The organism is Flavobacteriales bacterium (genome assembly GCA_025210295.1).
Classification (GTDB): domain Bacteria; phylum Bacteroidota; class Bacteroidia; order Flavobacteriales_D; family Parvicellaceae; genus S010-51.
The window spans coordinates 173,015-350,976 of sequence record JAOASC010000048.1 but is presented as its reverse complement, the minus strand read 5'-3'; the positions used below and the strand labels follow the sequence as shown (position 1 = coordinate 350,976).

General features: G+C 33.5%; 169 protein-coding genes, 7 tRNA genes, 1 pseudogene and 1 riboswitch (1 of these 178 cut by a window edge). Of the genes and pseudogenes, 97 read left to right on the top strand and 80 right to left on the bottom strand.

Features of this window, described 5'->3' with window-relative positions:
• Nucleotides 1–1,199, bottom strand: a 1,199-nt coding sequence (locus N4A35_17875) for an MSCRAMM family adhesin SdrC (protein ID MCT4583279.1), incomplete at its 3' end; no start/stop codon positions are given.
• Nucleotides 1,200–1,204: 5 nt separating this feature from the next.
• Nucleotides 1,205–1,669, bottom strand: coding sequence for a T9SS type A sorting domain-containing protein (locus N4A35_17870; GenBank protein ID MCT4583278.1), 465 nt, complete (start codon nt 1,667–1,669; stop codon nt 1,205–1,207).
• Between the two features lie 170 nt (nt 1,670–1,839).
• On the opposite strand from N4A35_17870, the gene N4A35_17865 reads away from it, so the two are divergent.
• The 5 genes from N4A35_17865 to N4A35_17845 all read left to right on the top strand — a co-directional run bounded on the left by N4A35_17865 (nt 1,840) and on the right by N4A35_17845 (nt 5,971).
• Entirely contained in the window at nt 1,840–2,562 is a 723-nt protein-coding gene (locus N4A35_17865; GenBank protein ID MCT4583277.1) for a hypothetical protein, read from the top strand.
• 72 nt (nt 2,563–2,634) lie between these two features.
• The gene (locus N4A35_17860) at nt 2,635–3,807 is read left to right on the top strand and encodes a 5-(carboxyamino)imidazole ribonucleotide synthase (protein ID MCT4583276.1); all 1,173 of its coding nucleotides are present in this window, start codon (nt 2,635–2,637) and stop codon (nt 3,805–3,807) included.
• Nucleotides 3,788–4,288, top strand: coding sequence for a 5-(carboxyamino)imidazole ribonucleotide mutase (gene purE, locus N4A35_17855; protein MCT4583275.1), 501 nt, complete (start codon nt 3,788–3,790; stop codon nt 4,286–4,288). The genes N4A35_17860 and purE overlap by 20 nt, the downstream gene beginning before the upstream one ends.
• A gap of 22 nt (nt 4,289–4,310) precedes the next feature.
• Complete coding sequence (locus tag N4A35_17850) at nt 4,311–5,081, top strand: DUF1853 family protein (protein MCT4583274.1); 771 nt, start codon at nt 4,311–4,313, stop codon at nt 5,079–5,081.
• 35 nt (nt 5,082–5,116) lie between these two features.
• Nucleotides 5,117–5,971, top strand: a complete 855-nt coding sequence (locus N4A35_17845; protein ID MCT4583273.1) for an alpha/beta hydrolase — start codon at nt 5,117–5,119, stop codon at nt 5,969–5,971.
• Here the strand turns inward: N4A35_17845 and N4A35_17840 are convergent.
• The gene (locus N4A35_17840; GenBank protein ID MCT4583272.1) at nt 5,968–6,306 is read right to left on the bottom strand and encodes a helix-turn-helix transcriptional regulator; all 339 of its coding nucleotides are present in this window, start codon (nt 6,304–6,306) and stop codon (nt 5,968–5,970) included. The genes N4A35_17845 and N4A35_17840 overlap by 4 nt on opposite strands.
• A 78-nt stretch (nt 6,307–6,384) precedes the next feature.
• On the opposite strand from N4A35_17840, the gene nfsB reads away from it, so the two are divergent.
• From nfsB to N4A35_17815, 5 genes are all read left to right on the top strand, one after another.
• Nucleotides 6,385–7,044 (top strand): oxygen-insensitive NAD(P)H nitroreductase, encoded by a 660-nt coding sequence (gene nfsB, locus N4A35_17835; protein MCT4583271.1) that lies wholly within the window; start codon nt 6,385–6,387, stop codon nt 7,042–7,044.
• Between the two features lie 64 nt (nt 7,045–7,108).
• On the top strand, nt 7,109–8,029 hold the full coding sequence (locus N4A35_17830) for a helix-turn-helix domain-containing protein (protein MCT4583270.1): 921 nt from the start codon (nt 7,109–7,111) through the stop codon (nt 8,027–8,029).
• An 83-nt stretch (nt 8,030–8,112) separates the two neighbouring features.
• Nucleotides 8,113–8,634: a nuclear transport factor 2 family protein gene (locus N4A35_17825; protein MCT4583269.1), complete on the top strand. Its 522-nt coding sequence runs from the start codon at nt 8,113–8,115 to the stop codon at nt 8,632–8,634.
• 4 nt (nt 8,635–8,638) lie between these two features.
• The gene (locus N4A35_17820; GenBank protein MCT4583268.1) at nt 8,639–9,166 is read left to right on the top strand and encodes a nuclear transport factor 2 family protein; all 528 of its coding nucleotides are present in this window, start codon (nt 8,639–8,641) and stop codon (nt 9,164–9,166) included.
• Nucleotide 9,167: 1 nt separating this feature from the next.
• A complete protein-coding gene (locus N4A35_17815) occupies nt 9,168–10,148 on the top strand; it encodes an alpha/beta hydrolase (GenBank protein ID MCT4583267.1) in 981 nt (326 codons plus the stop codon).
• Between the two features lie 60 nt (nt 10,149–10,208).
• On the opposite strand, the gene N4A35_17810 is transcribed toward N4A35_17815, so the two are convergent.
• The 4 genes from N4A35_17810 to N4A35_17795 all read right to left on the bottom strand — a co-directional run bounded on the left by N4A35_17810 (nt 10,209) and on the right by N4A35_17795 (nt 11,811).
• Nucleotides 10,209–10,718, bottom strand: a complete 510-nt coding sequence (locus N4A35_17810) for a hypothetical protein (protein MCT4583266.1) — start codon at nt 10,716–10,718, stop codon at nt 10,209–10,211.
• 6 nt (nt 10,719–10,724) lie between these two features.
• Nucleotides 10,725–11,186 (bottom strand): hypothetical protein, encoded by a 462-nt coding sequence (locus N4A35_17805; protein MCT4583265.1) that lies wholly within the window; start codon nt 11,184–11,186, stop codon nt 10,725–10,727.
• A 79-nt stretch (nt 11,187–11,265) separates the two neighbouring features.
• Nucleotides 11,266–11,664, bottom strand: a complete 399-nt coding sequence (locus N4A35_17800) for an SRPBCC domain-containing protein (GenBank protein MCT4583264.1) — start codon at nt 11,662–11,664, stop codon at nt 11,266–11,268.
• A 74-nt stretch (nt 11,665–11,738) separates the two neighbouring features.
• Nucleotides 11,739–11,811, bottom strand: a tRNA-Leu gene (locus tag N4A35_17795).
• 279 nt (nt 11,812–12,090) lie between these two features.
• Here N4A35_17795 and N4A35_17790 point away from each other — a divergent pair.
• The 9 genes from N4A35_17790 (at nt 12,091) to N4A35_17750 (ending at nt 21,791) form a co-directional block, all read left to right on the top strand.
• Entirely contained in the window at nt 12,091–12,468 is a 378-nt protein-coding gene (locus tag N4A35_17790) for a metalloregulator ArsR/SmtB family transcription factor (protein MCT4583263.1), read from the top strand.
• 1 nt (nt 12,469) lies between these two features.
• On the top strand, nt 12,470–13,066 hold the full coding sequence (gene merTP, locus N4A35_17785) for a mercuric transport protein MerTP (GenBank protein MCT4583262.1): 597 nt from the start codon (nt 12,470–12,472) through the stop codon (nt 13,064–13,066).
• A 1-nt stretch (nt 13,067) separates the two neighbouring features.
• The gene (locus N4A35_17780) at nt 13,068–13,289 is read left to right on the top strand and encodes a hypothetical protein (protein MCT4583261.1); all 222 of its coding nucleotides are present in this window, start codon (nt 13,068–13,070) and stop codon (nt 13,287–13,289) included.
• A gap of 85 nt (nt 13,290–13,374) precedes the next feature.
• Nucleotides 13,375–13,839: a hypothetical protein gene (locus tag N4A35_17775; GenBank protein MCT4583260.1), complete on the top strand. Its 465-nt coding sequence runs from the start codon at nt 13,375–13,377 to the stop codon at nt 13,837–13,839.
• A gap of 74 nt (nt 13,840–13,913) precedes the next feature.
• Nucleotides 13,914–17,612 carry an efflux RND transporter permease subunit gene (locus N4A35_17770; protein MCT4583259.1) on the top strand — a complete coding sequence of 1,233 codons (3,699 nt, stop codon included), beginning with the start codon at nt 13,914–13,916 and terminating at the stop codon, nt 17,610–17,612.
• Nucleotide 17,613: 1 nt separating this feature from the next.
• On the top strand, nt 17,614–18,855 hold the full coding sequence (locus N4A35_17765) for a TolC family protein (protein MCT4583258.1): 1,242 nt from the start codon (nt 17,614–17,616) through the stop codon (nt 18,853–18,855).
• 42 nt (nt 18,856–18,897) lie between these two features.
• The gene (locus tag N4A35_17760; protein MCT4583257.1) at nt 18,898–19,614 is read left to right on the top strand and encodes a heavy-metal-associated domain-containing protein; all 717 of its coding nucleotides are present in this window, start codon (nt 18,898–18,900) and stop codon (nt 19,612–19,614) included.
• An 11-nt stretch (nt 19,615–19,625) separates the two neighbouring features.
• Entirely contained in the window at nt 19,626–21,410 is a 1,785-nt protein-coding gene (locus tag N4A35_17755; protein MCT4583256.1) for an efflux RND transporter periplasmic adaptor subunit, read from the top strand.
• Between the two features lie 18 nt (nt 21,411–21,428).
• On the top strand, nt 21,429–21,791 hold the full coding sequence (locus N4A35_17750; protein ID MCT4583255.1) for a cation transporter: 363 nt from the start codon (nt 21,429–21,431) through the stop codon (nt 21,789–21,791).
• 54 nt (nt 21,792–21,845) lie between these two features.
• Here N4A35_17750 and N4A35_17745 read toward each other — a convergent pair whose 3' ends face one another.
• From N4A35_17745 to N4A35_17710, 8 genes are all read right to left on the bottom strand, one after another.
• Complete coding sequence (locus N4A35_17745; GenBank protein MCT4583254.1) at nt 21,846–23,819, bottom strand: heavy metal translocating P-type ATPase; 1,974 nt, start codon at nt 23,817–23,819, stop codon at nt 21,846–21,848.
• A complete protein-coding gene (locus N4A35_17740) occupies nt 23,810–24,394 on the bottom strand; it encodes an isoprenylcysteine carboxylmethyltransferase family protein (protein MCT4583253.1) in 585 nt (194 codons plus the stop codon). Before N4A35_17740 ends, N4A35_17745 begins: the two co-directional genes overlap by 10 nt.
• Before the next feature lie 12 nt (nt 24,395–24,406).
• The gene (locus N4A35_17735; protein MCT4583252.1) at nt 24,407–25,654 is read right to left on the bottom strand and encodes an efflux RND transporter periplasmic adaptor subunit; all 1,248 of its coding nucleotides are present in this window, start codon (nt 25,652–25,654) and stop codon (nt 24,407–24,409) included.
• Between the two features lie 10 nt (nt 25,655–25,664).
• Nucleotides 25,665–29,972 (bottom strand): CusA/CzcA family heavy metal efflux RND transporter, encoded by a 4,308-nt coding sequence (locus N4A35_17730; GenBank protein ID MCT4583251.1) that lies wholly within the window; start codon nt 29,970–29,972, stop codon nt 25,665–25,667.
• 68 nt (nt 29,973–30,040) lie between these two features.
• Complete coding sequence (locus N4A35_17725; protein ID MCT4583250.1) at nt 30,041–30,328, bottom strand: hypothetical protein; 288 nt, start codon at nt 30,326–30,328, stop codon at nt 30,041–30,043.
• A 79-nt stretch (nt 30,329–30,407) separates the two neighbouring features.
• Nucleotides 30,408–30,818, bottom strand: coding sequence for a transcriptional repressor (locus tag N4A35_17720; protein MCT4583249.1), 411 nt, complete (start codon nt 30,816–30,818; stop codon nt 30,408–30,410).
• 199 nt (nt 30,819–31,017) lie between these two features.
• Nucleotides 31,018–31,296, bottom strand: coding sequence for a hypothetical protein (locus N4A35_17715; protein MCT4583248.1), 279 nt, complete (start codon nt 31,294–31,296; stop codon nt 31,018–31,020).
• Nucleotides 31,297–31,318: 22 nt separating this feature from the next.
• Entirely contained in the window at nt 31,319–31,543 is a 225-nt protein-coding gene (locus N4A35_17710) for a hypothetical protein (GenBank protein ID MCT4583247.1), read from the bottom strand.
• A 229-nt stretch (nt 31,544–31,772) separates the two neighbouring features.
• On the opposite strand from N4A35_17710, the gene N4A35_17705 reads away from it, so the two are divergent.
• The 22 genes and pseudogenes from N4A35_17705 to N4A35_17600 all read left to right on the top strand — a co-directional run bounded on the left by N4A35_17705 (nt 31,773) and on the right by N4A35_17600 (nt 50,054).
• A complete protein-coding gene (locus N4A35_17705; protein ID MCT4583246.1) occupies nt 31,773–31,979 on the top strand; it encodes a hypothetical protein in 207 nt (68 codons plus the stop codon).
• Between the two features lie 44 nt (nt 31,980–32,023).
• On the top strand, nt 32,024–32,344 hold the full coding sequence (locus tag N4A35_17700) for a hypothetical protein (GenBank protein ID MCT4583245.1): 321 nt from the start codon (nt 32,024–32,026) through the stop codon (nt 32,342–32,344).
• Nucleotides 32,345–32,451: 107 nt separating this feature from the next.
• Complete coding sequence (locus N4A35_17695; protein ID MCT4583244.1) at nt 32,452–32,649, top strand: hypothetical protein; 198 nt, start codon at nt 32,452–32,454, stop codon at nt 32,647–32,649.
• Nucleotides 32,650–32,674: 25 nt separating this feature from the next.
• Complete coding sequence (locus tag N4A35_17690; protein MCT4583243.1) at nt 32,675–33,181, top strand: hypothetical protein; 507 nt, start codon at nt 32,675–32,677, stop codon at nt 33,179–33,181.
• Between the two features lie 3 nt (nt 33,182–33,184).
• Nucleotides 33,185–34,936, top strand: coding sequence for a hypothetical protein (locus N4A35_17685; GenBank protein ID MCT4583242.1), 1,752 nt, complete (start codon nt 33,185–33,187; stop codon nt 34,934–34,936).
• Between the two features lie 31 nt (nt 34,937–34,967).
• Entirely contained in the window at nt 34,968–35,570 is a 603-nt protein-coding gene (locus tag N4A35_17680; GenBank protein ID MCT4583241.1) for a hypothetical protein, read from the top strand.
• A gap of 66 nt (nt 35,571–35,636) precedes the next feature.
• Nucleotides 35,637–36,344, top strand: coding sequence for a hypothetical protein (locus N4A35_17675; protein ID MCT4583240.1), 708 nt, complete (start codon nt 35,637–35,639; stop codon nt 36,342–36,344).
• Nucleotides 36,345–36,436: 92 nt separating this feature from the next.
• Nucleotides 36,437–36,847 (top strand): hypothetical protein, encoded by a 411-nt coding sequence (locus tag N4A35_17670; GenBank protein MCT4583239.1) that lies wholly within the window; start codon nt 36,437–36,439, stop codon nt 36,845–36,847.
• Nucleotides 36,840–37,271, top strand: a complete 432-nt coding sequence (locus N4A35_17665) for a hypothetical protein (protein ID MCT4583238.1) — start codon at nt 36,840–36,842, stop codon at nt 37,269–37,271. Before N4A35_17670 ends, N4A35_17665 begins: the two co-directional genes overlap by 8 nt.
• On the top strand, nt 37,268–37,585 hold the full coding sequence (locus N4A35_17660; protein MCT4583237.1) for a hypothetical protein: 318 nt from the start codon (nt 37,268–37,270) through the stop codon (nt 37,583–37,585). Before N4A35_17665 ends, N4A35_17660 begins: the two co-directional genes overlap by 4 nt.
• 5 nt (nt 37,586–37,590) lie before the next feature.
• Nucleotides 37,591–38,349, top strand: a complete 759-nt coding sequence (locus N4A35_17655; GenBank protein ID MCT4583236.1) for a hypothetical protein — start codon at nt 37,591–37,593, stop codon at nt 38,347–38,349.
• Complete coding sequence (locus tag N4A35_17650; protein ID MCT4583235.1) at nt 38,336–38,518, top strand: hypothetical protein; 183 nt, start codon at nt 38,336–38,338, stop codon at nt 38,516–38,518. The genes N4A35_17655 and N4A35_17650 overlap by 14 nt, the downstream gene beginning before the upstream one ends.
• A 39-nt stretch (nt 38,519–38,557) precedes the next feature.
• Nucleotides 38,558–39,307 carry an annexin gene (locus N4A35_17645; GenBank protein MCT4583234.1) on the top strand — a complete coding sequence of 250 codons (750 nt, stop codon included), beginning with the start codon at nt 38,558–38,560 and terminating at the stop codon, nt 39,305–39,307.
• A 4-nt stretch (nt 39,308–39,311) separates the two neighbouring features.
• A complete protein-coding gene (locus N4A35_17640) occupies nt 39,312–40,055 on the top strand; it encodes a hypothetical protein (protein ID MCT4583233.1) in 744 nt (247 codons plus the stop codon).
• A 24-nt stretch (nt 40,056–40,079) separates the two neighbouring features.
• Nucleotides 40,080–40,205 (top strand): hypothetical protein, encoded by a 126-nt coding sequence (locus tag N4A35_17635; protein ID MCT4583232.1) that lies wholly within the window; start codon nt 40,080–40,082, stop codon nt 40,203–40,205.
• Nucleotides 40,202–40,876: a hypothetical protein gene (locus N4A35_17630; GenBank protein MCT4583231.1), complete on the top strand. Its 675-nt coding sequence runs from the start codon at nt 40,202–40,204 to the stop codon at nt 40,874–40,876. Before N4A35_17635 ends, N4A35_17630 begins: the two co-directional genes overlap by 4 nt.
• Nucleotides 40,877–40,898: 22 nt before the next feature.
• The gene (locus tag N4A35_17625) at nt 40,899–41,090 is read left to right on the top strand and encodes a hypothetical protein (protein ID MCT4583230.1); all 192 of its coding nucleotides are present in this window, start codon (nt 40,899–40,901) and stop codon (nt 41,088–41,090) included.
• A complete protein-coding gene (locus N4A35_17620; GenBank protein ID MCT4583229.1) occupies nt 41,065–46,239 on the top strand; it encodes a strawberry notch C-terminal domain-containing protein in 5,175 nt (1,724 codons plus the stop codon). The genes N4A35_17625 and N4A35_17620 overlap by 26 nt, the downstream gene beginning before the upstream one ends.
• A 28-nt stretch (nt 46,240–46,267) precedes the next feature.
• Nucleotides 46,268–47,743, top strand: coding sequence for a DNA repair protein RadA (locus tag N4A35_17615; protein MCT4583228.1), 1,476 nt, complete (start codon nt 46,268–46,270; stop codon nt 47,741–47,743).
• 35 nt (nt 47,744–47,778) lie between these two features.
• The gene (locus N4A35_17610; GenBank protein ID MCT4583227.1) at nt 47,779–48,945 is read left to right on the top strand and encodes a patatin-like phospholipase family protein; all 1,167 of its coding nucleotides are present in this window, start codon (nt 47,779–47,781) and stop codon (nt 48,943–48,945) included.
• Complete coding sequence (locus N4A35_17605; GenBank protein ID MCT4583226.1) at nt 48,942–49,145, top strand: hypothetical protein; 204 nt, start codon at nt 48,942–48,944, stop codon at nt 49,143–49,145. The genes N4A35_17610 and N4A35_17605 overlap by 4 nt, the downstream gene beginning before the upstream one ends.
• A 75-nt stretch (nt 49,146–49,220) precedes the next feature.
• Nucleotides 49,221–50,054 (top strand): annotated as a pseudogene (locus tag N4A35_17600) (recombinase family protein).
• 733 nt (nt 50,055–50,787) lie between these two features.
• Here N4A35_17600 and N4A35_17595 read toward each other — a convergent pair.
• The 5 genes from N4A35_17595 to N4A35_17575 all read right to left on the bottom strand — a co-directional run bounded on the left by N4A35_17595 (nt 50,788) and on the right by N4A35_17575 (nt 54,400).
• Nucleotides 50,788–50,858 (bottom strand) — tRNA-Gln (locus N4A35_17595).
• Nucleotides 50,859–50,862: 4 nt separating this feature from the next.
• Nucleotides 50,863–50,935: transfer RNA gene (locus N4A35_17590), tRNA-Pro, on the bottom strand.
• Between the two features lie 63 nt (nt 50,936–50,998).
• Nucleotides 50,999–51,073: transfer RNA gene (locus N4A35_17585), tRNA-Arg, on the bottom strand.
• 245 nt (nt 51,074–51,318) lie between these two features.
• A tRNA-Cys gene (locus tag N4A35_17580) sits at nt 51,319–51,394 on the bottom strand.
• Nucleotides 51,395–52,057: 663 nt separating this feature from the next.
• A complete protein-coding gene (locus tag N4A35_17575; GenBank protein ID MCT4583225.1) occupies nt 52,058–54,400 on the bottom strand; it encodes an outer membrane beta-barrel protein in 2,343 nt (780 codons plus the stop codon).
• A 150-nt stretch (nt 54,401–54,550) separates the two neighbouring features.
• On the opposite strand from N4A35_17575, the gene N4A35_17570 reads away from it, so the two are divergent.
• Together N4A35_17570 and N4A35_17565 are read left to right on the top strand one after the other, a co-directional pair.
• The gene (locus N4A35_17570) at nt 54,551–55,303 is read left to right on the top strand and encodes a LytTR family DNA-binding domain-containing protein (GenBank protein ID MCT4583224.1); all 753 of its coding nucleotides are present in this window, start codon (nt 54,551–54,553) and stop codon (nt 55,301–55,303) included.
• Nucleotides 55,304–57,262 carry a tetratricopeptide repeat protein gene (locus tag N4A35_17565; GenBank protein ID MCT4583223.1) on the top strand — a complete coding sequence of 653 codons (1,959 nt, stop codon included), beginning with the start codon at nt 55,304–55,306 and terminating at the stop codon, nt 57,260–57,262.
• A 28-nt stretch (nt 57,263–57,290) separates the two neighbouring features.
• On the opposite strand, the gene N4A35_17560 is transcribed toward N4A35_17565, so the two are convergent.
• From N4A35_17560 to N4A35_17515, 10 genes are all read right to left on the bottom strand, one after another.
• Nucleotides 57,291–57,776 carry a hypothetical protein gene (locus N4A35_17560; protein MCT4583222.1) on the bottom strand — a complete coding sequence of 162 codons (486 nt, stop codon included), beginning with the start codon at nt 57,774–57,776 and terminating at the stop codon, nt 57,291–57,293.
• A gap of 59 nt (nt 57,777–57,835) precedes the next feature.
• A complete protein-coding gene (locus N4A35_17555) occupies nt 57,836–60,262 on the bottom strand; it encodes a carbohydrate binding family 9 domain-containing protein (protein MCT4583221.1) in 2,427 nt (808 codons plus the stop codon).
• Nucleotides 60,263–60,390: 128 nt separating this feature from the next.
• Entirely contained in the window at nt 60,391–61,566 is a 1,176-nt protein-coding gene (locus tag N4A35_17550; protein MCT4583220.1) for a hypothetical protein, read from the bottom strand.
• Nucleotides 61,567–61,603: 37 nt separating this feature from the next.
• Nucleotides 61,604–62,560, bottom strand: a complete 957-nt coding sequence (locus N4A35_17545; GenBank protein ID MCT4583219.1) for a Fic family protein — start codon at nt 62,558–62,560, stop codon at nt 61,604–61,606.
• A 131-nt stretch (nt 62,561–62,691) separates the two neighbouring features.
• Complete coding sequence (gene mnmE / locus N4A35_17540) at nt 62,692–64,053, bottom strand: tRNA uridine-5-carboxymethylaminomethyl(34) synthesis GTPase MnmE (GenBank protein ID MCT4583218.1); 1,362 nt, start codon at nt 64,051–64,053, stop codon at nt 62,692–62,694.
• A gap of 10 nt (nt 64,054–64,063) precedes the next feature.
• Complete coding sequence (locus N4A35_17535; GenBank protein MCT4583217.1) at nt 64,064–64,972, bottom strand: patatin-like phospholipase family protein; 909 nt, start codon at nt 64,970–64,972, stop codon at nt 64,064–64,066.
• Entirely contained in the window at nt 64,973–65,752 is a 780-nt protein-coding gene (locus N4A35_17530; GenBank protein MCT4583216.1) for a class I SAM-dependent methyltransferase, read from the bottom strand.
• Nucleotides 65,753–65,760: 8 nt separating this feature from the next.
• Nucleotides 65,761–66,792: a rhodanese-related sulfurtransferase gene (locus N4A35_17525; GenBank protein MCT4583215.1), complete on the bottom strand. Its 1,032-nt coding sequence runs from the start codon at nt 66,790–66,792 to the stop codon at nt 65,761–65,763.
• A gap of 104 nt (nt 66,793–66,896) precedes the next feature.
• On the bottom strand, nt 66,897–68,315 hold the full coding sequence (locus N4A35_17520; protein ID MCT4583214.1) for a hypothetical protein: 1,419 nt from the start codon (nt 68,313–68,315) through the stop codon (nt 66,897–66,899).
• Between the two features lie 8 nt (nt 68,316–68,323).
• Nucleotides 68,324–69,526: an aromatic ring-hydroxylating dioxygenase subunit alpha gene (locus N4A35_17515; protein MCT4583213.1), complete on the bottom strand. Its 1,203-nt coding sequence runs from the start codon at nt 69,524–69,526 to the stop codon at nt 68,324–68,326.
• A 126-nt stretch (nt 69,527–69,652) separates the two neighbouring features.
• Here N4A35_17515 and N4A35_17510 point away from each other — a divergent pair, with 126 nt between their 5' ends.
• From N4A35_17510 to N4A35_17475, 8 genes are all read left to right on the top strand, one after another.
• A complete protein-coding gene (locus tag N4A35_17510; GenBank protein ID MCT4583212.1) occupies nt 69,653–69,964 on the top strand; it encodes a hypothetical protein in 312 nt (103 codons plus the stop codon).
• 84 nt (nt 69,965–70,048) lie between these two features.
• Nucleotides 70,049–70,291, top strand: coding sequence for a hypothetical protein (locus N4A35_17505; protein MCT4583211.1), 243 nt, complete (start codon nt 70,049–70,051; stop codon nt 70,289–70,291).
• A 68-nt stretch (nt 70,292–70,359) separates the two neighbouring features.
• The gene (locus N4A35_17500) at nt 70,360–70,746 is read left to right on the top strand and encodes a hypothetical protein (protein MCT4583210.1); all 387 of its coding nucleotides are present in this window, start codon (nt 70,360–70,362) and stop codon (nt 70,744–70,746) included.
• 7 nt (nt 70,747–70,753) lie between these two features.
• The gene (locus N4A35_17495) at nt 70,754–71,884 is read left to right on the top strand and encodes a hypothetical protein (protein MCT4583209.1); all 1,131 of its coding nucleotides are present in this window, start codon (nt 70,754–70,756) and stop codon (nt 71,882–71,884) included.
• 5 nt (nt 71,885–71,889) lie between these two features.
• The gene (locus N4A35_17490) at nt 71,890–72,234 is read left to right on the top strand and encodes a hypothetical protein (protein ID MCT4583208.1); all 345 of its coding nucleotides are present in this window, start codon (nt 71,890–71,892) and stop codon (nt 72,232–72,234) included.
• A 16-nt stretch (nt 72,235–72,250) separates the two neighbouring features.
• Nucleotides 72,251–72,796, top strand: coding sequence for a YceI family protein (locus N4A35_17485; protein MCT4583207.1), 546 nt, complete (start codon nt 72,251–72,253; stop codon nt 72,794–72,796).
• Nucleotides 72,777–73,163 carry a hypothetical protein gene (locus tag N4A35_17480; protein MCT4583206.1) on the top strand — a complete coding sequence of 129 codons (387 nt, stop codon included), beginning with the start codon at nt 72,777–72,779 and terminating at the stop codon, nt 73,161–73,163. Before N4A35_17485 ends, N4A35_17480 begins: the two co-directional genes overlap by 20 nt.
• 7 nt (nt 73,164–73,170) lie before the next feature.
• Complete coding sequence (locus tag N4A35_17475; protein MCT4583205.1) at nt 73,171–74,025, top strand: DUF5777 family beta-barrel protein; 855 nt, start codon at nt 73,171–73,173, stop codon at nt 74,023–74,025.
• Between the two features lie 60 nt (nt 74,026–74,085).
• On the opposite strand, the gene N4A35_17470 is transcribed toward N4A35_17475, so the two are convergent.
• Nucleotides 74,086–74,652, bottom strand: a complete 567-nt coding sequence (locus N4A35_17470; GenBank protein ID MCT4583204.1) for a Crp/Fnr family transcriptional regulator — start codon at nt 74,650–74,652, stop codon at nt 74,086–74,088.
• Between the two features lie 102 nt (nt 74,653–74,754).
• Between N4A35_17470 and N4A35_17465 the strand changes: the two genes are divergently transcribed.
• Genes N4A35_17465 through N4A35_17450 form a run of 4 tightly spaced genes read left to right on the top strand, consistent with a single transcriptional unit; the run spans nt 74,755 to nt 77,156 of the window.
• Nucleotides 74,755–76,011, top strand: coding sequence for a U32 family peptidase (locus N4A35_17465; protein ID MCT4583203.1), 1,257 nt, complete (start codon nt 74,755–74,757; stop codon nt 76,009–76,011).
• A gap of 9 nt (nt 76,012–76,020) precedes the next feature.
• Nucleotides 76,021–76,248, top strand: coding sequence for a ferredoxin (locus tag N4A35_17460; GenBank protein ID MCT4583202.1), 228 nt, complete (start codon nt 76,021–76,023; stop codon nt 76,246–76,248).
• An 11-nt stretch (nt 76,249–76,259) separates the two neighbouring features.
• Complete coding sequence (locus N4A35_17455; protein ID MCT4583201.1) at nt 76,260–76,619, top strand: hypothetical protein; 360 nt, start codon at nt 76,260–76,262, stop codon at nt 76,617–76,619.
• A gap of 54 nt (nt 76,620–76,673) precedes the next feature.
• Nucleotides 76,674–77,156: a DUF962 domain-containing protein gene (locus tag N4A35_17450; GenBank protein ID MCT4583200.1), complete on the top strand. Its 483-nt coding sequence runs from the start codon at nt 76,674–76,676 to the stop codon at nt 77,154–77,156.
• Here the strand turns inward: N4A35_17450 and N4A35_17445 are convergent.
• From N4A35_17445 to N4A35_17435, 3 genes are all read right to left on the bottom strand, one after another.
• On the bottom strand, nt 77,153–77,785 hold the full coding sequence (locus N4A35_17445; GenBank protein ID MCT4583199.1) for a hypothetical protein: 633 nt from the start codon (nt 77,783–77,785) through the stop codon (nt 77,153–77,155). The genes N4A35_17450 and N4A35_17445 overlap by 4 nt on opposite strands.
• 72 nt (nt 77,786–77,857) lie before the next feature.
• A complete protein-coding gene (locus N4A35_17440) occupies nt 77,858–78,304 on the bottom strand; it encodes a hypothetical protein (GenBank protein MCT4583198.1) in 447 nt (148 codons plus the stop codon).
• Nucleotides 78,305–78,338: 34 nt separating this feature from the next.
• Nucleotides 78,339–79,211 carry a hypothetical protein gene (locus N4A35_17435; protein ID MCT4583197.1) on the bottom strand — a complete coding sequence of 291 codons (873 nt, stop codon included), beginning with the start codon at nt 79,209–79,211 and terminating at the stop codon, nt 78,339–78,341.
• A gap of 266 nt (nt 79,212–79,477) precedes the next feature.
• Between N4A35_17435 and N4A35_17430 the strand changes: the two genes are divergently transcribed.
• Together N4A35_17430 and N4A35_17425 are read left to right on the top strand one after the other, a co-directional pair.
• Nucleotides 79,478–81,880: a TonB-dependent receptor gene (locus N4A35_17430; protein ID MCT4583196.1), complete on the top strand. Its 2,403-nt coding sequence runs from the start codon at nt 79,478–79,480 to the stop codon at nt 81,878–81,880.
• Between the two features lie 121 nt (nt 81,881–82,001).
• Nucleotides 82,002–84,320: a T9SS type A sorting domain-containing protein gene (locus N4A35_17425; GenBank protein MCT4583195.1), complete on the top strand. Its 2,319-nt coding sequence runs from the start codon at nt 82,002–82,004 to the stop codon at nt 84,318–84,320.
• Between the two features lie 180 nt (nt 84,321–84,500).
• Here the strand turns inward: N4A35_17425 and N4A35_17420 are convergent, their stop codons facing one another.
• The gene (locus N4A35_17420) at nt 84,501–86,849 is read right to left on the bottom strand and encodes a M14 family zinc carboxypeptidase (GenBank protein ID MCT4583194.1); all 2,349 of its coding nucleotides are present in this window, start codon (nt 86,847–86,849) and stop codon (nt 84,501–84,503) included.
• Nucleotides 86,846–88,081, bottom strand: coding sequence for a PKD domain-containing protein (locus N4A35_17415; protein ID MCT4583193.1), 1,236 nt, complete (start codon nt 88,079–88,081; stop codon nt 86,846–86,848). The genes N4A35_17420 and N4A35_17415 overlap by 4 nt, the downstream gene beginning before the upstream one ends.
• A 266-nt stretch (nt 88,082–88,347) precedes the next feature.
• Between N4A35_17415 and N4A35_17410 the strand changes: the two genes are divergently transcribed.
• A complete protein-coding gene (locus tag N4A35_17410; GenBank protein MCT4583192.1) occupies nt 88,348–89,142 on the top strand; it encodes a HAMP domain-containing histidine kinase in 795 nt (264 codons plus the stop codon).
• Here the strand turns inward: N4A35_17410 and N4A35_17405 are convergent.
• A complete protein-coding gene (locus tag N4A35_17405) occupies nt 89,123–91,384 on the bottom strand; it encodes an ABC transporter permease (GenBank protein ID MCT4583191.1) in 2,262 nt (753 codons plus the stop codon). The genes N4A35_17410 and N4A35_17405 overlap by 20 nt on opposite strands.
• Nucleotides 91,385–91,393: 9 nt before the next feature.
• On the bottom strand, nt 91,394–92,305 hold the full coding sequence (locus N4A35_17400; GenBank protein MCT4583190.1) for an ATP-binding cassette domain-containing protein: 912 nt from the start codon (nt 92,303–92,305) through the stop codon (nt 91,394–91,396).
• A gap of 106 nt (nt 92,306–92,411) precedes the next feature.
• Between N4A35_17400 and gpmI the strand changes: the two genes are divergently transcribed.
• Both gpmI and N4A35_17390 read left to right on the top strand, forming a co-directional pair.
• On the top strand, nt 92,412–93,932 hold the full coding sequence (gpmI, locus tag N4A35_17395; protein ID MCT4583189.1) for a 2,3-bisphosphoglycerate-independent phosphoglycerate mutase: 1,521 nt from the start codon (nt 92,412–92,414) through the stop codon (nt 93,930–93,932).
• Between the two features lie 13 nt (nt 93,933–93,945).
• Nucleotides 93,946–94,581, top strand: a complete 636-nt coding sequence (locus N4A35_17390) for a transglutaminase family protein (GenBank protein MCT4583188.1) — start codon at nt 93,946–93,948, stop codon at nt 94,579–94,581.
• Between the two features lie 54 nt (nt 94,582–94,635).
• On the opposite strand, the gene N4A35_17385 is transcribed toward N4A35_17390, so the two are convergent.
• Together N4A35_17385 and N4A35_17380 are read right to left on the bottom strand one after the other, a co-directional pair.
• Nucleotides 94,636–95,679, bottom strand: a complete 1,044-nt coding sequence (locus N4A35_17385; protein MCT4583187.1) for a TlpA family protein disulfide reductase — start codon at nt 95,677–95,679, stop codon at nt 94,636–94,638.
• 49 nt (nt 95,680–95,728) lie between these two features.
• Nucleotides 95,729–97,144 carry a VWA domain-containing protein gene (locus tag N4A35_17380; GenBank protein MCT4583186.1) on the bottom strand — a complete coding sequence of 472 codons (1,416 nt, stop codon included), beginning with the start codon at nt 97,142–97,144 and terminating at the stop codon, nt 95,729–95,731.
• Nucleotides 97,145–97,296: 152 nt separating this feature from the next.
• On the opposite strand from N4A35_17380, the gene N4A35_17375 reads away from it, so the two are divergent.
• Both N4A35_17375 and N4A35_17370 read left to right on the top strand, forming a co-directional pair.
• Nucleotides 97,297–98,904 (top strand): DUF1573 domain-containing protein, encoded by a 1,608-nt coding sequence (locus N4A35_17375; protein ID MCT4583185.1) that lies wholly within the window; start codon nt 97,297–97,299, stop codon nt 98,902–98,904.
• A gap of 56 nt (nt 98,905–98,960) precedes the next feature.
• Nucleotides 98,961–100,127 (top strand): sigma-54 dependent transcriptional regulator, encoded by a 1,167-nt coding sequence (locus N4A35_17370; GenBank protein ID MCT4583184.1) that lies wholly within the window; start codon nt 98,961–98,963, stop codon nt 100,125–100,127.
• A 20-nt stretch (nt 100,128–100,147) separates the two neighbouring features.
• Here N4A35_17370 and N4A35_17365 read toward each other — a convergent pair whose 3' ends face one another.
• Nucleotides 100,148–100,357 (bottom strand): RNA-binding S4 domain-containing protein, encoded by a 210-nt coding sequence (locus N4A35_17365; protein ID MCT4583183.1) that lies wholly within the window; start codon nt 100,355–100,357, stop codon nt 100,148–100,150.
• A 73-nt stretch (nt 100,358–100,430) separates the two neighbouring features.
• Between N4A35_17365 and N4A35_17360 the strand changes: the two genes are divergently transcribed.
• Genes N4A35_17360 through N4A35_17350 form a run of 3 tightly spaced genes read left to right on the top strand, consistent with a single transcriptional unit; the run spans nt 100,431 to nt 103,216 of the window.
• Complete coding sequence (locus N4A35_17360) at nt 100,431–101,546, top strand: glycosyltransferase (protein ID MCT4583182.1); 1,116 nt, start codon at nt 100,431–100,433, stop codon at nt 101,544–101,546.
• Between the two features lie 14 nt (nt 101,547–101,560).
• The gene (locus tag N4A35_17355; GenBank protein ID MCT4583181.1) at nt 101,561–102,298 is read left to right on the top strand and encodes a class I SAM-dependent methyltransferase; all 738 of its coding nucleotides are present in this window, start codon (nt 101,561–101,563) and stop codon (nt 102,296–102,298) included.
• Nucleotides 102,299–102,310: 12 nt separating this feature from the next.
• Entirely contained in the window at nt 102,311–103,216 is a 906-nt protein-coding gene (locus tag N4A35_17350; protein MCT4583180.1) for a glycosyltransferase, read from the top strand.
• A gap of 40 nt (nt 103,217–103,256) precedes the next feature.
• On the opposite strand, the gene N4A35_17345 is transcribed toward N4A35_17350, so the two are convergent.
• Nucleotides 103,257–104,111 carry a T9SS type A sorting domain-containing protein gene (locus tag N4A35_17345; GenBank protein MCT4583179.1) on the bottom strand — a complete coding sequence of 285 codons (855 nt, stop codon included), beginning with the start codon at nt 104,109–104,111 and terminating at the stop codon, nt 103,257–103,259.
• 156 nt (nt 104,112–104,267) lie between these two features.
• Here N4A35_17345 and N4A35_17340 point away from each other — a divergent pair, with 156 nt between their 5' ends.
• Entirely contained in the window at nt 104,268–105,674 is a 1,407-nt protein-coding gene (locus N4A35_17340) for a hypothetical protein (GenBank protein ID MCT4583178.1), read from the top strand.
• A gap of 56 nt (nt 105,675–105,730) precedes the next feature.
• On the opposite strand, the gene N4A35_17335 is transcribed toward N4A35_17340, so the two are convergent.
• From N4A35_17335 to N4A35_17315, 5 genes are all read right to left on the bottom strand, one after another.
• Nucleotides 105,731–107,179 carry an ATP-binding protein gene (locus N4A35_17335; protein MCT4583177.1) on the bottom strand — a complete coding sequence of 483 codons (1,449 nt, stop codon included), beginning with the start codon at nt 107,177–107,179 and terminating at the stop codon, nt 105,731–105,733.
• A gap of 10 nt (nt 107,180–107,189) precedes the next feature.
• Nucleotides 107,190–108,404, bottom strand: a complete 1,215-nt coding sequence (locus tag N4A35_17330) for an ABC transporter permease (protein ID MCT4583176.1) — start codon at nt 108,402–108,404, stop codon at nt 107,190–107,192.
• Nucleotides 108,397–109,512, bottom strand: coding sequence for a glycosyltransferase (locus tag N4A35_17325; protein MCT4583175.1), 1,116 nt, complete (start codon nt 109,510–109,512; stop codon nt 108,397–108,399). The genes N4A35_17330 and N4A35_17325 overlap by 8 nt, the downstream gene beginning before the upstream one ends.
• Before the next feature lie 9 nt (nt 109,513–109,521).
• The gene (locus N4A35_17320) at nt 109,522–111,222 is read right to left on the bottom strand and encodes a DUF4139 domain-containing protein (GenBank protein MCT4583174.1); all 1,701 of its coding nucleotides are present in this window, start codon (nt 111,220–111,222) and stop codon (nt 109,522–109,524) included.
• 72 nt (nt 111,223–111,294) lie between these two features.
• Nucleotides 111,295–112,248 carry a flippase-like domain-containing protein gene (locus tag N4A35_17315; GenBank protein MCT4583173.1) on the bottom strand — a complete coding sequence of 318 codons (954 nt, stop codon included), beginning with the start codon at nt 112,246–112,248 and terminating at the stop codon, nt 111,295–111,297.
• Between the two features lie 63 nt (nt 112,249–112,311).
• On the opposite strand from N4A35_17315, the gene ruvC reads away from it, so the two are divergent.
• Nucleotides 112,312–112,869: a crossover junction endodeoxyribonuclease RuvC gene (gene ruvC, locus N4A35_17310; GenBank protein MCT4583172.1), complete on the top strand. Its 558-nt coding sequence runs from the start codon at nt 112,312–112,314 to the stop codon at nt 112,867–112,869.
• Nucleotides 112,870–112,887: 18 nt separating this feature from the next.
• Here ruvC and N4A35_17305 read toward each other — a convergent pair whose 3' ends face one another.
• From N4A35_17305 to N4A35_17255, 11 genes are all read right to left on the bottom strand, one after another.
• Nucleotides 112,888–113,292 carry an HIT family protein gene (locus N4A35_17305; GenBank protein ID MCT4583171.1) on the bottom strand — a complete coding sequence of 135 codons (405 nt, stop codon included), beginning with the start codon at nt 113,290–113,292 and terminating at the stop codon, nt 112,888–112,890.
• Nucleotides 113,292–113,765 carry a transcription elongation factor GreA gene (gene greA, locus N4A35_17300; GenBank protein MCT4583170.1) on the bottom strand — a complete coding sequence of 158 codons (474 nt, stop codon included), beginning with the start codon at nt 113,763–113,765 and terminating at the stop codon, nt 113,292–113,294. The genes N4A35_17305 and greA overlap by 1 nt, the downstream gene beginning before the upstream one ends.
• A 150-nt stretch (nt 113,766–113,915) precedes the next feature.
• A complete protein-coding gene (locus N4A35_17295; protein MCT4583169.1) occupies nt 113,916–114,980 on the bottom strand; it encodes a PorV/PorQ family protein in 1,065 nt (354 codons plus the stop codon).
• 33 nt (nt 114,981–115,013) lie between these two features.
• The gene (locus tag N4A35_17290) at nt 115,014–119,189 is read right to left on the bottom strand and encodes a T9SS C-terminal target domain-containing protein (GenBank protein MCT4583168.1); all 4,176 of its coding nucleotides are present in this window, start codon (nt 119,187–119,189) and stop codon (nt 115,014–115,016) included.
• A gap of 25 nt (nt 119,190–119,214) precedes the next feature.
• Nucleotides 119,215–122,925, bottom strand: a complete 3,711-nt coding sequence (locus N4A35_17285) for a carboxypeptidase regulatory-like domain-containing protein (protein MCT4583167.1) — start codon at nt 122,923–122,925, stop codon at nt 119,215–119,217.
• A gap of 244 nt (nt 122,926–123,169) precedes the next feature.
• The gene (locus tag N4A35_17280; protein ID MCT4583166.1) at nt 123,170–123,928 is read right to left on the bottom strand and encodes a LytTR family DNA-binding domain-containing protein; all 759 of its coding nucleotides are present in this window, start codon (nt 123,926–123,928) and stop codon (nt 123,170–123,172) included.
• A 107-nt stretch (nt 123,929–124,035) separates the two neighbouring features.
• Nucleotides 124,036–125,010 carry a T9SS type A sorting domain-containing protein gene (locus tag N4A35_17275; protein MCT4583165.1) on the bottom strand — a complete coding sequence of 325 codons (975 nt, stop codon included), beginning with the start codon at nt 125,008–125,010 and terminating at the stop codon, nt 124,036–124,038.
• A gap of 73 nt (nt 125,011–125,083) precedes the next feature.
• Nucleotides 125,084–126,070, bottom strand: coding sequence for a DUF4465 domain-containing protein (locus N4A35_17270; protein ID MCT4583164.1), 987 nt, complete (start codon nt 126,068–126,070; stop codon nt 125,084–125,086).
• Between the two features lie 110 nt (nt 126,071–126,180).
• Nucleotides 126,181–126,369, bottom strand: a riboswitch (cobalamin riboswitch).
• A 34-nt stretch (nt 126,370–126,403) separates the two neighbouring features.
• Entirely contained in the window at nt 126,404–127,120 is a 717-nt protein-coding gene (locus N4A35_17265) for an ABC transporter ATP-binding protein (GenBank protein ID MCT4583163.1), read from the bottom strand.
• Nucleotides 127,113–128,123, bottom strand: a complete 1,011-nt coding sequence (locus N4A35_17260) for an iron ABC transporter permease (GenBank protein ID MCT4583162.1) — start codon at nt 128,121–128,123, stop codon at nt 127,113–127,115. Before N4A35_17260 ends, N4A35_17265 begins: the two co-directional genes overlap by 8 nt.
• A 3-nt stretch (nt 128,124–128,126) precedes the next feature.
• A complete protein-coding gene (locus N4A35_17255) occupies nt 128,127–129,269 on the bottom strand; it encodes an ABC transporter substrate-binding protein (GenBank protein MCT4583161.1) in 1,143 nt (380 codons plus the stop codon).
• A 137-nt stretch (nt 129,270–129,406) separates the two neighbouring features.
• Here N4A35_17255 and N4A35_17250 point away from each other — a divergent pair, with 137 nt between their 5' ends.
• Nucleotides 129,407–130,066: a TatD family hydrolase gene (locus N4A35_17250; protein MCT4583160.1), complete on the top strand. Its 660-nt coding sequence runs from the start codon at nt 129,407–129,409 to the stop codon at nt 130,064–130,066.
• Complete coding sequence (locus tag N4A35_17245; GenBank protein MCT4583159.1) at nt 130,030–130,749, top strand: tRNA threonylcarbamoyladenosine dehydratase; 720 nt, start codon at nt 130,030–130,032, stop codon at nt 130,747–130,749. The genes N4A35_17250 and N4A35_17245 overlap by 37 nt, the downstream gene beginning before the upstream one ends.
• Nucleotides 130,750–130,975: 226 nt before the next feature.
• Here N4A35_17245 and bshC read toward each other — a convergent pair whose 3' ends face one another.
• A complete protein-coding gene (gene bshC / locus N4A35_17240) occupies nt 130,976–132,550 on the bottom strand; it encodes a bacillithiol biosynthesis cysteine-adding enzyme BshC (protein MCT4583158.1) in 1,575 nt (524 codons plus the stop codon).
• A 700-nt stretch (nt 132,551–133,250) separates the two neighbouring features.
• Between bshC and N4A35_17235 the strand changes: the two genes are divergently transcribed.
• The gene (locus N4A35_17235) at nt 133,251–133,676 is read left to right on the top strand and encodes an OsmC family protein (GenBank protein MCT4583157.1); all 426 of its coding nucleotides are present in this window, start codon (nt 133,251–133,253) and stop codon (nt 133,674–133,676) included.
• 112 nt (nt 133,677–133,788) lie between these two features.
• Here N4A35_17235 and N4A35_17230 read toward each other — a convergent pair whose 3' ends face one another.
• Nucleotides 133,789–134,799 carry a WYL domain-containing protein gene (locus N4A35_17230; GenBank protein ID MCT4583156.1) on the bottom strand — a complete coding sequence of 337 codons (1,011 nt, stop codon included), beginning with the start codon at nt 134,797–134,799 and terminating at the stop codon, nt 133,789–133,791.
• Nucleotides 134,800–134,897: 98 nt separating this feature from the next.
• On the opposite strand from N4A35_17230, the gene N4A35_17225 reads away from it, so the two are divergent.
• From N4A35_17225 to N4A35_17185, 9 genes are all read left to right on the top strand, one after another.
• Complete coding sequence (locus N4A35_17225) at nt 134,898–136,301, top strand: RtcB family protein (GenBank protein ID MCT4583155.1); 1,404 nt, start codon at nt 134,898–134,900, stop codon at nt 136,299–136,301.
• 536 nt (nt 136,302–136,837) lie between these two features.
• On the top strand, nt 136,838–137,491 hold the full coding sequence (locus N4A35_17220) for a hypothetical protein (protein MCT4583154.1): 654 nt from the start codon (nt 136,838–136,840) through the stop codon (nt 137,489–137,491).
• 12 nt (nt 137,492–137,503) lie between these two features.
• Nucleotides 137,504–138,904 carry an RtcB family protein gene (locus tag N4A35_17215; GenBank protein ID MCT4583153.1) on the top strand — a complete coding sequence of 467 codons (1,401 nt, stop codon included), beginning with the start codon at nt 137,504–137,506 and terminating at the stop codon, nt 138,902–138,904.
• Nucleotides 138,904–139,602, top strand: a complete 699-nt coding sequence (gene prfH, locus N4A35_17210; protein ID MCT4583152.1) for a peptide chain release factor H — start codon at nt 138,904–138,906, stop codon at nt 139,600–139,602. Before N4A35_17215 ends, prfH begins: the two co-directional genes overlap by 1 nt.
• The gene (locus N4A35_17205; protein MCT4583151.1) at nt 139,590–140,120 is read left to right on the top strand and encodes a hypothetical protein; all 531 of its coding nucleotides are present in this window, start codon (nt 139,590–139,592) and stop codon (nt 140,118–140,120) included. The genes prfH and N4A35_17205 overlap by 13 nt, the downstream gene beginning before the upstream one ends.
• Before the next feature lie 154 nt (nt 140,121–140,274).
• Nucleotides 140,275–140,391: transfer RNA gene (locus tag N4A35_17200), tRNA-OTHER, on the top strand.
• A gap of 188 nt (nt 140,392–140,579) precedes the next feature.
• A complete protein-coding gene (locus tag N4A35_17195) occupies nt 140,580–142,814 on the top strand; it encodes a hypothetical protein (protein MCT4583150.1) in 2,235 nt (744 codons plus the stop codon).
• 101 nt (nt 142,815–142,915) lie between these two features.
• Entirely contained in the window at nt 142,916–143,659 is a 744-nt protein-coding gene (locus N4A35_17190; GenBank protein ID MCT4583149.1) for a nucleotidyltransferase domain-containing protein, read from the top strand.
• Nucleotides 143,656–144,723 carry a nucleotidyltransferase domain-containing protein gene (locus N4A35_17185; protein MCT4583148.1) on the top strand — a complete coding sequence of 356 codons (1,068 nt, stop codon included), beginning with the start codon at nt 143,656–143,658 and terminating at the stop codon, nt 144,721–144,723. The genes N4A35_17190 and N4A35_17185 overlap by 4 nt, the downstream gene beginning before the upstream one ends.
• Here N4A35_17185 and N4A35_17180 read toward each other — a convergent pair.
• Both N4A35_17180 and N4A35_17175 read right to left on the bottom strand, forming a co-directional pair.
• Nucleotides 144,720–146,222: a metallophosphoesterase family protein gene (locus N4A35_17180; GenBank protein MCT4583147.1), complete on the bottom strand. Its 1,503-nt coding sequence runs from the start codon at nt 146,220–146,222 to the stop codon at nt 144,720–144,722. The two genes, N4A35_17185 and N4A35_17180, sit on opposite strands and share 4 nt — an antisense overlap.
• Before the next feature lie 212 nt (nt 146,223–146,434).
• Nucleotides 146,435–147,937 carry a DUF5723 family protein gene (locus N4A35_17175; protein MCT4583146.1) on the bottom strand — a complete coding sequence of 501 codons (1,503 nt, stop codon included), beginning with the start codon at nt 147,935–147,937 and terminating at the stop codon, nt 146,435–146,437.
• A gap of 158 nt (nt 147,938–148,095) precedes the next feature.
• Between N4A35_17175 and mscL the strand changes: the two genes are divergently transcribed.
• Nucleotides 148,096–148,524: a large-conductance mechanosensitive channel protein MscL gene (gene mscL, locus N4A35_17170; protein ID MCT4583145.1), complete on the top strand. Its 429-nt coding sequence runs from the start codon at nt 148,096–148,098 to the stop codon at nt 148,522–148,524.
• Nucleotides 148,525–148,596: 72 nt separating this feature from the next.
• Here the strand turns inward: mscL and rpiB are convergent, their stop codons facing one another.
• From rpiB to N4A35_17140, 6 genes are all read right to left on the bottom strand, one after another.
• The gene (gene rpiB / locus N4A35_17165) at nt 148,597–149,031 is read right to left on the bottom strand and encodes a ribose 5-phosphate isomerase B (GenBank protein MCT4583144.1); all 435 of its coding nucleotides are present in this window, start codon (nt 149,029–149,031) and stop codon (nt 148,597–148,599) included.
• A gap of 19 nt (nt 149,032–149,050) precedes the next feature.
• A complete protein-coding gene (locus tag N4A35_17160; GenBank protein ID MCT4583143.1) occupies nt 149,051–149,314 on the bottom strand; it encodes a hypothetical protein in 264 nt (87 codons plus the stop codon).
• The gene (dnaJ, locus tag N4A35_17155; protein ID MCT4583142.1) at nt 149,314–150,423 is read right to left on the bottom strand and encodes a molecular chaperone DnaJ; all 1,110 of its coding nucleotides are present in this window, start codon (nt 150,421–150,423) and stop codon (nt 149,314–149,316) included. The genes N4A35_17160 and dnaJ overlap by 1 nt, the downstream gene beginning before the upstream one ends.
• A gap of 25 nt (nt 150,424–150,448) precedes the next feature.
• A complete protein-coding gene (locus tag N4A35_17150) occupies nt 150,449–151,054 on the bottom strand; it encodes a nucleotide exchange factor GrpE (protein ID MCT4583141.1) in 606 nt (201 codons plus the stop codon).
• A 70-nt stretch (nt 151,055–151,124) separates the two neighbouring features.
• Nucleotides 151,125–151,838, bottom strand: a complete 714-nt coding sequence (locus N4A35_17145) for a geranylgeranylglyceryl/heptaprenylglyceryl phosphate synthase (GenBank protein MCT4583140.1) — start codon at nt 151,836–151,838, stop codon at nt 151,125–151,127.
• An 8-nt stretch (nt 151,839–151,846) separates the two neighbouring features.
• Nucleotides 151,847–152,449: a hypothetical protein gene (locus N4A35_17140; GenBank protein MCT4583139.1), complete on the bottom strand. Its 603-nt coding sequence runs from the start codon at nt 152,447–152,449 to the stop codon at nt 151,847–151,849.
• Nucleotides 152,450–152,553: 104 nt separating this feature from the next.
• On the opposite strand from N4A35_17140, the gene N4A35_17135 reads away from it, so the two are divergent.
• The 3 genes from N4A35_17135 to mce all read left to right on the top strand — a co-directional run bounded on the left by N4A35_17135 (nt 152,554) and on the right by mce (nt 154,938).
• Complete coding sequence (locus tag N4A35_17135) at nt 152,554–153,543, top strand: aspartate-semialdehyde dehydrogenase (GenBank protein MCT4583138.1); 990 nt, start codon at nt 152,554–152,556, stop codon at nt 153,541–153,543.
• Nucleotides 153,544–153,674: 131 nt separating this feature from the next.
• The gene (locus tag N4A35_17130) at nt 153,675–154,466 is read left to right on the top strand and encodes a hypothetical protein (GenBank protein ID MCT4583137.1); all 792 of its coding nucleotides are present in this window, start codon (nt 153,675–153,677) and stop codon (nt 154,464–154,466) included.
• A 67-nt stretch (nt 154,467–154,533) separates the two neighbouring features.
• Nucleotides 154,534–154,938, top strand: coding sequence for a methylmalonyl-CoA epimerase (gene mce, locus N4A35_17125; protein MCT4583136.1), 405 nt, complete (start codon nt 154,534–154,536; stop codon nt 154,936–154,938).
• On the opposite strand, the gene N4A35_17120 is transcribed toward mce, so the two are convergent.
• On the bottom strand, nt 154,895–155,539 hold the full coding sequence (locus tag N4A35_17120) for an HAD family phosphatase (protein ID MCT4583135.1): 645 nt from the start codon (nt 155,537–155,539) through the stop codon (nt 154,895–154,897). The two genes, mce and N4A35_17120, sit on opposite strands and share 44 nt — an antisense overlap.
• Before the next feature lie 71 nt (nt 155,540–155,610).
• Here N4A35_17120 and N4A35_17115 point away from each other — a divergent pair.
• Nucleotides 155,611–155,687 (top strand) — tRNA-Ile (locus tag N4A35_17115).
• On the opposite strand, the gene N4A35_17110 is transcribed toward N4A35_17115, so the two are convergent.
• The 8 genes from N4A35_17110 to N4A35_17075 all read right to left on the bottom strand — a co-directional run bounded on the left by N4A35_17110 (nt 155,650) and on the right by N4A35_17075 (nt 159,593).
• Complete coding sequence (locus tag N4A35_17110) at nt 155,650–157,254, bottom strand: recombinase family protein (protein MCT4583134.1); 1,605 nt, start codon at nt 157,252–157,254, stop codon at nt 155,650–155,652. The genes N4A35_17115 and N4A35_17110 overlap by 38 nt on opposite strands.
• A gap of 116 nt (nt 157,255–157,370) precedes the next feature.
• Complete coding sequence (locus N4A35_17105; GenBank protein MCT4583133.1) at nt 157,371–157,568, bottom strand: hypothetical protein; 198 nt, start codon at nt 157,566–157,568, stop codon at nt 157,371–157,373.
• 2 nt (nt 157,569–157,570) lie between these two features.
• On the bottom strand, nt 157,571–157,831 hold the full coding sequence (locus tag N4A35_17100; protein ID MCT4583132.1) for a hypothetical protein: 261 nt from the start codon (nt 157,829–157,831) through the stop codon (nt 157,571–157,573).
• Nucleotides 157,832–157,904: 73 nt separating this feature from the next.
• Complete coding sequence (locus tag N4A35_17095) at nt 157,905–158,159, bottom strand: hypothetical protein (protein MCT4583131.1); 255 nt, start codon at nt 158,157–158,159, stop codon at nt 157,905–157,907.
• Nucleotides 158,156–158,668, bottom strand: a complete 513-nt coding sequence (locus N4A35_17090) for a hypothetical protein (GenBank protein ID MCT4583130.1) — start codon at nt 158,666–158,668, stop codon at nt 158,156–158,158. The genes N4A35_17095 and N4A35_17090 overlap by 4 nt, the downstream gene beginning before the upstream one ends.
• Nucleotide 158,669: 1 nt before the next feature.
• Complete coding sequence (locus N4A35_17085) at nt 158,670–158,870, bottom strand: hypothetical protein (GenBank protein MCT4583129.1); 201 nt, start codon at nt 158,868–158,870, stop codon at nt 158,670–158,672.
• A gap of 153 nt (nt 158,871–159,023) precedes the next feature.
• Nucleotides 159,024–159,230, bottom strand: a complete 207-nt coding sequence (locus N4A35_17080) for a hypothetical protein (protein MCT4583128.1) — start codon at nt 159,228–159,230, stop codon at nt 159,024–159,026.
• A gap of 36 nt (nt 159,231–159,266) precedes the next feature.
• Nucleotides 159,267–159,593, bottom strand: coding sequence for a hypothetical protein (locus N4A35_17075; GenBank protein MCT4583127.1), 327 nt, complete (start codon nt 159,591–159,593; stop codon nt 159,267–159,269).
• 342 nt (nt 159,594–159,935) lie between these two features.
• On the opposite strand from N4A35_17075, the gene N4A35_17070 reads away from it, so the two are divergent.
• Together N4A35_17070 and N4A35_17065 are read left to right on the top strand one after the other, a co-directional pair.
• Entirely contained in the window at nt 159,936–160,394 is a 459-nt protein-coding gene (locus N4A35_17070) for a hypothetical protein (protein ID MCT4583126.1), read from the top strand.
• A 458-nt stretch (nt 160,395–160,852) separates the two neighbouring features.
• On the top strand, nt 160,853–161,122 hold the full coding sequence (locus tag N4A35_17065) for a hypothetical protein (protein ID MCT4583125.1): 270 nt from the start codon (nt 160,853–160,855) through the stop codon (nt 161,120–161,122).
• A gap of 58 nt (nt 161,123–161,180) precedes the next feature.
• On the opposite strand, the gene N4A35_17060 is transcribed toward N4A35_17065, so the two are convergent.
• Nucleotides 161,181–163,052, bottom strand: a complete 1,872-nt coding sequence (locus N4A35_17060) for a hypothetical protein (protein ID MCT4583124.1) — start codon at nt 163,050–163,052, stop codon at nt 161,181–161,183.
• A complete protein-coding gene (locus N4A35_17055; GenBank protein ID MCT4583123.1) occupies nt 163,045–163,398 on the bottom strand; it encodes a helix-turn-helix domain-containing protein in 354 nt (117 codons plus the stop codon). Before N4A35_17055 ends, N4A35_17060 begins: the two co-directional genes overlap by 8 nt.
• A 109-nt stretch (nt 163,399–163,507) precedes the next feature.
• Between N4A35_17055 and N4A35_17050 the strand changes: the two genes are divergently transcribed.
• Nucleotides 163,508–167,518 carry a T9SS type A sorting domain-containing protein gene (locus tag N4A35_17050; GenBank protein MCT4583122.1) on the top strand — a complete coding sequence of 1,337 codons (4,011 nt, stop codon included), beginning with the start codon at nt 163,508–163,510 and terminating at the stop codon, nt 167,516–167,518.
• Nucleotides 167,519–168,073: 555 nt separating this feature from the next.
• On the opposite strand, the gene N4A35_17045 is transcribed toward N4A35_17050, so the two are convergent.
• Nucleotides 168,074–168,805, bottom strand: a complete 732-nt coding sequence (locus tag N4A35_17045) for a hypothetical protein (GenBank protein MCT4583121.1) — start codon at nt 168,803–168,805, stop codon at nt 168,074–168,076.
• Between the two features lie 234 nt (nt 168,806–169,039).
• Between N4A35_17045 and N4A35_17040 the strand changes: the two genes are divergently transcribed.
• The 10 genes from N4A35_17040 to N4A35_16995 all read left to right on the top strand — a co-directional run.
• Nucleotides 169,040–170,071, top strand: coding sequence for a hypothetical protein (locus N4A35_17040; GenBank protein ID MCT4583120.1), 1,032 nt, complete (start codon nt 169,040–169,042; stop codon nt 170,069–170,071).
• Between the two features lie 203 nt (nt 170,072–170,274).
• Nucleotides 170,275–171,534: a hypothetical protein gene (locus N4A35_17035; protein MCT4583119.1), complete on the top strand. Its 1,260-nt coding sequence runs from the start codon at nt 170,275–170,277 to the stop codon at nt 171,532–171,534.
• Between the two features lie 37 nt (nt 171,535–171,571).
• Entirely contained in the window at nt 171,572–172,549 is a 978-nt protein-coding gene (locus N4A35_17030) for a hypothetical protein (GenBank protein MCT4583118.1), read from the top strand.
• A 276-nt stretch (nt 172,550–172,825) separates the two neighbouring features.
• A complete protein-coding gene (locus tag N4A35_17025; protein ID MCT4583117.1) occupies nt 172,826–173,338 on the top strand; it encodes an HNH endonuclease in 513 nt (170 codons plus the stop codon).
• A gap of 487 nt (nt 173,339–173,825) precedes the next feature.
• Complete coding sequence (locus N4A35_17020) at nt 173,826–174,770, top strand: restriction endonuclease (protein MCT4583116.1); 945 nt, start codon at nt 173,826–173,828, stop codon at nt 174,768–174,770.
• A 114-nt stretch (nt 174,771–174,884) separates the two neighbouring features.
• Nucleotides 174,885–175,694, top strand: a complete 810-nt coding sequence (locus N4A35_17015; protein ID MCT4583115.1) for a restriction endonuclease — start codon at nt 174,885–174,887, stop codon at nt 175,692–175,694.
• 5 nt (nt 175,695–175,699) lie between these two features.
• Nucleotides 175,700–175,990 carry a hypothetical protein gene (locus N4A35_17010; GenBank protein ID MCT4583114.1) on the top strand — a complete coding sequence of 97 codons (291 nt, stop codon included), beginning with the start codon at nt 175,700–175,702 and terminating at the stop codon, nt 175,988–175,990.
• A gap of 236 nt (nt 175,991–176,226) precedes the next feature.
• Nucleotides 176,227–177,210, top strand: coding sequence for a CBASS oligonucleotide cyclase (locus tag N4A35_17005; protein MCT4583113.1), 984 nt, complete (start codon nt 176,227–176,229; stop codon nt 177,208–177,210).
• 3 nt (nt 177,211–177,213) lie between these two features.
• Nucleotides 177,214–177,726: a hypothetical protein gene (locus N4A35_17000; GenBank protein MCT4583112.1), complete on the top strand. Its 513-nt coding sequence runs from the start codon at nt 177,214–177,216 to the stop codon at nt 177,724–177,726.
• Nucleotides 177,726–177,962, top strand: partial view of an ATP-binding protein gene (locus tag N4A35_16995; GenBank protein ID MCT4583111.1) — the start only. 648 nt of this gene lie beyond the right edge of the window; 237 of the gene's 885 nt are visible here — the first part of the coding sequence; the start codon lies at nt 177,726–177,728; the stop codon falls past the right edge of the window. The genes N4A35_17000 and N4A35_16995 overlap by 1 nt, the downstream gene beginning before the upstream one ends.

Genomic DNA, 177,962 nt, shown 5'->3' with positions numbered 1-177,962 from the left:
GTAGGGTTAGCATCCGCATCATTTACGCCATCTTGTAAAGCCGATAAGTCAACAGTCGAACCACTTGTAATGGATAAGTTTGTTCCGGTTAAAGAGATGTCCTGAATTTCATTCGTAGCATCCGCATCTGCGTCATTTACTCCATCTTGCAAAGCTGATAAGTCAACAGTCGAACCACTTGTAATGGATAAGTTTGTTCCAGTTAAAGAGATGTCCTGAATTTCATTCGTAGCATCCGCATCTGCGTCATTTACACCATCTTGTAAAGCCGATAAGTCAACAGTCGAACCACTCGTAATGGATAAGTTTGTTCCGGTTAAAGAGATGTCCTGAATCTCGTTAGTAGGGTTAGCATCCGCATCATTTACGCCATCTTGTAAAGCCGATAAGTCAACAGTCGAACCACTTGTAATGGATAAGTTTGTTCCTGAAAGAGAAATGTCTTGAAGCTCGTTACTAGGATCAGCATCTGCGTCATCTACATTATCGATGCCGTCAGCTAAGTCTGCAGGAATTCCCGATAAAGTGCTCCATGTTTCAATTTCATTAGTAGGATCATTATCTGCATCATCGACCATGTCAACAGCATAAGTACTTAATGAGACTCCATTTCCATTAGAAATAAATAAGGAATCATTGCTCAACATAAGCGTCTGTTCATCTGTGTCAACAGCTGAAGGTAAGAGTGCATGATTTCCATTAGATATATATATCGTATCATTCGATATTGTTAATGTTTGAAGCTCATTGGTTGGGTCAGCATCAGCATCATCTACCATGTCATTGGCAACAGAGTTAGCAGTCTTTGCGTGTAAAGCATAAGGGACAGAGATCAATTGAGAAGTCCCCATAATATTGTAATTTGTTCCTCCTGTCATGTCCATACTAATCTGAACAAAATAGTTGTTGTTGGCCCAATCAATGGTGTTAAATGTTCCTGAAACAATAGTCCCCCTACCGATATTAAGGTTGAGTAAACCAAAATTGTTAGTAGTTGGAGCGTGTGTTTCTGTATAGATAACTGTTCCGCTACTTGAACTTTCTAAAATGGAAATTTCTACTCCAATAGTTTGGTTAGGAATTACATTTCCAGAGACGTCTCTTGCTACGGCTTGGTAGTTAAATTCTTCTGGGGCTTGAGCATAAGATATTCCCGCCATTGCAATGAACATCCCAACTGTAAGTATAATTTTTTTCATAGGGCTTAATGTTTAATAATTGTAAATGTTTTTATTTTTTCTTTTCCTGTTAATTGTAAGTAATAGCTTCCCGATTCAATTTTACTCAAATCAAAGGTTTGTGTCTGGTCGTGCATTTGATAAGGCTTTTGCATAATCAATTTTCCAGCGACATCAAAAATTTTGATGCTCAAGTCTTCCGTTAAGTCTTTGATTTGAATTTCGACGTTACCTTGTGTGGGGTTAGGAAAAACAGCAACATCATAATAAGTGTTGCTTTCGTCAATTGCTGTGACTTGCAATTGCGTTTGGTGAAATCCTTGAGTAGCAAAATTAGAATTGCTTTCTAAGGTTTCAATAACGGGTTCCCCAATGGTCCATTCAACGGAGCCATCTGAATTACTAAATGAAGTTCCTCCACTTGCAATTACCTCCTGGCCATAACTGGTAATACTACCAAATAGGCACAATGGGATAATCATTTGTTTCATAATTGTTAATTTATTGTTAATAAGAATCGAATTTAACATATTAAAGTAAAAAACAAAACAAATGATACTTTTTATTTGATAAGTAATACTAATGTTTAGATAAATGTATTTGTTTGGTTGATGACAATAAATAAAAAGATAGTTCGTTAATAAGGGTAAAAAACAAAAATATGAAGTTGTATATCGTTATTGCAGGAGCTTTAATAAGTGGAACGTTAATGAGTCAGGACGTGATTAACCTTAAAAATAAAACCAGTATAAAGGCAAAAGTTTTAAATGTTGGTGTAAAAACAATTTCTTATAAAAAATACGATAACTTAGAAGGACCATCTTATGAAGTTAGAAACCGTGAAGTCACGAATATATTATATGAAAATGGTTCGCAAGAAGTAATTAAAACAGTTGCTCAGGATTATAATGAGTCAAAAAATGTAATCTCATTTAATTATGGAGATTTAACCGTTTCTAGAGTTGGAATCTCTTATGAGCGTTTATTTGTTAAATCTAAGTTGGGGATTAAAATTCCAATATCTGCAGCTTTTGTAAATAATTATTATAGTAATAATGCAAAAATGCAGACAGGATTAGATGTTAACTATTATCCATTAGGTCAGAAAACAGTTTCGTTTTATACAGGGTTATCTACTCGTATAGGAAAGATTAATCAAAACTATTATTATTATAATTATTATGAGCCTCATTATAGCTCTTATTATTATCCTGCTGAAAGCAATTTTATCTCAGCTTATGTTAATAATGGGTTGGTGGTGCACTTTAATGACCATTTTAGTATTTCAGGACAAGTAGGGGTTGGCTTACGAAATATCTATCAAAATTATCAATCGACAACACCTCATGTAAATGGTGAGCTTAATGCTAGTTTTCGATTTTAATGCATAACTAAATCCTATTCAGTAGGCTGCTTTAAAATCAAGTGCTTATATTTGCAAAAAAGCAGTAAAAAGATGTCTCAAAAAAGTTCGTCCAGTTTTAAGCTGGGAATAATGTCTGGAGGTCAGCTAGGAAAAATGCTTACACAAGTTGCAAGTGTTTTTGATATCCAAGTGTCTATAATGGATCAATCTCCACAAGCCCCAGCGGCTCAAATTTGTCATCAATTTTTTAAAGGGGATCAAACAAAATATGAAGATGTATATGCGTTTGGTAAACAAGTTGATTTATTAACCTTTGAGATTGAGCACATCAACATTGAAGCATTAAGACAATTAAAAAAGGAAGGGGTAACGATATACCCAGATCCTGAGACATTGAACACCATTAAAGATAAAGGGTTACAGAAGCTTTTTTACGAAAAGCATAATATCCCAACAGCTCCATTTAAGCTTTATACAAGTAAAGTTGAGGTATTAGCTGCTTTGGATAAAAATGAAATAAGCTATCCCTTTGTTCAAAAATCTCGAACTGATGGTTATGATGGTAAGGGAGTAGCAGTAATAACAACTCCTGCTAAGCTCAACAGCTTAATGGAGGGACCATGTGTTATAGAAGATGCTGTTGATATAGCAAAAGAACTTTCTGTTATTGTGGCCAAAAATCCTTCGGGGGCTGTTGAATGTTTTCCATTAGTTGAAATGGAGTTTAATGCCGAAGCGAACTTGGTAGAACAGTTGATTTGTCCTGCAAATGTCTCTAATGCCGTTGAAGAAAAGTCAATAGCTATAGCAAAAGAAGTCGCTAAATCATTCGATTTGGTAGGGCTGTTAGCGGTAGAATTATTCTTAGATAAGAAAGGGAATATTTTAGTTAATGAATCAGCCCCAAGAACCCACAATAGTGGGCATCATACTATTGAAGCTAATGTTACGTCTCAATATGAACAGCAGTTACGAGCAATTTTTGACTGGCCTTTAGGAGATACATCAATTTTGTCGCCATCGGTGATGTTGAACGTATTGGGAGAACCAGAATATACAGGGAATGTAAAATATGAGGGGTTAGAAGAGGTGCTAAAAATACCGGGAGTTAAGCCACACATCTATGGAAAGAGAATAACCAAACCTTTCCGAAAAATGGGACATGTTACTATTTTAGGAACAACAATAGAAGAAGCTAAACAAAAAGCAGCAATTGTAAAAAATACATTAAAAGTTATCGCATATGAGCCAACCGAAAATTAGTATAATCATGGGGTCAGACTCTGATTTAAGAGTGATGAATGCAGCAGCAGAAATTATAGAAGAATTTGGAGTTGCTTATGAATTAACGGTGGTTTCAGCGCACAGAACACCAGAACGCTTATTTGATTTTGCTCAAAACGCACATCAAAGAGGAATAGAGGTGGTAATCGCTGGAGCTGGAGGAGCGGCACATCTGCCTGGTATGGTCGCTGCAATCTCACCATTACCTGTAATTGGAGTGCCTGTTAAATCATCAAACTCTATTGATGGATGGGATTCTGTATTGTCTATTTTACAAATGCCAGGAGGTGTTCCGGTTGCTACAGTAGCTTTAGATGGTGCTAAAAATGCAGGGTTATTAGCATTGCAAATTCTATCCGTAGGGGACAAAGCGATTCAACAAAAAATGTTGGATTATAAGGAAGGGTTGAAAGCAGCTGTAATGCAAAAGGTAGAGAAAGTAGAATCAAGCTTTAAATAAGGTTTAATTTATATTTTGATAAATGATTTGTTCTAAAGATGATTACGTTCAATCAGTTTTGGGACTTAGATTAATTGAGTCAAATTCCATTGGTAACGATATCTGGAACGAAATACAAAGTGTAGGGCTTTCGAATATAGTTCTTGACATCAATTCAAATTATAACCTGCCTCTTGGGAAACTTAATGAATATATTTTTGGCCAACTATTAAGGGCTACTAATCGCTTTGAAGTAAAAGAACAGAACCTCCAATTTGTAGCGCGTGGAGTAACAATTGGGGAGATAGATTTTTTATTGTTTGATAAGTTAACACAACGATTAGTTCACCTTGAAATAGCAACAAAAGTTTATTTAAAAAAGAAAAATAATTGGGTGGGCCCAAATCTAAAAGATAGTTTAGCATTAAAGAAAGAAAAGTATACCAATCAGTTAAATCAACTTCATGGATTATGGGATAGTCTAGAAGAAAAATATCAAAGACCGATAGCCCATGTGAACCTGATTTTAGGTCACCAATGGAATAGAATAACAGATGAAAAAATCACAAACTATAGCTATTTTTCTTTTAATGAATCATTTTTAAAAACGCTAAAAAAAAATAATTATGTATGGGCCCTTCCACAAAAAAAAGATTGGTTTATTGAAGAGGAGGTACTCAGTAAAACACTAGATTTTTACAACCAAATTGAACCGATAAAAAAGGTAATTGAATTGAATAGAAGTCCATTGGTTTTAATTAAAAAAGAAAGCACAGAGGAAGTCTATAAATGTTTTATAACGTTTTGGGAGTAGTTGAATAACACTATTTTATAGGAAAATATACAGAGATGGAGCAAACAGAAATGAATATAAAATGTACTGATGATTTTTTGTTGTCAGCAATGTTATATAAACCAGAAAACATCAAAGCAGCTGTATTAATCGCGCCTGCTACAGGTATTAAGAAGCGTTTTTATAACGCGTTTGCCACCTTTTTAGCAGAAAATGGATATGGAGTAATTTGTTTTGAAAACAGAGGAATTGGAGGATCCAAACAAGGAAAGTCAATTAATAGTGGTAACCCATCATTAATTGCTTGGGGGAAATTGGATTTAACAGCTGCTTTTTCCCAATTACAAATAAGCTTTCCCAATACTGAATATCATATTGTAGGGCATAGTGCTGGTGGGCAATTAACAGGGCTAATGGAGGACGTTTCTCAAATAAAATCGCTCTTTAATTTTGCCTCATCTTCGGGAAGTTTGAGCAATATGAGTGGCTTTTTTAAATTTCAAGCGACTTTCTTTCTCAATGTGTTTATACCAATCAATAACTTATTATTTGGGCATATTAAATCACAATGGGTGGGAATGGGAGAGCCATTACCCAAACAAGTGGCTAAAGAATGGAGTAAATGGTGTAATGGAAAAGGTTATGTAGCCGTCGATTTTAATCGAAATATTCAAAGTCATTTATACAACGCTATCACTGCTCCTTCTATGTGGGTACATGCCACAGATGATGGTATTGCTAATAGTAAAAATGTTGAGGATATGACACGTATTTATCCCAATTCAAAAGTGGAAGTTAAGACGCTCATTCCAGCAGATAATGGGTTCAAAGATATAGGACACATGAAGTTCTTTAGTTCCAAATACAGTCAGTTATGGCAGATTGCTTTAGATTGGCTAGAACAACATTAAGTCTTTTGATGTTGCGCTATTGCAACAATTCCCCATTCAGCAATGGAATGCAATAATGGAATTAAAGTTTTTCCAAATTCAGTTAGTTCGTATTCAACTTTAAGAGGAGGTTTTGTGGTGTATACCGTCCTTTTTACCAAGCCGTCTTCTTCCAAGCCCTTTAATTGTAGACTAAGTGTTCGTTCAGTAACTGTAGGAATCTTTTTTCTAATTTCATTATACCGTAACGGTTTTTCTACTAAATAAATTAAAATTACTGATTTCCATTTTCCTCCAATTAAACCCATTGTAACACTGGTGCTGCAAGGGTATTGCTTGTTGTTTATTGTGTACATACTGTAAACTATCCTTTTTGACCGTTATTGCAAACTTACAATACTATACTTAGTTTTGCAACTATAAAAAGTATAGTTATGGATTTAAAAGAAATTATGAATTGGCGTTATACCACTAAGAGTTTTGACCCAAGTAAAAAAATATCGGAAGAAAACTTAGCACAGGTTAAGAATTTATTGAGGATGAGTCCCTCAAGTACTAACTTACAACCATGGCATTTTGTAATCGCAGGAACAGAAGAAGGGAAAGCTAGAGTAGCAAAAGGAACTCAAGGTTTTTTTGCTTTTAACGAAGCAAAGGTTTTAAATGCTTCGCACGTGGTGCTATTCTGCTCAAGAACTTCAGCAGATGAGGAATATATGAAGCATGTATTAGCAACAGAAGATCAAGATGGAAGATATCCTAATGAGGAGGTAAAGCAAATGATGCATGGAGGAAGAAATACCTTTGCAGATATTCACAAATATGATTTAAAAGATTTAGCGCACTGGATGGAGAAACAAGTTTATCTTAACATAGGAAACTTTTTATTAGGAGTTGCTGCTTTAGGTATAGATGCAGCTCCTATGGAAGGAATAGATGTGAAAGCTTTGGATGAAGAGTTTGGTTTAAGAGAAAAAGGGTTTACTGTGGTCACTGCTGTATCGATAGGTTATAGAGCAGCAGATGATTTTAATGCAACAAACAAAACACCTAAATCGAGGTTGCCAGAAAGTGAAATTATTACAATGGTTTAATTCATTTAAATCATATTCCAATTGAGAAGCAGGCTTTTGCCTGCTTTTTTTATACTTTAGTAATATGGAATTGTTTAAACGGATAGCTGATTATTGTGAGGCAATAAATATATCTTCTCCAAAACACCCTCATTTTGATATAAGGAAGTTTGAAGATAATATGCCTACTGTTATTGGAGAAATGAAACCGTTTAGACATGAATTTTATGCCATAGCAATAAAGGCAGAAGGAGATGGGGTAGTGGTTTCAGGCCATCATGCTCAGTTTCCTCAGGGAGCAACTGTTTTTTTTAACTCACCTTTTCAAATCTTGTCGTGGGATATTGCACCCAACTGGTCAGGGTATTATTTGATGTTTACCAAAGAGTTTATTGCGCAGTCGCATCATTTTAATGATTTACTGAGTCATTTTCCATTTCTAAAAATAGAGGAAGCCATTCCTTTTGAGGTAAGTAAGGATGAGGTTGAACAGTTACTTCTAATCTTTGAAAACGTTTGGCAGGAGTATTATGGAGCAAACAGCGATAAGTTTGAATTGATAGAAGCATGGTTAATTCTATTGCTCAATTTTGTAAAAAGAAGCTATTCAAAACAAATCGCATTGGATGAAAGCGATAAAATCATCAAAAAAGCAAACTTAAAATTGATGGCGCGCTATCAAGCTTTAGTGGTAGCTAGTTTTCGTGGTGATACTGTTGTAGATACTTTCGCCAACTTGCATTCAACAAGTTATTATGCAGATAAACTGAATGTCCATCCCAATCATTTAAATGCAATTGTAAAGGAATTAACTGGACAAACTGCTTCTCAAATTATTTATAGTCATATTATATTAAGAGCCAAAGAATTGCTTACGCAAACCGAGGATAGTATAAAAGAAGTGGCCTATAAACTCTATTTTGAGTCGCCTAATAACTTCAGTACTTTTTTTAAAAAACATACCACTTTTACTCCCAATTCATACAGAAAATCAACGATTCTTTGATTTTTAAACTTCTTCATTTGAATTGGAAAATTCATTTAAAAGTTTCTTGCTCAAATTTGTATTGTCATTAAAGACATACAACAATGAGACATTTATTATTTATACCAGTTTTAATTTTTTTTATGGCTTGTCAATCCAATCCTAAAACAGAAAAGTTAAAACATCAACATCAAAAACTTATGCAAGAAACAACTAGTAATAAAGCGCAAGTCCAAGCTTTTTTTCAGTACCTAGAACATGAAAATATTTCAGCAATGGTTGATTTGTTTTCTGATGATGGTGAGCAAATTAATCCTTATGCATCAGGTTTGTTTCCAAACGGAGCTAAAGGAAAAAAAGCCCTGATGAATTATTGGGAGCCAGTTCCTCAAAATTTTGATGGTATGGAATTTACCATTGAAGAACTGTTAGAGACAGAAAATCCTAACCTGATCTATGTAAAATATCGTGGAAAGATTCAACTCAAAAACGATGCAGGCTTTTACGAAAATCAATATTACTCAACCTTTAGATTCAACAATGATGGAAAGATCACGGAGTATGTAGAAATTTTTAACCCAATTGTAGCAGCGAAAGCATTTGGATTAATCGATTCAATCAACTAAAAAGATGAAACAATATTTAATTATAATCGCCATACTCCTTATTGAAATAGGGTATGCTCAAAACAGAAATCAAAAGATGACAGCAGATAAAATAACAATTCAAGAAAGAGTTACGCAATTATTTGTCGCTACAGATCAAAAGAATTGGGAAGAGCTTAAAATAGTTTTTAGTGATCAAGTAGACCTTGATTATTCATCTATGAGTAATCAACCTCCAGTCATACAAACACCTTCAGAGATTATTAACCAATGGAGCGGAGTACTTCCAGGGTTTGATTATACACATCATCAAATTGGTAATTTTTTAGTTGAGATAGAAGGGAATGAAGCCAATTGTTTTTGTTACGGGACAGCAACACATTACCTCCCCAATGAAAACGGCAATGTTTGGACAGTAGTAGGTTCGTATAATTTTAAATTGAAAAAAGAAAAGCAACATTGGGTGATTACGGCAATGCGATTCAATTTTAAATATCAATCAGGAAATACCGAATTAGTAGGAATAGCAATAGAAAATCAAAAAAAGAAATAAAATGAAATCAATCATCATCATGGCAATAATGGGAATGTTTACTCTAAATGCCTATACTCAAAATCAAATAAAAATGAAAAAAGTAAATTTTAACAGCGAAGGAGCAAAGTTAGTAGGGAACTTGTATTATCCTACAAATTATAAAGAAGGGACAACTTATCCAGCAATAATTGTTTCAGGAAGTTGGACTACAGTAAAAGAGCAAATGGCGGGACTATATGCCCAACATTTTGCAGAGCAAGGTTTTATCACATTAGCGTTTGACTTTAGAAACTTTGGAGAAAGTGAGGGAGAACCACGTTTTTATGAAAGTCCACAACTAAAAAAAGTAGACATTAAAAATGCGGTAACCTATTTGTCTGGCCTAAAGGAAGTTGAAACTTCTAAAATAGGAGCTTTTGGAGTATGTGCTGGAGCAATGTATACCCTGATGGCCGCAGCCGAAGATGATCGAATTCATACCGTAGTAACCGCAGCATCTTGGCTGCATGATGAAGAGGCTGTAAAGTTATTTTATGGCGGCGAAGAAGGAGTAAATGAAAAAATAAATGCTGCAAAAGCCGCTAAAAAGAAGTATGCACAAGACGGTTCAGTAGCTTATATTCCAACAATTTCTACAACCGATGAAACTGCTGCAATGTACGGGCCGTATGATTATTACTTAAACCCAGAAAGAGGAGCAATAAAGGAATGGAGTGCTGATCAATTTGCAGTAATGTCTTGGGAAGATTGGTTGACAACAAATCCAATGCCATCAGCAGAAAAGATTAATTGCCCTATTTTAATGATCCATTCAGATGGAGCCGTTTTACCTAACTATACGAAAAAGTTTTTCAATGCAATTCGTACAGAAGATAAGCGATTACATTGGATGGATACGGAATTAGAATCGCCATATCATCAATTTAATTTCTATGATCAGGAAGCCGAAATAAAAGAAACAATTAAAGAAGCAGTGGCTTGGTTTAATCAAAAGCTATAAACGTAAAATTATAAAAGCAGCTTTCAATTGGAAGTCTGCTTTTTTTGATTTTAAGAGGATTTAATAATCCCAACTTTTATATTCGGCGTTGGTTTCTTTCATGTCTTCATAGAGCCAGACCATTCGATCCAAATACCAACTCTTACCAAGGTAAGCCAATGCAACACCTAAAACGGCTCCCCAAATAGAATAGACAACTATTGCCCATATTGCTAGCCCCATTCCTATCGATGAAATAAGATTTAAGATTTGATAAATTGGCTTTTGATGAATAGCTGGTATAGCAATTTGATCTCTGTTGAGGTAAACGCGTTCTCCCATAACCGATTTTGAAGCCCAATTTTTGGTAGATTTTGGTTGTTTAAAAAATACAGGATTAAAAAACATCCAAAGCAATGAAATTCCTCCTGGAATTAAACACCACCAGCCAATCCACAATCGGCTCCAAAAAGCCAAAACAATTAATGGTAAAACAGAATATCTAGTCCATACACTCCATGGATTGGAGTGTTTCATCCAATTCTCATGAGTCAAATTAAATACTTTGGCAACTTTCCTTTCTAATGTCATCTTCTTTTATTTATTATTGGCATTCAATTGCTCCCATTTAAGCCGCAATTTAGGAATCTCATTTTCTAAGAATTCATAATAACTGTGAATGGATTTAAGTTCGTTTTTAACCCAACTTTCATCGTTATCATTTAATGCAATTCCTTTGGCGATAATATCTTTAAATAGTCCAATAGAAGCAACTTTTGAGGCAATCATATTGTTTAAACTATTCGTTGCTATTCGATAATATGATTGCCTAATTCCTGTAACCATGTGCTTTTCAATCATTTTCTGATTGGTCAACAGTTTAAGGTTGCCACTAATAGAACCTTTACTAGCCTGTAAAGCATTCATTAAATCATCGAAAGAGTTGTTTTCAGTAGATGAAGCAATTAGATAGCCCAATATTCTTCCTGCCATCTTAGGGAGGCCATACTTTTCGTAAAATAGCCCAACTTGTTCAATATATTGATCTTTTTCTGTCATTATTTTCCAAATGTACAAAAAGTTCAGTACTAAATGAACTTAATATTCATAAAACAGATAAAGAAGAAAAATTAGTGATCTATTTTAATGTCTTGATATAGTCTTTTATAGGTAAGAAATAATGATCAAGCCAACCTTGCTTGTATTGTGTTTGTCCTTCTGGGATGTTGGTGTGTGTGAGTAACAGCTCAGTTTTACCTTCAGGGGTTTCAGTGAATTCAATCACAAGGATAGAATCTTCATCAGCTTCATCAAATTCGGTAGTCCGCCAAGTTTGAACAATTTTTTTGTTCTCAATTAATTCAATGTTTGTCCCCGTAATATACCCAGCCCAAGCAGAAAAAGTATCCGATACTACTTTTGAACATTCAGCTTCACCTCCAGTCATTTCAGAATGAATTTTACTATCTAACCAAGCGTTATACATAAATGATGGTTTAACATTAAAAATTGTTTTTAAGACTAAAGATTCTTTCATGTTTTTGTTGTAATGGGTAAATGTAATACTAGATTTTGTTTCAGTTTCTAAGTATATAAATATACATTTTTTTGTACAGAGAGAGGGATTCGAACCCTCAAAATCTTGTTTCTAAAACAAGCGCGTATACCTTTCCGCCACCTCTGCATAAATGTTGTCAACTTCGGGGAAGTATCGAACTTTTTAATGGAAGATTTTGAGTTAATTCTGAGGGAGATCAAAGGAAGCGATATAAGTAGATTAAGACCACATTAAGTTCCTAGGATTAATTCTAAACTACTACAAAATAGTAAGAAATCAAACCAAATTTTGAAGCATGTTATTTATAGTCAAGAAATGATCGGATAAACAATAATCCTTTATTTAAGCGAATGCTTAAATAGTTTGTCTATATTTGTATTTAAGCGTTCGCTTAAATAATAAATTATGAAAACTGAGCAAAACTGTATTCGTGGCTGTGCTAATGTTAGCTTGATAAATAGAGGCATAGAAAAATTGGAAGAAATTTCTAATGAAATCAGCCAAGCTTCTCAAATAATGAATTTGGCAGGTAACGACACGAGACTAAAAATTCTTTATCTGGTTATGACTGAGGATAAGATTTGCGTTTGTGATCTAAGTGATATTCTGGGTATATCTATTTCAGCAATTTCTCAGCAACTAAGAAAACTCAAAGAATCAAATCTATTGAGAAGTGAAAAAATGGGTCAAACAATTTATTATCATATTAATTCTGATTCAATAGAAATTATCAATCATATTTTCATTTTACTGAACAAATCTATGATTCTTAAAACTGCTTAATATGGAAAAAGGAAATTCAAAAAAAGCCATTATTACTGGAGTAATTGCCGCTTTAGCAGCATCTTCGTGTTGCATTCCTCCTTTAATTGCAGCAATAGCAGGAATTGGAGGTGCTTCTTCTAGTTTGTCTTGGATGGAGCCATTTCGTCCTTATTTAATAGGAATTGCAATCATTGCTATTGGATATGCTTGGTATGCACATTTAAATCCTAAAAAGGTAGATGATTGCGGATGCGAAATTGTAAAGCCCAAATTTTATCAAAAAAGAAGTTTCCTTATAGGAATGACTCTATTTTCATTTATTTCTATAACGATTCCTTATTATTCTCATTTAATTTTCCCAGACAACAAAAAAGAAGTTGTAGTTGACAATGATTCGAATATTAAAAAAGTAGAAATTCAAATTGAAGGGATGACCTGTGATGCTTGTCAAAACCATGTCGATTTTGCTGTAAATGAATTAAATGGAATCGTGAGTGTTAAAACTTCTTATGAAAAGAAAAATACAGTAATTGAATTTGACACAAAACAAACTTCAATCGAAGAAATCAATCAAGCAATTAATAGTATTGGATACAAACCAATAAAAAATAATTAGAATGAATGTTATATTAGAATCAACTTTGACTTGCCCTAAATGTCAACATCAAAAAACTGAAACAATGCCCACTGACGCCTGTTCTTGGTTTTACCAATGTGAAAGTTGCAATGAATTATTAAAACCGCTAGAAGGTGACTGCTGTGTATATTGTTCTTACGGAACAGTACCATGCCCACCTATTCAAGAAAATGGGAGTTGTGGTGATTCTCAATGTTGTTAATACTGTGAAATAATTAATATCACATTAACTATTTCGTAAGTAACAATATATGTTGTAATTTTGCGTTACATGTATGTTAAATATAATGGATACTAAATTTTCATATCGAGCACTTGCCATGTTTATGGCTTTTTTGATGTTTTCTTCATCAATAGGCTTTTCTATGGATATTCATTATTGTGGAGGAGAATTAGAAAGTTTTAGTTTTTTTGGAGATGCAGAACCTTGCGAGATGATGCAACCTAAACAGGAAAAGAAGTCACTTTCTTGTTGTGAAGCTCCAAAAAATGAAATTAAAAGCTGTCATAATAGAGAAACAGTTAAAGGAAATTGTTGTCATAATGAAAGCTTAGTTATAGATAATGGTGGCGAATTAGAAATTTCAGATTTTTCATTAGAACAATTTCAACAAGTTTTAGTAGCTGTTATAGTTCTATTTCCTAATATTGATCTTTTTAAAACATCCAATAAGTATGTAAACTATACTCATTACATTCCACCCCCAATTACAAAGGATATTTCTATCCTACACCAAGTATTCCGTATTTGATTTTATTTTTTTGATGATTTCCCTTCACGCTATGTGCAAGGGCTAACTGTGTTTATCAAAAAAATAATTTAAAGATGTTAAATAATATTATCAAGTTTTTTCTTGATAACAAACTTGTAGCATGGTTATTGCTAGGTTTGTTTGTCATTTGGGGGTTAGTAATCGCTCCATTCAATTTTGAATCAGATTGGTTACCAAGAGATCCAGTAGCTGTTGATGCTATTCCAGATATTGGAGAAAATCAACAAATTGTGTTTACCAAATGGATGGGGCGTTCTCCACAAGATGTAGAGGATCAAATTACCTATCCGCTTACTTCCTCCCTACTCGGCATACCGGGTGTAAAAAGTGTGAGAAGTAATTCCATGTTTGGATTTTCTAGTGTTTACTTAATCTTTGATGAGGATGTAGAGTTCTATTGGAGTCGAAGCCGAATTTTAGAAAAGTTAAACTCCTTACCTGCCAATCTACTTCCAGATGGAGTTCAGCCTACACTTGGTCCAGACGCAACTGCTCTAGGTCAAATATATTGGTACACGCTTGAAGGAAGAGATAAAGACGGTAATACAACAGGCGGTTGGGATTTACAAGAATTACGAACCATACAGGATTTTTATGTTAAGAATGCCTTGCAATCATCAGGAGGTGTTTCAGAAGTTGCATCAATAGGTGGATTTGTAAAAGAATATCAAGTAGATGTTAATCCTGATAAAATGAAAGCTTACGGTATTACGCTTAATCAAGTAATGAAAGCGACCAAAGAAAGTAACCTTGATATTGGTGCTCAAACGCTTGAAATTAACATGGCTGAATACTTTGTGAGGGGGTTAGGCTATGTAAAATCCATTGAAGATATAGAACAAAGTGTTGTTAAAGTAACTGATAATGTTCCCATTCGAATTAAGGATATTGCAGTCGTTCATCTTGGTCCTGCAACAAGAAGAGGAATACTTGATAAAGGAGGTGCTCCTGCTGTGGGTGGTGTTGTTGTTGCTAGATACGGAGCAAACCCTCTTGAAATTATTAATAATGTCAAAAAGAAAATTGAAGAACTAAAAGGAGGTTTACCGAGTAAAACATTAGCTGATGGAACAGTTTCTCAAATTACTATTGTCCCATTTTACGATAGAACTCAATTAATAAATGAAACCATAGGCACGCTAGAAGAAGCTTTAACATTAGAAGTACTCATTACAATTATTGTAGTCATCCTGATGCTACTTAATTTAAAATCTTCTTTACTTATTTCTGCCTCTTTGCCTGTGGCTGTTTTTATGTGTTTTATTGGGATGCGATACTTTGGTGTTGATGCCAATATAGTTGCACTTTCAGGAATTGCAATTGCTGTAGGAACAATGGTAGATATGGGAATTGTACTTACCGAAAGTATGATTACCCAAATGAAGATTGCACCTGAAGATCAACCCCTTCAAAAAACGATATATATTGCTACTGTAGATGTTGCTTCTGCTGTAATAACAGCTGTTGCTACTACTATTGTAAGTTTCTTGCCTGTTTTTACTATGGAAGCTTCAGAAGGAAAACTATTTAGACCTTTGGCTTATACAAAATCGTTTGCTCTAATTGCATCTATTATTCTAGCAATTACTGTGATTCCTGCTTTGGCTGTCCAGTTATTCAAATTTAAAAGCAAAGGAAAAACATCAAGTTATTTTAGTAACGGAGGGTTAGTGTTGTTTTCAATTGCTCTTCTATTTACATCTTATTCTTTCTTTGGTTTTTTTGGATTAGTTGTAGGTGTTGGAGGAATAATAAACAGTTATTACAAAGATAAAAAATCAGAGCAATGGATTTTAAGATTTGATTATGCAAGAAACATAACTTATGCCCTACTCGTAGCTTGGTTATTGGCAAAAACATGGATGCCATTGGGAGTGTTAAAAAGTGAATTAACAAACTTCATTTTTGTCGTACTAATTATAGGACTACTTATTAGTTTTTTCTACTTGATAATACATTTTTATGAAAAGATTTTAAGGTTTTTAATCTCTGTTAAATATGTCTTCATTGGATTATTGATAATGCTTTTAATTGGTGGTTATTCTGTTTTTAAGAATACAGGACAAGAATTTATGCCTTCATTAAACGAAGGGTCATTTTTGTTGATGCCAACATCAATGCCCCATTCTGGAATGGAGATGAATGAAGTAAATCTTCGATTATTAGATATGTCTGTTTCATCAATACCAGAAGTTGAAATGGTTGTTGGAAAGGCTGGTAGAATTGAAAGTTCTTTAGACCCTGCTCCTATGAGCATGTATGAAAATATAATCTCTTACAAATCGGAATACAAATTGGATAAAGACGGACACAGAGTTCGTTTTAAAGTGGATGGCAAAGGTGTATTTTTGATGGATAAAAATGGAGACTTAATTCCTGATAATAATGGTAATTATTTCAGACAATGGAGAGAACATATTAAATCTCCAGATGATATATGGGCAGAAATTGTAAAAGCAACAAAATTACCTTCTTTAACTTCTGCACCTAAATTGCAACCAATAGAAACTCGATTAGTAATGTTGCAGACTGGTATGAGAGCACCTATGGGCATTAAAGTAAAAGGAGCTGATTTAAAAACCATTGAAGCATTCGGATTAGAACTTGAAATGTTTTTAAAGGAAGTTAAAGGCGTTAAATCTTCTGCTGTATTTGCTGAACGGATTGTTGGGAAACCATATTTGATGTTGGATATTAAAAGAGAGATTATCAGTAAGCATGGATTGTCTGTTGTAGAGGTTCAAAATCAAATACAAACCGCCATAGGCGGTATGGTAATGAGTTCTACTGTTGAAGGAAGAGAAAGATACGGTATTAGATTACGTTATCCTTTAGAATTAAGAAATGACCCTGAGAAAATTAAAGCTATATCTATCGCAACACCAACTGGAACACAAGTCCCTCTCGGAGACTTAGTTGAAATAAAGTACGAACAAGGACCTCAATCCATAAAAAGTGAAGATGGCTTTTTAATTGGTTATGTTTTATTTGACAAAGAAGATGGATTTTCCGAAGTAGAATTAGTTAAAGATGCTCAAGCTTATTTTGATAAAAAAACAAGTGAAGGAGTATTAAATGTCCCAACTGGTATTACTTATAAGTTTGCAGGTAACTATGAGCAACAAGTAAGAGCGAATAAAAGATTAGGCATAGTTATTCCTATTGCTTTAGTACTAATTTTCTTGATTCTTTACTTCCAGTTTAAATCGGTAATTACATCATTATTCGTTTTCTCTGGTGTATTTGTTGCCTTTTCAGGAGGGTTTATTATGATTTGGTTGTATGGTCAAGATTGGTTCTTGAATTTTGATTTGTTTGGAACAAACATGAGAGACTTATTTCAAGTGCAACATATTAATTTAAGTGTAGCGGTTTGGGTTGGGTTTTTAGCTCTTTTTGGAATTGCCACTGATGATGGAGTTTTGGTAGCTACTTTCCTTAAAGACAGTTTTAAATCGAATAAACCTAAAACCATTGCCGAAATAAAAGATGCTGTTGTCGAGGGAGGGTTAAGAAGAGTAAAACCAGCCATGATGACTACAGCAACTACTATTTTAGCTTTACTTCCCATTTTGACCTCCACAGGTAAAGGATCAGATATCATGCTACCAATGGCTATTCCCTCATTTGGAGGGATGGTATTAAACATTATAACCATGTTTACCGTGCCTGTACTTTATTTCGTGTGGCAAGAAATTAGGTTTAAATGGGGGCTTTATAAATCACAAAAAGAATCAGCTAAAAACAAATAGGATGAAAACAGTTAAATACATATTCTTATTCTGCATTATTCTAGTATTTCGGATTGAGCCTTTAAATGCTCAATCATTAGACTCATTATTACAATTGGTTGTAGAAAACAACACGCAATTAAAGTCTATTGAATTAGAATATCAATCAGTATTAGAAAAGAAAAATCAGGTGAATCAATTACCCAACCCACAATTAGGGATTGGCGTACCTGCTCTTAGACCTGAAACTAGATTAGGACCACAAATGATGATGGTTAGTGCATCTCAAATGTTTCCTTGGTTTGGTACTTTAAAATCTAAGGAAGAGGTTGTTATTTCTATGTCTAAAGCTAAGTATGAACAACTATCAATTGTAAAATTAGATTTGTTTTACCAAGTAAAAAGTGCCTATTACCAATTATACTTTTTAGACCAGAAACAAGCTATTATAAAGGATAACATCAAGCTTTTTGAATCTTTAGAAGCAATTTCATTGGCAAAGGTTGAAAGTGGACAAGCAACTTTAGCAGATGTTTTAAGAGTTCAAACTAAACTTCAATCATTAAGGCAACAACTCCTTATAATTGAGAATCAAAAATTAGTATTTGAATCTAATATTAATGAATTAACTAAACAACCTACAAGTACAAAAATAGAAATAGTAGATAGTTTAGCCCTTCCCGTTTTAGAATATGACCTAGCATCTTTCAAAAATAAGATTGAAAACAATCATCCACTAATAGCTCAAGTTAATTATCAAATAGAGCAATCTAATAATTCCATTGTTGTTAATGGCAACATGAATAAACCTACTATTGGACTGGGGTTAGATTATAGTATGGTTGGTCGAAGGACAGATGCAAATCCTGTGAATAATGGCAGAGATATTCTTGTTCCAAAAATTATGCTGTCTATTCCTATTTATAGGAAATCGTACCAAGCAAAAATCGAAGAAGAAAAACTAATTCAACAATCACTTGAAGTAAAAAAAGAAACAATTACCGATAAAATGATACGTCTACTAATTAATTATAAAGCTGATTATGACAATGGATTACTAGAAAATAGTTTATACCAAAATCAATCCAGCACTATGCAAATGGCTTATGATGTCCTATTATCAGAGTACAGTTCAACTGGTAAGGGGTTTGAGGAATTATTAATGGTTCAAAATCAACTATTAGATTTTGATTTAGGGATATATCAAGCTGAATTGAAAGCCAATATAGCTCAGGCTAATATAGAGCGAATTACTAAATTTTAAGCCCATAATGGGCATTAATATTAATTTGAAAAGTATAATAAAATGAAACATACATATAAAATCACAGGGATGACTTGTAATGGCTGTAAAGCGTCAGTCGAAAAATACATTAGTTCAATAGATAATGTTCTAGCTGTTGATGTAAACTTAGAAGTAGGAGAAGCAGAAATAACAATGAGCCAACATATTTCTTTATCAATTTTAAAGGATTCTTTACCTGAAAAATATAGTATAGAAGAAAAGGTAAACAATACAGTATTAACCGATTTTGAAATGGGGACTGAAAAATCTAAACTTCAACAATTAAAACCCTTATTACTTATCCTTCTTTATATAACGGTTGCCAGTAATCTAATCCATTACAAAAATTGGTCTATTCAAGAAGTAATGCTAGATTTTATGGGATTATTCTATGTCGTATTTAGTTTCTTTAAAATGTTAGATCTAAAAGGCTTTCCTGATTCATTTAGAATGTATGATCCTTTAGCAAAAAAAGTTCCTATTTATGCAACAGTTTATCCATTTATAGAAACAGCTTTAGGTTTAATGTTTTTATTGAGGTTGGAAATTAAAACTGCATTAATTGTAACTCTTATTATTCTTGGCATAACTACAATAGGAGTAACAAAAACATTGTTAGATAAAAAAGCAATTAGATGTGCTTGTTTAGGAACTGCTTTAAAATTACCAATGACCGAAGCTACATTTATCGAAAACGCTATTATGATTTTAATGGCTTTAACCATGCTAATTTTATAAATACTAAAACAATGAAAAAATATATCATATATATCGGAATATTAGGAGCAGGATTAGCTTTAGGCTGGTTAATATTTGGAAGTTCCACAAAAGATTCAACTACCACTGAAAAGAACTCCTCAGAATCAAAAACTGAGGAAATATGGACGTGTTCTATGCATCCACAAATTCGTCAGCCTGAAGCAGGAGATTGTCCAATATGTGGAATGGATTTAATTCCATTAGAAGCAAATAACAATTCAAATCCATTAGTATTTGAAATGACTGATGATGCTGTTAAAATTGCTAACATTCAAACAACCGTAGTTGGTTCTGGAAATGTTAATGCAAAAGGATTAAAACTATCTGGAAAAATAAAATCAGATGAAACAAATTCTGCTAGCATTGTTTCTCATATTTCGGGTAGAATCGAAAAGCTATTTATAAGCTATACAGGCGAAAAAGTGAATAAAGGACAAAAGATAGCCTCTATCTACTCTCCTAAACTAATTACTGCTCAAAAAGAATTGTTAGAAGCCAATAAAGTAAAAGATGCTAATCCAAAACTATATGAAGCCACTGTCAACAAGCTAAAGTTTTGGAAAATAACAGAGGAACAAATTGAATCTATTATAACCTCAAAAGAAGTCATAGAATCCTTTAATATATATGCAGGATTTTCTGGAGTAGTTCTAAATAAGAAAGTTTCTGTTGGAGATTATTTAAAAGAAGGAGATGTATTGTTTGATATTCAAAACTTGAATCAACTTTGGGCAATTTTTGATGTTTATGAAACCGATTTAGGAGGGATAAAAACAGGTAATAAGATAAGTTTTAATACTCCTGCAATACCAAATAAAATATTTACTTCGAGTATCGTTTTTATAGATCCAGTTATTAATCCAGCTACTCGAACAGCTACTATTAGAACTACTATAAACAACCAAAATCAGTTGCTAAAACCAGAAATGTTTCTAGAAGGAACAATTAATAATACCAGTAGTAATAATGTTTCTATTTTAGTTCCTAAGTCTGCGGTTTTATGGACAGGAGAACGCTCTGTTGTTTATGTTAAATTACCTGATTTACCAACACCCTCTTTTGAATTTAGAGAAGTAACATTAGGAGAATCTAATGGAACTAGTTATACTATTTTAGATGGTTTAAACAATGGAGATGAAGTAGTAACTAACGGAGCATTTGTAATAGATGCGTCAGCTCAATTAAACAATCAATCGAGTATGATGAACCGAAGCTTATTATCAAATAAGTCTGAAGGCTTACCTGATTATACTTCGGCTACTCCAATTGAATTTAAAATTCAATTAGAATTAGTTTTAGAAAACTATTTATCCATCAAAAATGCTTTAGTAAATAGTAATGTTAAAGAAAGTAGCAAAAATTCAAAACTATTGTTACAAAATTTAGAAAAAGTAGATATGAAACTAGTTAAAGGAGAATCTCATGTTTTTTGGATGGCTCAAATGAAAGCTATAACTGAAAATACAAATGGTATAATTGAAGCTACAGATATTTCAGAGCAAAGAAATTTATTCAGTTCTCTTTCTAATACTATAATATCAACCACTAAGTCGTTTGGTGTAGAAAAAGATACTTTCTATGTGCAATTTTGCCCAATGGCAGGAAATGATAAAGGAGCATATTGGCTGAGTAAAGAATCTAAAATTAAGAATCCATACTTTGGAGATGAAATGCTTACTTGTGGATCAGTTAAAGAAACAATAGATGAGAATTTTAAAAATAAAGTAATCAAAACAAAAACAAACAATAGTCCTATGATTGGACATAATCATTAATAATAAAATACAAAACAAATGAAAAAAACAATGTTAAAATTAGTAATGTCAGCATTTTTGGGAGTATCAATGCTGATGAGTTGTGGAAATGCACAAGAATCAAATGATTCTCTAACTAAAGCAGAATTCAAAGTATATGGAAACTGTGGTATGTGCGAAAAAACGATTGAGGGTTCATTAAATGGACAAGATGGTATTGGTAATGCTGATTGGGATAGAGAAACTAAAATGATTACCGTTAGTTATAATCCTGAAAAAATGAATGAAGATAAAATAAAGGCTAAAATTGCAGGTGTTGGTTATGATACGGATTCACATAGAGCTGATAAAGAAGTTTATTCTGAATTGCCAGGGTGCTGTCAATATGAAAGACCTGAATAAATAATATTAAAAATCTAGTCTTGTTAGATCAAGACTAGATTTTTTTTTAATTTTCTACCACTTCATCCTCTGTAATCTAATTGCGTTAAGAATGGCTAAAAGTGCAACTCCAACATCAGCAAAAACAGCTTCCCACATAGTAGCTAAACCTCCTGCTCCAAGAATAAGCACAATAATTTTTACACCAAATGCCAAAAATATGTTTTGCCAAATTATCTTTTGTGTAGTTCTTCCAATGTTAATTCCTGTTGCAATTTTAGAAGGTTGATCGGTTTGAATAATGACATCAGCAGTCTCAATAGCTACATCACTTCCAAGACCTCCCATTGCAATACCAACATCACTTGCTGCAATAACTGGGGCATCATTTATTCCATCTCCTACAAAAGCAACTATTTTGAATTCATCCTTTTTTAAGTTCTCAACCTCGTTTAATTTATCTTCAGGTAATAAACCTCCTTTTGCATAGTCAATATTTAATTCTTTAGCTACCTCTTGCGTAATGGAATCTTTATCACCAGAGAGCATAATCAATTCTTTAATACCAACACTTCTAAGTTGTCTAATACTTTGCATAGCATCCTCTTTTAGTTCGTCAGCAATAGTAACATAGCCAGCAAAATCTCCTCCTATTGAAACAAGGACAATGCTCTCAACAATATCATTTATTTCAGAGGGTGTAGAAATATTAAATTGTTCCATTAATTTACCATTACCAACAGCAATTATTTTACCCTTAATAGTTCCAGTAAGTCCTTTTCCAGCAATTTCTTTAATATCTGATACTTCTAGTAAAGGAGAATCTTTATCATATTCCATAATTGCTTTTGCAATAGGATGTGTTGACTTTGATTCTATTGCCATTAATTGTTTCATAAAATCAACCTCAGAGATAGAATTAAATATCTTAATTGCTTTAATTTTAAAAACACCTTTTGTAACTGTCCCTGTTTTATCCATTACAAGGGTATTTACTTTAGAAAGTTGGTCAAGAAAAGTCGCACCTTTAAATAATATTCCATTTTTAGAAGCTGCTCCTAATCCCCCAAAATAGCCTAACGGAATAGAAATGACTAATGCACACGGACAGGAGATTACCAAGAATATTAATGCACGATATAACCATTCACTAAAAATATATTCTTCTACAAAAAAGTAAGGAATAAAACATATCCCAATTGCTAAGTAAACCACTATTGGAGTGTAAATCTTCGCTAACTTTCTTATCAGTAATTCTGTTTTAGATTTACGTGAAGTAGCATTTTGTACCAATTCTAAAATTCGAGAAATGGAACTATCATTATATAGCTTGGTTACTTTAGCTTCAATAACACCTTCCAAGTTAATAGAACCTGCTAATATTTTCTCGCCCTTAATTAAGGTCTGCGGCTTGCTTTCTCCTGTTAATGCAGAAGTGTTTACACTTGCTTTTTCTGAAATTAATGTACTATCTAATGGTACTTTTTCTCCTACTTTTATTTGAATTACTTCATCAATCTCAACAGTTTCAGGATTTATTTCTTGATACTTTCCATCTCTATAAACATTAGCAATTTTAGGTCGTACATCAAGTAGTGCTTTAATGTTGTTTTTAGCTCTACTTACTGCTGCCGATTGAAATAATTCTCCAATTGCATAAAACAACATAACAGCTACACCTTCAGGATATTCTCCGATTGCCATAGCCCCAATAGTTGCAATACTCATTAAAAAAAACTCTGTGAATACTTCCCCTTTTTTTAGTGATATAAATGCGTGTTTTAGCACAGGTAAACCAACAGGTAAATAAGCTGCGACATACCAAACTATTTTTATCCAACCCTCAAAAAAAGGAGATTTTAAAAGATGTTCTATTATTAAACCACTTAAAAGTATAATAAGACTAAAAAAAGCTGGATAATATTCTTTCCAGTTCTTGTTAGCATTGTCATGTGAATGTTCCTCTTCATCATGGTTAGCATGTGATGAATCATTGCTATTTATTTTTTCTTCTATTGAACAACAATCTTCGTTATTTTCTAAATCCATCTTCTTACTTTTTGTTTATAATTGCTATATTCTTTGCCATGCTCCATTTCTAAAAAAGCTTCTTCTAATCTTATTTGAGTATTAATACTTACCGTAGATAATGAGATAATTAAAAGTGTAAATGCATTTGGCAAAACCAAAAATAGCCCAATATTAGCTATCATAATTCCCAAAAAAATAGGATTTCTTGACATGGAGAAAAAACCTTTAGTCACCAGTTCTGTTTTATTTTTTTCATCAATACCAATTCTCCAAGAATTAGCCATTTGAGTTTGAGCAATTGACACAACTATCAGTGAAATAAAAAGCAATACCCACCCAATTATGACTAGAATCTCGTATTCCAAATACCAAAATGGTAAAAGAATATTCATCCAAGAATTATTGAAAGCATAAATGGCAACAACTACTATCTCAATCACTGATATAAAGGAAAAAATCTTTCCATTATAACCATGAGCATCATCTCCTTTGCTGAATGTAAAGGGATTAATTTTAGTTTTTCTCCATAGTAAATATGACCTTAAAAAGAATACTAAAAAGAAATAAATGATTAGAAAAATAAATAAGTACATAATGTTTATTTTTTAATGTTCATGTTCTAATTCTCCTGCCTTAGATTGTGCGTTCACATAATATGCTCCTTTAGTTACAATCTGCATACCTTCAGGTATTTTCTCTAATAACTTTACTGCAGTAAAACCATTGTTTGTTGCACTTGCTATTACCCTTATTTTTGTGAACTCGGTTTCTTTTTCTTCTTCTTTAGCTGCATATATGAAAGTGTCATTACCATCTTTTATTATAGCACCTTCTGGAACTGCATTTGTTTTAGCATCGTTTAACCATATTTTAGCGTTAATGAATAAGTCTTTCAAGAAAGTAGGTTTTTGCCCATCTAAATTGCCATACACTCTAACTGTTTTAGTAGCTATATCAAACTCTTTGCCTATTACACTTACTTCCCCAGAATAAATTGTATCCCCAAGTGCAGGCACAGTATAACTAAGTTTTTGACCTATTTTAACAGAAGCAATATCCTTTTCAAAAATATCTAATTCAAGATGTAAAAAATCAGAAGACATTATTTCCATAAAGACATTAGAGGGAACTGCGTACATCCCATTATGTAGATTAATTGCCGATATAAACCCGCTCATAGGAGCAACGATCGGTATAGTTTCACTTAAAGAATTATGAGTTAGCTTGTCAACAGAAATACCTAAATATTCTAACTGTTTAGCAAGAGCACTAGTACGAGCTTTTAATATCTCTACTTCAGCTTGTGAATTTTGTAAACTTTTAGATACACCTGCATTTGCATTTACTAATGATTGTTGTCTTTCTAAGTCGAGCTCTTTTAGTTTAAGCTCAGCTTTTGCTTCCAAATACTCTTGCTGAATTACAATAAAGTTTGTGCTAGCAACATAGCCAATAACCTCACCTTTTTCGATGTAATCTCCTTCTACATATTTTTTTGTTCCTTCAATAATCCCTTCTGCTTTAACAGAAACAGATGAATATCCGTTTGGAGGTAAACCGATTGACCCAGTTGACTTAATATAATCGTTTACTTTTAATGTTGAGAAACTACCTAATTCCAAACCAATGGTTTTAATTTGATCTGCTGTTAGGTGGATTGATTCTCCTTCTCCATGTTCTGAGTGTTTGTTTTCAGATTCAGAATGATCATGTCCGTCTTCATCACCATGGCTTTCCTCGTGCGAACCATGATTATGTCCGTCTCCTTCCTCTTGCTTACTATTACAAGAAGCAACTAAAAGAGCCGCTAGAAATAAAATTATTGATGATATATATTTTATATTAATTTTCATGATATTATTTTTATTGATTATTAATTAGTTGATAATCTGCCACAGCTTTATTGTATGACATTATCTGATTCCAGTAATTACTGTAATTAGTAGCTACTAATTGCAGAGTGTTTAATAATTCTAAATAAGAAATTTCACCTGCCTCATAATTGAGTTCAGCAACTTGAATCATTTTAGGGTTAATAACCTCTATTTGTTCTTTGTAAATCTTAACTCCTTCTTCGTATAAATTTATAGATGCTTCTGCTTGTGCTATTTTTTGTTTCAATTCAAGCTTTTTACTCTGATTAAGTTCATTTATTACTTTCGCTTGAATTTGTTGTGCTACTATTTTTTGTTTTGTTTGTCCTCTAAAAATATTAAACGAAACACCTGCCTGAGCACCACTATACCAACCTCCAGAATAGTAGTTTTGTGCTGCATATCCAATATTGAAATCGGGTTTAAGATCTGCTTTTAATATTTTAATTTTTGCTTCCTCAATCGCACTATTCTGGTCATTTATTTTTAGATAAATGTTTAAATCCAATGGCATATTTGGAACGTAGTTTTCTTTATAGATAGAGTCAACTTCAGTTACTAAAGTATTCGAATTCAAAAGCAATTGGAATTGTTGATACAATAAGGAAAGTTCAATTTTATTCTGTTTAAAAAGCACATTAAACTCATTCCATTTGGATCGAAGAGAAAGAAATTCTATTTGATTCGTCTCTCCTGCCTCAACTCTAACTTTAGCTCTATTATAATTCTTTAAATAAGTTTCTGTCAAAGAAGAATATAAAGTTGATAATTCTTGCTTATACTGAATTTCATAATACAAATTTTTCACTTTCCATTTAAGCTCATTTTCCGCTACTTGTTTAGAAAGATTACTTTTTTCTATTAATTCATCTTGAAGTCTATTTGCTGACTTTGTAACACTTGGATTTGGAATGTTTTGTACTATTCCAATTTGATTTACTTGCTGTCCAAAATCTTTATCAACTAGTCCATCTCCTTGGTATGAAATATCTGTTTTACCTAAACTATATTTCATTTTTAGTGCTTCATTTCGCTCTATTTCTAAATTAGCAGCTTTTATATTAGGATGATTTTTCATTGCCATGTTAATAGCACTATCTAGTGATAGAGATTGTGTTTGAGAAAACGAATTACTTGTCAAACCAAAAAATATTATACCAAGCAGCAGAGCTGTTTTTGAAATTTTATTTTTTTTGATATTCCAACTTTCTAACCAGTAGTATAAAATTGGTAAAATAACCAATGTTAAAAAGGTTGCTGTCAACAATCCTCCTATAACAACAGTTGCAAGTGGTCTTTGTACTTCTGCACCACCTGAAGAGGATATTGCCATTGGTAAAAAACCAAGGGAAGCAACAGCAGCAGTCATTAACACAGGTCTTAATCTTACTTTTGTTCCAACTAATATTCTTTCTTTTAAATCTGTCATACCTTCCTTTTTTAACTGATTAAAATATCCTATTAGAACTATTCCATTTAATACAGCTACTCCAAAAAGAGCTATAAAACCAATTCCTGCAGAAATACTAAATGGCATTCCTCTTAACTCTAATGCCCAAATACCTCCGATTGCAGATAGAGGAATAGCTGTGAATATTAATGCTGCTTGTGAGATTGAACTAAATGTGAAATACAACAAAATAAAAATAAGACCTAAAGCAATGGGTAAGGCAACAGATAACCTAGCATTGGCTGCTTTAAGGTTTTCAAATTGTCCTCCATAAGTAAAATAATACCCAACAGGCAATGTTAACTTAGCATTTAGTTCTTTTTGAATGCTTTCAACTAGCGTTTCAACATCTGTATCTCCGACATTTACACCAATAACAATCCTTCTTTTCGTATTTTCTCTGGAGATTTGCATTGGTGCATTCACCAAATTAATATCAGCAACATTGATTAAAGGTATTTGTGTTCCATTCTCTAGTGATACAAACAAATTTTCGACATCCTGTTGGTTCGTTTTGAACTGTTCATCTAATCTTAAAACTAAATCAAATCTTTTCTCTCCTTCATAAATAACCCCTGCTTTTTCTCCTGCAAAAGCAGTTCTTATTACTTGGTTTACGTCTTTAATATGAAGTCCATATTGAGCCATTTTATCATATTTATAGGTAACCATAATTTGTGGCATTCCTATGGTTTGCTCAACATTAACAGTAGCAACTCCGTTTAGTTTGTTAATAATGTTTTCAGCTTCTTTCGCTTTTAAATAAAGAGTGTCTAAATCTTCTCCAAATAATTTAATTGCTATATCTGCTTTTGTACCAGTCATTAATTCATTAAACCTTAATTGGATAGGCTGTGAAAATTCATAACCAACTCCGGGTATGTTTTCGAGTGACTCTTCTATTTTTTCAAACATACCTTGCCTACTTTTAGCAGTGACCCATTCCTTTTTTGGCTTCATTATTAATGTGGCATCTCCAATTTCAACAGGCATTGGGTCTGTTGGAATTTCGGCACTACCTATATTGGTAACTATTTCAGTTATCTCAGGAAATTCTTTTAATAATTTTTTCTGAATCATTTTTGATGTTTCTATACTTTGAGACAATGAGCTACCAGGAGGTAAGATTTGTTGCATGGCTAAATCTCCCTCCTCTAATGTTGGTATAAATTCTCCTCCCATTCTACTAAAGGCAAAAGCACTCACAATAAATAACACAGCAGTAGTACCTACAAATATCTTTTTATAAGCTAAAGCTTTATTCAAAACAGGTGTATAACCTCTTTGGAAAAAGTCTATAATTTTGTCCGCTATTGTTCTCTTATTAGAAACTTTCTTATTTAAAAATAAAGCAGCCATCATTGGAACGTAGGTTAATGAAAGTATTAAAGCCCCTGCAATTGCCAACATAACCGTTTGAGCCATTGGCTTAAACATTTTACCTTCAATTCCTACTAAAGCTAAAATTGGTATATAGACCATCAAGATAATTATTTCTCCAAATGCAGCTGAACTTCTAATTTTTTGAGAAGAAGAAATTACTTCGTTATTTATTTCATTTTGAGTAAGCATTTTACCTGCGTGTTTAACTTGAAGTCTATGTACAATAGCTTCTACAATTATTACAGCTCCATCTACAATTAACCCAAAGTCAATAGCACCTAAACTCATAAGGTTAGCACTTATACCTAAAAGATTCATCATTGATACGGCAAAAAGCATAGCAAAAGGAATTACAGAAGCAACTATTAAACCTGCTCTCCAATTACCTAATAATAAAACAAGAATAAATATTACGATTAACCCTCCTTCAATAAGGTTTTTCTCAACAGTACCGATTGCAGTTTTAACTAGCTTATCTCTAACTAAGTAAGGTTCTAACACAACTCCTTTAGGTAAAGATTTTTGAACTTGAATAACTCGTTCTTTTACTAAAGCTGTAACCTCTGCCGAGTTTGCTCCTTTAAACATCATTACTCTTCCTCCAACAGCTTCTTCTCCATTTCTAACTAAAGCTCCATATCTAGGTGCTTTACCAAATTTTACGGTTGCTATATCCTTAATAAGGACTGGAATGTTGCTTTTGTTTTTGATTACCACATTACCAATATCTTCCTTTGACTTTGAAATACCCTCTGATCTAATATAATAAGCATTAGAGTTTTTTTCAATATATGCTCCTCCTGTATTTTCATTACTTTTTTCTAAAGCGAGAAACACCTCTGAAATACTAATTCCAGTAGATTTTAATACGTCAGGATTAATAGCAACTTCGTATTGCTTTAAATAACCTCCCATTGAATTTATTTCAGCAACACCTTCAATACCTAAAAGTTGTCTTTTTACAATCCAGTCTTGAATTGTTCTTAGTTTCATTGGGGAATATTTATCTTCAAAACCTTCCTCTGGTCTAATGACATACTGATAAATCTCGCCCAACCCTGTAGAAATTGGAGTCATTTCAGGTACTCCAAGTCCATTTGGTATAGCTTCTTGGGCTGCTTTAATTCTTTCTCCAACCAATTGTCTAGCAAGATAAATATCATAGCCTTCCTCAAACACAACAGTAATAGTTGAAAGCCCAAACCTAGAGGTTGATCTAATCTCTTCTACTTGTTGTAAGTTTTGTAAAGCAAGCTCTACAGGGGTAGTAATAAATTGCTCTATTTCTTGTGTGGCAAGAGTTGGAGAAATAGTGATTATTTGAACCTGATTATTCGTGATGTCAGGAACTGCATCAATTGGCAATTGACGAATGGAGAAAATACCCCAAATTGTAAGGGCAGCCATAAATAGCCCTATCATAAACTTATTCCTTACGGAATAAGCTATTATTTTATCAAACATAATGATGTGTTTTATAAATTAAACTTGAAAACTAAAATTGACAAGACGCACTTATCCATTGATTTTGTTTAACCTATGCTTGGCGGATGCCATACCCCTCCTTTGAAATCAAAAGAATAATTAAAAATATAATTAGGGTATAAATTAGAATTTTCAGCTTTTTTATTTGAAGAAATTAAATCATTTAGAGGAAGGTTGATAGGCGAACCACAACATTGACAAATACAAAAAGGAGAACAATTATCCTCACTCTCAGAATCATGATTGTGAGAGCTATCTTCTACATGAGAAATAGAATATTCATTATTGTTTGAAACTACCATATCATCCCCACAAGGCATTATTGATAACACCAAAGTATATAAAGCTAATATGAATGTAAAAAATCTCACATAACAAATATATATATAAAGTGATGCAAGTGAGTTGCAAAGTTTATTTACAAGTTCCGCAAATACCTTTAATTACCATATTTGCTTGTTGCATCTCAAAGTTTTTAGGCAATTCGATAGTTGGGACATTTAGTTCTGTTAAACAAAATGTTTCTTTACATATATTACAATGAAAATGATAATGTAAATCTATTGGAGAACAACTACACCCTTCTAAACATAAAGCATATTTTAAGTGACCTGTACCATCTTCTATGCTATGTATAATTTTATTACTCTCAAAAGTTTTTAAAGTTCTAAAGAGAGTGCTTTTATCTGCCCTTTCAAATGCTAATTCAATATCTTGAAGAGAAACAGCCTTATTTTGTTCAGTTAAAAACTTTAATACCAACAGACGCATTGCTGTTGGTTTGATAGAATTATCTTTGAGTTTATGTTCTAGTTTTTTGTTCATATATAATTTAACAAGCGAATTTAATTAAAAAAAGTAAGATAAACACATTATGAAGTGGTTATGGGATGACATGATGTTGTTATGAACACGTTATGGGGTGGTTATGGGATGAGATGGAGTTTATAAGGGTTTCAGAGAAAATAGGGCATAAAAAAATCCAGCTTATTTCTAAACTGAATTCTTTTAAAATTAGGTATTACTATTTTACGTTATTTCTATACTCAATAAGCTGTTTAAGGCTTAATTTAGAAATATACACTTCTTCTTTTTCTATTTTGCCTAAAAGCAGGTTACTATCCAGTAACATCTCTAGGTCTTCTTTTGTCCAATTGAACTTAGTTCTTATCTCTGGGAACTGTTCAAATATCTGCTCGATTGTCAAGAGTTCCATTTTTAATAGTTGTTCTTTATTCTCTAAAGGTATTGAATTGTTACTGAAATCCAGCAACATATCATCTAAATAGTTATTTTGATCCATATATCTTTTTAAGTGTTTATACTTAACCAAGGTTTATATCTCTACTACGGTTAACACGGTTAGTATATTTCATTAACTCAATAAAACTTTCTTCTAAAATCATTGCTGAGTTATGCTTACCACTTATAAAACCAACTAATAAGCCACTTCTAAACATCATACCAACTTTCGTAGGTGTCCAACCTATTTTTTTGGCATCAGGATAGAGTTCTAATAACTCAGTTGGTGTATAATGTGTTATTCCCATAATAATCATAGACTTATATGTCCCTACTAGATAACGTAGTTTCTATTAAAATGGTACACCCAATTATGAAAAGGTTCAATTAATCGACTAAACGAAACAATTTTTAACATTTAAAGCTTATTTCTCGTCTTTTTTCTGATAAAAGCACCCACGTGTACCCCCCACGCACCCCCCTTAGGTTGTCGTCTCCGTATTTTTTGCTTCGGACATTTGAAGAAACGAATCGAAAATGACCGAGTTAAAAAATAGCTTTTACATCACTCCAAAGGATATTCAGATCCTAAATGGGTGTGCTATTAATGCCGCTCGAAAAGAACATCTAACGATAAGAGATTCACTTGGTAAGACTGGAAACAGATTAAGTATTTACGAATACTGTGAATACTGGCAAGTGAATCCCGATCATGTAATTAGATACCTCAATCAATTTCGATAAGCCCATAATGGGCAATTATTTACTAATCATAAAAACTAAGTAAGATGAAAATTGATAAAAAAGACATAAACATCTTTCTGGCTCTTTGGATAAAGAGTGATCCAGAATTATGGGGAGAATTGAGAGATATACAGATCAAATTACTCCTTCAAAGAATAGTAAAAGAGAAATCATTTGCAGAAATGGCTAAAGAACATAAGGTCTGTGAAACCAAATTAAGACAAATATTCGAAGCCATTCTAAAGCGAATAGAAATTGGATTGAGTAAAGAAGTGTCAGATCACTTACGCAAGATGAATAACCTGCTTGAAAGGAAAAATGTAATGCGAATTGAGCATGATTTTAATCAAGTATTCTTGAATTAGGCACACCTTTTCACACTAAAGCACACCTTTTCAACCGCTATCACACTGATTTGAAAATGAAGCCGATAGAACATTCTCAAATTTGAATAAATCAAAAAACAAATATTATGGAAGCATTACTGATTATCAACTCACTTCTTGTAGCAGTTTGTCTCTATTTCATTAAAGATTTTCACGGAGACTTTAAAGAGACAGCAAAGAAAGTGACCAAGTTAGGAGAGAAAGTTCAAATTATCTCAAACAAGCTGAATGAACATATTCATTCAGTTAAAAAAAAACTAAAAAAACTGCGTGAGACAAAATAGAAACAACACTTGAACAGCAAAAAAAATGAAAGCAATTAAATACATAGCATTGGGCATTGGGGTATTTTTCGGAGGAAGGTATTTATTATCTCTTTCCAGAGCAAGCAACAAAGCAATAGTGAGCGTAAGTGGAAAAAGAGGTCTAATATCGGCTCAGGGAATTAATGTGACTTTAAACTACAACATTAAAAACCCAAGCAGAGCGAATTTAAAGATCACTCCACCCCTAGTAAAACTATTAATTAACGATAAGTTGGTTGCAAGTAGTACTATGCAAAATGTTGAAATTCCAGATTCTATTAAAGATTCAAAAGGAAGAATAAGTATTAACGCTTTTAGTGAAACTGGGAATATTATAACATCAATCCTAGTTCCATGGCTCAGTATCGTAACGATTAGTCCAGATATTTTATCAAGACTACAAAGTGGAGATTCTACTCAAAAGGTTCAAGTATCAATTGAAACTTTATCACACGCATTTACATCTATAGGAGATTTCCCATTAGATGACAAAACAACTATTCAATTATAAGCTATGAAAACAGGCAAAAGACATATCAAAAACGGAAGTCAATTCAACCATTTGTTTCCTATTCCTAAGGGAGAGAATGTGATTGTAAAAAAGGTAGCACACTTAGACGACACGATTCATTTGATGAAAGAAGTTGTTTCTACAACCCTTGAAGATACTTTTTCTATTGCTCAAATGCTGGAAGCTTCAACTGAATATGACACTTGCCAAAACATCTGGAACTTTTGCTTTACCCATCTACAATACACTAAAGATGAAATGGGCAAAGAACAAGTAAGAAGACCCTCTCGAACTTGGAAAGATAGAATAGCAGGTATTGACTGTGATTGTATGAGTGTATTTATTGGTTCAATCTTAACGAATTTGAAAATCCCTTTCTCATTCCGATTAACCAAATATAGATCGCACGATTTCGAGCACGTTTACCCAATCGCACACACAAATAATGGAATAATAATCTTGGATACAGTAGTTCACAAATTCAATCGTGAAGTGCCGTATTCAGCAAAAAAAGATATCAATATGGAATTGCAATATTTAAACGGATTCGAAGAAGATGACTTTGATGAATTCGAAGAGCTAGATGAGTTCTTAGAAAACGACTATCCAATGGACGTGCAAAGCATGATAGTAGATGAAGCACAAGATTTAGAAGGTTTAAGAAGCTTTTTTAAAAAGGCAAAAAAGAAAGTAAAAAGTGTTGCTAAAAAAGTCAGTATAAACAACATCAAAAAAGGATTAAAAAAAGGGCTTCACGCCATAAATAGAGTTAATCCTGCTACCGCGCTTTTAAGGGCAGGAGTTTTAGCAAGTATGAAGTTAAACTTAATGAAAATAGCAAGTAAAATACGTTTTGCTTACTGGTCAGATGCAGAAGCTCTAAAAAACAACATGGATATGAACAAGTTTAATCAACTTAAACGTATTCGTGAAAAAGTAGAAAAAATATACTTTGGAGCAGGTGGTAAAACCGAAAACCTTAAAAAAGCCATTCTATCTGGAAAAGGAAACAGAGACCGTAGAGTTGTTTTAAATGGTTTAGGAGAGATTATAACTCCAGTTTTTGATGAGGATGAATTAAGAACCATTCTTGGAGATGAACTGTTTGATGATGAATTTTCAGAAGTAGAAAATGGAATCAATGGTTTGGGAGTTGTAGCTACTGGAACAGCCATTGCTTCGGCAACTGGAGTTTTAGCAACCATAGCTTCTTTAATTAAAAAACTAGGAAGCTTATTCAAACAAGGTTCACCACAAGCTCAACAAGAGGTTATTCAAGACAACACAGATAACCAAGAAGAGCAAACACGCAAGTTTAGTGTTCAAAACCTAATCAGTAGCTTTTCAAATAAACAGGCTACTCCTACTCCAATTATTCAAACTAGATCTGCATCAACACCAACACCAATTCCATTGGTAGTTAATCCTCAACCTCAATTTGTAGATACAACTAACACAAGTGTTGTCGAAGATTCAACTGAACCAAAACCAGAAAAAAAAGGACTAATGGCTTGGGTTAAAAAGAATCCAGTCGCTAGTGGAGGAATTGCTTTAGCTGTTGTAGGCGGAGGTTATCTTTTGTACAAAAAAAGCCAAAGGAAAAAGAAAAGTTTATCAGGAATAGATGGAACACTTGGAGCACCCAAGAGAAAGAAAAAGAAACGAAGAAGCCCAACAAAAAAACTCACAACTAAAACCAGAAGAAAGTCTCCTGTTGCTAGAGCATCCAAGATGAAGAAAATAGAATTGCTCTAGTATAAATGTTAAACAAATAAATCTCAATAAGATGAAGAAGAAAAAAAATAACAAATCTAAAGGGATACTTGCTAAATACAAGGCACAGAAAACCAAAGGCGATCTTAAAGGAACAGGACTTAAAACACTTGTTGATTTACTTGTAGGAGCTACGGTTGGTGCAGGTATTGGAGCAAGTGCAGGTAGAGCCGCTCTCCCAATAGGACTAGCTTTAATAGCAGGTAGTCATTACATGGATGAAGACACAGGCATTCTAAGACTTGCTGGTTCAGCAACCATTGCCTACGGAATTGGTAAAGCCATTTCTAATAAAAATTTAGCAGAAGCTAATGCCATAAGCGGTTTTACTTTGGCAGGAGAAACCTCCAAAGCAAAATCGAGATTGGTTCAGTTTAAAGATGAATTAATTACTGCATTCTACTTGGATAAAGTCATTAAAAAGAACAATCAATTAGAAGACAATCAAGTTGGAGCTATTGATTTATCTAGCCTTGAAATTTTCGATAGAAACAATCAAAACGAAGCATTAAAGTATGAAATGAATGCGGATGTTTTGCCTGAACCATCATCAGATTATGAAGAAGATGATTTTGCTTTTGATTTAATCGAAGAACCTGATTTAAGTAGCATATAAAAAAGAACACCCTCAGTGTGTAATTATTAACCCATCCGTAATAGGCGGATACAAAAATAAAAAGTCATGACAGATGAATTAATGAATAGCGAATACAACAATGTAGGAGAATTGTTTGGTATTGGTGAATTGGAAAAAGCGACAAGACACATGTCGCCAGTAAAAAAAGCAATGTTTATCAGAAAAATTACAGGTCAAGTTCACGGTTCAAGAAGATCCAGAGCAGAAATGGAAAAATTCTTTAAGCAAGTTCCCAAACACGTAAAGGGAGAACTACTTAGAGGGGGTGTAAGATTAGCAGACTACACCATTTATTCAACCAAATTAATTACTAGCAAGACCATTAAAATGTTCGAGCCACAGGATGATAAAGAGGTTGGATTGAGAAACATTTCAAACGCAAAGTTGCCTAAAAACATGGTTTTCTTAGTAAGTGGAATCTTTCTTTTAACAGGAAGAAACCCTGAATCAGACAGCCGAGAAGGTTTAAAGGCAATCGACTTTAAGAGCGTGAAATCTGTACCTGCAATTTGCAATGGGGAGTTCAGTTTGAAAGCTAACCGAAAACAAATCATTCCAGAGAATCAATCGATCAGAAGATTTGCTACGGATAACGATCATACCGTTCCATTAGGGTATTACAAACTCGATAATCCTAGGCTAATCAGAGATGAGGAATTGATTGAGTTTACTGTTGAGCTTGGTACTCAACTAAACATCCCTCAAGATCAGTACCTATATGTAGGACTTGATGGAACAGGAACAACTCCTTAACCATTGCATCCCACTAAGGGCATCTTTTCAAGCCCTCTGAATAGATGCTCTCAAATGGGAATAGAATTATTAATTGCTAAATAAAACCAGAGATGAATACTTATAAGCACAATATCATAAAAGAGCGATTTGACATTAAGATTGAAGAGCCCAACCAAACTGTAAAAGGCGAATTTGAATTGGATAAAAATGCAAAATATGTTCAGGGAATACTGATTACTTCCGATAGAGACGAATTACTGTTTTACAGAGGAAGTCAAAAAATCCAATTAAACGATAAAGAATTGTTTCCTGAAAATTTTGAATCAAGGTTGTTAATGGCAGGATTAAATGTTGCTCCAGATGACAGACCAATTTCCATTGGAAATGTACCTACAGGTAATGGGCGATTAGAAGTTTACTTCAAGGATCAAAATCATTCAAACACAAGATTTACTCCTTATCGAGTTTCCATATACACTTTCAGTATAGTTGAAGCCGAAACAACTCTTCAATATGATTAAACAAATTGTACATATCGAAGAGATTGAGAGAAATGGATTTAAGCAACAATTTCAAATAAAGTTACCTAGTAATGCCAAGAAAATTCTAGCTATTAAAATTACAGCTAACCCTTTTGATAGAACTTGGGAAGGCAAATTTGAATCAGAAATTGGTTGGCTTTGGTTAAGACTACCTGAAAAGCGAGATGTGTTTTATGCTCACAAAATAAGCACCTATAAAGACAACTACAATTTAGGCTTACCGAGTATTAATGAGCTTAATTCTTTTAGTAATAGTCAATTCCAATTACATGGTAAAAAAGAACAATTTCAAAGTGTAACTGCTCAGCTCAATACAAACATTATTGAGGGCTATTATATAGATAGAATTTACTCTCAAAAAAGAAAATATCAATTAAGAATCTATTTAAAACTAGAATTATGACTGAAGGAACTGCCATAGAATTTGCAAGGATAACTATGAAAGAATTAGGAGTTGGAGATTGTTACACTTTACGGTACAGAAAAATTCAAATTCCACCTCATAGGAAAGTAGAGTTAAAAGCGACAAATGAAATTATCATTTTAATTAAGCCTCCTTACTTTCTCAAAGCTTATTCAAAAGCAGGAATTCTTAATCGTACGGATAAATTCATAAATGAGCATCAATATATCCACAGAGGAAAAACGGTTTTAATAAATCAAAACAGTAAGGCTTATCTAAATGCTACTGTACTGCAAGTTATACCAAATAAATAAGAAAAATGGAACAAGAACATCACGACATAGAAATAAAGCGAAGAGCAACAGGTTCAACATATACCGAAGGCTTTGACCCAGTTAGAATTGAACGATTAAAAACCATTATTCAGGATTTTGAGGATCAAGGGAAGCAAAAGCGGTATAGTATTATTGTTGACGGAGAAATGGTAGTTCCAGTTAATTCGGAAGCCAATAATTTTGATAAATACAAACGCTACATCATTGGAAACTCTAATACAGTTGAAGTTAGAATGTATTTTGGAAAATCTCCAAATTTCAATAAGCATGTTTTCAAAACAAATTATAGTGCTTTATCAGGAACACCCTCAAAAGATGTTGACCAAATTGTAAAAGAAGCATTAGAAAACGAAAGAAAAAACAACAAAATATTGATGCTTCAACAAGAGCTAAAACGAAAAAATAAAAAGCTCAAACAATTCAAAGCACTTCAAGCAGAACTAGATGACAAAAAGCTAGACATAAAAGATTTGCTAAAAGACGGGATTCAACTCATGGGGCAATTTCAAGCAATGAAAAATGGAGGTGCTCCAGTTCAAGGTATTGAAGAAGCAGAAGTTGAAGTTCATGCAGAGCCAGAAACACCTGCCGAATTACACTTTAAAAAACTAAAACAAGATTATGACGGGGAGGAATTAGAAAAGGCAGTTAAAATCTGGGAAATATTCACGGCATATCCCGGGTTACAAAAAGAGTTTATTTCAATTATTAATCAAAAAATCAAGAAAAATGGAAAAGCATAAATTTTCAATCAGCATTTCGGGAAGTAAAAAAGAAGCTACCGAAAAAATCAATGGACTAGCAGTATTGGCTAGTAAACTTTCAGCAGATACCATAACTGCATTAGCAAAATTAGTAAAAACAGATCCAGCAAAGGTAGAAGCTGCAAAACATTACTTAGGAGTTTCCTAGTCCATGATGGACATCAATTAAATTCTGAAAAGAAAAGCAATGAAAAATGAGATGGTCATATCGAAAAATAATCAAACACCCACTACTCAAATTGTATTGGATAGACAGCAACAATCGTGGTGGAATAGTTTGACAGAAGGACAAAGAAAAACAATTGTCTCGTTTTCCATTGCTTTAGGTATTTCAGTGGTAGCATTTATTGCTATAAAATTCGCTAGTAATAAAATCAGGAATGCAATAGCTAATAATACCGAGAGTAACAGTTTTGGAGAAAGTAATCATGCTACTTGGGCAAAACAATTAAAAATGGCTTTTGATAATGACGGTTGGTGGGGAACAGATGAACCTGCAATCAGACGAGTATTGTTAGCCGTTCCATCAAAAGAAGATTTTGGCAAAATTCAAATTCAATACAGGAGGCTTTATAAAGGACGAAATCTCATAGAAGATATGACGGACGAATTAAAGACTACTGAATACAATGAAATGTTGGCTATTCTTCAATCCAAGCCTGAAAAAGCTAGAGATGTTATAGGAGGTAGGATTTATGATCCGCATGGTTGGGCAATAAGATTATACAATGCTATGAGCATTTATTATATGGGATTTATACCTGGAACAGATGAAGAGGCGATAAAGGCAGTATTTAATGAGATTCAAACTAAACAAGAGTTTGAAGATACAAAAGATGCTTACCAAAGTTTATACGGAACTTCTTTAGAAGCTGATCTTGATGGAGACCTAGACTGGTCAATGGATTGGAGAGCAATTATTAATCAGAAATCGTAATAAAATGGAAAAGAAAACAAAATATATCCTTTTAGGACTGGGAGTAGTTACTTTAGGAGCAGGGGCTTATGTCTATTATTTAAAAAAGAAGAAAAGAGAACAAAATAATAGAGATTTTACTCAAGCAATTACATCAAATAATCTTCCAGCATTACCACCAAGTAATCATAATGCGAGTTCTTCAAGTAACAGGAGTTTTCCATTGCGAAAAGGAAGTTCAGGGAGTTTGGTTAGAAATCTTCAAGAAGCCTTAATCAAAAAGTATGGGACGTCTATTTTACCTAAATATGGAGCTGATGGAAGTTTTGGTTCAGAAACACAAAACGCTTTATTGTCAAAAGGACTTCCAACTTCAATAGATAGCGACACTTACACAAGTTTATTACTTAGTTCAGGAAGTAGTAATACATCAAGTTCTAGTAGTTCTATAAGTGCAAGCAATATCGCAACAACAATCTATAATGCTATTCTTAAAAGAAGTCTTGCTTCTGCAATTAAAGGATTGAAGCAAATTAAAAGCGTAAGTGATTATACAGCAGTCAATACACACTTTAAGAAAAAAAGAGTTGGTTTAGTTAGAATGACTTTGGTAACAGCTCTTCTTTCAACATTTAGTTCTATAGCCCAAAAGAAACAGGTCAATGAAGAATTCTACCGAATTGGATTAAAATATGACGGTTCTAAATGGTCATTATCGGGTATTTATGGAGTAGGAATAGATCAGTTGGTAGCTATTGAAAATACCTAAGTATGGGACGAATACGGAAGTGGAATGATGATCCCCAAAGGAACAATTATAGGAGAATACCTTGACGCAAATAATGGAGTAACAGAAGTGGAAACACTAGACGGAAAAAGACTCTTTGTAAAAACAACCTCAATAAGCTACATATCATGATAAAGAGAATAAAAACAATAGCACAAGAAAAAGGACATGTTATTTATACTGAACCTTATCGCTTAAATATTTGGGGCTTTAGAGCCAATACCGAAAAGCCAAATGTCTTTGATGATGAATTGCATGTATTTACTAATATTTCGCAAACTAAAATTGCAAAGTGGGCATATTTAGTTTTTAAAATAACTACCGATCCTGGTACTTATTGGTTGCAAAATCCATTAAACCCAAAAGGCACAGCTATTTTAAAAGCAGGACAGTATTTAGATGCTTACAGCATTGATAAACATAGGAATAAATATTACGCTTTATGTCAAAGGTTGGCTAAAGTAACTGTTATCAGAGATTACGATAGAGACGCAATCCTTGACTTTAACAATGGTAAAGAGCAAACAGGAATGTTTGGAATTAACATTCATAGAGCCAGAAAAACTGGAAGCACCTATTCGGTAGACAGACATTCAGCAGGTTGTCAAGTATTCAAAAATGCTCAAGACTTCGATTTCTTTATGAAGTTGTGTGAGGTTCACAGAAAACTCTATGGAAATAAATTCACTTACACCCTTGTAGATAAACGAATGGAGTTTAGAAAAACATTAAAGAAAATTACAATTAGTTCAGTATTAATCAGTCTTCTTTTGGGAGGATTTTATCTAGTAAGCAATGACTAAAAAGAAATTTACATACAGCAAAATGACTTTCATTTTATCAGTAATCGGATTTATTGGAAGTATAGGATTTTACTTAGGTGTATTAAGACAAGTATATGCTACACCAGACAATATTCAAGTAAAATCAATTGAATTAGAAAGAGAAAACAAACAACTAAAATCACAAGTAGAGGTATTAACCAAAATGGTTGAAGAATGTAATAGTAATGAGTAATCAAGATCAACATATTGAAAATAAAATTAATGTTCCTGAATTGAAAATTCAATACAACAGGGATAATAGTAAAAGTATTGATAGAAGTATTTCTAGTTCTTATGATGCTTCGAAATTCTTTAGATCATTATTTGACACAGGTGAATTAGAGCTTAGGGAATCTTTGTATGTCATGTTTTTAAACAGAGCCAACTACCCAATAGGTTATTACCAGCATTCAGTTGGAGGAATAGATTCTACAGTTGCTGATATCAGGATTATAATTGGAATTGCATTAAAAGCATTAGCAACTGGAGTTATTATAGCACATAATCATCCTAGTGGAAGAGTTTTAGCTAGCCAATCTGATATAGATCTAACTAAAAAACTTAAAGAAGCTTCATCAAAATTTGATATTCAAGTTATTGATTCTTTAATAATTGGAAAAGATGAATATAACTCTCTTGCAGACTCTGGGTTAATGGGAGTCAATTCTCCTTACCCTTTACCTGAATTTAAACCATTAATTATCCAAAATGATTTTGTTGAATACATTAGAAAAAATCTTAAAGAACGTAACAAGTTAACACGTCCACAAACCGAAAAACAAGCAAATCGTTTCGGAATAATTGACCGTACTAAAATTAAGGAGTTAACAGAACTCGCTATTGTATTAGAAGCAAGAGAGATTGCTCAAAGTCGATCAAGTGTCTTTGAAAAATTCAACAATATTAAAAACCTCTATGAAGCTCAAACAAATCTATCTTTTAGGACAAGTATGAGCATTTTGCTTCAACAATATTCAACACCTGCCCCCATAGGATATTTAATGGGATTGTTTTGTGGAGTTAATAATAGTTCAAAATCACTCTTTGAACCCTCAGCAGGAAATGGACTTTTAACCATAACAGCTAATCCAGAACAAGTAATTGTTAATGAAATTGACCCTGTTCGATATGAAAACCTTACCAAACAAGGATATAAAGAAGTAATGAAAATAGATGCTTCAATACAATTTCAAGGAATGCGTAAAAAGTTTGATGCGGTCATTACAAACCCACCATTCGGAAGATTAGATACAGGAAGAAATTTTGATGGTTTTCAAATAAAAAAACTAGATCATTTAATGGCTTTGAACGCATTGAAAACCATGAAAGATAATGGTAAAAGTGCCATCATCATTGGAGGTCATACGAAGTGGGACGAAAAGAAAAGAATTCAAAAGGGAGCACTTCGTGTCTTTTATAATTATTTGTACAAGCATTATCATGTAATAGATGTTATACCAATTTCTGGTAAGCATCTTTATTCCAGACAAGGAACTTCCTTTAACACAACCTTAATACTCATTGACGGAAGAAAAGAAAAACCTAGAGGGGTAGCCCTAATTAAAAATCAACAATTAGCCAATCCAGTAACAGATTATAATGAACTATTCACAAGAATTCAGCAGAACATGAAAACTTTAAAACAACATAAAGTGGCAAGCAAAGAATCGCTAAGAAAAAAAGCACTTAAAATGAAAGCTATGTTATTAGCTCAGCAATTAGGAGCACCTTATGTTCCTGCATCAGATAGTTGTTTTGTATTAGATACTCATGTGCCAGATGCAATGGAATTTGAAATGCATCAAGCTATTAGCCGAATAAAAGAAGATGTTGGTGGAGATATAGATAATTTTGTTCGTCATAGATTAGGTTACAAAACAAAAGCTCAACTATGTAAAGCCTTATCAGCCGAACAAATTGATGCAGTTGGAATGGCTATTTACAATATTGAAGCCTTAAACCAAGCGGTAATAATTGGAGATCAAACAGGAATAGGAAAAGGAAGAGTTGCTGCTTCAATTATTCGTTACGCTACACAGCAAGGCATTACCCCCATATTTTTAACTGAAAAAGCCAATTTATTTTCCGATATATACAGAGATTTATCAGCCATTGGATCAGCACAGTTAAAACCATTTATCATAAATGCTAGAGGTAGCAAAACACAAATAAAAGACGAAAACGGAAATGTAATTTATGAGGCTTTAAGTAAGCCAGAACAAGACAATGCTTTTAAAAATAGAAAAGTACCCTCAGGACATGATTTTGTAGTAGCCACTTACTCACAATTTAATTCTGCTCAAAAGAAACCATTAAAACCTCAATTTCTTTTAGAGATAGCAAAAGGCTCAATCATTATTATGGATGAAAGCCATAATTCAAGTGGTTCATCAAACACAGGGATTTTTATGCAAAGTGTATTGGCTAGAACATCAGGAGCGGTATTCCTTTCCGCAACCTTTGCTAAACGTCCAGATAACATGCCCATTTATGCTATGAAAACAGCCATTTCTGAAGCTAATATGTCAAAAGAAGAATTGGTTGAAGCTATTTCAAAAGGAGGAGTTGCTTTGCAAGAAGTTTTGGCTAGTCAATTAGTAGCCGAAGGGCAAATGATTAGAAGAGAGCGAACCTATGAGGGAATAGAAGTAAATTACATTACCCTTCAAGATAAAGCAAAAGAACATAAAGCCATAGCAGATAATATCACAACAATTGTTAGAGATATAATTGCATTCCAAGCAAATCATATTGATGAGCGAGTAGATGAGTTGGATAGCATTGCAGTAGCCGAGGGCAAGGAAGTTAATTTAAGAGAAGGAACTACTGAGGGAGGAGTTGATAATCAACCCTATTTTTCAAAAGTATTTAATGTGATTAATCAAATGCTTTTTTCAATCAAAGCAGAAGCAGTTGCCGATAAAGCCATAGCTAGATTAAAACAAGGTAAAAAGCCAATTATAGCTTTTGCTAGTACAATGGGAAGTTTTATCGAACAAATGGAAAATAGTAGTGGGCTGTCTGTTGGAGTTGGCGATACAGTCAAGGCTGATTTTTCAATCGTATTAGAAAAAGGATTGGATGGAGTAATGCGATATACTGAAACACTTCCAAACGGAGAAAAGGAATATAAAAAGTTTGATCTAACTGAACTTTCCTATGAAGCACAAGAAGAGTACGAAAGAATCTCATCTAATATCAGAAAAATCTCAACTGGAATAACTATTTCGCCAATAGATGTTATTGTTCAGAAAATTGAAAAGGCAGGTTATTCTGTTGCAGAGGTCACAGGGAGGAAATTGAAATTACAACTCAACCTTAAATCTGGAATGGGAGTTATTGAAAATCGTAAAAAGATAAATACGAATGATGCCTTTAGAGAATTTAACGATAATGAAATAGATGTATTATTGATTAATCAATCTGGAAGTACAGGAGCTTCCGCTCATGCTATTGTAACTGACAAAGTATCTAATGCAGAAGTAAAGCAAAGAGTAATGATAGTTTTACAGCCAGAGTTAGACATCAATACAGAAGTTCAAAAAAGAGGAAGAATTAATCGTACAGGTCAAATCTTAAAACCAATCTACGATTATGTTAACTCGGCAATTCCTGCCGAACAAAGATTAATGATGATGCTTCAAAAGAAATTAAAAAGTTTGGATGCAAATACTTCTTCAAACCAAAAACAAAGTAACAGTATTTTAGATGTTCCAGACTTTCTAAATAAATATGGAGATAAAGTAGTTGCTGAATACTTAGAGGAGAATCAAGAAATCAATGATTTATTAGGTAATCCATTAAAGATAGGAACAGGATCAGAATTTAAAGATGGAGGTGCTCATAAAGTATCAGGTCGTGTAGCAGTTTTATCCACTAAAATGCAAGAAGACTTTTATAAAGACATCAAAGAGCGATATGACACTTTAGTTGATTACCTAAAACAGTCTGGCGAATACGATTTGGAAGTTGAACAATTAGATTTAAAAGCAAAAGTAATCTCATCTAGTATTATAAAAGTTGGTAAAGGTGGGAATTCAAGTTTTGGAGAAGATAGTGTTTTAGAAAAAGTAGAAGCTAATGTTTTAAGAAAGCCTTTTAGTGCAGATGAAGTTAAAAATTTGATTTATCAAGGGCTTGAAGGTCAAACAACAGAAGGTTTAAGGGAAAAGCTAACAAGAGAATACGAAACTTTTGTAGCTAATAAATTAGCAGAAACTTTCCAAGAACTTGAATCAAGATATATGAGGTTGAAACGAGATGTTTCAAACGAAAAGAAAATACAAAAACTCATTCAAGCCGAAGACCCAAATGTTTCAGAAGCTATTGAAAAAAGAAAGCAAGAGTTAGATGAAGCATACAGAAAACGAGTTGCAGATGAAGATAAATCTGCACAAAATAAGAAGTCTTACATAAGAGGGTTATTCAAATATTTTGGAGTTGGAAAAAAGTTATTTTATCCTGTTCCTAGCTTTGATGGAACATCACAAAATCAATTAGCTATTTTTCTAGGATTTGGAATTGATAAAAAGAAAACAAACCCTTACGCTCCAAGTGCCATAAAACTAAAGTTTGCAATCGCTTCAAGTCAAAAGTACATTGCTATTCCTGCTAGTTACATTAAGGATATTAATGCTATAAAAGGTGCTAGTATTGGCATTACTGATTATGATATAGATAATAATATTGAACAGTGGGATGAGCAAATAAAATCAACAACTAAAGACAGGAGTGTTCGCTACATAGTAACTGGTAATATTCTTCAAGCCTTTGCAAGTTTTAAAGGAAAATTAGTCAGTTATACAACTGATAACAATGAAATAAAAAAAGGAATACTTATGCCCGAACATTGGTCAGCTGAAACAGAAACAAAAGGAAAAGTAATTGTTCCTATTGCTAAAGCTACCAAGATTATTAAATCCATGAGTAATGGTTCGTCTATTTTTGGAACAGGTAATATTTCATTTTTCAAGTTATATGATAACCGATATAGAGTTTCTGTTCCTGCTTCAAGAAAAAAAGGTGGAGAAATTTATTTGAATGAAAACTTACTCAAATTAGTTGAAAATAATGTGTTTGAAAAAGTAGGTTCGCAAATGACTACTCATGTTCCATTTGAGAAAATAGAGCCCTTTTTAACAATTCTTCAAGATAGTTCTGGAGTTACCATTAGTGTAACACAAAATCAAATTGATGCAGTTGGCTTGGTTGTTACCAAAACCAAAAAAAGAGTAAAAATTCAAGCACCACCCAAAGAGATTATTCCGAAAATGAACACCAAAGTATTGAAACTAAAAGCAAACGCATTAAAGCTAAAGCTAGAGTTGTTGTCTTTTGCATAGAAGCTATTTACCCTTAAAAATTTGAATTATGATTACGATTAGAAACTATTATAGCGAGATAAATAAATTAGATAAAAACACACTTCCAGACACTTTGCAAAAAAGTTGGGAGTTTGTAGATGAAGCTACTACTAATGGAAGCGATTGGTCATTATATGAAGAAGATGATGATATAAAAACAGTTGTTGATTTATACATTGATAAGTTAAATAGTTTTATTGCAGATCATTCTTCAACACGTAAAAAGGAAACCAAAACGAGGAGCCCCCAACCTAAAGTATCAAAAAGAAAAACATCAAAATCAATTACAAAAAGAGTAGTTAAGAAAGCCCCTAGTTCAAAAGAATTAGCTTACAGAAAAGCAGATAAGGTGGAGCGAATTAGTGATGAATTAAAAATGATAAAACGCTTTGTGTTGATGCACGATAAAGTTAAAACACAAAATCAAATACGATTATTCATTAATGCTTTACAAAAAGCTATCATGGAAAAACGTATTCGCAAAACATCTCCATTTTCAAAAGAAATAGCAGAAATTCAAGATGCTTTAATCAATCTGCATAGTAAACTAGCAGGCGGTAGAAGTATTCAAGTTGAAATTAGTGAACAGAAAAGAGCTAGATATTTAACCTTGGTAGGAAAACAGGCTGAATTACATTCTGTAAAGTTTATCAAAAGCTATATCAATCTTCAAGGAAAAACGATTGAAAACATTAAAGCAAAGAGATTATATAACCGAATTGCTAATGCAGTTAATAATGGAAAACTAACAAAGAAAGACAAATACTGGAATGAAATAGAAAATATACTTTCTACGCTCAAATCATTTGTAAAGAAAAATGTAGAGCATGGAGAGTTGTTGGTATCATCTAAAGAATTGAATGGATTACAGGGTATCCTCTCTGAGTGTGCGTGTGAGGAAATTAATGGAGTTCAATCAGTTCCAAAGAATACCATAATGAGCAGTACCGATATTGTAAACCTAAGTTTTAACAAGCTTGGTTTTCAAGGTAAATGGCTCAATCTCATTGGTGATCCGTCAAGTGGATTTACCGCAATGATTTTTGGGAAACCCAAAATGGGGAAATCATATTTAGCGGTAGATTTTGCAGGGTACTTGGCGAGAAACCATGGGACAGTTTTATATGTAGCTCGTGAAGAGGGGATTGACGATACGTTACAGAAAAAACTAAAAGAAAAAAATGTAGCTCACCCTGATCTTTATGTGAGTGACTATCTTCCAACTGACTTATCTAAATACGATTTTGTGTTTTTAGATAGTGTAAATAAGTTGGGGTTATCTCCAGAAGATTTAGAAGAGCTAAAACACAATTATCCTGAAACATCATTTGTATATATTTTCCAAACAACCAAAATGGGAAATTTCAGAGGGGGCAATGAATTTCAGCATGATGTAGATGTAGTGATTGAAGTACCCAAAAAAGGTGTAGCCACTCAATTCGGAAGATTCAATCAAGGTGGCGAAATCAACATATTTAGTTGATAAGCCTATTTACTAATCATTAAAATTCTTGTAAAATGAAAAAGAAAAAAATAGCATTAGTTCTCTCTGGCGGAGGTTTTAACGGAGCATTCCAAGTGGGAGCTTTAAACTATATCCAAGAGAACTGGAATAAAATAACAGGCTTAACTTCTCCAATGAAATTCGATTTAATTGCAGGAGTTAGTGCAGGAGCACTCAATGGTGCATTAATTGCCATGAACAAACTCGATTTGTTAAACGATTTATGGATTAATAAAATTGGAAAGAATGGGGTAACCGAAATTTATACTTCTGATATTATTGATACAAGTTCAACTTCATCAGAAATTAAACTGAAAGTTGATTTAAAAAGTATTTCCAAAAGATTAATTCCAGAGATTGATTTACAATTTGGATTCTTAAAGAAGCTTGGCTTAGTGTTTTCAAAGAAAAAAAGAAAACAAATCTTGGATAAGCTTTTATCTAAAGTGGAGAAAGGAATTAAGGTTAATTACTCCAACTTAAAATCAGTAGCAGACAATACGCCACTAAAAAGAAAGTTAGAAAAGTATATTTCTCAAAGAGAAATGAAAGGAACTAAATACTATTGTGGCTTTGTTTCGTTAGATACAGGTAAATACCATAGTGTTCATTCTGATAGTTTTTTAACCAATGAAGATTTTATTAATGGGATTTTAGCCTCAACAGCTATTCCTGTAGTATGGAAGCCTGTTCCTAAAATTAATTTTAGAACTCCATCAGGAATTGTATGCAGTACAAATAATGTTGATGGTGGAGTAAGAAACGTTTCTCCTTTAGGAGATATTATCAAGCTTATCAATGAAGAAGATGCTGAATACAAAATCATTGTCATTAATTGCAATAGTGGAACTGTAAAGCAAGAAGATTTTGGAAAAAAGTCCATAGGTGCAATTACTTCTCGTTCGGTTTATGATATTGCCCTAACAGAGATTTTTAATAATGATGTCAATCATTTTATGAAAATCAATGAATTGGTAAAGCAAACAAAACAAGTTTGTGATAATGTAATTCTTAAAAACAAGTATGCTAAAGAACTCAAAGCTTTTGATGCAGTTGTTATTAATCCTCATAAAGACATTGATTTAGGAAGTGCCTTGGTTGCGAATGAGGACTTAATCAGTTACCGCATTCTACACGGTAGAGCAATGGCTAAAGAAGCCTTTGAAAATTATCAACAGTGAAAAAGCCAACTAAAGATAGCATACAAAAAGCAACCGAAAGAGTAAAGAAAAGAATGACTTTAGCTCAAATGAGATTAATTCCAAAATACAAGGATTTAACTCAAGAAGGCTATGATCTGTTAGTAAAGAATGCTGAAATTTTCGCCATTCTAATTCTTCAGGCTTATATTGCTGTAAATAACAGCAATATACCGAGTTAACAAAATAATTAAATAGATTAAAAGGCTTGAATTAATTGCTAGTTCAAGCCTTTTTAGTATCAAATACCATATATCATGAGCGATTTATCATTATTTAAACAGTTTGCTCCTCAAAAAAAGGAACAATTAAGCATAGGGACTAATGCAGTGATTTATACAAGAGTTTCTTCTGTTGATCAGGAAGACAATACAAGTTTAGCTTCTCAAAAAAGATATTGTGAGAATTATGCCGAAAAGAAAGGGCTAAACGTGATTGGTTACTTTGGAGGAACACACGAATCAGCAAAAACAGATGACCGAAAGGAGTTTAATAAAATGTTAACTTTTGTAAAGAGAACAAAAAACGTGAGTTACGTTATTGTATATTCTTATGAAAGATTTTCAAGGTCTGGAATGAATGGTGCTCAAATAGCAGATGAATTACTTAAAAAATATGGAGTTGTTACTTTAGCCGTTACACAAGAATTAGATCCTACAACACCAGCAGGTTCTTTCCAACAAAAAATATTATTTCTTTTTGGGCAAATGGATAATGAGCTTAGAAGGGATAAGGTGGTTACAGGAATGAAAGAAATGCTCAGAAAGGGGTATTGGGTTTGGAGTTTGCCTAGAGGATATAGTGACTTAAATAAAGGGCGTGCAAGCGAAAGACAAATTGTAGTAAATGAGGAGGGTAATAAACTACGAAAAGCTTTTGAATGGAAAGCATACAAGCAGATGTCTAATATTGAAATATCAAGAAGACTTAAAAAGATGGGGGTAGATTTTCCAGATAAGCGATTAAACGAACTATTTCGTAATCCTTTTTACTGCGGATTAATTACCAATAAAATGATGCCTGGAGAAGTTGTAGAGGGTCATCATGAGGCTATGGTTACCAAAGAACTTTTCTTAATGGCAAACCAAGTCCGTAAAGAAAGAAGAATACACAGCTATACATTTAAAAGTGATAATGAAGAATTGCCCTTAAAAGTATTTACAAAGTGTGATAAATGTAAAGAATCTCTAACAGGATATTTAGTAAAGAAAAAAGGACTGTATTATTATAAATGTAGTACAAAGGGATGCAAAGTAAATAGAAGTGCTAAAGCAATGCATGAAATGTTTAAACAAGCAGTCAATCTTTTTAAAATCGCACCAGAGGAAATGGAAATAGTAAAAATTCAAATAGAAGAACAGTTTTACAATTTCTTTGAAAATAATATTCAAGAGAAAAAGAATATGAAATCGAACTTAACAGAGCTAAATAAAAAGATTGAAAAAATTGAGGAAAGGTTTGCACTTGGCGAAATAAATAAAGAAATGCACAAAAAATTTACTACCAAATTTGAACAAGAAAGAGCCGAAATTGAAGGAGAGATGAATAAAAGCTCTATAAATTTCTCGAACCTTAAAAAAACGCTCAATTTCGCATTAAAAATATGCTCTAATCCCTTGTTATTGTGGGAAAGTTCAAATTATGATGGAAAAAAGGTTTTTCAAAATTTACTGTTTCCAGAGGGAATTTACTATAACCGAGAATTAGACCAATCTCGAACCACTAGAATAAATTCGTTTTTTTCGTTAATCGCAAGTATATCAAGGGGTTTAGAGGAAAATAAAAAAGGGATTTCAGTTAAAAAAACTAAAATCCCCTCTTTTGTTGCCCAAATAGGACTCGAACCTATAATTCAAGACTCAAACTCTTGCGTGCTGCCATTACACCATTGGGCAATTGTCTGGAAAGCAGGATTCGAACCTGCAACCTCCCGCTTCCAATGCGGGTAAACTACCAGTTGTTCTATTTCCAGAATTTAGTATTACGATCTCGATTTTACCAAGAGACAGTTGGTTCCACCAAGACAATAATACCATGGTAAGTGTAGTAGGAGTCGAACCTACAGCTCTGAGTCCGTAGCTCAGTGTTTTATCCGTTAAACTATACACTTATGGGGTGCTCTTCGGGGCTCGAACCCTGTTCTCTTCTTCCACAGGGAAGTATCTATACTAATAGTCTTTCAAAATAAGCCTAATAAATCATTTCTTTCTAGCCTCTTTTTCTTCATAAAAAAGATCTAATAACTATGGCTATTGGACTGTTTTCTTCATCAAATAGGCCAGAAAAACTCTAATTTCTATCACCGAATTTTAAAATACAATTAGTATTACCACATAAACTAAAGACACCATTTATTGGAGACAAGAATGAGAGTCGAACTCATAAAAACAGGTTTTGCAGACCGATGCCTTAACCATTCAGCCACCTTGTCATATTAAAGTTTGGATCAAAAAAAAGCATCCCTTGTAAAAGAGATGCTTCGTCAGTTGAGTAATTATAGTAGATTACTTAATTGCGTATTTGCTCTTTTACAAATAATTGGGGGATAAAAAGACAACGGTGTTGATGCGGCATACACGGGAGTGTATTAAGTGGATCAAGTTGTGTTTGTCCTTTTGTATTATATGTAATTTGGTTTTTCATTTCTTAATTGTTTCGACGGTGCAAATATGAGAACTATTTTTTAATTTCACAAATCAAACTGCTATTTAATAAATTGAAAATCAGTTTGTTAGCTTTGTTTTTAGGGTGTTGGATTCTAGCCCGTGTAACCACAGGTAATGCACATTTATTCCAACTGTCTGTCTCTCAATTGTTTCTTTGTTTTTTAGGTTTCTATTTAATTAGCGTTATTTCTGCATAAATTTTTTTTAAAAAGTCAAAAAAAAAGCGCCCAATTGCTTGGACGCTTAATGAATTATCTTGTTTTAGTATTGTATTCTAAATGATTTTGTGTGATTTAGACATCAGAATAGACTCCATTTTTGCTCCAATAAATAGATAAGAACGACAAAGTTGTGTCGGTCGATGAAGAATATGTAGTCTAAAGTTGCTCATTTCTTGAGTGCAAATATCTAATATTTTAATTTAAAAATCAATTAGCCCTATTCAATTCTGTTTCATTAATATTATTGTGATCGTATTGAATAGCTTTTAGTTTTCCGAAATTGTAACTAATAGTAAATCGAATAAAGCGGGTGTCATCAATAGCAGTTCCATTAATGGTATTCCCACTTAAGTTCAATTCAAACCGTTCTTTACTCGTCTGAAATACATCATTGCAGAAGAGTTGTGCAAACCATTTATTGTTTCCAAAAGCTTTTGAAATTCCAAAACCTAATTCACCAGCTGGGAGTAACTTCCTTCTTCCATCAGAATATTGACTAGTATAACTACCTAATAATTCAAAGTTGAACCATTTTTTTATAGGAAACTTAGTATAGGAGTAGAAATAAAACTTAGGCGTAATTCCTACTTCCCCAAAATAAAGGTTGTCATCTTCAAGTTGATTAAAACTAATGTTGAGCATATTATATCCAGTAATTCCCTTTATATCTACTCCTTGCCCAACCTCTAAATAAAGTTGATCATAACGTTTAAGGTTCTCTACGCGGATGGTATTATCTGTAGTGGAAGAATCATCTTGGAAAATGATAAAGATTTTCGGAGATTTTTCATGATTTACTCCTAGGTTAATGGTTGTCCCCCATTTCTTATTCGAAAACTGATGTTCTAAGTTGTAGATATAGCTGGGTCTGATTTCTGGATTTCCATGAACAGAAGTAAAGGCATTTAAATAGTAAATATAAGGGGTGATCTCACTAAAATTAGGCCTGCTAATTTTAGCATTAAACTTTTCTGTTAGCGTCCACTTTTTTAATTGAGTCGTCCAATTGGCATTCGGAAAAAAGCCAATATAATTCGTGTCAATATAATTAAAATTCTCCTGTGCTTTGTGCGCAATAGCAGTTGTATGTTCTACGCGAGTTCCAATTTCATAATAGCCTTTCTTCCAATTGCTTTTCCAGTTGAGGTACCCCGCATTAACCTGCTCCTGATAGCGATAAGAGTTGTCAATGTCATTGGCGAGAGAATCGTTACTCAGTGTTTTTAAACGAACAGCATTATAAGAAACCGAAGTCGTGTGTTTAAGTCCCATTTTTAAGTTGGAGTTATTAGCAAAGACTTTGGAATAATCCAATTGACCAATTTGTAGCAAACTGAGGTTATCATTTTCTGCATTTGAATTCGAAAGTGTTTGCTCTTGATTTAAATAAGCCGTTTCAGAAATTTTATCCGCATAGTCTTTAGAAACGGCACTATATGTTGCTCCAAGAAACAGACGACTTCCAAGAGAATCGATGTTCCATTGATAATTTCCCGAAATAATATCCGTAGCCCAAAGGCTTGTCCCTTTATTCAGCGCGTCGATGGTCTTGGTTTGGTTTTCATAGTTTTGTTTAATGTCTGTGTCAACATTTAACTCATAGAAACTGCGGTTTCCATTATACTCCATAGAAAGTTCATGTTTGGGAGCGAGTTGGTATTTTACTCCCAGTAGAAAATTACTGACATGATTCAAGCTTACTTTTTCATTAAGAGTTGCATTGGCTTGGTATGGAGTTGCGATATTAGGAACATTTAAGCTATCGATTCTAATAGAGCCAGAAGCGCCAAAATTAATGTTTCCAGAAGTTTTAACACTCAACTTATTTCGATGCCAATTTAAACTAAAGTCGAAGTAACCCAATTGATAAAAAGCTTTGGTGTAATGGCTTAAGAGTTTTCCTTGAAACCCTTCTAACCCTAAATCTTTTAGGTGAACTAAAATTACAGCTTTCCCAGAAGCATCGTAACTAGCATCAGGGTTTTTGATGATTTCTATGGATTCAATTTGTGATACAGGGATGGCGTTTAAGGCCTCAGTAGTGCTCAGTTTATTATCAATATAGACCAAAGCTTCACCTCTACCAATTACAGAGATATTGGCTCCTGAAATGCTGACTCCTGGAGATTTGGATAGAATTTCATTTACAGAACCTGTACTTTGAAAAATAGAATTGGCAACATTGATTGTGGTGATCCCATCCTGTTGTTCAAAAGCTAATTTCTTTCCCGTTACGGTTATTTCATCGAGCGTTAATGCTTGAAGTTGAATTGTTTTTAAATCTGTACTTTGGGTAATGGAAAGCAATTGATCTTCAAAACCAACACTGGTAATTTTTAACAGAAACTGGCGAACTGTTGTTTTAATTTCAAAAACTCCATCGGTAATAAACTCACCTTGAATTAAGGAAGAGTCTTGAGTAGAAAGAATCAATACATTTGAAAAGGGAATAGGAGTTTGTTGTTCATCAACAATTTTTCCCTTAATTACTGTTTGTGAAAAGGAAGTTAAAGCTAAGCTTAATGTAGTGATGAGAAAAAGATATCGCATAGGTTAAGTTTAAAAACGTTATTCAAAGTACAGGAATATTATTGGCTTATTTTTAGGAGTTTAACTGAGGGAAAGACCAAATTTCCGAAAGGTTGTTTTCAGTTTTCTAATGGTCAAATTACCATTGCTTATTTCCTTATATTTGTATTGATGAAAGTTGTTGTTATAGAAGACCAAATACAGCTTAGAAAAAGTTTGATACACCAGATTATTGAAGCCGATTTAGGCTTTCAAGTGGTGGGTGAGGCCGATAGTGTGAGCAAAGGAATAGGAGTAATCCTTCAAAAACAACCTGATATTGTCTTTTTTGATATTGAAATTATTGAGGGTTCTAGCTTTCAAATTTTAGATGCTTTACCAAAAATCAACTTTAAAACAGTATTCGCAACAGCTCATGGACATTTTGCGATTAAAGCCATTAAGTACAGTGCTTTCGATTTCCTATTAAAACCTTTTAGGAATGAAGAGTTAATTGAAACACTTCAAAAATTAAAAAAAGAGTTTGGACAAAAAGAAAACTATGATGAAAAGTTTCAATTGCTCTTTAACGAACTCAAAGGAAAAGAGAATAAAAAGATTGCGATTAGTTCCTTAGATGAAATCAAATACGTATTGGTCAATGATATCATTAGAATAGAAGCCGATCGCAGTTATTGTGAGATATTTCTCGCAGATGGAACCAAGATGATCAGTTCTAAAAGTATGAAGCATTATGAATTGTTATTGCCATCTGCTAATTTTATCAAAGTGCATCGCTCACACATCATTAATATGAATTATGTAGATGCCATTATTAAATCTAATGGTGGTTTTGTGAAGTTAAAAAATCAGGATGAAATACCACTTTCTAGAAGAAAAAAGGAAGAGTTTCTAACGATTTTAGAACAAAAAATAATGGAGTAGATGAGAGGTGGATTAAAAATAGTCTTACTTGCTGTCTTGGTCTTTAACTCGTTAAGAGCTTGTGCTATTTATGAAATAGGAGAAATCTTGTTTGCAAAAGGTAGAGAATATGTAGAGCAAGGGAATATCGACTCAGCCGAATATTATTTTAAACAGTCACTCACTGCTGCGGAAGCGTTACACGACTCTGTTCAAGGTCCTACTAAAGCCAAGTACAGTATTGGAATTGTTTATCATAATGCATTCTATTATGATAAAGCACTTGGTTACTTGTTGGCAGCAGCAAAAGAGTTGGAAGATAGCTCTTCCATTTTAAAATCAGATGTTTACAATCAAATAGGAGTATTGTATTATGACGTTCAAAAGTTTGTGCCAGCATTGGAATATTTGATGGAGGCTTTTAAGGTTTCTACGGCAATTAATGATCAAGAAAGTATTGCGCTGATCAACAATAATCTAGGGTTGATCTTTATGGAAACAAAAGATTATGAAAGTGCACGAACTTATTTTAAAACGAGTATCCGAATCGCAGCGGAGAACCATTACCTTAAATCTTTATCCTTAATCAATATAGGCTTATCGGAATATTATGAGGAACGATACGATACCGCGTTGTATTATTTGAATGAAGCTGAACGAGAAACGAGAATTAGTGGACAATTGTTTTATATCCCAAGTATTTATTTAAATAAAGGATTGTGCTATTTAGATGTAGGAAAAGTGCAAGAAGCTCAGCCTTTATTTGAAAAAGCCTTAGCTGAATTTAAGAAGAACAAAAATAAGGAGCTAGAATATTTATGTAAAGTTAACTTGTATAATGTCGCTTTTTTAATGGGAGATTACACCACGGCTAATCAATATAAAGCCGAGTTTTTAGCTTTTGAAGATTCAATTCAAGACATCGCTATCAAAGTTGATTTTTATACTTATGCAGCGCAAAATAGTTTAACAAGTGGAGACTCAATCGCTGCCTTACATTATAATGTAAAACTAGTGGAGTTTGGGAAAGTTATTTTGGAGGGATTTGAAAATAAGGGGTTAGCCGATTTAAAATCAGATGCTTCTTACCTTAAAGTGTCTTCAGATGTAGCATTGCTAGCATCTGAAAACGAGTCCATTCAAAAAGAAAAAAGTGCGGTAGAAGAAATCAATGATAAATTAAAAAGTAGCAACCGTTTAATTAGTGTATTGTCTATAGTAACTTTATTGTTGGCGGGGAGTTTTATTTTTTATTTGATACAGTCCAACAAGAAAAAGAAAGCTAAAAACCAACAATTGGAAAATCAACGTGCTGAACTAGCTCAAAAAAATGAACAGATTTTAAATTCATTTGAATATGCCAATGGAATGGAAAAACTCCTTTTGCAACAAATGAACCCTCACTTTTTGTTTAATGCTTTAACCACTGTAGAAGCAAGTATTGCTGTTGGTGAGATTGATTTTGCAAAAGAATACATTGCGTTGTTTTCGGCTTTGTTAAGAAAAACTTTAAACCATTCTCGTCAGGATGTGATTAGTTTGCCTGATGAACTGGAGTTTTTGGAATCTTATATCCAATTGAACAGTATTAAACAAGGGGAAAATTTTTCTTATCAATTAATTTACGACGAAGACCATGTAGAAGATTTTGTTCGAACTCCACCAATGTTAGTCCAGCCTTTTGTCGAAAATGCGTTAATTCATGGCTTATACCATAAAACCAATGGTCCTAAAGAATTAAAGATAGAGGTTTGTCCTAAAGACAATTACATTTTATGGATTATCACCGATAATGGAGTAGGGCGTACCAATTCCAAAGAAATAGGAAAAACCCACCAAGGTATTTCCCACGGAATTCAAATCACCAAAGACCGAATTAAATGGATGAAAAACATCTACGGGAATAATTTCTCAGTAGAATATACCGATCTAGAAGAAGGAACTAAGGTAGAGTTGAAAACTCCGATTGTGGAGGGGTGAGGGTATTGTATGATAATACATAGGTGCTTTACAAGTCGTCATCTAGCAGCTCGCTAGAGTGCTTTTTCCTATTTTGAAAAAAGGTTTTAGCAGTTGGAGTAACTTTTAAAATGAGAATCAATAAAGGCATGACAGGTAGGAAAGGGTAGGAAAGGACAGTGAGGAAGTCAAACACTAGTACTATCCAAAAGCCTGCAACTTTTTTAGCTTTTAAAGTGTAGAATTCAAAATATAAGATGATAAAGGGGATAATATTCTGACCAAGTAGATAACTACCTACATTCGAGATATTTTCAAAGGGGTTTACGGAATTGTATCTGAGGTAATTAAACAACGTAAAGCTTGCAACTCGATTTAAAAATCCTGTAGTAATTTCATTATTCAATACATAAATCGTTATTGCAAATGTTATAATAATAAATAGTACTCTTAAAAATAGAATTCGATAAATCCATCTTTGAGATTTAGGGATGTTCAGGTCTGGTTGGTTGAGGGATAAGAATTTTACAGGCATGTTATATGTTTTTTCAAGAAGAACAAAAAGATTTCAGTTACAGGATTTTTAGCAAATACTTACTCAAAAACCTTTTGATAACTAGAAACTACATCAAAAAAGTAAACCACTTTCAATGTGATTCTATTGAATTGATCTTCTGTTAAAACAGTTCCTACGTTGCTAAAATAAGAGGGGTCGATGGTTGGTGTATCCCTTTGAAGGGAGTTTTTATAAACTAAGTTAAGGAAGCTCCCTGGGGCAAATTGCCATGCAAAGATCAAGTCGGTGTTAAAGGCGTTAAAATTAAAGTTCGCATTCCCATCAAAAGAATCATCTTTAACGATATAACCAGCTTCGTCTAAGTCGCCATAGTAATCGTATAGCCCATAAGACCAATAATGTCGTATTCTTAGGGTAAGAGAAAGGTTGTTTTTAAATAAGTATTTCCCTTGTAGAATATTGGTAAACGTACGAACATCTCTAACGCCATATTTAGGAACTCCATCAAAATAACCTGCAAAACCTACATCATCAATTTTATTAACCCATCTAGAAGATGGGGTAACGGTTAGTTTATCATTCACTCTAATGATTGGAGAGATATTCACCTCAAAATATTGGTTGTTAATATAATTAGTAAAATATCCTTTTCCATAACCAATTTCTCCGTCAAGAGCAAACTGCTTTCTATAATCCGATGAGACACCTATACCGTTGTAATAAAACTCAGGAATAATAAAATTTTGACCAGCGACTCTAGATTCAAATAGGTCGATTCCATCTCCTATTTGTGCACTTGTAAATAAATAAAATGAATGAAATTGAGGAGTTGTGATAAAGAAGCTACCGTTGTACTCATTTTTAAGAATTTCTCCCGTGGTATAATTTTGATCGATACTATAGGTAAACCTATTGTAAGCACTATTTAACCTCCAAAAAGGGTTGTACTTATTGTATTGTAGATTGAGGGCGTGTGTACGAATATTCGTCGTAAAATTCACCCCTAAATCATTAGGATTAAAAGTGCGGCTCTTATTTTCTGAAGAAAGGCCATATTTAAAATTTCCGCTTATTTTATTCAAGCTTGCAAAATAGCTTATACCATCACTAGCATCCGATTTTAAAATAGATGAACCAAGATCATGGTCTCTTTGAGAAACCTTAACGTTCCCTGATGCAGAATATTTAGCGTTTTTAGAAACGAGTTCACCTCCTAGTGAAGTAACATTGGCATCAATAAAATTTCCTTGTCTTGTGGTGTTTAAGTTAATTAAATAGATGGAGCTGTTGTTCTTTAAATTTTGATCTAGGGAAATGATGTTATAGTTGACCAAAGGTTCGGTGGTTACAGTTCGTTTTTCACCTGTTTCTGTATTTTCAATGTTAGCATTTGTCTCACCAGTGATGGCATTCATAACGCCTATTCCCAACCCGTTTTTGTTTCTACCAGATATTTTGGCAACATTAAGCAAGTTTGTTTTTCGAGGGTTCTCAAGTACAGCTTCGTTAGAGTCAAGCTGGTTATATGCATTGGAGTAACCGCTTGGAAAACCGCCAATTCTTCGGGAGTAAAAAAGATCTGATTTATTAAAGAGGTCAATTCCTTCTTGGAAAAAAGGACGTTGTTCTTCAAAAACAACTTCAAAAGCACCTAGGTTTTTGACAATATTATCCGATCGCACTTGTGAAAAATCAGGTAATAAAGTCATATCAAGGGTGAAGCTCTCGTTTAGCCCTAGTTTTAAATCAGCACCAGCACCATAGCCAATGGAAGATTCGCCTTTTGAAAAAGCGGTAAAAGAAGAAACATAAGGCGATAAAGATAAACGTAAAGGATCATCAATGTCGGAGAGTCCTTTTAAGTCTCCCCAGTAATTGATTGGAGTTTCAATGTTTTTAGGGACTAAAGACCATTGTAACCCTGTTCGGGATCTTCGAATATTTCTTTCAAAATTAATTTTCCATGCTTGCTGTTTATCTTTTGGAAAACGAATTGCGTAATAAGGAATTCTCATTTCAACAATCCAACCATCATCAACAATTTGAACAGCACTTTCCCAAACAGCATTAAAAGAAGCATCCGAAAAACGACTGTCTGATTGTACCCCAGAAGCGGAAACACTAAACACAAAAGCATCTAGTTTTTGATGATAAGGATCAAATAAAACGGTAAATAAATCAGCGTTGAGGTTATCGTCCCTTTCCCCCAACTGTGTTAAAATACTATCAGGATGATTATCAAAACAATAGCCTAGAACATAGAGATTATTGTTGTCGTAAGTCATTCGAACCTCCGTTTTAAATTTAGGAGGATTCCCCTCAGTAGGATTTCTTTCTAGAAAATCAGTGGCAATAGCAGCGTTTAACCAACTGGTTTCATTCATTTGGCCATCGATTTCAATTTTTTCTTCAGTCCTAGAAATAGCTATAGACTTCACTTGAGCTGCTATCAACTGAATAGCGCCAAAAGTCAAAATAAAAGCTAAAAATATCGAGGTCTTCATAAATTCAAGCGACAAAATAACTCAAAATCTCTTGAATAGCCATGAGTTTTTTAAGGATAAATGGTTTGACTTTCAGAATGTTTTCTATAAATTATTCTCCGCAAATATGCGGAGAATAGGCTTGTTTTTCACCGTAAAAGTGATGTGTACTGGTATTTAGTTAAGCGTTTGTCTTCAGTTTTGGTTAAAATACCTTGTTCAACTGCCCATTTTAAATCCCTATTGGCAGTTGACTTTTTTATGTCCTTGTAATTTAATAAGTAATCCTCAAGACTGAACTCCTTATCTTTTATCTCGTGTTTGAATCCCAATATTCGGTCTTCCGCTGTTAACTTTATTGGTTTATAAGTGCTTTTTGTTACAGTTCCATTATCGTAAAACACAATGCTTTCTAACTTCCCAAATTGATTGTATTTTTTCCATTTACCAATCTTCTTACCTTTTTCAAATTGTCCAACTGATTTCTTTTTACCATCTTCACGGTAAATAATTTCTTTTCCGTTCAGCTTACTATTAGCATAGAGTTTAACCGATTTAAGTTGCCCATTCTCGTAGTACGATTTATACGCTCCTGATAGTTTTCCCTGTTCAAAATATTCATTGATTTTAAGATTCCCATTTTCATGATACGTCAATTTCTCCCCATGACGAGAATCATCTATAAAGTTTACTTTTGAATACAATTTTCCTGTATCATAATAAGTAAGCCATTCCCCTTGTTTTTTCCCGTTTTTATAAAGCCCTTTTCCATGTAGTTCACCATTTTTATGATAGTAAAAACATTCTCCATCTTCAAGGTGATTAACAAAATATCTTTTGCGCTTAATTTTACCATTGGTGTAGTAATTAATGACTTCACCTTCCATTTTACCGTCTTTAAAAAATACCTCTGATGATAACTCTCCTCCTATTCCATGATAGGATTTCCAAAGTCCTTCTTTTAAACCATTTTTATAAAGACCTATAGATTTTAAGTTTCCATTGTCCCAATAAGATTTTGCCTCTCCTTCAAGTTCTCCATTCTTGTAGAACCCAATGGACTTTACACGACCATTTTTGAAATATGATTTCCACTCTCCAATCTTTTTATTATTGAGATACTCTCCCTCGTTTTCAATAGTTTTGGTGTCGTGATACAATTCTACAAAAGAGCCATTCTTTATTCTCTTTTGATTACCTTGTTCGGGTGCTGCATCTAAAATAAGTACTGGCTTTTCTGGTTGTTCTTTCTCGATAGGATAATCAACTTGAGCAATTGTAGTGATTGCAGTAGATATGCTGAGTATAAGTAGTGTTGTTTTCATCTGTCGTATTTATTATTTAAGGTATCCCAAACTTAATTTATTTGTATAGGTACTTTGTCAATCGCTTATCCCCAGTTTTAGTTAAAATACCTCGCTCAATTGCCCATTTTAAGTCTCTGCTTGCCGTGGATTGGCTTATTTCTTTAAAGTTCTGTAAATAATCTTTTCGACTAAATTCGTTAGCGCCTATAAGGTCCTTAAATAGATCAATACGATCTTCTGTTGTTAGCGTTCTGTTTTGAGTTTTAAGGAGGTTTTCTAAAGATTGGAGTATTATATCTAACATAAACTCTATAAATGGTGTAGAACTACCCATTTTATCCGACTGCCCTAATGCATGATAGTACTTGGTTTGGTTTTCTTTGATAAGGCTTTCGATAGGAAGATATTCAAATACGGGGTATTGTTGCATTAATATAAGCGTTTGCCATAATCTTCCCATTCTACCGTTTCCGTCTATAAATGGATGGATAAATTCAAACTCGTAATGAAACACACAACTTTTAATCAGTATAACGTCCTCATCTTTTTTTAGATAGGTAAATAAGTCGTTCATTAGGCCTTTTACCATACTTCCACTTGGAGCAATGTGTTCTACTTTAGAACCTTTTACAATCCCTACATTTTTGGTGCGGAGCTTTCCTGCTGTCTCAATTAGCCCATTCATTAAGACGCCATGTGCTTTTTCAAGATCTTTTAGTTGATTAGGGTTTAAACGATTAATTTGTTCATAGACCTTAATTGCATTTTGCACCTCTAGGATATCTTTTTTTGGTGCTAATATTCGCTTGTTTTCTAATAATGCGGTTATTTGTTCCTCAGTAAGCGTATTCCCCTCTATTTCTAAAGAAGATTGTATAGTTTTTATACGATTCTTTTTCCGTAATTCTGTTGGCGGTTTGTATAAATGCGTAGCGTTTATTTCTCCTAATTTCTCGGAAATGGAAACAACTAATTGTAGTATTTTATCTGTTATTTGATATGGTGGTTTCAAAATTTGATAGTATCATTTGATAGTATCAAAGGTAGTCAAAAATTAAAAAAGACACCATTTTGGATTGCTTTTTATTGCTAATTTAAGATAGCTTAGGATTAACTTTTTGGTTTGAAAATATGAGATAGGTGTTACTTCCCAATACAAAAATTAGCAAAAATATTCCCTAGTAAATCATCTGTAGAAACTTCACCAGTAATGGTTCCGAGGTGATGGAGGGCTTGGCGAATATCCATGGCGATAAAATCTCCTGAAATACCACTTTGTAAACCATCAGAAACTTTGATTAAGTCTTCTTCAGCGCGTTTTAGGGCTTCAAAATGACGAATGTTGGTTACAATGGTTTGGTTGGAAGCAAGCGATGAAATATCAACAGTTTCGAGGAGTTGTGCTTGTAACTCGTTAATCGCATTGTTGTTTTTTGCAGAGATAAAAACAGGTTGTAAATCACTTTCTTTAAAGGCGGTGATTTGAGCTTCTGAAGCAAGATCTAACTTGTTGGCAACAACAATATGTGCAATTTCATTAGGTAGCTCAGCAAGGTCTTGTTGAACATCAGCAACTGATAAGTCATTACAGTCAAACAAATAGATGTAAACTGCCGATTTTTTGACTTCATCCAACGCTTTTTCTACACCAATTTTTTCAATGGTATCAGTTGTTTCTCTCAGTCCAGCAGTGTCAATAAAACGGAATTCAACGCCCTCTAAAATTAAGGTCTCTTCAATCGTATCACGAGTGGTTCCTGCAATGTCGGAAACAATGGCGCGCTCTTCATTTAATAACGCATTTAATAAAGTCGATTTTCCAGCGTTTGGTCTTCCTACAATAGCAGTGTTTACCCCATTTTTAATGGCGTTCCCCAGTTTAAAAGATTGCGCTAATCGTTGTACCAATTCCAAAACCGTTTGAACGAGGTTAATCAACTCCGTTCTATCAGCAAACTCGACATCCTCTTCAGCAAAATCCAATTCTAGCTCTACTAAAGAAGCAAAGTGAATCAATTGTGCACGTAAGTCTTTTAAATCGTTAGAAAAACCACCACGCATTTGTTGGATAGCAATTTGATGTGCCGCTTCACTCTGAGAATGAATTAAATCGGCAATAGCTTCGGTTTGTGATAAATCAAACTTCCCGTTAAAGAAAGCACGTTTCGAAAACTCACCAGCTTCAGCCAATCGAGCACCATTTTGAAGTAAGACTTCGATGATGCGTTGTTGGATAAAAGTAGAACCATGACAAGCTATTTCAACAGTGTTTTCGCCAGTAAAGGAATGAGGTCCTCTAAAAATAGTGACAATCACATCATCAACGACTTTATCCTGGTCAACAATAGAACCGTAATGTACCGTATACCCCTTTGCATGAGATATATCTTTGGTAAAACATTGATTGACCGTAGTAATCGCCGCTTGTCCAGTTAAGCGTATTACCGCAATCGCACTTACTCCTTGTGGTGTAGAAAGTGCACAAATAGTGTCTAATTGATCCAATGCTAGCATTTTATTTTTCAGGTTGAATAATGGTGGGTTCAGATTTTACTTTTCGAGCATAAGCTCTCCCTTCCATCCACCATTTGTTCATTCTTTTTTTATTAAAAATCAGTGAGTTTTCCGTCAGTTTCTGAGGAGTGTGGTAAACATTAATTTTTACCTCGTTAATTTTACTTCTCAACTTAGATAATTCCAATTTACTGTTGGTCGTTTGATCCAATAAAAAGTCAAAAACATTAAAAAGTAAGTCAATGGCGTTGGTGGATTTCATACGATTGGTCACAGACTCAATGGGGTCGAGAACGATGACATCAATCTCAGTTGCTCCAGCATTAATTGCCGACTGAATAGGGATATTATTACCAAAACCTCCGTCGCCATATTCCATCCCGTTTTTAGTCACCAAACTCATAAAAGGCAAGAAGTTGGCAGAAGCCCATACCCAATCACAAAAGTCTTCGTAACTACAATCTTTAAGGGCTTTGTATTCAACTTGGTTAAGCGAGAGGTTAGAAACCGTAACAATCACATCTCTATGACTGCGTTTAATCCACTCAAACTCAACTTCAGTAAAGAATTTACCAATCGTTTTTCTTAGTTTTTTAGAACTTCCAAAAGTCTTATTCCCACGCCAAAACGAACGAATAATATTCCAGTGATTCATGCTAATTTTAACTACCCCTCTCTTCACGTGAATTTTATATGGGTTCAACGTAAAAATATCCTTAGGCGTAATAGAGGTATAAACTTTTTTAGCTTTTCTGACATTATTAGACGCCAACATAGGGATCAGCAAACTTCCTGTAGAAGATCCTGTAAAGATATCATAATCGATACCCAAGTCGTTGATAAAGTGCTCTGCCATTCCACCAGCAAAAGCTCCTTTACTACCACCTCCAGATATTACTAATGCTCTCATCTAATATTTAATTATAAGGTTTTGTTTGGACAGTTTAGGGTTAAAAAAAACAAATCCCATCTCAAAGATATCAATCGTTGTGGTAACGCGATCATTTTTTTGAATAGTTTTCCATGCTTTTGTCATTCCATCTGACCAATAAATATCATCAAAAATAAAAACAGTACGATCGTTAAGCTTTTCCAAACACTGTTCAAAATAGTTTAACGTAGCTTCGTGTTGATGGTTACCATCAAAGAACACAAAATCTACTGTTGATAAACGTTTTAATAAAACGGGTAAAGTTTGGTCAAAGTTTCCTTCGATAACTTCTAGGTTTTTAAGTTTCAACGTTTGAAAGTTGTTTTTGGCAGCTTTTACAATGTTAGGAGCTCCTTCTAAGGTGTAAACCGCAGCATTTTTTCTAGCTTTTTTGATATAAGCAGTTGAAATACCCAATGAAGTTCCCAATTCAATAGCATTGTTAATTTCTAGGTAATTAGCCAAGCGAAAAAGAAGTTGTCCGTATTTAGGAGCCTTAGCAGAGCTGTTGACAATCTGGTTGATGCTTCGCTCATTTTGATACCCTTTTTTAGAACCTGCCCCTAAATCTTTGACTTCGATTTTGGTGTTGTTCAACTTAAGGTTGTTACGAATTAATTCAATGGCTTTAAATGCGTAAAACTCATCTTTTTTATCAAAAACATGTAGCAATAGGTTGCTAATAAATGGGTCAAAATCTCCATTTATACTTTTAGCCTTTCCTAAATAACTAAGATATGATTTTGCTTGGTGAATCAACTGACCGCTTATTTTTTATAAGTTAACACTTCAGAACGTCCTTTTTTAAATATTTTATTGCTGTTTTCTTTTCCTTTTCGTAGAACTTTTTGTTCTGCTTCAGGTAAATGAACAATTTCTTGACAAGCTGAGCTGCAACAGTTGTCCATCTTTTCTTTACAACTATCGCATTGTATAAACAATAAATGACATCCAGCGTTGGCACAGTTGACATGTGTATCGCAAGGCGCTCCACACTGATGACATTGCGCAATCACATCCTCAGAAATACGTTCCGAACGTCTTTGGTCAAAGACAAAGTTTTTTCCAATAAATTTATTCTCTAGGTTTTGTTCCTTGGCTTGTCTAGTGTATTCTATGATACCACCTTCCAATTGAAACACATTTTTAAATCCTTTGTGTTTAAAATAAGCACTAGCTTTTTCACAACGAATACCACCTGTACAATACATCAACAGGTTTTTGTCCTCTTTGTGTTCCTTTAAGTCGTCTTCAATAATTGGTAAGGATTCTCTAAAAGTATCAACATCAGGGGTGATAGCTCCTTTAAAATGCCCAATTTCACTTTCGTAATGGTTACGCATATCCACCAAAATGGTGTTAGGGTCTTCCATTAATTCGTTAAACTTTTCAGCATTTAAGTGAATCCCTTTATCTGTTACATCAAAAGTCTCATCGTCCAAACCATCTGCAACGATTTTTGTTCTGACTTTGATCTTAAGTTTTAAAAACGATTTGTTGTCTTGTTCTACAGCTACATTTAAACGGATATCTTTTAAAAAACCAGTGCTGTCTAATTGTGCTTTAAGTTGTAAAAAGTTTTCAGCTGGGACAGAAATTTGAGCATTAATTCCCTCATCGGAAACATAAGTTCTACCCAAAACATCTAAAGCTTCCCAAGCAATAAAAAGTTCGTTTCTAAATTGTTGCGGATTTTCAATATGAAAATATTGGTAGAACGATATGGTTAATCGGTCTTTCCCCGCCTTGTCTATAAGTTCAGCGCGTTCCTTCGCACTTAATTTGTTGTACAGTTGCATGCTATACGTTTTTAAGTGTTATAAATTAGTAAGTGGAAACAAAAATACACTTTTTACGCGAGGTAAAAAGTGTAGACAGGGTTTTAGTTCAATCGAAAATGATGTTAGTTCTGCACATTAATGTTTTCAATGTGAACTGTTTGAGAAGATTTAGGTTGGATTTCAATCTTAAAACTGGTGTTGGTAATGTCGCCTTTAGATAAGGAAGAGTTATTATCAACATCTACAAAAGCAGTTAAATAGTAAGTCCCTGGATGTAGGTAGGTATATTTAAAATTTGGTGCTTCTATTTCCGAGAAGAGTAAGACTTCATCCATAACAGACTGTTTGATATATCCATACTCGATAGGCACTTTTCCTTGCTCATCTGTTAGAGGGGAACGAGATAAATAAACAATAACTTTTTGGTCTTTGGTTTGTTCTGTTTGTTCAATGTTGATATCCATTTGAGCTAAATAGGGAATTTCATTGATAGGGTATGGGTCTTGAGCCAACTGAGCTAATTCAACAATGCTTTTTGATTCGTCCTGCCACATATAACTTCCCGAAGTAGCCGTGTATCCCTCTTGCCATTGAGGAGTTGGTAATCCGTTTGAAAAGGTTTTCTCTACAACTTTGGAGGGGAATTTATGAATTTTAGCCGCTGTTTGAGCAAGTTCTAAATGTTGTTTTTTACCTTTAAATACCATGTGTTTTGTTGGTTTAGGATATGTTCCAAATCGACTGGTATGTACGACCATTTCTAATTGGTCACTATTAAAGGTCAGTTCCATCCACATAATTTGTTCACCACCATAAGCATCAACAAAACGATAGTTAATTTCATCACCTTTTTCCTCAACTGTTTTCAACACAAAATAACTCGTTCTGTATATGCCATTTAAAATTCCACCATTGCGAACCATAATTGTTTCAGTTCCTTTATAGTTGGCCACAAAAAAAGCGTTAAACAAGTTGCCAATGGTTCCACCTTCAAATAACCCATGTATATGAGAAGGAGCAGTAGCTCTATAATCAAAGGCAAACCAAGGAATGTTTTCGCCCATAAGGTTCATTTTACCCACCCAATGTCCTTGCATCTTATTGAAAAAATCGAAGACATGTGCTTGTTGTATGTCTACAGGTGAAATACTAGGAGGTGTAAATTCATAATCGTTTTGCGAGGTCGTTGTAGAGTCAGCTACTTTTTTGTAGTTGTTTTTTACCCATTTTAAAAAGAGTAGACGCTCATTTTTTGGCATTAAACCTCTCGTTGGCATTGGGTTGCTGTGGTCGTTAATTCGTTTTAATAAAGGACCGTGCTCAGTTACAGCTTTAACGTTTTCATAGGTAGATAAATCTAATTGGGCACTTGGTCGCTTTCCTGCATGACAAGTTAAGCAGTGATTTTGAACGATGGGTTGAATATGAGATTCATAACTAACACTTTGAAAAGGGATGTCAACAGCGGTGTTTGTTTGATTGGTGCTTGTACATTGAATAGCACTAATAGTAATAAGTATTATATAAAAGATCTTTTTCATGGTTCAATTTATTTAGATGAGTTTACAGCATTTTCAATCCATTCTTTGATGACTGATTGAAATTTCACAATAGCAGATTCTCCTCTTTGGGCAGTAGCTCCAATGCTAAAATAAGGAGATTTTAATGATTTCTGTTGTTGCTCGCAGGCAAATATGTCTTCTTTCATAAAATCTCCAGAAGTCATAGGGTCATCAGTATAGGAGGACTCTTGGTATTTTGCTCCTGTTCCGTATTTATTCCAAAAGGGATGACGACTTGATTTGATATATTGAGCAACACTTTCTTGTTCGGAGACATTCATTACTTTGGTGCGAATAACGACTTTGGTTTGGTCAGGAGCTATTGGCGTAACGTGAAAAGTACTCCATGATCCTTCCGATTCTGCAATGCCAATGTTTGGGAAAAACCAAGGAACATAAGCACCGATTTGTTCGCGTGGGACAGAATCGATTAAGACATAAGGAGAACTGTTTTCAATATCTTTCTCGTATTTCTTAATAAGTGGTTCATAAAACCAATAATGTGGGCCAACCCACCCAAATTCAGCTTTTTTGTGGTCATACATGTTAAGGGTGTTTTGATGTAGATGGGCAAGGTGATAATGGTCGATATAATTTTCAACCACGATTTTCCAATTGGCTTGAATTACCTTAGTATAAAAAGGTTGGTCTTCGTGTTCGGAGTATTCTACCAATTCTTCTACTTGATGTGGTCCTAATAAAGGTAAAAGACCTTTAAAATAATCCGAAATTGGAGCTGCATTTTTATCTGGATGAACAAATAGCATTCCTTTAAAAATACCAACAGCAGCTTCTATTAAGTTGAGGTCGCATGCATGATTGGCTTTGTCTAAGTGAGGGAATTCTTCTGCTTTGTTGGGGATGTTGATGAGTTCTCCATCAGTGTTGTAAACCCAGTCATGATAAGGACAGGTGATGACTTTTTCTGCTTTTCCAACTATTCTTAATAGCTGAGTTCCTCTGTGCCTGCAAAGGTTATGAAAAGCCTTAAGTTCGCCTTGTTTATTCTTTGTAATGAATAAATTGTTGAGTCCAGCTTGGACAGTAATAAAATCCCCTGTGTCTTTTAGTTCTTCAACAAATCCAGCAAATTGCCAGGTTTTACTAAAAATGTGTTCCATTTCTAAAGCTAACCACTCTTGAGAAGTATATGCTTCGATTGGAAGCGTATGCATTAGTTTAGGTTCCATAGTCGTATTGTTTTGTAGTTGTAAAATTAGAGGAGCTGTGCTACAGTTTTTTTGACCTATGTCAAAAAATAAGCAGGCAAAAAGGAAGAGCTTTGTTTCATCAAATAATTAATACCATTAAACATAATGAAAAAGACAACTTATTTTATAGTTATTATCTTATTACTTGGGGTGTCGTTAACGGCTTATGGTCAGTCTGTTAATACAGCAGCTTTACCAAAATATGTGGTAATAGGAGCAGAGGATACAAAACTATTGGGAGGCATAGGGATTTATATTGCAAAGAAAAAATCCGAGTCAAAAAATGAGATGAGAAATTTGGAGTACTACCTACATACAACTCAAAAAGTAAGAACAGTGACAGATCTACTGAATGAAATGGATCAGCTTGGATTTGAATATGTGAACACATTTGTAGGAGGAACAAAGTCTATCTGAACCAATGGGAGTTATACCTATGGGGATGCTGAAAAGACACGTTATAATTTGGTGTTCAAAAAAAGACAATAAAGGTAGGGTGTTATGGCAGGAACAAAGAAAGAAATAGTGCTGTTTGTGATAATTATGTTGCTTTTTATTGCAGGTATGATTGTTATGATCGCCAATCACATCACGAGTTGGTGGGCTTGGACGTTGTATGTTGTTGTATGGACTGTGGCTGAGGTGAAAGTGGCCAAAAATATTCACCTGAAATGGTGGGTTTGGGGGATAATTATTATAGGACTATCTGTATTAGACTATTTTATCCTTCAGTTTTTTAAATAAGTAGAACATTCGTTTTTGACATAGGTCAAAAAAAAAGGAAAAAGGATACTATAGTTTTGTTGTAGAAAATGAATGATATAAAGAACATATTTTTTGGCTTGTTAGTTTTTATAGGAACAGGTTGTAAGCATGAATCTATTACAGGAGAATGGCTGGTGAAAGATCATTATCATAAAGCAACTTATGCTATTTCGAATGATACTCAGAAAGGATTAGTATTAAATGTTCTTCATTATAAAGATGGTACTATGACGTATAAAAAGGGAGAAGTTTCCCCTTTCTTTTCTGAGGTCAAATTGTACAAGCAAAAAGGTAAGTATGTAGACTGTTCTTCTGGAGCAACAGCTTTAAAGGATGAACCAAATATCGTCATAACAGTAGTGAATAAAGATTCCTTAAAAGTTGAGAAACGAATGAGTAGTCAAATAATAACAGAATATTGGAAAAAGAAATAAGATGAAAATGAATAAACTAATAACCATTTTTTGTAGTGCGGCTTTATTGGGAGTAGCTTGTGATAAAGAAATTCGAAATATAGCTCCACAACCAGCTACGCCTATTCAACAAGAATTTAGTCGCGAAGTAAATCCTGTAAATATTAATGATGAAGGATTTGAATTGTTAGAAAACCTTCAAGGACATTGGGTTGGTGAAAACCTTATCATGGCCGATAATTATGAGTGGTTTTCTTTTGATTATCGACCTATTTCAGAATCGCACATTCACGGACTATTTGAAGGAGGAACAATGGGGAATTTATTAACCTCATTTTTTGTGACAGACTTTAAAAATACACGAACCATTATGGCGAGAAATGGAGGCTTATTAAATGGAATTTATCGATGCAGTTATTTTGTTTTGGATAGTGTTAATACAACGAATACAGAAAGTTTCTATCGTTTAGTAGATGCGGTTGGTGGACAAAGAGCAATGTGGATGGAATTGAAGTTTACCCAAGACAGTTTGTACTTTAATGCATACACTAGTCGCTTAGGATTATTAGAACCAACAAGACACATGACATTTAAAGCAGTCAATGAGGATATCTCAATGGCACAAGCTGCAGCTACGACTGTTCAATTTCCTCAAAATATACCAGCTTGGGATTTTTCTAATGGTTTTGTACAACAGAATTTGTATGTAAACAGTGGTGTTGATACAGCTTCTTCAGCTACGTTTTTATCTCAAGGAGCAGGTGATGTTTTTTCTCTGTCTGTTCAATCTGGAGATCCTTTTACCATAGCAGACCACCCTTACATAGGTATGTTACAAGTTGATGTAACTCGAAATCCATTAATTCAAAATGAAAACCTATTGATTTATTTATCAAGAGACCCATTAACCGATAATTCAGGATATTTCGATGTAAATAATTTTAATTCGATTCTATTGTTCCCAGAAATTGTAGGAACTCAAGATCAATTTACATTTACCTATTTACATCCAGGGAATTATTATATCAATGTTATTGCAGATAAAGATGGTGATGGAGGCCCATCTCAAGGAGATGTAACTCATGTAGCGCAGCCTATTACGATTACAGCTAATGGAGTTCAGCAAATAACAATTAACAACGTTACCATTCAAAATTAAATCGTATGAAAAAGATAATTTCAATCAGTCTATTAGGTGTGTTTTTTCTATCGAATTGTACTAAGGCGATTATAGAGGAAGCACCAACAAATGACATTACAAAAACGGTAACCTATAGCACAGATATAGCTCCTATAATGACCAATTACTGTATTACATGTCATGGAGGAGGAGCTCCTTCAGCAGGAATTGATTTAGGGAGCTATCAAAATGTAAAATTCCAAACCGAGCAAGGGGTGTTGAACCAAAGAATGAATGATGTGGCTAATCCAATGCCTCCAGCAGGAATACTGAGTGCCAATGATAGAGCACTAATGGAAAAATGGATTGCAGATGGCTATTTACAATAACTAAAACTAGAAAGAAATGAGAAAACTAATAATTATAGGTATAGGACTTTTATATGCAGGAATCATTTCTGCGCAGAAGTATTATACCAAAACAGGAGAAACAACCTTTTCTGGTTCTAAAGAATCATTTGAACCCGTTGAGGCAATTAATAAAAGTACAACAGCAATTTTGAATGTTGAAACAGGAGACGTCGCAGCATTAGTGTTTATTCGAGCATTTAAATTCGAAATCGCATTGATGGAAGAGCATTTTAACGAAAACTATATGGATACTGACCTTTATCCTAAAGCAAAATTCAAAGGAAAAATTAGCGGTTTTAACTTAAGTGCGTTAACTGCAAAAGAAAAGGAATATCCACTACATGGAACTATAACGATAAAAGGTGTCGAACAACCCATTAAAACATTGGTAAAACTCAAAAAGGTTAAGGGAGAGATTATAGCTCGATCTACCTTTAAGGTTAAACCAGAAGATTTTAAAATAGAAATTCCTTCCATTGTAGGGAATAAAATAGCAGATGAAATAATAATAAAATTGAACTATGTCCTTAACAAAAAATGAAATCATCTTAGTGGTTTTAGGAGCCGCAGTACTCATCACAATAGGAGTATATCAATACCTGTATCAAAGTCATGATGGTGTCGAAGATCTTGAGTTGAGTTATACAGGAGATACCAATGGTTTGTTGGATTCTTTAAATCAAGGTAATAATGCTGTTTTATGGACCAATAAAGCAGTGCAATTAGCAGATGAAATTACAGGGATAGATAGTACTACCATCCAATTAAATCATACCACGTTTTGTCAGTTAAACGAAGTGCCGAGTAATTATAAGGTACATGATAAGGTTGTTTTAATTGGGCGATTTATTGGGTATGATGAGTTAATGGAAGAAGTGAAGTTAGATCAATGTGAAATTGTAAAATAAACAGGTAATGAAATCAATAATAGGAATATTAATAAGTTTAATTGTGGTTCAAGGATATAGCCAAGATGACGATTTACTGAATTCGTTAGAAGCGGAAATAATGGAAGAGCCAGAATATATAATCCCAGCTTTTAAGGCAATGAAGATCGGGAACCTTCAATCGACTAAAGTGGCTAAAAAGAAAGACCTTTATATGTATGTCTCCCATCGTTTTGGAACATTGCAAGATGGGGTTTCAACCTTTTTTGGGTTAGATAATGCCAATACTAAAATCCAAATGATTTATGGTTTGTCTAACCATATTCAACTGGGGCTAAGTAGGGAGTCTTTACGTAGAACTTATGCCGGATCTTTAAAGTTAAAACACCTTGAACAAGGAAGTGATGGAGGAGTAAATATCTCAAGTTATTTTACGGTAAATATTAACACTTTGTTGAGCAAACAGCAATACCCTTTAATGAAGCATTGGGACCGTTATAGTTATACCAGTCAATTGTTGGTTTCTAAACGTTTTACCAAAAAATTATCGTTAGAGATAGCTCCTTCTTACGTCAGACAAAATTTAGTTTTAGAACCTTTTCAAAGCCATGAACAAATTGTTGTAGGATTGGGTGGACGTTACAAAATTAGTAACCGAGTATCTCTAAATATGGATTATGCGATAAACCTGAGTAGAGCAGAAGAATCGGTTTATAACGACCCGTTTACCATAGGAGTAGATTTGGAAACAGGAGGACATGTTTTTCAACTGTTGTTTTCGAATGCGCAATCTTCCAATGAACCAGGTTTTCTTTCTAATGCAGAAGGCAGTTGGACTGAGGGAGATGTCTTTTTTGGTTTTAATATTGTACGTACTTTTTAATATTATTTATACGCAAAGTGGTTGAGCTTTGAGTGAAGGTGTTTATTGGTAAGGTGTTGTTTAGTTACGACGTATTCTGCTCAATGTCTCTTGAGATATTCCCAGCATAGAAGCGATATATCCTAGATTACTTGTTAGGATAATCTCAGGAAATACGTTGAGTAGCAATGCATATTTTTCTTTAGCTGTAAGGAAATAATACCCCTTGTAAAAATCATGAATTGAAGAAAGATGGTGTGCATATAGCAGCCTCAAAAAAGTATTGATTTCATGAAATTCATTGCAGAGTAGCTCCCAGTTGTTATAACTTATTCCAATTGCAGAGACAGGAGCTATAGCTTGAACCGATTCTTTAGATGGTTCTTGTGCTAAATAACTGTGCCATGAAGTAAAGAAAGAGCCTTGAGGATAAATCCATTGTGTAACATCTTTACCGTCTAAATAATAGAATGTTCTGACGGTCCCCATTGTGTTGAAATATAAAAACTTAGCCGTTCTACCCTCAGAAAGGATAAGCTCATTTTTTTTGAAAGTTTTAATAAAAGCAACATCTTCCAACTTTGATTTTACTGCATCAGAAAGAGAGGTGTAGTTTTCTATAAAAGAAATGAGGTTTTGAATATCCATTGTTTTATTCGGCAGTGATTTTAAATCAAAGATATTAATTTTAGATAAATTCAGATTTTTAACACAGCGAAAAAGAAAATAATTCATTTTCTTTGCAGAATTATGAGTAAAGTAGAGAAATTAGAGCTAATGGCCCCTGCTGGAGGGTTCGATTCATTACAAGCAGCTTTAGACAATGGAGCTGATTCGGTATATTTTGGTGTCGACCAATTAAATATGCGTGCGAGAGCGACCATGAATTTTACATTAGGTGATTTGGAAGAAATTGCAGAGCGCTGTAACGAAAGAGGAGTTCGTTCTTACTTAACACTCAATGCTATTATCTATAACCACGATTTATCGTTGATTAAAACAGTCGTTAATCGTGTGAAAGAAGCAGGGATTACAGCGATTATTGCTTCTGATCAAGCTGTTATCGGATATGCTAAGTCGCAAGGTGTAGATGTGCATATTTCAACACAGTTGAATGTTACTAATATTGAAACCGTTAAGTTTTATGCATTGTTTGCCAATGTTATGGTACTTTCTCGTGAGTTGAGTTTACGTCAAGTCAAAGAAATTTGTGATGCTGTAAAAAAAGAAGATGTTAGAGGTCCAAATGGCGAATTGGTTAAAATAGAAGTGTTTGGACATGGAGCACTTTGTATGGCTGTATCTGGGAAATGCTATTTAAGTTTACATACATCCAACTCGTCTGCTAACAGAGGAGCTTGTGTACAGAATTGCCGAAGAAAATATAAAGTAGTAGACCTAGAGGATGGACATGAATTGGAGTTAGACAATGAGTACATTATGTCTCCAAAAGATTTGTGTACAATTGATTTCCTAGACCAATTAATTGATACAGGAATTTCTGTGTTAAAAATAGAAGGAAGAGGTAGAGCACCAGAATATGTGGCAACAACAATTAAAGCCTATCGTGAAGCCATTGATGCCTATTATGAGGGGACTTATACGCCTGAAAAAGTAAAAGAATGGTTTTCACGACTAGAAACAGTTTATAATAGAGGTTTTTGGGGAGGTTATTTCTTAGGACAAGAGTTGGGAGAATGGACCGATGCAAGTGGGTCAAAAGCAACGGTAAAAAAAGTGTTTTTAGGAAAAGGACTACACTACTATGGTAAACCTCAAATAGGAGAGTTTAAAATAGAGGCTCAATTCTTAAGCAAAGGAGATAAGATCTTAATTACCGGACCAACTACTGGAGTTATAGAAACAACAGTAGAGGAAATGCGTGTAAATAACGAGGTTGTTGATGTTGCTAAAAGAGGAGAAGAAGTGACTTTCTTTGTAGATAAGGTGATTCGTTCATCAGATAAATTATATAAAGTCGTTGCTGCTGAAGAAGTGAATGATTAAGCATAACTTATGGTTGTAATATCACATCAGAGAGAAAAATGTATAGGGTGCAACTACTGTGTTGAGTTGGCTTATAACCATTGGAGAATGTCTAAAAAAGATGGTAAGGCAACACTATTAGGAGGAGTCAATAAAAAAGGCTTTTATACAGCAAGAGTCGATAATTCTGAGTTTGATGAGAATAAAAGAGCCGCTGAAGCTTGTCCTGTTAATATTATCCAAGTTAAGATGATATAACCTTGTTTTGAATGGCAAAACTATCTAAATCAGTTATCGTTTCTTTAATAATCTCTGGGGGACTTTTGGTTCTTAATTTCATCGGGATGGGAATTGTAGGAGCTATTTTTGCGATGGTTGTCAATCCGATTACCAATTTGTATTTACCTCATTTCAATGATATGCATGGAGATTGGACATGGCCAACAATGATCATGGCAGGTTTTTTCTCAGCTTTGTTGTTTATTCCAGTTGGGGTGTTGAATAACTACCTAATAAAAAAAGGAGTCCATAAGTTTTTAAGAATGGTGATTTATAGTTTGGCAATCTATATTCCTAACCTTTTGTTATGGAGTGTCATCTTGTGGACACATCTCGACAGTGTGTCATAAATCATGATTTGAAAAGCTAAAATCTATTTTGTACTTTAACTCAAAATTAAAGGTATGAAACCAATACAAACATGGCTAGATGAATATGGTGTAAGCCATCAAAATTCAACCAATAAGTTGATTCATTGGATTTGTGTTCCAGCAATATTTTTTTCAATTTATGTGCTGGTAGCTTCAGTTCCAAATACATTATTACTCAATGTTTTTCCTGATGTATTGTCAGCTTTTGCCAATTGGGGGAATGTTGTCTTAGTATTGGTATTGCTGTTTTATTTTCGATTATCAATTCCAATTGGAATAGGGATGCTGATTTTTAGCGTGCTATGTGCATTGGGGTATAATTTATTACTTTTAATTACAGGTGCCTCGCCTTGGTTAATCGCTGTTGTAATTTTTGTTGTTGCTTGGATTTTTCAATTTATAGGACATCATATTGAGGGTAAAAAACCATCTTTTTTAGAAGATTTACAGTTCCTGTTGATAGGTCCATCTTGGTTGTTAAGTTTTATATATAAAAAGATTGGAATTAAATATTAATAGAAACTCCACCCAATAAAAAACTGATAAGAAACTCCACTTTGTCTAAGTTTGTCAAGCGTATAACTTTTGTTTTTACTGAACCAAGTGTTTTTCCAGTTGGGGTTTGAAATATCATACCCATAACCAAAAGAACCTCCTATTACCAATCGCTTAAGTTTGAATTTAGGTTGTAATTCTATTTTGGGAGCAAAATAACCATTCTTTTTACGTAATAAAGGGTTGTTGTATAAGCGGAGCCTTCCGAATTCAAAGCCTAGGAGGATAGCTAAGTCAATGTTGTAGTTTTTATTAAAAACGTTATAACCAGACATGTAATTAAATGAATATCCAGTTAATTGAGTAGTTAAACTATCATTGATTAGTATTTTTCTTGGTATATTATGAGAATAATAAACAGTTGAGTAAAAACAATCTTCTGAGTTTGTACTAGCTCCACCACAAGAAAGACCTGAAAAACTTATGCTAATTGACTGGTTTTTGAAAATCGAATTAGTTAGTTTATAAGTAGTTCCAGTATTTAATGAAGATATAGTTCTATTATTGATATGAGTTGTATCACTATCCTGCCCCAAACCAAAGTTTGAGCATAAGATTTGAATAAATATAAAAGAGAGTAGTTTTTTCATTTGTTCTTTTTGAGTTGTTGTATAAAAGTAGAACAAATAGAGCTCTTAAAAGTTACAGCAAGGCAAAGAACATTAAAACAACAAATCCATTCTCCTTACAAATCCACCTAAATGGGCTGTGTAAAATAATGTTGAGGTATTCATTAGTAATAGCGCAATCAAAGCGAAAAAGATTTTTTTATCTGGTTTTTCTTCTTGTAAAATACTTGCCCATCCCATAATTCCTATAAGTGCGACAACCACTTGAATAACAAAGGCAACTCTACCCCAAAGAGCATGATCCTCCACATGTTCCTGTGGGTAGGGGTCTAAGGCGAGTTTTGTCCAGTCAGCAGCTGTTGGTCCAGTAAAGTATGCAATAGCAGCAATAACTCCAGAAAGAATCAAAAAGCTATACGTGTTTTTCCATTGTGGACTATCTAATGGTTCTTTTCGTTGAGTAAAAACGCGATAAAGCAACCAAGGTGCTCCAATAACAATAAAATGAACAATCATTACATGAATCCAGTTTGCTAGCATCTACGTTGTTTTTGATGGTAAAGAAATTGCAGGGTTAGTGTTCTGCTCCTGTTTTAATTGCTTCTTTAGGATCTATACCTTTATCTACAGCATCATAGTCTAATGTAGAACCTCCCATACTATGAGGAATTAGATAAACCATTGTCATCACTACAGATGCCATTAGAACTGTTGCTCTACTTACTCCTTCTTTCTTTTTAGGTTTAAACCCAATAATTGCTAATGCTAACGCCCAAGCAATCCACATAATTAGCATTTTGTTGTCTGTAAAATCACTTCCGTTTGGAAATCCAGTCCAATATTCTCCAAAAGCATATTTTTGTACTATAGGCCCCAACATCATTCCTCCAACAGTCATTGCTGTAAAGGCAACAATTGTCCATCTACGCATTGTCCCGTCGTTAAATGCAGCACCTAGACCAGCACGAATACCGAAAATAATTACGATAATCATCATCGTAACATGGGGAATTAAAATGTAATCAGGAACAGGGTCTTTATATCTCAAAACGATATTATCCTCTCCTTTTTCAGGAATAGAAAATTCTTTCCCATCAATAGAACCAGTAATCGAATATTCAATTTTTCCAGCAGCTGGTTGAACCGGCAATTGTGCAATAAAAAGCTTATTCTCGTCTAATTGAAAGTCTAAGTCGGTAATGTCGTCTTGAGTTTGATAACGCTTATAGTGTAATGTAGCGGTGTAGTTAATTCCTTCAAAATAAGGCAATTCAATTTTTGCACCTTCAGTAGTTTCCTGTGAGCGAAGCAATTTATATTTACGTGAGTCTTCTTGATGTTCTAAATAACCTTTGTATTCATAAGTTGGCCCTGTGCTTCTTTGATAAATCATTGCAGCTAAAGCCAAAAATATTGCTAAGACCCATGTTAATATTTTCTTCACCATTGTATTATTTTTAAGTTGCAAATGTACAATCTAAAGCGAGATATTGAAAGGAATTGAATCAAAATCAAAGACTTTCTTACAAAAAATTGACACAGCAAGAGTTCTCAGCGAAAAATGAACGAAAACAATGATTTTTCGCAGGTTTTAGAGTGGTTTTTAAGTGGGTTTTTACCATGCAATTCGTCCCAAAACTTGCAGAACAGCACTAAAATTTGGATAGCAAAGGATTTAGTACTTGTTTTGTTTCAAATTTTAAAATCATGATCATGAAAGGTGCTTTTTTTATTTTGAGTTGGTTTGTTTTAGGCTTGGGGTATGCTCAAGAGCAAAACATTAGAGGGGTTGTGTTAGATAAAGATTCAAAATCTCCATTAATAGGAGCGAATGTTATCGTTATAGATGTCGACCCAATTATTGGGGCAGCGACTGATTTTGATGGACGTTATACAATAGAGAAAGTCCCTTTGGGGAGACATACACTTCAAATCTCTTATATTGGTTACGAAACTAAAACTCTCCCCAATATCGAGGTGACAGCAGGAAAAGAAGTGATTTTAAATGTTGAATTACAAGAGTCCATCTTAATCGATGAGGTCGTGGTAGAAGCCCAACAAGATAAAGATAAAACCGTTAATAGGATGGCTTCAGTAAGTGCTCGAACATTCTCTATTGATGAAACCATGCGTTATGCAGGAAGTTTGAATGATGTGGCGAGAATGGCACAAAATTTTGCAGGTGTTCAGGGGTCAGACGATAGTCGAAATGATATTGTAATTCGAGGGAATTCCCCGACGGGAGTCTTATATCGCTTGGAAGATGTCGATATTCCTAATCCCAATCATTTTGCCTTGAATGGAACAACAGGAGGTCCAGTAAGTATTTTAAATAATAATGTTTTAGACAATTCAGATTTTATGACCGGGGCTTTTCCAGCAGAATATGGAAACGCAATTGCTGGTGTATTTGATTTGAAATTGCGTTCTGGAAATAATCAACAGCATGAGTTTTTAGGACAACTTGGATTTAATGGCGTAGAAATGATGGCTGAGGGACCAATTAGTAAAAAACAATACTCTTCTTATATTGTTGACTTCAGATATTCTACACTAAAGCTATTTCAATTGATGGGGTTGAACTTTGGAACAGGAACAGCAGTTCCTGACTATTCAGATGGTTTTTTCAAATTAAGTTTCCCCAATAAAAAAGGAAAAACAGAATTCTGGGGACTTGGTGGAGCAAGTGCTATCGCTTTTTTAGACTCTGAACAAAAAGATGAGAACCTTTTTCAAGAAAGTGGAGAGGACCTGTTATTTACCTCAAAAATAGGAGTGACAGGCTTGTCAAACACCTATCGTTTCAACGAAAAATCATATTTAAAAACCACCTTTTCAATTGATGCTACCTATAATCAAATAGCTCGAAATTATTTGGATACGATAACGCAATTGTATAACCCGAATTATCGCAATACATCTACAGAAGGAAAGCAGTCTTTAAATTTGATCTTTAACCATAAACATTCTGCAAAACATTTGTTTAAAATAGGTTCGTATAATTATCGACGCTTTTTTAACCTTTCGGATAGTATCAATATTGAAAAGGATTCTGTTCTTCTAGCACCCAATACCTATCAGATTATCCCTGAACGTTGGGTAACCTTAACCGATTTTAAAGGAGCTACCTATTTTATTCAACCTTTTGTGCAGTGGCAATATCGAATGAATGAGAAATTGACTTTTAATACAGGGGTGCATACACAATTATTTACCTATAACAACCAGTTTTCTGTAGAGCCTAGAGTTGGTCTGAAATGGGAAATTAATTCGAAAAATACATTAAGTGCAGCTTATGGTTTACATAATCAATTACCTACAACACGATTGTATTTTAAAGAAATAGAAACAGATAATGGTGAGAAGGTCATTCCCAATAAAGATTTAGGGATGATTCAAAGTCAACACTTTGTATTGGGATATGATAGAAACTTAGGTAAAAACACCCGTTTTAAAGCAGAAACCTACTACCAGCTGTTGGCTAATGTTCCTGTTGATGTGAATACGAATAATTATTCGATCTTAAATTATGGAGCCAATTTTGATTTGTCGTTTCCAGATTCTTTAGTCAATACGGGAACAGGTTATAATTATGGGGTAGAGTTTACCTTAGAACGGTTCTTAAATAAAGGTTTTTATTATTTGGTAACCACTTCTTTATATGAGTCGAAATACAAGGGAAGTGATGGAGTAGAACGCAATACCGTTTTTAATGGAAACTATACTTTTAATGGTCTAATAGGAAAGGAGTTTTTCTTCCATTCAAAGAAAGAAGAAGGAGCTAATTCATCATTGCTCATAGATATCAAAAGTACCTTAAATGGAGGTCAACGATTTGTACCAATAGACTTGGAAGCGAGCCAACAAATTGGTCAAACTGTCTACGATTATGATCAAGCGTTTTCTGAGCGATATCCAGACTATTTCAGAATAGATTTTAAAATAGGGTTTAAGAAAAATGGCAAGAAAATTACTCAAGAATGGGCGGTGAATATTCAAAATTTGACAAACAGGAAAAATGTTTTTAGTGAAGGGTATTCTCATTCGAGTAAAAGTATTGTAACCAGATATCAAACAGGATTATTACCAATAGGACAATACAAAATTTGGTTTTGATCATCGAAAGATTTAGCTCTTAAGAACACTGAGCAATATTCTTTTAAACCTTGATAGCAATAAAAAATAGAAAGAATAGTTATTTAATTGATATTACCAAACGGATTTCTATTTTTGCTACATGAAAATTAAACTAGTTATAGTTGCTTTATTCTTAAGTTCTTTGATGATGGGGCAAGGGTTTCTACTTGGAGCTTGGCGAGATTACCTCCCTTATCGGAATGTGATTAACGTAGCGTATGTAAATCAAAAATATTATGCTGCAACTCCGTATGCTGTGTACTATCTAGATGAGACAGATAATAGTTTAGAACGCGTAACAAAAATTAATGCGCTTTCAGATTTTTCTATTAGCGTCATGGGGCTAAATAAGCAAGAAGAAACCTTAATTATAGGTTATGAATCTGGGAGTATTGATTTGATTAAAAATGGAGAAGTGATCAATATTTCGGGTATTGTAACTAGTAATATTATTGGCGATAAACAGATTTATAATATTTATTCTGACGGGAAGTTATCTTATTTAACTTGTGGTTTTGGTATTGTGGTTTTGGATGTCGAACGTCAAGAAGTAAAAGATACATACATTATAGGAGCTGGAGGAAGTCAAGTAAAAGTGAATGATTTAACAATCTTTTCAGATACCATATATGCTGCTACTGATGCTGGAGTGTATAAAGCCAGTATTCAGTCTCAATTTTTATCTGATCCTAATAATTGGTCTATAGAGCCAGGAATAGCCCAAGAACCATATAGCTTAATAACCAATTATGCTAATGGTTTATTATTGAATGCTAATTATACAGGGTACCTAACCGATACATTGTATTCTTTTAAGAATGGAAGTTTCCAACAAGTATCCTCGTTGACCAATAACGACTATTTTGGTTTTTCGACTAAGGATAATCACTTGTTGTTGTCAACTCAACGAGGTGTGATCGAGGTAGATGAAAACTTACAACAACAAGATTTGTTGTATACCTATGCAGAAACCAGTTTTATAAAGCCCAATAACTGTTTGTGGAATGATAATGTCTGTTGGGTAGCAGATCGAGATAATGGAATGGTTCGAGTAACGAATAATTATAATTTTGAACGTTATTTGCTTCAAGGACCTTTTGGGAATGATGTGTTTTATATGGTAACTAATGATGATGATTTGTGGGTTGCTTCGGGGAGAACAGAGGGGTCAGCTTGGAATAATACCTTCAATATGAACGGGGTGTACCATTATGATTCTGATGTTTGGACGATGTATAATGGTTTAACAGATGTAGAATTATCGGTGGCAGATTCTATTTTTGATTATGTACATATAGCCGTTGACCCGAAAGACGCTACACACATTATGGCAAGTTCTTTTAAGGGAGGAGTGGTTGAAATTAGAAATGGAGCGTTTGTAAAACGTCATACTTGGCATAACTCTTCACTACAAAGAAGATTAACCGATTTGACCAAAACATGTGCTTCAGGATCTGCATTCGATACAGAGGGCAATTTTTGGGTGGCCAATGCATTTGTAAACGAACCCCTTTCGTTATATACTCCAGAGGGAGAATGGAAATCTTTTGTTTGTTCAGCGGCTATGAAAGGTGGAATATGTACCGATTTGTACATCGATAAAACCAATGGTTACATCTGGATGGCTGCAAAAGGAGGAGGCGTAATGGTTTACGATTACAATCAAACTCCTTTAGATGAAACAGACGACCAATTTCAAAGCTTAACAACTTCTGAGGGAACTGGAGCGCTACCATCCGATATTGTTAATACCATCGTTGAAGATAAAAATGGAGCGATTTGGTTAGGAACAGAAAATGGACCTGTAGTGATTTATAACCCTAAAAATATTTTTGATGGAGGGAATTATGATGCACAGGAAATCTTGATAGAACAAGACGGTGTTCTCGAAGTTCTTTTGGGAACAGAAGACATTAATGAAATTGTAATAGATGGAGCGAATAGAAAGTGGTTTGCAACAGAAGGTGGTGGTTTATTTTTAATTGCTGAAGACGGAACAGAAATGATTCATTCGTTTACTACTGATAACAGTCCTATCTTTTCAAATACAATCAATGCTTTGGCTATTCATCCGAAAACAGGTGAGGTTTATGTCGGTACTGATAAAGGAATAATGGGGTATAAAGGTGAAGCAACTGAACCGAATGATCGTTTTAACAATGTCTACGCTTATCCTAACCCAGTTAGACCAGAATACGAAGGTAAAATTGCCATAAAAGGATTGACAAATAATTCTGATGTTAAAATTACCGATGCTAGTGGAAATTTGGTTGCTTCAACAACTTCTCTAGGCGGGCAAGCTGTATGGGATGGCAGAACACTTTCGGGTGAACGTGTAGCTACAGGAGTTTATTACGTTTTTATCGTAACAGAAGATGGTAGCGACAAAATAGCAACAAAAGTGTTGTTTGTGAATTGATTGTCTTAACCCACAATTTATTTTAAAAGGTATATGGAATATTGTTTTCTTTCTTGGAAGAAAACTTTTTGTTTTTAGGAATTCTATTGCTAAATCTCGTCTCCTTTTTTGCATAACTTTTAGTCGCAATAAGTCAAGACTATTAGTCTATTTAAATTAAAAAAGGAAGCAACGTTAAAACTACTTCACTACCATCATTTTGTAAGTCTCAGAAGAAGTTCCATTATTGGTTAGGTGATAAAAGTAAACTCCAGCAGCTAGTTCATTAGTATTGATTGTCACTTGTCCTTTGCTATTAGCAATTGGATATTTTCTAATTTGTTTTCCAACTTGATTGAATAGGATCAATGCAGTATTAGCATAATTCTCTCCAAGTTGATAGTAAATAGAGGTGGTCCCATTACTAGGGTTAGGAACATTTTGGCTGATGTAAACACTTTGATTGGAATGTTCAGCAATGTTGGATCCATAAATGACATTGATTTGAAAATCATCAAAATAAAAGCCATCTTCTTTTACTGCCTGGTCAGTCACTAACTGAAAACGAGCTGAGATGTTTTGTCCAAGGTATTCACTTAGGTTAATCTCCTCTTTTACCCAAGCATTTTGCATCCCATCATACAAGGGCTCTCCTGTAGCTTGATCATCACTTCCACTATTGGTGTATTTTCCACATTGAGGAATCCAAGTGTTTCCTCCATCAGTCGAAATTTCAAATTGTACATAATCCCAATCCTCTTCAATTTCCCATCGAGCATAAAAACTAATATTAGCAACAATAGCATTGCTTAAAGAGAAATCATCTGCTAAACGTATAGAAGTATTGGAATTATTATCATAGTTTCCATTGGGAGAATCGGTTATAGAAGACGAAGGAGTGTAGTAATGTTGGCTATTAATCCCCCAGTCTCCAGTATTTAACCAATTTGAGGTATTGTCACCATTTTCGACTAAAAGAGGTTGTAATGTTCCATAGTATTTGGTAATGGTATCTTTGGTATCATAAAGTCCATTGTTGGTTGTTAATACATATCGAATTTCATCGCCAGTTTGAATAGAGGCAGCTAATGTATAAGCTATAGAGTCTGTATCAGTTTGTAATAAGGCCATTCCATTATGACTTTTGGGGCTTCCAACACTAACAATGTTGTTGGTTATTGGTGTTATACTTACTGTAAAGTTTCCAGGAGCATCTAATCCTAAGCGTTTAATGGTATAATTAAAATATCCTGTGTTTTGAGTAATTGAAAAAGGAGATTGATCATAGGACTTTGCATAATTAGTAATAAAATTAGCAGCCATAAGGTTGTGGTAGACCATGTTTTGACAAATGGATATAATAGAATTTTCGGATGGCCAAAAACCATTGCCAACTTCTGGAGTCATTGCCAATATTTCGTTGTGTGTACTGGTTTCTGCATACATCCAATCATCTGAATCACCAGAGGCAGCGTATAATGCAGCAGAGATTTGATTGGTATAACCATTTTGTTCCACCATCACTTCAGACATGGCTACAAAAGTGGCATCGTCAGGTGAGATTTGGCCGGTGGCATATCCAAAAGGATAGAGTAGTAAATTACCGTACGTATGACTGTTTAAGGCCATTTTAAAATCGTGTTGTTCACAAAACCATTTAATGGCTTGAGTTTCTACTTCTGAAAAGGCAGAAGGTCCTAAATAGATATCACTATCTGTATCAGTGCTTGTTCCTGCTCCTCCCCATTGATAACTGTAGTTTCTATTTAAATCAACACCAAAATTTCCATCTCCATTATCACGCCTGTTTTTACGCCAAAGCCCACCTCCATTAGGATTGGTTATTTCATTGTAAATGTATCCATCAGGATTAATACAAGGAATAAAATACAATTCTGTATTGTTTAATATGGCTTGAACTTCTTCATTTGTACTGTAATTTTCTAACAAATACCACATGTAGAAAATAGTTTGTTGTAGAGAACCAGGCTCTCTAGCATGATGAATAGCCGTATATAACATTTCTGGTTCGTTTTCGTCATTGTTAGGATTGTCTGACATTCGAACCCAATAGATTGGCCTGTTTTCTTCTGTAGAAAAATTAGAAATACTTTGTTTAACAGTGATTAAGTTTGGGTATAAGCTTGCCATATCGTCTAATTCTTGTAGCATCTCACTGTAAGTTAGGAAACCTCCCATCGATCCATTGTTGTAATTACTAGGAACAGGATAATTAATGGGATTATTACAATTCTCATTTTTTTCTGAATTCTTTAATTTGTTTTGGTGACTATAAAATTCAGAAACATTTTCAATGACAAGCTCAACGTCTAAGCCTAAACCTTTGGCTAAGTTGATTTCGTTTTGTGAAAAGTCAGATTCAATAAAGACTCCTTTTTTATGAATAACGTGGTCTATTGCTACCCCTTGATTAGCCAATAGCACAAGATCCTTAGGTGTGTTGTAGTAAATTTTAGCTTTATGATAGGTTTCTTGACTATATAGATAGCTTATCAAGGGAAGTAATAGGATGGTTAGTAGGTATTTCATTTAAATAATTTAAGTGTTTGAACAGTATCTTTCTCACGAATGATCATCAAATAGACTTTAGGGAAGTTCTTTGTATCAAATATATGATTTTTATTGTGAATGATTTTTTGATTCAATAACCTCCCGTTTAAATCATAAAAAGTAATCGTTCTAGTACTGTTATTAATGAACTCTAAAAAAATATTAGCGTTGTCTTGCGTTAAATTGAAGTCGATTTTTTGTTCAAAAATAGCAGTAGAAGATATCGTAACTGTGGTAGAAGTTGTATCGGTAGTACAGCCGTTATCAACGGTCAGAACAACGGTGTAATTACCATCATTGGTGTATATTGTAGATGGTGTAGAAGTGGTAGCAGTTGCTCCGTTTCCAAAATCCCAATAGAAATTATCTGCATTGTTAGCGGTCGCTGAGAACGTAATGGTATTATTCGCGTTACTTTGAGTAATGTTGCTGACATGAGCATCATAAGAACCTATTTTCCAGGTTTCTAAACTATCGATAACTATTAGCTTTGCAATGTTTTGAAGGGTAGAAGCTGTGCTTGTTGGTAACCCCGCTTCAAAAGTCGCTCCTTCAGGAGAAGTACGAAACATTGAAGAATAAAAAACACAAGCAGCCAAATAACTTCCTGCTAAACTAGGGTGGCTACCATCTGAGGTATATAAGTCGATATTAGGGAAGTGGTCTCTTGTATATTTCCATGCAACTCCAACAGGAGATACAGAAGCTTGGTTATTGTAGGTCATCTCTAAATAACTTTCACGTAAACGTTGTTGCATTCCATCATAAGTACAGATAGGAGTATAAAATTGACAGTTTTGTTGGTCTCCATTTTCCCGTCCCCAAGTCATGTAAAAAAGAGGTGTTGTACAAACATTAGCAGAACGAATGGAGTCGACTAAGGTTGCAGCATAGGGATAAACTTCTGTTGCTACTTGCGATGGAGGAAATGAGGGACGTTGAGATTGATCTTGTAACACCACAAAGTCCCAATTTCCCTGAGCTATTTTATTAAGAGAGGTGGAATTGGTGCTATGCCCTTGTAAAGTTTGGCCACCTGGTGTATTGGAGTCATAGTTAATAGTGTCTCCCAAAGATGTCGCTAGTTGAGCCGTTAAACTAGGTAAGTTGTTTACACCAGTATAGCTGTTTCCTAGAAATAATACATTCAATTTTTGCCCCCAAATAAATAGAGGTGCTAACGTTAAAATAAAAAGTAAATGTTTAGTCATAACTAACAAAGTTAAAGGAATAGGAGGTTTTATAATAGTGTAAATTAATTCCTTTCTTGGATTCCTATTGTGAAAAAGGTGGCTTAAAATAGCATTGGAGAAGACAATTCAATAAAAATTCTTAAAAAGCCATTACAAATCATTATTTTTGTAAAAAAAATACTTCAGTTATCAGTAAAAAAACAAATAAATCATTAGTTATTTTATTCATATTATTTGGGTATGTTTTTTTGCAGCTAATGTGGTGGGCTTATCATATTATACAGTTGAATAAGCTGGTGAATGATGATGAAAATGTAATACACAGCAAAACAATGATGATTGCAGGAGAGGCTGCTGTATTTATTACTTTATTGTTTGCTGGAGTTTATTTTATAAGACGTTCTATTCTCAAAGAGTTAGCGTTAGTGCATGAGAAGAAAAACTTTAGTTTGTCTGTTACTCATGAACTAAAAACACCTATAGCATCGACTAAACTATTTGTTGAGACATTGATTAATAGAGACTTGCCAAGGGAGAAAGAGAAAGATATTCTAAAGAAAGTTTATGCCGACCAAAACCGATTGCAGCAGTTGGTTGAAGATATTTTGTTAGTGTCTAAAATAGAAGAATCAACATTAAAAATTCGTTTGTCTAAAATCAATGTTAAAGTTTTTATTGAGCAAATTATTTATAATATGGTTGGAGAAAATCCAATTACTGTAGCAATAGATCCTGCTTTAACCATGCACGTTGATGAATTTTATTTTTCCTCAGTTATTCAAAATTTACAGTCTAATGCAGTAAAATATTCAGAGAAAAATAGTCCTATTGTTTGGTCTGCTAGGAGAAAAGGAAATCGTATTGTGATTCAAATTCAAGACGAGGGAAAAGGGATTGAGGATAGTGAAAAGCTTAACATTTTTAAATTGTTTTATCGTTCTGGAAATGAAGAAACACGAAAGACGAAAGGAACTGGGATTGGTTTGTATTTAGTAGCCAGAATTATCAAACTTCACAAAGGCAAAATTAAAGCTTTAGACAACAAACCACAGGGAACAATCATAGAGATTGAACTGTAGTTTGTTGCGCATTAGAACTGGATGCTTTATCCAGTTCATTTTGTATAAAGATTTCAAATGCATTTTGGGATGGGAGTGGCATCTCTGCATTAATTAACTTCCCTTCTGGATCAATAAAAATAAATCTAGGTATTGCTTCAATGTTGTAGTGTTTGCTAAATAGGTTTTTGTTGATAACAATGAGTTGTTGTGTAATTGATTTCTTATCTAATATTGAAGCTTTCCACTTAATATCATCTTGATCAACACTTAACGATAAAAATGTAATGTTTTGATCTTTAAATTGTAGTGCATATTTTTCAAAGAAAGGAGATTCTCGTTTACAAGGTCCACACCAAGTAGCCCAGACATCAATAATTAAATATTGACCTTTAAATGCTTCTAATGAAAACGCTTCACCCTGAGCGTTGATGGCGCTAAAATTAGGGGCTAGATTTCCATGGTCTAGCAAGTTTAATTGTTTGCTGTAGGCTTCTATTTCCTTTTTAAGAGAAGCGTTGTTGATTAAAGACAAATAATTGCTTGTAATCTTATATCGTTCACTTGATTTGTTGGCCTCTTTTAATGCTTTTTTTAATTGTATATAGGATACTTTGTTTTTAAAAGATTCATCAGAAATATTTTTATAGGCTTCTAGAATAACTAGGTTGGGCTCTAGTTCATCAATAGCTGTTTGTTTCGTCAACTCTTGATTGATATAGGTGATGTACGAACTACTGCCAAGCAATGTCTCATCTTCAAGAGAAATTTCTTTTTTTAACATGGTAATTTTTTCATTGTCAAGCGTTTCTTGATCAGGATAAAGTGCTTTTCTTTTTTGTTTGAAGGTCTCCCAATAATTTAAATATTGTATCGTAAGTAATTTATGGTGCCTATTTTTAAAATCTTCTCTAGGAATATAGTTGTCAATTGTTTTTCCTTGAGTTTCTGAGTGTTTTCTATCTTTTAATTCATTGAATAACATTTTCTCAAAAAACGGTACATTGCTCAATTCTTTATCATTGTTTAAGTAATGTTTAATAAACCATCTTTGATTTTCAGATTTTTTAATGATGTTGTTTTCTGCTAATCTTGTACCACCAATTGTTATAGCGTTCTTTTGATTAAAATAATCTACTTCAATATAGAGGCTATCTTTAGCTCCTAAAAAGATCTTGTTTTCAAATTTATTGTCAGCATATAATTGATAATAGTTGGTAACAAGTTGGTTGTCTATTGTGGTGTGAAAATGGTTGTTTTCTACAACTGCTTTTGTAATGGTATCTTTGGTAACAGCATTAATTAAGTAAATATTATCAATAGGAGTGTCGCTATTGATTACACCAGCTAGTACCGTTTTATTATAGCTTTCCATTTGTTTAGGAGTAATGATTGTCCAAGCAGCAATTAAAGCAGCTGTTGAGGTTAGTAGTATTGCTGCTCCTCTTTTTTTGTCCTTTATTAAAGCAAAATAAAATGATTGGTATTGGTAAAATGATAATCCTAATACTAAAACAGGAATGGATACGATAAGACTCAACCATTCAGTGTAAAGTAATAGGTTTCCAAGGTCACTACCATGTATATTAAACCCTACAACTTCTAACATTCGAAAAGGGTTCCAGGGCATTTTTTTCAAATAAACAGCTCTTAAGAATAAGGTTCCAATTAATCCAATAAAACCAATTAATAACGGCCATGTCATTCCTTTAAAACGAACAGATAAAACATATTGAATAGAAGATATAAGTAATGACCCAATCAATAACCTTAGCGTTAATTGAATAAAAAATCCTATAGGAATAACTGTAGAGGCTTCGGTTGGTGTTCCTCCTTTAGTGATTAAAATAAAGGAAAATAGCATGGAGCTTAACATAAAGCCTAAAATGGCAATTAGATTATTTGTAAGTAGTACCGAAAACTTTCCAAAGAAGATAGATGCTTTCTTTATTGGGCTTGTTTCCATGAGTTTCCACCCTCCTTTTTTATGGTCTAATTGAGTTATACGGCCTGCTGAAATTATAATTATTAGCGGGAAGAAAAAATTTGCAAAACCAATGATTTTTTGAGCAATAAAATCTTCATAAAAATTATAGGGAAGTTGTGTAATGTGGTTATCATAACCATCTTTCATCGATAAATAAAAACCAATACTAGGAAATAGAATTCCAACAATAAAGCTTGTCCAATATATTCCTTTCTTCTTCTTTTTAAGGTGCTCTGCTTGGTATATGGTTATTAGGTCAGTTATAAATTTGTTCATGCGTTTTTGTTATTTATTGTTGGTAATTTCAATGAATAGGTTTTCTAAATCTTCTTGTACTTTGAATTGCTCAATTTCGACTCCTTCATTAATCAGTTTTTTTACAAATTCAGAAGTAGACAGTGAGTTGTCAATTTTAATAACAATTGAATTTTCGTCTAGGTATTCAGCTGTTATTCCATAGTTATCTTGAATCACCGAAATCCATTTTTTGGAATTTTGTAGCGAGAGTTCTATCTTCTTTTGTGAATTGCTTTCTATTAACTTTTTCATTGTGCCCTCAAAAACAAGTGATCCTTCTTTAAGTATACCAACATGTGTACACATTTTCTCAATTTCAGCAAGTAAGTGACTAGAAATAAAAATGGTAATGCCTTTTTCTTGATTAAGCTTAATCAAGAGGTTTCTTATTTCAATAATCCCAGAAGGGTCAAGTCCATTTACAGGTTCATCTAATAGTAATAATTCTGGATCGCCCAATAATGCCCCTCCAATAGCTAAACGCTGTTTCATTCCCATTGAATAGTTTTTTACAGCTTTATTAGCCTCATTTTCTAATCCAATTAAAGATAGGATTTCGGCAATGTTCGTTTTACTTTTCCTTATTTTGGCGAGATACTTAAGGTTATCAAAACCACTTAAGTGAGGGTAAAAAGAGGGAAATTCAATAAGAGACCCTATTCTTGAAAAAGCATGAGGGTAAAGTTCGTCAATAGGTTGATTAAATATTTTTACTTTATCAGTTTCTGTAATAGGGATTAGTCCTGTAATGATACCCATTGTTGTAGATTTCCCCGCTCCGTTTTTGCCTAAGAAACCATAAATGGAACCTTGGGGTACGTTAATGGATAAATTATTTAGTATTTTTTTTGATTTAGAATATTGAAAAGTAAGGTCTTTAATGGCTATTGTTTTTGTCATAGTTAAGATGTTGTTGGCTAGTTTCTGTATGAATGAAGTTGATAGGTGTTGTTTTATTGTTTGTTATTAATTGCGTATTTTTGAAATGAAATACACAATTAGGAAAATGGTACAGAAAAAAGTAGTGTTAATTATTTTAGATGGTTGGGGAATAGGTAAACATGATCAAACAGATGGTGTTTTTTTAGCAGAGACCCCTTTTGTTGATAGTTTACATAAAAAATACCCGAATAATACCTTGCTCACTTTTGGTGAACATGTTGGTTTACCTACAGGGCAGATGGGTAATTCTGAAGTTGGCCACTTAAATATTGGTGCGGGGAGGATTGTTTATCAGGATTTGTCTAAGATTAATAATGCGATTCAAGATGAAACTTTTTTTGCCAATAATACCTTGCTAGATGCGATAACTTATGCAAAGGAAAATAATAAAAAAGTCCATTTGATGGGATTGGTTTCTAGAGGTGGAGTACATTCCTCTCAAGAGCATTTATATGCATTGTGTGATTTGTTGGAACGTCAAGGGATAGGAGAAAATCAAGCGTTTATCCATGCATTTACAGATGGGAGAGATTGTGCCCCAGATTCTGGTATTGGATATTTGAAAGAGTTAGAAACTTATATTGCCAATAAAAAAACAAAAATAGCATCGGTAATAGGGCGTTATTATGCGATGGATAGAGATAAAAGATGGGAGCGAATTAAATTAGCCTATAACTTATTGCTCGATGGAGAAGGAACAGAAGTTTTGAATGTAAACGAAGCCTTGGAACAAAGCTATAAAGAAGGTATTACAGATGAATTTATAGAGCCTCATGTTGTTCTAGGTGAAGATGGTAAACCATTGGCAACTATTCAGAAAGATGATGTAGTCATCTGTTTTAACTTTAGAACTGATCGCTGTAGAGAAATCACGGAAGTGCTTACACAGGAGAATATTAATGGAATGGAAACATTGCCATTGCACTATGTCACCATGACCAATTATAACAAGAATTATAAGGGTATTCAGGTTGTTTTTGATAAGGAAGCGATTGTTAATACATTAGGAGAGGTTGTTGCAAAAAATGGTTTGAAGCAAATTAGAATTGCTGAAACAGAAAAATATCCTCATGTTACCTTTTTCTTTAGTGGAGGAAGAGAACAAGAGTTCGAAGGAGAGGAGCGTATTTTGGTCAATTCACCAAAGGTTGCAACCTACGATTTACAACCAGAAATGAGTGCCGTTGAAGTTACAGACAAATTGTGTGAAGCTTTAAAAGTTGGTGAAGTTGATTTTGTAGCGTTAAACTTTGCAAATGGTGATATGGTAGGACATACAGGTGTCCCAGAAGCTATTGTTAAAGCTTGTGAGACGGTTGATCAAGGAGTACAACGGATAGTAGAAACAGGTTTAGAAAATGATTATTCATTTGTAATTATAGCAGACCATGGTAATGCCGAATTGATGATGAATGAAGATGGAAGTCCTCATACAGCACATACAACGAATCTTGTTCCAATTATTGTAATAGATAAGAATGTAACTGACGTAAAACAAGGTAAACTAGCAGATATCGCCCCAACAATATTAACGTTGATGGAGGTAGCTCAACCTCAAGAAATGACAGGGGAACCATTAGTTTAATTAATGATCAAAAATGAAATATTTAGATTCAACTTATTTTTTTGATATAGAAAGTAAAGTTATTCAGTCTCTTGTGGCTGACTATAAAGAGGAGAAGTTATCTAATAAGGAGAAAGCCATAGCTTTATATAATAAAATTCGTGATGATTGGTGGTATGATCCTTATAGTATAAGCCTTACCAAAGAGAATTATAAAGCAAGTGCAATAGGGGAAAAAACAAAAGGGAATTGTGTCGAAAAATCAATTTTATTGATTGCATGTCTTCGCGCGTTAGATATACCTGCTAGGCTGCATTTAGGTAAGGTGAAAAACCATATAGCTGTTGAGAAGTTAACAGAAAAGTTTGGTTCAAATGAGTTAACTCCTCATGGAATGGTGAATGTTTACCTCAATGGGAAGTGGTTGAAAATGTCACCAGCTTTTAATGATAAATTGTGTGAGAAGTTCAATGTAGAACCGCTTGAGTTTGATGGAGAGAATAACTCTTTTTTACAGCAATACAATGGTGAAGGTGATCTATTTATGGAGTATGTTGATGATTATGGATATTTTGAAGATGTCCCGTTAGAATTGATGATTCAGAAGTTAAAAGAACACTATCCACATATTTTTGATACAGGAGAAAATATCACAGAGTTTAAGGTATAAAAAAAGCCTAACTAAATCTTAGTTAGGCTCCTTTTCATTCGAATGAATGTTTGATTATAAGTTTAACGAATCAATCATTGGCTTAAACTGATCAAAAGATGGCCTTGGAGCATCTGGATTTACAACAGTTCCATTAGGATCTAATAATATAAATCTTGGAATAGAATTAATTCCGTAGGCTTTAATAAAATTCGAACTCCATGCTGAGTCCGCTCTTAGTTGATGCCAATTCATTTCTTCTTCTTTAATCATTTTTTTCCATTTATCAACGGCTTTGTCTTCATCAACTGAAAGACTTATAATATTCATTTTTTTTGCTGCTTCTGTGGTCATGAATTCTTTTAAAAAGGGAGTCTCTGCTGTACACGGTTTACACCAAGTAGCCCATACATCAATATAAGTGTACTTTCCATAGAATTTATCTAAAGAAACTAGCTCCCCTTCAGGAGTAGTATAGTTTTCGAAGACAGGAGATGGTTTACCAACGAGATTGTCTAATATTTTAGCTTTTTCAACCTCGTTAATATGAAAAAAGCGCATTTGTTCAGCAAAAAGTTGAATTGATTCTTTCTCCGAAGCAATTAATGATGTGTCTATATCAGGGTGCTTTGCCAATAAAGCAGCTTTTTCATTCATTTTGTTTTCCAGATCTGTTTCAAAATTGTCATTTTTTGCTGAGACAAACTCCATAAAATCAAAATGATCGTCTAATAGCATTTTTGCGGCAAAATAATTATTCTCTTTGGAAATACTCCCCTCGTATTTCAGTGTTTCATCAAATTGATCGGTATCTAATGTTAACGATAAGTTATGGTTGTTTTTTAGGTATAATCGACTGACTTCATTCCCATATTTTAGTGCGTAAATATTAATAGAGTCAGGTAGTTTTAGCGAATCACTAAAGCTACCATCTTCATTCAGTTTTATGGTTTTAGAATAAGTGTTTTGGTAGTCACTAATAATAAGATCGCTTTCTTTAAGGTTGGTAATTTGCCCTGATAAGGTTAAATAGTCTGTAGGTGTTTTTTCTTCTTTTGTTTGATGATCACTACAGCTTAATAGCCCTATAATTATAGGGAAGTAAATTATGTTTTTCATTTTTAAATTTTTTACAATATTATTTTGATTTTTAGTAAAAGTCAAGAACTTAAAGTTTTGAACTAACTTTTACTTCTTCTACCAAGCGCTTTTGAGCATCTTCAAAAGAATCTATTTTAAGGTAATTACCACCTCCGCTATTAGCTAATTTCTTCATGTTTGCTTTATGAGAATCTTTATTTTTAATACCTACAACAGAGACTTTAACACCTTTTAGCTTATACTTTTTAGCGAGTTTATAAACATTCTCACTACCGCTATTAAAATCACCATCTGTAGCCATAATTATTTCATTGTTTCCATTAGCAATATAGGCTTCGCAAGCTTTCGAATACGCAAGTTTTAACCCTTTTCCTCCAGCAGTCAATCCTTTTGCTTGTAGTTGTTGAATGGTATTGATGATAGAGTCCTTATTATCTGCGCTTGTGGTTTCCATTGCAACATTTGTTTGGCTGGCATAGGTTACAATGGTGATGTTATCAACATCTCTTAGTAGATGGGTCATTTCAATCATAGAAGCCTTTAGTAAATCAAGTTTCCCAGTATATTTCATTGAAGAAGAAATGTCAACTAAGAAAACAATGTTGTTGGGTTTATATACAGACAATGGAAATTCAGGATATTTTTCTTCAGCAGGTGGAGAGGTCACCTCTGGTTGATTAACAATTACTGTATCTATCTCATTATTTACTGTTGTTTCATTAGGGATTTCCAAAATAATTTCTTCATCATCTAGGTGTGTTTCTTCTTCAAGAACCTCTTCAGGTACTGATGGTGGCGTTGTATTGAGCACAATTTCTTCTTTATTTTTTTCCAGTTCAAACAAGACAAAGTTGTTTTTTCGATTGATGTATTTTGGAAATTCAACCGGATGATAGCCTTGCTTTGAAGCAACAAAATAGTATAAACCTAAATCTACTTTTTTAGTTTTAGACCCATTTTTATTGGTGGTTAATTCGTGAGCAATTAAACCATCTTTTATCATCATGACTTTAGCATTTTCTAGGGGCTCTTTTGTCTGTTTATCAATCACTTTTACTTGGAAATTAAAACTCAAAGCATCATTTCTGTTTTCTTGAGAAAAACTTGGGCATGCAATTGAAGATGACGGGATTTCTTCAGTAAATCCAGTTATTTTAATCGATTGAGGTTCTTCATAGCAACTAAAATGAATGGGAATCTTTTCCGAAAAAGCTCCTTTCTTAGTGGGGGTAAACTGAATCCTTACGTAAATAACACTATCTGGTAGTATGGTTTTACTGCTGTAATGAATTTGAAAACGTTTATCTACATCTGCACGGAAAATATAGACCTTTTTAGGGCTAGTATTTTTAATGGGCACATCAACATATTGATTAGAGCTATTGATTAAACCATAATCATAAGGTTGTTTTAAAAAAGCAATTTGTCCCAGTAACTGAGCTGAAAAAAAAAGGCAGATTAGTAATATTAGAAGTTGTTTCAAAGTCGACGAATTTTATATTTAGCGCATTCCTTTACGATTAATTTAATAAAAGGTTCTACTTCGTTCACAATCTACTTTTGATTAATAAACAAAATGGCAACTATTAGTGGCATAATTGCTGTTATATTTGAGCGTAAAACAGATAAAAAGAAATGAAAATTTTAATTTTTATAGGGATAATCCTGCCGTCTTTTGTTGCTTTTGCCCAACAAGGAACCATTGTGTTTGATCGTGTATTGCATGATTTTGAATTGATAGAGGAAGAACGAGGGGTGGTAATCACAGAGTTTCGGTTTACCAATACCTCAAAAGAAAAATTTAGGGTTGTTGAAACCAAAAGCTCTTGCGCATGCGCTACAATGGGAGTTTCAAAAGAAGAGATTGCAAAAGGGGATACCATATCTTTAATGGTAGCTTATGATCCAACAGGTTTGCCTGGAAAGTTCAACAAGTCAATTGAGGTGTCGCTTAAAAGTAATAAAGGGCGAGAAATTAAACGTTATTTAAGCATTAAAGGGGTAACCGTATCCTTAGCTGCAAAATCGATGTTAGCCCAGAAAGATACCATTCAAAAAGAAAAAAACGTAGCCTATTACTACAAGCAAAAAGAAGTAGATAAAAAGATCAATACGAAGTCAGATGATTATCATTTATTTATTCAAAGAGCAACAAAAGTGGCCTTAATGCATAAGCATGTAAAGGTACTCATCACGATTTACCATCCAGAGGCAGATTATGCTTTTGAGAAAATATTGAGGGCCAGTTATGAGGCCATTCAAAAAGATTTACTCGACCAAGGAATACCAGAACAAAGTATCATTTTTTTAGACCCAATAGTTGAATTATCCTCGCAAGATAAATACATACAGCTTTCTATCATTAGCGAGGATGGGTACTCTACACCAGACTTAAATGAAAATGTTTTGGCTGAGTTTTTGGTTAATGTGGATGGAGAAGAGAGAAAGCTGCCAATTAACAGTGCCCAGCAAATGGCTTTGCCAATATACTTTCAATATTTTAGAGGTGGCCTTCGAGATATAGATACCACGAATCAAGCATTTCAAGTTTTTTTAGATGAATTGATTAATCAAATTAAAGGTAAAGAGGAGTGGGTTGAACTTAAAGTCATCAGTTCTGCATCTAAATGGGTATATGCATCAGATAAATTTGATAACGACTATATTGCCAATTTAAGAGGCAAAAACGCGTTAAAAACATTACGAAAAGTATTAAAAGAACAAGGTTTAGAGGAGGATAAAATGGAAGCAAACATTGATGTCAAAGTGATTGGTCCAGAGATGAATAAACGTAATTATGTGCCTTTCTTTTACCGCCAATTTCAATACCTGAAAATTATTCCTGTGTATAAAGTGAAAGCCAAAGAAAATAATGGAACAAATGGATATAGGTATACTTATAGACAAAATGCAGAAGCGCTAAATCCAAGAACCAAACAGTTTTATGCATTTGTTGATCAATTGGCTTATTTTATAACGACAGAAGGAGCGGTTCAAATTCGATTAGAGGGAGCAGCAAGTAGTGTAGGAAAGTCTTCATTAAGTACAAAGGAAAAATTAGCATATACTAGAGTTGAAGATTTAAAAGATAATTTGGAACGAGAATTGTACAAACGTGGTATCAATCCACAGCGAATGATGATTACAGAAGAACTACATCATGTAAGAGAACCTGTTCAAGGTGAAAGTTCTATTGATAGTTTTAAAAAGACACAATATGTTAAAGCGATTATTGTGCGATAATATAAAAATGGTTAATTTTAAAACAAGATAAAAACCTGTCTAGAATAAATTGAATTATGGAGAAAATATTAGTAATAGATGACGAAAGACCAATTAGAAGTACACTAAAAGAAATTTTAGAGTTTGAAAACTTTAAGGTAGATACAGCAGAAGATGGTAAGCAAGGTCTTGAAATGATCTTAGCTAATAAATATGATTTAATTCTAAGTGATATTAAAATGCCTAAAATGGACGGAATGGAAGTTTTAGATGCATTAATCGAGAAAGGGATTGAAGCTCCTGTGGTCATGATTAGTGGACATGGTAATGTAGAGACAGCAGTTGAGGCAATCAAAAAAGGAGCTTATGATTTTATTCAAAAGCCATTGGACCTAAACCGTACTTTGGTAACCTTAAGAAACGCTTTAGATCGCAAAGAAATCGTAAAAGAGGTAAAAAAGCTAAAGCGTAAGGTTAGTAAAGGAAAAATCACCGAAATTATTGGTGAATCGGCTCCTGTTTTAGATATTAAACAAATGATTAATAAGGTTGCTACCACTGATGCTCGTGTATTTATTACAGGTGGAAATGGTGCTGGAAAAGAATTAGTAGCCCGTCAGTTGCATGAAAAAAGTGAGCGTTCGAAAATGCCATTCATCGAAGTGAACTGTGCTGCAATCCCCTCAGAGTTAATAGAAAGTGAATTGTTTGGGCATGAAAAAGGAGCATTTACATCAGCTCATAAACAACGAAAAGGGAAGTTCGAGTTAGCAGATGGAGGAACGTTATTCTTGGATGAGATAGGAGACATGAGTATGCCAGCTCAAGCCAAAGTGTTGAGAGCCTTACAAGAGCATAAAATCACACGAGTTGGGGGAGATAAGGAAATTAAAGTAAATGTGCGTGTATTGGCTGCAACGAATAAAGATTTACGAAAAGAAATAGAAGAGGGAAATTTTAGAGAGGATTTATATCATCGTTTAAATGTAATTCCAATTCATGTACCGTCTTTGAATGAAAGAAGAGATGATATTCCTTTGTTAGTGAATCATTTTTTAGGAATGATTTGTGAAGACCAAGGTGTGGGACTTAAAACTGTTTCAGCAGATGGTATGGTTGCACTCCAAGATGTTAATTGGACAGGGAACATTAGAGAGCTAAGAAACGTAATAGAGCGTTTGGTTATTTTATGTGATGACGAAATTACGGGGGCTGATGTCAATCGATACGCTAATCCTAAATAATAGTAATGAAATAATCAAGATTAAATAATCTCAATAATTTCATCAAAGAATTGAACAACATCTCCTTTTCGTAATTTTTTACGAACCTGAGTCTCGACTTCATCGTTTACAATAGCTTCGCCGTTTTTGATAAGAAATTTAGCTTCACCACCTGTTTCAACTAAGTTTTCTATTTTCAATAACTTATTCAACTCAATGTATTCTTGGTCTATTAATTCAAAAGTGGTCATGTTGTTTATTTTATAACACAAAAGTAAGATAATAAATGATTATTGTTGTGCGTTATTATAACTTTGCTAAACAATGCCTAAAAAAGTAGTCGTTTCAGTTACCAATGATTTATCGTTTGATCAACGGGTAAACAAGATGTGTACAACGTTGTCTCAGATGGGGTTCGAAGTTGAATTGATTGGACGTTTATTACCGGATAGCCAGCCGTTAAAACGTGACTACAAGACGAAAAGAATGCGTTTGTTTTTTAAGAAGGGAGCATTGTTTTATGCTTTTTTTAATTTACGCCTGTTTATCGTGTTACTGTTTAAGAAAGTTGACATCTATCATGCGAATGATTTGGATACTCTGTTGGCGAATTATTTGGCGGCTAAAATAAGAGGAAAAAAACTGGTTTACGACAGCCATGAGTATTTTTTAGGAGTTCCTGAGATTCAAGGAAGAGCAGCAAAAAAAGTATGGGCCGCTATAGAACGTTTTATTTTTCCAAAGCTAGAAATCATTTTCACAGTCAACCAATCTATCGCAGATTTGTATGAAAAAGATTATGGTAAAAAATTAAAAATTGTTAGGAATCTACCACTTCAACAAACAATAGAGAAAGTTAAAACCAGGTTAGACTTAAAGATGCCTAACGACAAAAGAATAATCATTCTTCAAGGAGCTGGAATAAATGTAGATCGAGGTGCTGAAGAGCTATTGGAGGCAGTGGCACTTTCTGATGATTATGTATTGTATATTGTAGGAACAGGAGACGTTATTGAGGACTTAAAACGAAGAGCTCGTCAAGCTGATTTGCAAAATAAGGTAGTTTTTGTTGGTAGAGTTCCCTACCCTGAAATGATGCAATATACGTTGAATGCTGATGTTGGAGTTACCTTAGATAAAGATACGAATATCAATTATCGTTTTAGTTTGCCCAACAAGATTTTTGATTATATGAAAGCTGGTATTCCAATTGTTGCAAGTAATTTAAAAGAAGTAGCCAACATTATTCATACTTATAACGTTGGAGTGGTCATTAAAGACCATACCCCGCATACAATTTTGGAAGGTTTAAATGCTGCCTTGCAAGATCAAGAGCAGGTAAAAGTTTTCGCTAGAAACGGATTAAAAGGAGTAGAGGAGTTAAATTGGGAGAATGAAGTTCAGCCTGTAAAAGAAATTTATACTACTTTTATTGATTAAGAATAATAGAACGCGTGTACGAAAAGGTAAAAAAAATAGCAAAGCAGCTTATCCCTAAACAGTTCATCAAAAAACATGAAGATAAATTGAGAGGGCTTGTGGCTTTATCCTACAGAGGTAATAACGTTACTTGTACTGTTTGTGATCAAAGTTTTTCAAAGTTTATTCAATTAGATAACAATGACCTGCTTTGTCCCAATTGTGGATCGTTGCCACGTACTAGAAGATTAGTAGAATTGCTGGAGTGTGAAACGAACTTAGATAGGAAGAAAGTCTTACACTTTTCTCCTCCAAAAGGGCTTCGACGAAAGTTAAATAGCCTTGAAATAGGAAGCTATATTACTACTGATTATGAAGGAGAGTTTGATGCTGATAAACGATTAAATATTGAAGCAATCGAAGAAGCTGATCAACAATATGACATCATTATTTGTTATCATGTTTTGGAACATATCATTAAAGATGAACAGGCAATGGGGGAGTTGTATCGCATCTTAAAACCCAATGGGGTATGTTTTATTCAAACCCCATTTAAAACGGGAGAGATCTACGAAGATTACACGATTACAAGCAAAGCCGGAAGGTTGGAACACTTTGGTCAAGATGATCATGTAAGAATTTATTCTGTTGAGGGCTTAAAAGGGCGATTAGTACAACAAGGCTTTATGGTTGAGGTGCTAGCTTTTGAAGAACCTCAGGAGCATAAAAAAGGATTGGTTACAGAAGTTGTGCTCAAAGCGATAAAAAAATAACGACAAGAATTGATGCTTTCAATTTGTATTCCGATATATAATTTTGATGTTACTGAATTAGTTCATGCACTTTCTAATCAACTAAAAAAAGTAGAGGAAGCTGTAGATATTGTATTGATAGATGATTGCTCTGAACAGAAGTATAAATTACTTAACCAAAAAATAAGTGGATCACATAGCTATATCGAGTTAGCAGAAAACGTTGGTCGGGCGAAAATTAGAAATTTGTTTTTAAATTATACAACTGCCAATTATCTACTGTTTTTGGATTGTGACTCTAAAATTGTTTCCGATAACTTTATACAAAACTATGTTGATTCAATTCGAATGAATAAGGATGCAGTTGTTTTTTGTGGAGGAAGAGTTTATCCCTCAAAAGCACCTGCAAAAGCTCAATTACTAAGTTGGAAGTATGGGATAAGGAGAGAGAGTAAACCATACGAAGAACGTCAAAAAAATCCTTATCAATCATTTATGACCAATAATTTTTTGGTAGAAAGGACGGTGCTTTCTGCTATTCCATTTGATGAGCGCTTAACGCAGTATGGGCATGAGGATACGCTTTTTGGCTATTATTTAAAACTGTATTCAAAAGCGATTATTCATCTGGATAACCCTATTTTGAATGGAGATATAGAAGAAAATGAAGTGTATTTGAGAAAAACGAAGTTAGCAATAGAAAATTTGGTGGTGATTTTAAAAAACATAGAGCACCAAGAACGTTTTATAGAAGATGTAAAACTATTATCTTTCTATTCTCAATTAAAGAAAAAAGGGGGAATAAAATTAGTGGCTTTTATGGCTCCAATTGCCAATAATTTATTTAAAATATTCCTAAGTCAAGGTAAAGTCAACTTATTCTTGTTTAATATTTATAAGTTGAATTATTTACATTTTTCGATCAATAAAAAAGGCTAACTTCACAGTTAGCCTTTTCAGTACATTATATATTTGTTGTTTACTTAATGTATACTTTCTTCGTTACTACAGCATTTCCTTTAGTTATTTTAACTAAGTAAATTCCGTTATTCACATTATCTAAAGTAATGATAGCATTGTTTGTTGCAGTTGTATTAACGATAGATTTTCCTAATAAATCTACAACAGTAACATTGTAAGTACCGTAAATACCATTAACGTTTAATTCGCTGTTTCCATAAAATACTTCAGCATTAGCCAACTCTTTTTCGTTGATAGAAACACCACCTGTTGCACCAGCATTAATTGCTGCTCCAGCTGTAGTTTCATAAGCGAAATCTTTTACCGTCATATTTGCAGCATTATCAGCCATGTCTATTCTAATCCAACCGTAGTGTGTTGTTGGCATAGAAACCCCGATTTCAAATTTAACAGCGATATACTGATCGGTAGTATTAATAAAGTTTCCTCCGTTAGTTTGTCCAACTAAAGGAATAGTTGCACTCATTCCTAATACTCCACCTGGGAAAAGGAATCCTCCTCCACTTCCACTCATGAAAGCACCAGAACTGTTAATTGCTAGTCCATTAGAGTAAGCTGTAACTGCCATAATGTTTCCAGTTGCAACCGACTGACTGCTGGCATCAACTTCATTGTTCCCGTGAATATCTATTCCACATCCAACAGCAGGAATATTATTCCCTTGTTCAACAATAGTGGTATCTAAAGCAAAAATGGTAAAATCATTTGTTCCATCATTGTTTAAATCGATGTCCAAAGTTTCACGCCCAGTAGTAGGGGTTAATGTTACATCAGTAATATCTGTGTAAACAATTTGAGCAAAAGATTGAAGTCCCAATCCTAAAGCTAAAATAGAAAGTAAATTTTTTCTCATAAATAAATATTTTTTCAACACAATAACCCTTTTTATTGGTAAGGGTTGCTTTCATAATTCAACAATTAAGCCAAATATATAACATTTTAGATTTTTTCTTCTCAATTTGCCAATAATATTTGAATCTTTGCGTTAAAAGAAGTTAATTACAGTTAAATGTTCAACGATTTAAAATATTTATCCATACTTATTTTGGGAGTTCTTTTCTCCCTTTCGTTATCAAATTGTAAAAAGGAAAAGCTAAACCTGTCTTCTTCCACAAAAGTTCAATTTTCTCAAGACACCATCTTATTCGATACACTTTTTACCACTATTGGGTCTACGACAAAGCGTTTTAAAATTTATAATACTTTAAATCAGCGAATCAATATATCCAATATTTGGTTAGATCAAGGAACGCAATCGATGTTTAGAATTAATGTGGATGGGGTAGCTGGAGTTAGTTTTGAAAATGTTGAAATTCCAGCAAAAGACAGTTTGTTTGTTTTTGTTGAGGTTACCATAGATCCTAATAATGGAACAGCGCCCTTAGTCGTAGAAGATAAAATTCGATTTTTAACCAATGGAAATACTCAACAAGTTGTTTTAAACGCTTGGGGACAAGATGCGTATTTCCATGTGAGTGAAATTATATCTAGTAATACAACATGGGCAAACGATAAACCACACGTTATTTATAATTATTGTGCTGTAGATTCGAATGTTACGTTAACCATTCCTGGAGGGACGAATATTTATGGACACAACGAAGCAACATTTTTAGTTTACAAAGGGGCATTAAATTGTAATGGGAGTTTGGGAGATCCCGTAACTTTTCAGCAAGATCGTGTAGAAGACTTTATTTTGTCACCATCTGATAGTGTAGCTGGACAATGGAGAGGGATACGTTTTTTTGAACCTCAAACCAGCCAATTAGATTATGTAGAAATCAAAAATGCATTAATAGGAATTCAAGTTGATACCGCTCAAGCTGGTCAGTTTGTTCATCTTAATGCGGTACAAACTCACAATTGTTCTTACGCAGGTATTTTGTCTCAAGGAGCCAATATCAAAGCTGTCAACTCGCTCTTTGGAAACGCTGGCTTATATAGTGGTTTTATTTCTATTGGAGGAACGGTCGATTTTGACCATTGTACATTTGGGAACTATTGGCAAGGTCAACGAAACTCAGCACTTTTTGTATTTAAAAACTATTATGAAGATGCTAACGAAGTGATTCATTATCGCCCCTTTATTAATGCTGAATTTACGAATTCTATTTTTTATGGACTCAATGATAATGAAGTACTCTTGGATACGTTAGATCGAAGTATTGCTGGAATAAATGCTCCTAATTTTACGATGGCAAACTGCTTGGTCAAATTAGAAGATGGAATTACTAATGAAGTGTTATTTACAGATTGCTTTGCTAATTCAGATCCAGAGTTTGATGATCCTAGTAATTGGATTTATAGCGTGTCATCTGGTTCTTTTGCTAAAGGAAAATCGAATAATTCGTCGACGACTATTGATATTGAAGGGCAAGTAAGAAACAGTCCAGCAACTATAGGTTGTTATGAATAATAGAAGCGATAAGAATAAATTGTCTTTGTGCTTTTATTTTTCTTCTATACGCTCGATTATTTAAAAGGTAATTCCACAAAGAAAGTGGTCCCCTCTCCAATTTTAGTTTTAAACTCAATGCTTCCGTGGTGAGTTTCTATAATTTGTTTAACCATAGCTAAACCAAGTCCTGTACCTGTTGATTTTGTGGTAAAGTTGGGAACAAAAATTTTATCAATCAGTTCTTCTGAAATACCACTCCCATTATCTTGAATTTCTATGCTGAAAAATTGCTCTTTTTTGAATAGGTTAACAATAATAAGCCCTTGTTTTTCATCGGGAATTGCTTGAATTGCATTTTTAATCAAATTATTAAAAACACGTGTCAATTGTTTTTGATCACCATCAATTATGGCCGAAGAAAGTGAAGAATTAAACTGTATTTCTAATCGGTTGTTTACTTCAAAAAGGGCTATTGTACTTTTAAGTATAGCCAATAAATCTGTTTCTTCAATATTGGCTTTAGGCATTTTAGCAAAGTTAGAAAACTCATTAGCAATAGAAGTTAATGTATCTATTTGTTGAATCATTTTCTGTGAAAAGCGATGAAGTTTCTCTTGGTAGTTAGGGTCTTCTGGCTTTAAAGCTCGTTCAATATGTTGAACGCTTAATTTCATTGGTGTAAGTGGATTTTTTATTTCGTGCGCTACTTGTTTAGCCATCTCTCGCCAAGCCAATTCTCGTTCGTTTTTGGCCAATTTTTGAGCACTTTTTTCCAGTTCTTCAATCATGTTGTTGTACTCATCCACCAACATTCCAATTTCATCTTTAGCATTCCATTCTAATGGTATATTCTTTTTGTTAATACTAACCGCGCGCATTTTTTCTGTAATGGTATGCATTGACTTGGTAATGTAGTTGGATAAAAAGAATGCAATAAGACTTGCCCCAATAAATAAGAAAATATAAATTTTAAAAAGTGTATTTAAGAATTGTTCCAAATCATCCTTTACAGGCATATTTTCGGTGTTATAGGGAATATTTACGATTGCAATTTGATTCTGATTTTCATCAAAAATATAGGAATAGGCAGATATTTTATGTTTACCTTCTTCAAAAACTTTTCGTGTTTTTGTTTTTTCAATTTCTTTAAAAATTAAAGGATTAATGCGCTTTTCAAAGAAATTAGGGTCATCATAGTTATAGTCACTTGACATCAAAATTTCTCCTTTTGTATTGAAAATGTTTAGCGTAACATTATTGACATCAGCAAGAAATTTAATCTCTTTTTCAAACTCTCGGCTAACAACATCTGTGTTTTTATCGACATGAAAATCTTCCAAGAAATAATGTAAAGAGGCTAAAATAGTATTCTCTTTTCGCTCTAATCGGCCTACATGATATTCTTCATTTTGATTGTTAAAGAAATAAATTGTAGTTCCACCAATTACAAGCAACGAAATAAAGATTAATGCCAACATAGACATGTATATTCTAAATCTTAAATTGGGTGTAAATGTTAACATCTTTATTTTTTTAATCTACGCGCGTATCAAAACTATCTCTTAGCCCATTACCTAAAAGCATAAAAGCAAAAACAAGGCAAATAATGCTTATTCCAGGTATTAAGGCTAAATAGGCCATATCTGGATGTGTTATAAAACTCTTATGTTGCTCTATCATTGTTCCCCAAGATACCATAGGAATTTGAGCCCCTATGCCTAAAAAACTTAAACCAGCTTCTATTAGAATTGCAGCCGCAAAGTTGGATGCTGAAATCACAATAATCGAACCAATAATATTGGGGAAAATATGACGCGTTATAATTCTATAGTTAGAAAAACCCAGAGCTTTTCCTGCTTCGATATATTCTTTCTCTCGGATACTTAATATTTGACCTCTTACAACTCTAGCCAATTCAACCCACATGGTAAGTCCTACAGCAAAAAAAACTGTTGTAAAACCTTTCCCTAGTAAAAGTGTAACAGAAATGATTAATAATAGCGTGGGAATTGACCATACAATGTTAATCAACCACATGATAAAATCATCAATCCACCCTCTATAGTAACCTGCTAGTGCTCCAAGTACAACTCCAATTATAAGGGAAATAATCACAGAAATAAGCCCTACAGAAAGTGATACAATCGTTCCTGCCATTGTACGACTTAATAAATCTCTCCCTTGTACATCTGTTCCTAACCAAAACGTTTTGTCGATGATGTTCTCCGTTGCTATTTTATTTTGTAACTCTTCAACTGCAATTGATCTTAGCTCTTGATCAATGGTGGTGTACTGAATAGTGTTTGCAGATGTAAAAGTAGGCGACTGCTGTTTATCAATAGCATAATATACATCAGCTATATGATAGCGTTCTGTATGACTGGTACTACTATTTGATGAAAATAAAGAAACAATAATTTCATCATTTTTAAAACGATAATCAACAATTGGAATAGCGCTATGAGTTGGTTCTTGTCCACCAAAGAAAAGCTGGGTAAAGAAGTTAGCCTCTTTTACATGTTTATTCTTTTTAATGGTTAAAAGTTTAACGGTACTACCAGTTTCTAGTCTGGCAATTGAAGCTATGCCGTCGTTGGCATAAGGAGAAGAGTCTGGGCGAATATTTCCTCCTAAAATAGAAACAAAAATGGCTAATATAATTGCAAAGAGACCAAGCATAGCTGCTTTATCTTTTTTTAATTTGCTCCAAGACTGAGCATATATTGAACCTTTTTTAGTGTTACCCATTTGCAGAAATCATTCTTCCTTTCCATTTCACGCTTACAAAGAAAGATGATACGAATATAATCATTAAATGAATAGGGTAGAGGATATAGATAAAGGGAGCATTTAAAATTAAGTATTTTTGATTGTATCGAACTACCAAAATGATTAATAAGCTTAAGTCTATGAGTAGTTTTATCCCCATAAATAACCAAGCTGATGGATTACCATAACATAACGAAATGAGTTGGATATAAAGCAGAATATTGGTAAAAAAAATAAGGATTGAACTCCATAAATTGGACTTATTGGATAATTTTTTGTTTTTAGAGCTCCAACGAATGGCTTGTGTTAAAATCTCTGAATAGTTACGGTTGGGTTGCGTAAAAGCTAAAGCCCCCTTATCATTTAATGTTACAACCTTATGTGGTGTGTTGACCACTTGATCTAAAAAAAATAAATCATCCCCCGAAGCTATCTCCATGTTATTCGCATAAGGTTTAATAGCATGGAAAAGAGATTGAGTATATCCTAGATTAGCACCACTACATAACAAAGGTTTGTTAAGGTTTGCACTTCCAATGGTTACGCCACTTAGCAAAAGTGCTTCAATATTATGTAGTTGTTGAAGGAATGAGTAAGCTTTTTTGTTGATAACTGGGCCTATAATAAAAGCAGCTCCATTTTGAAAAGCTTTCGAGAAAGCATCGAGCCATGACTTTGCATAAACTGTATCAGCATCAGCAGTGATGATGTATTCATTTTTAGCATTTTCGATACCCGTAATTAGTGCACTTTTTTTCCCAGATTGCTCTGGTGTTTGTTGGATGATCTTATAAATTAATTTTGTGGGAGTTAAAGCATTACGTAATACCATTAAACTATTGTCACTAGAATGATCGTCTACAAAAATAAACTCAACAATATTTAAGTTGTAATTTAAAAGCGAAAAGGATTGAACAATATTTGCTAAGTTATCTTCTTCATTCCTGAATGGAATAATAACACTTAAGGGAACGAGTTCATTATTGGGGGAACTTTCCTTTTTTTTGAAAAGCCCCCAACAAATAGTGCCAAAGAATAAACCATAGATGGTTAATATGCTAAAACTAATAATCGCTAGTATAATCATTTGATTTTCTTAGAATGATGGACAAGCGATTGTACGGTATTTTTGTACAACAATTTTCCTGTCTTTTGGATATTTAATGGTAAATGATAGCTTAACTTTTTTGATTTCGTTAGGTTCAAGTGTTACGCCCCATACTAATTCTCCAGTTGCTTCGTCGTATGTTGCTCCAGAAGTTTCATTAACAGTTACTGTAATATCACTGTTTTGAGAAATCGGTATTTGATCATATAAGTTAATGTTTGACGCTACAGTTTGGTTGTTCTTTAATGTGATTTCATAAGTATAAGTATCTTTTTTATTATTCCCCAATACCGTTTTTTCACTCATTTCTTCACTATTTTTCCTTTCAATTGAGATTTTATTGTCTCTTCCAAAAGAAAGGTGCAAAGTATCTTCAACAGCTTGGGTTTCTAAATAAGATTGACCAACATAAGTATCAGAAAAATAAACATTTGCAGGTCCAGGTATTAAGTCTAATTTTTCCCATCCAACTATGCTTGCCAATAAAAAAGCATCTTTATCTAATTTAGGAACAGCTCTATGAGAAAATTTAGCATTCAGGGTATGTTTAGCTATTTCTACTAGATATGGTTTGGAGTCACTTGGAATAGAATATGTTTTCTTAATTTCAAATTCAGCACTGATTTGTGGGACTTGTATGGTTGTAAATGATACTGTATTTTTCTTTGATTGATTCAATTGTATTGATGATTGATCGAAGTTCAACGCATCTAATTGTTGGTCCATTATTGGTGCAGAGCTGTTATTGTAGTATTGTTTGTAAGCTCTGTTTTGTGGAACAAGGTAGGATGAGTTGGATTTCTTGCGTGCTTTAAAGTTAGAGGTGTTAGAAACTACCCAGGGCTTAAGTATTGGGGCAGAAGCCGTTTTATCTGGGTTTGCTGAAGAAAGTGTAACTTTAATATCATCCCAATTATTCCCTGTGTTATTATATACCTTAGCTTTATACTTAAGAGTAATGTTATTGGTTAACTCAGTAGCCAATAAATCATAATTAGCCTGCCATCCGCAATTCGAGACAATATATTTGATATTCGTTTTAAGTGTTGCAGCTTCTTTAAGGTCAACAATAACAATAATCTGGTTGCTATGTGCAGCAGTTTGATCATTTAGTTCTTGAATCTGAAGTTTATAATTAGGGATTTGCTTGTTTATTTTTATAATTTCTTGTGCATACCAACTCGTTTTCTTATTAATTTCGGTCATTCTTTTTCTGTAAAAGTTGGCCATACTTTCTAATTGTTCTACAGATAGGTTCGTTTGAGCACCTTTTATATTTTTATTTTGTTCTAGCAATTGCTTTTCACTTGTATAGGCGTTTTTCTCGTCCATTAAAGTTCTTAATTGTTGCTCAAGGAGGTTAAGAGAATCTTTTAGTGTAGTTATTCTTGTATTTTCGACTAAAGGAGCCAAATAATCCATTGCGGTGTTAACTGACACCAATTCGTAGGGCTGATTAGCGTTAAATTGAATGCTTTTTTGATCAATAACAGCACTGATTCCTGTGTAAATAATCTTATTACGTCCTTTTTTTAAAGTAACATCAGCTGTTCTTGTTGCTTCTCCTCCTGTTAGAAACAAGGTCATATTATTGATTTTACTACTGACTTTTACTTCATTCAACTCAGCTCCAAAATAAAAATTTGAAAAAATAAGAATGGGTAATATGGTTGTAATTATTGATTTCATATTGGTTCTTTTTTATGATGTTGTTAAGCTTATAACAGTTACCTGTTGCTATAAGTTACAGGTTGTATACACTTAATGTTTGTTCTGGTTCATTTTCAATACAAAAAAACTGCCAATTATACTTGGAATGATTATGTTGATGAGCCAAACTAATAATGAGGCTACTAATGCCATTTCAGAGTTTTCAAAATTACTTAATAACAATAAAGCAATTACCTCTCTTGTTCCTAAATTGCCCAATAGAGGAGAAGGGATAAGTGTTGTAAATAAATATAATAACCCCGAAAAACAAATGGTTTCTATCCCCGTAATATTTATTCCTAAAGCTATTAGCAATAGATAAAACTGAATGATAAAAATAACATACCTTAACAGAGAAAGCATTAATATTTTACTGCTTTCTGCTGTGCTAAAATCTTCCAAAAAATTAAAGGTATCTTGGTGCTTTCTAATCCATTTGATTTTTTTAACAAGCTGTAACAGTTGACTAGGGTTATAGAAGTAATAGGTTAACGTGAGCCATGCTATAGCGACAGGTACTATTAGATAGATAGTATTAACCTGAGATAATGTTATACTGACCTTGAATACGAGTGCTAAAAATACACTTATAAAAGCAAAAGTAATGGTGCTAATTAGTTGTCCAAAATTACCTAGCATTGTAGCTGCAGTGACAACTTTTTTATCAACATTTTTTAGATAAATAAAACGGCCTATAAAATTACCAAGTCGGTCGGGGGTAAATAGAGCTGTAGATGCACCTGCATATATAGATTTAAGTGCATTACTATAGCTTACTTCTGTTTTTTTTGATAAGATTAGTTGAAATTTTTTGGCTTCAATTCCCCAATTAATAAATTGAAAGAGGAATGTTATTGATATATTTAGAAAGAGGGTGGGAGTAAATTGCTTATCTATTGTTTGTAATAAGCTCATGTTTTTATCTGAAAACACCAATACATAAATCAAATAGGATATAGCAATAATAAATATCACTCTGATGAGATATTTGAAATATATATTCATTTTCTTTAAAGCTGTTACAACAAAAGTATTACTTTAGTAAAGTAACTATAAAATTATTGATTGTTGTCTAAAGTCGATAAAATAATTCTAGGCTTAGATCCCGGAACAAATGTAATGGGATATGGTTTAATACAAATTAAAGGCAGTAAGTTATCTGTAATTAGTACTGGAGTCATTCATTTACAAAAACTGGAGAATCACGAACTAAAATTAAAACGAATTTTTGAGAAAGTTCGTTTTTTGGTTGATGAATACTTACCTGATGAAGTCGCTATTGAAGCTCCATTCTTTGGTAAAAATGTGCAATCTATGTTAAAGTTGGGAAGAGCGCAAGGAGTTGCCATGGCTGCTGTTCTAATGCGAGATTTACCAATAACAGAGTATGCGCCTCGAAAAATAAAACAAGCTGTTACGGGAAATGGAAATGCCAGCAAAGAGCAAGTCGCTGCGATGTTAAAATCCATTTTAAAGTTTACAGAATTGCCTAAATATCTCGATGCAACCGATGGTTTAGCAGTAGCTTTGTGTCATTATTACCAAGCGAAGCAAATGGGAAGCTCAAAGAGTTCGTACTCCTCTTGGGAAGCATTTGTAAAAAATAATCCTAAGAGAACACGTTAAACTATTTTGGGGTAAAAATTACCTTTCCTTATTAAATTCTTTATTGATGTTAAAAGCGATAGTTTTAAATTCTTCTGGGCTAAGTTGTAGCTTCTCTTTAGAAAAGTTCATGTCGTTAATACCATTAATTGGGATTAGGTGAATATGTGCATGGGGAACTTCAAGTCCAATTACAGAAATTCCTATACGCTCACAGTCAATCACTTTTTCAATAGCTTTTCCTACCTTTTTTGCAAAAACTAGCATGTTTTTCAAGGTGTTGTCATCAAGGTCAAAGATATAGTCTACTTCTTTTTTAGGAATAACCAGCGTATGACCTTTTTGAAGTGGGTAAATATCTAAAAAAGCAAAAAAGTTATCATCCTCAGCTATTTTATAGCATGGAATATCACCATTGATAATTTTAGTGAAAATACTAGACATTATCGAGTAATATTAATGATTTCAAATTCCATTTTTCCTCCTGGTGTAGTAATTTCTGCAATGTCACCAACAGTTTTTCCTAGTAGCCCCTTTCCAATAGGAGAGTTAATTGAAATTCTTTTCTTTTTTAAATCAGCTTCTTTTTCTGCAACCAATGTGTAGGCTATCTCCATACCATTCTTTACATTTTTAATGGTAACAGTCGAAAGAATTAAAGCTTTAGAAGCATCAATTTTAGAATCATCAATCAAACGCGCATTGGCCAATTGGTTTTTTAATTTAGCCAATCTAGCCTCCATCAAGCCTTGCTCTTCTTTTGCAGCATCATACTCAGCATTTTCTGATAGATCTCCTTTATCAATAGCTTCTCCAATTTGTTTAGAAATACGAGGTCTTTCAACTCGTTCTAAAAATTCTACTTCTTCTTTTAATTTTTTTAATCCTTCTTCGGTAAAATAGTTAATCTGTGACATAATTTTACTTTTTTCGTAAAGCCTGACTAATTTATAAGGTTTTATGGAAACAACCTATATCTAGCGCTTATTATTTTATATAAAGCAGAAAGAGAACCTGCATTTTGCAGATTCTCTTTGAATCAATGTATTTATTAAATCGGGGAACTCTTATTTGATGTTTATTCTAGCACCTACAGTATGAATTGGACCAAATACAGAAGCTCTATAAGTATAATCTAAACCAATTGGTGATTGAGATTCTCCGAATGGAAAGTCAACTGATAAACCAGCAGTTAGACCTGTTAAGGCAGTTGTTCTAGTTTCTGGCTTAAAAATACCATTTTCAAAAACATAACCAGCTCTCAACATCATAATTGCTTTAGATGTTGTCATCGTATAGTTAGCACCTAATCTAAACTGATCTTTAGTAAATGAATTAGAAGTAAAAGCACCTGCTAAAGTCAACGTATTATTTTCATTAAATAAAAAATCATAAGAAGCACCAATACTTAATAATGATGGCAACTCAAAATCACTTACTCTTTGAACCATTGCAATAGTCGTTCCTGTACTTGTATTTAAGATGTCTAGGTTTAGTCCATCACCTGAGAATGCCATAGGTCCACCAACATTTTTTAAGCTAATAGCAAACTTAATGTTTTCGTTTTCTCCAGTAATGTATCGAACACCAGCATCAAAAGCAACACCTGAAGCTTTAGCATTAGCTATAGCTTCAGTAACCATTTTTACGTTAATTCCACCTGAAATAGAGCTAGAAAATTGTCTAGAGTATGCCAAGTTTATATTGTTATATCTTGGATTGAATGTTCCTATCCCACCTTCTGGTAATTCTGTCGTTGTAATTGGAATTTCACCAAAGTTCATACTCATAAAAGAGATCCCAATTACAGAAGTTTCTCCAACACGTTGAGCAAGTCCAAAATTGTTCACTTGAATATCAGCTAATCGACTTAACCAGTTAGTGTTCGAGAACATAATTTCTGTTTTGTCAGCATAAGACAACCCTGCTACATTCACAAACATCGCTTCTAATCCTTTAACTGACGATACACCTGCATCTGCCCAAGCTGAACTTCTAGCCCAAGGATTAATTAATAATTCTGAAGCTCCTGCAGATCCAGCTCTATCTTCGTTCCCTGCAAAAGTGCTGAACGAAGAAATAAGTGCGCTTCCAAGTATAAAACCTTTATATATATATTTAGATAAATTCATTTTTCTTTTTTTTAAATATTATTATTCTATTGCTTAGAAGTTTTTCAAATCTGGAGGTCTTACCACTCCAAACCATTTTAATATTCTTTCTCTTTCAATGCTAGGAACATCAACATGGATTAAGTATAGTCCACCAGCGATTGGAATATCAGCTTGGTTAGTTAAATCCCAATCAATAGAAGTAATTCTATTATCGTCTTTTGTAAATGTTCTCACTAATGTACCTGAAACAGTATATATCTTAATGGTACACTCATCTGGTAGGTTTACAATTTTGATTCTGTTGTCTAATCTTCCAGTTTCATAGTTTGAGTATGCATAGTAAGGATTTGGAACCACATTAATCATATTCATGATACTGTCTTTAATACTATCAGTAACATCTGCCTGAGTACTAGTAGCTATATCATCCATGTTAAAAGCATATTTATTATACCATCCATTTTGAGAAGAACCAGGACCATCTACAACATATTGACCAGCGTCAGCATGTTGTCTATAGTTGTTTGCAACTCTAATTTTAATTCTAACATCTGATTCAATATAAGAATATGGATCGTTCTCATCCGATAAACCTAATGAAGATTGAGATAATAAAGGTACACCAACATACATACATCCAATCCATGTTTTTCTATAGTTAGCAGAACCTGGATTGTCAATTAATTTATCTTTAAAGAAAACTCCATTGTCGTAAGCTCCAATATAGTTGAATCCTTTTTTGTCTTTATCAGCATTTCTAAATACGTATACGTAGTGTTTTCCACCAAATAATACAGAGTTAGCATCGTTAATACCTCCAAATTCTTGGTATTCATTCTTCGTTGGGTTAAAGACCATATCGTTACCGTTCTCGTTTCCTAGCCAAGAATCTTCAGCAAAAGCCATGTTTAAGCGTTCACCAGTTTGTAAGTCAATAGCGTAACCAGGGAACCAACTCATTCCTTCTCCTGAGATATAATTGGCATCATCAGGGTTGTTACTACTAGAACTTGGTGCTGTTGTTGGTTTACCATACTTATCAACCGATGGTTTCATCTTAACAGTCATTTTTTCTGTACTACCATCCCATGAAAGACCAGGCTCATCTTGAGATTCTAATACTGGAACTCTAGTCCATTTACTTCGATCAGAAGTAAATACAATATCAACACTTGATAAATCACTTAAATCAGTTTGTGCACGTGACGACCAGTTCTCATCTGTTAATGGAGCGTGGTTACATGCCCCTTCAGCTGTCAAAATATAAGGAGCCCATGTACCCTCTAAGATTTTTTCAAAATCTTGTTCTTCATCAATAGGGTTTGAACCTTCTAAGAAATCGTTAAATGCAGTAGGGTCTAAACATGCTGGTGTACCAGCTACAGTAGATGCATTTACAGCCCCAGCTCTAATCCAGTTTTGTGCAAATAAACCATCCTCATCTTTAACACCTGTTAACCATACATTACTGTAGTCTACAAATTCAATGCTTGAAGTTAATAGTTCTGTTTTAAAGAAACTGTTGTTTAATTGTTCATGTTCATATTGTTGAATATCTACAGAAATACCCCACTCTGGAATGATTTGTTCATTTCTATGGTTGATAGTTCTGTCAGAATAAATTGAATCTACTTCATTTCTAACAAGTACCCAACTTGCTTCTTCAAGTTCATCATTATTATCTTTAATAAAGATTAATTGATAATCACCACCTTGTACATTTAATGGGTCAATTACTTTAATGTTAACTGGGCCAAACCCATTTTTATAAGTAATTTCTTTTGGTGGTGTACTACTTGAAACGATTTCAGCTTCAGATTCACTCGTAAGTTCAATAACATTATCAGCGTTTCCTCTTCCTTCTACTCTTGTAATCTTTGGACCATCACCATATTGAGCGTTAATTACACTCCCTCCATTTTCTGGAGTAGTCATGTGAGGAATACCAACTACGGTTTTTATAGATCCTATTGGACTCTTTCTTCCTTGGAAGTATGGTTTACTTTGTCCAGACTTAGTAAGTGGATTAAAGTCTTCATAGTTGTTATAACCATAAGCGATAGCTAAGTAGTAATATTTTTTATGATTAATCAACCTAGAGTCTCCCTGAGCAAATAAATCTTCAGTTACTTTTAAAGTATGGTAAATACCTTCGTTAGCACCATCAACTTGTAATTCAGGAACAGAAACATTTAATGTTGAGTTCTCACGATAATTAATGATTCTAGTAACACTATCTTTAAGGTCACACTGTCCAACAAGTCTTGCTAAATCTGGGTTATCCAAATCAGAAACACTTACATCCTCTGCTGCAACTTGGTATATTTTATATCCTTGGAAAACATAATTTGTATCTGTATTTCCTGTCGCTTTAATTACTGGATCTAATTCCGTGTACTGCTCGTTAAAGTTATTACTGTTACTTGGGTTAGATAAATATAAGATTAATGTTTTATCCATTTCCTGTAAGGTAACATCTGGTGCATCAGGACCATCTAAGATTCTAAAACAGTTATCAAATAAAGCTTGAGCTTTATCATCAGCTTCTCGCATATCAATTACAGATTGCCAAGCATTTCCATTTTGAGCTTTTGAATAGATAACCCCAACAGTAATGTTATTTACTGCACCTGGCTCCAATGTAAATGGTCCAGCAGATTGTACCATTCTTTTATCTTCATCAGCATTACTTAAAGCAAACTCAGTCCATCCATCAGGACCAATTGTAGGAGGTTGAATACCTCTAGTAGCCCAATTGTAAGGATCTGTATTACCATACATGATATAGTCTGTAGCAACAGTCGTTACTCCTGGGTTTCCAGAAAATCCTGTTCCTCCAAAGAAGAACTCAGAACCATCTTTCCACAATCCTTGCATATAGTTGTAAAATTGTACGGCACTTCCACTTTGTGGATCACCAACTGATTGACTATTCGAATTGTTATAGTATACGAATTTACGCATTCCAAAACGCTCATTATCAACTACACCATCACCATATCCTATACCTAAACCAGCATAAGGAATACCTTTTTGCGCGATAGCTTGAGCAACATCTGTTGTAAGTGGGTTATCAACACCATCATTATCTTGGTAAGGCCCCTCAAAAAAGTCAACACCAACAGCTGGAGGTAACCCTTCACTTTTAATTGGCGTATTACATGTTATTGTTCCTGGGTTAGCACCATCATCATCATACTTGTTATAAGTATATGCTAATCCTCTTTGAATATCACAACCTACATAATCATTTCCTGCACATCCAACATCAGCATCAGTATAAAATGCAAAATAGGTATTTGTTAAGGTTTGCGTAGAACGGTTAATTAATTCATAGTTGTAGAATGTCATGTTGTTGACTTCATCTGTCGTTGCAAAAGCAAAGGCTTGACCTCTAATTTCCATACCAATTGGTTCTCCACCACTTTCTGTATGAATGTCTCCTTTATCGTTGAAAACCCACCACATGTTGTAATCTCCATATAATGTGATTTGACGATCATTTCTACAATCTACCTCCTGTTTAATATCATACCAAGGGTAATCACCATTCCCAGGATTATAAACCCCGTCTCCATCTCTATCGTAGAATGGCGCTAAATAAAAATCTTGAAATTTACCTAAATCACCATGAGCAGGCCAGTTTAAAATACTAGGAGGAATAGTATAACCTGGATATTCTGTAGCCTTTTCAGCATCTGGTGTTTCAAACCATCCATTAAATTCTAAAATTTCAGCTCTTTCAGTAATGTAAAATTTATCGTATTCTACACATGTTTGACCATCTACAGTTGCAGGACCAAAATCTTTTCTTCCAATCGCGGGATTACCAGTATTAGGAGTTACAGATAAAGGACCAGTCCAAAAGTCGTTACCATCTGTACCGAATTTCATTGCAGCTAGTTTAAGCTGTCCATTAACATCTTCACCACCTACCCAGAGAGATCCACTAAAGATTAAGTAATCTTCAGATTGCTTAGGCACTTCGTAAGCAGGAACTCCTGTACTTCGTTGTTGCCACATGGTTCCTCCAGTTTCAATTAAAGCACTAACATTGTTGTAATCCAATGTTCTTTTGGTTTCTGCCTGAGCACAACCTGCAGCTTTATTTTGAAAAGAATTCTTTTTATGTCCTGATTTACTCCCTACAAGATTCATGGCACTATAGTTATTCACCATTGCCAATGAACCAATTAAAAGAGCTACTATATTTATTCTATTTTTCATAATAATAATGAATTAAATGTCTGTTTTAAAAGTCAACTTTTACACCTAAACGAATTTGTCTAGGAACACCAAAGTTATAAGGGTTATTCGCTTTCAATGCATAGTAGTATTTGTACGACTCTATGTCATTTTGCTGTTGAATTGTATTTTGAGCATTCGCTGAGTTTAAGAACCCATCATCATCTGGGTTTCCTGTTGCTCTATACACATCAGAGATGTTTAATGTGTTAAATAAGTTACTTACCCATAAGTAGACATTCATGTTAGCAGATTTCTTTTTGTCTTCACCAAATTTTAAAGTAATGTTTCTATCAATCTGCATGTTTGCTGTAAATGTCCCTGGCATTCTCGCTCCAAATGGATTTCCTTTTGTTGTTCCATCACTAGCACTAATTTGAGCAGCATTAGATGGTGCAACTTGTGCTGTATAAGGTCTACCAGATGAGTAGTTACCTGTAAAGTTAACTCCTGTGTTTTTTAACACTTGTTTCTCTTTAATGATAGGTCCATTATAATCTTTCCCTTCTCCATATCTATAATCTAAACTTCCTGTAACAACATGTCTTTGATCGAAAGATACAGGATAGATTGTTCTTAGGTTTGGAGCTCTTGCGTTAATTAAGTTTAATGCAGACTGAGGCTCTGAACCTGTAGACTCAGCAAATTGTAGAGTATAAGCTGCTCTTAAAGTTAAGTTACCAGTCTTTCTTAAATCATAAGCGGCTGTTAATCCTTTTACTGTTCCAAAATCTCTGTTTCCGTATGTCTTATAATCATTAGGATAAGCTCCTTCAACAAATACAATTGTTACCATGTCTCTGTTTTCTTTGTAGAAAGCTGATAACTTTAAAGATGATGAACTGTTTAATGCTTGTTGGAATCCTAACTCAAAATCAATTGTTTTTTCAGGTCTTAGGTTTGGATTGTTCAATACGTTTGTGTTTTGTCCTAAGAATAAATAATCTGTAGGATCTAAACGATTAATAGGTCCATCAGTACCTGCCGTTGGCCTTTTCGTTAACACATCATAGTGAGAAAAGAATAACGCTTGATCAGATATTGGGAATGAGAATGAAATACGAGGCATTACATTAATTTGTGGTTTGTAGTCCTCAAATACTTCAGAGTTAATAGGCGCAGTAGGGTCAACACCTTGAACTAATAACGGTTGGATATTTCCTGAACTTTTAATTTGGTCTAAGTCTTGTGTTTCAATACCTGAAGCTGTATACCAAATATCTCCATCTCTATATCCTTTTATTGTAGTAGGATCACTCACATCATCAACGTAAACAGTTGCACTATTAGAAATATTTGAAGGATGATCTACAGATACACCATTTAATTCAGAAACTTCCCCTTTTGTTTGTGCAGAATAGGTTAAATAAGGATCTTTTAATACTTGTTGGTTAGCATCATATCTATCTACACGAACCCCAACGTTGAAGATTAAATCATCAAAAGAGAATTTATCCATAATGTATCCTGCCATATAAATTGGTTGGAAAGCTCCAATCGTTCTCGTTAAGTTACCATGATCATCTTTAGCATTAAAGAAATCATCAAAACTTACTTGATTCTTCAATTTTTTACCTGTGTGGTCATAACCATAGTAAGAAACATAGTTTCTACTGTTTTGCCCACTAATTAACTCATCTGCTTTAAACATATCTAAAGAGAAGAAGTTAGGGTCTAATGCATCAACATTGATATAGTCTGTTCCATCTGTGTCCCATCCTAACTTTTGTCTAACATTGTAATCAAAGAATGACTGCTCTCCTGTTCCATCATACTCACCTGGATCACCATTTAACTGATCATAGCTAATTCTATAGAACGTACCAATTTGCTCAGTATAAGACTGTGACTTGTCGATCTCTAAAGCATGGCTGTTTGCTAATTGACGCATTGTTGTCCATAATCCAACTGGAGCAGCAGAAAAGTTTCTATCTACACGTTGCTCATATTCAAATCCTAATGTTAATGCATGGTTCCCAATGTCAGCAGAACCTTGTCCAGTAATACGGAACTGATTTTGCTCTCTTGTAGAGTAACCATTGTATTGGTACCCAATGTTTCTCCATAAACTATAAACATCATTTGGTAAATCACCATTTCTTAAGGCGTTTCCTCCTCTAATGTCGTCTAAGCTACTGTATAAATCGTCTGGGTTTTCACCTTCGTTTAATGCAAAGTATTGACTAGTAATAGCAGCTAAATCACTGTTTGCCTCAGAAGCAGTAAACGAAACCTCAACATCGTTTGTCCCATCCTGTTCTAATGCATCTGGGTTACCATCTCCATTTAAATCCGTTAAGGTATAACTTCTTTCTCTTTCAATGTCGAAAGTACCAACGTGTCCATAGTTGAAAATTTTACCTTTATGTGTTTCATTTTCTCTAGTTCTTCTTTCCTGAGAATAATCAACCATTAAGGTATAGAAAGCGTTTTTAATTCCTCCTTTACTTTCACTTTCTTCCGTAGCATTAGCAAAACGCTGTGTGAACTTAGCATAAGTTCTCCATGTATAAGTAGTTTCTAATGGGTTTTGGTTGGTGTTGAAAAGTGTGTTAACATAACTAGGTATATTTCTTTTTTGATATCTTCCTGTACCTCCTACAGTAAAGTTCATGTTTTCTCCCAAGTTAAAGTCTAACTTACCTGATAAGTTAGCAGAAGTACTCATAACATTTTGTCTGAATTTTACTTCTTCAAAATCATTTTCATTTAAGAAGTCTGTGTTGTAGATGACTCCGCTTCCAGAAGGGTTAGGTCTTACAGGGTTTTCTAATAAACTAGCTCTAACGTCATCTTTTACGATGTATTGTTTAATAGCTAGAGGTCTTGGATCTACAATTGAAGTTAAGTTTCCTGATAAGAAGAATCCTAAAATTGGATCTGTTTTTTCTCCTGTACTATCTTTCTTCATTAAAAGAGGTCCAGAGATAATTCCCTCAACCAAGTTGTATCCATAATTATCTAAACCGTATGTGTTGTCACCAAATTTGTATCCAGAAGTAATATATTCTAAACCACCAAAGTATTGTCTAGAAGCCCCTCTTGTTGTAATAGAAATAATACCACCAGTAACATCTCCGTAGTTAGCAGGTAATCCCCCTGTTAATACAGAAACCTCTTCAATAGCAGATTTTGGTAGCGCTGAAGATCCACGTACTTTAATTCCATCAATGTAGTAATAAGTAGCATCACTTCTTGCTCCCCTTACCGATTGTACTTCACCATTAGCATCTGATTGTACACCTCCAACTGTAGAAGCAATTGCTCCAGCCGAACGTCCAGGCATTCTTGCTAGCTCATCTCTTGATACCGTTCCTCCCGATGCACCTCCATCTTTATCAATCAAAGGAACTTTATAGGTGATGACTTCAACTTCATCTAATAAGTCTCCTTCTCTAAGCGTAATGTCTGGTAATGGTAATAATTTGTCTCCTTTTATAATGATTCCTTCAGTTTTTTGGGTTTGATAACCAACAAAACTGACCTCTAAATCATATTTTCCAGGTTCAAGACTTGAGATTTTAAAGTTTCCATCAAAGTCTGTTGTTGCTCCTGTTTTTAAGTTTCCATTTTGTTTTAATGTAACATTTACAAAAGGAAGCGGCTCTCCTGACTCATCCAATACAGTACCTTTTAGTGTACCTGTACCACTTTGAGCAAAAGAATATCCAATTCCCAAAAGAATAAAGAATAGTGATAAAGTAATTTTGTTTAACATAATTTATTGTTTAAGTTCTTTAATTACAATGTTTTAAGTCTGTTTTTTAGAGCTGATTTCGCACAGCCCCTCAAGTCATACAACCTACAAAGAAAATAATTCTTTATGAATAATTAACATTTTTTTAAAAATAAAACCACTTTATGTTAATTATTCACAACTGAAGCTTATCAAAAGTATTTAATTTTATTGTGTTTAGCGTGCTTAAATTATTGTGAGGTTGTTATTAATAATTTAACGGTATTTAAAAAGTATTAATATAATTTAAAAAGTCCGTGAGTTTTCTCCTAGATACAGGAACTAATTTTCCACTGCTTAGTATCGCGACATTACCTTCAGATCTTGAGAATTCCTTTAGGTGATGTTGGACATTGATTATGTGTGATTTATGTATTCTATAAAAAACACTTGGGTCTAGGTTTTTTTCGTATACTTTAATGTTTTTGCTACTTAAGTGCCTTTTTCCATTGCTTAAATAGATCATCGTGTAATTATCACTAGCTTCTAGGTGGAGGATCTCTTCATTTTTAAGAATGATATAACCGTCTCTAGTTGGTATGCTTATTCTGTCAAGTGCTTTTGGTTCAATTACTTCCTCAATAAATTCATTTAATTCATCTGGAGATCTTTGCTCTTTTGTGCCATGAATTCTTAGGAGCTTCTGCGTTGCATTTTGTAAGTCTTCAATACTAATTGGTTTTTCAATATAGTCTATTGCATTTGCCTTAAAAGCTTTTAACGCAAACTCATTATAAGCAGTTGTAAAAACAACGGAAAAGTTTCGGTTGGGAATAGACTTCAATAACATAAACCCATCCTCATTAGGCATGGCAATATCCAGAAAAAGAACTTCGGGATTGTATTGCTCTATCTTTACTCTGGCTTCTTCTGCATTTTCAGCAGTGTCCAAGACTTCTATTTCTGGGCAAAATTCGTCTAGCAATAATTTTAGGTTACTTCTAGCGTTAAATTCATCATCGACAACTAAAGCTTTTAATTTCATAATTAATTTTGTTAGTGGTTATCAGTATACTAAATTAACAAAATTTAAGAATGTTAAGTTCGTGTTAAATAGCTTATCGGTAAATATGAGTGTATAAACGGTAAAACTTATTTTATGATTATCTTTTGAGTATGGTAAACGTCTTGATTTGAAGCTGAAAGTATGTAAACACCAGTAGCTAAGTTTAAACTAAAATTTTCGAGAACTAAATCAAAATTGTGCTGGTATATCATTTTACCAGTTTGATCCATTATGTGAAGCTGTTGATAGTTGTTGTTTATAAGCTGGATCTGAATTCTGCCATTAGAGGGGTTCGGATAAACCTTAACATCAGAATTGGTCTTTTCTGTAATGTTGACTAATTGGTGAATAACACCTACTGCATCTAAATCAAAGCCAGAAGTTGCGTATGGCGTAGGAAAAGGGTCGTTAATCGTGTGGCCATCAGAGTCGAAAGTGCTATGTTGGCTATTGATAAGGCCAACTACATCAATAATTCTAACATAGTTGATATTGTTGATGTCAATAGCGGTAGAGTCAATTAAATCTTCTAAATCGAAAGGTGTACCATAATTAACTTTATATTTTCCAGCTAAATTATGAATATAGGTAGGGTCTAACTGATCAAACCCGCCTACTTGGTCGTTGGTGGGAGTTTCAGAATACGATGGAAACCGAACATAATCAATTCCATTGGAACTAACTTCTACAAAGGCCAATTCTAAAAAAAAGTGATTAAAAGCGTTTTCGAAAACAGCAAAATCGGGACCAGGGCCGTTAATTATTGGATAATGAAAAGTTAAAAGAGCTGAACCTCCATCACCTAAACTAACTGTTCCATGTTGCCCAGAATGCCCTGTTGCATTATTTGCTGTTCCAGAACTTGCTAAACCTAGTGAAGGATCAAGGATGTTTTGAGGGCCTCTATTTATTGTACAAGCTGTTGCCCAGCCTGAGAATATTGAAGAGTCCTTGTGTATAGCGGTAGTGCCTATCGTCCCAGCGTCAGGCGGGAAGCTTCCTTGAGCATAGGTATACATTAATAGTATTTGTGAGGGTATTAAAAGCAATAGGTATTTCATAAGTTATTTGTTTTAGAAAGCATTCTTAACTTAGAAAAAATTAAGAATGCTTTCGTTCTTCCCAATATTGCGTTTAATGTTTGATGAATCGGGTAGTGTATATTTCATCAGTTGTTACAACTAAAGTATAGATTCCATTGGTTAAGAATGAAAGATCCATTGTCTTTGTTGTTGTATTGATGTCTTTATTATAAACAACTTGACCATTAAGGTTATATACTGAAATTGTTCCATGTTCAAATACTTCATCAAAATTGATTATTCCATTAGATGGGTTAGGATAAACATTAAATTTATTTACAAGTATCTCATTAACATTTGCAAAACCAAAACTAACATTATCAATAGCTAGGTACGCTGGTGTATTCATTCCAAATTGTCCATTGTCAGTTGATGAAAGCTCAAACCTTATTTTGTTGATAGCTCCAAGTGAACTTAAATCAACAGAAGTCCAATCTTTAATTATATAATCTTGTGAATTGTCAGAAAAACGATAATCAGCTAAATAGAATTTAATGGTGTCCACCACATTTCCATTAGCAGTATAACCAATAATGTCTAGTAAAAACCAATCTTCATCATCTCCTGTAGTTCCTCCAAATTTTTTAGCTAAGTTATCACCATTTAACATTGATAAAGCAGCGTAATTATTGTTGGTAACATCAATACTGGTAAATGTTGCTTCGGTATTGTTTTCCAGTTGGATTATTTGCCCTCCACCAATGTAAGAAACTGCATAGTTGCTAGAGTTGTTTGCTCCACCTCCAGCATAACTATGGTATGCTCCTGCTAACTGTTGAGTCGTATCGTCGGTTTTGTTTGAGAAAACCCAACCGTCTGACAAATAACCGTATTGTGAGTTCCATTGGTTGTTCATCGTTAACCCTCCCGTAAAAACAAAGGTACTGTCATAAGCTGTAGTGTCAGAATTAGGTGTTCCTGATAAGTCTGATCCATCCCAAGCACTCTCTGGAGCTAGGCTTACTGATTCAAAATCCACCGTTTGTGAATAAGATAGGTTTGCTGTTAATACAGCGATTGCAATGTAAAATTTTTTCATCTTTTTTTGTTTAAATGAATTAATTAAAAAAAAGATAAAAACATAGAATAAGAATTCCCTGTAGAAGAACTCTACTGGGCTATTAATACTCTTTTGCTTTTATCCCGAAAGCTATAAGTCCGCTTGTTGGCAGGTCTTCTGACTTATTTCCAAACGAGCTTTTCCTTCCCATTTCCATTCAGAAACAGTGGATAAATAAGCTAGTTGTTAAGAAACTTACAGCTACGGGAATAGTTCAAGAGTTTCACTTGATTCCCTTTTAATTTCGAAAATCGAAAACCAATAAGCAACGCGAAAGTAGTAAAAAGTTTGAAAATGAAAATACTATACTTGTTAAAATAAGTTACAGTATATTGTATCTGTGTTAAATTTATCAGGAGTATCTGTGATAAAGTTATGGTGTTTATCAATTAACCAAACCTTTGAGGCGTATTTTAGAGCAATATCAATTTCATGTGAGACACAAATAATTGCTTTTTGTTTTTTATGGGCTATGTTCTGTAGTAATTGAAAAATTGTAATCCGATTTTTAATGTCTAAATGAGCCGTTGGTTCGTCAAGTATAATTAAATCTGTATCCTGAATAAGCGCTCTGGCAACAAGTACTTTTTGTTTTTGACCATCAGAAAGCTGATAAAAATAATTGTCAACAATAGCGTTTAATGCTAGTTCCTGAATATACTTTTCGATGATTTCTTGGTCTTGTTGAGTTAGTTTTCCAAAGAGGTTTAAGTATGGTATTCGTCCAAGGGCAAGGATGTCATAAACGGTAAGATTGAGGTCAAAGTTCTTGTTGGTGTTTACAATAGCAATGTTTTTGGCTAAAGCAGTGTTAGAATACTCAGTAATATTTTTTTGATTTAGTAAAAGTTGACCACTTTTTGGGGGGAGCTGTTGAAGAATTGTTTTTAATAATGTTGATTTTCCCGCTCCGTTAGCGCCAAACAAAGTAATGAAATCACCAGCTTTAACCACAGCATTAATTTTCGATATTATTGTTGAAGTATATCCAACAGCTAATTCATTTATTTTTAACAGTTGACTATCCATTGGTGTTTCGGTATTTCAAAATAACAAAAATAATGATTGGCGCTGCAATTAGTGAGGTAACAGCATTTATTGGAAGTTGTATTTCTCTAAAAGGAACTTGAGCAATAGCATCGGCGATTAGCATTATTATTCCTCCTGTAATTGCTGTGAGGGGAATTAGGTAGTTGTGGTTTGCGGATTTACTTTTGATTTTGACAAGATGAGGAACAGCTAAGCCAATAAAAGCGATAGGGCCACAGAATGCGGTAATTCCTCCCGTAAGAATACCCGTACTTAAAATAATCAGGAATCTTGACTTTTTAATGTTGATCCCCAGGGTTTTCGCATAATCTTCTCCAATTAATAAGGCGTTCAGTGGTTTGATAAGCAATAGAATGAGTATGCCTCCAAGTAGGATGCAAGAAGCTAATAGTGCAACATCTTGAAGTGTTGTAGCATTGGTGCTCCCCATAGTCCATAAGATATATTTTTGTATGTTTTCTGCGTCAGTAAAATATTGAAGAATAGTTACGGTAGCTCCTAAAAAACTACTTAAAATAATTCCTATAATTAATAAAATAACGCCATTTCCAACTCTTGTCGCTAGCATTAGGATAAAAAAGAGAACTCCCATCGAACCTAATATCGAGGCAATGGTAATGGAGTAGCCACTATTGTAAAGTTGAACGCCAAATAACGAAGATGATAAGACTGTCAACGCAACACCAAAGCTTGCTCCTGAAGTTGTTCCTAATATGGATGGTCCAGCTAGACTATTTCTAAAGTAAGTTTGCATCAGTAACCCTGATACTGATAACCCAGCGCCAGCTAGTAAAGCTGTTAGTACTCTTGGAAGTCTAATTTCAAGAAGTATGAAGCGGTGTGTAGCATTTGGAAATTGGTCAAATACGCTTTTAAAAAGGTTTTTTAATGAAATTGTTTCGGAGCCTATTAGTAGTGATCCGATCGCAAGACAAATAAGGAATGCGAATGAAAAAATAATATTTAGTCTTTTTTTATTCAAGTGTTAAGGATGTACTTTTTTAAAGAAAACTAAAGAGTCTTCATTACAAAGGTCTAATTTAAAAAGCTCTATGTAATCTTTAAGAACGAGGTCGGGTCTTAAAGTTCCTTTTTCCCAATAGTCGTTTCCTCCATGAGGAGTTGTCCTTTTGTTGGAATTGTAAATATTTTCTTTCACATTCTTTAGGAATGAAAAGTACCTTGAATCGGCATTGGTCATGTCTTTTATGTAATTGTAGTTGGGGTTTAACCAGATGTCTGGTTGAGCTTGCTTATTAGCAATAGTTTCAAAACTTAGGGGTAAGCTTCCTGTAGTAGTATCGTTAATCCATGGATAAGTACCTCCTGCATCTTTTACAAATTGACTGGGATAGCTGTTCCCTCCTGGAATATACCAAGTCCCGTTGTAGAGGGAGGAGAATAAAACGTTGGGATGGTTGGGTTTTACTAGGTTTTTATAACGATTATAGTTGGTCTCAATTCCATTGAATATTGCCTCTGCTTCAGCTTCTTTTTCATACAAGGCTCCAAAAAACTTAATCCACTCAGCTTTTCCTAGTGGGTGATTTTCTTTCCAATCATAATTGTTGATTGAGGGGATTCCTGCTCGAATTAATTTTTGAAGTTGTTGTGGTTGTTCTCCTGAGCTGCCTATTGTGACAAGTACATCTGGTTGAATGGTAAGAATGACTTCTAAGTCTAGTTGATTAATTGGTCCTGTAGTACGAACTTTATCTTCAGAAACGTTGTTTAAAAGTCGCTGGTTGTAAATGTAGTTTTTGTTTTCAATTGCCACTATCGAATTAAGTTTGTCTAGCGTATCAATCATACTGATGTACGAAGTCGAAAAAGGAATGATGGATTGTATAGGAGTGTAGACCAAAACCTCATTTTCAGCAGGGGTGTATGCTTGTTGTTGTTTTAGTAAAACAATGGTCTGTTGTACTTTATAGTTGGAAAATGGGTCTAGTATGAGAAGCTTTTTTATTCCATCTTTTTCAAGGATTTTAAAGCCTTTTGAATATTTTATTTTAGTACTAACAGTATTTTTTTGGGGAGGGGTGTTGGGAGAAACTTTTTTTTGTTGTTCGCCATTACACGAAATTAAGACAAAGCCTATTAGAAATGCCAATATTTTTTTTATCATACCTACAAATATAGAATAGAATAAAGAAGAAAGAAAAAAGAGTATAGAAAATACTTCATTTGCTCAAAAGTTTCTGATGTTTCTATTTCTCTGTTGTTGCTTGATTAAAATTGTGACCATTTTCTTAGTTTTGTTTTATGTTTGTTGATATTCATACCCATAACCAGTTGTCATTAGAATTGAATATTTTAAATGTGATTTTAGGTAAAGATGAGGTGCCTAAGGGAAAAAACTATTCTTTAGGGATACACCCTTGGTATATTGATAATTCTGAGTTATTACTGGAAGAATTGGAAGAGGAACTCAAAAAGAAAGATTCCTTTTTTGTTTTTATAGGTGAGTGTGGATTAGATAAGCTAAAAGGAGTGTCAATGCATAAACAAGAAGAGTTGTTTGTTGCGCAAATTCTTTTATCAGAACGTTACCAAAAACCATTAATTATTCATTGTGTAAGAGCTTACAATGAAGTAATACGCCTCAAAAAGAAATTAAAGCCTAGTCAACCTTGGATTATCCATGGTTTTAATAGAAAAAATACCATTGCAAAATCATTGTTAGAACAAGGGATGTACCTCTCGTTTGGTGGGGAGTTTTTAAAGACAAAAAATGGGGTGGAGGTGCTAAAGCATACGCCTATTTCAAAAGTTTTTTTTGAAACTGACGATAATTTAGCCATTACAATAGAAGAAGTTTATATTTTAGCGAGCGAAATACTACAAATTAATACAAAAACACTAACTAAAAAGATTGAAAAAAATTTATGTCAAGTAACTGGTTGGAAAGAGCCGAACTATTAGTAGGAGCAGAAGGTTCTAAAAAGTTAAAATCCTCAAATGTTTTAATAGTAGGACTAGGGGGAGTAGGAAGTTTTGCTGCAGAATTTATTGCAAGAGCTGGAATAGGAAAAATGACGATTGTAGATGGAGATGATGTCGATATCACCAATATTAACAGGCAACTACCTGCTTTACATTCAACAGTAGGTAAGCAAAAAGTAGAAGAAGTAGGAAAACGTTTACTGGATATTAACCCAACATTAGCGCTTACTCAAATTGATGAGTTTTTGAATCCTGAGCGTATGGACGAAATCTTAAAAGCAGGTAATTTTGATTATGTAATGGATTGTATCGATAGTATCTCTCCAAAAGTAAGCCTAATCAAAGCTTGTAGGTATAACAAGGTAAAATGTGTTAGTTCGATGGGAGCCGGAGGAAAGATGAATCCCCATCAGGTAACTGTTAAAGATATTGCTAAAGTAAAAGGTTGTAAATTAGGAAAGCGAATTAAGGAGCGTCTTAAGAAAGATAATATTAATAGAGGTATTCGTGCTGTATACTCTCCTGAAACACCTTTGGCTTCTTCGTTACAATTAACTGATGGAACAAATTTTAAGAAATCGTTTTATGGGACAAGTTCATTTATGCCTGCGATTTTTGGCTTGTATGCAGCAGCAGAGGTGATTAATCACCTAAGAAAATAGTGTAGTAATATTTTACTAAAAAATAAAACCTACAAAAGTTATCTTTAGAGTGGAAGTGTTAAAGGTAACTTTTGTAGGTCTTTTTTTATACTAAGTATAGAAACTTGTTTGATGTTAGAGTAGACTTCAATTAAAGTTGCTATTTTCCTTTCGTATTATAGAATGTTTGAAACAAATCTAATGTTAACAGGTCTATCTGGCAAATTAAACGATAAAATTCTTTTTTTTATTGTTTAAACACTTTGATTTCGCTGATGAAAGGGTTGCTAATATGTATCAGTTTTTCGATGTATTGGCTTGGGTTTTGAAGATAATTAGGGATAAAACTCTCTTTTCGCTCAGCTAATTTATCATTTGGAGTGATTTTCTGTTTAATATTTTTAATCTTATTTAAAGCCACTTCCTCACGTTGTTTAATGCTCTTTTGAGTTTTTTGGTTAATGCGTTCAATACCTTTTCGCATTTTTACAAATTCGGCTTCAACCATTCCTGTTAATGAATGATCTACGCCTTGTGTTTTTTCTAGTACTCGACTTTTTAGTTCTAGCAAAGCATTTAACTCAATCTCAAAATCAAGGTGTGTAGAAGGGGTGTTTTTAAGGTACTTTTTGATTAAGTCGTCCTCATTTAAGAAAAAATCTTCAAGTTTGAGGTTGAGCTTATGGATGTTTGCAAGTGTTTTGTCATCTGTAGTGACAATGAGGTCGCGTAAAACCAACACAGGAAAAGGAATGTTTAACTGATCAAAATTAGAACGCAATTGTAGCCAATAAGCTAGTTCTCCTGGGCCTCCTATGTAAGCTAAGTTTGGTAAAATAGCTTCTTGGTAAACAGGCCTTAAAACAGCATTAGGACTAAAACGTTCCGGGTGGTTTGAAAGCTCTTCTAGAATTTCTTCACTAGAAAATGTGATGTCAGTATTTAAAACACGATATACTTTATTATCCAAAACAATGCGTTCTCTTAAGTTGTTGTTTAGGTAAAAGAGATTAATAGCTCTTGGGGTAACTTGTGCTTTATATCCAAGTTCTTTTAATTTGGCTGAAGTTGAGTTGATAGTATTAAAAGAATCTTCATTTTCTAATTCTTTTTGAATCGTTGGAATAAAGCTTCTTTTTAAGGCTTTATCATCGCCGTCTAAAATTATTAAGTCTGTATTTTCAAAGAGTTGATTTACCCATTTTGTGGTTGCTTGAGCTAATGTTGTAGACTTAAAATTAACGTCAAAAAGTTCTTGGATAGGGGGCACTCTATCTCCTAAAAGTTCAAAAAGTTCTTGGTAGGAATCTTTAAAAATAGTCATAGGCATTCGACCAACAGCTCCTTTAAGGTCGGTAGTGCTTTGTATCGTTGTTCGATAAATATGTGCGTGGCTAATTTCTTCAAAATCATGGTCTTCACTCGCCAACCAAAATAGAGGGAGGAAGTTATAGGTAGGGAACTGATCTTTAAGTTGTTGAGCTAATTTTATTGTAGAAACAATTTTATGAATAAAATATTGAGGACCTCCAAATAAACATAGTTGATGTCCGGTCGTTACAACAAAAGTGTTTTCGTTGAGTAAGGAGTCAATTCGTTTTGGAGCAGGAATATTGTTAGTAGCGTATTGTTGTTTAAGTTGTTGAACAAGCAATGCTCTTTGCGTTTTTGTGAATTGAGTTGATTGGATTTTACTTTTAAAACCCTCTAGGTTATTGGGGTAGGTATAAAAAGGTTGAGTAGCCTTTTTTTCGTTAGTATAATCAAGAATTAAAGGAGAAACTTGGTTACTGATTTCTAATGGAATATTTGATTCGTTCATAGTACTACAAAAGTAGTCGTTTTTTATGTTGAACCTGACATCTAAATTCAAAGTTTAAGTTGTTTAACTTTTCTTAAGAATTAGATTGTTGAGGATTAAGGTTTAAGTATTAGTTGGGAATGAGAATAAAGAGCTGAGAATAGGGAGGAGAGAACAGAGAATATAGAAAAAAGATAAGATCATACATCGTACGCTCTAGATGAAAGCATCATGAGTGTCAATAATTAGCTTATGATTGAGTCAGTTCGAGTAATTGATTTTTGAAAAAAATAAATTGTATCGAGAACTAGACGGGTATTGTAACTAGAAGATAGGGTAGAAGCAATCTCATGCATTTTACATTGAATATAGCATTATTACAAGTCTTTCATTCTTGAGTCTTTTTTTATACAAAAGAATAGGGAGGAGAGAACAGAGAATATAGAGTAGAGAATAAAGAGCAGAGAATAGAGAAAAAAGATTACACCATAGATAGTACGCTCTAGATGAAAGCATCATGAGTGTCAATAATTAGCTTATGGTCGAGTCAGTTCGAGTAATTGATTTTTGAAAAAAAATAAATTGTATCGAGAACTAGACGGGCAGTATAACTAGAAAAAAGAGAATGGAACAAAGACAAAAACGTACAGGGAAGAAGAATGACTTTTGTTACCTAATAATTCCTCTAAATTTAGGATCTTTGGAGATCAAAGCAATAATTATGAATCATAAGATAAAAACAGAATGGAAAGGAAAGATGGCCTTTAATTCTACAGTAATAGGAGGAGAGGTAGCCTTAGATGCTGACGATGCAGTAGGAGGAGAGGGAAATGGAGTAAGACCCAAGGTCTTAATGCTAAGTTCATTGAGTGGATGCACAGGAATGGATGTAGCATCACTAATGAAAAAAATGCGGACAGCCGAAAGTGTTTCAAAGTTTACAGTAGATGTTGAGGGGAGCTTAACAGAAGAGCATCCTAAAGTTTATGACAAAGTACATGTTGTATATACTTTTGAGGGTACAGCAATGAATCAAGTAAAATTAGAAAAGGCAGTCAACCTTTCAATAGAACGTTATTGTGGTGTTTTTGAGATGTTCAGACAGTTTGCAACTGTTACCCATGAAATCAATTTTATAGAACAGTAAATGAGCTCAAATACGCCTTATATTATTTTTGGAATTGTCGCTTTACATTTTGTAATTGGGATTGGCTGGTTGGCTTATAAAATAATGAAAGGAGGGAAGAAATGACCTCCTTTTATCCATATTGAGCTGCTGCTTTATTGAGCTTTTTACTAATTCTCTTCCGCAGCAATCGAGGGGCTAAAACTTCAATAGTTTCCCCAAAACCTAAAATCAAGCGCTCTAGTTCAAAATTGATATGAACCCTTAGTTTTACCGTAACGTAACCTTGTTGATCTCTATCGATAAATTCTTGAGAATGATGTAGAGGTTTTGTTAATACGTAGGGGGCATTAGTTCTTTCAATCTTTAGAACAACATCTTGAACATGCTCTTCATCGAGTACTGTTACTCCTATAGTGTTTTTATAGTGGTGATCTCCATCAAACTCTTCCTCCAGGTGTGGAATGTCTAAATCATAGTCTATAGTTTCCATACGGTCCAAAGCTAGCGTATCAATCCTTCCTGATTTTTTCTTTTTGCCAACTAAAAACCATCGGTTGTTGTATTCCTTTAAGATAAATGGATGAAAAATAATGGTTGAAGCTTTTCTTGCCTTAAAAGATTGATAGTCAATTTTCAAAACAAGTTTTTTTAGAATAGCTTGATACAATGTGTCTAAATGCTTTAACCCTTTCAAATGTTCATTTTTATCTAAGTGAATAATAGCATTTTGATGTGTTTTTTCGGTATAGACTTTATCTTCTAAACGTTGAATAATTCCACCCAGTTCAGAAAAGAGAGAGAAGTCTTTAAATTGCTTCAGCATTTCAACAGTTTCAGTGAGCACATTCATGTCGTTTTCAGTCAAAGGAATGTCTGTAATCGAATAATTAGGATCATCATAACGATAATATTTTTTATCATAAACAGTAATGGGAGCATTGTATCCCAATTTATCGCTTCGCATCAATTGTATATCAAGTTGTACAGTACGTTTACTCACGTTTATGGTTCTTCCCTCATATTCATATAAGGCATCAGAACAAGCTTCAATCAAATCATTTAAAGTCCATTTTTTATAGTTATTTTGTAAACACTTATCAATAGTCTTATAGCGAATTAAAGCATTTTTATTTTGAGCCATTTTTAAGATTTTTTTGTGAAATTAAGAGAATAAAATAAACTACGCAAAATAACTGCGTAGAACTGTTAAACCTTTGTATCATCAAAAAGAAAAGAACTATGAAAATTACAGGAAAAGATTTAGTAGAAAGAGGTTTTCAACCAGGTAAATGGTTTGCAGAAGCATTAGAGTATATCAATACCAATGATTTAACAGAAGATGAGGTTGTTAAATATTTAGAACAACATCAGCCCGAACCAATGATCGAATTGTTGGATCATCCAGCGGCTGTAAATATCAATATTAAAGCAGAAAATGATTTAGAAAAAGAAAATGTTGAGAAAGTGATTTCAAGCATGAAAACGTTGATGAAAACACCAACAATAGTAGATGGTTCAATTATGCCAGACGCTTGTCCGACAGGACCAGATGGTACAATACCAGTTGGGGGAGTTGCTGTAGCAAAAAATGCTATTCATCCAGGGATGCATTCAGCAGATATTTGTTGTTCGGTCATGTTAACTGATTTTGGAAAAGTAGATCCTAAAATAGTATTGGATGCGGCACATTCTGTAACCCATTTTGGTTATGGAGGTAGGGATAGAAATAGTCAATTTAGATTTCCTAAAGCATTATTGGAAGACTTCGAATCCAATGAATATTTGAACGATAAACAAACAATTAGTGTTGCCAGATCTCACCTTGGAACACAAGGAGATGGAAACCATTTTTTATTTGTTGGGAAGTCAAAGAAAACGGGGAATACGATGATGGTAACCCATCATGGATCTAGAGGTGTAGGAGCAAGATTATTTAAAAAAGGGATGACGATTGCTGACCGGTTTAGAAGAAGTATCTCAAAAGATACCTTAAAGCAAAACGCTTGGATTCCATTTGATACAGAGGAAGGTAAAACTTATTGGGATGCATTGCAAATTGTGAGAAAGTGGACGAAACAAAATCATGTTTGTATTCATGATGCAACTGTAGAAGCTGTAGGAGGAACAGTAGAAAATAGATATTGGAATGAACATAACTTTGTATTTAAAGATGGAGATTTGTTCTATCATGCTAAAGGAGCAACCCCTTTGGATTCTAAGTTTATGCCAGATATTACAGGACCACGATTAATTCCATTGAATATGGCTGAACCAGTATTGATTGTAGAAGGGGAAACAACTGCTAGTAATTTAGGTTTTGCTCCACATGGAGCTGGTAGAAATATGAGTAGATCAGCCCATAGAAAAAGCAAAGGAGAACAAACAATTGAGTCTATTTTTGAGGAAGAAACCAGAGGGTTGGATGTTCGATTTTTTTCTAATGAGGTTGATATTACCGAATTACCCTCAGCCTATAAAAATGCTGAGACTGTTAGGGATCAAATGACCGAATATGGATTAGGAAAAGTTATTGATGAAGTGGTTCCTTATGGAAGTATTATGGCTGGTGATTGGCAGAAAAATGCGCCATGGAAAAAGAGAAAAAGAAAGAGGAGTAATGTTTCTTCTGAAAAGAAAAAATAAGCAAAAAATGGCTGAATGGCTTAAAAATTAGTTCAATAATTTGGATTTTAAAATAAATCTACTACTTCGTAGTAAGAAAAAAGTGAGCTATTTTTTTCAAAAAAAGTTTGGAAAAATAAAAAGCCTGCCATTATCTTTGCAGAAGAATTCCAAGGGGGAATTTACAAAATCAAATAAAAACCAAAGCAAAATGTTTAATTCAATTAAAATACAAAATCCAATTGCACTTGATGCAAGGAAGATGCTTTGGGCTCAATTTTCAGAATAGAAAATAAAAACTCTAAATAGATGAAAAGTCCGAAGCTGTATTAAAAGTTTCGGACTTTTTTGTTTTAGATCAATGACCATCTAATCAAATCTTTCTCAAACTTTTAATCTAAAAAATCAATTAAAAGTTAAACCACTCAAAAATTAAGAAAATGCAATATCAATTTAAACATTAGATATTCAGCAAGAATGTGACGGCTGAATTTCAACTAGGAGTTCGAATAGGAAGTTCGAAATCTTAGCTCATTTTATGACAATAAAAAAGTTGAATGAAACCTAAACACATTAAATCGAAACGAGAGAAAGAAGTTCGAAGTTTAGTAAAGGAAAGAAGAAAAATCTGGGAAACTAAAAAAGCATTAGGATATGCTAAGTTAGAAAAACCAATAAGACATGGCTGGTATAAGGAAATTGTGTTGACAGTAAATCTTGATCGGTACAAAAATCAAGAAGCTATACTAGAAATATATCAACTAATCGATCATGTTTTTTGGGGAAAGACCAAAGTAGATTGCGAAAAAGCATGGGATAAACAAGTTTCCCAATATTGTATCTACAGAGGGCTTCCAACAATCAGTAAAAAGCAGTTTAATCGCCTAGGTAAAAAAGCGCAGCGTTTATGTACACCTTTCCAATACAAAAAAGAACGAAAATTCCGAACGCGATTTTATGTTAGAATACCCAAGAACGTTTATAAAATTAGATATAGACGAGCTTATGTTACACATACCAAAATCATAGATCCAGCACTAGAAAGTAGAGATGATTTGATTGAGCAACAATTCAATAAAGCAGGTTATTATAACACTTATTGGAAAGGAGGTAAGTATAAAGATTGGGGACTTTCGAAATATAAAAGGAATAAACTTTCGGTAAAAAAGAATTTAGCTCAGTTGGTTAAAACGTATAACAACGAGCGTTAAAAAATTACAAAAATGAAAAATAAAATATCTGGGAAAGACCTCATTAAACTGGGATTTCCTAAAAACAACTCGATAAATATTGCTCTAGGGCATTTGAATCGATACAAGAAAAAAGAAAAGAAAGAAAAAGTAATCAATGAATTAAAAGAAGTAATGAAAACTCCGGAAGCGTATCGATTAGATCCATTCTGGGGGAAGATTATAGAAGCATTATTACAAAAAGAAAAAACAGTACGTCATCAGCTAAATCCTCAAAGAGCACCTTATGTGATCTTTGGAGAAAATGAAATTTCTGATGGGGCTAAACACCAATTGTTTGAGTCGTTAAAGTTGCCAGTAGCTGTAGCAGGGGCGTTAATGCCAGATGCGCATAGTGGTTATGGTTTACCAATAGGAGGAGTTTTAGCAACTAAAAACGCCATTATTCCTTATGGTGTAGGGGTAGATATTGGGTGTAGTATGTGTTTAAGTATTTTTCCAATTAACGCAACCTATATTGATGGGAAAAGACAGTTTTTGGAAAATATTTTAAAAGAGCACACGAAGTTTGGTCCAAAAGAAATCCATAAAAAACTGCATGATCACGATATCTTCTATAGAGATGAATTTCAAAGCATTGATGTGGTAAAGCGTTTAAAAGAAAAAGCCTATAAACAACTCGGCTCCTCAGGGAGTGGAAATCACTTTGTAGAGTTTGGAGAGGTTGATATCACTGATGAAAATAATGAATGGAATTTGCCTTTAGGACGATATATTGGATTGTTGTCACACAGTGGATCTAGAGGCTTGGGAGCAAATATAGCAATGCATTATACACGTTTAGCCGAAAAGCAATGTCCTCTGCCTAAGCAAGTTCAGCATTTGGCTTGGTTAGACATGAACTCTCATGATGGGAGGGAATATTGGGCAGCGATGAGTTTGGCAGGAGATTATGCAAAAGCTTGTCACGATGATATTCATGCTAGAATAGCAAAGTTACTTGGGGTGAGAGCAGTTGGGAAAGTGCAAAACCTACACAATTTTGCTTGGAAACAAATGGTAAATGGAACAGAAACAATTGTGCATAGAAAAGGAGCAACACCAGCAAGAAAAGGAGAGTTGGGAATTATTCCAGGATCTATGACAGCACCAGGTTACATTGTTAGAGGACGTGGTAACAAGAACAGTTTAGAAAGCGCATCTCATGGAGCAGGTAGAGTGTTTTCTAGAAGAAAGTGTATGGAGAATTTTACAAAAAGTGAAATGAAGAAAGTGCTTAAAGAGAATAAGGTGACCTTAATTAGTGGTGGATTAGACGAAGCTCCTATGGCTTATAAAGATATTGATAAAGTGATGGGGAATCAGTTAGAGTTAGTAGAGGTTGTAGGGAAGTTTATTCCGAGAATTGTAAGAATGGATAAAGGAAAAAAATGATGAAGCAATTGATACAAATAACAGCAGGAAGAGGTCCGGTAGAGTGCAGTTTTGTTGTCGCTCAGGTCTTGAAGTTAATATTGGAAGAATGTAAACAAGAAAACTTTAAGCATACTGTTCTACATCGAACAGAAGGCCTAGAAAACGGAACCCTTCAATCTGCAACTGTTGCTATAGAAGGAAAGGACTTATCCAAGTTTATCGAAACTTGGGTAGGGACTATCCAATGGGTAGGGAAGAGCCAATATCGAAAAATGCATAAACGAAAAAATTGGTTTATAGGTGTTTTTCTATTAGAAGAGAAAATGATTACAGAATTGGATTTACGCAATGTTCAATTTCAGACGATGAGAAGTCAAGGTGCTGGAGGGCAACATGTCAATAAAGTAAGTTCTGCTGTTCGAGCAATACATAAAGAAAGTGGAGTTTCAGTAACCGTTATGGATACCCGCTCTCAGCATCAGAATAAGAAAATAGCTATAGCTCGCCTGACCGAAAAGTTTTATGAACAGCAGTTAGAAGAACTCAAACAAAAGGTTCAAGCAACATGGGAAAACCACCTTAATCTACAAAGGGGAAATCCTGTTCGGAAAATAAACGGAACTGATTTTAAAAAGAATAAAACTCAGAAAAACCGCTATAAAAAAGAGCGGAATCATCTGAAAAATGAATTAAGAAAAGAAATATGGAACAAATAAATACCTATTTAATCAAAGCAATAGACAGCTATCCTTATGATTTGGAAGGAACTGTGGAAGCATTACAGTATGCTTATTCCATGGACGATAAATCTCCAATGACACTATGCTTAATGGGAAGAGTCCAAGCCGATGTGTTTAAGAATTATGAATTGGCCAAAACATATTATAGTGAAGCGATCAGTATAGATGTTTATGCTTTTGACGTTTATTTCTATTACGCAGATGTTTTAATGATCAATGAAGATTTTGATGAAGCCAAGCGTTTAATTGATTTTGCATTAACGCTTAAAGGAATAGAAAAAGGACGATTGCATTTGAAAAGGGCAATTTTGCAGGAATATAGAAAGGCTTATAATCAAGCATTAAAAACTTTAAAAGAAGCCAAAAAGAATGCCTATAGTGAGTATTTGATGGATGATATCCAAAGTATTAAAGCAAGGATAAAAAGTAAAATGCCCAAAAAGAAAAAAGTAAAGAAAGACGATAATAAAGCAAAAAATGAAATAAAAAAATAGAAAGTTTTTTATTGCGCAAAAAGGTTGCGTAGTGTGTTTTAACCTTTGAACTGTCAAAAGGAAGAAAACGTTCTTCCAACAATAGAAAAGGTCAAGTTTAAGTTACTTCAACTCACTACCAATGATCATACTTAAACAATTACCTGCACTATTTCGGACAGTAGCTCAGTTGGTAGAGCAGGTCAGTTTTTTAATTGCCAATCAATGGCCAAGGTAAACTTACTTCGCGCTTTTTTCGCCCGGGTCGTGGGTTCGAATCCCACCTGTCCGACAGCATAACATTTTGTGGTCAAAACAAACTTACTTCATATTGGAAAATGTAGGTTCGAATCCTACCCTTTGAGGGCAGTTTGTTAATTATCACATAGAATTAAGGTCAATTGTTTCTTACTTCAATCTTTAGGACAAATAGAACACAGAAACAGAATTACCTGATTTAATAAATAAAAAAATAAGAATATGAAAAATGAAATTGTAAAAGTTAGTTTAAGACAAGGAGCAATAGTTGTGCCTACTAATAATACATTCACAAAAATAAATGAGACAACATCAGCATTAGTTGCTCAGGCAAGCAAAATGGGATTTGTTTTTTCAGAGGAGTTATTACATGCTGTTAATGCTTTAACCCCCAAAGACAAGTTGGTGATCTTAGAATACTTGAAAGAGGTGACAGGTGTTGAAAAGAATTGGACGCCTTTAGTCAAAGGATGGGGGAAGCCTACAGGAGAGACTCGTTTAGATCATATTGTAACATGGTTTACTAATTTGGTTAAATCAAATAAAGGAACAGCATTAGCTTGTGGACACGTAATTCCTGAAAATACATTTCCATTAGAACGTTATAATGGTTGTCCGTTTTGTGGTACACCATTCGAGTTTGGTGAACTAGCATTAGAGGAGCAAGGGAGCAAAATGAAAGTTCTTGAGTTGTGGACAGAGGATGATTTAAAAGCTTTTTTCAAGGATTTATTACAATCGAAAACAGCGTTAGATGCTACTCAAATAGATAGCTTAAAAGTATTGGTAGGGTATTTAGAATTACCTAAAGATGTTGAGGTTACAATAAAAGAAACACAAATGATCATCATTCAATACTTAGTGCAATTAGGAAGAGCTTCAGAGGTGCAAGGATTATTTAAAACACCAACTGATGTGTTAAGATATTTATGGTACGAGCATACAGGTTTTTTACAATTGGTAGAGCCAAAGGTTATTGTTAAACGTATTGCTAAAAACAACCAGCATTTGCATCCAGTTTTGGATAATAGTGAAGCAGCAAAAATTAAATCGCTTGAAGATTTAAAGTTGAAGTACACCCGAAAAGAGTGTAAAATGGTTGCCGAATGGTTAAATAATTTACCATTGTCTGTAGCACAAAGTTGTGAGCAAATGCACCCTAAACGAGGAATGTGGGTAAGAATGATTCGAGCGTTGCGTTTAGCTGAATACAGCAAACGTAAAGGGTTTGAAAAGTTAGCCCAATTGCTAGATGTTTTTTATAACCAAAAATATGATGTTTGGGCAGGGCACGTGAGCTATTACAAATTAAAGTATGATGAAGAAAGTACATTCGAATTGTTAAAGGAAAGACCAGGTTTGTTTGCACGTTCTTTATTCTCCAATATGTTATGGTTTGGCGATGCGGTTACTTTGAAGCATTTTTCTGAGGTTAGTGATAAAATACCAGCACGTTTGTTATATACATTAACCATGTATGCGCCTTTGTATTTTAATAAAACTCAACATCGAATGGTGAAGACTTTAGGTGGAGTAAGTAAAAGAATTTTGCCTAATAAATACTTGTCTTTGTATAGAGATGAAGCGTTAAAAAAGATGCAAGTAAAGGTTGAAGAATTATGTTTAGAAACCTTAAAAAAGCGTTTTGCAAGTGTAGAGCATAAAAACAAAACGATCTATATTGACGCTGGTTTGTATAATATTCCATTGGCAATAGGAGATAGAAGTGAAACCATTCAGGATTTGCCATCTGCATTGATGGGAACAAAGTTCGAATTAGAAGGTGACACCGTTCGATTATTTATGCAATGGGGTAAAGGGTTAAAAGCGCAACATTTAGATATGGATTTAAGTTGTAGAGTAGCGTATAAAAATAAGACTGATTTTTGCTCATATTCTAGCTTAAGAATAACAGGTTGTAAGCATAGTGGGGATATTCAACAAATTCCTCATCTAGTAGGAACGGCTGAGTATATCGATATCAATGTAGATGAACTGGCTAAAAAAGGAGCGAGCTATGTAAGCTTTACCTGTAATGCTTATTCTAATGGTAGTATTTCACCAAACTTGGTGGTTGGTTGGATGAACAGTAAATATCCGATGAGAATATCTGATACTACAGGAGTTGCTTACGACCCTTCATGTGTGCAACATCAAGTACGTGTTACACAGGGAAATGCTAAAGGATTAGTGTTTGGTGTATTAGATGTTCAAAATAGAAAACTGATTTGGTTAGAATTACCATTTGATGGACAAGTTGTTCAGAACTTAGATTTAAAAGGTGTGGAAGCCTTATTGAAAAAATTAGACTCTAAGTTTACAATTGGTAGATTACTAGCATTAAAAGCAGAAGCTCAAAACTTGGTTATTATCGAGGATAAAGAGACGGCAGATGAAGTGTATGATATACAATGGGCGAGCAATACTGCTCAAGTGACGCAGTTGATGTTAGATTAACCTTTAAACTTAACAGGTTGAAAAGCCTGTTAAGTTCCTGTTTAAATAATATGTTTTCATTTACGCAAAAAGACTGCGTAGATGGTTTAGATATTTGAAGTATGAAAACACAGATAATAAATAAGTTAAGAAAAATAGAGGAGGAAAATAATATAGAAATATTATTTGCTGTTGAATCGGGGAGTAGAGCTTGGGGCTTTGCTTCTCCAGATTCAGACTATGATATTCGTTTTGTGTATAAACATAAAAAAGATTGGTACTTAAACCTTTGGGAACAAAAAGATACTATAGAGTTTATGACTCCAGAAGATTTGGATGGCTCAGGTTGGGATGTTAGTAAAGCATTAAAGCTATTGGCTAAGTCTAATGCCTCACTCTTAGGGTGGATTTTTTCTCCTGTTATTTACTTGGATAATTATAATGTATTAGCGCGATTTAAATCTCTTGCTTATGAAGAGTTTAATCCAGTTGCAGGTTTTCACCATTATCATAGTATGAGTAAAAATTACCAAGAAGATCTTAGAAAAAAAGAGGTTAACTTAAAGCGTTTCTTTTATGCATTAAGAACTTCATTGTCTGCAAAATGGATCTTGGATAAAGAAACTGTCTCGCCAGTTTGTTTTTACGACTTATTAGAGTTATTGGATGATGGTATAACCAAAAAAATAGAAACTTTAATTGAGGTAAAGAAATCTGAAAGCGAGGGTTTTACACAGAAAATAAATAAAGACCTCGTTTCGTTTGTACAAGAAACCATAGAAGAAAATGAGCAGTTAAGAAAAGGCTTGGAGACTAAACGACCAGATTATCAAAAGTTTAATGACTTATTCTTAAGGTGCGTATGAAAACGATAGAGGAATTAAAAAAATCAGGTTCAATAATATTTGAGTGTGTGAGTGGTAGCAAATCTTATGGTTTAGCTACTGCTCAATCTGATACTGATATTAGAGGTGTGTTTGTTTTGCCTAAAGAGCATTATTATAGTTTAGAGTATGTAGATCAAATCAACGATGAGTCAAACGATGTGGTTTACTATGAGTTAAATAAGTTTGTTGGTTTGTGTGCTAAGAATAACCCTAATATTTTAGAACTTTTGGCAGTAGACGAGCAACATATTTTGTATAAACACCCTTTGTTCGATAAGTTGAGTTTAGGTCTATTTTTATCTCGTAAATGCGAACAATCTTTCGGAAATTATGCTTATGCTCAAATAAAAAAAGCTAGAGGGTTAAATAAAAAAATAATGAATCCGATGGCTAAAGAAAGAAAAGAAGTATTGGATTTTTGTTATGTATATGTTGGTGGAAAATCTATGGCTCTAAAACAATTTTTGAAACAAAATAACTTGTCTCAACATAAATGTGGCTTGACAGCAATTCCTAATTTAAAAGAAGCTTATAACTTACATTATGATACTGGTGAAAAGTATAAGGGGATAATTGGCGAGAATTCTAATCAGTTATTGATGAGTGAGGTTGAGAAAGGAAGCGTTCCATTAGGGTTGCTTTATTATAATAAAGATGGATATTCTGCTTATTGTAAACGTTATAAAGAGTATTGGGATTGGATTGAAAAGCGAAATGATGTTCGTTATCAAGCAACAATAGAACATGGTAAAAACTACGATGCTAAAAACATGATGCATACTTTTCGATTGCTCAATATGGCGAGGGAGATAGGTAGAACTAGTGAGGTAAATGTTTTAAGAAAAGATAGAGCATATTTGTTAAAAATAAAACGAGGTGGTTTTACTTATGAAGAGTTAGTCGAAAAAGCTGATAAATTAAAGAATGAACTTCCAAAAATTTATGAAAACTCAAGTTTACCATTGTCACCTGATTTATACAAGGTGAATGTGGTTTTAAATGAAATAAGAGACTTGTTTTATAAAGAAATAGAGGGGAGTTAATTCTTTACCTCTATCCCCTCTGATAAAATTCTACATCCACGATCATCAGTAAACTCTACTTCATAAATTCCTGGTTGTTGAATAGGAAGTGTGGTAGTTTGTTCGTTTACCTGAATACCATCTAAAAACCAACTTGGATTAGCACCTCTATTACATTTTAATGTATTTCCCTCAATAGAAATGTCGGAAAGTTGATGATTAGATTTGGTTATACTTTGTCTGTCTATAATTTGCCCTTTATCGTTGAAAGCGATAAAGGTAACGGTGTCTTTTTGCACATCAAAACGCACAAAATTACTTTGTCTAATTAAAATATCTACTGTTGGAAAAATGGAAGGGACGTTGTAAAATTCTTCTACTTTTTGGCCGTCAATATATATGCTGTCTAGCGGCGTTCTTCTTACTTTTCTTTTAATGCGTTTTCCTGTGCTGTCTTTCTTTAAATGTATTTGGTCAATGCCTTTCCAGTAGGGATGTTTGACATTGTCACTTGTACCAGCACCTCCAGATAATACGTATTGAGTGCCTTTATATTCTCCACGCTGATAACAATGAGAATGACCTGTTAGTACAAAATCTACATCGTATTTGTCGAACAATTGCATCCAATCTTGTTGCATTTTATACGATCCTTTATAGCCTAAATAACCTATTGGGAGGTAATAGTCCCCCGTCCAGGCAACAGTATATGCTGGATGATGGAAATAAATAAAAACCCATTTTTTATCATTACACTTTAATTCGCGCTCTAACCATTCTTTTTGAGCTTCACTTTGTACGCCTTCTCCTTTGGGAACGCCTCTTCCATAGTTAGAGTCTAAACAAATAAATTTAGCGTCTCCCCATGTAAAAGAGTAGTAACGTTCTGAAGGTTTTCTTCCATTGTTGACGGGGAGGTGAAAAGCGTCTAAATAAGTAAATGCTTTATTGTAATAACCGTCGTGGTTTCCAAGAGCTGTATAATGACAGTTGTGGCTCAACATGTTTTTATACTTTTGGAAAAATACTTCATCGTAATTATTTCCTTTATCTTGGTCAACATCTCCAGCTACTAAACCAAAATCAACGGTTTGTTGTTCCATTAGTTTAGCAATGGAATCTTGTACTGGTTTAGCGGTTCCACAATCGCCGTAATGTAGAAAAGAGAAGTCTTTCTCGGTCTTTCGTTTTGCAGTGTAGAAATAATCAATTTTACTGTTTTTAGCGTTGGTTTGGTAGTAGTATTTAGTATTAGGTTTTAGTCCTGTTAATTCAAAAGCGTGTTTTTGTAACAACACAGAATCTTTAATGCTGTTGAGTAATTGGTTGGCTTGTGTTCCCCATCTTATTTGACCGTAAGAAGCTTCTTTAGTAACCCAAGCAATGGTTACACTTTTATCTGTTGGCTTTTGAATGTAGTTGTAGCGGTCAACAATCTTCACCTTTTTGGTTTTGGCCACATTTTTATTAGGCCTACATGAGAGTAAAAGAATTGGGAATAATAGCAATATATAACGCATGGTTTAAAGTCTAAATTAAGTCGACGAATATAGGGAAAAATGATAAAACTGAAATGATATGAAATATCGAAGTTATCCTATTATTAACAGAATCCCACCAAAGAGATAGGTGTGGCTTCCTTTTAGTCAGTTCGAGTGTTTTGTGAGAACAAAATGTATCGAGAACAGACTAATCCAATTATAGTCACTTCAATAGTGTAAAAAGTCCAACTTTACATCTGAGGGCAACTGTAAGGATCTTTTCTAAATTTAGTAGGATTTCCTTTTGAATCTCTAAAGTATTTATTGTTGCTTTTACGTTTAGAAAACACTAAATTAATTCCTGTTTTTAGGTGAAGTGTTTTACTAAATTTTGGATAAGGAATAGCATCGCTATCATCACCAACTTGAATTTTCGTACGTCTTAAAGGGAGTAAGTTGTCAACTAATAAATAATATTGGAAAGGACCAAGTTTGGCCGTAAACCCTGCACCTAGATTTTTAAAATCTCGATTGATATATGAATAAGAAGCAGTAAGTTGTAACCACCTTCCCACAGTTTGATAATAAGCCAAAGTTAAGGACGGACGAATTCGCCAATTATAAACTTCAGCATGTAATAAAGCACTCGCTTTACCACTTAGTTTAGGGGTGCTGTATAGTTCTCTTATTCCACCAAAATAAATCTGGCTAATTAACAACGTCGTGTATTTTTTATCGTTAAAACTATAGATTCCATCACCGTTAATATCGTTAGAAATATCATTTAGTATTGCATCAATTGAGTCTTGACTATAAGTTGGACTCGAAAAGATTTGTTCCGATAAGTCCAGTACTTGATCACCGATTTCCCCATTTGACGCGATAAGATTTCTGTTGTCAGATTTCCAGCGAATAAAACCAACATCGGTAATGCTTAATGAAAATTTAGTCTTCTCATCAAATTCGGTTTCTATTCCCAAATCCAGTCCTAAGCCTCTATTCTTTTTACCAAAAAGGTATCCCATTACGGATTGATTCTCGGCATTAGCAATTCCGGATGAATTTATTTTAATCTCGCCATCAGTAGTAATGGTTTGATTTTCTGAAGTGTAGGTTGCTGTTATGGTGTTTTTTCTGGTGTCGATGTTTTCCATACCATATAAATACTTCAGTTTTACACCAACATTCATATAATCATTGATGGGATGAGTAATTCCAACTCCATATTCCCTATAGTGGTTAAGATGGAGATTAAACCCTTTAAAACTTTGAGTGTTTCCATCAAATTGGGTGTAGTCTTCTGTGATTCTTATAGGAAATTCTAATAAATCCCCTGGTAAAGTAATACGGGCAGAGGCATTTTCTGTAATGCTAAAATTGACGTAGTTTTCTCGAAGTTTAAACCCAAAATGAATCAGGTCTAATTTAGTATGTAAACCGACATAGTTTCGATTTGTCCACATACGTTTAAGGTGTTGTGTTCTTAATTCTGGAAGAGTTCCGTTGGTGGGAATTACAATGGTTGGGTCTGCATTTTTAAATAAAGCTTTTGGAGTGAAAATCGTGTTAAAATGATTCAAGTAGATTCCCGATAATGCTGGAACACCAATGTTTAAATCAAACTTGGGGCGAATTGCGGGGTTGGTTTGTTGTACTTGCTGAACATTGTCTAAAAAGTAAAGCCCTAAATCTTGCTGAGCGTTGAAGTATAAAACGCTTACAACAAAAGATATGATTAGGACAAACAATTTCATGGGCTGTATTTTAGAAGAGTTAGTTGGTATATACGTTAGTTTTTTGTTAAAAGGTTGCAGTAAAGAACTAAAAATATTCTACAAATTGTGATTTTATTAAAATAAAAATATATTCGCATCCAGAAATTAATGCAATAAACACTAAAAATTAAAAAACCATGTTAAAAGAGTTTAAGAATTTTATAATGACAGGAAATGTCATTGATCTAGCAGTAGCGGTTATTTTAGCTGGAGCCGTTAAAGCTGTAGTTACAGGATTTGTAAGTAATATTATGATGCCTATTATCGGAGTCTTTACAGGAGGAGTGAGCTTCTCCGATATGAAGTATGTTTTAAGTGAGGCTGTAGCTGAAGTAAAAGATGGCGATGTAATCGTGACAGCAGCTAAACCAGAAAATGCAATTACGTATGGTCACTGGATCGATTCGATTATTAGTTTAATCATTGTAGGTTTTGTATTGTTTATGATTGTTAAAGCTTACAATAAAACAAAGAAAAAAGAAGAAGAAAAGCCAGCAGCTCCACCAGCACCATCAAAAGAAGAAGTGTTGTTAGGTGAGATTAGAGATTTATTAAAGAATAAATAAGAGCATTAACCAGAATGCATAAAAGCCCAATGTTAATCACATTGGGCTTTTTTTATTATCCGTTTTATTTGTCTAGCAACAAGCTATTTTGTCGACTCTTCTTTGGTGTCTTCCTCCCTCGAATTCAGCATTAAAAAAACGTTCTACGATTTCTAGTGCTAATTCTTGACTAATAAAGCGTGCTGGTAAAACTAGAATGTTCGCATCGTTGTGTTGACGAGCTAGCTCAGCAATTTCTGGGGTCCAGCTTAATCCTGCTCTAATGTTTTGATGTTTATTAGCAGTCATAGCAATACCATTTCCACTTCCACAAATCAAGATCCCTAGTTGACTTTCTTTCTTTTCGATACTTTCACAAACAGGGTGCGCCGAATCTGGGTAATCCATACTCTCCTCAGAGTGACAACCAAAATCTTCTACTTCATAGCCTCTGTTTTCGATTAAGTGTTGGGTGATGATGGCTTTTAGTTCAAAGCCTGCATGGTCACTTCCAATAGCAATTTTCATAGTACTTATTTTTTTCTGTTTAATTTTCTTGACATGCTCTATAGGCTTCCATAAAAGCTTCTTTTTCTTTAGCGTTTAAAGAAGACAAGGTCTTCGAAAAAAGTTTGTTACAGGCTTCCACTTTCTTTTGTAGCTCGATCTCATCATTGTTCAGTACGCTCTCATTGTGTATTTGATCATAACAGTTACAAATCCTCAAAGCACGTTCATCTCCTCCATTTCTTCTACATGAACTAGCAGTTAGTAGTAAACCACCCAATGAAAAGATGAAAAGTAATCGCATTAACTAAAGTGTTCTTTTACGCGGTCAAAGAAGCTTTTTGCCTTGTTGAGGTTAGGTTTAAAATTATCACTGTCTCTTAGCTTTTCTAAGGCTTTTTTCTCGTCTTTTGTTAAGTTCTGAGGAGTCCAAATTTGAATATTGATCAATTGGTCACCTTTCCCATATCCGTTTAATTCAGGAATACCTTTGCCTCTTAATCGTAGGATTTTTCCACTTTGAGTACCTGGTGTAATTTTAATTTTTGCCTTACCTTGGACAAGCGGAACTTCTAGTTCTGTACCTAAAGCAGCATCTACAAAATTTAAGTGCAGGTCGTAATGGATATCGTTACCGTTTCTTCTTAATTTTTCGTGTTCAATTTCTTCAATTACAACGATTAAGTCACCAGGGATTCCACCACCAGGAGCATCGTTTCCTTTTCCTTGAACGTTTAGTTGCATTCCTTCTTCAACTCCTGCTGGAATTTCGATAGGAATCACGACCTCTTTACGTTCTAAACCATTGGCATCAACTCCTTCAGGACGTTTACTTACAATCTGTCCAGTACCTTGACAAGTAGGACAAGTAGAAGCTGTTTGCATTGCTCCCAAGATAGTGTTAGTAACTCTAGTGATTTGTCCAGTTCCTCCACAGGCTGTACAAGTTGTAAATTCTACCCCTTCAGCAGCAACTAATTTATTGACTTTAATTTTCTTTTCAACACCATTAACAATATCTTCTAGTGTTAATTTGATTTTGACTCTTAAATTAGATCCTTTTCTTCTTCGAGGTCCACGGCGTTGTCTTCCTCCTCCGAATCCACCACCAAAGATGTCTCCAAATTGCGAGAAGATGTCCTCCATGTTCATTCCGCCTCCGCCGAATCCACCTCCGCCGAATCCGCCTCCCATACCAGCGTGTCCAAATTGATCGTATTGTTGACGTTTTTGGTTGTCGCTTAGCACTTCATATGCTTCAGCAGCTTCTTTAAATTTTTCTTCGGCTTCTTTATTATCAGGGTTTTTGTCAGGGTGGTATTGAATAGCCATCTTACGATAAGCTTTTTTTATCTCCGACTCGCTAGCACCTTTGCTAACACCTAATACTTCGTAATAATCTCTTTTACTCATAACTTAATTGGAAGGTTAAGTAGGTTTATTGTCCTACAATCACCTTTGGAAAACGAATAATCGTTTCGTTTAATGCATATCCTTTTTCAATCACATCTACTACTTTCCCTTTCTGATCTTCTGTTGGAGCAGGAATCTGAGTAATAGCCTCATGTTTATCAACATCAAAAGTTTCTCCTTTAGCTTCTACTTCCGCAAGTCCTTTATTCTTTAAGATGTTATAAAATTTATTGTGAATCAATGAAAAACCTTCTTTGATAGCGTCTATATCCTCAGATTTTTCATTATTTTCAATCGCTCTATCAAAATCATCAACAACAGACAATAAATCTTTAATCACTCCTGCACTAGCAGTTTTCGTGATTTCTAGCTTTTCTTTAGCGCTTCGTTTTCTAAAGTTGTCAAAGTCAGAGAATAAGCGTAAGAATTTATCATTCAGTTCTTTCTTCTCGGCTTCTAATTTTTCTATTGCTGAAGTTTCATTAGTAGATGAATCTTCAGTGTTTTCAATATTTTCTTCTGTTTGAGCTTCGTTTTTTACCTCTTGCTCCTCTATCTCTTGTTTCGTCTCTTTTGTACTCATTTTCGATAAGAATTTTTCTAAATTTCGTTTAATCAATTTTTTTGCCATAGCTTGTATGAGGTCATTCTGTCAGCTAATCAAGATAAGGGGTGTCATTCTTGTCAGTTATTTTAAGGAATTAATCAAATAAATCAGGATTGTTTTCAAAGGCTGTTCCAATAATTACCAAATCAGCTCCTGCTTCCCATGCGGTTGTTAGTTGTGCTTTTGTTTTGATGCCGCCTCCAACAATTAATGGCGAAGATAAAGTTGCTTTAACCGTTTGAATCATTTTGCTCGATACAGGTTGCTCTGCTCCAGATCCTCCATCTAAATAAAAAAGCGATAAACCTAGTTGTTCTCCTGCTAAAGCAGTGGCAGCAGCTATGCTATGCTTATTGTATGGTATAGGAGATGTATTACTCATGTATTGTGCAGCTGTAGGAGCACCACAATTGATCAATAAGTATCCTGTTGGCATGATTTCTAATTGACTTTGCTGGAGTTGAAAAGCAGTATTAACATGTTGTCCAATTAGAAGATCAGCATTTCGACCAGATATTAACGACAGTAATAAGATTCCATCAGCATCTGTACTAATTTGTTGGTTGTTCCCAGGGAAAAGAATAATGGGAATATCCAATTGCTTTTTTAAAGTACTTACTGTTTGCTCAAATAAACCATTGTTGATAAGGCTCCCTCCGACAAAAATATAATCAGGATTTATTTTTTTTAATGCCAAAGCTGTCGTTTCTATTTCTTGAACATGGGTGTATTTGTCAGGATCGATTAAAATACCCAATAATTTTTTTTGTTCAACGATTTTGTCCTTTATTTCTGCTAAAATTGACATTTTACTTTTCAATTAATGGTATAAAGTAAGTAATTATTTTCGATTTCAACCTGCTTTAAGAAGGTTTGGTAAGGAATGTTGTCGATAGTGACAAGGGCTTCAAAAATATCATCTTTAGTTTGTTGGATAACATTAATATGAGATTTTAAGTAAATTTCATGAGTCCCAAATTGTTTAAAAGCAGCTTCTTTGCATGACCATACTTTTGATAACAGTTGAATGTCTTCACTTTTGTAGCAAAAATCATTAGCATTAATAAACTTACTTTTTACTCTTAGTACCTTTTCAGTAGGAGCTTGAACATCGACACCACAAGCAGTGTTGCTGACCATTAATATGGTATAAGCTTTATTGTGAGAAAAAGAGATTTCGGTGTTTTCCAAATCGAGGTAGGGTTTGTTGTTCTTTCCTTTTTTTATCTCGTAGTCCCCTATAATATTTTGGACTAATATTCGGTTGGTTAAATACTGTTTGATGCGCTCTTCAGACTTAAATGTTTGAATTTTATTTTGATGTATGGCCTGATTGTTGAGTTGTTTTAGTAACTCAGTAGGTGATTCTTCATTTTTCCAACAAAAAATGGAATTGGCTATGGTTTTAATTAATGGCATTCAAAAAATAAGAGAACGCAAAGCTAGTTATTTTTAAGTAAAATAAAATGAACTATTTCTATTGAATCCGCTATCTTTGTGTACTATAATTAATAATATAAGTGATGAAAATAGCTGTTGTAGGAGCAACTGGAATGGTTGGAGGTGTTATGTTGGAGGTTTTAAAAGAACGTAACATCAAAATAGAAACGTTAATACCTGTAGCTTCTGAAAGAAATGTTGGGAAGAAAATTGATTGGGACGGACAAGAACTAGAGGTAGTTGGCTTACAAACAGCATTGGAATCAAAGCCTAATATTGCAATTTTTTCGGCAGGTGGATCTGTTTCTAAAGAATGGGCACCCAAGTTTGCATCGGTAGGAACGACTGTTATCGATAATTCTTCGGCTTGGAGAATGGACGCTTCTAAAAAGTTAGTTGTACCAGAAATTAATGCAAAAGAGTTAGGAGAAGACGATAAAATTATTGCTAACCCTAATTGTTCGACCATACAAATGGTTTTGGCACTTAAGGCACTACAAGAAAATTATGGAATAGATCGGTTAGTGATAGCTACTTATCAGTCGGTTTCTGGAACTGGAGTGCAAGCCGTAGAACAATTACAAAATGAGCGTAATGAAGTAAAAGGGAAAATGGTTTATCCCTATCCAATAGACAAGAATTGTATCCCACATGGGGGAGATTTTTTGGAAACAGGTTATACTACAGAAGAGCAGAAATTAGTCGATGAAACAAGAAAGATCTACGGGGACGATTCGATTCGTATTTCCGCAACTGTGGTTAGGGTACCGGTTTTAGGAGGGCATTCGGAAGCGGTAAATGTTACCTTGAAAGCGCCATTTGAAATTCAAGAAGTACGAAAAAAGATTGCAGGAACACCTGGAGTTGTCCTTCAAGATAATCCAGATGTGAACCTTTATCCAATGCCCTTATATGCACAAAATAAAGACAGTGTTTTTGTCGGAAGAATTCGAAAAGATAACTCTCAAGAAAACGCTTTGGACCTTTGGATTGTAGCAGATAACTTAAGAAAAGGAGCAGCAACAAATGCTGTTCAAATAGCTGAGTATTTGATAGCGAAGAACTTAGTGTAATCGTGCAGTTGTTTATAGTTTGATAAAATTGTTAAAAAAAGGCAATTTAATTTTGATTTTACTAAAAATCGTCCTATTATTGTCAATCCAAAATAGGATGTTTTTGATTTATTAAAAACCAATTTATACAGATGAGTAAATTATTATTTATAGGATTAATGTTTATCGCTCTACTATCTTTTGGACAAGATAAGGGTGTTATCATATTGGAAGGGCATTACCAAGGGGTTGATCTTTATGTTCAAAACCCATATGGAAGTTCGGGAGTTGGTTTTTGTGCCTATAAGGTGACCATTAATGATAATGTTACAACAGATCAAGTAGAGTCTAGTGCATTTATCATCGATTTTACGACACAAGGTTTAAAAGTTGGAGATCCTGTTACAGTAAAGATTTTTCACAAAAATGATTGTCAACCTAAGGTGCTAAATCCAGAAGTACTTAGACCAAAAAGTACATTTGAGACTAAAAGCATTAAAGTAGGAAATGATCAAGTGTTGAAATGGGTGACGACTGGAGAGCAAGGAAAATTAACTTTCCAAGTTGAGCAATACAGATGGAACAGATATATTAAGATAGGAGAGGTAGAAGGTAAAGGAACTGCTTCAGAAAATGCTTACGAGTTTAAAATTACTCCAACATCAGGAGAAAACAAATTTAGAGTTGTTCAAATTGACTATACAGGAAAGAAAAGAATGTCTCCAAAAGCTGCTTATCAAAGTTCTACAGAGGTTATTAAGTTAATTAGTGCTAAGAGCAAGACGTTAGACTTTACTGGAGAAACATTGTTTGAAGTATATGATACTTATGGAAACTTAGTAAAGAAAGGATTTGGAAAAAATCCTAATGTAGAAAACTTACAAAAAGGTTTATACTACGTCAACTACGATAGTAAAACTGGAGAAGTTTGGAATAAGAAGTAAGTTATTAAAAACAGAATAATACATCCTTCAATATCTTGGTATTGGAGGATTTTTTTTGCAAAAAATTATGAAGAATATAGAGCATATTGGAATTGCAGTAAAGGATATGAACGTTTCAGAAGAGCTGTTTTCAAAGCTATTGAATGTCAATTCCTACAAGACAGAGAAAGTGGAATCTGAGGGAGTTGAAACTGTGTTTTTTCAAACAGGAGAGACTAAGGTGGAATTATTGGCCGCAACTAGAGAAGATAGTCCAATAGCTAAATTTATTGAGAAAAAAGGTGAAGGAATTCATCATATCGCATTCGAAGTGGCAGACATAGATGCTGAAATTGAACGCCTCGAAAAAGAAGGGTTTAAATTAATTAATACCACACCAAAAGATGGAGCTGATAATAAGCGAATTGCTTTTTTACATCCCAAATCTACTAATGGTGTGTTGATAGAGATTTGCCAAGAAAAAGCGAAGTAACATCTTGTTGGTTGTTTAACCAGATAGTAGATAGTCCAAGCTTCTTAGCTCCTTCAATATGTTGAACGGAATCGTCGATAAACAAGGTTTCTTCAACTTTTAGATTGTTTTGATCTAGCACATATTGAAAAGCATCAGCATTAGGTTTTCGAAAACCTATTTCATTGGAGTAATAGTGGTTTTCAAAAAGCTTTTCGAATAAGCCAGTTCCAAATTGTTGATTAACATACGTTGTAAAGGCCTTTATATGGATTGCATTGGTATTACTTAGTAAAAAGATACGATAGTTCTCCTTGATGTCTTTAAGTAGCTCAATTCTTTCCTGAGGCAGGTCAAGTAACATCGCATTCCAAGCGTGATCTATTTCTTGGTCGGTTGCTTGGGGGATATATTCTTTAAGAGCAGTTCTAAAATCTTGTGGAGATATTTGACCAGTTTCGAGGTCATTGAACAGGTTGTTTTGTTGCGCTTGAGAGTAGATGCGATCAAAATCTTTGATTCCTAGGTTTTTAAAAGCTTGGGCGGTAAGGTGATAGTCGATGTTAAGGATTACGCCTCCCAAATCGAAGATAATGTTTTTGATGTTTTTTTGAATATTCATAACAAAACAGTTGCTTATATGGATACAAATATGTAAAATTGCACTCGCAAAACAAAATTTCTTTGTTTTCGGGGCCCTTAGCTCAGCTGGTTAGAGCACCTGACTCATAATCAGGGGGTCGAAGGTTCGAGCCCTTCAGGGCCCACCAAACAGGGGAATTGATTAACATTAGTCATTTCCCCTTTTTTATTTCCTCTCAAACCCCTTGTTAATTCAGGGATTAAAGCAAAAAAAGAATTTATTCTAGTGGTTCGATATTGGTCTAATTCTCGATTATAGCTAATTCCATCAGGGAAGATTAGGTTTTGAAAAGCTTGTTTAGTGTGGTAATTTGCTTTCTCCCACATTTTCAATGGGTTTGAGCATAATTCTACAGCAAAATCTATCGCTTTTTTAAGGTTCGAGGAATTTATAGAAGTCTTACCTAATTCCTTTTCAATTTCAACATATTCCTTACTAAACTTTGTTTTAAATTTAGTGTACATATCCCTATCAATTTCCTCTAAAACAAATCGTTCTTCAATCTTATCAATTTTCTTTTTAATATTAGTTAGATTTACTTTTAATGCTTTTTGCTCACTAATATGTGATTCAAAAAAATTATGGAATTGTTCTTCTAATTGTATTTTAACAACCTCTAACTCTTCCTTTTCTATATGAAGCACGCTAAGAACTTCTTTAAAGAGCTTGTGCATTGCTTTAGCACTTCTATTTACCTTACACCCTTTTGTACTACATTTATAGTAATACAATCCCTTTTTCTTCACTAAATAACCAGAAAGAGAACGTTCACATTTAGCACACTTAGTAAATACTTTAAGTGGAAGATTTTCAAAATCTTGATTATGTACAAAACCATGTATTCTTTTTTCTTGTCTAATATCATGTACAGCTAGAAATAGCTTTTTAGAAACTAAAGCTTCATGCTTGCCTTCGACTACTTGCCCAGGAATCATTTTACTGGTAATCAGTCCGCAATAGAAAGGATTTTTAAATAGTTCGTTTAATCTTTTATCAGGGATATGCACTCCCATTTTCTTTAGCCTCCTTGAAATTTCAACATTAGAGAGGTTAAGGTTTGCTTTCCATTCAAATGCTTTTCTTAATTTCTTTCCTTCTTCAGTGATAACAATTTGTCGCTCTGAAGCCTTTAGTCCTTTATTAAGGACTTTATACCCCTTAGGAGCACCCCATACCCAAAAACCGTTTAAAAGTAACTCTTTCATACCCGTAACAACTTTATCTCGTCTCAACTCGTTATCCATTTGCCCAAACAGAAAAAGTATTTTTTGTTGGAATGATCCAGCAGGAGTAGTAGGGTCTAACTCTTGGGTAACGGCTAAAGTAATCACGCCGTATTTCTTTAATAAATCATCTGCTATTTGAGCACCATTCATTCCAGAACGAGAAAAGCGCTCATAAGAATAAACTATAATATAGTTGATGTTCTTAGAACGCTTAACAAAGTTTAGTAGTTTACCAAACTCTTTTCTATCATCAGTCTTGGCTGATTCGTATGTTCCACCAAAGTAGCCTACAACATTAAGCCCTTTCTTTTCGGCAAAATTATCGCAATACTTTTTTTGTGAAGCTAAACTGGTATTATCTTCTTGGTCTGCTGACGAAACACGTGTGTAAATCACAGCATTGTTTCCTTGTTGAAATTTTTCTTCTAATTGGGGTGCAAATTGTTGGAATATCTTTAAATCTTTCATATCTCTCTATCTTTAAACCATCAAGAGAAATATTCAATAATTATCCTCTGATGTATCTTTTTTTATTTTGTCTAAAATCAAAATTCATACCAAATATAGCTATAATTAGTTGGTAATCAATACCTTGCGTTTTGTCTTTCGGAATACAGAGCTAAAACTAATAAAGCAAACTTTTCTGCATTTTTTATCAACTTTAGATAATCTTGTTCAGATATGTTTTTAAACTTTTTGATTTTACGTAATTTATCAATTGGTAATCTCTTCATTACACGCTCTGTTGCTTTTCGAATGCTATCTTTGTTGGGCTTTTTCATCATTATATTTTTTTCAGGTTAAACACACTTTCAGCCATCTGTTGCCCATACTTCATGCTCACTTCAATCAACTTTTTATTTGCAACAAGAGAGTTCCCCAAATCCATATTTAGACTCGGTTGAATAACAGTAGCATCAAACGCCTTAATTATTTTATTTGATTCAGTTCTTAGGGTATTACCCCCTCCCCAACTATTCGCCTGTTTTACAACATCGTTTAATTGCAGGAAATGGTTAACATCATTATTAAATACTTCACTCATTGCAATCTCATAAAGTGACCGAATAGTAATCCCTAGAATAGATTGGTTTTTGTAGTATTTATGCTTTAATTGCTCACTTTTCGTATTGAATGTGATGGTAACAAAAAGCCCAAATCTGCTGACAGGTTTTTAGAGCTGTATCCGCTTGCAAATGATGCGCAATTTTTCGAGTATCTGCTAAAGTCTCTCGCACTACCTTTTGCATTAACTCAATGGTGTCATCTAGCGATGCGGATTGCTTGACTGTTTTATATTCTCCTTTGGCTCGCGGGAAAAAACGGTCATACTCAGCTCCACTTTTTATCTTTCTTTTACCTGTAGCTATCATAGGGCTATTGTTGTTTGATGATCGTATGGAAAGCTCCCAATTGCTGTAAACAAGGTAGCATTCGTTTCAATCATAAAGTTTACTTTCTGAGTTGGATCTTTTAAGCGAGCAATTAATCCTGAACCTAGTCCTATCATTTTCAAGTGTGGAATTAAGATTCGAGTGGTGATTGCTCCTGTTTCGTTGAACGGAGGAATTCTGATTCTTCCTTTGCGATCTTTTGTCTCTTCGGGTATGTCCACAAGCGCCATAGATGAACTCGCCAATATATTTTCTTTGCCTTGACCTTGATGTATAATTTTAATCAATGGTGGTGTTAGGTTGATACTGGTTCGAGCGGGGTTCTTGATGTTATACTTCAGTATAACCACGACTCCTTCTATGGTCACTTTATCCACTTTGCCTGTAATGTCGATTACTGCTTTCTTGCTTATACGGTTCATCCCTTTTAGGTATCTTAGCCCCAAGAATGCTCCTGTACCGATTAATATGTATTTAAACACACTCATTTTACTTTTTTGTTTTTCGAACTGATTTAATATGGTTTTTTAGGCGCTCGGCAATAACGTTAACTTTGCCACTCAACCTTTCCATATTTTCTTTTAGCCCCTGTACTTTTTTTGCGACTCCTTTAAACTCGGTGTGAAAGTCTTTGATGAAGTACAAACAAATAGCGACTAAAAAACTATTGATAATTAGTAATGCTTCCATGATTTGAATTGTTTAGTGATCTTGCGGTCTTTCCGCTTGCTTGATGTAAAGTTGAGGGATAAAAAACAAACTTTTTGTCTACTTTTCCCCGTCTTGCACTCATTTGCACCATTTTGCACTTTTTTACACCTGTTTTGATTAGATCATTGAGTGCTATCTGTAATCATTTAGTTTGAAAATGACTAAATCATAGTCTATCCCCCAATAGTTGATGTATTGTTTTATAGTGAGTTTACCATGCTTAATTCCAAGGCTATCTCTTATTCGTCTATGTTCAGTCTTAGCTGTTCTTAGACTACAATCATTTAGTATTTGAATTTCTTTTGCTGTTATGTATATGCTTCCTTTTAGCTTTTCCATGATGATCTATTTTTAATGATTAATAATTAGTGGAGATTAATTGAGGTAGATGTTATGGATATAGGTATGTCCAAATCCTATCTCTACATGTCGATTTTCTAATTGTTTGTGAACTAAGTAGAGCTCCACAGCTATCTCGTGGTTAATATGTTCAGCTATTTTCCCTATTATTATAGGAAAGAGTGATTCGACAAGTTCTGTTGTTGAGTTTACTTCCTGAGCTATTTGCTCAAATGAATATTCTTTGGTAATGCGCTGATGTATAATTTTGATTTCTACTTTAGTTAGTGTTGACCATAAATCGGGGTCACTTTTCATCCATCTTGCAATGAGTTCATTGAAATTTTGTTTTTTGATATACATATCGGTTTAATTTTTAAATGTTTTAAAAGAGAGGTCTTTCCTTACTTTTTCATTCAAGTTCTGATATTGATTCATACTATAAAACGAGGGGTGTGCCACTTTTGCGAACACCTACATCTTTTTGCGAAGGGTGCATAAATTTTGCGAAGGATGAGAATTTAAGGGGAAAGTTAATTTCCGCTCATGATTAAAAATGAATCGTTAATTAAGAAAGGTTGCAAGTTTGTCAGTGTTTTCAGGTTGTTTGTGTATCTTTTTAGAAGTGATTTGAGTACTAATAATTTAGTGGAGTAGTCACTTCCTCCTTACACCATTCTTTTTTTAACTTTTTAACGAACAAAAATGATATATACTGACTTAATGTGTCCTAAATTCTTGTGTGAGAAATATTCACAAGTCTTATTACTGGGATGGACTCCTGCTAAAATTGCTATGTTTTTACAAGCTCAACTATTGGTTGGCGTGGTTAAATCTCGAAATCGTCCTTGCATGATTAGAGAAAAGAGCTTTGTTAGGTTGTTAAATTATTCTCGTAATTTGAGTGATATTAATAATGTCTTACTTGACCCCAAGAGTCGAGAAACAATTAACTTGATGACTCCAATGGAGTTATATGAAGCATACCCAAGAGTGCAACTTAACTCATGGACTGCTGCTAGTATTGGAATGTACTTGAATTGTAAATTATTACTGGGAGTTTATAAAGGCTCTGGAAGGTCTTCTATTATTGCTGAATCTAGCTTTATCAAATTAATTGAATATTCAAATAGTGTATTAGAATGGAAAAAAGTATACGTTTAAAAATAGAACTCCCCTTATTTTTCCACAGGTAGACACAGGTAGTTGTCAGGTCGTGCTCAGGTCTATGTCAGGTGATTGATAGGTTAATAAATGAAGGGTGTATTAAAGAATTTAGTGTGTTTGATAGAAAACAAGATCCTATAATGATACTTAACTATAATATTTTAGTGTTATATTTGTTGAAACCTCGAAAGAAAAAATGATATAAGAAAAAGTACTATTAAAATATAATATATAATACTAACGTATTGCGTTAGCTATTATTCTTAAAGTCGAAAACTACCAAATTCAATGTCATAAGAATAATAAGTCTAATGCTCGCGATTTGCGTGGGCATGCTTATTTGTGACAAGGTATTGGTAGTACCTCGACTTCAGGTAAGCTATCAGTCCCACGCAATATTTTTTTTAAAAATAATAACTGTTTCATAGGGACTAGAAACATTTAACTATTCCACTATGTTTTTCAAAAAATCTTCCAAACAAAAATCTTTAATAATTGATATTGAAACATCAAATATTATTGAAACAAGAAAACAAATTATTAGAACTGTGAATCATATAGCTAAACTTAATCAGGAAAAACCCTCATACGAATCTTACAATACTTTAAGTTGTTGTTACCATATTTTAATTGGACTTGGTATAGAAGCACAAGGAAAGGAACTTTCAAATGCTTATGAAGAACTACATAAAGCTTCAAGTTGCCTGAAATTTATAACAAAGTAAGGCCCTCCTTACATGATGAAAAATGTATTAATTCTGTAGAATAGTTACCTTAACAAGTTTAAAACCTTAATAATTTTCCCTCAAAACTTTCGGTTTTTCCGTTTTTGTCTACAACTTCCATCTGATAAATATAAATTCCACGTGCTAAGTTTCTTTCTTGTATAATTGTGTTTTGTCCGTTGATTAATGATTTTTCTTTATACAGGACTACTTGCCCTAAAGTATTTAATAAACGGAATCTTAATTTATCATATCCGTTACTTATCAAAAGTAACTTATTGTCAACTTTCCAGATATTTGATAGTATCAAAGTATTATCGTTTTCTAATGAAAAATTCTTTACTAATGTGTCAGAACAAAGTCCATTTGTTTTACTGGCTATCAAAAATATTTCATATTCACCTTCTTCTTCAAATAGGTAAGACAAGTTTGTTTCTGTAGTAACTAACAGGCCATTTATATACCACTGATAATTAGTCGCATTTTCGCTTTGGTTTTCAAAATTTATTGTTGTAGGTGAATTGGTAGAATAGATTGGAAAAACGAAGTCTGCTTGAGTATCAATACTATCTTGTATATTAATAACATTAGTTGAAATACAACCATTAGTATCTATTACACCTACATCATAACTTCCTGAAGAAAGGTTTGCAAATACTGGTGCTGTTTGCCAAGTTCCATTGTCTATATTATAGCGATAGGGAGGTGCAATGCCTTGAACACTATCTATAACAATGACACCATTATTATTAGGGCATACTGCATCTTGCGTACTATTATAGTGGTTGGGATTCTCTTTTACTTTGATATTGATTATTTCTGTTTTACTGCATCCGGATGTATCAGACACTAAAATACTATAAATTCTACTTTGTTCAGGAGCAATATTAAGTATAGAATCAGTACTAACAATATTTCCTTTATAACGCCATGAATACAAATAAGTACTATCTCCTCCTACTATTAATTCCAATGGTTCTCCAAAGCAAATTGTTGTGTCGGATATGTTAGAGTAGCTATGTAAGGTATCACATTTGGTTGAATAAGTTAAAAAAGTTGCCCATATAGGGTTAGTTGTAGATTCTGGCGTGGGTGACACATAGTCTTGATAAATATATTTTAATGAAAAATTTGATTCAATATTATATGATTTTAAATCAAATAAAACATCTGAACCATTCATTATACTATCAGGTGTGTCATCTTTTAAACCATATAATGTATCATTTTGATAATAGAAGTTACCAAATACACCAGCGCTTGATAAACAGTCTTCTTCTTGTCCTCCTATTCTTCCAATAAATATGCTGTCATTTAGATAGACATCTGTGCTGTCATCAAATGTTGTCATATGACCTGTTAATAATGAAACTGATAGGGGTTTAGCTAAAAATGGAGACTCAATATTATGGCTATTATTCATTATTCCAACTACATTCTTGTCAAGAACATCAATAGATGCACTTATCAGAGGAAATGATATGTTTTCATAAAAAATAATCACATAGAAATCTAGGTAGTACTGGAAAGAGTTGTTTATATTTACTGGAGAATTTATAACGAGGCTATCATTGTTTATATTTATTATGTTTGTGATATCTGATACATAAACAGACGAGTAATTATTGCCAATATTGGTGTTTGATAGATATTCTTGCGTAACCCTTCTGTTGCTATCTAAAATTACTTCATAACCATCTATGTAAATGGAATGCTGAACTGTGTCGGTTAACCAATTCGCACATAATAAAAAAGCTTTCTTTATTGAGGAGTTATCAGGTATTTCATAAAATATAGTTCCTGTGCCATAAGCCGTAAAACCACCTCCAGAAACACCTCCCTTATATATATCCTTATAAAAAGTGGTTTGACTATAAGTTGAGATATAAAGGAGATAATAAACAAAAGATATGACAAGTGTTTTACTCATTATTTAATTTGTTAATTCCTTTTTTCAAATCATTAATTTCTTTTTTTAATTCATTAAAGTAGTCTTTTATGGATTCATCATTTATAATCTGTAAGTTCTGAACTATTGCGTTAGCTTGTTTATTATAATATTGATTAAATACATTTTTTGATTCAAAATCTAAAATAGAATCTATTTGTGTTTCTAATACATTGGCTATTTGTTGTAAGCGAGATAAGGTAATATCAGTTTCATCTCTCTCGATTTTACCGTATCCACTAACACTTATCCCTAGTTCTTTAGCCATATATGCTTGTGTGTAATCTCTTAGTTCCCTTAGTTGTTTTATTGTTCTACCTATACTCATAGTGTTTTATTTATACTAATATTACCAAAGATAACTAAACAAAATCAAAATTAGTTTAACATTATTCATTATTTTTACGCTTTAATCAAAACTTTAAACCAATAAATCTATGAAAAAACAACTTTTATTGATAGTTATGTTAATTTCATTAATAACTATAACAGCACAGTCCCCATTGTGGACATTGCCAGGCTCGAAGCTCGAATTAAGTTTATTAAACCCACTTGTTTCTTCTTCTCTCCCCACTCCAACCGTAGGTCCTTATGGAGGAAATATCAGTTGGCCAGATGCCTATGATGGGCGACCTGCTGAATACACACATAACATTATGCATGATGCAAATGGAGAATTGTTGTTTTTTATGTTGGACGGTTATATCTATGACAAAAATGGTTGGTTAATTAGTCAAGAATTTGCGGTTTCAAATGTAGTTGGAGCAGCAGAATTATTCATTGTACCAATGCCTAAAAATTGTAACAAGTTTTACATTTTTACTACACAAGCTTACCCAATAAATAGTGAGACCTATTATGGCGTTTTAGATATGTCGGCTCCCTCGTGGGAAACAGGACCATTAGGGTATTTGGAGACTGAACCTACTGATATGGTAACACTATTGCCAGCAGGGGTGACAGATTATTACAAAAGTCTTAATAAAGCGCATCCAGCAGCATGCATTCATAGATGTGTTGTAGCACCTACCCGAAACCCCAATGATGATCGTTACATCTTTGTAAAAGGAGATACCAGAGTATTTAGGTACAAACTCACATCAACAGGTTTAGTTTATGATAACTACGATTGGAGTGGTAATACAGGTATATTTCCTCCACCTCCAGCACCGCATAAAACAGCTTTCTATTTAGGAAACTCTTTCGATGCTACTGAAATGGAACTTGTTCTACTTCCTAATGGAAATTATAGAATGGCTTTTGAAATATTACTTTTTGCAGATGTAAATGCAAACACTTCTGGAAATAGTGACTATGGTAATCCATCAGTCTGTATTATAGACATTGATCCAGTAACCATGGAGTTTATTGACTTATCAGCAAGATATTATGTAGGTCCAGCAATGGCAGTCACTCAAAAACAACAATATTTTTCAGGTTTAGAGTTTAATAAGTCTGGAGAGCTATTATATATGACACATAGCAATGATAATTTACAAAATGCTTATATATCAGTATTAGATTTAACAAATAGTCAATTGTTAACCCCAACTTTTGGTCAAACATCATTAGCAGATTTAAGCATTTATGAAAGGTCACAAATAGAATTAGGAATAGATGGAAATATGTATTTAACAAGCCCATCTAATTTAGCACAAATAGCTAATCCAGGCATACCTAATTCAGCAACAATTAGTGCTGTTCAAAGTTATAGTCCAATCAATGTATTAGACCCCAACAATACCTCTAATGCACAAAGGTTATATTATTTACCCTCCCAGTTAGATACAGAAGATGCCTTTGCTCGTTTTACTTCAAGCTGTTGTAAAGAAGTAGATGGATACACTTCTGTTTACACTGCTAATACAGGAGTTCAAACATGGAGTTTGAATTCAAATCCTTTTAACAATGCCAATGGGGTTGTACGAGTAGAAAGCAAAATAACGATTCCTAGTGGGGCAAATGTTACCATGGAGAACATGACCTTTCTTTTTGATGATGGAGCAACACTTATCATAGAAAAAGGAGCAAGAGTTACTTTAGATAATACCACTCTAACATCAGACGCTTGTAATGGTATTATGTGGAATGGAGTTGAATTGCATGGAGATAGAAATGCAGGGCATTACTATGCCGATCAAGGTTATCTTGAAATGAAAAGTGGAAGTATGATTGAAAATGCGATCATAGGAATAACAACTAAAAAGCAAAATCAGAATGCTTGGGATTGGAATTCAACAGGAGGTATCATTAGAGCAAAAGACTCTTATTTTATTAACAACAAAAGAGATGTTGAGTTTTTATCTTACCATTTCAATCCATCTATAAGCAACCCAAACTATGAAGCTAGTAACCGATCAAGATTTACCAATTGTCTCTTTAGAACAACAGATGATTATATTGGTAATAGCTTATTCCCACGTATAACATTGTGGGATGTCAATGGAGTTAACTTCAAAGGATGTAAATTTGAAGACAATAGAACAACTGTTTCCGGAACCAGAGGAGAGGGGATCATTTCTATTAATGCTTCTTATCAAGTGTCAAATTCTGATTTTGAGGATTTAGAATATGGAGTAAAAGCCTATGAGGGAGATGATTTTATTGGTCTATTCAATGGAAAACATATCGAAATCAATAAATCAACATTTAACTCGTTAAGAGGTATTTACTTTAATGGATTAGATAAATCAGATGTTTCAGGTAATATATTCAATACAGACGACCAAGGTATTTCATGGTCGCCGGTTCTCTACGGAATGTATTTAGATAATTGTAAAGATTATACGATTCAGGAAAATACATTTAACAATATTAGTACTAAACTACATGGTTCTTTTACATGGGGAGTTATAGCCTCTAACCGAAGTGGAGAGCCAACTGAAATATTTAAAAATACATTTAATAATCATCCAATAGGAATAGAAGCAATCGATCAGAACAGAACAACAAATGGGAGTGGATCAATTGAGGGGTTAGAAATTAAATGTAATGAGTTTGCCAATACTGTATCAGATATTTATGTAGCTAATAGTATAACAGAACAAGCTCCAGTTAAAGGAATTCGTAAGCATCAAGGAAACCCTACAATATTTGATGGATTAGGGTTGTCTGATAACTTATTTGCGTCTTCATATACACATTCAAACTATGGAAATGAAAATGAATACATTACTTATTATCACCATGACCAGTCGCAAAACAGTCGTTTATTTCCACAAAATCATTATACAAGTGTAACACCTATTAGTTCAGCATCTGGGAGCTATACTAACACCTGTGCAACATCTCAACTACCAGTTATTGTAATAGGTTCAATTGCAAATTTAACATTCCTAAAATCAGGAGCAATGCTAAATCTAAATACAGCAATAAACACCTATAATAGCTTGATTGATGGAGGTTCAACAGCGCAATTAGAAGCAGAAGTTGCCTCTACAACTGATCAAGATGCTTACGCCAATTATATGGACTTAATGGATAAAGCAGGTTACTTATCTGATGAAGTATTAATGGAGGTAGCGAAAAAAGAAGATGGATTCACCTTAGCTATGATTAGAAATATTTTAGTTGCTAATCCCCAATCTGCAAAAATTAAAGAGTTAGACGAAATTCTGGACAATAGAATTAACCAACTTCCTCAATACATGAGAAACCAAATTAAGTTAGGGAAAACAACATTATCAACGGAAGAATTTTTAGCATTAGAAGTTTCAAAGTATAGAAAGGAATTGGATCAAATCATACAAGCAGGAATAGAATACATTGCTTATGATACCATTTCTTATGACTCAACAGAAGCGTTAATCGATTTAGTTTCAAATACAGGTTTAGTTAAATATGAACTACAAAAACTAAAAATTGCAATGGCAAAGGGCAATCAATCATTAGTTAGTTCAACTTTGAGCACTTTAAACTCATTTGATTTAACAGATCAAGAGAATAAATACATTGATGATTTAACTCTATTCAACAACTTAAAACAAAATTGGGAAATAGAGGGGTATCAGGTTCATGATCTACCTCAATCAGAAATTGATAAGTTAAAAGAGCTGGTTTTGGATAATAGATTAGGGCATTCAAGCGCACAAGCAATATTGGCTCTTAATAATGAATCAAGTTATATAGAACCTGCTTATATGCCAGACTTAACAAAGAGTATGTATGTTAACCATTCTCTGGACTTGGAAGAAAAAGATGAATTCATGTTGTTATATCCCAACCCAACAACTGACTTTGTTTCGGTTAGATATAAGTATTTAGAACCATATCAAAACTTAACATTATCAGTAACAGACATTCTTGGTAAACAAGTTTATTCAGAGGTATTAACAGAAGATGAAAACGAAATAGTTCTTTCATTAAAAGACTATACAAACGGTAGTTATATTATTACAATAACTGCTGATGAAAAAGTGGTTTATACTGATAAAGTAGTTAAGAAATAAAATTCATATTAACATATCCCCGCAAGATTACTCGAATTCTCAAGTAGTTTTGTGGGGTAAAATGAATTGATACTATTTAACAAATTATTAAGAAATGTAATTTTCTATTTATTAGGACAGGTTTTGAAGCAAGGCTTTGTAAATTAATCATTCCCAATTAAGGGAATCCCTTGTATAACTAGCGTATTAAGGGTAGTAGGATAAAAATCAACTAATAGTAATAGTTAGGAATTAGTATTTATCAATATCCTAGCTGTTTTTTGTATCCTATTATATTGTTTTTATTATTTAGTTACAATTTGTATACTTCTTTTTTTGTTATAATCTAATCTTTAAATTCTAGCTTGTTTTTAATGTTTGGTACTGCTGTTTATTATTAATTTTGATATTCTAAGCTTTATCCGGAGTGAACCATACGCCTCGCTAACCCTCTTATTGGTTAAGTTGAATTCTCTTCATTTTTGGGGCTGTCGTTCCTACAAATTTTATTCATTCGTGGTTTTCTTTGTTTTTTTGATTTTATTTATTGAAGCCTATCGGCTATGTATCTTGATATTAAACAATTGTTTGTGTCTTTAAATCAAATTTTAATTTGCTTTTGTCACGTTTATATGTATTGGCTGTTAACTGGCTAATAGATCCGTCTGTATTGAACTTTTTTAATGGAACTAAGTAAATTTTATCAGGGTTAGAAGGTGGGCCTCCAACTCCTAAAATTACAGAAACTTTTTGTTTTTCTTGCATTGCAAACTTCCTGTAGTTTTCCAGTTGTTTTGCCCCTATATTTAAATGATCTTCATAAAATCCAGATCGGTACTTACATTCTAAAGATAGTACAAATGGTATTTTATCTTTCATGTTGTCATAAGATATTTGTAAGTCCGGATAAGTGTTAGAATTTGGATATTTACCATTAATATATTTGTCTCCTCTCCATTCCTTAAATGTAAAATCATTATCAAAGTCTATCAAACTAACGACGTACTCTTCAAATATTCTTCCTTTATCTTTTGTGGATAGCTTTTTATTATTTTGCTCATCAGGAATATTTGTATTTAACTCAATTTCTTTTGCTATATATTTTGTTTCTATCTCCTTTACTATTTTTACTTTATCAAATTTCCCTTCATTGTTTTCTCCAATATATCGATCTATTTTAACAAATACATATTCTGTAAAGTCATTTCTAAAAAACATGTAAACTTTAGGGAGTTTATCTCTCAATATCATTAAAACAACAAATGAGCAAAAAATGAATAGAATTAGAAAAAATAAAAATGTATTCATAGATGATTTTCTTGGAGTTATTAAACGTAAAATTAATTTTATTTTTTTACAATTATTACCAAATAAACAACTGTTTTGTTTGGATTAGGTCTATATACCTAGCTATCTATGTTAAAAACTTAGTATGTCGTAGGTATCAAAGTTCTATGTAATTTTGAATGGTTATTTGGTTAATGATTGTTTTGTGTTGTTAACTGATGTTATGTGTGTTTCTTATTTAAAAATAACATTGTTATGAAAAATTTTTTAAAATTATTAACAATACTAGTTTTATTTTCAAGCTGTGCTGAATCTATTACTTTGTTTGATGCGAAAATAAGCTCTAAGGTAATAAATGGTACTAATCAATTTGGGCTGAAAAATGTTCAAAATACTTCTCTTTTAATTAAAGATCCAATTATTCCAATTAAAGAGTACAGTTTTTTGGGTAGGTTAATTGGATACAATAAACTACGTAAACATGAAGATTTTATAGATTTGATTTTTCTTAAAGGGGATTATGGCGTGTTAGATGAAGTTTATATATCATACCTTGAAGAGGCAACTATACCAAATTATATACCAGATAATGTGTTGATTAGTGCTGATTTATGGGGGGACTTTTTATCTGATTTTAATATGGAAGATTCTTATGTAGGGAAGAAACAGGTTATGTTTATACCTAAATATATAGCAATTCGTAGTATGCTTCAAAAGTCAATTTATACTAAAACTAATCCCAATGATATAAAGCAACAGCATAAAATAGAGAAGCTGTTTAAGAGTGGAATCAAAAGCAATATTAAATCGGTGCTAAATACAAGTGGGGCAAAAATATCTGGGGAAGTAGAAGCAAAAATAGAAAATTTAATAAATAATGAAGTAAATATAGTAGGTACATATTATGATATTGAGTTTCAAAATCATTTTACAGGAAAACTAAGAATAATGCTAAGAGAGTTAAAAATGAATCCACCTAAACAGGATACAAAGAATCCTTTTTTAATAAATTACTTAGACTTTTATACAAAAAATAATGATTACATCACTAATGGATATTCTTTACTAAATTTTGAAATTACATATAACACGTCCAAAATTACAAAATCAGATATAAAACTAATAATTGATGGATTAGTAGGTGTCGATGAGTTAGAAAAAAATAGTTTAACAGCTAAAGTTTATTCAAGCTTTAATTATTCTAGAGATTTTAAAGGAGAGAATAAATCTAATAAAATGTATCTAGTTAAGTATGGATATAAAATGAGTCTTCAAAACCCGAGATAATATAAAAAAATAAAGAGAAGCTTTCAAGGCAAGGAAATGTTGGACATTGGCCATTAAAAACAAGTAGGGTGTAATTGAATTAAAAGTTTTTCTGTAAGCGGAGCTAAGAATAATGGATTAAGTAAAAAAGTAAAGTTAATGAATTGGTTAAAAAAAGAACAGCTGATTTCATAACAGGTTTTATGTTGTATAAATAGTATTTTATGAAAAAAAGAACAGAAGGAGCTTGGATAATTCATCACGCAAAAAAACTACAAGAAGTATCGAATATTCCTGATTTTGATGATGTTGATGAAGCTGGAAAGTGTGGGCTTCTGTTGTCATGCTTTTCAGCTACTAACGAAGAAAGCGTACTAGATAAGAATAAAGTTAATGCTGTATCAGACACATTGAATATAAGTAAGCGATTTGAATTACCCGTTCTATTAAATACATTAAAAGAGAATCAGTTAATAGATGTTTCAAAAAATGGAGAGGTTAGAGTATTAGGTTTAACTACTTCTAATGTTTTGACACACACTGCTGATATATTTAATGAAAAATCAAATAATTATCAAAAAGCATCTTTAGAATTAACAAATTATAGTTCTGATAAACCTATTAAAGAAACTGTTCTAAAAGAATACATTGCTGACACATATAAACTAGACTCAAAAACTAATGAAAAACTTTTTAATCAATCTGAAGAAATAGGTATAGTTGATTATGAGATTTTGGATGAAGAAAAAAACTATTTTAATGGTAACTTGTTTAAAAGAGAAGCGATAGTAAAGACTCAAAAGGTTTTAGATTCTTTAATTGGGAGTGAAGAGAAGCTTGTTAAAGAAGTTGATGATTTAATAACAAATGATGGGTGTGTTTTGATAGAAACTGCTGAGAAAATTCTTGGAGCTAAATTATTGGCTAGATTACAGTCTATTGCGATGTATGATTTTAATGAAGTAAGTAATAACAGCCATTCAAAAGTATTTTTGACTAAGCCCTCTTCTTTTGCCAAATATGGCAATCCATTTGAAGAAGATGCTTTAGATATGGCAAAAGCATTTATTACATCTTTAGTTTATGGTTTGAAAATAAGTTCTTTTGGTAGGGGAAGAATACAAGGTTCTTCGATGTTAGTAAACACATTAAGAAAATTAATAAGAGGTGAAAGAGTTGGTCCATGTACCGCTATAGGAGAAGATTATCAAGTGTTAGAACTAAACAGAGTAATTAAACTTGAGCATTACCATGGTACGATGTATTATATGAGGCTTCTAAAATATGATATTGCTAAATTAGCACTTTCAGTTATTGAAAATGGGGACTTAGCTGAGGATTCAACACTTGGTTCAGTTGTAGTAGGCAGTTCTAATGTTTCTTGTTATATTGGACCTGAAAAAAATAGACAAAAAATCAGAAAGAGAAGAGAAGCTTCATCTGGAAAAGAAATAGGAGAGTTAATTAGAACAATAAGAAATTAGAATGGCAAAACAGGTCGAACTTTTTAAAGGTCCATTAATGGAAGAAAAATTACGTTTATACTTTCTTAATAATGGGTACTATGTTGCTAGAGGAGTAAAATATAGCTTCAAAGGTAATGAGATAACAGATATAGATTTGTTTTTATATGGTAGGGTTTCTGGGTTAACAAGAGAAAGGGCTAATGTAGATATTAAAAACAAGAAAACACCTAAAGCATTTGAAAGGATTTTATGGGCAAAGGGATTGCAAAACCTACTTGGATTTGATAATTGTGTTGTGGCTACATCTGATAAGAAAGATGCTGTTAGAAAATACGGGATACAAAATAAAATAACAATACTGGATGGTAATTTTTTGCAAAAACTTAATTATAGCAATTTAGAAAGATTAACAGAGGAAGAGTTGTTAACCCTCTTTAGTAGCGTAAAAAGTTATAATGTATATAGAAATATAACTTGGAATAATATTTATGAAAAGTCTAAATCTAGGTTGTTAGATGAACTTGATTTCAGTGGGCTTAATTCAAATTTAATTACTTTAAAATATTTTGTTAATAAATGTTTTGACAAACAAAAAAAGGAAATAGCATTAAGAGCGGTTTATATCATTTTATCTCATAGTTTGTTAATTCTTGATTATATTTTAAAAAATATCGCCTTTTTAGATCCACATCAAAGGAAAGTAGCATTGAGTGAAGGGTTTAAATATGGTAATTTAGGTAGTGAGGGGGTTAATCAAACAATTATAATGGCAATTGAAATAGCAAAATCAAAAAAAACATTAAGTCAAATTAAAATGAGTTTAGAGTCTGATCTTGTTGATTTATTGCCTGAATATTTTTATAAGGTTGAAGCAATTAAAAATGTATTTAAATGGGCCTTAATTTTTGAATTAAGAGCATATGAGAAGAACCTAATTTTGCCAAATAATTTAGATTCAGAACTAAAGGCGCCTTTAGGGATAATATTAGATTATTGTGGTGTGAGCAGAAAAGATTTTTTTAATTTATTTTGATGAACTAAACTTCAAGAGTGTCAATTTAAAAATTAGATTAATAGTATTTGTATAACAATAAATGGATTTCAAGTATTCTTTTAAAATTTTCAAGCTGATTGTTTTTCATAAAAGTAAGATTAACCACCCAAGGAGGCTCCTAAGTTGTAATTCTGTAAACTTACGAAAAACAAAGAAAAAGTATTGAATAACCTCTTTTGAGGTTTGTTATCTTGGGGTTGTTTTATAACTTCCACATATAAACAAGTTGTGTGTAATTAGGAAAAACGTTGAATCATGAAGAAACCAAAACTGCATCCAGGAATAAAAAATCCCTTTTATTGGAATAACGGAGATAATCCAATACCTAAATCGCTAAGACAAGAAGTTTTATCAAGAGATAATAATACTTGTCAATTTTGCGGACATCAGGCGACCAAATGGATGAATTTACACCATGTTGACAGTACAATAACTAATACTGCGGACAATCTAATAACATGCTGTGTTGCCTGCCATGCAATATTTCACATAGGAAGAAATATGATAATTCATCCTACGCTAACAATTTGGGAGTGCGACCTCTCTCAAGTAGAAATTATCCAACGGACAAGAGATGGTTTAAGAAAAGGGAAGACGCTCGACCAAATTTTGTTGGAATTACCAATAACGGAAGGTGAATATGAACCTGATTCACGCATGTGGGTAGATAAATTAACAAGTATAAAAACTAATGACCCCATCATCTATTTGAACAATAAATACAAAGCAGTTTTTACAAACTTGAAAAGATGGCAGCTTGAAGAATAGGAAATTGTTTCCCTTAAAAAAGTAATGATATGAACTTAAAAGACTTGAACATAGAAAAAGTGGCTCTTGCAGTATTACTAATTTTTGTGATTACCCTATTTCTTGATTATGTTTTCAAAATAAGCTTAATAATAAGTCATTTTTACGACTTCAATATCGACTTGACCCAGCGGAAAAAACTAATAATGCTCGTGTCAATTTCTATCGTACCGATTTTACAATTCTTAAGTAAATGTACGTTTGACCGCAAGCAAAATAATGACCCCGATATAATGGTCAATTCCATAACGCCATTTCTTGCATTCATATCAGGATATTATATCTATAAAAGTTGTACTTTTTTTTCGAGTATTGAAGGATTAATCATAATTACTTTTATTCAGCTTATACTGTCTTTAACACTAATAACAACGGTACAATTAATCTTATCTAAGTTGATTAAATTGTTTAATAAATTGAACGAAAAAATAAACTCAATGATTAAAGTATGATATTAGATTTTAAGGAAATACCTAAGGCAAACACAGGAGACGGAGATCAAGATACCTTTGAATTGTTTTCAAGAGATTTTCTTGAAATATTAGGGTATGAAATTATACAACATCCTGACAGAGGTGCTGATGGAAAAAAAGATTTGATAATTCAAGAATTACGTCAAGGAATTTCAGGAGCAACTAAGATTAAATGGTTAGTGAGTTGTAAACATTATGCTCATTCTGGAAAATCTATATCTGACACAGATGAACCGAATATTTTAGATAGAATATCAGTACACGAATGTGATGGTTTCTTTGGTTTTTATTCTACTCTTCCTGCGGCCTCTTTAGGTAAAAATTTTGAAGGGTTAAAAAAGAAAACATCCATAGAATATTTTGATAGAGAAAGGATTGAAAAGATATTGCTTGAATCTCCAGAAGGCATTAGACTTGCGAGCAGATACTTCCCTATCAGTTTTGAAAAATATAAAGTTGAAAATCCAAAACCTGCAAAAATATTTTCGGATAACAGTTCTATTCATTGTGAATATTGTAATGAAGATTTATTAAAAACAAAAAATGGGATTTTCGTTACAATGAGAAAACCTACCGATTGGAAAGCGAAAGTTCATAAGCAAAATCCTTATGAAAAAGCATACTTCAGTTGCAAAGGAAAATGTGATGCAATCCTGAAAGACAAATATATGCAAGAAGAAATACTACTTGATGAATGGGCAGACATAACAGACTATCTATCTCCAACTACATATATCAAAAAACAAATGGCTTGGATGAATTCTTTCCAAAAAGACGGAGAAGAAGCAACTGATGAAGTATTTGAAAAATTAAAAAAACTTTTTCTAAATGCATTCCCATATATCTCAAGAGAACAAACAACAGAGGAAAAAGAAAATGTTAAATTTTATTTACAGAACGGATTTTCAGACTTGTTATAAAAAGTCAGCAGGTAACACTGCATATAGCAAATAGGGCATTCTGTGGTTTATGAAAGCTCAGTGCTATTTACAAACTACCGCCAAATCGTTGTGTGGCATTAAAGACAGTAAAACATGAATCCTAACATTGAATATGAAAAGTATATAAAATCGGTTTTTACTCAAATATTGAGAGACGAGGATATTCAAAATGTGTTTGTTAACCATGATGTTAAATTGAAAGGAAAAACTGGTACTCATCAGATTGATGTGTATTGGGAATATAAGCAGTTTGGAGAACTTATAAAGGTTGCTGTTGAGTGTAAGAGATATTCAAAGAATGTATCAATTGGTGTCGTTCGTGATTTTAATTCAGTTTTACAGGATTTAAATTGTTCAAAAGGAATAATTGTTACAACTACGGGATTTCAGAAAGGAGCGATTGAATTTGCTTCAAATAATAATATCAGTATAAAAGTAATTCGAAAACCTGTACCTGAAGAATTAAAGAATACTCCGAAGACATTAAGTATAGACATGACAATAATTCCTAGAAAGGTAACTAATCTGGCAATTAACCTTGATAGAGAATGGTGTCTGGAAAATATAACTGGAATGAATGAAGATCTTTCTGATGTTTTCCGCAAACTAAACACAGAAATTGTATTAGTTGATATAAACGGGCAAAAAATTGCTGATATGCTTGACTTGGAGAATAAATTGCCGGTTGATGAAGCTCCAAGTTTCAATAATACATTTAAATATGATTACAAAGACGCTTACATGATTTATGAGACCAATAAACTAGTAAAAGTATCTGAAGTGATTTTTACATATGATGTACTTAGTTACAAAAGCAATAGGAAATTTGATATTCACTCGCAAATAACAGCGATTATAAAAGATTGTATAAACAATAACTCGAAATATTTATTTAAAAAGTAAGACCTATGAATTTAAAATGTAATGGACAATTAGAGATTAAATGCAATAAATGTGGTGCAATTAATAGTATAGATTGTGAAGACCTTCCTTTTGATGTTGTAGAATCAGAAGAACGTAGTATGGGTGTTGAAAAATGTCACTCAGCTGATTTTGCTATTGAATGTTCAAAATGTGGAGCAGAAATATCAGGGAAATATGATGTATGGGAATGTCCTGCTGGAGCTATAAATACTGATAATGTCGAAGTTGATGGAGGAACTGTTGTTTCAAAATGTAATTGTGAAATGGAAGAATAACGCCACACAACACTGTATATACAAAATGGGCGGGATTGTAGTGTTTTCAACGCTTGTAGTCCGCATCAAAATTATCTCGGTTTGATAAGTTTGAATCCCGCAATCGCCCACTTTGCATATACTTGTCCGTTACCATTTATTTAAAAACCAAAACTGTCAAAAAGACTTAAAAAATATCGAATACAGACAAATTGTCAATTAAATTATATTGGTTAAGTATTTGATATTCAATTAATATGAAATTAAACAATAATCAATTACAATTCTTCATTAATAAAATCAAGTTGAAGTCTGAGAATATGCAAAAGTATAGAGACCAGATAAATAATTTGAAACAAAAACTTGAAGACAAAATCAAAAATGATGATAGGACTGGCTTAAAAGTTACAAAATATATTTTAGCAGGTTCTTGGAAAAAACACACAATATTAAAACCAACGGGAGAAAATCCTATTGACATAGATTTAGTATTGTATGTAGATGGTGATAATGAAATTCAAAATGATTTAAAAAAACTACACGATTTCATTGTTGACTATTTAGAAGAAATTTACCCACAAAAAGACATTAATAAAGATGTTGATGCAGAAGGAAATACAAAATCAATTACAATAAGATTTAGTGGTACAGGATTAGAAGTTGATATTGTACCAGTAATTCCTATCTCAAACCCAAAAGAATATGTTTGGCAACCTCAAAGAGGCGGAGGTGGAAAAAAATACATAACAAGTGTTTCAAAGCAACTTGAATTTTCTGTGGGATTAAGAAAAAACAACCCTTCATATACTTCTATAGTAAGAGCAATAAAATGGTGGAGAAACTTCAAAGAGCTAAAACCAACCGATAATGAACCTGGCCTGTCTTCATTTGCAATTGAGTTAATTGTTGCGTATTTGGATATAAACAAAGGAATAGAAACCAATATTGAAGAAGGAATTATTCGATTTTTCCAATTTGTTAGCGCCCCTAATTTCCCAATAATTAAATTCAAGGATGCAATAAATGATATTCCGAGCTACGATACTCCGATATTTATTGCAGATAATACAAATAATGAAAATGGTGTTGCAAAAAAAGTAACAAATTCTATTTGGAATGAAATAATTGATGAAGCGGAAGATGCTTTTGACACTTTAAATATTGCTCAATCAAAAAATAATGAAGGAGATACTATCGAAGAATGGAGAAGAGTTTTTGATAGAACATTTAATATAAAATAGCATATGTATAATACTGTTACAAACACAAATACCTATACGGTAATTGATATAAGAAAAGCATTTGAAGGTTGTCAAGCTGATATTAGAACAATTGCAAGGAGAACTAATAAATGGTCAATGGAATATGTTGATAAAGTATTCAACGACATAATACTTTTTGCTGAAAGCGAATATTTAAAATCTGTCGATATTGTTCTTTTAGATAACAATGAAACCCCTCTGAGAGCCTCAAAATTTCTTGTAAATAGTAATGGCTCTGCTATTTCAAGCGATAGAGCAGGAAAAAACAATGACTGGAGCGAAATACCCAACACTCACTTATCTGTTATTCTTTCATATACTAATAAATGGCATGATTTATCGGAAACTGAAAAAGAAAAATTCTATTCAAATAATTCATTCAAATTAAATTGGATTCCTACTTCAATCGACAATTCATTTCCTAATTTAAGTAACTCAAAAGCTCAACTTTATGCAAGTAAAGGGTATGAACTTCAAAAAACAACCTATAAATAATGGCTTCAATTTTCGATAACACAATAAAACTTCCAAATTCAGAAGTACTAAAAAGAACAAATGAATTAATAGGATTTCAAGCTAAATTTGATAGAATTTATTCTAATTTAAAATTACTTTTAGACCAAGACGGATTAATTGAATGGAGCAAAAAATTTCATGAAATTGAACTTCCAGTAATTAATCAATTAAAAGATAAGTATCCATTAATTATTTTAGCAGGAGATGCAGGTACT

Coding starts and splice junctions, on each gene's coding strand:
- N4A35_17755 (MCT4583256.1), top strand. CDS start 19,626: ATGAAAAAATATATCATATATATCGGAATATTAGGAGCAGGATTAGCT.
- N4A35_17445 (MCT4583199.1), bottom strand. CDS start 77,785: ATGAAAAAACTACTCTCTTTTATATTTATTCAAATCTTATGCTCAAAC.
- N4A35_17065 (MCT4583125.1), top strand. CDS start 160,853: ATGTTTTTCAAAAAATCTTCCAAACAAAAATCTTTAATAATTGATATT.
- N4A35_17345 (MCT4583179.1), bottom strand. CDS start 104,111: ATGAGAAAAAATTTACTTTCTATTTTAGCTTTAGGATTGGGACTTCAA.
- N4A35_17085 (MCT4583129.1), bottom strand. CDS start 158,870: ATGGAAGCATTACTAATTATCAATAGTTTTTTAGTCGCTATTTGTTTG.
- N4A35_17535 (MCT4583217.1), bottom strand. CDS start 64,972: ATGAGAGCATTAGTAATATCTGGAGGTGGTAGTAAAGGAGCTTTTGCT.
- N4A35_17145 (MCT4583140.1), bottom strand. CDS start 151,838: ATGTCAATTTTAGCAGAAATAAAGGACAAAATCGTTGAACAAAAAAAA.
- N4A35_17180 (MCT4583147.1), bottom strand. CDS start 146,222: ATGCGTTATATATTGCTATTATTCCCAATTCTTTTACTCTCATGTAGG.
- N4A35_17650 (MCT4583235.1), top strand. CDS start 38,336: ATGGAAAAGCATAAATTTTCAATCAGCATTTCGGGAAGTAAAAAAGAA.
- N4A35_17570 (MCT4583224.1), top strand. CDS start 54,551: ATGAAAGTTGTTGTTATAGAAGACCAAATACAGCTTAGAAAAAGTTTG.
- N4A35_17615 (MCT4583228.1), top strand. CDS start 46,268: ATGATTACGATTAGAAACTATTATAGCGAGATAAATAAATTAGATAAA.
- N4A35_17640 (MCT4583233.1), top strand. CDS start 39,312: ATGGAAAAGAAAACAAAATATATCCTTTTAGGACTGGGAGTAGTTACT.
- N4A35_17575 (MCT4583225.1), bottom strand. CDS start 54,400: ATGCGATATCTTTTTCTCATCACTACATTAAGCTTAGCTTTAACTTCC.
- N4A35_17250 (MCT4583160.1), top strand. CDS start 129,407: ATGTTTGTTGATATTCATACCCATAACCAGTTGTCATTAGAATTGAAT.
- N4A35_17440 (MCT4583198.1), bottom strand. CDS start 78,304: ATGCTAGCAAACTGGATTCATGTAATGATTGTTCATTTTATTGTTATT.
- N4A35_17130 (MCT4583137.1), top strand. CDS start 153,675: ATGAGTAAATTATTATTTATAGGATTAATGTTTATCGCTCTACTATCT.
- N4A35_17405 (MCT4583191.1), bottom strand. CDS start 91,384: ATGAACAAATTTATAACTGACCTAATAACCATATACCAAGCAGAGCAC.
- bshC (MCT4583158.1), bottom strand. CDS start 132,550: ATGAACGAATCAAATATTCCATTAGAAATCAGTAACCAAGTTTCTCCT.
- N4A35_17050 (MCT4583122.1), top strand. CDS start 163,508: ATGAAAAAACAACTTTTATTGATAGTTATGTTAATTTCATTAATAACT.
- N4A35_17740 (MCT4583253.1), bottom strand. CDS start 24,394: ATGTACTTATTTATTTTTCTAATCATTTATTTCTTTTTAGTATTCTTT.
- N4A35_17100 (MCT4583132.1), bottom strand. CDS start 157,831: ATGAGTGAAGTATTTAATAATGATGTTAACCATTTCCTGCAATTAAAC.
- N4A35_17005 (MCT4583113.1), top strand. CDS start 176,227: ATGAAATTAAACAATAATCAATTACAATTCTTCATTAATAAAATCAAG.
- N4A35_17475 (MCT4583205.1), top strand. CDS start 73,171: ATGAAATCAATAATAGGAATATTAATAAGTTTAATTGTGGTTCAAGGA.
- N4A35_17525 (MCT4583215.1), bottom strand. CDS start 66,792: ATGCAACTGTACAACAAATTAAGTGCGAAGGAACGCGCTGAACTTATA.
- N4A35_17385 (MCT4583187.1), bottom strand. CDS start 95,679: ATGAAAAACATAATTTACTTCCCTATAATTATAGGGCTATTAAGCTGT.
- mce (MCT4583136.1), top strand. CDS start 154,534: ATGAAGAATATAGAGCATATTGGAATTGCAGTAAAGGATATGAACGTT.
- N4A35_17820 (MCT4583268.1), top strand. CDS start 8,639: ATGAAACAATATTTAATTATAATCGCCATACTCCTTATTGAAATAGGG.
- N4A35_17625 (MCT4583230.1), top strand. CDS start 40,899: ATGACTTTCATTTTATCAGTAATCGGATTTATTGGAAGTATAGGATTT.
- N4A35_17805 (MCT4583265.1), bottom strand. CDS start 11,186: ATGACAGAAAAAGATCAATATATTGAACAAGTTGGGCTATTTTACGAA.
- N4A35_17420 (MCT4583194.1), bottom strand. CDS start 86,849: ATGAAATACCTACTAACCATCCTATTACTTCCCTTGATAAGCTATCTA.
- N4A35_17320 (MCT4583174.1), bottom strand. CDS start 111,222: ATGAAATCAATAATTACAACCATATTACCCATTCTTATTTTTTCAAAT.
- N4A35_17555 (MCT4583221.1), bottom strand. CDS start 60,262: ATGAAGACCTCGATATTTTTAGCTTTTATTTTGACTTTTGGCGCTATT.
- N4A35_17160 (MCT4583143.1), bottom strand. CDS start 149,314: ATGCGATTACTTTTCATCTTTTCATTGGGTGGTTTACTACTAACTGCT.
- N4A35_17290 (MCT4583168.1), bottom strand. CDS start 119,189: ATGAAAAATAGAATAAATATAGTAGCTCTTTTAATTGGTTCATTGGCA.
- N4A35_17280 (MCT4583166.1), bottom strand. CDS start 123,928: ATGAAATTAAAAGCTTTAGTTGTCGATGATGAATTTAACGCTAGAAGT.
- N4A35_17635 (MCT4583232.1), top strand. CDS start 40,080: ATGATGATCCCCAAAGGAACAATTATAGGAGAATACCTTGACGCAAAT.
- N4A35_17045 (MCT4583121.1), bottom strand. CDS start 168,805: ATGAATACATTTTTATTTTTTCTAATTCTATTCATTTTTTGCTCATTT.
- N4A35_17060 (MCT4583124.1), bottom strand. CDS start 163,052: ATGAGTAAAACACTTGTCATATCTTTTGTTTATTATCTCCTTTATATC.
- N4A35_17150 (MCT4583141.1), bottom strand. CDS start 151,054: ATGGCAAAAAAATTGATTAAACGAAATTTAGAAAAATTCTTATCGAAA.
- nfsB (MCT4583271.1), top strand. CDS start 6,385: ATGGATTTAAAAGAAATTATGAATTGGCGTTATACCACTAAGAGTTTT.
- N4A35_17735 (MCT4583252.1), bottom strand. CDS start 25,654: ATGAAAATTAATATAAAATATATATCATCAATAATTTTATTTCTAGCG.
- N4A35_17645 (MCT4583234.1), top strand. CDS start 38,558: ATGAAAAATGAGATGGTCATATCGAAAAATAATCAAACACCCACTACT.
- N4A35_17610 (MCT4583227.1), top strand. CDS start 47,779: ATGAAAAAGAAAAAAATAGCATTAGTTCTCTCTGGCGGAGGTTTTAAC.
- N4A35_17830 (MCT4583270.1), top strand. CDS start 7,109: ATGGAATTGTTTAAACGGATAGCTGATTATTGTGAGGCAATAAATATA.
- N4A35_17780 (MCT4583261.1), top strand. CDS start 13,068: ATGAATGTTATATTAGAATCAACTTTGACTTGCCCTAAATGTCAACAT.
- N4A35_17865 (MCT4583277.1), top strand. CDS start 1,840: ATGAAGTTGTATATCGTTATTGCAGGAGCTTTAATAAGTGGAACGTTA.
- N4A35_17560 (MCT4583222.1), bottom strand. CDS start 57,776: ATGCCTGTAAAATTCTTATCCCTCAACCAACCAGACCTGAACATCCCT.
- N4A35_17010 (MCT4583114.1), top strand. CDS start 175,700: ATGAATTTAAAATGTAATGGACAATTAGAGATTAAATGCAATAAATGT.
- N4A35_17190 (MCT4583149.1), top strand. CDS start 142,916: ATGAAAACACAGATAATAAATAAGTTAAGAAAAATAGAGGAGGAAAAT.
- N4A35_17485 (MCT4583207.1), top strand. CDS start 72,251: ATGAGAAAACTAATAATTATAGGTATAGGACTTTTATATGCAGGAATC.
- N4A35_17455 (MCT4583201.1), top strand. CDS start 76,260: ATGGCAAAACTATCTAAATCAGTTATCGTTTCTTTAATAATCTCTGGG.
- N4A35_17765 (MCT4583258.1), top strand. CDS start 17,614: ATGAAAACAGTTAAATACATATTCTTATTCTGCATTATTCTAGTATTT.
- N4A35_17860 (MCT4583276.1), top strand. CDS start 2,635: ATGTCTCAAAAAAGTTCGTCCAGTTTTAAGCTGGGAATAATGTCTGGA.
- N4A35_17520 (MCT4583214.1), bottom strand. CDS start 68,315: ATGAAAAAGATCTTTTATATAATACTTATTACTATTAGTGCTATTCAA.
- N4A35_17800 (MCT4583264.1), bottom strand. CDS start 11,664: ATGAAAGAATCTTTAGTCTTAAAAACAATTTTTAATGTTAAACCATCA.
- N4A35_17665 (MCT4583238.1), top strand. CDS start 36,840: ATGATTAAACAAATTGTACATATCGAAGAGATTGAGAGAAATGGATTT.
- N4A35_17490 (MCT4583208.1), top strand. CDS start 71,890: ATGAAAAAGATAATTTCAATCAGTCTATTAGGTGTGTTTTTTCTATCG.
- N4A35_17390 (MCT4583188.1), top strand. CDS start 93,946: ATGAAATATTTAGATTCAACTTATTTTTTTGATATAGAAAGTAAAGTT.
- N4A35_17810 (MCT4583266.1), bottom strand. CDS start 10,718: ATGACATTAGAAAGGAAAGTTGCCAAAGTATTTAATTTGACTCATGAG.
- N4A35_17255 (MCT4583161.1), bottom strand. CDS start 129,269: ATGATAAAAAAAATATTGGCATTTCTAATAGGCTTTGTCTTAATTTCG.
- N4A35_17435 (MCT4583197.1), bottom strand. CDS start 79,211: ATGGTGAAGAAAATATTAACATGGGTCTTAGCAATATTTTTGGCTTTA.
- N4A35_17480 (MCT4583206.1), top strand. CDS start 72,777: ATGTCCTTAACAAAAAATGAAATCATCTTAGTGGTTTTAGGAGCCGCA.
- N4A35_17000 (MCT4583112.1), top strand. CDS start 177,214: ATGTATAATACTGTTACAAACACAAATACCTATACGGTAATTGATATA.
- mscL (MCT4583145.1), top strand. CDS start 148,096: ATGTTAAAAGAGTTTAAGAATTTTATAATGACAGGAAATGTCATTGAT.
- N4A35_17375 (MCT4583185.1), top strand. CDS start 97,297: ATGAAAATTTTAATTTTTATAGGGATAATCCTGCCGTCTTTTGTTGCT.
- N4A35_17655 (MCT4583236.1), top strand. CDS start 37,591: ATGGAACAAGAACATCACGACATAGAAATAAAGCGAAGAGCAACAGGT.
- N4A35_17680 (MCT4583241.1), top strand. CDS start 34,968: ATGAAGAAGAAAAAAAATAACAAATCTAAAGGGATACTTGCTAAATAC.
- N4A35_17695 (MCT4583244.1), top strand. CDS start 32,452: ATGGAAGCATTACTGATTATCAACTCACTTCTTGTAGCAGTTTGTCTC.
- N4A35_17020 (MCT4583116.1), top strand. CDS start 173,826: ATGATATTAGATTTTAAGGAAATACCTAAGGCAAACACAGGAGACGGA.
- N4A35_17325 (MCT4583175.1), bottom strand. CDS start 109,512: ATGATTATACTAGCGATTATTAGTTTTAGCATATTAACCATCTATGGT.
- N4A35_17850 (MCT4583274.1), top strand. CDS start 4,311: ATGATTTGTTCTAAAGATGATTACGTTCAATCAGTTTTGGGACTTAGA.
- N4A35_17075 (MCT4583127.1), bottom strand. CDS start 159,593: ATGTATATCAAAAAACAAAATTTCAATGAACTCATTGCAAGATGGATG.
- N4A35_17510 (MCT4583212.1), top strand. CDS start 69,653: ATGAAAAAGACAACTTATTTTATAGTTATTATCTTATTACTTGGGGTG.
- N4A35_17845 (MCT4583273.1), top strand. CDS start 5,117: ATGGAGCAAACAGAAATGAATATAAAATGTACTGATGATTTTTTGTTG.
- N4A35_17070 (MCT4583126.1), top strand. CDS start 159,936: ATGATATATACTGACTTAATGTGTCCTAAATTCTTGTGTGAGAAATAT.
- N4A35_17840 (MCT4583272.1), bottom strand. CDS start 6,306: ATGTACACAATAAACAACAAGCAATACCCTTGCAGCACCAGTGTTACA.
- N4A35_17120 (MCT4583135.1), bottom strand. CDS start 155,539: ATGAATATTCAAAAAAACATCAAAAACATTATCTTCGATTTGGGAGGC.
- N4A35_17340 (MCT4583178.1), top strand. CDS start 104,268: ATGTTCAACGATTTAAAATATTTATCCATACTTATTTTGGGAGTTCTT.
- N4A35_17305 (MCT4583171.1), bottom strand. CDS start 113,292: ATGTCTAGTATTTTCACTAAAATTATCAATGGTGATATTCCATGCTAT.
- N4A35_17215 (MCT4583153.1), top strand. CDS start 137,504: ATGAAAAATAAAATATCTGGGAAAGACCTCATTAAACTGGGATTTCCT.
- N4A35_17095 (MCT4583131.1), bottom strand. CDS start 158,159: ATGATAGCTACAGGTAAAAGAAAGATAAAAAGTGGAGCTGAGTATGAC.
- N4A35_17430 (MCT4583196.1), top strand. CDS start 79,478: ATGAAAGGTGCTTTTTTTATTTTGAGTTGGTTTGTTTTAGGCTTGGGG.
- N4A35_17285 (MCT4583167.1), bottom strand. CDS start 122,925: ATGTTAAACAAAATTACTTTATCACTATTCTTTATTCTTTTGGGAATT.
- N4A35_17185 (MCT4583148.1), top strand. CDS start 143,656: ATGAAAACGATAGAGGAATTAAAAAAATCAGGTTCAATAATATTTGAG.
- N4A35_17660 (MCT4583237.1), top strand. CDS start 37,268: ATGACTGAAGGAACTGCCATAGAATTTGCAAGGATAACTATGAAAGAA.
- N4A35_17315 (MCT4583173.1), bottom strand. CDS start 112,248: ATGAATATATATTTCAAATATCTCATCAGAGTGATATTTATTATTGCT.
- N4A35_17220 (MCT4583154.1), top strand. CDS start 136,838: ATGAAACCTAAACACATTAAATCGAAACGAGAGAAAGAAGTTCGAAGT.
- N4A35_17495 (MCT4583209.1), top strand. CDS start 70,754: ATGAATAAACTAATAACCATTTTTTGTAGTGCGGCTTTATTGGGAGTA.
- N4A35_17265 (MCT4583163.1), bottom strand. CDS start 127,120: ATGGATAGTCAACTGTTAAAAATAAATGAATTAGCTGTTGGATATACT.
- N4A35_17350 (MCT4583180.1), top strand. CDS start 102,311: ATGCTTTCAATTTGTATTCCGATATATAATTTTGATGTTACTGAATTA.
- N4A35_17140 (MCT4583139.1), bottom strand. CDS start 152,449: ATGCCATTAATTAAAACCATAGCCAATTCCATTTTTTGTTGGAAAAAT.
- N4A35_17370 (MCT4583184.1), top strand. CDS start 98,961: ATGGAGAAAATATTAGTAATAGATGACGAAAGACCAATTAGAAGTACA.
- N4A35_17465 (MCT4583203.1), top strand. CDS start 74,755: ATGAGTAAAGTAGAGAAATTAGAGCTAATGGCCCCTGCTGGAGGGTTC.
- N4A35_17565 (MCT4583223.1), top strand. CDS start 55,304: ATGAGAGGTGGATTAAAAATAGTCTTACTTGCTGTCTTGGTCTTTAAC.
- N4A35_17715 (MCT4583248.1), bottom strand. CDS start 31,296: ATGGATCAAAATAACTATTTAGATGATATGTTGCTGGATTTCAGTAAC.
- N4A35_17815 (MCT4583267.1), top strand. CDS start 9,168: ATGAAATCAATCATCATCATGGCAATAATGGGAATGTTTACTCTAAAT.
- N4A35_17245 (MCT4583159.1), top strand. CDS start 130,030: ATGTCAAGTAACTGGTTGGAAAGAGCCGAACTATTAGTAGGAGCAGAA.
- N4A35_17775 (MCT4583260.1), top strand. CDS start 13,375: ATGGATACTAAATTTTCATATCGAGCACTTGCCATGTTTATGGCTTTT.
- gpmI (MCT4583189.1), top strand. CDS start 92,412: ATGGTACAGAAAAAAGTAGTGTTAATTATTTTAGATGGTTGGGGAATA.
- N4A35_17055 (MCT4583123.1), bottom strand. CDS start 163,398: ATGAGTATAGGTAGAACAATAAAACAACTAAGGGAACTAAGAGATTAC.
- N4A35_17415 (MCT4583193.1), bottom strand. CDS start 88,081: ATGACTAAACATTTACTTTTTATTTTAACGTTAGCACCTCTATTTATT.
- N4A35_17275 (MCT4583165.1), bottom strand. CDS start 125,010: ATGAAATACCTATTGCTTTTAATACCCTCACAAATACTATTAATGTAT.
- N4A35_17690 (MCT4583243.1), top strand. CDS start 32,675: ATGAAAGCAATTAAATACATAGCATTGGGCATTGGGGTATTTTTCGGA.
- N4A35_17205 (MCT4583151.1), top strand. CDS start 139,590: ATGGAACAAATAAATACCTATTTAATCAAAGCAATAGACAGCTATCCT.
- N4A35_17790 (MCT4583263.1), top strand. CDS start 12,091: ATGAAAACTGAGCAAAACTGTATTCGTGGCTGTGCTAATGTTAGCTTG.
- N4A35_17750 (MCT4583255.1), top strand. CDS start 21,429: ATGAAAAAAACAATGTTAAAATTAGTAATGTCAGCATTTTTGGGAGTA.
- N4A35_17195 (MCT4583150.1), top strand. CDS start 140,580: ATGAAAAATGAAATTGTAAAAGTTAGTTTAAGACAAGGAGCAATAGTT.
- N4A35_17335 (MCT4583177.1), bottom strand. CDS start 107,179: ATGTTAACATTTACACCCAATTTAAGATTTAGAATATACATGTCTATG.
- N4A35_17870 (MCT4583278.1), bottom strand. CDS start 1,669: ATGAAACAAATGATTATCCCATTGTGCCTATTTGGTAGTATTACCAGT.
- dnaJ (MCT4583142.1), bottom strand. CDS start 150,423: ATGAGTAAAAGAGATTATTACGAAGTATTAGGTGTTAGCAAAGGTGCT.
- N4A35_17230 (MCT4583156.1), bottom strand. CDS start 134,799: ATGGCTCAAAATAAAAATGCTTTAATTCGCTATAAGACTATTGATAAG.
- N4A35_17710 (MCT4583247.1), bottom strand. CDS start 31,543: ATGGGAATAACACATTATACACCAACTGAGTTATTAGAACTCTATCCT.
- N4A35_17270 (MCT4583164.1), bottom strand. CDS start 126,070: ATGAAAAAATTTTACATTGCAATCGCTGTATTAACAGCAAACCTATCT.
- N4A35_17030 (MCT4583118.1), top strand. CDS start 171,572: ATGGAAGAAAAATTACGTTTATACTTTCTTAATAATGGGTACTATGTT.
- N4A35_17730 (MCT4583251.1), bottom strand. CDS start 29,972: ATGTTTGATAAAATAATAGCTTATTCCGTAAGGAATAAGTTTATGATA.
- N4A35_17720 (MCT4583249.1), bottom strand. CDS start 30,818: ATGAACAAAAAACTAGAACATAAACTCAAAGATAATTCTATCAAACCA.
- N4A35_17135 (MCT4583138.1), top strand. CDS start 152,554: ATGAAAATAGCTGTTGTAGGAGCAACTGGAATGGTTGGAGGTGTTATG.
- N4A35_17235 (MCT4583157.1), top strand. CDS start 133,251: ATGAATCATAAGATAAAAACAGAATGGAAAGGAAAGATGGCCTTTAAT.
- N4A35_17110 (MCT4583134.1), bottom strand. CDS start 157,254: ATGAAAGATTTAAAGATATTCCAACAATTTGCACCCCAATTAGAAGAA.
- N4A35_17760 (MCT4583257.1), top strand. CDS start 18,898: ATGAAACATACATATAAAATCACAGGGATGACTTGTAATGGCTGTAAA.
- N4A35_17470 (MCT4583204.1), bottom strand. CDS start 74,652: ATGGATATTCAAAACCTCATTTCTTTTATAGAAAACTACACCTCTCTT.
- N4A35_17400 (MCT4583190.1), bottom strand. CDS start 92,305: ATGACAAAAACAATAGCCATTAAAGACCTTACTTTTCAATATTCTAAA.
- N4A35_17745 (MCT4583254.1), bottom strand. CDS start 23,819: ATGGATTTAGAAAATAACGAAGATTGTTGTTCAATAGAAGAAAAAATA.
- N4A35_17825 (MCT4583269.1), top strand. CDS start 8,113: ATGAGACATTTATTATTTATACCAGTTTTAATTTTTTTTATGGCTTGT.
- N4A35_17500 (MCT4583210.1), top strand. CDS start 70,360: ATGAATGATATAAAGAACATATTTTTTGGCTTGTTAGTTTTTATAGGA.
- N4A35_17425 (MCT4583195.1), top strand. CDS start 82,002: ATGAAAATTAAACTAGTTATAGTTGCTTTATTCTTAAGTTCTTTGATG.
- N4A35_17450 (MCT4583200.1), top strand. CDS start 76,674: ATGAAACCAATACAAACATGGCTAGATGAATATGGTGTAAGCCATCAA.
- N4A35_17365 (MCT4583183.1), bottom strand. CDS start 100,357: ATGACCACTTTTGAATTAATAGACCAAGAATACATTGAGTTGAATAAG.
- purE (MCT4583275.1), top strand. CDS start 3,788: ATGAGCCAACCGAAAATTAGTATAATCATGGGGTCAGACTCTGATTTA.
- N4A35_17105 (MCT4583133.1), bottom strand. CDS start 157,568: ATGAAAAAGCCCAACAAAGATAGCATTCGAAAAGCAACAGAGCGTGTA.
- N4A35_17515 (MCT4583213.1), bottom strand. CDS start 69,526: ATGGAACCTAAACTAATGCATACGCTTCCAATCGAAGCATATACTTCT.
- N4A35_17700 (MCT4583245.1), top strand. CDS start 32,024: ATGAAAATTGATAAAAAAGACATAAACATCTTTCTGGCTCTTTGGATA.
- N4A35_17705 (MCT4583246.1), top strand. CDS start 31,773: ATGACCGAGTTAAAAAATAGCTTTTACATCACTCCAAAGGATATTCAG.
- N4A35_17040 (MCT4583120.1), top strand. CDS start 169,040: ATGAAAAATTTTTTAAAATTATTAACAATACTAGTTTTATTTTCAAGC.
- N4A35_17330 (MCT4583176.1), bottom strand. CDS start 108,404: ATGGGTAACACTAAAAAAGGTTCAATATATGCTCAGTCTTGGAGCAAA.
- N4A35_17770 (MCT4583259.1), top strand. CDS start 13,914: ATGTTAAATAATATTATCAAGTTTTTTCTTGATAACAAACTTGTAGCA.
- N4A35_17670 (MCT4583239.1), top strand. CDS start 36,437: ATGAATACTTATAAGCACAATATCATAAAAGAGCGATTTGACATTAAG.
- N4A35_17080 (MCT4583128.1), bottom strand. CDS start 159,230: ATGGAAAAGCTAAAAGGAAGCATATACATAACAGCAAAAGAAATTCAA.
- N4A35_17225 (MCT4583155.1), top strand. CDS start 134,898: ATGAAAATTACAGGAAAAGATTTAGTAGAAAGAGGTTTTCAACCAGGT.
- N4A35_17685 (MCT4583242.1), top strand. CDS start 33,185: ATGAAAACAGGCAAAAGACATATCAAAAACGGAAGTCAATTCAACCAT.
- N4A35_17630 (MCT4583231.1), top strand. CDS start 40,202: ATGATAAAGAGAATAAAAACAATAGCACAAGAAAAAGGACATGTTATT.
- merTP (MCT4583262.1), top strand. CDS start 12,470: ATGGAAAAAGGAAATTCAAAAAAAGCCATTATTACTGGAGTAATTGCC.
- N4A35_17175 (MCT4583146.1), bottom strand. CDS start 147,937: ATGAAATTGTTTGTCCTAATCATATCTTTTGTTGTAAGCGTTTTATAC.
- N4A35_17090 (MCT4583130.1), bottom strand. CDS start 158,668: ATGAGTGTGTTTAAATACATATTAATCGGTACAGGAGCATTCTTGGGG.
- greA (MCT4583170.1), bottom strand. CDS start 113,765: ATGTCACAGATTAACTATTTTACCGAAGAAGGATTAAAAAAATTAAAA.
- N4A35_17025 (MCT4583117.1), top strand. CDS start 172,826: ATGAAGAAACCAAAACTGCATCCAGGAATAAAAAATCCCTTTTATTGG.
- N4A35_17505 (MCT4583211.1), top strand. CDS start 70,049: ATGGCAGGAACAAAGAAAGAAATAGTGCTGTTTGTGATAATTATGTTG.
- rpiB (MCT4583144.1), bottom strand. CDS start 149,031: ATGAAAATTGCTATTGGAAGTGACCATGCAGGCTTTGAACTAAAAGCC.
- N4A35_17295 (MCT4583169.1), bottom strand. CDS start 114,980: ATGAATTTATCTAAATATATATATAAAGGTTTTATACTTGGAAGCGCA.
- N4A35_17460 (MCT4583202.1), top strand. CDS start 76,021: ATGGTTGTAATATCACATCAGAGAGAAAAATGTATAGGGTGCAACTAC.
- N4A35_17675 (MCT4583240.1), top strand. CDS start 35,637: ATGACAGATGAATTAATGAATAGCGAATACAACAATGTAGGAGAATTG.
- prfH (MCT4583152.1), top strand. CDS start 138,904: ATGAAGCAATTGATACAAATAACAGCAGGAAGAGGTCCGGTAGAGTGC.
- N4A35_17035 (MCT4583119.1), top strand. CDS start 170,275: ATGAAAAAAAGAACAGAAGGAGCTTGGATAATTCATCACGCAAAAAAA.
- N4A35_17360 (MCT4583182.1), top strand. CDS start 100,431: ATGCCTAAAAAAGTAGTCGTTTCAGTTACCAATGATTTATCGTTTGAT.
- N4A35_17550 (MCT4583220.1), bottom strand. CDS start 61,566: ATGAAAACAACACTACTTATACTCAGCATATCTACTGCAATCACTACA.
- N4A35_17015 (MCT4583115.1), top strand. CDS start 174,885: ATGAATCCTAACATTGAATATGAAAAGTATATAAAATCGGTTTTTACT.